The sequence below is a fragment of the Mesorhizobium sp. B2-4-2 genome, from assembly GCF_006442845.1.
GTDB lineage: Bacteria > Pseudomonadota > Alphaproteobacteria > Rhizobiales > Rhizobiaceae > Mesorhizobium.
In genome coordinates, this window is record NZ_VFVM01000005.1 from 162,996 (window position 1) to 389,836 (window position 226,841).

Here is a 226,841-nt window from a genome sequence, read left to right on the forward strand (position 1 = left end):
CGACCATCGTTCGCGAACTGGAGGAGCAGGGTTACGTCCTGTCCGTACGCGAGGAGCCGAAGGGCCGTGGCCTGCCACCGGCGACGCTGCGCATCAATCCCGAGGGCGGCTATGCCGTCGGCATCCACCTGACGCCGCTGGGGATCGACGCGGCGCTGATCAATCTCAGCGGTGACGTGATCGACAGCTTGCACCGCGGGGCCCCCAACGCGACGCCCGATCATGCGTTCGACCAGGTCCGCGCCATGGTCCGCGACCTGACCGGAACGCGCGCCGCGGGCCGCGTCATCGGCATCGGCATGGCGCTTCCCGGCCCGTTCGGCGTGGACACGATGAGCTTCATCGGGCCGACCACAATGGCCGGCTGGAAGGACGTGGCGCTGCGCGAGCGGCTGACGGCGGCGACAGGATTGCCGGCCTTTTTCGACGGCGACATGGCTGCGGCCGCCATGGGCGAGCGCCTCTACGGCATCGGCGCCCAGCATTCCGAATATTACTATCTCTATTTCGGCGTCGGACTTGGCAGCGCCATGATGCATGACGGCAGCGTGCTGCGCGGCGCCTGGGGCAATGCCGGCGAGATCGGCCATATTCCCGTCGTTCCCAATGGCGAGCTTTGCCCGTGCGGCAATCGCGGTTGCCTCGAACGTTATGTCTCGCTCGAAGCGCGAGGGCGCTGGAAGGGCAGCGATGCCGATTGGGTCGCCGAGGTCGGCCCGATCTTCCGCAACGCCATTGCCATCATCGAGAACCTTTTCGACCCCGAGACGGTCGTGCTCGGCGGGCTGGCGGCCCCGGACCTGCTCGAACGCCTGGCGAGATCGGCTGCGCCTCTGCACAATTCGGTTTCGGCCCGCAAGGACCGCAAGACGCCACGCATCGTCGTCGCCGGCGGCGGCCAGCAAGCCGTGCTGCGCGGCGCGGCCGCATTGGCCGTCTCTGGCGTGTTGTCGCCACGCTTCGGCCAGATGTTCACCGCCGAGCGCGAACGCGGCCGCGATATTCTGACAGCCAGGGAGGTTGCCTGATGAGCGAACCCTTGCTGGTGCTCGACAACGTCACCAAGAACTACGGCGCGATCCAGGCGCTGAAGGGTATCAGCTTCTCGATCGGCAAGGGCGAGGTGGTCGCGTTGCTGGGCGATAACGGCGCCGGGAAGTCGACGCTGGTCAAGATCATCGCCGGCGGCCTGGAGCCCACCTCCGGCCGCATGCTGTTCGAAGGTAAGGAGTTCCTTGCCAAATCCCCCGCCGAGGCCAAGGCGGCGGGCATCGAGACCGTCTATCAGGACCTGTCGCTGTGCACCAATGTCGACGTGGTGGCCAATTTCTTCATGGGCCGTGAGATCACGCGCAAGGTGCTCGGCATTCCAGTGCTCGACGAGCGGGCGATGGAGGCCGTGGTCGGCAAGGCGCTTGCCAGCGCCGGCACCCGTATTCCGTCATTGCGCACCAATGTCGAGCATCTCTCGGGCGGCCAGCGGCAAGCCATCGAGCTCAACCGCTTCGTGCACTGGGGCGGCAAGCTTGTGCTGCTCGACGAGCCGTTCGCAGCGCTTGGCGTCGAACAGACGCGGCGCGGCCTCGACATGATCCGCCAAGTGGCGAACCAGGGCATCGGCGTCGTCATCATCACCCACATCATGCAGCAGGCCTTCCAGGTCGCAGACCGGATCGTGGTGATCCGGCAAGGCGTCGTGGCCGGCGATGTCGCACGCAACAAAACAAGTCCCGATGCGGTGATCAACATGATCACCGGGGAGACGCTTGCCGGTGCCGGACCGGCGGGCTGAGGGACAAAAGAGGGGTCCGGCACTAGAGGAGCCAACGACATGAAACGAATACTTCTTTCTGTCCTAGGTATCCTGGCACTGGCAGTTGCCACGCTCACGCCGGCATTCGCCCAGTCCAAGGGTACCGTCTACTACATGGTGCCGACCTTGCTCGATGAGTTCCAGACCGGCTCGGTGAGCGCGCTGGAACTGTTCCTGAAACAGGTCGGCTACGAGATGAAGACGCTGAACGCCGACAACAAGACCGACGCCCAGCAATCGCAGATGAACGACGTCATCGCGCTGAAACCGAAGGCGATCATCCTGGCCGCCGTCGACTTCAACGCGCTGAAGCCGTCGATCGAGGCCGCGCGCGCGGCCGGCATACCTGTCGTGGAATTCGATCGCCAGATCACCTCCACTCCGTCCGACTTCACCTCGGTAGCCGGCACTGTCGAGATCGGCCACGTCGCCGCCGAACAGGCCGAAGCGCTGCTGAAGGCCAAGAACGGCGCTGTGAAGGGCAAGATCCTGCAGGTGCTCGGCGACCCCGGCGATCCCTACACGCTCGACATCCAAAAGGGCTTTGAAGAGAAGATGAAGGCGTTCCCGGACGTCAAGATCATCTCGCTGCCGGCCATGCAATGGGAGGCCAGCAACGCCGGCACCATCGTCGCCGACCAGATGCTTGCCAACCCCGACATCGACCTGATCTTCAGCCACGCCGCGCATCTTTCGGTCGCCGCCGTCGCCTCGCTCGAGGCCGCCGGCAAGAAGCCGGGCGACGTCATGCTGATGAGTTCGAACGGCGCGCCGGTCGGCCTCGACCTGATCCGCAAGGGCTGGCTCAACGTCGAAGTCGAACAGCCGCTCTACGCGCAGGCCGCGGCCGTCGCCATGTTCATGGACAAGGTCGTCAACAAGCAGGAAATCAAGCCCGGCGACTATGACGTGCTTGGGCTGAAATCAGTGGTGACCAAGGAGGCCTGGGGCCCGAACATCAAGATCCCGGGTGCCGCGATCACCAAGGAGAACGTCGACAATCCAGCCTTCTGGGGCAACCAGAAGCCGCCGACGGACACCGTTAAGCCCGTCGAATAAACCTTCCCCAGAACGGCTCCGGGCCACCCGCCCGGAGCCGCCCTGCCCGGCAGAATTGCCCGGCATAGAGCCGCCGCGGCATTCGAACCCAAACCGGATCAGCCCATGAGCCCCCGCACCCGTCAAATCCTCGAGTTCGTCCTCGATAATCTCGTCTGGTTCATGCTGGTCTTCGTGCTGGTGGTGTTCTCCCTTTTCATTCCCAACTATTTCCAGCTCGGTATTTTCGCCAACATCATCGAAGCCTCCAGCGTGCTGGGCGTGATGTCGATAGGCCTGGCGCTGGTCATCATCGCCGGGCACATGGACCTGTCGGTCGAATCGGTGGCCGCGCTCAGCGCCATGGTGGTCGGCATCCTGTTCTGCTCTTCGGGCATCGGCTTCGGCGTACAGTTGCATCCGGACTGGCTGATGGTGCCGGTCTCGCTGCTGCTGGCGCTTGCCGTCGGCGGCGTCATCGGCGCTTTCAACGGATTCCTGGTCGTCAAGGTCAAGATGAGCGCCTTCATCATCACTCTGGCCTCCTACATCTGGGTGCGCGGCCTGGTGCTGGTCATTTCCGGCGGCCGCTCGGCGCAGGATCTGGCGCCTGCCATCCGCTGGTTCGGCATCCAGCGGCTGATCGGTCTGCCGCTCACCGCCTGGATCGCGATTGCCTGCTTCGTCGTCTTCTCGCTGATCATGGCCAAGACGCCTTTCGGCAGGCATCTGGTGATGATCGGCGGCAACGAGACGGCGACCTTCCGCGCCGGCATCCGCGTCAACCGCAACCTGATCATCGCGTTCGTACTTGCCGGCGCCATAGCCGGCCTTGCCGGCTGGCTGCTCGCCATCCGCACATCGGGCGCCACCGCCAATCTCGGCGTCGGCCTGCTGTTCAACGCCTTTGCCGCCGTCGTCATCGGCGGCGTCAGCCTGAAAGGCGGCGTCGGCACCTTACCCGGCGTCTATGCCGGCGTGCTGCTTTTGTCGGCCATCAACACGGCGATCAATCTGATGGGCCTGCCCGCCAACTTCACCCAGGTCATTCACGGCCTGCTGGTGCTGGCGGCGGTCCTGCTCGACGCCTTCAAGCAAACCATTCGCCAGAGGCTCGCATGACCATACGGCCAGAGACCGGAAGACTGTCGGGCAAAGTGGCGCTGATCGTCGGCGCCGCGCGCGGCATCGGCAAGGGCATCGCCCAACGTTTCGCCGAAGAAGGCGCCAGGCTTGTGCTTGCCGACACCGAGATCGAGGTGGGGCGAGCGACCGCCAGTGAACTTGACGCCGCCTTCATCGGCACGGACATCTCGCTTTTGGCCGATGTCGAGGCCGCCGTCGCGCTGGCGCTCGCGCACCATGGCCGCCTCGACATCATCGTCCAGAACGCCGGCATTTATCCCTGGCAATTGCTGGAGAACACCAGCCCGGACGACTGGGATCGCGTCATGGCGGTCAATCTGCGCGGCAGTTTCAATGCCGCTCGCGCCGCACTGGTGCCGATGAAGGCGCAGCGCCGCGGGCGCATGCTGTTCACCTCCTCGATCACCGGACCGCACGTCACCAGTCCCGGCCACGGCCACTATTCCGCGACCAAGGCAGGCATAAACGGGCTGATCCGTTCGGCGGCGCTCGAATTCGCCGGCTACGGCATAACCGTCAACGGCGTCGAACCCGGCAACATTCTCACCGAGGGAATGGAGCTTCACCGGGGTGCTGCCTTCATCAAGAACATGGAAGACGCCATTCCGCTCGGCCGGCTGGGCAGCCCGCGCGACGTCGCCAATGCCTTCCTGTTCCTGGCCTCCGACGATGCCAGCTACATCACCGGCACCACGATTGTCGTCGATGGCGGGCAATTGCTGCCGGAGGGGAGCGACTTCAGGCTGGCGCCGCCGTGAACAACGCGTGAGGGGAACAAGAAAGCCAGCGCACATCATCACTGATGCCAAGCGCAACCGCAGCGTTCCCGCTGGCGGTGATCGACGGGGATTTGGCCCACCGGAACCTCATGGCGATACACCCGTTCTTCCATGTGTGATTCAGGAGATAGCCACAATGGATTGGAACCGCGTCGAAGGAAACTGGAAGCAGGTCAAGGGTAAAGTCAAGGAGCAGTGGGGGAAGCTCACTGATGATGATCTCGACCGCATCGCCGGCAAACGCGATCAGCTTGAGGGCATTATCCAGGAACGCTACGGCATCGAGAAGGATCGCGTACGCCGGGACGTCGACGACTGGTATAGTCGGCAGGGCTGGTAGATAGCAGAGCTGCCAGGGGAGGCGTCTTTGCCGAGAGCCGTTATGCCAGCGGTCGGCGGGCTCTCTCCGCCCTTCCCGGTCATCGGCATAATGGCGCTCCGGCGCGCAAAAAGGCACAACGTCTACACCTGCAAGATCTGCGGCCAGCAAGCCGATATGCGCCACCAACGCCGGTGGATGAACAGCCGGATCATAGGCCCTTGAGATCGGCTGGAACTCGCCCATGTGGCGCAGATGTTCCGTTATCGCGGAATATCGAACCATAAGGTTTTCTGGCATTATAGTTCCTGGCGGACCCCAACCCGCCTGGCCGGCGTCCTGCAAGTCGGGTTTACCCCACCCGCCCCCAAAAAAGGGCGCCGGCCACTTTGGTCCGGCCCGGCGTCAAGTACGTCGTTATTCAAGCAGCCCCACGCCATGATGTTGCAGGTCAAGGAGCGACGCAATCGACGCCCAAGCGGCAGCAACCGAGAAGCCGACCTCCCACTGATGCCAAACGTAATCGTGTTAACCCCCGGCGCCATCACTCATCGAACGGGCACGTGCCGTCGATATGGTAGAGCGGCAAATATGAGGACTATCGCCTTCACTTCGCCGACCCGCCGCGACGAAGGCGTTCGTTGACCATTTTGGCGGAGACATGTTCGATCGCAAAAATCCGAAATGTTTGGCGCCGCACAGCGACAGAGTGGCTCACTAGCGACACGCTGTCGCGGCCATTTCCGTCACCACAAGTTTCTCGAAGTGTGAAAGATTTGTGACAAATGTCTGGTCAAACGCGTTGGATCGCATTAAAGGCGCATTAAACAGCAACCGCGCGCAGAGCCGATGGGGAGTATGGGCCTTTGTACAAGATGAGACTGACAGCTTCACTTGGGATGCTATATTTATTGAGTCTGACGGTGTCGGCTCACGCATATCTCGACCCGGGCACCGGGAGCATGCTGCTGCAGGGCTTGATTGCAGGTGTCGCGGCGGGCACCACCGTGTTAACCATCTATTACAATCGCCTCAAACTGCTGTTGGCGCGCATTTTCGGTAAGAATCGTACAGACCGGAAATGAAAGGTTCAGGACTAGTTTTTGAGGACGGATCGTTCCGAGATCCTTCCGGGTCGGTCTTTGTTTCCGATGGCCGGGTTTTCCGCACAGTGACCGACCAGGGCAAAGCGAGCTATGAGGCCGCCCGGGATGCGGGCATCCTGCTACGTTACGCCGAGCTGGATAAAATAGTCCGGACCAGTGAGGTTGCCCCCGCAGATTGGCCCGAGGTCGTAGGAAAACCAGCTTACGTGTTGGAACACGGAGCGATACCATTCTTGAGCTATCCCTACGAATGGTCTTTCGGTGCGTTGAAGGCAGCAGCACTGCATCATCTTGACCTGCAAATACAACTATTGGCCGAGAATTTTGTCCTTTCTGACGCAAGCGCCTACAATGTGCAGTTCGTTGGCTCCAAGCCCATCTTCATCGATATCCTCTCTGTTAGGCCATATCGGGACGGGGAGTATTGGACGGGTCACAGACAATTCTGCGAGCAGTTTCTTAATCCGCTGCTTCTCCGAGCTGTGAAGGGAATCGCCCACAATTCATGGTTCAGGGGTGCGCTGGAGGGCATTTCCACCCGCGATTTTGCTCGCTTGCTCACATTTTCTGAGCGATTTTCGTGGAACATGTTGACCCACGTCACGCTGCAAAGTCGCCTTGAACAGAGCTCCGTGAATGATCCCAGCAACGCTGTCAAAAGGGTTAGCCGAAGCAGAAAGCTACCGCGGGCGGGGTATCACGGCATTTTATCCCAATTGCGCCGGTGGATCGCACGCCTAGAGCCGGCCGACACCGGCAAGACTGTGTGGGGCGCATACGCGAGTATGAACACCTACTCCAGTCAAGAGGCCTCGACAAAGCGGCAAATGATCCACGATTTCGCGGCATCCGGCCAAGTCGCCACCGCAATCGATCTGGGCTGCAATACTGGCGACTTTTCGGTCGCCGCCTTGGAGGGTGGCGCGAAAGCGGTAGTTGGCTTCGATTTCGATCAGACCGCAGTCGACATCGGATTTTCGCGGGCCGCGTCAGCTAAAATGAACTTTCTTCCGTTGTGGCTGGATGCTGCGAACCCCAGCCCTGATCAAGGATGGGCTCAGAAGGAACGAAAGGGTTTCTCGTCCAGATTCAGAGCTGATGCGGTTCTTGCTCTCGCTTTTGAGCACCATCTTGCCATTGGCAGAAACGTGCCTTTGCACCAGGCCGTCAAATGGATTGTTGACGTTGCTCCCACCGGCATAATCGAGTTCGTCCCTAAGGATGATCCAACAATTCGACACATGCTTGCTCTTCGAGAGGATATCTTCCCCGATTATAACCCTTCTTCGTTCGAATGCGCACTCACGTCCGTTTCCCGCATTGCGAAGAAACAAACAGTGTCGGCCACCGGCCGTACACTTTATCAATTCGATAGGCGATGAAATAAAAAGAGATGGTACTTTATCGGGTATTTTCGAATGAGTATTAACGCCAATCGCATTGTTAGAATTTCGACGGCATTTCTCGCCTTACTGTTTCCAATATTAGTTCTTTTCGTATTTTTTCCATTGGAACTTTATGCGAAAAACGCCAAGGAATTGGGGTATGATATTTGGCTCCCCACTATTTTCATTTATGGTGGCGCATTTATTTTGATATTTGTATCCACTCTAACCTTGTTCGGAATTCGGGATTTCGTAAAAAAGGCGTATTTGCTTCTAGGGGCCTTCGTATTACTCGCCGACGTTTTTGCCCCCGTTCAGCTGAGTCGCTTAGATGGCGCATCATTCGCAAGCCCGGAGCCCATCTCCATCACTGCGGTAGAAGTTGCCATCTTGGTCGCGCTGTTGGCGGTGGGTGCAGTTACGACTCTAGGCACGCTGGTTCGGGTTTTTGCCATCCTATCGATCGCGTTAATTGCCGGATTGGCCACTGTTGCTGCGGGCCTGCCAGTGCCACCGGCTGAAACCGAAAACTCTCCTAAATCCGGCTTGTCTATAAATGGCCGCTCGGACCTTCCAAATATATATCACTTTCATCTCGATGAGATGCAGTCAGATTTTGCACTTGCCGCCATCGAAGAGATGAATGACCGGAGCATTTTTCGCGGGTTTACGTTTATGCGTCGGAATATTTCAAACTATCCGTATACGTTATCGTCGGTTGCGAGCTATCTGACCGGTACCATATTTCGGAGCGGAAGCTTTCCCGCCTGGAGAGCAGCCTTCGATCAAGGATTGCTGAAAGATCTTCGGACGGATGGTTACGCAGTTGATGTTGTGGGGCTTCCGGAGATATTGCAGACAAATGTTGCAGATGTATTCTTCACGCCAGAGCAGATCACCAAGTACCAGTACTCAATAAAGCATCCGCAAATTGTCGAATTTTCTGGACTATTGTTTGCAAAATTGTTTCCAAATTTCTTGACAAATGAGGCCCTGGGGTGGGGACACTCGGCCGGCGAACGGATTAGCGCGGTATTTGAGCGCAAAGCGGAAAGCTACATCCCGAAGACCGTAGAACAAGGCGTCCATCCATTTCAGGCTGTTGTGGGGATGAAATATCTGATCGCGAATGAACAGCGGTTTGCCGCGCGCGGCAGATACACATTGTTCCAAGCGATCCTTCCTCATGGCCCCTACGTGCTCGATGCAAATTGCATGGTCGATCCCGAACGTGCGGCGGTCGGGATCCAGGCTGCCTATAGGTCTCAGGCCAGTTGCGCCATGAAGCTTGTTGTGGAGTTCTTGCAAGAGCTCAAGCGACTGGACCGCTATGACGACGCCATTATCGTCATACAATCTGACCACGGGTCCGGGTGGGCAGGCTTTTTGAATGGACTCGTTGGCTCAGAGATGAGTCCGCCGTATCACTCCGGCATCACCGCATTTGGAGGCACCACCGCAGCATTTGAAAGCAGGTCGATGGCAACCCTCATGATTAAGCCATCTCAATCGGACTCTGATTTTGCGGTATCTGACGGAGAATCGCAGTTGATCGACGTCTATCCCACAATAATGGACGCGATCGGGCACCAGCCTAACCGACCTCACGATGGTCTGAGTTTGTTGCCCTGCCTAACAGGATCCTGTGAAAGCATCCGCGTGCGCCCGCAAAAATTCTTTGTCTATCCGCACGATGGGGGCATTTCTCCGCTGCTAGCCAATACCGTAGTGTTCACGGCCGGACATGCAGTCTTCACACAAACCGAGACTATACCGGTGCCGTAGCGGTTGAACCGCTTGAATATCGCGATGCGTCCCCCCTCGGCCCGCCCGGTTCATGGACGTTGGGCGTTCCGGTGCGGTCGAGGCCAACGCCGCGCCAGCGGCGCTTCGATCGAGGCGATCTCGGCCAAGATGGCCAATTCAATCGACCAGAACAAGGCGCTCCAGAAGACGTACATGCCGGTCAATCTGGTAGCCGTCTGCGCAGCCCGACGTAGGGGCAGGAAACTGCTCGGCCAGGAACGGAATGAATACGAAAACTTGAAACTCTCCGGAAAATGAGAGTTGAAACTTTTTCAAGGGGCGGTAGCTAACCCCTTGAAACTAATGGCGCGAGTGACGGGGCTCGAACCCGCGACCTCCGGCGTGACAGGCCGGCACTCTAACCAACTGAGCTACACCCGCGCATTGACGAGCACGTGTCAGCCGTGTTCGTCGTTGGGCGCTGGATAAGGGGTTCGCCACCGGGTGTCAAGCGCAGGAAACCATCATAACATCAAACTGGAGAAGGTTTTTTGACAGCCGGCGTTTTGTTCGCAAATACGGCCCGCAACGACGGCGTCCCACGCTCATTTAGCCTTGCGAAGCTGGCCCCGACCGCTTAAAGGTCCGGCCCGGAGCGGGCGATTAGCTCAGTTGGTAGAGCGCTTCGTTTACACCGAAGATGTCGGCGGTTCGAGCCCGTCATCGCCCACCATTCAGGCGCCTTTCATTCAAACGCCTCAGCCCCTCGCCAGCAGCGCCTCGACCTCGTGCAAGTCCGGCATGGACGGCGCGGTGCCTGGCCTCGTCACCGAAATGCCCGCAACGGCGCAAGCAAAGCGCACGGCTTGCAGGGGCTCCACCCCACGCGACAGCGCGGCGGCCAGGCCGCCATTGAAGGCATCGCCGGCTCCCGTGGTCTCGACCACCGGGCCGGCGCTGACGGCGGCGACATGTTCGGAACGATCCCTCGTGTGCAGCAATGCGCCTTTCTCTCCCAACGTGACGATGACGGCGCCGGCGCCCTTTTCGAGCAGCTTGCCGGCGGCTGCGCGGGCGTCATCGACCGAGGCGACCTTCATGCCGGTCAACTCCTCCGTCTCGGTCTCGTTGGGCGTGAGGTAGTCGCAGAGCGAATAGATGCGGTCGGGGAGCCTGGCCGCCGGAGCCGGGTTGAGGATGGTCGTCACCCCTGCCCCGCGCGCGATCTCCAACGCCCGCAGCGCCGCCTCGATGGGCTGTTCGAGTTGCGTCACGAAGACGCCGGCACCACGAATCAGGGCGGCATTGGCCTCGATGTCGTCGGGCGAGATCAGCATCGCCGCGCCGGGGCTGACGATGATGGCGTTGTTGCCGGTGCCCTCCTCGACGAAAATATAGGCAGCGCCCGTATAGCTGTCGGGCGTGTCGATCACGGCATTCTTCACGCCGGCGTCCTTCCAGGTGCGCTTGGCCATGTCGGCGAAGGCATCGACGCCGAGGCGCGTGAGGAAGGTTGCATCGGCGCCGAGCTTACCGGCCGCAACCGCCTGGTTCGAACCCTTGCCGCCGGGACCGAGGGTGAAGGACGTTCCAAGGATCGTCTCGCCCATGCGCGGCTGCCGCGCGGCGCGATAGGCCGTGTCGGCGACAAAGACTCCGAGGATGACGATCGGCTTGCCGGCCAGCATGCCGCTACTCCGCATCCGGCGGGACCACGCCCTTGCGGAAGGCAAAACAGCCGTAGAAACGGCGCTCGCCGGTCTGGATGACGCAGTAAGCCTGCTTGGCGCGCTCGTAGAAAGCGTAGCGCTCGACCGGCAGCATCGGCCATGGCTTGCCCTCGGCGGCGTCGATCTCCTTTTGCACTTCCTGCTGGACGGGCGGGATCTCGTCCGGCTTGCCGACGATCTCCATGCGCGCGGCCGAATCGTCGACGAACGTATCCAGCGGGTAGAGCGACAGCACCGCCTTCACGACTTGCGCCGCCGGCGCGTCGATGCGCAGCAGCCGCCCGAGCGCCGTCTGGCGCGCCACCGAATCGGAGGGGAAGTTGGTGTCGGCGATAATCAGGTCGTCGCCGTGTCCCATCGCCCGCAATGCCTGGAGCACGTCGGCATTGAGGAGCGGATTGATCCCTTTGAGCATGATATTCCTCGTGAAATGAGTTTGAGATCAGAGACGCTTGCCGGTCTCGGCATCGAACAGATGGATGTGGTCGAGCCGCGGCCTGAGCTTGAGCGTATCGCCGGGCTTGAAGTCGTGGCGTTCGCGGAACAGCGCCACCATCTCGCCGTCCCCGAAACGCAGGAAGACCAGGGTTTCCGAGCCAGTCGGCTCGACCACCGAAATCTTGGCAGGCACGCCATCGGCATGAATCTCGAGATGCTCCGGCCGCACGCCATAGACGACGGCGCGCCCTTCCTCCACGGCGCTGCCGGGCGCGACCGGGAACAGAGCGCCGGCGATGTCAACACCGCCCTTGCGCGCGACGCCCTTGAGCAGGTTCATCGACGGAGAGCCAATGAAGCCGGCGACAAACAAGTTGGCAGGCCGGTCGAACAGTTCCAGCGGTGCGCCGACCTGTTCAATGCGGCCGTCCCGCATCACCACGATCTTGTCGGCCATGGTCATGGCTTCGATCTGATCATGCGTGACATAGATGGTGGTGGTCTTCAGCCGCTGGTGCAATTCCTTGATCTCGGTGCGCATCTGCACACGCAGCTTGGCGTCGAGATTTGAGAGCGGCTCGTCAAACAGGAACACCTGCGGGTTGCGCACGATGGCGCGGCCCATGGCGACGCGCTGGCGCTGGCCGCCGGAAAGCTGCCGGGGATAGCGTTTCAGATAAGGGTTGAGGTCGAGGATGTCGGCGGCGCGCTTGACCCGCTCGGCAACCACGGCTGGATCGGTTTTGCGCAGCTTGAGCGCAAAGGCCATGTTCTGCTCGACTGTCTTGTGCGGATAGAGCGCATAGTTCTGGAACACCATCGCGATGTCGCGCTTGGCCGGCGGCAAGTGGTTGACCACACGGTCGCCGATGGCGATCGTGCCGCCGGAGACGGTCTCCAGCCCCGCCACCATTCTCAGCAGCGTGGACTTGCCGCAACCCGAAGGACCGACCAGCACCACGAATTGGCCGTCAGATATATCGACGCTGACTTCGTGCAGAACCTTGACGGTTCCAAACGCCTTGGCCACTTTGCTGATCGCGACTTGAGCCATATCTCCCCCATCGGCTCCATTGCCGTATGCGCAGAAGCTAACCAACGCGACCTGCCAGGGCAAGCCGGTCTCTTCCCGACAAAAACCCGGTCTCGTTGACACGGCGTTTGGTTGCGAGAATAGTGACGGGCGCTGGTCCGAATACCGGTCGCCCGAACCAAAAAAACGGAACTTCAATCGAGCAGGTGGGGTCCTGCATCGTTCGTTTCCGAACCGGGAGAATCGTTTGGCGCTCCAGCGCCTGAGAAATTTGGCCGCATTCACAACAGATATTCTGGGAGGAACATCGATGAAAACAGGTCTCTACGAAACGCTGGTCCGCGCGGGGGCAACCCGACGCGACATATTGAAGGGCGCGGCCTCGATGGCCGCGATCGCTGCCGCATCCGGCGCCGGGCTCGGCGCCCTCACGCGCCCAGCCTCCGCCGCCAGCGAGCTGCGCTCGAAAATCCTGCAGATCCCCGGCGTGGGCAAGGGTCAGCCGACCGACGCCGACTTCCAGAAGGTCGGCGAGCTCTGCCTCGAGGCGACCAAGGCCAATGTCAAGGAAGGCGAATTCGCCGGCGTCGAGCTTACCTTCATGGGTCTCAACAACCAGAACCTGCACAATGTGCTGTTCCGCGGCTTCCTGAAGCCTTGGGAAACCTATACCGGCGCCAAGATCAACTGGATCGATCTGGCGCAGGCCGACTACAATGCCCGTCTGCAGCAGTCGATCGCCACCGGCACGGTCGACTTCGACATCATCGAGATGGGCGCGCCGTTCGAGGGCGACGTCTGCGGCAAGGGCCTCACGTCCGAGATGCCCGACTGGGTCAAGACCCAGATCGATTTCGATGACCTCGTCAACTATCTGAAGCCGCCTGTCGGCACCTGGAACGGCAAGCAGTACCGCGTGACCGTCGACGGCGACGCTCATAATTTCAATTACCGCACCGATGTGTTTTCCGATGCCGACCTCGCCAAGGCCTGGAAGGACGGCGGCGGCGGCGGTGAATGGGGCGTGCCGAAGACCTGGCAGCAGGTCCAGGCGGTCACCAAGTTCCTCAAGGGCAAGCAGGTCAAGGGTCAGGACGTCTACGGCTATCTCGACGCGCCGAAACCCTGGGGCGGATTCGGCTTCTATTTCCTCGGCAGCCGCGCCACCGCCTACGCCAAGCACCCCGACGACAAGGCTTGGCTGTTTGACGCCGACACGATGAAGCCGCGCATCAACAATCCGGCCTGGGTGCGCGCCATACAGGACGTGATCGACGCGCTGCCTTCGGAGCCTGCCGACCAGATCAACGCCGATCCAAACACCACCGCCTTCCAGCAGTTCCTGGCCGGCACCGGCTCGATGGTCACCTGGTGGGGCGATGTCGGCTCGAACGTCAAGACCAACGACTCCTCCGTCGTGGGCGACGTCACCGGCTTCTCGATCCTGCCCGGCTCCGACGATGTCTACAACTCCAAGACCGGGCAGTGGGACAAACTCGCCAGCGGACCGAACTATGCGCCGAACTGCGCCTATCTCGGCTGGGGCGTATACGTCATGGCCCGCGTCGATAGCAACGAGAAGAAGAAGAAGGCGGCATGGTCCGCCGCCGCCCATCTCGGCGGCAAGGACCTGTCGATCTGGACGGCGATGTACCCGTCCGGCTTCCAGCCCTACCGCAACTCGCATTTCGACATTCCGGAGTGGGTGGCGGCGGGCTATGACGAAGCCTTCATCACCTCCTATCTCAAGTCGGAATCGGACAGCTACAACCACCCGAACGCGGCGATCGAGCCACGCATTCCCGGCATCTTCCAATACTATTCAGCCGCCGAGGACATTCTGGCTAACACCTTCGCCGGCAAGATGAAGGCCCAGGAGGGCGCAGACGCCATTGCCGCGGCCTGGGAGAAGCTGACCGACCAGATCGGCCGTGACAACCAGATCAAGCTCTACAAGGCCTCGCTCGGTCTGTAGGCAGGCGTTATGGCCCGGCGGAACCTGTTCGCCGGGCCGTATCTCGGCCGGCTTCGGCCGGTCATTTGCGCAAAAGAGGCAAGAGGCGTGGCTGACCAGACTTCGACCACGAATGCGTGGCCGGCAAATTCCGTGCCGACCGATCTGATCCCGCCCGGCCGCAAACGGCTTGGTTGGGCCCTGATGGCCGTCGCGACGCTCGGCCTTCTGGCAACGATCCTGGTGCAAATCCTCTACAAGAGCGAGGTCGACACGATCGGCTTCGAGACATGGCGGCCCGTGGTCTACGCCTATGTGCTGTGGGGCGTGGCGCTCGGCGTCGGCCAGGTGCTGACGCGCGGCGAAGACGGCCAGCGTGCGCTGTTCCTGCTGCCGGCGCTGCTGTTCACCATCGCCATGGTGATCTTCCCGACCCTGTTCGGCTTCTACATCGCGCTGACCGACTGGAACCTGAGTTCATTCTCGGGCCGCAAGTTCAACGGGCTCGACAATTTCTGGCAGATGCTCGGCGATCCCTATTATCGCAACGCGCTGTTCAACATGGTGCTCTATGTGCTGGCGGTGCTGGTCGAATATGTCATCGCCTTCGGCCTGGCGCTGCTGCTCAACGCGCAGATCCGGGCGCGCAAATTCTTCCGCGTCGTCTTCCTGATGCCGCTGATGCTGTCACCGGTCGCGGTCTCGTGGATGATCGGCAAATCGCTGATGGAGTACCGGTTCGGGCCGGCGGCGACACTGGCCCGCCACCTCGGCTGGGACAACCCCGCCTTCTTCTCCAACCCGATCACCGCCCGTATCTCGATCATGATGCTCGACGCCTGGACCTTCATCCCCTTCATGATGATCATGCTGCTTGCCGGCTTGCAGGCGATGTCGCGCGAGGTGCTGGAGGCCGCGCGCGTCGACGGCGCCACGGCCTGGCAAACCTTCTGGCAGGTCACCTTCCCGCTGATGCTGCCGGTGTCGGTGACCGCCGTCGTGTTGCGCATCATCTTCAAGCTGAAACTGGCAGACATCATCATCACGGTCACCTCGGGTGGTCCGGGCGGCGCCACCGATTCCGTGTCGAGCTTTATTTATCGCGAGTACCGGGACCGTTCCAATGTCGGCTACGGCACGATGCTGGCGATGGCCTATCTCGTCATCATCGTGGTGTTCGTGACCTGGCTGCTGAAGGTCGCCAACCGCTTCGTGCGCAATGTGAACTAGTGCGGCAGGGATCATGAGCGTTCAGACCACCGACTATACCCTCTCCGAAATCCGCTCACCGGCGAGCTTCATCACCAGCCGCGTCTTCATCTATGGCGCGCTTGTGTTCTGGGCCTTCATCTGCCTCTTTCCGATCTACTGGACGATCACGACCTCGTTCAAGTCGGCGGTAGACGTGACCCAGGGGCATCTGATCCCCTTCGTCGACTTCCAGCCGGACTGGAAGGGCTGGCGATCGCTTGGCCTGTCGCCGGATTCGATCTTCCAGACGTCGACCGTCCGCGACGAATTCTTCAAGCGCTTCATGAATTCGGTCATCACTTCGGTCGGCGCGTCGAGCCTCGCCATCGTCATCGGCAGCCTCGCCGCCTACGGCCTCACGCGCTACCGCTATCACTTCGCCTGGTTCAAGAACGAGGACATTTCCTTCTTCTTCCTGTCGCAGCTCATCCTGCCGCCGGTCGTGCTCGCACTGCCGTTCCTGGTGCTTTACCGCGAAGTCGGACTGCTCGACACGCGCATCGGGCTGATCCTGCTCTACACGCTGATGGTGCTGCCGATCGTCATCTGGATCATGCGCGACCAGTTCAATTCCATCCCGGTCGAGCTCGAGGAAGCGGCCCTCGTCGACGGCCTGTCGATCTGGGGCGCGTTCTTTCGCATCGTCATGCCGATCGCCCTGCCCGGCATGGTCGCCGCCTTCATCCTGGCGATGGTGCTGTGCTGGAACGAGTATTTCTTCGCCGCCCTTTTGACCTCGACCGACGCCAAGACAATTCCGGTCATGGTGGCGAGCCAGACCGGTTCGCAAGGCATCAACTGGTGGTCGATGGCAGCGCTTGCCACGGCGGCAATCGCGCCCTTGGCCGTCATCGGCATCGCGCTGGAGCGCTACCTGATCATGGGTATGACCGCGGGAGCGGTGAAATAGGCGGCGCCGTCCTTACCTTCTCCACAAGGGAGAAGGAGAACCGCGCTAGCCCCTCAGGATCGTGCGCAGGTGATCCATGATCATGGCAACGCCCTCTGCTCCGAGCGCAGCCGAGGCATCCGGAGCGCTGGCCGTATACCAGCTCGTATTGTCGGCGAAATGGCCGGCATCGACAGCCTCAGGGCATAGCGCCAGCATCAGCGAGGTCTCGCCGATGCCGGCATGATCGAACGGGTACTTGCCGTTCATCTCGGCCGGCATCAGCGGATGCACCTGCACCCAGTTGAAAAAATTGCTGCCCTCGGCATGCTCGGCATAGTAGGCGGCCATCGCCTCGGAGCCCCACCAGCCTTCACCTCGTTCCTTCTCAAGGAAGCGGAAGATCGCCTGACGTCCGGCGGCCTTGAAGGCGAGATCGGTCGGCATGCCGGCGGCGAAATTCTCGGTCTGGTGGTGGATTATGGCGTGGATGTTGCGAAAACCGATGCGCAGCAGGCTGTAGAACAGTTCCTCCGCGAAGGGCGCCAGTTGATTGCCGCCAACCTGCACCGAGCCTGTGCCCTCCGGCGGCGCCACGGCGTAGCTCGCCGCGCCGTAGTAGAAGGGCGGCAGGATGACGATCTCCCGCTCCTTCTCAAACAGCTCCAGCGTCTTGACGACCGCCAGCGTGTCCATGCCGACCGCCATGTGCTCGCCATGGTATTCGAGCACGCCGAGCGGCAGGGCGATCGGCCAGTTCTGGGCGATCGCCTTGCGGATCTGGTGCGGCAGCATCAACTCGTAGCGCATCGCACTACTCCATATTGGTGTGACGGGCCCGCATCGCCTCCGGCGAGGCCGCGGTCAGACCCCTGAGTTTCAGCACCATGACCTCGAACAGCAGGAACAGCGCGCCTTCGAACACCGATCCCATCGGCAGGACCGATGTTTTTTGCGGACCCTGGTCGTCGGCCATGGTCTGCGCCGGCACGAGCAGCGTGAAGTCGGCCAAGCGCGCTGCACTGCCGCCGGGCTGAGCGGTCAGAAGCAGAACCGTCGCGCCGGCCTGGCGCGCCACCTGCATCAGGGTTAGCACGGTCGCGGTTTCTCCAGGCCCGGAACTGACCAGGAAGACATCGCCCTGCGCCACGGGCGGCGTGGTCATGTCACCGACCACCGACACCGGCAGGCCCAGATGATGGAGCCGCATGGCGAAGCCCTTGACCTGCAAGGCCTCGCGGCCGCAGCCGTAGACGACGATCTGCCGTGCTCCTGCAAGCATCTCGCAGGCGGCATCGATCCGGCCGTCGTCGACGCGCGCCAGCACAGTGCCGAGCTCGTCCAGAGCGGTCCTGAACATCTGCGAGCCCCCATCGCTCACGACGGTGCCGTCCAACGATCCGAGGTCGAAGAAGAGTGGAAATTCCCGGTCACGTCTCTCCCCGAACAGCTTGTTTTTATTCATGCTATCACCGCCAAAATCCGTGTCCAACGCCCCTGCGCGCTTTTGCTGTGCCACGAGCGTGATAGTGTCATGTCAGACAAATCAATGAGGCAAACGGCAGGATATGAAGACACGGCATTTCGACCGCATCGGCAATGGCGGCATCAGCTTCACCGAACTCGGCTTCGGCACGGCGCCGCTCGGCAACCTCTACCGCGCGGTCTCCGACGAGGACGCCAATGCGACGCTGGAGGCTGCATGGGCGACCGGCTGCCGCTATTACGACACCGCGCCGCTCTATGGGCTTGGCTTGTCGGAGACGCGGCTCAACCCCTTCCTGCGCGGCAAGAAGCGCGACGACTACGTGCTGTCGAGCAAGGTCGGCCGCATCATGCGCGCCTGTCCGCCGCAAGAGCGCACCGGCATCGGCAAGTTCTTCGACACGCCGTCGCGCAAGGAGGTCTACGACTACAGCTATGACGGCGTGATGCGCTCCTTCGAAGCGTCCCTGGAACGGCTCGGCGTCGACCGCATCGACATTCTGTTCGTGCACGACGTCGACATCTTCACCCATGGCAGCAAGGAAGCGTCCGACCAGCGCATAGAGGAGTTTATGCGCTCCGGCTATTACGGGCTGCTTGCCTTGCGCGACCAGGGCGTCATCAAGGCCTTCGGTGGCGGCATCAACGAATGGCAGGTTGCCCAGACATTGGCCGAGCGCGGTGATTTCGATCTGTTCCTGCTCGCCGGCCGCTATACGCTGCTCGAGCAGGAGGCGCTGACATCCTTCCTGCCGCTCTGCCAGAAGCGCGGCATCGGCATCGTTTTGGGCGGCCCCTACAATTCCGGAATCCTGGCCACGGGGCCGAAGCCGGGTGCCTTCTACAACTACACCGAAGCGCCGCGGGACGTGCTCGACCGGGTGGCGCGCATCGAGGCGGTCTGCCGACGGCATGACGTGCGCTTGATCGAAGCAGCGCTGCAGTTCCCGTTGCTGCATCCGTCCGTCGTGTCGGTGATCCCCGGTGGCCAGCGGCCAAGCGAGGTCGAAAGCAATCGGTCACTGCTCGATGCGAGACTGCCGGCGGCACTCTGGGCCGACCTGAAGAAGGACGGCCTGATGCGGGCGGACGCGCCGACCGGGTAGCTCGCAATCACGAACCTATCGACCAGTAGGAGCGCAAAAGAAAAGCCGGGGCTTGCCCGGCTTTTCTGATATTTTGAAATTTAAAAAAGGCGCTTAATTGACGGCGTCCTTGAGACCCTTGCCGGCCGAGAACTTCGGCACGGTGCGCGCCGGGATCTTTACTTCGGCGCCGGTCTGAGGGTTGCGGCCGGTCGAGGCTGCGCGCTTTGACACGGTGAAATTGCCAAAGCCGACAAGCCGGACATCGCCGCCCTTCTTCAGTTCGCCGGTGATGACGGAGAATACCGCATCGACAGCCGACTGCGCGTCACCCTTCGAAATGCTCGCGGCGTCGGCAACAGCGGACACCAGTTCGTTCTTGTTCATAAAAATTCCCTTCCATGAGAACACCGGAACTCACGACTCATCCGGCAGGAAACGGACTTTAGAAAGAAGCGCTCGCGCAACCAAGTCGAAAAGCCGGGAAAGAATGGAAAAAAGCCCGGAATTCCGGGGTTTTTCACATGAAAAAGCCGGGCGCGAGGCCCGGCTTTCTGTTTGTGCGCTGCAACTTTAGCAAGAACTAATGCGCAAGCGACTTTCCGGCGTCATCCGCAGTGTCCGTCGCGGCAGGAGGATTGACCGGTTCGACCCATTCGATTGGCTCCGGCATACGCACCAACGCGTGGCGCAACGCCTCGCCGACCCGCGAGACCGGGATGATTTCCATACCGTTCTTCACGTTGTCAGGAATATCCGCCAGATCCTTGGCGTTGTCTTCCGGGATCAGCACTTTCTTGATGCCGCCGCGCAGTGCGGCAAGCAACTTCTCCTTCAGACCGCCGATCGGCAGCACCCTGCCGCGCAGCGTGATCTCGCCGGTCATGGCGACATCGGCCCTGACCGGAATGCCGGTCAGCACGGAGACGATCGCGGTCGCCATCGCCACACCGGCCGACGGCCCATCCTTGGGCGTGGCACCCTCCGGCACGTGGACGTGGATGTCGCGCTTGTCGAACAGCGGCGGCTCGATGCCGAAATCGAGAGCGCGCGAGCGGACATAGGAGGCCGCCGCCGAAATCGATTCCTTCATCACGTCGCGCAGATTGCCGGTCACCGTCATGCGGCCCTTGCCGGGCATCATGACGCCTTCGACCGTCAGCAGCTCGCCGCCGACTTCCGTCCAGGCAAGTCCGGTGATGACGCCGACCTGGTCGTCTGCCTCGACCTGACCGAAGCGGAAGCGCGGAACACCGAGATAATCGGCGAGATTGTCCGCCGTGATGTTCACAGTCTTCTTCTTCGTCTTCAGGATCTCGGTCACCGCCTTGCGCCCGAGCTTCATCAGCTCGCGCTCCAGGCTCCTGACGCCCGCTTCACGGGTGTAGGTCTGGATGATGGCGCGGATCGCGTCCTCACTGACGGAGAACTCCTTCGGCTGCAGCGCGTGATCGCGCACCACCTTCGGCAGCAAATGCCGCTTGGCGATCTCGATCTTCTCGTCCTCGGTGTAGCCGGCGATACGGATGATTTCCATGCGGTCCATCAAGGGCGCAGGGATGTTCAGCGTGTTCGCCGTCGTCACGAACATCACACTCGACAGGTCGTACTCGACCTCCAGATAGTGGTCCATGAACGTCGAGTTCTGCTCGGGGTCGAGCACCTCCAGCAAAGCCGACGACGGATCGCCGCGGAAATCCTGGCCCATCTTGTCGATCTCGTCGAGCAGGAAGAGCGGATTGGATTTCTTCGCCTTCTTCATCGACTGGATGACCTTGCCGGGCATCGAGCCGATATAGGTGCGCCGGTGGCCGCGGATCTCGGCCTCGTCACGCACGCCGCCCAGCGCCATGCGGATGAACTCGCGGCCGGTCGCCTTGGCGATCGACTTGCCGAGCGAGGTCTTGCCGACGCCGGGAGGGCCGACGAGGCACAGGATGGGCCCCTTGAGCTTCTTCTGGCGGCTTTGCACGGCGAGATACTCGACGATACGGTCCTTGACCTTGTCGAGACCGAAATGGTCGGTGTCGAGCACGTTCTGCGCGAACGCCAGGTCCTGCTTGACCTTGGAGTTCTTGCCCCACGGAATCGACAGGATCCAGTCGAGATAATTACGCACCACGGTGGATTCCGCCGACATAGGCGACATCGTCCTCAGCTTCTTCAATTCGGCTTCCGCCTTTTCGCGAGCCTCCTTGGAGAGCTTGGTCTTCTTGATGCGGGCCTCGATCTCGGCGGCCTCGTCGCGGCCATCCTCGCCTTCGCCGAGCTCCTTCTGGATCGCCTTCATCTGCTCGTTGAGGTAGTATTCGCGCTGCGTCTTCTCCATCTGGCGCTTGACGCGCGAGCGGATGCGCTTCTCCACCTGCAGGACGGAGATTTCGGCCTCCATGAAGCCCATCGCCTTTTCCAGCCGCTCCTTGACCGAGAGCGTGGCCAGCATCTCCTGCTTTTCGGGGATCTTGATGGCGAGGTGCGAAGCGACCGTGTCGGCGAGCTTGGAATAGTCGTCGATCTGGCTGGCGGCACCAACCACCTCGGGCGAGATCTTCTTGTTGAGCTTGACGTAGTTCTCGAAGTCGGTGACGACCGAACGAGCCAGCGCCTCGACCTCAACCTCTTCCTCTTCCGGCTCGACCAGCGCGGTGGCGCGGGCCTCATGGAAGTCGGGACGGTCGGTGAAGGCGGTGATTTTCGCGCGCGAGGCGCCTTCGACCAGCACCTTGACGGTGCCGTCGGGCAGCTTCAGCAATTGCAGCACGTTGGCGAGCGTGCCGATATCAAAGATGGCATCGGGCTCCGGATCGTCATCGGCGGCATTCATCTGGGTGGCGAGCAGGATCTGCTTTTCCTGACCCATCACCTCTTCCAGCGCCTTGATCGACTTTTCACGCCCGACAAAGAGCGGAACGATCATGTGCGGGAACACCACGATGTCGCGCAGTGGGAGGACTGCGAAGACGCCGTCGCTGGGAGCCTTGGTTATTTTGGCCATTGTCCAACCTTTCATGTCGCGGCCGCCAATCGGCCAACCGCGAATCTTATATTAACGACCGGGGATCGTTCCGCCTACCACCGTTGTGACGGGAGTTTTACAGCACAGAAATCGGGCACCTCGGCCTTCTCGTGTTAGGTGGATGCAGGAGGGCCAAAGATCAAGAGTTAACATCGCCGGCGTTCCATTCCCTCGCGAAGGTCGCATGCCTCTCATGGCAAAACGGCGCCCCGAGGGCGCCGTTCCACAAAAATATGGGTTCAAGTGGCATGTCAGGCGCTGACATTGCCCTTCTTTTCCTTCTGTTCGGAATAGATGTAGAGCGGCCGGGCACTGCCGGTCACCACTTCTTCCGAAATCACCACTTCGCGCACGCCTTCGAGCGCCGGCAGTTCGAACATGGTGTCGAGCAGGATCGCTTCCATGATGGAGCGCAGGCCACGCGCGCCGGTCTTGCGCTCGATGGCGCGCTTGGCGATCGCAGACAATGCGTTCTCGTGGAAGGTCAGGTCGACATTCTCCATCTCGAACAGCCGCTGGTATTGCTTGACCAGTGCGTTCTTCGGTTCGGTCAGGATCTGGATCAGCGCCGGCTCGTCGAGGTCTTCCAGCGTCGCCAGGACCGGCAGACGGCCGACAAACTCGGGAATGAGGCCGAACTTCAAGAGATCCTCTGGCTCCACAAGGCGGAAGACATCGCCGGTGCGGCGATCCTCGGGCGATGCCACGGTGGCGCCGAAGCCGATCGAGGTCTTGCGGCCACGATCCGATATGATTTTGTCCAACCCGGCGAAGGCGCCGCCGCAGATAAACAGGATGTTGGCGGTGTCGACCTGCAGGAACTCCTGTTGTGGATGTTTCCTGCCGCCCTGTGGCGGTACCGAGGCGACAGTGCCTTCCATGATCTTCAACAGCGCCTGCTGCACGCCCTCGCCCGACACGTCGCGGGTGATGGAGGGGTTATCGGACTTGCGCGAGATCTTGTCGATCTCGTCGATGTAGACGATGCCGCGCTGGGCGCGTTCGACATTGTAGTCGGCCGACTGCAACAGCTTCAGGATGATGTTCTCGACGTCCTCGCCGACATAGCCGGCCTCGGTCAGCGTCGTGGCATCGGCCATGGTGAAGGGCACGTCGATGATGCGGGCGAGCGTCTGCGCCAGCAGCGTCTTGCCGCAACCGGTCGGGCCGATCAACAGGATGTTGGACTTGGCCAGTTCGACATCGTTGTTCTTGCCGGCATGGGCGAGGCGCTTGTAGTGATTGTGGACGGCCACCGAGAGCACGCGCTTGGCGTAGGGCTGGCCGATAACGTAGTCGTCGAGAACCTTGAGGATCTCCTGCGGGGTCGGCACACCCTCGCGCGACTTCACCATCGAGGTCTTGTTCTCCTCGCGGATGATGTCCATGCACAGCTCGACGCATTCGTCGCAGATGAAGACCGTCGGGCCGGCGATCAGCTTGCGCACCTCATGCTGGCTTTTGCCGCAAAACGAGCAATAAAGCGTGTTCTTGGAATCGCCGCTGTTGTTGCCGACTTTGCTCATTTTCATGTCCTTTCATGGCCGCCCGCCGATGGTCTGGCTGAAAGGGCGCATACTCTATTTATCGCGGGAATCCGCCGCCGCCAGTATCCCGGCTCCCGCAACGTATTCCGTACGAAACACAAATCAGAAAACGTGGCAATGATTCGCAGCAACCCCACACAAAGCTAAGCCGTCGAAAATCAACATAGCCTTAACGTAGGCAATCCCGATCGTCGAGGGAACAGCCAATTGTGGCCGAAATGCCGCAAGACGCGCCAAAAGCGCGTGATGCCGCCATCCAACTGCCAATATGCCGTTATGCCAGCGCCCCTTCGGCCGCTTCGCGCGACGAAATGACCTTGTCGATCAGGCCGAAGTCCTTGGCCTCGTCCGCGGTCATGAAATGGTCACGGTCGAGCGTCTTTTCAATCTCGTCGTAGCTCTTGCCGGTGTGCTTGACGTACACCTCGTTGAGGCGGCGCTTCAGTTTAATGATGTCCTGGGCATGACGCTCGATGTCGGACGCCTGGCCCTGGAAGCCGCCGGACGGCTGGTGAACCATGATGCGGGCGTTGGGCGTGGCGAAGCGCATGTCCTTGTGGCCGGCGGTCAGGAGCAGCGAGCCCATGGAGGCCGCCTGGCCGATGCACAGCGTCGACACGGCCGGCTTGATGAATTGCATGGTGTCGTAGATGGCCATGCCCGAGGTGACGACGCCACCGGGCGAATTGATGTAGAGGTTGATTTCCTTCTTCGGATTCTCGGCTTCCAGGAACAGAAGCTGCGCGCAGACCAGCGTCGCCATGCCGTCCTCGACCGGACCGGTGATGAAAATGATGCGCTCTTTGAGGAGGCGCGAGAAAATGTCGTAGGCCCGCTCGCCGCGATTGGTCTGTTCGACCACCATCGGAACGAGGTTCATGTAGGTTTCGACGGGGTTCTTCATTCGTTATCTCTTGTCTCGCGGTGGGATTCCGGCGCCGGACATGCTGGCAACTCGGGCAGAATCGGTTCTGGATCGTTATTGTGTAAATAGGATGCCGGCTCATCCTTGTGCAAGGCCGACCCCTCCTAGCCATCTGGGTAAGTCGAATCAAGCTTTCCAGGCGAGATTCGCAACGGCGGGCGCTTCCGCCGGCTCGCGACGGCACCTGCGGCCTGACAGGTAGCAGTTTCTTAACCGCGTCACTTAACGAATGCGCCGAACCCGCTTTTCTCGCGGACCGCTTCCCCTACAATTCAACGTTGAACTTGTGTCCGCGGTTCAACAGGGGGAACGTCATGTCCAGGAAAACCGCATGCTTCGCCATGGCCGGGCTGACCATGCTCGGCTCGATTTCGCAGACGGCGGCCGGCGGCCGCGCCGTCGAATGCTATGAGCCGGTCCAAACGCCTGATGTCTATGACACGGTCTACGAGGACGTGATGATCAGTCCGCCCAGCCAGCAGGTCGACTATGAAGCGCCGATCTACGGCACGCGCGAGCGGGTGGTGATGACGGTTCCGGCACAGGTGACCTATGAGGTGGTGCCCGCAATCACCCGTACGGTCTACCACACAGTCAAGGTCGATGATGGCGGCTATTCCTGGGAATGGCGCGTCATCCACGGCCGCAAGGTGCTGTGCAAGGTCCGGCACAAGGCGCGCTATGAACGCGTCGCCGAAACGGTGGTGATCCGGCCGGAGCGCACAAGGCGCGTCGTCATTCCGGCGCAATATGACAGGATCGCCGAGGAGGTGCTGGTGCGACCGGAGCAAAGGCGCGTCATCGACATTCCCGGCGCCTACCAGACCGTCGCGCGGCGCGTGCTGGTGCGCGAAGGCTCATCCGGCTGGCGGCGCGTGCATATTCCCAGGCATTGCCAGGACTGAATTCAGGCGATTTCGGCTCGCAACCAACGTTTCAGGCCGGCAATATCGCCATCATCGACAGCCGCCGCCACACGCCGGCCGACCGCCGCCCCGAATTTATAGCCATGGCCCGAGCAGGCCGAGACGATCAGGCACTTGCCCGTCTCATGCGCCAGGAATTTCTCATCGTCCGTGAATGTGTAGGCGCAGGTGACCACTTCGGTCACCTCATACTCCTCGATGCGGGCGATCGGCGGTGAAAACAGGTTGCGGATCGCCTCGCCCTCGCCCGGCACCGGCTGCCGGTTCCAGTCGGCGTCGCTGGTCGGCACCCTGTGCAGGCCTGAACCGAATTTCATGCCGGCACCTCGGGTCAGCGGAATCATGTAGCCGTCGGTCTTGCCACCTACATCGAGGACCACGGGCGCAACTTCCCAGACGGCCTTGAGGTCCGCCGGCGGTTCGACATAGGCGAGCGCGGTTCGGTACGTCTTCAGTTCGCCGCCGAGTTCGGGGAACAGTTTCAGCACCCAGGCGCCCGCAGCGACGACGATGCGGTCGGCCTGCATCGTCTCGCCGGACGCGAGCACGATATGCCCTGCCTCGGAGTCGACCGCCGTCACCTTGCTGTTCTCGTAGACGTTGGCGCCGTTGGCGCGCAGCCACTTGGCCAGGCCGGACGCGATCTTGCGGCAATGCAGCGCGCCGCCTTCCGGCGAAAAGTAGGCGTAGCGGAACGAGCCCGGCTCCAGGAAAGGCCAGCGTTCGACCGCGGCATCAGGTTCCAGCAGGTCGAACGGATAGTTTCCCTCCTCCAGCCCTTCCCGGTATTCCTCGGCTTCGTCGCCCGGCTCGCGCGAGACGCAGAGGAAGCCCCTGGAATCGAGATGGTTCTCGCCGAGGTCGGCCCACATTTCGTCCCAGGCTTCATAGGCCTCGCTGATCAGCCGGCCGTAGCCGGTCCCGGCCCGGTAGGCACGGCGAATGATGCGGTGATGGTCGCCGGATGCCGCCAACGGATTGGGGATCGGCCCCTGCTCGACGATGGAAACGCTATGGCCAGCCTTGACCAGCGACCATGCGGTGGAGAGACCGGCGATGCCCGCGCCGACAACGATCACATTCATCAAATCAGACTTTCCGCAGCCGTTGCGGCTGGCTCAACGCATTGGATTGCGGGCGCCAACATACGGTCTGGAACCAGGCTGGCAAGCCGCGCTATTGGTCTGGCATGACCAAATTGACGCCATCCTACCTCGCCTTTGATCCAGCGACCCGTCACCTGAGACTTGACCCGCACGAGTGGGCTTTCTTCCAGGATCCGTACGTGGCCTATGCGTTCCTGCACGATGCATCGAACGTCTTTTTCTGGGAAGAATTCGGGTTCTGGTGCTTTGGCGGCTTCGACGACGTCAACAAGCTGTTGCGCGACCGCCGCTTCGGCCGCCATAACCCGGCGGGCATTCCCGACAGTTGTGGCATCGGCCGGGATAGAACACATCTCAAGGCATTCGACGGCATCGAAGCCAATTCCATGCTGGAACTGGAGCCGCCGGTACACACGCGGCTTCGAACACTGGTCAACCGCGCCTTCGTGTCGCGCCAGGTCGAGCGGCTGCGGCCGCGCGTGGAGGCACTCGCCAACGAACTGATCGATCGTTTCGAGCCGGGCAAGCAAGTCGACCTGCTGCCCGCCTTCGCTTCTCCCCTGCCCATCACCATCATCGCCGAGATGCTCGGCGTGCCGGTCGAAATGGGACCGCAACTGCTCGACTGGTCACATCGAATGGTCGCCATGTACGTGCATGGCCGCACTCGCGAGATCGAGGAGACGGCCAATCGCGCGGCGCAGGATTTTGCCGATTTCCTGCGCGGCACCATCGCCGAACGGCGCAAAAATCCCGGCGACGACCTGCTGTCGCTGCTGATCTCGGCGCAGGAGGGCGGCCAAAAATTGTCGGAAGACGAAATGGTGTCCTCGGCGATCCTGCTGCTCAATGCCGGCCACGAAGCGACCGTGCACCAGACCGGCAATGCGGTGCGCTCGATCTTGGCGCAAGGCGGCGACCCGCGCCGTTTCTTCACCTCAGCCGAGGCAACGGCGGCCGCTGTCGAGGAATGCCTGCGCTTCGACGCGCCGTTGCACATGTTCACCCGCTACGCCTACAAGGAGATCGAAATCGCTCCCGGGATCGTCGTGCAGCCCGGCCAGACGATCGGTCTGCTGCTTGGCATGGCCAACCATGACCCTCATGCCTTTGCCGAGCCGCGGGCCTTCCGGCCGGATCGTGCCGACCAGAAGAACGTGTCGTTCGGCGCCGGCATCCATTTCTGCATCGGCGCGCCCCTGGCCAGGCTCGAATTGCAGGTGTCGCTGAAAACCTTGTTCGAGCGGCACCCAAAGCTCCGTCTTGCCCAAAGCCCAAGCTTCCGTGACACGTATCATTTCCATGGGCTGGAAGCGCTCACCGTCGGCTTCTGAAGGAGCGCAGGCCTGAGCTGTGAGCTGCGCGCAGCTCACAGCCTGATCACATACTCCTTGCGGGTGGTTTCAAGCACTTCCCAGCTTCCCTTGAAGCCAGGTCGCAGCACGAAGCTGTCGCCGGCCCTGACGGTGCGCGCTTCGCCACCCTCCTCTTCGATCACCGAAACGCCGGAAAGGATGTGACAGAATTCCCATTCGTCGTAGACGATGCGCCACTTGCCCGGAGTCGATTCCCAGATACCGGCATAAAGACCGCCTTCGCGCTCCTCGACGTTCCAGGTGCGGAATTTCGGATCGCCTGAGATCAGGCGATCGGGCGCCGGCGCGCCTTCTTCGGCGTCGACAGAATCCGTCGATATCGTCAGGTAATGCTCGGACAGGATTTGCCTCCATGAGAACCGGCCTCGGGCCGGCTCGCCTTACCCCGGCGTTTTGCGCCGACCCTCCTACGAGGGGGAGGCTAGATCAAACTTTGGCGAGTGCCTGTTCGAGATCGGCGACGATGTCGGTGACGTCCTCGATGCCGATGGACAGCCGCACCGTGTCCGGTCCCGCACCCGCCTTGACCTTCTGCTCGTCGGACAGCTGTCGGTGCGTGGTCGACGCCGGATGGATGACCAAGGACTTGGTGTCGCCGACATTGGCCAAGTGCGAGAACAACTCCAACGCTTCGACGAATTTGACGCCGGCCTCGTAACCGCCCTTGAGGCCGAAGGTGAAGACCGCGCCGGCGCCTTGCGGCGAGTATTTCTTTTGCAGGGCGTTGTTCTTGTCGCTGGGAAGGCCGGGATAGTTGACCCAGGCCACCTTGGGATGGTTGGACAGCCAGCCCGCGACGGTGATCGCATTGTCGCAATGGCGCTGCATGCGCAGCGGCAAGGTTTCGAGGCCTGTCAAAATGAGAAAGGCGTTGAACGGCGAAATCGCCGGGCCGAGATCGCGCAGGCCAAGCACGCGCGCGGCGATGGCGAAGGCGAAATTGCCGAAGGTTTCGTGCAGTACCAGGCCGCCATATTCGGGGCGCGGTTCCGACAGCATCGGGTACTTCCCTGATTTCGACCAGTCGAACGTGCCGCCATCAACGATGGCGCCGCCGATCGAGTTGCCGTGACCGCCAATGAACTTGGTCAGCGAATGGACTACAATGTCGGCGCCGTGCTCGATCGGCCGGATCAGGTAGGGCGAGGCCAGGGTGTTGTCGACGATCAGCGGCAGGCCATGCTTGCGCGCGATGTCGCCGATCTTCTCTATGTCGACGAAGGTGCCGCCGGGATTGGCCAGACTCTCGATGAAGATCGCCTTGGTCTTGTCATCGATCTGGCTCTCGAAGGTTGACGGATCGTTCGCTTCGGCCCAGCGCACCTCCCAGCCAAAGTTCTTGAAGGCATGGCCGAACTGGTTGATCGAACCGCCATAGAGCTTGTTGGCGGCGACGAAATTGTCGCCCGGCTGCAACAGATTGTGGAACACGATTACCTGGGCGGCGTGGCCGGACGCGACCGCCAGGGCGGCCGTGCCGCCCTCGAGCGCCGCTATGCGTTCTTCGAGCACCGCCTGCGTCGGGTTCATGATGCGGGTGTAGATGTTGCCGAAGGCCTTCAGCCCGAACAGCGAGGCGGCATGATCGGCGTCGTCGAAAACAAAGGAGGTCGTCTGGTAGATCGGCGTGGCGCGTGCGCCGGTGGCCGGATCGGGTTTGGCGCCGGCATGGACGGCGAGCGTGTTGAAACCGGGCGTGCGGGTCACTGAAACCTCCCTCGAACAAAACTTCTGAAATTCGCCGGCCATTCTTGGCCAAGCTCGACCACGAATGCAAAGAAGAAAATACCCTTCGGCGTGTCATCTTCGACCAGATAGCAGGAAAATACGGCTCCTGCCGGAATAATTTTGCGCCTTCCCCTTGTCTATTTTTGCCGCACGCCGAAACTCTGGAACCCCGACCGCATCAGCGGCTTCTTCGACGACAGCACACCGGAATTGACCCCGGTCCAGCCGATCTCGCCGGACAGCTTGCCGTATTCGATCTTGGGGCAGCGGTTCATCACCACCTTGATGCCGGCGGCTTCGGCGCGCGCGGCGGCTTCGTCGTGGCGCACGCCGAGTTGCATCCAGATCACTTTCGGCAGGGGATCGAGCTTCAGCACCTGGTCGACAACGCCGGCCACCGCCGCCGAGGCGCGAAAGATGTCGACCATGTCGATGGGCTGGGCAATCTCGGCAAGGCTGCCATAGACCGTACGGCCGAGTATCTCCTTGCCAGCATGGCCCGGATTGATGGGGAACACCTCAAACCCCTTGGCCAGCAGGTATTTCAACACGAAATAGCTTGGACGAACGTCGTTGGCGGACGCGCCGACCATGGCGATGGTCTTCACCGAATTGAGGATGCCGGCGATGTAGGCGTTGTCATAGCTATCGTGATTCATGGCTCGTCCTCATACAACGCCTCGGCGAGAAAGCCATCAGGATCACTGCTGAAATCGCGCATCATGCGGAAGTGGTCCGTATCACGAAAATCGGTCGAATCTAGCCCGAACCGGCTGATGCGGAACAGCCGCGCGCCTGGACAGGCCATCAGCAGCGGCGAATGCGTCGCCATGATCACTTGCGCAGTGCCCGACCGATCCATGCGCCGCAGCATCTTGAGAAGTTCGATCTGGCGCGATGGAGACAGCGCACTTTCGGGCTCGTCGAGGATGTAGATGCCTTGCCTGCGGCAACGTTCCTCGAAGAAGCGGATGAACCCTTCGCCATGCGACCAGGACAGAAAGTCGGGCGGAGGTGGCTTGAACGGATCTTCCAGGGCCACCTGGTCAAGATAGCGAGCCACCGAGTAGAAGGATTCGGCGCGAAAGAACCAGCCGGCGGTGACTTTTGGCAACCAATGGCCACGGAAGGTATCTGCCAGCGCGGCACCACTCCTGTCGATGGCGCCGGAATGGTCGACAGGCCGGTAGCCCTTGCCGCCTCCGGCTTCGTCGTAACCGGCGAGCGCGCCGATCGCCTCGAGCAATGTCGATTTGCCGGTGCCGTTCTCACCGACGATGATGGTAATTGGTGTGGTGAATTCGAGTTCGAAGGCGTGACCACGAAACAGCGGCAGGTTCCACGGGTATTTTTCCCAATCGGTCACCCGCTCGGAATCGAGCAGAATGCGCTTGAGATAGGGCGCCTTGAGCCGCGTCAACTGCCTGCGGTAAGCCATCAATCGGGCAGCGAGATCGTACCGTCTTCCGTGATCGGAAAGGCCGGGTTGTGCGCCACTTCCCAGACATGTCCGTCGGCATCGGCGAAATAGCCGTACCAGCCGCCCCAGAAGGCACGGCCTGCCGGCTTGACGATGCGGCCGCCGGCCTCTTCAGCCATCGCAAGCACCGCGTCCACTTCGGCATCGGAGCGGGTGTTGTAGGCGAGATAGACGGCGGCAGGCGCCTTGGCGAAGGTGATGCCGGAATCCTCCTCGGCGCTGGCGCGCGGGAACAGGCCGAGTATAACACCACCCATCTGGAAGAAGGCGACGCCATCGGTGATGCCCGCATGGCGCTTCAGGCCCATCGTCTCGTAGAAGCGCACCGCACGATCGAGATCATCGGTGGCGATGGTGATGATGGAGATGCGCGGCTCCATGACTTTCGTCCTTATTCGTCGGTCCATTCCGGCTTGCGTTTGCCGATGAAGGCGCCGATGCCCTCCTGGGCGTCACGCGCCAGCATGTTCTCGACCATGACCCGGCCAGTATAGCCATAGGCATCCGCCAGCCCCATCTCGGCCTGCGCATAAAACGCTTCCTTGCCGGTCTTCAGCACCGAAGATGATTTTGAAGCAATGGTTTGGGCGTATTTGTTGACAATCTGATTCAGGTACTCGCGCGGCACGACGCGGTTGACCAGGCCGAACTCCTTGGCGGTCGCGGCATCGATGGTTTCGCCAGTCAGGAGCATTTCCATGGCGTGCTTGCGCGAGACGTTGCGAGACAGCGCCACCATCGGCGTCGAGCAGAACAGGCCGATATTGACGCCCGGCGTGCAGAACGTCGCCTCATGCGAGGCGATGGCGAGGTCGCAACTGGCGACAAGCTGCAGGCCGGCGGCGGTGGCAAGGCCATCCACTTCGGCGATCACCGGCTTGGGGTGGCGCACGATCGCCTGCATCAGCGTAGCGCAGGCGGCAAACGTCTCTTCGAAGAAGGCCTTGCCGCGATCGGCGTCGGCGCGGCGCGCTGTCATCTCCTTGAGATCGTGGCCGGCGCAGAATACCTTTCCGGCCGCCGACAGCACTATGACGCGAACGGCCTTGTCGGCCCTGGCACGGTCCAGTTCCTCCGTCAGCGCCGTCATCGCCGCCAGGGAAAGCGCGTTCGCGGGGGGATTGGCAAGCGTCAGGCGCAGCAGGCCCTCGTCGCGCCTAGCCACAACCGGCCCTTCAACTGCGACAGGCTTGATGGCAAGGATTTCGGCCATGGCTAAGGTCTCCGCGATTCCGTTCCGCTGGCAAGGTATCTAATATCGGCTGGGGTTTCATCAACACCGTATCGCTTGCGCCAGTAGGATGAAGGTGTTGCCAGAAACGCGCCGCTTCGCCCATACAGGCTTGGCGCAGAATGAGGACCGAGATGCCCGCCCAGACCAAGCTCGAGCCGGTGCTGACAGCAGCCCAGGTCAATGCGCTGATGGAGACCGTGTTTCCGCAGCTCAACGAAAAGGGCGCGGCCTTTGAGGCAACCGACGTGTTTCCCGGCGGCTGCACCGTGCGGCTCAATGCCGGCGAACGGCATTTGCGTCCCGGCGGTACGGTGTCCGGCCCTGCCTTGTTCACGCTGGCCGACATTGGCGGCTATGTCTGCGTGCTCAGCCATGCCGGGCCCGATGCGCTCTCGGTCACCACCAATCTGAACATCAATTTCGTCCGCAAGGCCGAAGCGGGACCGATCGATGGCCATTGCCGCATCCTGAAGCTCGGAAAGAACCTGATGGTCTTCGACATCGACATCGTCGCCGGCCCGGAGGGACAGACAGTGGCGCACGCCACCGGAACCTATTCGATCCCGCCGAAACGCTGACACGGAGAAGGCCGATCCGGCATCCTGGCCGGAACTCCCGATCGACACGTCCGTTTTGCGGCATGCCCGATCTGAGCACATACCTTGCCTTTCTCGGCGCCGTGCTTGCCTACCAGCTTTCCGGCGTCGGGCCCGATATGATGCTTGTGATCAGTCGCGGCGTCGGACAGGGCTGGCGCCACGCGCTGGCGGCCGCGACAGGCTGCGTATCGGCCGGCGTCGTGCAAATTCCATTACTTGCGATGGGACTTGCCACGCTGATCACATCCTCGCCGCCTCTTTACAGCTTTCTCCAAATCGTCGGCGCCATCTATCTGATCGCCATCGGGGTCAAGTTCCTGTTGGCGCGCCGGCAGGATGAAAGTCGAACCTTTGCCTTTGCCAACACCGGTGGCACTGCAGCCGCTTTCCGGCAGGGCATGATCTGCAATCTCACCAATCCGACGACGCTTGCCTTCATGTTAGCGGTGCTGCCGCAATTCGTTCACCCTTGGGCCGGTCCAGCGGCGTTGCAGTTCGTCATTCTCGGCACGACTATGAAGATGATGGGAATGGTTGTCCTCGGCGCCATCGCGCTGACCTCCGGCGCGGTCGGCGGCTGGCTGTCGCGCCGAAGCAGCTTCGTCGTGTGGCAGGGAAGGCTGGCCGGAGCCATTATGGTCGCCGTCGGAATCAGACTCCTGCTTGCAGTGACGAGTGGCCGGCGGTGAGCGAAATACCAGCCGTTTTGGCGGTAGGCCGTGTTGTAAAATAATACCACATAGTTTAGTACTTGAAATTTAACGGTTTTTCGTTTTCGTTGACTCCCGATGATGCTTGACGAGGGCTACCCTCCTCCCCTATAAGCCCTCACGAAGCAGCGGCCCGCAAAGGCCGCCGTTTTGTTATTGGCGGCGGGCAAGCGCTTTTCGCCAATCCAAGCAACAAGAAACGCCTTCCTTATCGTTTGTGGATTGGGGAAGGTCCGAACCGAAAGCAGAAAACATGACAACCTTTTCGCAGAAGCCTGCGGATGTGGTGAAAAAGTGGATCCTGATCGACGCCGAAGGTCTCGTCGTCGGCCGGCTCGCCACCGTTATCGCCAATCATCTTCGCGGCAAGCACAAGCCGACCTTCACCCCGCATGTCGACGACGGCGACAATGTCATCGTCATCAATGCCGACAAGGTGGTGTTCACCGGCAAGAAGTTCACCGACAAGGTCTATTACTGGCACACCGGGCACCCCGGCGGCATCAAGGAGCGCACCGCGCGCCAACTGCTCGAAGGCCGTTTCCCCGAGCGTGTCGTCGAGAAGGCCGTTGAGCGCATGGTTCCGCGTGGCCCGCTCGGCCGTCGCCAGATGAAGAACCTGCGCGTCTATGCAGGCGCCGAGCATCCGCATGTCGCCCAGCAGCCAGAAGTCCTCGACGTGGCCAAGCTGAATTCCAAGAACAAGAAGGTCGCATAAGATGGCTGAGCTTTCCTCGCTCGCAGAACTGGGCGCCGCCACCGGCAACACCAATACGCAGGCCGCGGCACCCGTCCATGTCCAGAAGCTCGACAAGTCGGGCCGCGCGTATGCCACCGGCAAGCGCAAGAACGCCATCGCGCGTGTTTGGGTGAAGCCAGGTTCGGGCAAGATCGTCGTCAACGACAAGGAATTCGCGACCTATTTCGCGCGTCCGGTCCTGCAGATGATCCTCAACCAGCCGATCATCGCCGCCAACCGCTCGGGCCAGTACGACATCGTCGCCACGGTCATCGGCGGCGGCCTTTCGGGCCAGGCCGGCGCTGTGCGTCACGGCATCTCCAAGGCGCTGACCTATTACGAGCCGGCGCTGCGTGCCGTGCTCAAAAAGGGCGGCTTCCTGACCCGCGACAGCCGCGTCGTCGAGCGCAAGAAGTACGGCAAGGCGAAGGCCCGTCGTTCGTTCCAGTTCTCGAAGCGCTAAGCGCATCGCAGCTTCACAACCGAAAGGCCGCCTCCGGGCGGCCTTTTTGCGTTGCGCATCACTATTGAGCGGAATGGTCGGCGTCGCGGATGAACAGGAACGCGCAAAGTGCCGAGCCGGCCACCGCGAGCGCCGAGGCCAGGAATGCCAGTTGCATGCCCTCGATCGTGCCCAGCGCCAAGGCGGATCCGAACAGCGCCACCCCGATCGCGCCACCCGACTGGCGCACGGTGTTGAGCACGCCCGATGCCGTTCCCGACATCTCCGCCGGCACGGAAGACAACAGCGCGGTGGTCATGGCCGGTACGGCAAGACCAATGCCGACCGGCAGGAACAGCAGGCGCCACAGCAGCGACAGGTAGGACGTATCGGCCTGGATCAGCGCCATCAGTCCGAAACCGGCTGCCCCGACGAACAGGCCAATCGCCATGGGCGATCGTGGGCCATGATTTGCGGCAATGCGCCCGGCGGCAATGTTCGACAGGGTGACTGCCGCCATGAACGGCAGGAAGGCCAGCCCTGTCATTTCGGGAGAAAAATGCCTTTCCTGCTGGAAATACAGGCTGAGCATGAAGATCGTGCCATAGAGCGTCAGGTTGACGGCCAGTCCCACGAGGCTAGTCACAGCCGGCACGCGGCTGGCAAAGAGACCGAGCGGAAACATCGGCGCCCTCGTCCGGCTCTCGACCAGCAGGAACAGGCTTGCGGCCACCGCCGCCAATACCAGTCCGCCGATGACCGGCATTGAGGTCCAGCCCGATGAACCGGTTTCGATAAAGGCGCCGGTCAGCGAAAACAGCGCCAGCACGACAAGTCCCTGCCCCACCCAGTCGATCGGCGGCCGCTCGGCCTTGAGCGGCGTTTCCTGCAGAAACCGATAAGCCATCCAGATGGCGAGAGCGCCAATGGGCAGGTTGACCAGAAAGATGCTGGCCCAGCCAAGCGACGCGACCATGAAGCCGCCGAGCACCGGCCCTGCCGACAGCGCGATGCCGCCCGCCGCCGTCCACAGCCCAACGGCGCGTGCCCGGCGCGCCTTGTCGGATGCGTAGGCGCGATTGAGGAGTGCCAGCGAACACGGCATCAGCAAGGCGGCACCCGCGCCTTGTGCAGCGCGCGCCGCAATTAGCAACCAGGCACTCTGAGCCAAGCCGCAAGCCAGCGAAGCAATGCTGAACAGCGCCATGCCGCCAACGAAAACGCGGCGAGCGCCGACCCTGTCGCCGAGGGCGCCGCCGGCGAGCAGCAGCGAGGCGAAGGCAAGCGTGTAGGCGTCGACGACCCATTGCAGGCCGCCGACCCCCATCGACAGCCCAGTACCGATCCTGTTCAGCGCGACGTTGACGATGGAGACATCGAGCTGCACGACCACGAAGCCGAGGCTGGTCGCAGCAACGGTGGCGGCATAGGCGGCAGGGCGCTTGATAACGATGGTATCGGGCATGCCCATGGATAACGGGTTTCCCCTGACACCGTTGCGTCAGCAGGCGCCGGCCTGCGACACCAGGCCGGAACTTCAGCCGCGGCAAATCAATTGATGCTGGCGGTCGCGGCAGGTTCGACGCGTTCGCCCGTCCCCGCATAGGGCACGCGAAACCCATTTGCCGCCAGCCAGCCTATCGCCGCCTTCGGCTCATCGGTCTGGATGATGGTGGCGCCGCGATCGGCCCAGAAGCCCCAGGCTTCACGCGGCAGGCTGGCCTGAACCGCCAGTTCATCGCCCCGGCCGCCGGCAAGGAAGCCGCCCGGCTTGTTGACGATGGCGTAGGTGTCGGCCCAGATGTGCCAGTCGCCCCTCACCGCGGCCGCGCGCATGCGCGTGCTGAACAGTGGCCCGCCATTCTCGGTCAACGTCTCCCCGCCGGCGCGCCAGTTGATCAGCTCGATCGCGCGCGGCGCAAAAGCATGGTCGACCGTCGCGGCGAAACCGGCGTCATGCACTGCGTCGTCGGCGATGATCGGCATGAAGTGAACGCCGCCGCCGACCGCTTCCATGGCAGCCTTCACCGTAGCGATCCTGGTCTGGTTCCACAGGTTTTCCTTGACGATGACCTGGTCGGCCATGCCGAGATCTCGCGCCACCGCGACCATACCCGACAGGTCCCCAACCTCGAGCTTGTTGTCGAGATTGATGAGGATCTGGTCCCGGGTCGCCAGCAGCATCTCGCGCAGCGTCGAGACTGTCTCGTCGGTTACGGCGCCCGTGCCTTCGATCACCAGCCGGCAACTCTTCAGTTCGGCCAGCGTGTACTTAACCACCTCACCCTTGCAGGTCGTGGTGCGATCAAGCCAGCTGTCATGCATGACGACAAACTCGCCGTCCTTCGAGCGCCGGATGTCGACCTCGACGATCTCGGCGCCGATCGCGATCGAGCCTTCGACGGCGGCGAGCGAATTTTCCGCATAGAGCGTCTTGCCGGCCTGCATGCTGCCGGCGCGATGCGCGGCCACCATGACGTGGTCGCGCCATCGGTTGGCATGTTCGAAGCGGTCGAGGATCTGCCTCGCACGGGTTTCGCCCGCCATTGACTGGCTGGCGGAAGCCGCCAGCGTGACGGAAAACAGAAGGCTCGGCCAGAAGGTCCGCATCGAGAATCGCTCCATTCCGGATCGAACCGGGAATAGGCGATGCCCGTGACGTCTAGGTGAACGAAGCCGGCTAGCGGTTGCCAGCGATATGTCGCCTCAGATGCGTTTCGACAGTCGGCGGAACCAGGCCATCGCAGGCATCTCGACGAAACGCCAGGTAATCCAGGAGACACCTATCGTGGCAAGGAGCATGACGAGGATCGCAACGTCCCCCGCCCAGCCGGCGCCGAAGCCGGTCGCCGGCTCTCCGCGCAAGACGATGTCGCCGACAAGACCGAGGCCGAGCTTGCGCTCGACCAGGCCGGCGACGTTAATCATGCGCGCCTGGACGAAGATGTGGACCATGTAGATCGAGTAGGACAGCGCGCCGAGCGTCAGCATGAAAGGGGTTCTCAGGAAGACACTGATCCAGCCGCCCTCATGGGCAAAGAGGAACAGCGCCAGCGCGAACACCAGCGGTGCTGCGATCCCGGCATCATTGTCGCCCGCCAGTGCGACGAAAAGCACAATGACAGCCGCCATGACGATTTCTGCAAGGGTCCAGCTCAGCAGCGGGCCGGTCCGGGCAAGCGCCTGTCGCGCGCCTGCAATGGAATCATGCTGGAACCAGGCAAGCAAGGCGCCGAGTGAGAAGCCGTACAGGCAGCGTATGAAGCCGAAATCGAAGGACACATCCATATGGTGGGTCGAGAAGCCAAGCAGAAACAGCGGCGCGGTGATGGCGGCGGCGACGAACCACACCCAGGCGCGTGCCCCGGCGGTGAAGACCACTCCCGCGAACAACAGGTAGGCGAAGAACTCCGCCGAAATGCTCCAGCTTGGCGCATTCCAAGTCAATTGGTCCTCGAAGCCGACCCCCTGGAGCAGCAGCAGGTTGGCAAGCAGGCTCTGGAGGCTGAAGCCGCCGGTGAAGGGAGCGGCACCGGCGCCATGCACCTGCGGCAGCATCAGCCGCAGCAGCTCGAATCCGGCAAAAGCGGCGAGCATGAGAAAGTGCAGCGGATAGATGCGGCCGAAGCGCACCAGCGCAAAGCGTGCGACCTCCCGCGGCTGGTTCAGCCGCCAGCCATAGGAGCTGGCGATGACGAAACCGGAGAGAACGAAGAAGAAGTCGACAAACAGATAGGACGAACCGACAAAGGCGCTTTGCGAGATCGTCGAAGCAGTCGGGAAGTGGAACAGCGCCACCAGCAGGGCGCAGATGCCGCGCCACGAATCGAGAACCAGGAACCGCTCACCCGCCACCGTGCCGGACTGGATCGACGCCGCGCCATGGGGAGAATCAAGAAACGCGGTCTGCGTCATGATGATACAATCCTGTCTCGCGGCGGCACCGCGCCCGCGCCGTTTCGTTTCCCCAAGCTGTGACTGGCATGTTGCGTGCCGGTTCTGTAGTTGTTGCACCCCGATGAAAACCAAGGATCCGTAATGGCGAACAAGAACATCGACCATGCCTTCACAGCCCGCTCGAAGACGGGCGCTTCGCTGGAGCCGACCTATGCCGGCGCGCTGTCGTTCATGCGACGCAAATACACGAAGGATGTGAAGGGCGCGGACGCTGTGGTTTGGGGCATCCCTTTTGATGCCGCCGTCACCAATCGGCCCGGCGCGCGTTTCGGGCCGCAGGCGATCCGCCGCGCCTCGGCAATCCTCGACAACGATCCGCAATATCCCTTTTCGCGCGATCTGTTCGAGCACCTCGCGGTGGTCGACTATGGCGATTGTCTGCTTGATACCGGCAACCACCAGAAGACGCCGGGGACGATCGAACGCGAGGCGGCCAAGATCCTGAAGTCAGGTGCCTTCCTGCTGTCGCTGGGCGGCGACCATTTCGTCACCTGGCCCCTGCTCAAGGCACATGCCGCAATCCATGGCCCGCTCGCTCTGGTGCAGTTCGATGCGCACCAGGATACCTGGGAGGATGACGGCAAACGCATCGACCATGGATCCTTCGTCGGCCGCGCGGTCAAGGAAGGCATTATCGATCCCGACCGCTCGATCCAGATCGGCATCCGCACCCACGCGCCCGACACGTTCGGCATCAAGATCCTCTACGGTCACGAGATCGAGGAGATGCGTGCATCCGACATCGCCTACGCCATCGTCGACAGGACGGGCGGCAAGAAGACCTATCTCACCTTTGATATCGACTGCCTTGATCCCGCCTATGCACCCGGCACCGGCACGCCGGTCGCCGGCGGGCCGTCCTCTGCAAAGATCCTGTCGACGCTGCGCCAGCTCAACCAGATCGATATTGTCGGGGCCGATGTCGTGGAGGTTGCGCCGGCCTACGATCACGCCGATATAACGGCGATTGCCGGCTCGATGATCGCCATGCAGTATCTCGGCCTGCTGGCCGAGCGGAAAGCACGGCTCGAAGAGCTGAACAACGGCAGCCACAACGGTGCCGCGGTGAACCAAGGCAACGGCATATAGTTTTCGATATCAGGGAATTTGATCAGCCAATGAAACCGAAAATCTTCATCGACGGCGAGCACGGCACCACCGGTCTCCAGATCCGGGCGCTGCTTGCCGAGCGCGGCGACCTGGAGATCATTTCAATTCCCGCCGAGCGCCGCAAGGAAACGGCGGCGCGAGCCGAATTCCTCAATGCCGCCGACGTTGCGATCCTGTGCCTGCCGGACGATGCGGCGAAGGAAAGCGTGTCGCTGATCTCCAACGAGACCACCAGAGTCATCGATGCTTCGACCGCGCATCGCGTCGCGCAAGGCTGGGAATATGGCTTTGCCGAGATGGACAAGGAGCAGGCGAAGAAGATCGGGGCGGCAAAACGCGTCGCCAATCCCGGCTGCTGGCCGCAAGGACCGATCGCGATGCTGCGGCCGCTGGTCGCCGCCGGCCTTCTGCCCGCGGATTTCCCGGTCACCGTCAACGGCATCTCCGGTTATTCGGGCGGCGGCCGCCCGATGATCGAGGACTATGTCGCCAAGGGCGAGGACGCCTCTGAATTTCTACCCTACGGGCTCACCCTCCAGCACAAGCACGTGCCGGAGCTCAGGGCCTATGCGAAACTGTCGCACGATCCGATCATGCAGCCAGCGGTGGGCAATTTCGCGCAAGGCATGATCACGGTGGTGCCGCTGCAGCTCGGTGGCCTCGACCATGTGCCGACCGGTGCGGAACTCCATGCAGCCATCGCCGACCATTTCGCCGCCATCAAGGGCGGCGTGGTCGAAGTGGCGCCCTATGCGCATCTGGAGCGCATTCCGGAGATCGATCCGGAAATCTACAATGGCACCAACCGCATGAAGCTCTACGTCTTTGCCAATGACAAGCGCGCGCAGGCCCTGCTGCTCGCCGTTTACGACAATCTCGGCAAAGGGGCATCGGGGGCTGCCGTACAGAACATGGACCTGATGCTCGGCCTCTGATGGCGGCACCGGCATTTCCGGACCGTTGGAAGATCAGCGCGCCCGAGCTCATCGCCGAGACCTTTTCGAGCCGCATCTGGAAGGTGCGGCGCGAGGACGGCTCGCCGGCGATCGTCAAGGCGCTGAAGCCATTCGATGACGTCGCAGACGAGTTGCGCGGCGAGCATTTCCTTGCCTGGCGGCGCGGCGAAGGCGCCGTGCGGCTGCTGGGCCGCGACGGGCATTCCATGTTGCTCGAATATGCCGGGGAGACCATGCTGTCGCATGTTCTTGCCGAGCAGGGAGATTTGGCCGCCACGGAAATCGCGGCGGAGGTGATGGCAAAGCTGTTTTCGCCATCGGATCACCCCGCTCCGCCCGACCTGCAGCCGCTTCGGGAACGATTTTCCAGCCTGTTCAAGAAAGCGGAGGCCGACCGTGTCGTTGGCCGGAACAGCCTTTATGTCGAAGCGGCGGAAATCGCCGACCGGCTGCTGGGTGGTCCGCATGATATCAGGCCGCTGCATGGCGACCTCCATCACGACAACATCATGCACGGAGCACGCGGCTGGCTGGCGATAGATCCGAAGGGCGTTCTCGGCGACCCGGGATTCGATGCCGCGAACATGTTCTACAATCCTCTTGATCGCGACGACCTTTGTCTCGATCCCCCACGGATTGCCGGGATGGCTGAAGTTTTTGCGCGAACGCTGAGCCAGACGCCGGCGGCAATACTGGATCACGCCATCGCCTATGGCTGCCTGTCGGCTTCCTGGCACCATGAGGACGACAACGCGATCGAGGAGAACCGCGAACTGTCGGTCGCAGCAGCGATCCGAACGGTACGGCTCGGCTTCTGATCCGTGCCGCCTTGCGTCAGGCGGAATTCGACGGCGACAAGACGATGGCGCAGTCGAACGTTCTGGATGTGACCGGAGAGACTCAGCGTCCGAGGGCGATCTCGTGGGGCAAGGGATATGCGCCCTTGGTGCCGCGCCAATGCGCGGCGGCGAACCCCAGCACGATCAACGCGAATCCCTGGTGGGTCAGCGCCATGTGCAGCGGCACATGCATCAACAGCGTGCCGATGCCGACGGAGGCCTGCACCAGCACCAGGGCAAACAACAGCGTCGCGCGACGAGCATGCGTTGAACCGGGCAGACGGCGACGCGTGGCGATCATGTGCCACAGGGCGACGACGAACACCGTGTAGGCGCCGATCCGGTGCACGAACTGCACCGTCTTGGGGCTTTCGAAGAAATTGCGCCATGCCGGCTCCAGGATCAGCAGATCGCCGGGAATGATCTTGCCGTCCATCAGCGGCCAGGTGTTGTAGCTCAGGCCAGCGTGGAGCCCGGCGACCAGACCGCCGAGATAGATCTGGATCAGCGCCAGAAGCACTATGAAACCAGCCAGTTTCTGGGTCGAACGATCGGCCGCAGGTTCCGAATGCGGCGCCAGGCCGCGCGCGACGACCATGGTCGCCGTGAAGATCAGGGCGGCAAGCGTCAGATGGGTGGCGAGCCGGTACTGGCTGACCGAGACGCGGTCGACCAGACCCGAGGCAACCATCCACCAGCCGATGGCGCCTTGCAGACCGCCGAGAAGCAGGATGCCGACCAGCTTCGGCCCCAGTCCGCGCTCGATGCGGCGCGCCGCCCAGAAGAACAGCAGCGGCAAGGCAAAGACCAGGCCGACGCTGCGCGCCAGGAGCCGATGCGCCCACTCCCACCAGAAGATCGACTTGAATGCCTCGATGCTCATGCCCTTGTTGAGCTCGGCATATTGCGGGATCTGCTGATAACGCTGGAATTCCTCTTGCCATTCGGCGTCGTTGAGCGGCGGGATGACGCCGTGGATCGGCTGCCACTCGGTGATCGACAGGCCGGACTCGGTGAGCCTTGTGGCGCCGCCGACCAGCACCAGCGCGAACAGCACCAGAAGCACCACGTAGAGCCAGCCGCGCACCAGCGCGCGGTTGTGCAGATCGCGGTCACGCGCCTCGTAAGGCGCGGCAGTAATGGCGGCCATGGATTTATCCCGGCAGGTTGAAGTCGCGGATTGGTGGACCATCGCATTCCCGCATGCAAGACCGGGCGGCGCGGCACGCCGTCGCGCCGCGTCTGTCGGGTTGCACAGCTTCGCGTCAAGGCCTATGGCCAAGCCGACACATTGAGCTGGGCCGCACTTTACCCCGGCTCCAGGAGGCCAACCATGCCCGTGCGCCTGAAAAAGCTGATCGGAATGTTCCTGCTGGTGGCGCTTGTCGTCATCTACGCGCTGGTCGCATCGATCTTCGCGGTCGCCCGGCTGTCCGAGGCGGGCCCGTGGACGCATTTCCTGTTCTTCCTGCTAAGCGGCCTGCTCTGGGTGCTGCCGGCCATGGGCATCATCAAATGGCTGATGCTGGAGCCTCGGCCCAAGCGCTGACCGTTGCCGGTCGGCCTCAGATGGTGACCACCATCTTTCCGGCATTGGCGAGCGGCGTCGTCACGCCAGACAGCATGGTGCGGATGTGGGCGAGGTTCTGATAACGGCCGTTGACCGAGATGCGCGGCAATGCGTGCAGGAAGCCGGCGTGTTCGGCGCGCAGCACGCCATGACGGGTGGTCACGGCCGAGGTGTAGCCGGCATCGCGGACAAAGCCCACTTCGCGGCAGCCGACGGCGCTGGCATAGCCGTAGGGATAGGCGAAATGGCGCGGCTCCTCGCCCAGCTCGGCTCGCAGGATGGACTTCACCCCGACGATTTCGTGCCGCGCGTCGGCTTCTGAAAGCCGCTTCAGATTGCTGTGGTTGATCGTATGAGCACCGATCGTTACCAGCGGATGCGCTGCGATCGCGCGGATCTCCGACCAGGTCATCAGCGTGTCTACGCGCGGCCGGCCGGCGTCGACGCCTTTCGCATGCGCCAGTTCGCGCAGCACGGCGCGCAGGTCCTCCTCGCGAACCTCGGTGGTGAGATAGGTGTGCAGCCGTGCGATGGCCTGGAGCTTTTTGGCCGGGCTGGTGCAGTCGATCGTCGTTTGCCCGTCGGACGTCGTCAGGGTCAGGCGATCGCCCGCGTTGACGAGATCCTCGACCACGTCCCACCACAGATCCGCAGTGCCGTTGATCAGCCCCGGAGCCACATAGATGGTGATCGGCGCGCCGTGCTTTTCCAGCACCGGCAAGGCTTCGGTCATGTTGTCGCGATAGGCGTCGTCGGCGGTGATGGCGGCGAACTGGCCGCCCTTGCCGCGCGCCGCGATACGCTCCACCGCCTCGTCCATCGAGACGAAGGCGTAGCCATCCGCCTTCAGGCCGGCGATCATGGCGTCGAGGAAGTCGGGCGCAATGTTGAGATGACGGTTGACGCTGTCGGGCTTTTCGGGCTTTGCCGTAACGCGGTGCAGCATGAGGATGGCGCCAATACCGCCGACCAGCGGTTTGGCCAGCGGTGCGAGGCCGGTATAGCGGGCGACGTTGAGCGCCAGCTTTCGGATTGCCTCCCCGCCGTCGATCATTCCTTCACCTTTTGCGCCTAGGCTGAACCAAGCACGGATACGCCTGAGCGCCCCCAAATCGGCAGCAATACGCCCTAAGGATTGAGGTATGGTTGACGCGGCCGCGTCATTTGACGGCAATCGCCTGGCGGCAATCGAAGCCCCGCCCAGTGTGCCGCCAATAGAGCCGGCTGGGCTGTCGGTTTCCACCGCTTCCGCCGATGGGCTCGCGGCCTATGCCGCGTTCTGCCGCTCCGCCGTGTTCGCGCCGGCGCAGAGCGCGGCTTGGATCCGCAACTGGGCCGCGCAGGTCGAGCCGGACCCGGTCGTGGCGATGCTGAATTGCGAAGGCAGACCGGTTTTCGCACTGGCGCTGGAGGTCGTCGGCCATGGGCCATTCCGTGTTGCCCGCTTCATGGGCGGCCGCCACGCCAATGGCAATTTCGTCGCCGCCGACCCGCAATGGCTTGCCAGGGCGGACAGTGCGGCTATTCGTTCGACCCTGGCGGCCATAGCCGAGGCTCGCCCCGACATCGATCTCGTCGCCTTCGAACGCCTGCTGCCCGACCTCGATGGCGTAGCCAACCCACTCGCCTCGTTCGATTATTTCGACAGCCCGAACCTGTCGCTCGCCGTCGACCTGGTCGGCGGTTTCGATGCACTGCTCTCTCGCGCAAACGGAAAGCGCAAACGCAAGAAGCACCGCTCGCAGACGCGCAAGTTCGAGGCCATCGGCAGCCATCGGCGCATCGAGGCGCGGACCGTGGACGAGGTCGGCCGGCTGCTCGACGGCTTTTTCGAGATGAAGGAATCCCGCTTCCGCAGGATGGGCATCGCCAACGTCTTCGGCGACAATCAAGTGCGCGCGTTCTTCCGTGCTCTGTTCACCGAGGCGCTTGCCGAGGATAAGCCCTCCTTCGTGCTGCACGGGCTCGAGGTCGCCGGCAAGCTTCGCGCCGTGACCGGATCGAGCCGCTCGGGCAAACGGCTGATCTGCGAGTTCGGCGCGATCGCCGAGGATGACCTCGCCCACACCAGCCCCGGCGACTTCCTGTTCTTCGACAATATCCAGGAAGCCTGCGAGGCGGGTTTCGACGTCTATGATTTCTCGGTCGGCGACGAGCCGTACAAGCGTTTATGGTGCGATATCGAAACGCAGCACTTCGAGGTGCTGGTTCCGCTGACGTCGAAAGGCCGCGCACTGGCGCTGGGGCTGCGGCAAAGCGCCAGGCTGAAAGCCGTCGTCAAGAACAGTCCGACGATCTGGAAGCTGACCAAGCTGCTGCGTCGCAAGGCCGCTGGCCAGGCGCCGGCGCCCGCCGAGGACGGTAGCTAACCCGCCCACCTTCCAACGTGATGACCACAAGCGCCGCTCATCGGACTCAAGCCGCCGAGCGCCTTCCCGGCACCGGGGTGCCCGGCGGTTCGTGGCCGAGCGGGGTCACCAGCGTCAACTCCGGATAGCCATTCTCGATCAGCTTGACGGCGGCCTGCGTCACCTCATCATCCGGCTCCAGCATGGAGAGGAACACCTCGGTCGCATCCCCACCCAGACGGCTGATGCCTTGGGCGTCGGCGGGACCGCATTCGACCACCACCAGGTCATAGGCGGTGGTCAGCGATTGCATGATGATCGGCAGCCGGTCGGCGGCGCGCATGGCGCGAACCGGATCGGCGGTGCCGACAGGAATGACATGGCAGTCGGAATAGAGGTCGGGGTGGATGACTTCGCTGAACTGCGCCTGCGACGCGAGCAGATTGGTGATGCCCGGGAACAGTCCGCTGTCGAGCATCGGTCGCGAGGCGGCGCCGGAAGCCGTGAGGTCGAGCAGCAGCACGCGCAGGCCGGCGTCGGAGGCCTCACGCGCCACCAGGATCGCGGACGCGGCCGCCTCGTCACCTTCGGGCGACACGAAGATGGCGCGCGCGGCGCCGCTTGCGATCAGCTTTTCCGCCGCTTTTTCAACGTCGATCTCGCCCAGCACCGAACGCGGCCTGGTTTTGGCGACCGGGACGGCCTCGGCAACAGGGACGGTTTCGGCGACCGGTGGGCCGGCGGCGGGTTCGACCTCTATGGCAGATTCCGCCGGCGAGGGCAGATCCGGTTCCACCATCATCTCCGGTTCCACCGCTTTCTCAGCGTGGTGCTCAGGCCCGGACTCTGGAATGATCGTCGTTTCCCTGGCCGCGACCGGCATCGCCACCTCGTCGATCGGCTCGAAGCGAGCGCCGCTGGCCGGGCGCATGGCGCGGCCGGAAAAGAGTTCGCGCAGCAGCGTGAACACCGACATGAGCAAAAGCGAGGCGGCAAAAGCAGCACCGACGATCGGCCCGATCTTGGGGAAGTAGGCCTCGGAAGGCACTACGGCCTTCGAGATGACACGCGCGTCGACCGGCACGTAATTGCGATCCTGGCGCGAAGCCGCCTCGCGGTAGTTGGTCAGGTAAAGTTCGAGCTGCTGGCGCTTGGCGGCAGCGTCACGCTGCAGCGCATCGAGACCGACCTGCTGTTCGCCTGCCTCCGCGGAAGCCGCCTTCAGCGTGTTGACGTCGGCGACGAGCTGGCTCTCACGTGACTTGGCGGCATCGGCCTGCATCGCCAGGCCCTTCATCACCTTTTGAGCTTCACTGCGGATCTGCGCGTCGAGATCGGCCAGCTGCGATTTTGCCGCGCGGATGCGCGGATGATTGTCGAGCAGCGTCGTCGACAGGTCGGCGATGTTGGCGCGCAGTTCGACCTGCCGTTCGCGCAAGCGCTGGATCAGATCGGATGACAGTACCTCGGGCAGCGAATCCAGCGAGCCGCCATTCTGCAGCGCCTTGCGCACGCTGTCGGCGGTGCCTTCGGCGGCGGCGCGGTTGGCCCGCACCCGCGACAATTCGGTCGACAGTTCGGCCAGTTGTTGGGTGGCGAGCACAGAATTGTTGCCGCCCACCAGAAGGTCCGACTGGGCGCGATAGGCGGCGACCTTGGCCTCGGCATCCCTGACCTGCTTCTGCAAATCGGCGATCTCGGGAGCCAGGAAGTCCGCCGCGGCGGTGTTGGATTCGAGCTTGGCCGCGCCCTGCCCGGCAATGTAGGCGGCGGCAATGGCATCGGGGATAGCAGCCGCGAGCTTGGGATCTTCCGAGGAGAACTCGATGGCGATGATACGCGTCTTTTCGACGCCATAGACGTTGAGCTTCTCGCGCATCTTCTTCAGGACGCGCTCATCGACCGGGATATCCAGGGGATCGTTCTTCAACCCCACCAGGATCAGCAGGCGGCTGAGAGGCGACATATCGACAGTTTCATCGAATTCGTGCAATCGCGACAGATCAAGCTTCTGCGCCACCCGCTTCAGGATTTCGTTGGACGAAATGATCTGGACCTGGGTGGCGACGCCTTGCTCATCGAGGATCGGCTTGTCGCTGTCATTACTGCCGGCGGGGCGCGTGTAGACGGATTCACGCGTATCGATCTGAACCTGCGTCTGGGCCTTGTAGTGCTTGGTTGCCAGCGAAGCGAGCGCAAACGCCAACCCGGTGACCACCAGGGAGACGACCAATATTCGCAGCCAGTTCCTCGCCAGGCTGGCGAAGAGCTGCCCAAGTTCGACGTCAACGTCTGCGGCCGTGGACTGAACGGACATGCATCCTACTCCGATACGGATCGCGTGCACCGTAAACAACTATGGTAACTCAGCCGTTAAGATCACAGCAAGCTTCCGTCAGGACTTACTGGGAGGCGCCAAGCAAAATCGCCAAAGTTGTAAAACTCCTGTCGATCGATGCCGTATCGGTCGTACCCTTTACCGGCCATTAACCCTAACAGGACGATAACGGACGCGCTCTCAGATGTTTGCTGCGACGCCGCAGCGGCCAGTCGAAGGTATGTGTCCTGTCATGAAAAGCACTGCTTCCCTTTTTCGCGCGCTGCTTGCCGTGTCGATGCTTGCCGGCTGCTCCAGCTACCGGCCGACGCCGGCCGCCTTCCACGAGGTGCTCGATCAACCCTATCGCCTGGGCGCCGGCGACCGCGTCCGCGTCACCGTGTTCGAGCAGGACGGGCTGACCAACACCTATAGTGTCGACCAGTCCGGCTATCTCTCCTTCCCGCTGGTCGGTGCCGTGCCGGCCCGTGGCCACACCGCCCAGCAGATGGAAAAGGAAATCGCCGACAAATTGCGCCAAGGCTATCTGCGCGATCCTGACGTTTCCGTCGAGATCGACCGCTACAGGCCTATCTTCGTCATGGGCGAAGTGGGCGCCGCCGGCCAGTATTCCTATGTGCCCGGCCTCACCGTTCAGAAAGCCGTCGCCATTGCCGGCGGCTTCACGCCGCGCGCCAACCAGGAAAGCGTCGACATCACCCGAGATATCAACGGGAAGGTGATGACCGGCCGGGTTGTTACGTCGGACCCGCTGCTGCCCGGAGATACCGTCTATGTGCGCGAACGTCTGTTCTGACGAACACACGTGGCGGACAAACTCAGGATCGTCCATTGCTTTCGTTCACCTGTCGGCGGGATCTTTCGGCATGTGCGGGACCTCGCGGAAGCTCAGGTCGCCGCCGGCCATTCGGTCGGCATCGTGTGCGATTCGACCACAGGCGGGGAATTCGAGGAGCGCCTGTTCGAGCGGATGAAGGCCATGCTGGCGCTCGGCATCCATCGCACGCCGATGCAGCGCCATGTCGGATTGGGCGATCTCGCCTCGGCCTGGCGGACCTACGGAATCATCAAGGAATTGCGGCCGGACGTGCTGCACGGGCACGGCGCCAAGGGTGGCGCCTATGCCCGTCTGTTCGGCTCACTGTTGCGGGTATCAAGGTCTCGCGTAGCCCGCCTTTATTCGCCGCATGGCGGTTCTCTCCACTATGACGAGAGCACGTTCACGGGAAAGCTGTTCTTCGCGCTCGAGCGATCCATGGCTCACTTCACCGACTGTCTGCTGTTCGTCTCGGACTATGAGCGACGCACCTATCGCAGGAAGGTCGGCGAGGCGCCCATTCCGAACGCGCTGATCTACAATGGCCTGCGCGCGGCTGAGTTCGACCCCGTTCCGGAGAAGCCCGGAATGGTGGACCTGCTCTACATCGGCATGATGCGTGACCTCAAGGGACCCGACATCTTCATCGACGCGCTGGCCCTTGCGGGGACACGGCTCGGACGCCCGCTGGGCGCGGTCATGGTGGGCGACGGCGACAACCTGCCTCGCTATCGCGCGCAAGTGAAGCGGCTCGGGCTTGACGGCAATGTGCGTTTCCTGCCGCCGATGCCTGCCAGGGATGCCTTTGCGCTGGCCGCGCTGGTCGTCGTTCCCTCGCGCGCCGAAGCATTGCCCTATGTCGTGCTGGAGACGCTGGCTGCGGGAAAACCGATGATCGCCACGGCCGTTGGCGGCATACCGGAGATCTTCGGTGCCGATTCCCCTGCCCTGATCAGGCCTGATCCGCTGCAGCTTTCCGACAAGATGGCCGAAGCGCTGGCCGATCCCGCCGCCTATCGAAAACTGATGCCCGATCGCGCCGATCTGGAGGCACGCTTCGGAGCCGATGTCATGGCCGCCGAGATCGAGAAAGCGTATTTCGCGGCGCTGGCCAAATAAACCACAAGCCCAAGCCCTTCCAAAGCCACGCGTTGTTTCAAGGGTTTCTTAGCTCTCTTTTGCTATTGCCTGGGGGAAGCTTGCGGAAATCCCATGAACGAGATCGATCCCGTGCACCGCTTTTCGGCAGAGGCTGTGCGCAAACTCGACACCCCGACCGATGGCGGCATGCCGGGCGGCATGAATGATGTCGCCCGTCAGGTCGCCTCGCAATACCGGCGCGATACGATGTCGCCGATCATGGTCAGCGGCGTCCTGCGGATGGTCGAGTTCGCAGTGCTGTTCCTTTCCGGCCTCGGCGTCTATTTCTACTTTGTCGGCTTCTTCAACTATTTCGCCTGGCAATATCCGCTGACGATCGCCGCCGCGTCGTTCCTTGCAGTGGTGCTGCTCGACGTCACCGATTGCTACCAGATCGTCTCACTCATGCGGCCGATCGCCAATTTTGGCCGTTTGCTGCTGGTCTGGGCCGGCACGTTCGCCCTCATGGCGCTGACGGCATTCGTGATGAAGATATCTGAAAACTATTCACGATTGCTGTTCGGCACTTGGTTCGCCGTCGGTTTCATTCTCATCTTCGGCCTGCGGCTGGTGATGTCGAAGCTGATCCGGCGCTGGGCGCGCGACGGCCACATGGAGCGGCGCGCCGTCATCGTCGGCGGCGGCAAGGCAGCGGAGGTCCTGATCCGCTCGGTCGAGAGGCAGCCCTACAACGACATCCGCATTTGCGGCATTTTCGACGATCGCAGCGACAAACGCTCGCCGCCTATCGTCGCCGGCTATCCTAAGCTCGGCACAATCTCGGAGCTGATCGAATTCGCCCGCATCGCCCGCATCGACATGCTGATCGTGTCGCTGCCGCTGACCGCCGAATCGCGCGTGCTGCAATTGCTGAAGAAACTGTGGGTGCTGCCGGTCGACATCCGGCTGTCGGCGCATTCGAACGCGCTGCAGTTTCGTCCACGCGCCTATTCCTACATCGGCTCGGTGCCGATGCTCGACATCTTCGACAAGCCGATCAACGACTGGGATTCGGTGGCCAAGCGCGCCTTCGACATCGTTTTCAGCCTGATCGGCATCGTCGTGTTCTCACCGGTGATGCTGGCGACCGCTATCGCCATCAAGCTCGACAGCAAGGGACCGGTGCTGTTTCGCCAGAAGCGGCATGGTTTCAACAATGAGGTGATCGAAGTCTACAAATTCCGCTCGATGTATGCCGACCGGTCGGACCCGACCGCCAGACAGACGGTCACCAAGAACGACCCGCGCGTCACCCGCGTCGGCCGCTTCATCCGCAAGACCTCGATCGACGAGCTGCCGCAGTTCTTCAATTCGCTCTTGGGTTCGCTGTCGCTGGTCGGCCCGCGGCCGCACGCGATTGCCGCGCAGTCGCACAACCTGCTCTACAACGAAGTGGTCGACGGCTATTTCGCGCGCCACAAGGTCAAGCCCGGCGTCACCGGCTGGGCGCAGATCAATGGCTGGCGCGGCGAGATGGACACCAACGAGAAGATCCGCATGCGGACGGAATACGACCTCTATTATATCGAGAACTGGTCGATGCTGTTCGACCTGCGGATCCTGTTCCTGACGCCGATCCGGCTGCTCAACACGGAAAACGCCTATTGAGCGCGGTCACCCATGACCTGCCGCGCGCGGCGGTCAATGCCAAGCTGATCGCACTGATTTCCTCGGGCGCGGTCGGGCTCGGCATCCTGCTTTCCGGCTTCGTTATCAGCGAGCCGGCTCCTTACGAAATCTACATGGCCGGCCTGATCGCCATCTGGGCGCTTTTCGGTTTGAGGATTTCGCGCGCGGCCGCGCCGCTGCTGGTGCTTCTGGTGACGATGAATATTGGCGGCATGATCGCCATGACGCAGATGTCAGACCTCGCCAACACGCCGCTCTACCTTGCAGTGTCGCTGTTTCTCGCCTTCAGCGCGGTCTTCTTCGCATCGGTCACCGCCACGCAGCCGAGCCTCTACCGGCTGATCTTCATTGCCTATGTCGTATCCGCGGTGATGACTTCGCTGCTCGGCATAGCAGGCTATTTCCATGCCTTCCCGGGCGCGGAGATGTTCACCAAATACGACCGCGCCGCAGGCGCCTTCCAGGACCCGAACGTGTTCGGGCCGTTCCTGGTTCTGCCCGGCATCTATCTGCTCTATCTGCTGCTGACCGGGCCGGTCTCGCGCATGCCGCTGCTGGCGGTGCCGCTGCTCATCATCACATCAGGCATCTTCTTCTCCTTCTCGCGCGGCGCCTGGGGCATGTTTGCCGTCTCTGCCGTTCTGCTCACCGGCTGCCTGTTCCTGCAGAGCAACAGCGGCATGTTCCGGCTGCGCGTGGTGGTGATGACCATCGCGGCACTGTCGCTGCTGACGATCGCCATGATCGTCATCCTGCAGCTGCCCGGCGTGGCGGAGATGTTCTCCAACCGTGCCCATCTCGAACAGAGCTACGACACCGCCCGCCTCGGCCGCTTCGCCCGCTATGCAATCGGCTTCCAAATGGCGATGGAGCACCCGTTCGGCATCGGGCCTCTGGTGTTCGGCACCATCTTCGGCGAGGACACCCACGACATCTGGCTGAAGATGCTGATGGATTATGGCTGGCTCGGCTTCGTATCGTTCCTGACGCTCGTCATCTGGACGATATGTGCCGGATTCCGCATCTTGCTGCGCGACCGGCCATGGCAGCCCTATCTCCTATGCGCCTATGTCGCCTTCATCGGCAATGTCGGGCTCGGCACCTTCATCGACATCGACCATTGGCGCCACGTCTATCTGCTGCTCGGATTGGTCTGGGGCGCGATTGCGCTGGAACACCGTCATCAGCGGCAAGTGCGGCAAGTGCGGCTGGCAATGCCGAAAGCTTCATCTGATCGCGGAGCGCTATCGGCTCGATAGTCGCCGCCGCCGACAGGCAGCGCGCGCTGCCGCTGTCGCACGATCATGGCCGGCGAAATTCGACGCGATGACAGGCCCGATCATCGTTTTGCGGCATCGCTGTCGGCCGCGGCGCGAGACAGGAACATCTGCGTCGTCTCGGCGAGATGGCTCTTGAGCCAATCCCCCATCGCCTCCTCTTCGCGCAGATTCTGTTCACACACACGCGCCACCTCGACCTCCCCTTCGGCGTTGGCCGCGGCGATGAGCATCATGTAGGAGGCAATCTCCATATGCTCGAAAGTATAGCTGGCGAGCGAGCCCTTCATCACCTCGTCGCCGGCAAACACGCCGCTGATCGACTGGGCCATGGCGGTGAGCTTGCCGCCTGCGTCTTTCATCGCGGAGGATCCCTCTCCGATCCGGTCAAGACAGCTTTTGAGGCGCGAGGCCTGCTGCCGCGTCTCGTCGAGATGCTGACGGATGCGGTTGCGGAGTTCCGGATAGCTTTCGAGGCGTGACAGTTGCCCGGAGAGCATCGTCTCGGCCTGCTCCTCCATGGCGTGAGCGTCTCTCAGCCACTGTATCAACCAGTCGCGCGATTGTGTCATGAAGCTCTCCCTTTGGGTTGCTCGCCCAAACCGCGAGCGGAGAGGATGGTTCCGCCCGGACTATGGCAGGTTCGGCCAGAGGCGCTGCCAACGCGCGGATTGGCCGCCGACGCGACGGTCACTTCTTGCTCTGGCCCGAGGCATCGGCCAATGCCGGGTTCACCAGCTTGCTGCGGACGTCCCGCGCCATTCGCAGGTGCTCCAGCACGGCCGGCAGGATATCCGAGGCGAAATGCTGGACATCCGGATCCTGGCCGGAGCCGATCTCCCATTCAAGGAGTTGCACAGTCTTCTGATGGTCGACGATCTGGCCGCTGATGTAAGCCAGATCGAATTCGACGCCTGTAAGCTTTTCCAGCCTGGTACGCATCTCCTCGTGCTCGGCATCCAGCCCAGACGGAAGCGGCATCTTGGCCGCTTCGGCGAGCGACTTCAGCCTGTCGTTCGCCCTCTGGTGGTCGTCAACCATCCTGCGGGCAAAGTCTTTCACCGCGGCATTTTCGGATTTTCCGGCAAGCTCGCCGAAGCGGACCTCGGCCAGACCGCCAGCAGCGGTAAGCTGCGCGAACAGCCGGTCCTGATAGTTGGTTTGGTGAGGCATTGGCTTGCCGGGAGATTCCTTCATCGTGTCCGGCGCCATGCCAGCCGGATTGCCGAACTGGGCGAAGGCGGTGGCGGCAGGCAGAAGCGCAAGCCCCACGACAGTTGCGAGTAGACGCATGCGAACCTCCTCGGGAAGCGTATCGCGCCGGATATCACGGCGCGCTTTCTCAGAGCACGAGCAGATAGGCGACCAGCGCGTCCTTTTCCGATTGGTCGAGTTTGGTGCCCAGCACCAGATTGAAGAACTCGACCGTGTCGGCGAGCGTCATCAGGCGGCCGTCATGCAAATAGGGCGGCGTGTCCTTGATGCCGCGCAGCGTGAACGTCTTGATCGGACCGTCGGGAAGCTCGACCATGTCGTTGACGGTCTGTCCTGGCTTGTAGAAACGATCGAGCTTCAGATCGTGCATGTTGTTGTCCATGAAGGACGTCTGGGGATTGTGGCATTGGGAGCAGCGGCCCTTGCCCATGAACACCGCTTCCCCTTTCAATTCCTCTGCTGACGCCAGTGCCGGATCGAGGCGGCCAAACGGATCGAGCTTAGGCGCCGGCGGGAAATCGATGATGTTTTGCATCTGTGCCATCATCGCCACCTGGTTCGGGCGGTCAGGCAGGTTGACGCCCTTACGGGTGGCACTGACATGATCGCCATTGAAATACGCGGTGCGCTGCTCGAATTCGGTGAAATCCTCCACAGACCGCAATGAGCGCTTCGATCCATGTATCTGCTGGTTGAAGAGGCCGCGCAGACTGGTGGTGTCGAGACGGAAGCGCGCCGCCTGCGGCCTGATGTCGGGTGTCTGATGGAAGGCGGCGTTAGTGTTGAAATTGGAATGGCAATCAAGGCAGGCGACACCCATGCTCTGGCCAGCGACCTTGCGGTCCTCGGTCTGATTGAACTCTTCCTGCGGGAATGGCGTCAGCAGAAGCCGCAAACCCTCCATCTGTACTGGGGTGATGATGCCGTTCATGATCTCGTAGTAATTGCGGATGGTAAGCAGCTCGCCGCGCGAGACATCGCCGAGCTCAGGGTGGGTGGTCAGGAAAATCGGTGGCGGGAATTCGGGCGTCAGGTGATCGGGAAGATCGAAATCGACGTCGAAGCGGCGCAGATCACGGCCTTCCTGGCGGCCGATCTCGCGGATTTCCTTCTCGGGAAACACTTGGCCTCCGGCAGCCTGCTTGACATGAGGTAGCGGCAGGAAGCCAGCCGGCAGAAGACCCTGGTCACGAATATCGCCGGGGCTCATCGAGCTTAGCCTGTCCCAGGTCGAGCCACCCGCCAGCTTGACCCTGACGCCACCCTGGACCGGCTTCTTGCCGTCGGTCATCATCACGCCCGGTATCGGACGGTCAGCCAGATCATAACGTTGCTCCAAAAGCTTTTTCTGACGCTCCATCACGCCAGGCTTCTGCGCCTCGTCATCGGCTTTCACCGCGGAAAAGGGCTGGCTCGGCAATGGCCGATAGGTGATGTCAGGAGGCAGCGGATCCGAGAACGCACTCATGCTGGCCGCCGCGACGATGATCGCGCACGGAAGGCCGATATGGAGTTTGCCGGTCATTTCGTCCCTCCTAAGTTCCCCGGACGGTTGCCAAACCGGACCGGGGGCGGTTTGTTCCAAGGCGGGAGTTGGCGAAAGGGAATTTATTTCCGCCACCGGATTGAGCCATCGCCGGGCTCGTCATCTCTGAATGCAGGGCGACATCTTCCCCGCCTCGAACGGCGACGCCACGTTTGGAAAGCAATTCCCGGCCAAGAGGGCCCCGACAGGTGGAGGCATTTACTCTGAAGGAAGCCTTGCTCATGGCATGGTCCACGGAGCGACCCGGGAACGCCCGTGGGACTTCCGGTCAGGTTTGACGCGATTTATCGACGATGGTTGGTTCTGCTTCCGGAGGCGGTTTTAGCGCTTGCGCGCCAAGCCTCGAATATATATGGCTTTGCGCGGTCCGGAGTGTAGCGCAGCCCGGTAGCGCACTTGACTGGGGGTCAAGGGGTCGTCGGTTCGAATCCGGCCACTCCGACCATTTTAAACAAGGACTTACCCCCAAAGTCCGTCTCATCGATCGCCATCTACCCCTGGCACACATCGACCCATTCGGCGCCGGTGAGATCAGCCATGCGCTGCGGTGCGATCCGCACCGCCGCGTTGGTGGCGCCGGCGGCAGGCACGACCTCTTCGAAACCGCGCAGCGACACGTCGCAATAGACCGGCAGCGGCGCCGGCAGGCCGAACGGGCAGACACCGCCGACCGGATGGCTGGTTGCCTCGATAACCTCAGCGGCCTCCAGCATGCGCGGCTTACTGCCGAACCGATCCTTGAACTTGCGATTGTCCAGCCTGGCGGTGCCGCAGGTCACGACCAGCATGGTGCGTTCGCCGACGCGAAGGCAGATCGTCTTTGCGATCTGCGCCGGCAACACGCCGTGTGCCTGCGCAGCCAATGCTACGGTCGCCGAACTCGCCTCGGTCACGATCACGTCGATATCGGGCGCCTTGCTGGCGAAAAAGGCACGAACGGATTCCAGGCTCATCGAAACCCCCGCGGATCGAAATGACGAAGCAGCAAGCTAGGCCGGCGCGTCCATAAACACGTGCCAAGGCCTTCAGTCACGGCAAACAGAAAACCCGCCAAGGTCCCCGGCGGGTTTTCGAACATGCATGGCACTGGCGCTACAGCGCGGGGCGGTCTTGCGCGGCCCGCGCCTGCACGGCCGTGCCGAGCAGCGCCTCCTGAGGAAGCCGAAGCGCCGACGCAATACGGCGCAGCTGCGACGGATCGGCCGTCCTGCCGTTCTCGATATCCTCGATTTCGTCGACCGCCAGACCGGTTGTCAGGGAAAGCTCCTCGACACTGTATCCCTTGGTTTCCCGAATCGTTCTTAGGGCGCTATGGCCTTGCCCGGCTTCGCTGGCAACCAGTTCCGGGAGGGGTTCGCGCTTTGCACTGTATGGCATTGGCAACTCCGTTGGCTGAAAGAGTTTGATGAAAATGGTGTTGCCTGAGACGGCGAGAACATGCCCGCTTGCGGGTGATTTGCCAAGTCACAAACTGGCCGTCACAGCATCGTGAACCATGCCTGGCGCACGCCGCTCGCAACCGCTCTCGATCAAGTTCTTTTGAACACCTGATCACCTCGTCGCTCGATGATTTTTACGACCCCGTTCGTTGGTTCAATTGCGCCGGCGCGAAACCCAGGACCGTTGCCGGCGCGGCTGTCATTTTCCTGAAAGGATCGATGCGATGAAATTGCGGACAATCATGATCGTGCTCGGCACGCTTTCCAGCCTTGGCCTTGCTGCAACCAGCGCGCCGGCGGCAGACACGGTGCGGGTGCGCGGCGTCGTGGCCAGTTCCGACCAATCCCAGCTGACGGTGAAAAACCGCCAGGGTGGCATGGATAAGATCAAGCTCGCCGCCGGATGGAAGATATCGGGCGTCGCGGGCGCGTCGGTAAAGGACATCAAGCTCGGCGATTTCCTCGGCATAGCGTCCGTGTCGAAGGCCAATGGCGGCAGCGGCGCGCTCGAGGTCGTGGTGTTTCCCGCAGCCTTGAAAGGCACGGGCGAAGGCGACCGCGCCTGGGACCTCAAGCCCAACAGCCGCATGACCAACGGCACCGTCGCCGACGTGACCGACGTGAATGGCCGCGCGGTGACGCTGACCTATGACAACGGCCAGACAAAGAAGATCTCAATCCCCGACAAGACGCCGGTCGTCACCTTTGCGCCGGCCACGCCGGCCGATCTCAAGCCCGGCGCGCCCGTCGTGGTCACCGCGACGCGCGGCGCCGACGGCACGCTGAGTGCCAACCGCGTCGTGGTCGGCAACAATGGCGTGGTCCCGCCCATGTAAGCCGGTTGCGTCTGCGGCCCCGTACCGAAATTTCTCCCGCTCATCGGCGCTGTGGGCTCAGCCTGTCGGTGGAGCCCACAGCCTTCGCCGCCAGACACATTCCAGAAACAAAATTCTATATTCGGGAAATACTGACGAAAAAAAACGGGAGCGTAATCCCGCTCGCGGCGAACAGGCTGTTGGCCTGATTCAGATTGCCTGCGAAAAAAGGAAGATATCCATGAAGAAGTCCCTCCTCTCGGCCCTCGGGCTTGCAGTTGCACTTGCATTCACCATGCCAATTCTCGGCGCGACCAGCGCTGATGCGGCGCCGATGCACAAGCATCACCGTCATCATCGCAAGCACCATCGCAGCCACCACTACCATCATCACCACCACCACAAGGTTATGGGCAAGAAGGCCTGAGCTTAACCGACTGCCAATGAGAAGACCGGCTTTGGCTTCTTGTTCGAAGCCGGTCTTCTCCTGGTTTCCTCCGGATACGCGCCGTATCAGCGCGATCTCGCAGCGCTACAACGAGCGCCTGCTCTGACGAAAAAACCCCTGTTCGTGCTGCAGACCGACAAGCTGGGGCTATGGCCCTTTTTTCGTGGCACCCACAGGCGCCGCTGTCCTAAACCGGGTGCACTTTCGGGCAACATGAATCGCCCGCGCACCGATCCAGCGGAACCGAGGAATAAATAAAGGTCAGCGCCGGCTGAACAGCAGACTGGCGACCAGACCAAGCACCACAAAGCCGATCGCCGCGGCCGTCGCCGGATGCTCGCGGGCGGATTTCTCGATCGCCCTGCCCCGCTCGCGGATCGCCGGCAACGCATCGTGCAGACGTTCCGCAAGGTCGGAATACGTGTCAAGCGCCGCGTCGCGACCGTCTTCGTAATAGGCGCCGCCCCGCCGGGACGCAGCCTTCTTCAGGGCCGCCAATTCCCTGGAGAGTGCAGCGACCCGCCTGTCGAGATCGACGTCCGAGAGGGTCGAGAATAATGCCATGATGCGTTTCCTTGTCTGCTCAAGCCTTGTCTTGCTCAAGAAAACGTAACGCATCACCCAAAGGCGGGTTCCCGTTCTTCAGGCGCCGGCCGGTTGCCCGTCAGCGCACTTGGTCGAGGAGGCGCTTGCATTCGAGGAGGTCGAACAACGCTTCCTGCAACAGCGCGCGATTGTCCCGCGACAGTTTCGAAGCGTCCGGCTGGACCGGGCCTTCCTCGTCGCTCTTGCCAAGACCGAAGAAACGGCGGCTGGGCTTGACCCTCGGCTGGCCAACCAGTTCGTCATCTCCGCCGCGCGGCTGCGCTGCCGCTGTCAACGGCACCTGGTCGGCCTGCTTTCGTTGCGAGATCGCCTCGACGGCGGCCATATCGCCATTGCCGATGGCAACCAGGAAATGGTTGCCGTTTTCGCGCAACAGCTTCTGCACGCCCTTGATGGTGTAGCCCTGGTCGTAGAGCATATGGCGAATGCCCTTGATCAGTTCGACATCCTGCGGCCGGTAGTAGCGGCGGCCGCCGCCGCGTTTCATCGGCTTGATCTGGTTGAAACGCGTTTCCCAGAAGCGCAGCACGTGCTGCGGCAGATCGAGGTCTTCGGCGACCTCGCTGATGGTGCGAAAGGCGTCAGGGCTCTTGTCCATGGGCGAAATCCTCACACTGGAGCATGATCCCGGGACATGGGAACCGGCGTTCGAACGAGATTCCCTCGACAGGAGGGGAGCTCATTCCGGCTGCGCGTAACGATCACGCGGAACACCAATCCGGCCATGTTGCCGAATCGGGTCTCATTTCAGCGGTTTGTGAGGCAATATTCAAGCCCGGCATCATCGCAAGGCCTGTTTTCAACCGTGCATTTGCAGCGAGCCTACTTGCCGCCCTTTGCCTTGCCGCTCTGGTGGGAGCGCAAGATGCGGTTCTTCAGCACGTTCGACGACTTGAAGGTCATCACCCGGCGCGGCAGGATCGGCACCTCTTCGCCGGTCTTGGGATTGCGCCCGATGCGCTCGTTCTTGGAGCGGACGTGGAACGTCGCGAAAGACGACAGTTTCACCGTCTCGCCACGGACGATCGCCTCGCAGATCTCGTCCAGCACCGCCTCGACGAGTTCGGCCGATTCAGTGCGCGACAAACCTACCTTGCGGTAAACGGCTTCGGCAAGGTCGGCGCGCGTAAGTGTCTTTCCCCCCATGCGACCGTCCCATCAGCTCAAACATAAAATCGATACAACAGCGGCAGAGCCTAAGTAATTGATCCGGCAAGGTCAAGGACCGAACCGGACCGTTCGGCACTTACCAGCGAAGCAGAACCGCGCCCCAGGTGAAGCCGCCGCCCATCGCTTCCAGAAGCACAAGGTCGCCCTTTTTGATGCGGCCATCGGCAACAGCCACGGAAAGCGCCAGCGGCACGGAAGCAGCCGAGGTGTTACCGTGCAGATTGACCGTCACCACCACCTTTTCCTCAGCTATCCCGAGCTTCCTGGCGGAAGCGTCAATGATCCGTTTATTGGCCTGATGCGGCACGAACCAGTCCAGGTCGTCGGCGGTGATGCCGGCCTGCGAAAACGTCGCCTCGATGACGTCGGTGATCATGCCCACCGCATGCTTGAAGACCTCGCGGCCTTCCATCCTGAGATAGCCGACCGTTCCCGTCGTCGAAGGCCCGCCGTCGACAAAGAGCTTGTCCTTGTGCGCGCCGTCGGAGCGCAGGCTCATCGCTAGCACACCGCGGTCGGCAATACTGCCGCCCCCTTCGCCGGCTTCAAGAACCAGGGCGCCGGCGCCATCGCCGAACAGTACGCAGGTCGAGCGATCGGTCCAGTCGAGGATGCGCGAGAAGGTCTCCGAGCCGATCACCAGCACGCGCTTGGCCAAGCCGCCGCGAATATAGAGGTCGGCCGTGGTTACCGCATAGACGAAGCCCGAGCATACCGCCTGCAGGTCGAAGGCAAAGCCGTGATGCATGCCGAGCCGGTTCTGGATTTCGACGGCCGTGGCCGGAAAAGTATTGTTGGGTGTCGAGGTCGCCAGCACGATCAGGTCGATGTCTCCGGGTGTCAGGCCGGCATCGGCGAGCGCTGCGCGCGCCGCCGCCTCACCCAGCGAAGCGGTGGTCTCGTCGTCGGCCGCGATATGGCGCTGGCGGATGCCGGTGCGCTGGGCGATCCACTCGTCCGAGGTTTCGACCATGCCTTCAAAGTCGGCATTCTTCATGATGCGGCGGGGCAGCGCGGCGCCCATGCCGCGCACGACTGATCTGATCAAAGTTCTTTCCTATTCCTTTGCGTCGCTGACGACGTCGGATTTCCTAGATGTCTGGGCATGCGGATTGCGCGCATGGAACAAGTCCAGGTCGGCCTCGATGCGGTCGAGCAGATTGTTGCGCACCATATCGTAGCCGAGTTCGATGGCGGCGGCGAAACCATCCGAATCGGCGCCGCCGTGGCTTTTCACCACAATGCCGTTCAGCCCCAGGAAAACGCCGCCATTGGAGCGGCCGACATCCATCTTTTCGCGCAGGCGATCGAACGCGCCCTTGGCGAAGATATAGCCGATCCTGGCCATCAGCGTACGGCTCATCGCCGCCCGCAGGTAGCCGCCAATCTGGCGCACCGTGCCTTCCGCCGTCTTCAGGGCGATGTTGCCGGCGAAGCCTTCGGTGACGACGACGTCGACCACGCCCTTGCCGATATCGTCGCCCTCGACGAAACCGTGATAGTTCATCGAGGCCATATTGGCTTCACGCAGCATGCGCCCAGCCTCCTTGACCTCTTCCTGGCCCTTGATCTCCTCGACGCCGACATTGAGCAGGCCGACACTGGGCCGCGAGACGCCGAAGACCGATCGGGCCATGCCGGTTCCAAGGATGGCAAAATCAATGAGCTGGTGCGCATCCGCGCCAATGGTGGCGCCGACGTCGAGGACCACGCTTTCGCCGCGCAGCGTCGGCCAAAGTGCCGCGATCGCCGGGCGGTCGATGGTGGCCATGGTGCGCAGGCAGAATTTCGACATCGCCATCAGCGCGCCGGTGTTGCCGGCCGAGACGCAGGCGTCCGCCGTACCCGACTTGACCGCCTCGACAGCCTTCCACATCGACGATTTCCAGCGGCCATGGCGCAGTGCCTGGCTCGGCTTGTCGTCCATCCTGACGGCCACCTCGCAGTGGAAGAATTCGCTCACACCGGCCAGCTTGGGAAATTTGGCCAGTTCGGGTCGTACGGCCTCCTCCCGCCCGTAGATGACGAAGCGGACGTCGGGACGGCGGGTCGCGACCGTCATGAGCGCCGGAATGACCACGGCTGGTCCGTGATCGCCGCCCATGGCATCGATGGAAATCCTGATCACGCGGTATTCATCTCACGGTTTTGCTTAGGCGGCGGATCGTTTTAGTGATCGCGAAGGTTCGGCGAAAATAGCGGTTTTGGACATTCGCACAACCGACTTTTCCGTCGCGGGTGAGGTTTTCAGGATTTTCCCAACAGCGACCGCAGTTTCTGCTGAAATTCATTCTCCACCGGTTCGGCCTCGCGGCCGGCATCAAGCGACGCACCCGGCTTGCGCGGATAAGGATCGATGGCCAGTCCGAAGAACTGCTCGGCGAGTGCCCCGACATCGATCGTGTCGCCTGAAAATGTTTCGGGACTGTCAGGTCCATCCGCGTCGAGCAGGATCTCGCCGCCGCCTTCGAATCCCTGTCGTCCAAGCTTGGAATCCTCGGGCAGGAACAGAGCCTCGAATGATTCGTCGATATGCGCCCCGACCGGATCGAGCGTGACGATACAGGCCTGGGTGATGTCGGCCTCGACCCGGCCGCTGACCTTCACGCCATTGCGTTTCCACGGCGTCACCAGGAATTCGGCACGGTAGGCTTCGACCGAGAGCAAGCTGTGCTCTTCGGCGAGTGTCGCGCGCTGGGTGGCGTCGGCCTCGATGACCACCGGCAAGCCCTTCTGCGGCAGGCGGGCGACGTTGGCAAAAAACGATACCGGACTTTGCGGATCGGCGTGCTTCATCGATCTGCCTCCTGGGCGAGCGGAAAGGTCACCGTGCCGGAGACGATCGCCCGGCACGGCTGCGTGGCCAGCCGGTTGCGGGCATCGGCGACATAGTCGGACAGTCGTGACGCTTCCGCCCAGGCCGCGGCGTCGGGCCGGACATTGCGTGCAAGGGCGGCGGTGAGCCCATCATGATCATTGCGCTCCAATGCGTCGTCATAGGCGGCGGTGCGGCCATAAAACATCTTCGCCAGCTTTTTCATGCGCTTGGGCACTCCGACATCGCCAATGCCGAGTTCCCGCAGCGAATGGTCGACGTCGAGGAAAAACTCGTCGATCAGCACCTGCGCGATCTCCTGCGCCACGCCGTCTTCCCCACGCAGCCGGTGCTGGACCAGGAACATGTGCAGCGACAGCATCTCGAAACGCCCAAGCGGCGTGTCCGGCACATTCCAGTGGGAATAAAATACGGTCTGCCGCGCGGCCGCCACGATTTGTGCGTAAAGCGCGTCGGTGATGGCGCGGTTGGCGTGGCGTTCGCGACCAAAAAGGCGCTGGAACATGGGGATGGTCTCCGGGGACCGTTTGTTGAATTGGCCTTGTTGCATCGGCAAGCAAGCTGGTTTACCGGTTTTGCGGCCCAGCGCAAGTTGCGGCGATATAGTGGAGAATTGTTGTTGCGCGCGCTGAATTTCAAGTCGACCTTCTCTTCCAGGCCCGCTGGCGCGATCTCGCTGCTGGCCATCATTGCGGCGCTTTCGGCCTGCAACAGTTCCAAGATGATCGGTGATCTGAACCCCAGCGAAACGCTGACGCAGGGGTATGTCATCGATCAGCAGGCGATCGATTCGGTGCCGGTCGGCTCAAGCCGCGAGCAGGTGCTGCTCGCGCTCGGCACGCCCTCGACGACGGCGACCTTCGACAATGAAGCCTTTTACTACATCTCGCAGACTCGCAAGCGCTATGTCGCCTTCGACAAGCCCCGGCTGATCGATCAGCATGTGCTGGCGGTTTATTTCGGGGCCGATGGGCGGGTCACCCAGATCGCCAATTACGGCCTGAAGGACGGCAAGATCTTCGACTTCATCTCGCGCACCACGCCGACTGGCGGCAAGGACCAGAACTTCCTCAGCCAGATCATCAACGGCGCCAGCAAGCTGGCGCCCGGCATTCCCGGCGGCGGCACTCCCTGATCTCAGACCCGCCTTCCCCTTGGGGATGGCAGCACCATCTCAGGCGACCAAAAACCCGTGGGAGCGATCCCACGGGTTTTTGTTATCATGGGGCGGGAGAGGCCGGCTCGTCGGCGATGGGCAGCCAGCGACGGCAGGACGCGGACGCAGCCATTGAAATTCGTTTTCCGCCTTCCAAAACCGCCGTCAAATAAAAACCCGCGGGGATTGCTCCCCGCGGGTTTTCAATGTCGAGCTTTGCCGCTCAGCCGTGCGCCAGCACCGCCAGCAGCAGGAGCGCCACGATATTGGTGATCTTGATCGCCGGGTTGACCGCCGGGCCGGCCGTGTCCTTGTAGGGATCGCCGACCGTATCGCCCGTCACCGAGGCCTTGTGCGCCTCGGAACCCTTCAGGTGCTTGATGCCGTCCTTGTCGGTGAATCCGTCCTCGAACGACTTCTTGGCGTTGTCCCAGGCGCCGCCGCCCGAAGTCATCGAGATGGCGACGAACAAGCCGTTGACGATGACGCCGAGCAGAGAGGCGCCGAGAGCCGCAAAGGCCGACGCTTTCGAGCCCGAGATCAGCAGCACGCCGAAATAGACGACGAGCGGCGCCAGCACCGGCAGCAGCGACGGGATGATCATTTCCCGGATCGCCGCCTTGGTCAGAAGATCTACCGCGCGCGCATAGTTCGGCTTGGACGTGCCGGCCATGATGCCCGGGTCGTCACGGAACTGCTTGCGCACCTCCTCGACGATGGCGCCCGCCGCGCGGCCGACGGCCGTCATGGCGATGCCACCGAACAGATACGGGATCAAGCCGCCGAAGATCAGGCCGGCGACGACGTAGGGGTTGGAAAGATCGAAGGAGACCTCGCCCATGCCTTGGAAGTAGGGATATTTGTCGCCATTGGCGGCAAAGAATTTCAGGTCGTTCGAATAGGCCGCGAACAGCACCAGTGCGCCGAGGCCCGCCGAACCGATGGCATAGCCCTTGGTCACCGCCTTGGTGGTGTTGCCGACCGCGTCGAGCGCGTCGGTGGAGTGGCGCACTTCCTTGGGCAGGCCGGCCATTTCGGCGATGCCGCCGGCATTGTCGGTGACCGGGCCAAAGGCATCGAGCGCGACGATCATGCCGGCAAGGCCGAGCATGGTGGTGACGGCGATCGCCGTGCCGTAAAGGCCGGCGAGCTGATAGGTCGAGATGATGCCGCCGACGATGACGATGGCCGGCAGTGCCGTCGATTCCAGAGAGACCGCAAGGCCCTGGATGACGTTGGTGCCGTGCCCGGTCACCGACGCCTGGGCGATCGAGTTGACCGGACGCTTGTTGGTGCCGGTGTAGTACTCGGTGATCACGACGATGAGACCGGTCACCACGAGGCCGATCAGGCCGCAGATGAACAGGTTCTTGCCGGTGATGACCATGCCGGCGACAGTGCCGACCTCGCCCCAGCCAAGCGTGGCCGAGGTGGCGACGCCCAAGCCCACGATGGACAACAGGCCGGTGACGATCAGCCCCTTGTAGAGCGCGCCCATGATCGAACCGTTGGAGCCGAGCTTGACGAAGAAAGTACCGACGATCGAGGTCAGGATGCAGGCGCCGCAGATAGCGAGCGGATAGAGCATCGCGGCACTCAGAACCGCGGTGCCGCCAAAGAAGATGGCGCCCAGCACCATGGTGGCGACGACTGTCACCGCATAGGTCTCGAACAGGTCGGCCGCCATACCGGCGCAGTCGCCGACATTGTCGCCGACATTGTCGGCAATGGTGGCGGGGTTGCGCGGATCATCCTCGGGAATACCAGCTTCGACCTTGCCGACCAGATCGCCGCCGACATCGGCACCCTTGGTGAAGATGCCGCCGCCGAGACGGGCGAAGATCGAGATCAGCGAGGCGCCGAAGCCGAGCGAAACCAGCGAGTCGATGACGATACGGTCATTGGGCTGAAGCCCCATGAAATGGGTGAGGATCAGGTAGTAGATCGACACGCCAAGCAGGGCAAGGCCGGCAACAAGCATGCCGGTGATGGCGCCCGACTTGAATGCGATGTCGAGGCCGGCGGCAAGGCTGTTGGAAGCGGCCTGTGCCGTGCGAACATTGGCCCGCACCGAAACATGCATGCCGATGAAGCCGGCCGCGCCCGAAAGCACGGCCCCGATCAGGAAGCCGATCGCGGCGGTGATGGACAGCAGCCACCAGGCGAGCAGCAGCACGACCACGCCGACGATGGCGATGGTGGTGTACTGGCGCGCCAGATAGGCTTGCGCGCCCTCACGGATGGCGGCGGAGATTTCCTGCATGCGTGCATTGCCCTGGTCCGACGCGAGGACCGAACGTGTCGCCCAGATGGCGTAAAGGACAGAAAGCAGGCCGCAGGCGATGACGGCGGAAATTATGGTCATGCCGGGTTTTCCTCGATTGCTGGCCCAAAAGAACCCCTCCCTGGGCCGTTGAGACAAAGACGGAATCCCGTGCGCGGAATCCCCCTCTTCGCAGCGGTGTATGCGAAACAGGGCCGCGAACGTCAAGATATTGTTCGGTTTTTGCCCGGCTTTCGCCCAAAAGAGCCAGACGGCGGCAGGTGTCGCCATGCCGCTGCTGCTTTATATCGATTGAAATCACGGATCAGCACTCAGGTTTGGCGCAGATCACCGTCTGGCTGGATGACGAAGATCAGCACCGCCAGCATGGTCATGTAGAACATGAATGCCTTCTGCTGGCCGTTCCAGATGCTCGATTGCCACATGGCGAACCACTCGCCGCCCACCACCATAAATCCAAGATACCAGATCAGGAATCCCATCGTCGCGGCGATAACGGCGAATTTCTTGGCATCGTTGAAAACCTCTCCGCTGGCATTGCGCGCTTGCCATAGGTTCCAGGCCGCGATCAGGTAGAGCAGACAGGTCAGCGCCTCGCCGGCGATGATGAGCCAGTAGCCCGTCGTCCATAGCGAGGGGTTGGTGATCGAGCGATACATCAGCGCGTTGCCGGGAAAGGTCGTGTCCATGCTCAGCACGTGCTGGACAAAGGCGAAGTTTGAGCCGTAATCGGTGACGTTGCCGAAAGCGACAAGAAAGGCGAAAGCCGCCAGACAGAGACACATGACGATCTTGGAGAAGCGCAAGGTCATGGCAAGAACTCCTGCTGAAGGATCGGGGCATCGGCCCAATCAATCGCCGAGTCCCGAAGATCGCGCAACTGGCAGGCGGGTGTTGATTACGCTCACGGCCAGCGCAAGACATTATGCCGGCAAGCAAGTCATCGCCGAACCCATCGAGGCGCTCCAGCTCGGCAGCGATTGCGCCGTGGGTGATCTTGTCTCGCTCGTGAAAGCCGGCACACAACACGACTTTGCCGTCATCTGCCGCCGCTGGATCTGCAAAGAGCAAGGCATCGAAGTCGAACTGACGCTCGACCACCCTGCCCGTTCAAGTGGACGTTGAAAGATCGGAGCACCGGGACAGAAGCCTACTCGGCCTGACGCCCCATGCGCCGCGCGGCATAGCGTTCGACCGCCGATAATCCGTCATAGATCAGCACGGCCAAGGCGGCGACGATCAGGCCGCCCTGCAAGATGAAAGCGAGATTGTTGGACAAGAGCCCGGCAATGATCACCTCGCCCAATGTCTTCGCTGCAACCGTCGAGCCAATGGTGGCGGTGGCCAGGCTGATAACCACCGACAGCCTTATGCCGCCGAGGATGACCGGCGCGCTGAGCGGCAATTCGACCTTCAGCAGCCTTTGCCAACCGGTCATGCCGGCACCGCGCGCCGCTTCCATGACATTGCCGGGCAACGTCGTCAGGCCGGTCAGCGCGTTCTCGAAGATCGGCAGCAGACCATAGAGGAACAATGCGATCAGCGTCGGCTTCTCGCCGAACCCGACCGCCGGCACGGCAAGCGCCAGCACCGCCACCGGCGGGAAAGTCTGGCCGATATTGACCAGGCTGCGTGACAGCGGCAGGAATTCGGCGCCGGCAGGCCTGGTGACCAGGATGGCGAGCGCGACCGCCACGATCGTGGCGGCGAGCGTGGCGATCAGCACGGTGCGCAGGTGCAGCAGCATCAGCGTCAGCAGGCTACCCTGATTGTAGATCACAGGCGCGCCGTTCTCGGTCAGCGGCTTGAGCAGCGGCTCGAACCAGCCGGGACTGGTGACGAAAGCGACCAGCAGCACCACCAGCGCAAGCCTGAGCAGCAACGGCAGCCAGGCTTTCATGCCGGCCTCGCCGCACGCTTCACCAAGCCGTCGACGGTAACCCGGCCGAGCGGCTTGCCGTCGGCATCCTTGACCGGCAGCGCCGGACGGCCAGACCAGAGAAGTTCGGCCAGCGCGTCGCGCTGGCTGGCGTCGCCAGGAATCCCCTCACCTTCCGCCGCGCCCTTTTCGACTGCGTCGCGCACGCGGCCGAGCGACAGCAGCCGGAACGGTTTTTCGCTGGCGCCGACCAGGGTCTCGACGAAGCCGCTGGCCGGCCTCGCCAGTATCTCCGCCGGCCTGGCATATTGTACCAGCTTGCCGGCATCCATGACGGCGATCTTGTCGCCCATATGCACGGCCTCTTCCATGTCGTGGGTGACGAGGATGATGGTGGTGCCGAAGCGCCTCTGGATCGCAAGAAGGTCTTCCTGCGCCTTGGTGCGGATTATGGGGTCAAGCGCGCCGAACGGCTCGTCCATCAACAGCACATTGGGTTCGGCCGCGAGCGCGCGGGCGACGCCGACGCGCTGCTGCTGGCCGCCGGAGAGCTCGTGCGGGTAGCGCGGGCCGTAGGCCTGCGGGTCGAGCTGATAGAGCGTCATCAGTTCGTCGACGCGCGCCTTGATGCGATCCTTATCCCAGCCAAGCAGCACCGGCACGGTGGCTATGTTCTGCGCCACCGTTCGGTGCGGGAACAGGCCGTGGCCCTGGATGGCGTAGCCGATGCTGCGCCGCAGCTCGTAGCCGGGCACCGAGCGGTTGTCGGCGCCGTCGAGCTTGATGACGCCGGAAGTCGGCTCGACCAGCCGGTTGATCATGCGAAGCAGCGTCGTCTTGCCGGAGCCCGAGGTGCCGACGATGACGCAAAGGGTGCGGGGCTCTATGATCATCGAGACTTCATCGACCACCGTGGTCGCATCGTAGCGCTTGGTAATGCCTTCGATCTCGATCATGCGGGGTCCGCCCTGCGCTTGGTTGAGGTCATTTCGATCACCGCGTCGAGAATGATGGCAGCAGCGAAGGCGAGCGCAACCGTCGGCACGGCGCCAAGCAGCACCAGGTCCATCGCGGTCTGGCCGACGCCCTGGAACACGAACACGCCGAAGCCGCCGCCGCCGATCAGGGCGGCGATGGTGGCGAGGCCGATGTTCTGCACAAGCACGATGCGGATACCGGTGAGGATCACTGGGAAGGCCAGCGGAAACTCGACGCCGAACAGGCGTTGGCGATCCGTCATGCCCATGCCGCGCGCCGCGTCATTGGCGGCACGCGGCACACCGGCAAGGCCGACCACGGTATTGGCGACGACCGGCAGCAGCGAATAGAGGAACAGCGCCACGAACGCAGGTGCCGTTCCGATGCCGCGGATACCGAGCGCGGCCGCTCCCGGCACATGCGCCGCCACCCAGCCGAGCGGCGCGATCAGCAGGCCGAACAGCGCGATCGAGGGAATGGTCTGGACGATGTTGAGCACGTTGAGCACGCCGGCGCGCAGGCGCTCGACGCGATGGCACAGGATGCCAAGCGGCAGGCCCAGTATCACCGCCGCCGCCAGCGAACCAAGCGCCAGCGTGACATGTTTGGCGCCCTCGGCCCAGAAACTGTCGGCACGGTTGAAATATTCCTTGAGGATCGAAAGGCTGTCCCAGGATCCCGATATGAGCAGCAGCCCGATGGCGAGCGCGGCAACGACAAGCACGCCGACACGTGACCAGGGAGACAGGTTCATTCTCGTCAGCACGTCGGCCAGCAGGAGGGTAAAGGCAAAGATCAGCAGCCAAAACCCGGAGGCCGGCGAAACGCGCGCGAAGGTATTGCCTGCCGGGGTCAGGAATGTCCCGGTGACGCCGATCAACAGCGCGAGAGCCGCCAGCGTGATCACGCTGGCGGCAAGGCGCAGGACGAGCGGCGTTTTCAGCAGCGCGACAAGCGCGGCTGTGACAACGATGGCCAAAAGCAGCGGGCCGGCCAGTGCCGGAAGTGCCTCTACGATCGAGCGCGCCTGGCCGGGCACGATGCGATTGGCGCGGAACGTGGCGAAGGGTGCTACGAAAGCCGCATAGGCAGCGATCGCGGCGATGACCACGCCGAGCTTGTCGAAGCGGAGGGTCATGGGGCGCATCTGCGCAGAGCGGCGTCACCAGAACGCAATGCAGTTGCAGAATTGTGAACTCTGCGCAAGGCCAGCATCACGGTCAGCCAAGCGCTGTCTACTTCAAGAACCCGTTCTTTTTCAAAAAGTCTTCCGCCACACCCTTGACCGGCTCACCGCCGACCTGGACGCGGCCGTTGAGTTCCTGCAGCGTGATGAGGTCGAGCTTGGCGAAGACCGGCTTCAACAACGTCTCGATCTCGGGATGCTCCTTCAGCACCGCCTCGCGGATGATCGGCGCCGGCTGGTAGACCGGCTGCACGCCCTTGTCGTCGTCGAGCACGACCAGCCCGGAGGGCGCGATGCCGCCGTCAGTGCCGTAGACCATGGCGGCGTTGGCGCCATTGGTCTGGTTGGCTGCCGCCGCGATGGTCGCGGCCGTGTCGCCGCCGGAGAGCGTGATCAACTGGTCAGGCTTCAACGTGAAGCCGTAGGTGGTCTGGAACGCCGGCAGGGCCGCGGCTGAATTGACGAACTCGGCCGAGGCCGCGAGCACCACCTTGCCGCCGCCGGCGACATATTTGCCGAAATCGGACAGGGTGGCGAGCTTGTTGGTTTCGGCCACCTCCTTGCGCAGTGCGATCGCCCAGGTGTTGTTGGCCGGCGACGGCGACAGCCAGACGATCTTGTTGGCGTCGTAATCGAGCTTCTTGGCCGTCTCATAGGCCTTGGCGGCGTCCTTCCAGACCGGGTCGTCGGCCTTCTCGAAGAAGAAGGCGGCATTGCCGGTGTATTCGGGATAGATGTCGATCTCGCCGGCGGTGATCGCCTTGCGCACTACCGGCGTGCCGCCGAGCTGGATGCGGTCAGTGGTCTTGATGTTGTTGGCGTTGAGGACGAGCTGGATGATATTGCCTAGCACGCCGCCCTCGGTGTCGATCTTTGAGGAAACAACCACCTGAGCATTCGCCGATGCCGCCGTGATGCCGAGCGCGAGCGCCGCGCCAGCCAGAAGCTTGATTGAAAACATTGTGAAAATCCCTTGCTGTGAACCGGAATTCGGTGCCGCATATGAGCACGGCTCCAACGTCTCGTCGGGGCACACGGTTTCATAACAAGTGGTACAGACGCAATATTTTTGTTCGGAAGGCCAATTGCGACGCGACGCTGGCGATCTGCTGCCATCTGGCGGATAATGCGGTGAGGGTGCGGGTGGCAAACACGGAGAGCGTGTCATGGCCATACACAAAGTCGGTTACCTCATCGGCAGTCTTGCCCGGGAATCCATCAACCGCAAGCTCGCGAAGGCGCTCGTTCAACTTGCCCCTCCCGAACTCGACATGACCGAAATCGCCTTCAAGGATCTGCCACTGTACAGCTACGACTATGACGCCGACTTCCCACCGGCAGCCCGGGATTTCAAAAAGGCGATCGCCTCCGTCCAGGCCGTATTGTTCGTCACCCCGGAGTACAACCGCTCGATCCCTGGTGGATTGAAGAACGCAATCGACTGGGCCAGTCGGCCCTACGGCAAGAATTCGTTCGCGCGCAAACCGTCGGCCGTCATCGGAACATCGCCGGGCGCCATCGCGACCGCCGTCGCCCAACAAAGCCTTCGAAGCGTTCTGAGTTTCTGCAATTCGCCCCAGATGAACGCGCCTGAAGCCTACATACAGTTCACGCCGGGGCTGATCACCGACGACGGCGAGGTGACGGTCGAATCCACTGAGGACTTCCTGCGCAACTACATGGCTGAGTTTCACATGTTCATAGCGCGAGTGCTTCAGGTTCTGCCGCCGGACGCATAGATTCAAATTGGGCGTCAAGCCAGACGCAAGCTCGCAATCCTCAGCGCGCCGAGCGCGACGAAGCATAGCACGGTGACGGGAAAGATCATCCAGTTCAGCATGGTCCAGCCCCAGGCATTGTAGACCATGCCCGACATCAGCGAGGCGCAGGCCACGGAGCCGAACAGGACGAAGTCGTGGAACCCCTGCACCTTGCCCTTTTCGGAAGGCCGGTAGCTTGCCGCGACCATGGCCGTGGCGCCGATGAAGCCGAAATTCCAGCCGAGGCCGAGCAGGATCAGCGCCGTCCAGAATTGCCATAGCGCCAAGCCGGACAGCGCGACGACCGCACAGCCGATCAGCAGCAGGAGGCCGACCGCGACAATGCGTTCAGCACCGAAGCGATGGATCAGCGATCCGGTGAAGAAGCTCGGCCCGAACATTGCCATGACATGCCACGAAATGCCGAGCGTCGCATCGTCCTCCGACAGGCCGCAGCCGACCATGGCGAGCGGCGCGCCGGTCATGACGAAGCTCATCAGGGCATAGCTGCCGACCGCGCAGAAGAGTGCCGCGACGAAACGCGGCTGCGTGACGATCTCGGCCAAGGGCCGGGCATCGCTGCCGGCAATTTCCGTTCCGCCGGCGGCGGCCCTCGCCGGCAGGCGCAGCAATGACAGGATCGCCGCGCCGACGGCGGCTAGCACCAGGATGGATGCGAACGAACCGGCAAACATCACCGGTGCGAACAACTCGCGGGTGAAGATGACGATCTGCGGTCCGAGAATGGCGGTGATGATGCCGCCCGCCAGCACGAAGGAGATGGCGCGCGCCTTGAACTGCGGCGGCGCATTGTCGGCGGCGGCAAAGCGGAACTGCTGGACGAAGGCGCCACCGACACCGATCACCGTCAGGCCGAAGGCAAACAGCCAAAAACTGCCATGGAAGAGTGCCAGCGTCGCGACCAGACCGCCAAGCGCGGTGATGATCGTACCGGTCACGAAGCCGCCGCGCTGGCCCATGGCGCGGATGATGGCCGCCGCCGGCAGCGCACCGAGTGCCACGCCGAGATTGAAGCCGGTGATCGGCGCCGTCGCCAGCGACTTGTCCGGGCCGAGCAGATATTGACCGGCAAGCGCGCCCATGGAGATGGCGATGGGCGCTGCCGAACCGATGATCGCCTGCGAGGCGGCGAGGATCAACGCGGTGCGCCGCGCCTCCCTGGCCGCCTCGATGGCGACCGCCGTCATGAAGCGTCCTTGCCGCGTCCCTCGCCACGCACCCGACGGGAGACGCGATCGAGCACGGCGTTGACCAGCTTCGGCTCGTCTTCCTCGTAGAAAGCCTTGGCGATATCGACGTATTCGGAAACGATCACCGCCACCGGCACGTCTTCGCGCTTCATCAGTTCGTAGACACCGGCGCGCAGGATTGCGCGCAGTGTCGAATCGAGGCGCGACAGCGGCCAGTCATCGGTCAGCGCCTGGCGGATAACCGGATCGATGGTTTTCTGGTCCTCGACGACACCGGTGAGGATGGCGCGGAACCATTGGGCATCCGCCTCGCGGTAAAGCGCGCCATCGACTTCCTTGCCAAGGCGAAACGCTTCGTATTCGGCAGTGATCTCGAAGACGCCGCTGCCGGCGACATCCATCTGATAGAGGGCCTGCACGGCGGCAAGCCGCGCCGCGCCGCGCTTGTTGGCGTGGCGCACCGTGGGCTGTCCGGGCGAAGCGGGGTCGCTCACGATCGCGCTCCCAGTCGTTCCTTGAGCGCGATCATGGTCAGCGCCGCGCGCGCGGCAAAGCCACCCTTGTCGCCCTCCGAACGCTTGGCTCGCGTCCAGGCCTGCGCGTCGTTTTCCGTGGTCAGGATGCCGTTGCCGATACAGACCGAGTCCTGCACGGACAGGTCCATCAGTGCGCGGCTGGATTCATTGGCGACGATATCGAAGTGATAGGTGTCCCCGCGGACGACGGTGCCAAGCGCGACGAAGCCGTCATAGTTCATGCCGCCTTCCGCCGCGCCGTCCAGCGCGAAGGTAATGACGGCGGGAATTTCGAGCGAACCTGGAACGGTGACGACGTCGTAGGTCGCACCCGCTTCGTCAAGCGCGCTCGTCGCGCCTTCGAGCAGCGCGTCGGCAAGATCGTCGTGGAAGCGTGCCTCGATAACGAGAAGGTGGGCCTTCTTCTTCGGGCGAATGAACGCTTTGCCGTGTTGGGATGTGCCAGCCATAAATGTCTCCGGGATCGCCGGTGACTTAGGCCGAAGCCGGATTGATCGCAAGCACAAGATTGCCTCATTGGGACGGGGTACCGAGATCGGACAGTCTGTAGCGAGGCTTTGAGCCCAGGCAACAATGGCGTGGGCCACTACTCGGCCAGCATCTACATCGGCCACCCCAGCCGCGCTTGCACTTTGGAATTCCTGTTTTCCATCACCGCTAGTTCCTCATGAACAGCTCGGCGATGCTCAAAGCCCCTCTTTCGCCGCTTCCGCCAGGCGGGCCGCATAGCGGGCCATGGTGTCTATCTCGAGATTGACGCGGTCGCCGACCTGGCGCTCACCCCAGGTGGTGACGGTCAGCGAATGGTGGATCAGAAGCACGTCGAAGCGGGTGCCTTCCACCTTGTTGACGGTGAGCGAGGTACCGTCGAGCGCGACGGAGCCTTTCGGCGCGATGAACTTCGCCAGCCCGCGCGGCGCTTCCAGCGTGAAGCGAACGGCGTCGCCTTCATCCTTGCGCTCGACGATCTCGGCGGTACCGTCGACATGGCCCGACACGATGTGGCCGCCAAGCTCGTCGCCGATCTTCAACGCCCGCTCCAGATTGATCCGCGTGCCCGATTTCCAGCCCATCGCCGTCGTCAGCCGGAGCGCCTCCTCCCAGGCCTCGACTTCGAACCAGCGCGCGTTCGAGCCGCTGTCGGGCAAGGCCGTCACGGTAAGGCAAACGCCGCCGCATGATATCGAGGCGCCGATGGCGATGGTTTCGGGATCATAGGCGGTGTCGATACGCAATCCCACGCCTTCCCGCAGCGGCTTGACGGCCGCGACGGTACCTATGTCTGTAACAATGCCGGTAAACATCGGTGTTGATCCTAAAAGTCTCTTATCCACTCGGCGTAGCTGTCCTCGCCGAACCGCATCTCGCGCAGTTTGCGAAATCCCGCTGGGACATGGTTGGCATCGATGGGCGATGCAATGCCCCCCTTGCCGATCGCCTCCGGCCCCCGGAACAGCACGATGCGGTCGACCAGGCCTTCCGACAGGAAGGCGCTGGCCACCCTGGCTCCGCCTTCGACCAGCACGCTGGCCATGCCGAGCGCGGCAAGATCCTCGAGCAGTTCCGGCAGCGCCACGCCGCCTTCATGCGTCTCGGTGCCGATGAAACGCACGCCGGCGCGTTCGAGCGTTGCCCGCCGCAGAGGATCCGCTTCCAGGCAAGCCGCGACGTAGAGCGGCACCCTGTCGACACCGGACACCAGTTTCGAAGTCTCAGGCAGCCTGATCTGGCGGTCCAGCACAATGCGCGCCGGCGACCGGTTCTCCAATCCCGGCAGACGCACCGTCAGCGCCGGGTCGTCTTCCAGCGCCGTGCCAATGCCGACCAGGATGGCATCAGCCTCGGCGCGCATCAAATAGACTTCGCGGCGCGCAATGTCGCCTGTGATCGACACCTGCCCAACCCCTTCCATGCCGATCTTGCCGTCGCTGGAAAGCGCTAGCTTGAGAGTCACTTCCGGCCGTTTCCTAAGCGATCGAATGAGATAGCCGGCCATCTGCTCGGCGGCCTCCGCCGCCAGGACATTCTCCACAACATCGACGCCCGCGGTGCGCAGGATCGCGTAGCCTTGGCCTGACACGCGCGGATCGGGGTCGCTGGCGGCGCCAACGACGCGCGCGATGCCGGCATTGACCAGAGCGTTGGCGCAAGGCGGCGTGCGTCCGTGATGCGCGCAAGGCTCCAGCGTGACGTAGGCGGTGGCGCCGCGCGCCAGTTCGCCCGCTTCGGCGAGCGCCTCGGTCTCGGCATGCGGGCGGCCGCCGACAGCGGTGACGCCGGTGCCGACAATCATCGGGCCCAAGCCATCGTCGCGCACGATGAGTGTACCAACGGAAGGATTGGTTGAGGTCCGGCCCGCATTCCTGCGCGACAGTCTGAGTGCGGCTGCCATGAAACGGCGGTCAAGGGCTGCCTGTCCGGCCTCGCTGTGTTCCGCCATGCTCAGCCAGCGTCCTCTTCGCTCTTGTCCTCGTCGCCTTTCAATTCCCCCAGCAGCTCATGGAAATCCTTGGCCTCGCGGAAATTGCGGTAGACCGAGGCGAAGCGGACGTAGGCGACGTCGTCGAGCGACTTCAGCGCTTCCATGACCAGCCGCCCAACCTCGCCCGAGGCCACTTCGGTCTCGCCGGAGCTTTCCAGCTGGCGCACGATGCCGGTCACGGCACGATCAATGCGCTCGGGATCGACATTGCGCTTGCGCACCGCGATCTCGACGGAGCGCAAGAGCTTGTCGCGGTCGAAAGGCACTTTTCGCCCCGACTTCTTGACCACGACGAGGTCGCGCAACTGCACGCGCTCGAAGGTGGTGAAACGGCCGCCGCAATCGGGGCAGACGCGACGCCTGCGGATCGCCGCGCCATCCTCGGCGGGGCGCGAATCCTTCACCTGCGTATCTTCGGACTGGCAATAGGGACAGCGCATTGAGAGCCTTGGGTTCACGAATCTGGTGAGGCGAAAAGGCTTAGAGCCTTTTGCCACGATGGCAAGGCACGCAGACCCTTTCGCGTCAGAGATAGCGAGCCGCGAGGCAGATTGCCAGCACCCGCCTTCGCGCGCTTGGCTAGGGTGCAACGTCCTTGGTCGGAAAGCCGCATGATGTGCCGAGGTTGCGGTAGGCTTTAGTGAAGCCGTCCATCGGAATGCTGGCGAAAGCCTCTTTGCCGAAAGCGACATCGAGCGAGGTGACTTTGCGCATGGCTCGCAAGAGCGCGAGACTGGTCTTGGGCTGGTTGTCGACCGTCCAGCTGGGACGGCCGTTCACGGCATCGTTCGAATAGACGGTGGCGGAAACCTTGACGCCAGGATCACCAAAAGTCGCGGCGATCTTCTTGCCAGTGGGCAGGTTCCGGTTGTCGACAATAAGCATGATGGCCGGGTAGGCGTCCGGCGGCATGGCGTCGCCGTTCGAGATCGACAGCGTCAGCGTGCCCGAATTGCCGCTGGCATCGAAAAAGGCAGTCGAAGCGGCGCAGGTCTTGCGCGCATCCTGCCCGGTGTCGAGCGTATCGACGATGGTTGTCCATCTGCCGAAGGTAGCGGTGGCGGGCACTTCAGGGGCGGTCTGCGCAAGGGCAGTCCCGGGCAATGTCAGGGAAACGGCCAGCAAGCCATGGGCGCCAAGGATGGCGGGACGGAAATTACGCATCGTCTGGTCTCCAGTTCGGCGCGTCGACCGATCGGGGGTCGGCGCGCCGCTGGCGAATAAGAGATGACGCGTGGCGCGAGGTCAACCGAGATAAGGGTAGAGCGGGAATCGATCGGTCAGCGCCACGACCTTGGCCTTGACCGCGGCCTCGACCGAGGCATTGCCCTCATCGGAATTGGCGGCCTTGAGGCCATCCAGCACCTCGGCGATCAGCTTGCCTACTTCGCGGAACTCGGCCTGGCCGAAGCCGCGCGTTGTGCCGGCGGGCGTGCCGAGCCGCACGCCGGAGGTGACGAAGGGCTTTTCCGGGTCGAAGGGGATGCCGTTCTTGTTGCAAGTGATGTTGGCGCGCCCAAGCGCTGCCTCGGCGCGCTTGCCGGTGGCATTCTTGGGGCGCAGGTCGACCAGCATCAGGTGGTTGTCGGTGCCGCCCGACACGATGTCGAGGCCAGTCTCCTGTAGGCTGGACGCCAGCGCCTTGGCGTTGGCGGCGACGCTCTCGGCATAGAGCTTGAAGCTCGGCTTCAGCGCCTCGCCGAAGGCAACCGCCTTGGCGGCGATGACATGCATCAGCGGTCCGCCCTGCAGGCCGGGGAACACCGCCGAGTTCATCTTCTTGGCGATCTCCTCGTCGTTGCACAGGATCATGCCGCCGCGCGGGCCGCGCAGCGACTTGTGCGTGGTGGTCGTCACCACATGGGCATGCGGCAGCGGCGAGGGATGCACGCCGCCGGCGACGAGGCCGGCGATGTGGGCCATATCAACCATGAGGTAGGCGCCGACCGCATCGGCGATCTCGCGAAAGCGCTTCCAGTCCCAGATGCGCGAATAGGCGGTGCCGCCGGCCAGGATCAGCTTCGGCTTCGTCTCATGCGCCGTCTTCTCGATGGCGTCCATGTCGAGCAGGTGGTCGTCCTTGCGCACGCCGTAGGACACGACCTTGAACCATTTGCCGCTCATGTTGACTGGCGAGCCGTGCGTCAAATGCCCGCCGGAATTGAGGTCGAGGCCCATGAAGGTGTCCCCCGGCTGCAAGAGAGCCAGGAACACCGCCTGGTTCATCTGGCTGCCGGAATTGGGCTGCACATTGGCGAAGTTGCAGCCGAACAGTTTTTTCGCGCGCTCGATCGCCAGCTCCTCGGCGACATCCACGAACTGGCAGCCGCCATAGTAGCGCTTGCCCGGATAACCCTCGGCGTATTTGTTGGTCATGATCGAACCCTGCGCTTCGAGCACGGCGCGCGAGACGATGTTCTCAGACGCGATCAGTTCGATCTCGTGGCGCTGGCGTCCGAGTTCGTTGCGGATCGCGCCGAAAATTTCCGGATCGGCATCTTCCAGCGTGGTTTCGAAGAAGGATTCGAATTTGTTCGACGCTGCCGCTGCTGTTGCCATGGCCTGAATTCCTTAGGTCCGGAGGTCGGTTTTGTCTTGCGCATGCCGTTGTCCCAAACCCCTGCACATTTTTGTGTGACAGGATTGGGTTCGCCGCGCCATTAACACAGTTGTTTTCGCCTCGCCACGTTTGCGGCGCGAAATTTGCTGGCCCGATTGCGGCAAGCAGAGCGGCGAACCGTTATTTCCTGTCGCGCCGCTGCTTCAGAAGAGCCTCGGTCAAGGTGATCTCGGAAAACAGCGCCCGCATCGTATGGTCATTGATCTCGCGGCTGAGAAACATGGCGCGTAGCGCGGCGCGCTCGGCTTCTATGCCGGCCGCCCTGAGTTCAAGCTCCAGACGGCTCGCCTCACGCGCCTCGGCACGCGCTTCGTCGGCCTCGTCGGAGGCGGCGATGCGGCGCCGGTAGCCGGCGACGATGCTGTCGGCAACGGCGAGCCGTGCCTCGACGGCCCCGCCCTCGCCTGCCTCATTGGCGATGCTCTCGATCCTGGCGATCGCCGCATTGGCTGCGCCGACCCGCGCCCGGCGCTCCTCGGCCGCTGCCGGGTCCTCGCCCGGTTCGACCAGCCCGCGAGCGATCTTCGGCAGCGCGAGGCTGGCGATGGCCAGCGAGCAGATGATGACCCCGGCGGCGAGGAAGATCACCACGTCGCGGGCCGGGAACGGCGAGCCGTCCTGCAAGGTGAGCGGCAGCGACAGGATACCGGCCAACGTGATCGCTCCGCGCACGCCGGCGACCGATCCGGCGAGCCGCACGCGCAGGCCGAACGGCTCGGCCTTTCGCTTGCCGAGCCGCGCCGCCATGGCGCCCGCCATGTCGCCGATCCATATCCACAGGAAACGCAGGCCGATCAGGCAAAGGGTCAGCAGCAGGACTGTCAGCACCGGCTCGATGATCCAGTGCCGGCTGGACAACTCCGGCGGCACCTTACGGATGATATCGGGAAATTGCAGGCCAAGCAGAATGAAGAGCGCGCCGTTGAAGACGAAGGACAGCGTCGACCACAGCGACATCGTCTGCATGCGCGCCGAGACACCGAGAAAGCGGAACATGCCGGAAACTCCGGTCAACAGGCCGGCGGTGACCGCCGCCAGGATGCCCGAGGCGCCGATATGCTCGGCGCCGAGATAGGAGACGAAAGGCACCAGGATCATGATCAGAACCTGCGCCTCCGCCGGCACGCCGCCGATGCGGTTGAGCAGTTGCAGCGCCTTGGCGGCAACGAACAGCGCCGCCATGCCGGCGAGAATGCCGGCAGCCACGGCATAAAGAAAGCTCAGCGAGGCCGCGGCAAAGGAAAAGCTGCCGGTCAATGCCGCCACCACGGCAAAGCGGAACATGACCAGACCCGACGCGTCGTTGAGCAGCGACTCGCCTTCCAATATGTGCATCAGCCGCGCCGGAACGATGTTCCTGTCGACTATGGAAGACACCGCCACCGCGTCGGTCGGCGACAGCACCGCGGCGAGCGCGAAAGCGACGACGAGCGGGATGCTGGGCACGAGCCAATGCAAGGCGTAGCCAAATCCGACGATGGTGAAGAAGACCAGTCCAATGGCAAGGTCGAGGATGGGGCCACGCAAGGCGACAAGCTCGCGTTTGGGCGCAGCAAAGGCATCGGCGAACAGAAGCGGCGGAATGAATACGAGCAGGAACAGTTCCGGATCGATCTCGACATGCAGCCCGCGCGCCGGCCAGGCCAGCGCAGCACCCATGGCGATCTGCAGCACCGGCAGCGGCACCCGCACCAGCCGCACCAATGCACCGGAAAGCGCCACCAGGACGAGCACGACGAGGATGAAGACGGCAACTTGCATGGTCCGATTCCGGCAGTTTTGCCGACCATGCGCAATCGCCCGCGCTTCGTCCAGCCGGAGCGCGCCTACGCAGAGTTGGAGGTCAGCGGCGGTGTGAACGGCTTGGCGACGGCGACATAAAAAGGCCGCTCAAGAGCGGCCTTTTTCCTGAATAATCAATCGCTTAAAGCGACGAAGTGATCTGCAGCTCGTTGTTTCCGTCGAGGCCATATATGTCGTCGCGGAACTGGACGACGCCGGGGCCCGTCGACCAAGCCGAGAGATAGAGGAAATGCACCGGCACCGGGTTGGTGACCTGGACCGGCGTGTTTTCGCCGGTCTTGATCGCAGCCTCGAAATGCTGACGGTCCCAGCCGGGCGTGTCGCGCAGGATCCAAGTGACGAGGTCGCGCACGTTTTGCACGCGTACGCAACCCGAGGAATCGAAGCGCATCATCTTGCCGAACAGGCTCTGCTGCGGCGTATCGTGCATGTAGACGCCGTCCGGGCTCGGGAAATTGATCTTCACCGACGCCATGGCGTTGTCCGAACCGGGATCCTGGCGGAAACGGTACTTGGCCGCGTCATCGGTCGACCAGTCCACATTCATCGGATCGACTTCGCTGCCATCTGGCGCAAACAGGCGAATATGGCTGTTCTTGAGATAATCGGGGTCCTTGCGCATCAATGGGATGATGTCCTTGCGCACGATCGACACCGGCGCGTTCCAATATGGATTGACGATGATCTCGTTGATCTTGGAATTGACGATCGGTGTCTGGCGATCGATCTTGCCGACGATCGCGGTATGGCGAAGCACGACGCGATCGTTCTCGACCGCCTCGACCTGCGCTGCCGGAATATCGACCAGCACATAACGGCTGCCAAGCGTGCCCGCCTTCTCCTTCAATCGCTGGAGATTGGTTTGCAACTGGCCGAGCCGGATCTGCGCCGAAACGTTCATCGCCGCGTAGGTATATTTGCCCAGCGCTCCGTCGGCCGGCAGGCCGTGGCGCAATTGGAAGCGCTTGACCGCCGAGTCGACATAGGAATCGAAGGCCGTCGAGATGCCGGCGCTCTGCGACAGGTCGCCGGCGACCATCAGGCGCTTGCGCAGCGGCACGACATCGGGGTCGTCGACGCCGAGCTGCAGTTTCTTGGTCGCGGGAACCTCGACCCAGCCGCCCTGCCCGACAATGTTCTGGTACTGCGCCACAGCCTGTTCGGTGAAGGCGACGGTCTGCGGGCTGAAGATCGGCAGCGTCGAGGCCACCTTGCCGCCTGCGCTGGCGCGGGCGTCGAACTGATCGTCCCAGTTGCCGCGCGCCGAGGACTTCAGGATGTCCCCGATCACGTCCTGCGCGCTGGCGCGGCCGGCAACAACGGCGGCTGCGAGCGCGGAGGCTCCGGAAAGGAAGAAACGGCGGCTGGTTCTCATGGACGTTCCAGACATTTGTAGCAGTTCGAACACTTGCTGCGTTGATCATCGGGCGATCTCGCCCGCACTCTAAAATTGGCAATCTTAACAATTAGCCAACCATGGTCCGCATCACCTCGGTGTGAAAACGCGCAAGGCTACCGCGGCTGCGGGTGAACTCATGGTCTTCACCACAGCATCACTGCCATCTTCGGTTCCATTGGAATATGGCGGCAACGTGGCCTTGGCCCCCAATTTGCTTCGGCCAGCGCAACGAAAAGAAAAGACCGATGCTTTTCGGCACCGGCCCTGACTGGAGGTCGCTGTTGCGGCCGCGCTTCTGTGGCGCGGCTTCTGATTGGGGATGTGGCTTACATCCGGTAAGCGATGGTGTCGTTCCAGAAGCGGTCGAGGCGCTGGAGGGCACGGTTCATCTGCTTGAATTCGTCGGTGTTGATGCCGCCGACCTGCTCGATCGAGCCGACATGGCGCTCATAGAGACCGGCGACCACGTCCGCCACCTCGTTGCCCTTCGGCGTCAGCGAGACGCGGACCGAACGACGGTCGATGCGCGAGCGCTGGTGGTTGATGAAGCCGAGATCGACAAGCTTCTTGAGATTGTAGGAGACGTTCGAGCCGAGATAGTAGCCCCGCGAGCGCAACTCGCCGGCGGTCAGCTCCGAATTGCCGATGTTGAAGAGCAGCAGCGCCTGGATGGCGTTGATGTCGGAACGGCCATTGCGGTCGAACTCGTCCTTGATCACGTCGAGCAGACGGCGGTGCAGGCGCTCGACCAGTTGGAGCGATTCCATGTAAAGGGAACGGATTGCCTCGCGGCGATCGTCGGAAACGTTGGCGGTCTTTGCCGCCGGACGCGAATTGATCATTGTCTTTGCCTCTCGTTTGTCGCCCTGGTGATTTTTTGTTTTTCACCTTGATCGCGACACTATCGAATACTCATAAAATTCGACTTAAACGCCAAGGCTAACAAGAGCTTACCGGTAATAGGTTTCGCAAGACGCTTAACGAACGGTCACTCGAGCAAGGATAATTAACCTAAAGATTTAGCCAATGATTTCAGGGCGAAATCCGATCCGCCGGATCGCCGGCGGCGCGTGCCGGCTTCAGGTCCGGGGCGACCGCTTCTGCAGATAGATGACGAGGCGGAAAACGACATAGAGCAGCGCCACCCCCGCATGCGAGACGACGATGAGCGGACGGCGGCCGAAGAGTTCGGGAAAGCCGGCATACATGACGATCTCCGTCGCGGCGCAGATGAACCAGATCACCGGCCCCCAGGAAGCCAGCATCCATAGGCCGGCTGCGGCAAAGGGAAAAAACACGGCGAGCATCACCGCTGTCACCTGCCAGTGGACCGGCATCAGGTCGAAGCGCCACAGCGAGCCGGGATAGAAGCCGATAAGCCTGATCCAGTACAGGATACCGAACAGCAGGCAGTATCCTGATATGATTCGCTGGAACCAGGCGAAGATAACCTCCACCCCTGAAGGCTGAAGCACGACGCGTCTGGACGTCACCTCACTCATAGCGCGAGTTCCCGTTCACCGAGCGAGGCAAAATAGGCATCGACATCCGCGTCGTCGACCGCATCGAGGGTTGCCGGCAGCCATTGCGGCTTGGAACCCTTTTCGATGATGGTGGCGCGTATGCCTTCGTAGAAATCGTGGCCCGCGAGCATCCGGTTGAGGATGCGGAACTCCATCTTCATGCATTGATCCATCGGCAGCGTCAGGCCGGCAGTGATCTGGCGCCAGGCGACACGAAGGCTGGTCGGCGAGCGCGTCAGGATCGTCGCCAGCGTCCTTGCCGCAAACTCATCGCTCCCTGCCGCCTGCTCCAGGCTGCCGATGATATCGGCAAGCGACGCCTGCGCGAAGTGATGGGCGATCGCCTCCAGCACCTGCCTGTCCGTCTCGCGCTTCGCCGGGATGAAGAAGCCGCGCAGCACCGATTCGGGATCGCCGGTGGCGGCGAGCTGGTCGAGAAAGCCAGCCTGGTCCTGCGCCTTGATCGTATGCGTGGCCAGCCCGGACCACAACGCGTCGCCATAGCGGATACGATTGCCGGTTAGCGCCAGGTACATGCCGAAGGAACCTCCAAGATCGGGCAGCAGATGGCTGGCGCCGACATCCGGGAAAAAGCCGATACCCACCTCCGGCATGGCGAACTGCGCATTTTCCGTCATCACCCGGTGCGATCCATGAAAGGAGATGCCGACGCCGCCGCCCATGACGATGCCGTCGATCAGCGCCACATAAGGTTTTTTGAAACGCGCGATCTGGGCGTTCAGCCGATACTCGTCGGCGAAGAACTCGACAGGCGGCTTACCGGCCCGGCCGGCCTCATAGATGTGGAGAATGTCGCCGCCGGCCGAAAACGCCCTACCCTCGGCCTTGACGACGACGACATCGACGCTCCAGTCCCGCTCCCAAGCGTGCAATGCCTTGGCGAGCGCGTTGACCATCCCGTGCGTGACCGCATTGAGTGCCCGCGGCCGCGTCAACGTGACGATGCCGGCCCGGCCCAGATGTTCGAAGCGGATCTCGTCGCCTCCGCCAAAATCCATCGTGAAAGAATCCCTCCCCCGCTCCGCCGGGACTGAAGTGCTAAAGCGTGGCCCATGGCCGCGTCAATGCCGGCATGCCGGCAGCGCGTCTTGGCTCGTGCCGGAGCCTAGTGCTAAAAGAGCCGTTGTGGCCGCAACGCCGGGAACCCCACGGCGACTGCGCAGCTGTAGCGGGTTTCCAAAGGGGTGTTGCTCATGGCTGGATTTGCGCGCCTCGTGCCGATGACGATCGGGCTGATCGTCATTTGCCTGGCTTTGCAACCGACCCTGGCGGCAAGCCTCGCCGATCTTTACCAGTCGCAGACCATCGTCAACGGTCGGTACGAGAAGAACCGCCAGGCCGGCTTCAAACGTTGCCTCGACGCGGTTCTGGTCCGGGTTTCCGGCGACCAGCGCCTGCCGGCGAAACCGGAGATGGCGGCGCTGCGCGACAAGGCCGGCAGCTTCGTGGCGGCCTTTCGCTACCGCGATCGCATGGAAGGCATTCCCAACCATGACGATCAGGGCACGTATGATCGGCCTCACAATCTTTACTGCCAGTACAGCCCGGCGATGATCGATCCGGTGCTGGCTTCGCTCGGCAGCAGGCCATGGCTGACCGAAAGGCCACGGCTGGCGGTGTTCTTGTCGACCGAGCGCGGCGTCAGGCATTTCGCGCTCGATGCCGATGACGAGCGCGGCGTGCTGATGCGCGAGTCGTTCGGCAATGCCGCCGCGCCGATCGCCATGCAGGTAACCTTCCCAACGGCAGCGCTGCTGTCGAAGGCGGGGCTGGACGACAGGATCATGCGCGACGCCGACATGGCGAAGCTGGACAGGGTTGCGAAAACGGCCGGCGCCGACCAGGCGCTTTCCGGCAGCATCGTCTGGAGCGACAAGGAGTTGGGCTGGATCGCCGACTGGCGGCTGGCGAAGGCCGGCAAGACCTACGCCTGGCAAGTGCGCGGCGTCGGCTTCGACGAGGCGTTCCGTGTCGGCATGCGCGGTGCGGCGCAGATCCTTTCGGGCAATGGGCAACCCGAATAGAGACCCGATCGGATTGCTGGCACAAACGTGTCGCATTGGTCAGCACCACGGGTGCGTGATAAAAGCCGGCCAAACGAGAGTTTTGGCGATGAACAGATTCACCCCCGCAAAACCTGCCGGCGCGCGCAGCGTCGACGACATCACCGGCAGCCGCCGCTTGCGACGCATGCGCAAGGCCGACTGGTCGCGGCGCCTGGTGCAGGAGAACAGGCTTTCCGTCGACGACCTGATCTGGCCGATCTTCGTCGTCGACGGCAGACAAGTGCGCGAGCCGATCGCCGCCATGCCGGGCGTCTTCCGCCTGTCGATCGACCTTGCCGTCAAGGAGGCCGAACGCGCGGCGAAGCTCGGCATCCCCGCGCTTGCCACCTTTCCCAATGTGGACATTTCGCTGCGCGACGAGACCGGCTCGCATATCCTCGATCCCGACAACGTCATCAACCGCGCCACGCGCGCGATCAAGGACGCGGTGCCCGAGATCGGCGTCATCACCGACGCCGCGCTCGACCCGTTCACCAGCCATGGTCATGACGGCATCCTGCGCGACGGCCTCATCGTCAATGACGAGACGGTGGAACAGGTAACCGCGGCGGCCGTCATACAAGCAGCGGCCGGCGCCGACATCATCGCGCCGTCCGACATGATGGACGGCCGCATCGGCGCCATCCGCGACGCGCTCGACGCAAACGGTTTCCAGGACGTGGCGATCATGTCATATGCAACGAAATTCGCCTCCGCCTTCTACGGGCCGTACCGCGAGGCGGTCGGCACGGCCGGCCTGCTCAAGGGCGACAAGAAGACCTATTACATCGACCACGCCAATTCAGACGAAGCGGTGCGCGAGGCCGAGCAGGACCTGGCCGAAGGCGCCGACATGCTGATGGTCAAGCCCGGCCTGCCCTATCTCGATATCATCCGCAGGCTGAAGGACGAATTTGCGGTGCCAACCTTCGCCTACCAGGTGTCGGGCGAATATTCGATGATCAAGGCGGCGGGCGCCAATGGCTGGATCGACGGCGAAAAGGCTATGCTGGAATCGCTTCTTGCGTTCAAACGCGCCGGCTGCGACGGCATTTTGACCTATTTCGCCCCTGAGGTGGCGGAGATGCTGAGAGCATAGTTTCCTCCCAGCGCCTTCAAACCATATGCTCTTCATGGAACTCACCGGCGAATGAGCCGGTATGGCGGCTGTCTCGGCAGCCGCCACTTTCACTCTGGACATCGCATGGGCGAAGTACGGATATGCATCTTCTCGATCGCTGAAAATACTACTTGCAATTTGCAATCGGTTTGCTAGAAAGTAACTGCTTGCAAAATACAACTGGTCTGAGGAGGCTTTCCATGTCCAGACTTCGCGTCAACGCATTCACCTTGTCGCTCGACGGTTACGGCGCCGGTCCCGACCAGGATTTGAAAAACCCGCTCGGGGTCGGCGGGGAAGCCCTGCACAAATGGATGATCGGTACCCGCACCTTCCGCAAGATGGTGCTCGGAGACGACGGCGGCACAACCGATACCAACGAGGCGTTCGCGGCGCGCAGCTTCGAGAATGTCGGCGCCTGGATCCTCGGCCGCAACATGTTCGGGCCGATCCGCGGCGAATGGCCTGACGAAAACTGGAAGGGCTGGTGGGGCGACAACCCGCCCTATCATGTGCCGGTCTTCGTGCTGACCCACCATGCGCGCGAGCCGATCGTCATGGAGGGCGGCACGACCTTTTACTTCATTAGGGATGGCATCCATTCGGCGCTCGAGCAGGCAAGGGCAGCGGCCAATGGCAGCGATGTGCGGGTCGGCGGCGGCGTCGCCACCATCCGGCAGTACCTCCAGGAGAGGCTCATCGACGAGATGCATCTGGCGATCTCGCCGGTGCTGCTCGGCTCCGGCGAGCACCTCTTCGCCGGGATTGATATGCCGAAGCTCGGCTACGCGTGCAGCGAACAAGTAGCGACGCCGCTTGCCACGCATGTCGTCATCAAGCGGACTTAGGAACTAGTTGTCTGCGACAGTGGGAATTGGCAGCCCTTGGTGCAGATCCTTCTCCCCGTCACTATACGGGGAGAAGGACAAACTCTCGTTCAATACTTCTCGGGCACGTAGAGCTCGCTCGGCAGCACCTGGCGCTCGTATTCGGGATTGAAGACGCGCTCGGGCAGCTTGATCTCCTCGTGCGGCACCTCTTCGTAGGGAACCTGCTGCAAGACGTGGTCGATGCAGTTCAGCCGGGCGCGCTTCTTGTCGTTGCCCTCGACGATGAACCAGGGCGCCTCCGGAATGTTGGTACGGGCGAAGGTCTCTTCCTTGGCCTTGGTGTACTGTTCCCAGCGCACCCGCGACTGCAGGTCCATCGGCGACAGCTTCCACTGCTTCATCGGATCGTGGATGCGCATCAGGAAGCGCATCTGTTGTTCCTCGTCGGTGATCGAGAACCAGTATTTGACCAGCGTGATGCCCGAACGGACCAGCATGCGCTCGAACTCCGGCACGTCACGGAAGAATTCCTCCACCTGATCGGCCCCGGCGAAACCCATCACCCGCTCGACGCCGGAGCGGTTGTACCAGGAGCGGTCGAACAGAACGATCTCGCCGCCGGCCGGCAGGTGCGGCACATAACGCTGGAAATACCATTGCGACGTCTCTCGCTCGGTCGGTGCCGGAAGCGCCACGACGCGGCAGATGCGCGGGTTGAGCCGCTGGGTGATGCGCTTGATGACGCCGCCCTTGCCAGCCGAATCGCGGCCTTCGAAGATCACCACAAGCTTCTTCTTGTGGTAGGCGACCCAGGATTGCAGCTTGATCAGCTCGGATTGCAGCCCGATCAGGTCGCGAAAATACTGCATGCGGTCGATAGAAGGCGGATGCGCGTTCTTGTAGATCCTGGCGATCTCCAGCGACAGCGCTGGTTCCGACATCTCCAGTTCATAGTCCTCGTCGAGCGTGTCGGCGAGTTCGGCTTCCAGCCAGTCCCGGGCGCCGGACTTGGGTATGGATTCATTCATCTGGTGTTCCTCCATCTGCAAGCTGCCGCCTCCGGCAACGACCGGGCGCACTGGTCGCGTCCTGACGGCGGCGCGCAACGCCCTGATCGACTGAGTATAGGCCGGCAATGACGGTTTTATTGCAGGGGCACGCCACGGCCGCTCATCGGTGTGCTGGGGCCGGAGGGCGACAAGCCGCACGGATTGTCCTACAAATCCAGCAACCTGATCGGGCCATTCTTCTCAATCGCGAGGACTGACATGGAATACCGCACTCTCGGCCGTTCCGGCCTGAAGGTTTCGGCGCTGACGATGGGCACCATGACCTTTGGCGGCGCCGGCCCGTTCGCGGCTGTGGGCAACAGCGATCTCGCCGAGGCGAAGCGCATGATCGATCTGTGCATCGATGCCGGCATCAATCTCATCGACACGGCCAATGTCTATTCGGACGGCCTGTCGGAGGAGATCATCGGCGAGGCACTCGGCGGCAAGCGCAGGAACGACGTGCTGATCGCCTCCAAGGCGCGCATGCGCATCGGCGACGGTCCCAATGACGAAGGCCTGTCGCGCCATCATTTGATCCGCGAATGCGAGAAGAGCCTGAAGCGGCTCAAGACCGACGTCATCGACATCTATTTCCTGCACGAATGGGACGGCGTGACGCCACTCGAAGAGACCATCGCCGCGCTCGACACGCTGGTCGGCCAGGGCAAGATCCGCTATATCGGCTGCTCCAACTATTCCGGCTGGCAGGTGATGAAGGCGCTCTCCATCAGCGACACCCGCCATCAGCCGCGCTTCGTCACCCAGCAGATCCACTACACGCTCGAAGCACGCGAAGCCGAATACGAGCTGCTGCCGATCTCGGTCGACCAGGGATTGGGCGTGCTGGTGTGGAGCCCGCTGGCGGGCGGCCTGCTGTCGGGCAAGTATCACCGTGACAGCCCGACCGCGCGCAAGGTCGCCGGCTGGTCCGAACCGCCGATCCGCGACGAGGACCGGTTGTGGCGGATCGTCGATGTGCTGGTCGAAATCGGCAAGGCCCGCGGTGTGTCCGCCGCACAGGTGGCGCTTGCCTGGCTGCTTGGCCGGCCGGCTATCAGCTCCCTGGTGATCGGCGGGCGCAACGAGGCCCAGTTCAGGGACAATATCGCGGCGGCCAGCCTGACGCTGACCGGCGAGGAACGTGATCGCCTCGACGCGGTCAGCCGCCCGCCCCTGCTCTATCCCTATTGGCATCAGCAGTTGACGGCAAAGGAGCGTTTCGGCGCCGCCGACCTTGTGATCGACCGAAGCAGCTTATAGGAACCCTGGTGCCGGCTCCGAGACGTCGGAAGGCGAACGACGCGTAGTCAGCCCACAAGAACAGCAAAAAAGGAGCCGCTATGGCACGAGCACCAAATTACGATCAGGAACGCAAGGAACGCGATCGCCAGAAGGCGGCCAAGAAGGCCGAAAAGCTGGCGGCCAAGGCTGCGGCGCGGGAGCGTCAGAAACCCGAGACTGACGCCGAGATTGAAACAGAGGAATGACGGCGCGCGGCGGCAATCCGGCCTGGATCAGGCCGGCGCCTTGTCGCTGACGAAGACGTCCACTTCACGCGCCGCCGCGATAAAGGCGCGCCTTGCGTTCATGGCCGGCTTGTCGCCGGCCAGCGCATCGTGGCAGGCCTGCAGCGCCGCGCGATGCTTGGGGGTGCGCTTGCCGGGCCAGCTGTTCATGAGATAGTCGGAAGCCTCGCGGGCCGAGCGTAAGAGCTGTGTACTTCCCGCCGTGACTGATTTGACGGTCACGGGTACTTCAAATCGGTTGTTTTCCATCGCCCGGTCCTACGCCATCGGCGTCCGCGAAGCGAGGCCGAAAGTGGGGCTCGGGGCCGGTGGTCCTTTTTTCGGCGGCGAGTGGCCTGCCCTGCAGGCCGCATTATGCCGCCACGACGGCAAATCCCCTGGCGCGAAGGCCGCGGCGATCATTGGCCAGCGACGTCAACAGACGGTCGCGACTGCCCACGATATGCTGCGAGAGCAAGCGCGCGGCTTCCTGTGCATCGCCGCTCCGCACGGCGGCCAGGATGGCATGATGTTCGGCCCAGGCGCGGCCAAGGGCCGCTCCATCGCGTACCTCCAGCCAACGGGCGCGCGAAAGCCTGGTCATCGCGTCGCGGACGGCCCGAAACAGGAATTCATTGCCGGACAGTCGCGCCAGCTCGATGTGGAAATCCATGCCGACGCGATGCCATTCCTCGCGCGGAGTGTCGTCGTCGCAGGAGACGAGCATAGCCTCGATGACATCGACGGCACTTCTGTCGGCAAGCCCGCATGTCAGCCGCAAGGCCGCGACCTCGACCGCTTCGCGGTAGACCGCGATCTGCTCGAGTTCGGCCAGGTTGATGGGCGAGACCGTCCAGCCGCGCCCGTCCCTGCCGACCAGCCCTTCGGTTTCGAGCCGCAGCAGCGCAGCCCTGACCGGCGTGCGCGAGGCGCCGAAGCGGCTTTCGATCCAGCGCTCGGTGAGTTTCTCACCCGGGCCGATCTCAAGTCCAAGGATCATCTCGCGGAGCTGCCGTTCGACGTTGTGCATCTGCGACATCGTTGTTGCCTTTTCACGTGCCCGCATTGACAGCGGTCGGGCTGTGGGTCCATGACGGATACCGACTTGGTATCCCAAAATGGTATCCACAACAATCCCTGGCACACGCAGGCACGGCATGACGCAGAACGATACGGAACAGGGCGGCTACAATATCCACTGGCGGCGCAATCTCGCCGTCTGCTTCGCGGGTTCGTTCAGCACGCTCATCGCCATGACCCTGCTCTTGCCGTTCCTGCCGCTCTATGTCGAGCAACTGGGCGTCGAGGGCCATGCGGCGATCGTGCAATGGTCGGGCGTCGCCTATGGGGCGACCTTCTTCGCGGCGGCGCTCGTTGCGCCGTTATGGGGACGGCTCGGCGACCGCTACGGCCGCAAGCTGATGCTGGTGCGCGCCTCCTTCGGCATGGCGATCTGCATGTCGCTGACCGGAATGGTCGAGACGGTCTGGCAATTGGTGCTGCTGCGCCTGCTGATCGGCTTTGCCGGCGGCTATTCCTCCGGCTCGACCATATTGGTGGCCATGCAGACGCCGAAGGACCGCTCCGGCTGGGCGCTCGGTGTCTTGTCCGCTGGCATCACGGCAGGTTCGCTGGTCGGCCCCTTGCTCGGCGGCGCGCTGCCGCCGGTAATCGGCATCCGCGCGACCTTTCTGTTGTCCGGCGGCGTCATCTTCCTTGCCTTTCTGGCGACGACATTCCTGATCAAGGAGAACCAGCGCCCGCAAGCAAGCAAAGCCGCGACGGCGGCAAAGCCGAAGAGCGGCTGGTCGCAAATTGCCGACAAGCGTCCGGTCGTGGCCATGCTGACGACCGGCATGCTGCTGGCCTTCGCCACCATGTCGATCGAGCCGATCATCACCGTCTATGTGCAGCAGCTGATCGAGGACCAGAGCCGGGTGACGCTCGTTGCCGGCGTGGTGATGTCGGCGGCCGCCCTTGGCGCAATCCTGTCGGCGTCATGGCTTGGCAGGCTCGCCGACCGCGTCGGTCACTGGAACGTCGTCGTCGGCGCGCTGGCCGTGTCGGCGCTGCTGCTCATTCCGCAGGCCTTCGTCACCGACGGCTGGCAACTGATCGGGCTGCGCTTCCTGATGGGCCTGGCGCTCGGCGGTTTGCTGCCTTGCATCACCAGCGTCATCCGCCACAACATTCCCGACGGCGTCGGCGGCAACGTGCTCGGTCTTTCGATCTCGGCCCAATATGTCGGCCAGGTCGCCGGACCGCTTGCCGGCGGTTTCGTCGGCGGCCATTTCGGCATGCGGGCGGTGTTTCTCGGCACGTCGGTGCTGATGGCGCTCGGCGCGGTCTACAACTGGATTGTCCAGGCGCGGCGGACGCGGAATATGTTGATGGAAGCGGGCAAGCCCTGACGAACTGCCCAGCCGATCAACCGAAGGAGCGTCGACATGAACCTGACCGAAACGACCGGCAGCCGTCTGCTTGTGCTCGCCGCCGGCATCGTGGGCGCGGCCGGCGTGGCGCTGTCGGCGGCCGCCGCACATCTCGGCGGCGCCTTCACCGGTACGGCGGCATCGTTCCTGCTGATGCACGCACCGGTGTTTCTCGCCGTCGGTCTCCTCGACGCGAATCGCCCGCTGCGGTTAGCCAGCCTGGTGCTGCTCGTCGGGCTCGTGCTTTTCACGGGCGATCTTCTCGCCCGCGATTTTCTCGGATCGAGGCTGTTTCCGATGTCGGCGCCGATCGGAGGCACCCTGCTCATCGCAGGCTGGCTGACCATAGCTGTCTCCGCCGTGGTGCGTCGGCGACCCTGAGATGCGCGGCCGGTTTCAATCCCGGCGACGTTCAAGTCGGATCCAAAGATCGCGGTTGCGCGCCGAGAGCGTCGCGCGGCGCGGCGCCTCTGGCCGCTCCGCGGCCGTGCCGATGCCCCAATAATTGCGATAAATGTCGTCGAACAGATGCTTCATGGGATGCATGGCTCTTCTCCTCTTGATTTGAATTGAATCGATCCAATAGGCCGACGCAAAAAATTCACGCCAGTCAGCTCCGCTTGCGCGCCACAAGGAAGCGCAGATCGCGAATCCACGGGCTTGTTCCGCCGCGGCGCTTGGACTTGTTGGCGGCCGACCCGATGCTCCAGTCGTTGCGGTAGATGTCTTCGAACAGATAGTTAACAGGATGCATGGCGCACCTCCCATCCAGGTTTAATCCAGCAGGCAGATCTTAGTTGGATCGATTCAAAGATAGGCCTATGGAAGCCGCCGGTCAAGCAAAATTTGAATCGATCCAACGAAAGTGCTAGATGCAAGTCGGGAACGTGCTAAATGCATATCAGGAGGCACGCGCAAATGGCGTCACTCACCGCAGGCAATCGACGACCCGTCCGGCTGGCCGACATCGCCAAGGCGGCCGGTGTTTCGCATGGTACCGCCTCCAATGTCTTCAGCCGCCCTGAGATCGTGCGCGAAGAAGTCCGCGAACGGGTCCGTGCGGCGGCCGAGGCGATGGGCTATGCCGGCCCCGATCCCAAGGGCCGCCTGCTGCGGGCCGGCAAGGTCAACGCCATCGGCGTGGCCACCGCGGAGCCCCTTTCCTATTTCTTCGAGGATCCCTTCGCGCGCGTGATGATGGCCGGTATCTCGCAGGCCTGCGATGCGACCGGGGCCGGTATCTCGTTAGTCTCGGCCGCCAACACCGAACAGCTTGCCTGGAATATCCAGAGCGCCCTGGTCGACGGCTTCATCGTCTTCTGTATCGAAGGCGGCTCGCGCCTTGTCGAATTGGCCCGCGAGCGCAAACTGCCCTTCGTGGCGCTGGACCTGGATTCGGAGGATGGATCCGTCGCGGCGATCGGCGTCGACAACATCGCCGGCGCCAGCCTGGCGGCGCGCCATCTGACGGAACTCGGGCATCGCCGCTTTGCCGTGCTGGCGCTGCCTTTCGCCGACGGCAGGACAGGCATCATTTCGCCCGAGGAGCTTCGCGCCGCGGCCTATGCGGGGACACGCGATCGCCTCACCGGCTACTTCCGGGAGCTTTCGCGGGTTGGCATCGATACATCCAAAGTGCCCGTCTACGAAACCGCCAACGATGCCGCCACCACAAAGGCGGGGCTGGAAACGATCTTTGCTTCCGGCGAACCACCCACGGCCATCCTGGCGATGTCGGACAGGATGGCCTTGGCAACGCTTGAATGGCTGAGCGCGCGCGGGCTGAATGTCCCCGATGATGTTTCGGTCATCGGTTTCGACGGCGTTCCCGAAGCAGCGCTATCCGAGCCGCCACTGACCACCGTCGCACAGCCGATCGCCGAGATGGGCCGGCTTGCGGTCAAGGCGATCCTGGAAAACGACGGCAAGGTCAGTCGGCAATTGCTGCCGGTCGAACTGATCGTGCGCGCCTCCTCGGCTCCACCGCGCCGCTGAACCGACTCGCCGACCTCAGCGGTTGGCTCTAGCCACGGCCGAGATACCGAACGACGCCTGGACGGGCTTGGCGTCCTTTTGCGTCGTCCTGGCTTTCCCCGAACCCCCGATGGTCGACAACCATTCGAGGTAGAAAGCGAGCGCGAACTGCATGGCCATGCCGGCGGCGAGCAGCAGGCTGTCATAGGCGAGGCCGCCGGGATTGATCAGCTTCATCACCTGGGCGACCATGGCGATCAGCGTGCCGGCGATGAACACCGGCAGCGAGCGCTTGCCGAGTATCGCCAGCGGATGGTCGGGTCCGGTGCGGAACAGGTTCGAGACCGCAGGCAGTGCCACCACCAGATAGCTGACCGCCAGGATGTGCAGCAGCCGCGGGAGCGACAGGAATGTCTTGTCGAAGCCGGTCAGCACCACCGGCAGGTCGAACCAGGTCACCTGGCCCCAAAGCGGACTATGCACCCATGCCAACGCGGCCAGCACATAGGCAGCGGCGGGACCGATCAGCCAGCGGTTGGCTGGAATGACGCCGCCGCGCCTGACATGCAGCATGGCGGCAAGGCCGATGTTGAACAGGAACTGCCAGGACAGCGGATTGAGGAACCACAGGCCGGGCTCGGGATAGTTCGGCGGGGCGATCTGCCAGATGCCGGCTACAAGCCACAGCAGGCCGGACACGGTCAGCGCTGCAAGCGGCCTGTAGCTGATGAACAGCAAGAAGGCCGGCGCCAGCAAAAGCAGCACCGCGTAGACCGGCAGGATGTTGTTGTAGCCGAGTTGGTGGCCGAGCGTGACGATGCCGACCAGCACCTCGGGCGTGTCCTTCATCAGCGGTTCGATGTTGATCAGCTTCAGCAGTTCCGGCCGCCGGCCGAACACCGCCGCGGCACAGAACAATGCCATTACCGCCATCGTGGTGACGATATGGGCGATATAGAGCACGCCTGCCCGCCGCCACATTTTCAGCGTCGCGAGCAGCCGGCCTCCCGGGCGGAACTTCGTGCCATAGGCAAGCGCGACCGAAATGCCCGATATCAGCACGAAAGCCTCGGCCGCATCCGAAAAGCCGAAATTCTTGTAGGTCAGGGTGTCGAAAGCCGTGCCCGGCACATGGTCGACGAAGATCGTCAGCAGCGCGAGCGCACGCAGCACATCGATGCGCGTATCGCGCTCGGTTGGAACTGGGGTGGTCATCGACAAAAGGCCTCAAAGCTGGTTGTTCATGCCCAGCAATGCGACCCCCGGCGCACCGCTTCGATTCCTCCGCGATGGAGTATATCGGCGCAGAAACGGACTGAAATGCGCCCGGTTCAATCAACTTTCGCGGAGCATGAAAATATTGCGTTTTGAAGCCGGCAAATTGAGTGAAACGAAATGTAATCAAAAGGATACGGCATGAGCGATACAAGCGTCGAAAACAGCCTGCCGCGGCTGGATCTGGCCTTTCCCTATCGCTTCTTCGGATCCGGCGGGGCCAGCGACGAATGCCTGTTCCTGCTGCATGGATCAGGTGTCGACGAGACGACCCTGGTGCCGCTGGCGAGGCAGATCGCACCGCATGCCTGCCTGGTCGCCGTGCGTGGCCGCATCGTCCAGGACGACGGCTTCCGCTGGTTCGAGCGGATCACGCCGACCAGCTTCGAGCAGGCCAGCATCCGCCGCGAGACGGCCGCTTTCGCACGCTTCATGGCCGAGGCCATGAAGCGGCACCGGATCGATCCGAAGCGCGCGGCTTTCCTCGGCTATTCCAACGGCGCCAATCTGGTTTCCAGCCTGATGCTGCTCCATCCCGGCCTTGTCGGACGGGCGGCACTGCTGCGGCCGATGCCGGTGCTGGACGAGACGCCGGCAACCGATCTGACCGGCATCAAGGCGCTGATTGTCGCCGGCGCCGCCGACCTGACCTACGGACCCTTCGCGCCGGCCCTGGTAACGCTGCTCAGCCAGCGCGGCGCCGAGGTCGACGCGCGTATCGTCGCTTCGGGCCATGAAATCGGCGACCCCGATGCCACGATCGTGCGGCAATGGCTTGCCCCGCCCGCTCCTGCCGCCTGACGGGCAAGACGCGGATCGCCGCGCTCAGCCTCCTTCAGCGATGCCGGCCTGCGCCCCGGCAATCAGCAAGTCGAGGCCGCTTTCGAACAGCGCCTCGTGACCGCCCGCACGATAATCGGCCAGGGCCTGGCTGAGCAGCGGGTAACCGCTTGCCTTGGCATCGAGCGCTGCACCTCGACCCGGGCCGGCCGGATATTCTGCCTGTTCCTCGAGGACGCAGCCCACCGTGTAGCGCCCGACGATCATCAGCAACCGCATGGCCATGACGGAAGGCATGCCGGCCTCGCGCAGAAAAGTGAGCAACCGTTCGACATGTTCGAGATCGCCCGGATCGGCCTCGGTACCGGCATGGACGCGCGCACCGTCGCGATAGGCCATCAAGGCGCCGCGGAAGCTGCGGGCGTTGTTGCGTACGAATTCCTGCCAGCTCTCGCCCGGCAGCGGTACCTGATGTCCATGGCCGCGCCGCAGGATCTCCTCGTTCATTGCGTCGAGCAGGGCGCGCTTGTTCCTGAAATGCCAGTAGAGTGCCGGCTGCTGGACCTTGAGCCGCTGCGCCAGCAGCCGGGTCGAGAGCGCATCGATGCCGACGTCGTTCAACAGCTCGAGCGCCTGCGCCACGATCAGCGCCTTGTCCAGCTTCATATGCACCTCGCTTGCCCAGCCAATTTATCGGTGATAAACGCTACCTTATCACCGATAAACTTTAGGAAAGAAGCATCTCGATGAAAAGGGCCTATCTCGTCGTGCTGACGGCAATGGCGCTGGACGCGGCCGGCATCGGGCTGATCATGCCGGTGCTGCCGGGGCTGTTGCGCGAGGTTGGCCATGTCGAGGACATTGGCTGGATTTTCGGCGCGTTCCTCGCCGCCTATGCCGCAATGCAGGTGCTGTTTTCGCCCCTGCTCGGCGCGTTGTCCGACCGCTACGGCCGCCGGCCGGTGCTGCTTCTGTCGCTTGCCGGGTCGATGCTGGATTATCTGTTCATGACCTTCGCGCCGTCGCTGCCGCTGCTGTTCGTCGGCCGACTGATCGCCGGCCTAACGGGCGCCAGCATGGCGGTGGCCTCCGCCTATATGGTCGACATCAGCAGCGAAGAGCGGCGCGCCCGCGCCTTCGGCCATCTGAGCGCCGCTTTTGGCGTCGGGTTCATCGCCGGTCCGGCGCTCGGCGGCCTGCTCGGCGATGTCTGGCTGCGCGCGCCGTTCCTGGCGGCGACAGGGTTCACCGGCATCAATCTGGTGCTGGCCTTCCTTCTGCTGCCGGAGCCGGAGCGGGTCGGCGGCACAGGCGAGCCGCTGTCGTTCAACCCGCTGGCGCCGCTGCGTTGGGCCCTGACTTTTCCGGCCCTCCTGCCGCTGCTCGGCGCCTTTGCCGTGCTCGGCCTTGTCGGCGAAGTCGGCGGCACCGTCTGGGTTCTCTACGTGCAGGACAAATTCCGCTGGAGCCTTTTCACTGTGGGCATCTCGCTGGCATTGTTCGGCCTCTTCCATGCCGGAGCCCAGGGTTTCGTCGCCGGACCGATCGCCGAGCGCTGGGGCGAAAGGCGAGCGCTCATGGTCGCCATCCTTGCCGACAGCACGGCCTATGTGTCGATCGCGCTGGCCTGGCAAGGCTGGATGGCGTTCGCGCTGTTGCCGCTTTTCTGTCTCGGCGGCATCGGAGCCCCGGCGCTGCAATCGTTGCTGACGTCACGTGTCGCGGCAGATCACCAGGGGCGATTGCAAGGTGTGCTCACCAGCATGACGAGCCTGGTCTCGGTGCTCGGACCACTCGTCATCGCCATGCTCTATTTTCGCACTCGAATGGTCTTCCCAGGCATGGTGTGGGTCGCGGGCGCGACGCTCTATGTCCTCTGCCTGCCCCTGCTGCTCGCAACCGGATCGCCCACGGCCAAACGGGAGGCGGCGGAGTGAGGATAATAGTGGCCGGCGACAGGGTTATCCCTGCCCCATCCTGTTCCAGGCGTCCAGCCCGGCGATCTTATAGGCCTCGGCCAGCGTGGGATAGTTGAATGTATTGTTGACAAAGAAGTCGACCGTGCCACCCAGATTGATCACCGCCTGGCCGATGTGAATCAGTTCGGTGGCGCCCTCGCCGACGATATGCGCGCCGAGCAAGCGGCGTGTCTCGATCGAGAACAGAAGCTTCAGGAAGCCGGTGTTGACGCCCATGATGTGGCCCCGCGAGGTCTCGCGGAAACGGGCCACGCCAACCTCGTAGGCGGCGCCGCTCTCGCGCACCTGTTCCTCGGATTGGCCGACGGTGGAGATCTCGGGCACCGCGTAAATGCCATAAGGAAAGGTTTCCGGCGGCGGCGGCAATGTCACGCCGAAAGCATGGCACGCGGCTACCCGGCCCTGCTCCATCGAGGTGGAGGCCAGGCTCGGAAAGCCGATCACGTCGCCGGCGGCGTAAATGTTGGGCACGCTGGTCTGGAAGGTGTGCGGATCGACCTTGATGCGTCCCCTGGAGTCAGCCTCGATGCCGACCGCATCGAGGCCGAGGCTACCGACATTGCCGGTGCGGCCCGCGGCGTAGAGCACGATCTCGGAACGTATGGTGCGCCCGTCGGCCAGCGTGACCTCTGCATGGTCGGGCCTGGAGGCAATCTCCTTCACGGCGCTTCCCAGCCGGATGGTCATGCCGCGGTCGCGCATCTGGTGGATGAAGTCGTCGACGATCTCGCGGTCGACGAAATCGAGGATCGTGTTGCGCGGCTCGACCAGCGTCACCGGCACGTCGAGTGCCGAAAAGATCGTCGCGTATTCGACGCCGATGACCCCGGCGCCGATGACCGTCAGCGTGCGCGGCAAGCGGTCGAGCTCGAGCATTTCGTCACTGTCGAACACGCGGCTCTTGTCGAACGGCACGTCGCCCGGCCGGTGCGGCCTGGTGCCGACGGCGATCAGCGCATTGGCGAAGCCGACCTCGCTGTAGTCGCCATTGTCCGATGTCAGGCTGACCCTGTTGGGCCCGAGAAATTTCACCGCGGCGCGGGAGCTCTTGACCGTGTTGCGCATGAACTGGTGCTGCAGCACCTCGACCTCGTGGTCGAGCGTCTTGTGCAGGCGCTCGACCAGGTCTCCGACCGAGATGTCCTGCTTAACTCGATAGCCGCGCCCATAGAAGCCGCGCTCACGCCAGCCCGAGAGATTGAGCACGGTTTCGCGCAGCGTCTTCGACGGAATGGTGCCCGTGTGCACGGAAACGCCGCCCAGGCGCCGCCCCCTGTCGACGACCAGTACCGTTTTGCCGAGTTTGGCCGATTGTACAGCGGCACGACGGCCGGAAGGGCCGCTGCCAATGACCAGCATGTCGTAATCCATCCTGCCCGTCCCTGCCCCTTGGCACTTTTGGTGCGCCGCAACAAGCTAACGCCATGTCAGGCGCGAATTCAACCGGCCCACCGGCCGCTTCGCCCGCCTTGCGCACCGGGAAAGGCTCGATCTTGATTCCGCCATCAGCCTTTACCATTTTCCCAGCAGGTGGGGCGCAGGCTAAGCAGGCCCCTGTTACGAGGAAATGACATGAACGCTCGCGTTCTCGACGGTGAAATCATCAATACCAGGCTCGACGACGTGAGGGCCTATGAAGGGGTACGCACGCGGCGTGTCCTGGCGGTCATGATCGACTATGTCATTGTCGCGCTGCTCACCATCCCGGTCGCCATCCTGGTGTTCTTCCTCGGACTTTTGACCCTCGGCCTTGGCTGGATGCTGTTTGGCGTCCTGGTCCCGGCCGTCGCGATTCTCTACATCTGGAACACGCTTGGCAGCGCCGACCAGGCGACCACGGGCATGAAGATGATGGGCATCCGGCTCGATCGGCTCGACGGCAGGCCGATCGACGGGCTCACGGCGGTGGTCCATTCGGTGCTGTTCTGGGCCGGCAACGTCATCCTGTCGCCGCTGGTGCTGCTGGTGACGCTGTTTTCCGATCGCAAGCGCACGCTGCACGACCTGCTGCTCGGCACGGTGGTCAGCCGCACCGGCCGCTGAGGCGCATTTTCGCAAGCATCGCCGCGGCGTCGGCACAAATGTGAAGGCGTCCGCATGGCCACGCCTTCACAATCCTGTTGAATTTTTCGCTTTCCGCGCCAAAGGTAGAGCGATTCGAAGGAGTGTTTCCGAGACTCGATGACGCAGCACCCGACCCAGTCGCCGCAGTTCTTCCTGACCGCGCCGTCGCCGTGCCCCTATCTCGACGGCCAGTTCGAGCGCAAGGTGTTCACGCATCTGGTCGGCGACAAGGCGTCAGAGATGAATGATCTCCTGACCCAAGGCGGGTTCCGCCGCTCCCAGAACATCGCCTACAGGCCGGCCTGCGAAACCTGCCGCGCCTGCGTCTCCGTGCGCATCCTGGCGCAGGAATTCGTCGCCAGCCGCAACATGAAGCGCGTGCTGCAGCACAATTCCGATCTCGTCGGCGCCATGCACAATGCCGAGCCCTCGACCGAACAATATTCGCTGTTCCGCAGCTATCTCGATGCCCGCCACCGCCGCGGCGGCATGTCGGACATGACGGTTCTGGACTACGCCATGATGGTCGAGGACACCCATGTCGACACCAAGGTCATCGAATATCGCCGGCGCGGGCCCGATACTTTCATCACCGGCAAGGGACAGGGCGAGCTGATCGCGGTGGCGCTCACCGACAAGATGGCCGACGGCCTGTCGATGGTGTATTCCTACTTCAATCCCGACTTCGAGGAGCGGTCTCTCGGCACGTTCATGATCCTCGATCACATCGCTCGCGCCAGGGCGATGGGGCTGCCCCATGTCTACCTGGGATACTGGGTCAACGGCTCGCGCAAGATGAATTATAAGATGCGCTTCATGCCGCAGGAGCATCTCGGCCCGAAGGGCTGGGAGCGCTACACCAACGAAGCGGTCTCACGCTGAGTTTTTCCAAGATCCACGTTTGACTGTTTCAACGCAGGGGATGCTGGTCTTTCAGCCGCTTGGCGGGAGAGTGCGTCATTGCGCCGATCGGCTGTCCCATCTGTATTTCATTACGAAAGTTTGCAAATGACGTCCCACAGCGACCACCAGAAGGGCCTTCTGATAACCGCCATTGGCGGCCTGACGCTGACCCTCGACATTCCGCTGATCCGCCTCGCCGATGGCGGCGCATGGACGATCCTGCTCTTGCGCGGGGCCGCCACCTTCATCGCCGCAATGATCATCTGGGCTGTCTGGCGGGCGCTCAGCCGAAACGCGCCTCAGCTCATTCCAGGCTGGTCGGGACTGGCGGCCGCGATATGCTACGGGCTGACCTCGATCACGTTCGTCACCGCCGTCTTCTACACCTCGACCGCCGACCTGGTGTTCATCCTGGCCTTCAACACGGTGTTCGCTGCGCTCTTGTCCTGGTTGTTTCTCCAGGAAAAGCCGCGGGCGGTGACGCTCGCGGCGATGCTGGTCATGATCCTCGGCGTGCTGGTAATCGTCGGCGGATCTGTCGGCACCGGACACCTGTTCGGCAATTTCATGGCGCTGTGTTCGGCCTTCTTCATTTCCGTGGCCATCACCATTTCGCGGGCCAGCGGCAAGGACATGGGCTTCACGGCGCTCGTCGGGGTGGTTCCGTCGCTCGTGCTGGCGGCCTTCATGGTGTCAGGTGAAGGCATCCATGTGAGCGCGCCCTGGTGGATCATCTTTAATGGCGCCGTGATCATGCCGATTTCGTTCTTCTGCCTGGCGGCCGGCCCCAAATACATCTCCGGACCGGAAGTGGCGATGTTCTACCTTCTGGAGACCGTGCTGGCACCGGTGTGGGTATGGCTGATCTTTTCCGAAACGCCGTCACGCAACAGCCTGATCGGCGGCGCGATCCTGATCGTCACATTGGTGGTCCATTCGGTGTGGCAGTTGCATGACGGACGCAGGCGCCGCGCCGCCCTTGCGGTGCGTCATCCGGCCTGAATCTTCTTCGCCTCGCCGTCGATCTCGATCAGCGACGGCGAGCCTTCCTGTTCAGGGGAAGCAGGCATCTCGTCCATCATTTCCACCTCGCGCAGCCATTCGCGCCAGATCGCCACCAGCAGTGCCATCAGCACCGGGCCGATGAACAGGCCGAGAAAGCCCATCGTCTTGACGCCGCCGATCAGGCCGAAAAAGGTCGGCAGGAAGGGCAGTTTTATCGGCCCGCCGACGAGCTTCGGTCGCAAGGTCTTGTCGACGATGAACAGTTCGACCGTCCCCCAGATGAACAAAGCCAGGCCGGCCACCGGTGAGCCGCTGGCAGCGAGATAGATCGAAACCAGCGTGAAGGACAGCGGTGCCCCGCCGGGAATCAGCGCCATGACCCCGGTGAGCGCGCCAAGCGTCACGGGCGACGGCACGCCGGCCAGCCAGTAGGCGATGCCGAGCACCAATCCCTCGCCGATGGCGATGACGGTCATGCCGGTCACGGTCGAGGAAATGGTCGCCGGCACGACCCGCGAGATGCGCTCCCACCTCGTCGGCAGGATGCGCTCGCCCAGGCGATCGACCTGGCCCGCGAAATGCTCGCCGTCGCGATAGGCGAAGAACAGCGCGATCATCATGAACAAAAGCGTCAAAAGCAGGCCGAAGGCGCTGCCGCCAGCGGCAAGGACGCCGCGATAGATGCTGCCGATATTGGCGCCGCTGACCAGTTGGATCAGTTCGCCGATGCCGCCGGGATGGCCGAGATTGGTCGTCCATTGCTGGTTCAGCCATTCTCCTACGATAGGCAGCGTGGCGATCCAGTGCGGTGTCGGGGCGCCGTGCCGGTTGGTCTCGATCGCCCAGCCGACCCATTCGCGCACCTCGTTGATGGCGTAGGTGCCCGCGAGCGCGATCGGTATGACCAGGAAGGCAAGGATGAACAATATGGCGAAGGTGGCGGCGATGGTGCGGTTGCCGCCGACACCGGCCAAAAGCCGCCGGTAGAGCGGCCAGCTCGCGAAGGCGATGACCAGCGCGGCCAGCACCGGGAACAGGAAGCCGTGGAAGAAATAGACGCCGGCGGCAACGATCAGCACCAGCAGCCAGCGCGCCGCCGAGAGCGGGGGGATGACGGCGGCTCTGAGCGGCGTCGACAGGCCGAACAGGCGCTGCCCCGGTTTCTGGATCTTCGCTTCCTTCAAACGCTCGTCTCTCCCGGCCATCCCGCTGCTTATGCTCTGATATAGTGCAGCAATCGTGACGATAGTTCAAAAGGTGATGGTGAAGCTGCGGATCTCCCCCCTCGAGGGGGAGATGGCCGGCAGGCCAGAGGGGGTAGCCGCGCGTAAGGCGCTAGCATTCTTTGTTCAAAGCAATGAGGTTGCGTCCAGTCGAACCGACCCCCTCTGTCGCCTTCGGCGGCATCTCCCCCTCGAGGGGGGAGATTACCCAAATTTCCCGGTCCTCGGGAAACCCTTCGGCACCATGCGGCCAGCCGACGCGCGGGCGCCGATCCATTCGGCCAATTCCTCGCGCGACCTTGTAAAGGTGCGGTCGGCCGAATCCTGCCAGGAAAGGCCGGTCTCCAGCGTAAACGGCTTGAGATCGAGAAGCCCGCCATCCTTGTATTTCTGCAGCCGCACGCCCTTGCCGCGGCTCATTTCCGGAATGTCGGACAGCGGAAACACCAGCATCTTTCGGTTCTCGCCGACGATAGCCAGATGATCGCCGCCGACCGGCACGCAGCGCTTGGCTTCGTCGGGCGCCTTGACGTTCATCACCTGCTTGCCCTTGCGGGTGTTGGCGACGACCTCTTCCTCCGGCACGATGAAACCGTTGGCGTCATGCGAGACCAGCAGCAGCTTGCGCTTCGGATCGTGAACGAAGGCGGTGACGATGTCCTGGTCATTGTCCATGTCGACGATGATGCGGATCGGCTCGCCATGGCCGCGCCCGCCTGGCAGCCGATCGGCGCCGATGGTGTAAAATTTGCCGCCGGTGGTGAACACCAGGATCTTGTCGGTCGTCTGCGCATGGAAGGCGAGTTTCAGGCTGTCGCCTTCCTTGAACGCAAGCTGCGAATGATCGGTCAGATGACCCTTCATCGCACGCAGCCAGCCCTTTTCCGAGACCACCACGGTGACCGGCTCGCGCTCGATCATGGCATGTGCGATGTCGGTCAGGTCATGCTCGGGCGCATCGGCGAACTGGGTGCGGCGCTTACCGAGCTCGGTCTCGGGGCCGAATTTGTCCCGCAGGCTCGCAACCTCCCACTTGATCGTCCCCCATTGCTTGGCTTCGGACGCAAGCAGCGCCTCGATCTGCTTCTTTTCGGCAGTGAGGCCGTCGAATTCCTTGCGGATCTCGAATTCTTCCAGCTTGCGCAGGGCGCGCAGGCGCATGTTGAGAATGGCTTCGGCCTGGGTGTCGGTGAGCGACCAGCGGGCCATCATGACCTGCTTGGGCTCATCCTCCTCGCGGATGATCTTGATCACCTCGTCGATATTGAGATAGGCGATCAGGTAGCCGGCAAGGATCTCCAGCCGTCTTTCGATCTCGCCGAGGCGATGTTTCGAGCGGCGGATCAGCACGTCGCGGCGATGCTCGAGCCATTCCTGCAGCACGCCCTTCAGCGACAGGACATTGGGCACCTTGCCGCGCGACAGCACGTTCATGTTGAGCGGGAAACGGCTTTCAAGCTCGGTGAGCTTGAACAGCGATTCCATCAGGATGCCGGGATCGACGGAACGGCTCTTGGGCACCAGCACGACGCGGATGTCCTCGGCGCTCTCGTCCCTGATGTCCTCGAGCAGCGGCAATTTGCGCGCCATCAGGAGCTCGGCGATCTTCTCGATCAGCCGCGCCTTCTGCACGCCATAGGGGATTTCGGCGACGACGATGCTCCAGGTGCCCCTGCCCTGGTCTTCCTGGCTCCATTTTGCCCGCACGCGAAAGCCGCCGCGGCCGCTTTCATAGGCTTCGAGGATGGAGGCTCGGCTGTCGACGATGATGCCGCCGGTCGGGAAATCCGGGCCCTGGACGAAATCCATCAGCTTGGCCACCGGCGCGTCCCGATGCTCGATCAGGTGAAGGGCGGCGTCGCAAAGTTCCGCCGCGTTGTGCGGCGGGATCGATGTCGCCATGCCGACCGCGATGCCGGACGAGCCATTGGCCAGCAGGTTGGGGAAGGCGCCCGGGAGCACCACCGGCTCCTCGTCCTCCTCATTGTAGGTCGGCCGGTAGTCGACGGCATCCTCGGTGATGCCCGCGAGCAGCTCGGTCGCCACATCGGTCATGCGCGCTTCGGTGTAGCGCATGGCGGCGGCGTTATCGCCGTCAATGTTGCCGAAATTGCCCTGGCCGTCGACCAAGGGGTAGCGCATCGAGAAATCCTGCGCCAGCCGCACCAGCGCATCGTAGATCGACTGGTCGCCATGCGGGTGGAACTTGCCCATCACCTCGCCGACGATACGGGCGCATTTGGCGAAGCCCTGGTCGGGGTTCAGGCGCAGCAGGCGCATGGCGTGCATGATGCGGCGATGGACCGGCTTCAGCCCGTCGCGGACATCGGGCAGCGCCCGGTGCATGATGGTCGACAGCGCATAGGCAAGATAGCGCTCCTCCAGCGCCTTCTTCAGGTCCACCGGTTCGATATGATCGCCGCCACCATTGTCAGGCGGCAAAAGCCTTTTTCCCATGGGCTGGAACTAGCCGAGCGGGTGATTCGCGGCAAGAGGGCAAGTCCTAAAGCGGGAGCATGGCCTGCCCTGCAACACGAGCCGCGAGGCAAGCCCGCCAGCCAACATCAATCTGTTACATGCCGTCTCTATTGCGAAGCGCGACGACGCTCGGCGGCCCGGTCTCCAGCGTGTTCGGATCGGGTTTGCCTTTCGCCGCGATTTTTGACCATTGTGGCAGGATGCGCCTTTTTCCCGTCCAGTTCGTCACTGAAGGGTGATGGCGCCAAAAATTGAAAAATAATTTTCAGGACACTCTCAGGGGCATTCGCGATGACAATCAAACGCTCGACTCTCAGGAAATTCCTCTTTTCGACCTTCTTGCTCACATTGCCGCTGAACGCGGCGCTCGCCCAGGACACCGCGGTCGCCGACCGGCTGAAGACGGCGCTTGCCGCGCAGGGCGTCGATATTTCCTGGACCGGCGTGACCGGCGACAACGCCAGCATGGTGTTGCAGGGCGTATCCATCAAACCGGGCGCGGAAAAAGAGGCCCTTGCGATCGGCGACGTTAAACTCGAAGGCGTGACCGAAGCCAATGGCGGCTATGATATCGCAACCGTGTCGACCTCGGCATTCGAACATAGCAAGGACGGCGTCACCCTCAATTTAAGCCCCCTCGTCATCCACGACATGATGGTTCCGGCCAGCGGCGCCAGCGGCCCGCTGGGCTCGCTGATGATGTACAAGTCCGCCGAACTCTCGAACATGAGGGTCAAGATCGCCGACAAGACCGCTTTCTCGATGGACGGGCTTGCCATCGAAATCACGCCGCCGGCCGACGGCCAAGCGATGAAATTCACCGGCACCACCGAGAAGTTCAATGCCGACCTGACGCTGGTCGAGGATCTCAAGTCGAAGGAAGTCATCAACGCACTCGGCTACCAGAACATTGCGGGCAATTTCGAGATGGCCGGCACCTGGCAGCCCACTGACGGCAAGATGGAGCTGTCGAAATACAACATTTCGGTCGAGAATGCCGGCACGCTCGGCATGACCTTCGATCTCGGCGGCTACACGCTCGACTTCATCAAGTCGCTGCAGGAAATGCAGAAGAAGATGGCCGCGCAGCCCGAAGGGGCCGACAACTCGGCGCAAGGCATGGCCATGCTCGGCCTGTTGCAGCAGCTTTCCTTCAACAGCGCCTCGATCCGTTTCGACGACGATTCGCTGACGGGCAAGGTGCTGGACTATGTCGGCAAGCAGCAAGGCATGTCGGGCAAGGATATCGCCAACCAGGCCAAGGCGATCGTGCCGTTCGGCATGGCGCAGCTCAACAATCCCGAGCTGACGGCGCAGGTAACGGCGGCGGTCGGCAAATATCTCGACGATCCGAAGAGCCTCGAAATCTCGGCTAAGCCGCCGGCGTCGGTGCCGTTCGCACTGATCATGGCGGGCGCCATGTCCAATCCGACCGACCTGCCGAAGACGCTCGGCGTCACCGTCAAGGCCAACCAAGACTGATCGAAGCGACCTCGACTTGCTTCAAGATACGAAAAGCCCGGCAGCGATGCCGGGCTTTTGTCTGCGATTCTCAATCGAACGAGTCACTTCGGAGGCTTCTTTAAAGCGCCGTCCGAAGCGCCATCATGCCTCTTTCTTGATCGGTGCGACACGCAGCGACAAGTCGCGAAGCTGCTGCGGCGTGGCTTCCGACGGCGCATTCATCAACAGGTCGTAAGCCTGCTGGTTCATCGGGAACATGGTGATCTCGCGCAGGTTCTTGGCGCCCACCAGCAACATCACGACGCGGTCGATGCCGAATGCCGCTCCGCCGTGCGGCGGGGCGCCGTACTGAAACGCACGGTAAAGGCCGCCAAAGCGCTCCTCGACGGTCTGGCGATCCAGTCCGACCATCTCGAAGGCCCTGACCATGGTTTCGGGCAAATGGTTGCGGATGCCGCCCGAGGCAATCTCGAAGCCGTTGCACACGGCGTCGTACTGGAATGCCTTGATGCCGAGCGGCTCCTGGTTGTTGAGGGCGTCGATGCCGCCCTGCGGCATCGAAAACGGATTGTGGGCGAAATCGATCTTCTTCTCGTCCTCGTTCCACTCGAAGAACGGAAAGTCGACGATCCAGCACAGCTCGAAACGGTCGCGGTCGACCAGGTTCAGTTCCTCGCCGGCGCGGGTGCGCGCAGCACCCGCGAAGGAGACGAATTTCTTGGGATCGCCGGCGACGAAGAAGGCGGCATCGCCATCGGCAAGGCCCAGCTGAAGGCGGATCGCCTCGGTGCGCTCCTCGCCGATGTTCTTGGCAAGCGGACCCGCGCCTTCGAGTTTCTCGCCTTCCTTGCGCCAGAAGATGTAGCCCAATCCGGGCTGCCCCTCGCCTTGCGCCCAGCTGTTCATGCGGTCGCAGAAGGCACGGCTGCCCCCGGTCTTGGCCGGAATGGCCCAGACCTCGGCCTTGGGATCGTTGGCCAGGATGTTGGCGAAGACCTTGAAGCCGGAATCACGAAAATGGTCGGAGACCGCCTGCATCTCGATCGGGTTGCGCAGATCCGGCTTGTCGGTACCGTATTTGCGCATCGCAACATCATAGGGAATGCGCGGCCAGTCCTTCGTGACGGGCTTGCCGTTGGCAAAGGCCTCGAAGACCGATGTCATCACCGGCGCCATGGTGGAAAGCACGTCATCCTGCTCGACAAAGCTCATTTCGAGGTCGAGCTGGTAGAATTCGCCGGGCAGGCGGTCGGCGCGCGGATCCTCGTCGCGGAAGCAGGGCGCGATCTGGAAATAACGATCGAAACCCGAGACCATGATCAGCTGCTTGTATTGCTGCGGCGCCTGCGGCAGCGCATAGAAAGTGCCGGGGTGAATGCGCGACGGCACCAGGAAGTCGCGCGCGCCTTCGGGCGACGATGCTGTGAGGATCGGCGTCGAGAATTCGGTGAAGCCGACCTCGCCCATGCGCTTGCGCATCTCGGCGATGATCTTCGTGCGCGCCACGATGTTCCTGTGCAGCGTCTCGCGGCGCAGGTCGAGGAAGCGGTATTTCAGCCTGATGTCCTCGGGATAGTCCGGCTCGCCGAAGACCGGCAGCGGCAATTCCTTGGCCGCCGAAAGCACTTCGATCTCGCGCGCGAAAATCTCGATCTCGCCGGTCGGCAGGTTGGCATTGGTGGTTTCAGGCAGGCGCGCCTTGACCTCGCCGTCGACGCGGATCACCCATTCGCCGCGCACTGTTTCTGCGATCTTGAAGGCCGGCGAATCGGGATCGGCGACGATTTGGGTCAGGCCATAGTGGTCGCGCAGGTCGATGAACAGCAGGCCGCCATGGTCGCGCACGCGATGCACCCAGCCCGACAGGCGAACGGAAGCGCCGACGTCGCTCTTTCTCAACTGGGCACAGGTATGGCTGCGGTAACGGTGCATTGTCATGGGCAAAAGTCCGGGATGTTGGGTTGCCGGCCGAAGCATCGCGGCCCGGCCTGAAAAATTTGCGCGAAAAGCGCATGGGAGGCCGGGCTTGTCAAGGCTAGCAAGGCTCGATCGCATACCTATCCGAACGTCGGCACACGGCATCGGCAAGTCATATAGCTGCCTACAGGCAAGACGAAAATGCACACCCAACAAGTATGGTCACTATTGTTGTATTGCCTCATTAACTGCTGATGCCATTTCCTGTCTAACGTCGGCACTTAAACACGATTTGGACCACTCAGTGCAGAGAATTTCCCAAACACTTGTGGCGCTCTTCGCGACTTGGTTGCCTACCAGAGTAGGCCACTTGTGATGGTCTGGTTCAAGCAATGCGTCCTCTAGCGTTGTGAATAGTGAGCCAGCCCCAATTCCAAACCGATCCGGCAGGTTCGCCCAGTTCGCAGCCTTCAAATCATTAAAAACGATCCTCTCGGGTGCGAGATCGCCGGGCAACTTCTGACAATCGGGATACGGGTGATCGCCGTCAGTAATTGCAAGTGATTTGTAAGGGAGCTTCCCCGCCTTTCCCAAGCTCCCCAGCATTCCCACAACGTTGGCCGGTCCTACAGGATTTATCTCGATTCGATGCAATAGCTCCGACGTCTCTAACGAAGAAGCAAGTATCTCACGAAGCCAGATCTCAGCGTTGCGATCTTCAACAAAGATGTGAACATCCGGGTGAACTTCGTCATCCAACCGACTCATCGCAAATTCTGGTGATGCCCCATAGACAACACTGAGACCCTGCGGCCCTGGCAACAACAAGACACGGGCCTCTTGAGGAAGTTCTTCAAGAACATAAGGGCTATGAGTTGATAGAATTATCTGAACGCGCCTTTGACGCGCGAGCCAGAGAAGAAAGCGCGTTAGCCGTCTTTGAGCGCGCGGATGTAGTGAGGCCTCGACTTCGTCAATTACGAGAAGGGCATTATTGGGAACGTTTTGGAGAATCCTGAACAGATCTAGGGTCGCGTCTTCGCCGGCGCCTTGGTGGAACTGAGAAACTTCTCCCCACTCCCGCTGTAGCAAGCCGACCTGCCTACGTGCATCAACGTCCGAAGTAGCAAACCTTGCCTTCTGGTATGTTCTTCCCAGAACATGGGAAAGACGCTGCCGAAATTCATCGTCAATCTCATCGCTCTCAATTTCGGCTGCAGCTGATCTAGCAATTTTCGCATAGCCTGCGGAAGCGTCCAAAGGCAGCGTTCGGGAAACATCAAGTAAGTAGACATTCCTCTTTGGAGGGTTTTCCGGATCCCTCCAGCGCTTCGTCGGCTTTGAGACGCGGAACGAATCAATGTTATGACCGCGCTTGACCCTGTAGGTGAGGCTAACGCCCTTAATCGCATCCCAATGAGTATCGACAAAAAAGGCGGACGGGTAGAATTTCTTATCCTTGTTTTCTTGGTCGTAAACGCACGTTGCCGCCTTGAGCAAAGTACTCTTGCCGCTCCCATTTTCACCCACAACAGCAACGACGGGAAAGTTGAACTCTACAGACTGACCGGTCCAACCACGAAGGCCGTTGATGGACACCATCTGAAGAAACTGTGGCCATTGGCCTGCTTGGAACTGGCTTCGAATGGTATTGACTTCAGCGTAATCCAAAGGTGCCCCCAAAATATTTGCGATTGAGGGTGCCATTCGTCGTAAATGCACGCAAGGCCGCCCCCCTAAATTCAAGCGCGAAGACTATTCCCTTTTGGCTTTGAGAGCCTTGGCAATTGCCGCTAGCATTGGCAAGGGCGATGGTTCAAGAAGGATCACAGACACGTGATCGCTTCTTAATGTGCTCCACCCGCTAATGTCATCCATCCGTCCGCTGATCCCGCTCCTCATCGCCGCAGGCATCCTGCTCGGCGGCAATGGGCTGCAAAGCACGCTGATCGCGCTGCGCGGCGCGCAGGAAGGTTTTTCGGCTTCCGACATCGGCCTGATGGGCACGTTCTATTTCGCCGGCTTCCTGCTCGGCTGCCTGGCCGTCACCCGCATCCTGAAGGCGGTCGGCCATGTCAGGACCTTCTCGGCGCTGGCCGCGGCCGCCTCGGCCGGCACATTGCTCCTGGTTCTGGTCATCGACCCGGTGATGTGGTGCGCGGTGCGTTTTGCCGGCGGTTTCTGCTTCGCCGGCCTGTTCACGGTGATGGAGGCCTGGCTCAACTCCGGGGTCAGCAACAAGGACCGCGCCCGCGTGCTTGCCATCTACCGCATGGTCGACATCGGCTCGGTCACCGGCGCGCAGTTCCTCATCCCGATCTTCGGAGCGGGCGGGTTCGCCATATTCGCCATCATGTCGATGATGATCACGCTGTCGCTGGTGCCGGTATCGCTGGGCGATCGCTCCAACCCGACGCCGCCGGAAGACGTCAAGCTCGACCTGGCGCGGGTCTGGCGCATCTCGCCGCTCGGCTGTTTCGGCTGCATCGCCGTCGGCGTCACCAACAGCGCGTTCCGCACGCTGTCGCCGGTCTATGCCGAGCAGATCGGCATGTCTGTCGCCGATGTCGTCACCTTCGTCAGCGTCGGTATCTTCGGCGGCGCACTCATCCAATACCCGCTAGGCTATCTCTCCGATCGCTGGGACCGGCGCTCGATGCTGCTGGCGACGACATGCTGCGCCATGCTGGCAGCGCTGGCGCTTGCGTTCGTGGCGGGAGCCGACCCGTTTCTCAACTTCCTCATCATCTTCATCTTCGGCTGTTTCGCCATGCCGCTCTACTCGCTGTCGGCGGCGCACTCCAACGACCGCGCCGGCGCGGGCGAGTTCGTTCTGATCAACGCCGCCTTGATGCTGTTTTATTCCTTCGGCGCCATTGGCGGCCCTTTCGCCGCATCGACGGCGATGCAGTATTTTGGCCCAAGCGCGCTGTTCGTGTTCAGCGCGCTGGTCTATGCAATCTTCATCGCCGTCATCCTCTATCGGATGCGGGCACGATCGGGCGTGCCGGCTGGCAAGCGCAGCCGCTTCACCGCGCTGTTGCGCACCTCGACGGTTTTCGCCCGGCTGGCCAGAAGAAACGGCGATCCGGACGGGCCGGACGGGCCGTGATGCGAGCGCCAGCGCTTGACGAAAGCCTTCCCGGCTGAAATCTAGGAAGACCCTACTCCTGCCAAAAGCGATTTGATGCACGTCATCACCACCCAAAAAGAACTCGAGACCGTTCTCGCCGCTTTCGAAAAATCGGATTTCGTCACCGTCGACACCGAATTCATCCGGGAAACGACCTTCTGGCCGATCCTGTGCCTGATCCAGATGGCGGCGCCCGGAATAACGGCGCTGATCGATCCGCTGTCGCCAGACATCGACCTGAAGCCGTTTTTCAGGCTGATGGCCAATGAATCTGTCGTCAAAGTCTTCCATGCCGCGCGGCAGGACATCGAAATCATCGTCCATCTGGGCGATCTCGTTCCCCATCCGGTGTTCGATACCCAGGTTGCGGCGATGGTCTGCGGGTTCGGCGACAGCGTTTCCTACGATCAGCTCGTGCAGCGCGTCACCGGCGCGCGACTCGACAAGTCCTCGCGCTTCACCGACTGGCGCCATCGGCCGCTGTCCGAAAAGCAGCTCGATTATGCGCTTGCCGACGTCACCCATCTTATCGAGGTCTACCAGCATCTCAGCGCCGAACTGGAGCGGGAGAACCGCGCCCACTGGCTGAACGAGGAGATGGACGTCCTGACCTCGCGCGAAACCTACGATCCGCACCCCGAGGATGCCTGGAAGCGGCTGAAGATGCGGCTGCGCAAGCCGCAGGAGCTGGCGATCGTGCAGGCCGTGGCGGCATGGCGCGAGCGCGAGGCGCGCGAACGCGACGTACCCCGCGGCCGCGTGCTCAAGGACGACGCCATCTACGAGGTGGCGCAGCAGGCGCCGCGCGACGCGGCCGCGCTGGCCAAGCTGCGCACGATACCGAAGGGCTGGGAGCGCTCCTCGACCGCGGCGGCGCTGCTTGGCGCGGTCAACACCGCACTAGCTCTGCCCAAGGAGCAATTGCCGAAGCTGCCAAAGAGTTTTCAGCCGCCCGAGGGATCGAGCGCCGCCGCGGAGCTGTTGAAGGTGCTGCTCAGGATCGTGGCCGAAAAGCAAGGCGTCGCATCGAAGGTCCTGGCTTCCAGCGACGACATCGACCGCATCGCTGCCGAAGGCGAAGCCGCCGACGTGCCGGCGCTGCAGGGCTGGCGCCGCGCCGTTTTCGGCGAGGCGGCGCTGAAGCTGGTGCGCGGCGAGATCGGCATCAAGTTCGACAAGCGCAAAATAGCGGTGTTCGATTTGTAGGCGGAGCGCCCCAACGAAGGGGAGTACTGCTCAAACCACCCGGAGCAGGTGCAGCGCGAGCCAGATCCAGCCCAGCAAAAGAATCACTGCCCCCAGGGAGAAAGACCGGCTGCGCAGGAGCAGATTGTTGCTGGTCAGGTGAACCCAGGCATGAAAATAGCGGGTCGCGACAAAGATCCACATCAGGGCCAAGGTCAGATAGTTGACGCCGTTGGTCAGGTGCAACATCAGGCACAGCACATAGAAAAGCACCGGCAGTTCGAACTGGTTGCTGAGGTTGCTGGCAACTGTCACGCAGGAGGCCGGCTCGGTCGAGCGCGCCTTGTACTGGCTGACTTTGGCTTCGCCCGATTGGATGGCGACATACCTGCGCCGGGCCATGGCGCCATAGACGATGTAGACCAGCAACACGTGCGCCAGAACAGGCCAGAAAATCGATGTCTGGTTCATGAACCCTCCCCGCCCGGTGCCGGGTCAGATCAATTCTGTTTCTGACCTGCCAGCCAGAAGACGGCGATGACGATCACCGGAATTGCGAGCAGCGCGAATTTGGTGACGATCAGCGCCGAGGCGAGACCCAGGGAATCGGGATTGGCCGATAGGAAATCCGACAGAAGGCGGGCCACGGCGATGTTCTGGGCGTAGTTGGCGATCGTGTAGGGCAGCACCAGGATCAGTGCGAAGATCGATTGCATCTGGCCCGGAAGCACGCGGAAATTCCTCAACCGCCTTCCCGTTGCCAGGATCAGGCTGACCAGCGTCACCGACAACAGCGCGGGGAACAGAAGATCGAAGGTCAGATAGTGCCAGACCAGGATGATCTCGCCGCCGCGCCGGCCGAGCGCCGTCAGCCAGGCCATGCCTTCATCCGGCGTGAAGCCAAAAACGCGCATGTCGAGCGACGGCAAACCGCCACTCAACTGGCGGAAATAGAAGAACTCCATGAGCGTCATGGCGATGAAAACCGCCACCGATGCGGTGCAAAGGGCGGCAGCGTGGCGCGATAGCCGCAAGATGGTCGCGGCCAGATTGCGCCAGAACGTGTACTGGTCGGGCCGATCAGGCTCCGCCGGGATAGTTGGGGCTTTCGCGGGTGATCGTGACGTCATGGGCGTGGCTTTCACGAAGTCCGGCGTTGGATATGCGCACAAAGGTGGCGCGTTCGCGGAAATCGGCAAGGTCGCGGCCACCAACATAACCCATAGCGGCTTTCAGGCCGCCTGCAAGCTGGTGCAGCACGCCAGACACAGGTCCTTTATAGGGGACCTGCCCCTCGATGCCTTCCGGCACCAGTTTCAGCGTGTCGCGAACCTCCGCCTGGAAGTATCGGTCGGCCGAGCCGCGCGCCATGGCGCCGACCGAACCCATGCCGCGATAGGCCTTGAAGGAGCGGCCCTGGTGCAGATAGACCTCGCCCGGGCTTTCGTCGGTGCCGGCAAGCAGCGAGCCGATCATGGCGGCACTGGCACCGGCGGCAAGCGCCTTGGCCAGATCGCCGGAATATTTGATGCCGCCATCGGCGATCACCGAGGCGCCCGATTTGTGCGCGGTCTCCACCGCCGACATGATGGCCGAAAGCTGCGGCACGCCGACGCCGGCGACGATGCGGGTGGTGCAGATGGAGCCGGGGCCGATACCGACCTTGACGGCGTCGGCCCCGGCATCGATCAGCGCCTGGGTGCCCTCGGCGGTGGCGACGTTGCCGGCCAGGATGCGCACCGAGTTGGACAGTTTTTTCGCCCGCGTGACGGCATCAAGAACGCGCTGCGAATGGCCATGCGCGGTGTCGATGACCAGAAGGTCGACGCCTGCCTCGATCAGCCGCTCAGCGCGCTCGAAACCGTCGTCGCCGACGCTGGTGGCGGCTGCTGCGCGCAGACGCCCCTGCGCGTCCTTGGTGGCGTGCGGGTTGAGCTGCGATTTCTCGATGTCCTTGACGGTGATCAGCCCCACGCAATTGCCTTGCTTGTCGACGACGACGAGCTTTTCGATGCGGTGCTGATGCAGAAGCCGCTTGGCCTCGTCCTGATCGACATTCTCCTTGACGGTGATCAGGTTCTCACGGGTCATCAATTCATAGACTTTCTGCGCCGGATCGGAGGCGAAGCGCACGTCGCGATTGGTCAGGATGCCGACCAGCCGGCCGCTCTTGTGGCCGCCGGAGCCGCCATTCTCGATCACCGGAATACCCGAGATCGAGTAGGTGCGCATCAGCGACAACGCGTCGGCCAGCGTCGCGTCGGGACCGATGGTGACCGGGTTGACCACCATGCCGGATTCGAATTTCTTCACCTGCCGCACCTGCTCGGCCTGCTCGGCCGGCGAGAAATTGCGGTGGATGACGCCGATGCCGCCGGCCTGCGCCATGGCGATGGCAAGCCTTGCCTCCGTGACGGTATCCATGGCCGCCGACAGGATCGGCACGTTGAGGTCGATGTCGCCGGCAATCCGGGTGCGGATGTCGGTCTGGCCGGGCATGACTTCGGAATGGCCGGGCTGCAAAAGCACGTCGTCAAAGGTCAGCGCCAGCGCGCCGGTGGACGTTTCGATGATTTTTGCCATGGCCAGCCCTTTGAATGCGGGAAAAGCGCTGGACCGGGATGGACAGCGCGACTCTCTTCTTCCCTTTCAGGATTGGCGGTGGCTGGTACCACGTCCCGGCACGGAAGAAAAGCCGATCGTTGCGGACGCTTCAGCTTCTATTGCGAACCAAGGAAAGCATCCAGCAAAGCGTGACGCGGCGATGCAAAGGGGTTGACGACGGTTACACCGCCCCAGGTGAAGCCGTCCTGCAGGTCTTCCGACAGAAGCAGCCGGCAACCCGTTTGGGATGCAGCCGAAAGAATGACGGCATCCCAGATGCCGAAGCGATGGTCCGCCGCAAGATCGACAGCCATCGTCATCACCTCCGGCGTCGTCCCAGCAACCGGGAACGCGTCGCGCCAGCTAAGCAGCGCATCCCGAGCCTCCTGGCGCGACCTTCCGGCTTTGCGGACGAGGACATTGAACAGTTCACCCAGCACCTGAACCGGAACAATGGCAGCGTCTTGTGGAACCTTGCCCAGCAGTTCGAGAACGTGGTCGCGTTTGTCTACGTTGTTAACGCCCTCTGCGTAGGCAAGAATGTTGGTGTCGAGCGCGACCCTCACAGGTCATCCTCGTAGAGCTCATCGCGGGTCCAGCGTCCTGCATCGGCAACCGGCTGCCGTTCGAGTCGCGACAGCAATGCCGCGCGCGAGCGGGAGGCCACACCCTCGTGCCTCTCCGCAGGGACGATCCGTGCCACCGGCCGACCATGGCTTGTCACGACGTAGCTCTGGCCCTCGCGTACCTCACGCAGGATGCGAGAAAATCTGCGATTGGCATCGGCTGCCGAAACGGCCTCTTCCATGATCATAACGTCCTGTAGTTATTTTCACTACAATAGGGATAGTGTCCGCTTTTTGCAAGCAATCGCGTATCGCAGCCGCCACCGGAGGTTGCGGTCGCATAAAAGTGACAGCAATTTAACACGACATTGGTGTCCAGCCGTGATAACCGCCCTGCCTGCCGGCAAACTCCCGGTCGGCAACATCTGGAATCAAGCCCGGACGCGTTCCTTTGAACCGAACCATTCCGCTCATATTGGCGGTCGCTCTTTTCATGGAAAACATGGATTCGACCGTCATCGCCACATCGCTGCCGGCGATCGCCCTCGACATCCACACCAGCCCGATCGCGCTCAAGCTGGCGTTGACCTCCTATCTTGTGTCGCTGGCGATCTTCATTCCCATCAGCGGCTGGATGGCGGATCGCTTCGGCGCCAAGAACGTTTTCCGCGCCGCGATCGCGGTGTTCATCGTCGGTTCGGTCGCCTGCGCCGTTTCGGGCTCGCTGCCGGCCTTCGTGGTGTCGCGCTTCCTGCAAGGCATAGGCGGCGCCATGATGACGCCGGTCGGGCGCCTGGTGCTGGTGCGCGCCACGCCCAAGAGCGAACTTGTCGCGGCGATGTCCTGGCTGACCGTGCCGGCATTGGTGGGCCCGCTGGTCGGACCGCCGATCGGCGGCTTCATCACCACCTACTTCACCTGGCACTGGATCTTCCTGATCAATGTGCCGATCGGCCTGATCGGCATCTGGCTGGCCACCCGCTTCCTGCCGGAAACCGAATCGATGGAGACGCCGCCGCTCGATTTCGTCGGCTTCGTGCTGAGCGGGCTGGCGGCGTCCGGCGTCGTGTTCGGCCTGTCAGTGATCAGCTTGCCCTATCTGCCGCCGGCGACCGGCTTCATCACCGTGGGCGTCGGGCTGGTGTCGGGCGCTCTCTACCTCATGCATGCGCGCCGTGCCAGGAACCCCCTGCTGGCGCTCGACTTGTTCCGCAACCAGGTATTCCGCTCCTCCGTGCTTGGCGGCGGACTTTTCCGCATCGGCATCGGCGCCGTGCCGTTCCTGCTGCCGCTGATGTTCCAGATCGGTTTCGGGCTGACGCCGTTCCAGTCCGGCATGATTACCTTCGTCTCCGCGATCGGCGCCATCGGCATGAAATTCGTCACAGCGCTGATCTTCCGCGTCGTCGGCTTTCGTCGCGTGCTGATCGTCGGCTCGCTGGTGGCCGCCGCGTCGATCGCCGTCAACGGCCTGTTCACGCCCGATACGCCCTATCTCTTGATGCTGGCCATGCTGCTGGTGGGCGGCTTCATCCGCTCGATGTTCTTTACCGGCATCAACGCCCTCGCCTACGCCGAGGTTTCAGCCGAGGACACAAGCAAGGCAACACCGATCGCCGCCGTGTTCCAGCAACTGTCGATCGCGCTGGGCGTGGCGGTTGCCGGCGGCATCCTGGAAGTATCGACGGGTATCCACGGCGGCCCGTTGACATTGCCGGACTTCCATACCGCCTTCTTCATCGTCGCGGCAATTTCCGCCGCCGCATCGCTGTCGTTCATGCGGCTGGCGCCCGATGCCGGCAACGCCGTATCGGGCCACGGCCGCCTGACCATGCCCAAGCCGCTGGAACCGGTGAGGTCGCCGGGGGAGTGAGACGGTTCAGCCGTCGCCGTCCGCCGGCCCTTCGCCATGGCTCCGTGCGCTCAAGTTCTTCGAGACATCCACTGGACGTTCCGATCCGCCTGATGGCGGACCGGATTCTCGCCCTTTGAAATCCTTCGCCAGTAGATACAGCTCCACCGACTCATCGCGCGACGCAGGCGGCTTGACGTGGTGGACGGACCGGAAATTCTTCTTCAGCATCGAGAGCAGCTCGTTTTCGGCGCCGCCCTGGAACGTCTTGGCCAGGAAGTGGCCGCCCGGCTTCAGCACCGACAGCGCGAAATCGGCGGCCACCTCGCACAGATGCATGGTGCGGATGTGGTCGGTCCGCTTGTGGCCGGTGGTGGGCGCCGCCATGTCGGACAGCACGACATCGGGATCGCCGCCAAGCGCCTCGGCCAGCTTCCGCGGCGCCTCGGGATCGAGGAAATCCATCAACAGCACCGGCGCGCCGGGCACCGCGTCCATCTCCAGATAGTCGATGCCTACGACATGCGGATTTTCCGCGGTCGATTTGGTCCGCGCGGCCGCGACCTGGCACCAGCCGCCGGGGGCCGCACCAAGGTCGATCACCTTCATGCCGGGTTTCAGCAGATGGTGCTTGTCGTCGATCTCGATCAGCTTGTAGGCCGCGCGCGAGCGGTAGCCGTCAGCCTTGGAGCGCTGGACGTAGGGATCGTTGATGTGGCGCTGCAGCCAGCGGCGCGACGATTCCTTCAGCCCGCTTTTCTTCTTGATCCGCGTCTTCAGCACGCGAATGCCGGCTGAGCCCGGCTTTTCCGGTTTCTTGGTCATTGGTTGACTTCTTGTCCAAGTTTTCTCGCTTGCCGGGTTGTGGCCGCTTTTCGGCGGCAGCGCGTTTGGCAAACGGCTTCCCCCACTCCGTCGCTGCTTCGCAGCGCCACCTCTCCCCCCTCCGGAGGGAGAGGAAGGGCGCCAAGATTGGCTAGCTCGCGCCATTCCTCTCCCCCGTCGATCGGGGGAGAGGTGTCGAGCGAAGCTCGACGGAGTGGGGGTCGACTGCTCACCGGAGCAACGCTTGCGCCAGCTTGCCCGAGCGTGACTTCTGGACAAACGGAGCCGTTTGTCCGCGAAAACCGGTCGCCACTTTTAGCTGACGCGGTTCTGCGGTTCGGGATCATGTTCTGCCGCGCCCATCGTTGCGCCAGACGCCGTCATCGGCCATCAGCTCGCTCAATATGCCCTCGCGCAAGCCACGGTCGGCAACGCGCAGCCGCTCCGACGGCCACACGGCGCGGATCGCTTCCAGGATGGCGCAGCCGGCCAGCACCAGGTCGGCGCGGTCCGCGCCGATGCAGGGATTGGCGACACGCTGCTGGAAATCCCAGCCGACAAGTTTTTCCACCATGCGGTCGACGCTGTCCCTGTCCATCCACAGGCCGTCGACGCGGCGGCGGTCGTAGCGCTCGAGATCGAGATGGACGCCGGCAAGCGTCGTCACCGTTCCGGAAGTGCCCAGCAGATGAAATTTCGGGCTGGCCTTGAGGTGGCTAAGCCGATCGCGGCCATCGAAGGCGGCGAGCCGGGCGGCGACGTCGTCGACCATGGCGCCAAAAATCTCGCGCGTCACCGTGCGGCCGCCGAAACGCTCGGCCAGCGAGACGACGCCGACCGGCAACGACGTCCATGACACTATATGGTTGGCGAGCCGCGGCGAGCGGCGGCCGGTGAGATCGATCAGCGCGATCTCGGAGGAGCCGCCGCCGATGTCGAACAGCACGACGCCCTGCGTGTCGCGCTCGACCAGCGAACCGCAGCCGGACACCGCGAGCCGGGCTTCGGTCTGTCGGTCGATGATTTCGAGCTTGAGGCCAGCCTCGCGCTCGACGCGCTCCAGGAATTCGACCCCGTTCGCCGCCGAGCGGCAGGCCTCGGTGGCGATCAGCCGCGCCTTTCTGATTTTGCGGTTGCGCAGTTTCTCGCCGCAGACTTTCAGGGCCTCGACCGCGCGGTCCATCGCCGGTTGGCCGAGGCGGCCGCTGGCCGTGAGCCCCTCGCCCAGTCGCACGATGCGCGAAAAGGCGTCGATGACGCGAAACTGGCCATGACGCGCCGGCACGGCGACCAGCAGCCGGCAATTGTTGGTGCCGAGATCGAGCGCGGCGAAGACCGGCAATTCTGGCATCGGCGGCCGATGAGCCCCCGATTCGGGCCGAGCCACCGCGATGGGCGGTGTGGCTATGCCTGCAAGCGCCGCGCCAGCCGCGGCGGCGCGTGCCGTCGGCGCCCCGTTCGCCGCGGGACGGATATCGTCGCGCGCAAAAACCTTGCGCCCGCGCCGGCGTTTGCGCCTTTTCTTGGCCTTGCCCTTTTGATGGTGGTTCGCGTCGCTCGCCTGCCCGTCGGCGGAGCGTGGCTCCGTCGGGCGGCGTTGCTGCCATTTGGCGGTCCCCGGGCCTGCCGGCCCCGGGGAAGCGCTGGACGCGCCCACCTCCGGCGCGCCGGCGCCGGTGTCGCGGTCTTCCACTGTCGTTCCTTCCGGCGCCGCGCGAACCGGCGAACGGACGCAGCAGGCGCTTCTTTGTTTCAAGTTGCCGCCAGACTAGCAGCGCCGGCCCGGATCACCAAGTGCCGCATGGCACGAATTTTGCCGGCTGTCCGCAAACCGCCTGCTGCCGCGTCTTACGCAAAGTGGGGGTAAACAGCGACTTTCAGCACAAATGCATGCGGAGACGGTCGCATGGCCGGGCCGATATTCCCGCTCGGCTGTCGATTTTCCGCCTCTCGACGACGATAACGATTGCGGCTTGCCATGGCGGCAAGGGCCGGCGGTTGAATAGCCGGCTTCGATGAGGCATCTCTGAAATAGACGGGGCAAAGCGATCGGAATCGCCGACCGCTTTCCCGCAATGACAGCGAAGGCAACGGGCCCGCAACGCATGGCAGTCAGGCAATGAACTGGAGACGCTATTTCTGGCCGGTCGTCGGCGTCGGGGCGGTGATTTTCTCGCTCCTGCTGCTCTGGCACGAATTGCGCGGCATTTCGCTGGATGATGTCTGGGACGGTATTGCGGCGATCCCGGCCCGCGGCTGGATCCTCGCGGGACTGAGCTCGGTTGTCGCCTATGCCTCGCTCGCCGGCTACGACCACATCGCGCTCCTGCATATCGGCAAACGCGTGTCGTGGCTGTTCGTCACGCTGTGCTCCTTCACCACCTACGCGCTGTCGCACAATATCGGCGGCTCGGTGTTTTCGGGCGCCGTCATCCGTTATCGCGCCTATGGCACGAGGGGATTGAGCGGACAGGACGTCGGCGTGCTGGTGGCGATCTGCTGGATTACCTTCGTGCTGTCGACGGTACTTGCCTCCGGCCTCGTTCTGGTGCTCGAACCGCAGATCATCGACCGCTTCTCCGGCATAGCCCATCACGGCCTGTCGCGGGCTGCGGGCATCGTCATGCTTGCCGTCGTCGCCGCCTATATCTTCGGCAGCTGGCTGCATCTGCGGCCGCTGAAGATCGGCAGCTTTCAGATTCACTATCCGGCCCTGCCGATCGTGGCGCGACAATTACTGATCGGCCCGATCGAACTCCTGGCGGCAGCCGCGATCATCTTCTTTGCCCTCCCCGGGACCCATAACCCCGGCTATTTCGTGGTGCTCGGCGTGTTCCTCGTCTCCTTCTCGATCGCGCAGATCTCGCACGCGCCGGGTGGGCTGGGCGTGTTCGAGGTGGTGTTCCTGGCCGGGCTCTCCGACATGGACCCCGTGGGCGTGCTGGCGGCCCTGCTGGTATTCCGGCTGTTTTATCTCATCGTCCCGCTGTTTCTGGGCCTGGGCATCGTGCTCTATTTCGAGCGCTCGCAGTTCGGGCGGACAGGCAATTGAAAAGCCGCGCCGAAACATCACAATTGAAACACCGGCAGGCTTGACTATTTTCTGCTGGCGGCTACAAGGCAGCGCTCACAGCGGTTCGCCCGCTCGGCCCGCGCGGTTTATGACCTCGCCTGCTGGGGAATAGGTTAACGGTAGACCCACGGACTCTGACTCCGTTAGTCCTGGTTCGAATCCAGGTTCCCCAGCCAGCTTCACTCCCACCGTCCGCACCAGACCAACCAGCCTGATCCGCCGTCTCGCGATCGAACAGGCAGCCCGATCATCACGGGTTGAAATATCGGGGCGGCCTCTTACCTCGGTGAAGGGCGGGCGAACAATCCAGCAGATCGGAGAGCGGTTTTGGCGTCTCGCGGGATTCGACTACCGGCTATCCTGTTTCTTCTCACCGGCACGGGCGCGCTCTGGTCCTGCGTCGTTCCCGACGATACGTCCAAGCTTGCGAAAGAGGATCCCACAACGGCTGCCGCCCAAAAGGAAATGGTCGGCCTCAGCGAAGCGGACCTGCGAATGTGCGCGGGGTTCCCCACCGCCACCGCCGACGAAGGAGCATCGGGGCAAATCTGGAGCTATGAGCGCGCGGTGCAGCGGGGCAATGTCAATGTCGTGCTTCCTACCTTCGCGGTGGGCCCCATCCCTTCCGTCGGCGGGTCGTTGAATGTCGCTCCGGGAGGTTATTGCAACACACAGGTTCGCATCGTCGATGGCCGTGTGGCTGAGGTCGCCTATGCGGGCGACAACAACCTTCCAAACCGCCGCGATGGGCTGTGTGTCAGCGCCGTCGACGCATGCGTCGTCTATGCCCGCAAACAAAACAAGGGCAGGCCTGGCAGTTAATGGCGTTCGACACCGGTGCGGGTGAGCCCGGCGTTGCCATAGGCGCTGCACGGGCTGGTGGAATGCCTGACACGGCGCGGCGAAGCGAGGCGTTGCCGGCGCTGCAAGCAAGGTTGGCCAAGACGGATGTACCAATCAGCTCGTCATGCCTGTGCAAGACGAGCGTGCAGCCGGCGCCGAGTTCTTGCCGTTAAGTCTATCATCACATGCATCCGCGCGACCGCCGGACGTCCCGATCCGTATTCCTCATACTGGCGGTCGGTGATCGCGGCTCAAATGCAGGGGGGAATGGAACCAGATCGGCCCTGCAACGTCATAGAAGCAGGTGCTCATGCAGGAGTGTGACGTCGATGACCAGGCTCCTTCTCGTCGCGGCTGTCGTGCTCGCCATGGCATGTGACGTATCGGCGGCGGCAAAGCTGGACGTCGCAGCCGTCAACAACGCGCAATTCGACGACAGCGAAGCAAAAGGCGTCGGTGCGACCGTGCTGAAGGCACAGATCCTTCTGGATCGCGCGCGCTTCTCGCCGGGCCTGATCGACGGCCGCGCAGCAGAGAACTTCGCCAAGGCGGTCCGGGCGTTTCAGGCAGCCAACGGGCTGCCCGCCGATGGTAAGCTCACCCGCCAGACCTGGGACAAGCTGGTCGCGACCTCCCCGAGCCCGGCGCTCGAGACGTACGAGCTGACGCGCAAGGATGTGCGCGGACCGTTTACCAGGCGAATTCCGGCGCGCATGGAGAAAATGGCCCGCCTGCGCAGGCTCGGCTACCACAACGCGGCGGAAAAAATAGCGGAGCGCTTCCACGTCAGCCAACAGTTGCTTCAACGGCTCAACCCTGGCGTCGGCTTCAGGAAGGCCGGGCAAAAGGTGCTGGTGCCTGCCGTCACCCGAGGCGATCCGCCCGCGGGTGTTGCTGAGGTCGAGGTCGACAAGGGCGCGCGCCAGCTTCGCGTGCTCGACCCGTCCGGCAAAGTGCTTGCGGTGTACCCCGCCTCGATCGGCAGCCAGGAGAAGCCGGCGCCGAGCGGCCAGGCAGAGGTCAAACGCGTGGTGCACAACCCCACCTATCACTACGATCCCGACTTCGCCTTCAAGGGGGTCAGGACCAAGCGCCCCTTCACGATCGCCGCCGGGCCAAACAATCCGGTGGGATCGGTGTGGATTGATTTGTCCATCGAAAGTTACGGCATTCACGGGACTCCGGACCCGAGCAAGATCGGGAAAACCTTCTCGCATGGCTGCATCAGGCTGGCCAATTGGGACGCCGAAGACCTCGCCTCCGAAGTGCACGAGGGCACGAAGGTCATCTTCACCGGCGAAGCGGTGGGATCGATCGACCAGGGATCGCCGTAGAGGCAACCGGGGGACTCACTTTCACTTGGCTGCTGCCATTGAGGCGCTGCCGGCCTTGGCCGTTAGCCGGCCGGCGCCTCAGTTTACTGCGAAGTTACCCCAGCCACTTCTCATAGTCGGACACCAGCAGGTGCAGCGGGGCGACGTCCTCGTCGATGTTGGAGAAGCGGCCGATCGGCTCGCGAAACACATTGTCGGTGAGATCGTCATTGACGGTCGACACCTCGCCGATCAGCACGTCCTTGCCTTCGGCCCAGAAGGCATGCCAGACGCCGGGCAGCAGCGTGACGCTCTGGCCCGGATCGAGCTTCAGCAGCCCGCCCGCCGGCAACCGATGGATGGTTCCGTCGACAGGCACCGACACCTCGGCCTTGGGATCGATGCCGCCGTCGCGATCGTGCATGAACAGTTCCAGCACCAGCTTGCCGCCGCCACGGTTGATGATGTCCTCGGCCTTGATGTTGTGGCGGTGCATCGGCGACAGCTGGTCCTTGCGCGAGATCATGATCTTCTCGGCATAGAGCATGCCCATGCCCTTCTTCATGTCCTCGTAGCGGCCGTTGCGCACTGTGAACAGGAACAGGCCGAGCTCCTTGAATTTTTCCTGGCCGTAATCGGTGATGTCCCAGCCGAGCCGCGAGGTGAAAATGGCCGAGGAATCGATCTGGCGCGCCTTCATCTCTTCCGGCGACCAGTAGGCGAAGGGCGGCATGATGTAGCCGAACGAGCGGATGAAAGCGTCGGCTTCGCGGATGATGTCGTTGATGGCGGAGCGTTTCATGATCGTGGTCCTCGTGTCGACTTCTCCGACAAATCGCATAGCCGAACGACGATGCGGTGTCGATCCGTATTGCCTCGCCCCGGCTTGCAGCGCGGACGCATGGAACCACGGATCCGCTCGGCTGGCCGGGTGACACAAGGCACTTTCAGGGCCATAACCCCTGCGGATTCCACAGGGTGACAGATGATGCCGACCATTCACGACCTCGATACGCCATCGATCCTGATCGACGCCGCGCGCGCCGAAGCCAATATTGCCCGCGCGCAGGCGCATGCCGACCGTCACGGGTTGAAGCTCAGGCCGCACATCAAGACGCATAAGCTGCCCTATTGGGCGAAGAAGCAGGTGGCGGCGGGCGCGGTCGGCATCACCTGCCAGAAGATCGGCGAGGCCGAGGTGATGGCCGATGCCGGGCTGACCGACATTTTTCTCCCCTACAACATCCTTGGCCGCGCCAAGCTGGAGCGGCTGAAGGCGCTGCATGGGCGCGTCACCCTGTCGGTGACGGCGGACAGCATGGAGACGATCGACGGACTGGCCGCCACCTTCACCGATGCCGGCCATCCCCTGCCGGTGCTGGTCGAATGCGACACTGGCATGGGGCGCTGCGGCGTGCAGACGGCCGGTGAAGCGGTTGGCCTGGCAAGACAGATCGAGACGGCAAAGGGCCTCGCCTTCGGCGGGCTGATGACCTATCCGGCCGCGGGCCGTGCGGGGGAGGCCGAGGCCTGGCTCGCCGGCGCCAGGCAGGCGCTGGCCGCCTGCGGTCTCGCCTGCGCGCGCATCTCCAGCGGCGGCACGCCCGACATGTGGCGCTCCGGCGAAGACAGCGTCGTCACGGAATACCGCCCCGGCACCTACATCTATCTCGACCGCTACCAGGTCGCCAAGGGCGTCGGCAGCCTCGACGATTGCGCGCTGAGCGTGCTGTCGACCGTGGTCAGCCATCCGACGCGGACGCGTGCCATCCTCGACGCCGGCAGCAAGGCGCTGTCGAGCGATACGCTGGGGCTCGCCGATTTCGGCGAGCTGCTCGGCGTTGCGGGAGCGCGGGTGACGGGCCTGAGCGAGGAACACGGCACGGTCACGCTCTCAGGCGATGGCAAGCTTCGCATCGGCGAGCGCGTGCGCGTGGTGCCCGACCATTGCTGCGTCGTCACCAACCTGTTCAATGAGGTCAATTTGATCGACGGCGAGACGGTGCTGGAAACCCTGCCGGTGGCCGCACGTGGGCGGATGGGATGACTTCTTTGGCCAGGCGCGGGTGATTCAAGCCGGCTGACGCTCAGCCTGCCGGGCCGCGACCCTGCGCATCGCAATCACCCGCCGCCGGTGGATTTCGGTACGCATCGCCATCAGGTGCAGCGCGAAGAACAGCACCGTGAAGCCGATGGCCATCACCAGCAGCGGCCACAGCATCGAGGGGTCGATGGTCGAGCCGCCCATGCGGAATACCGAGGCCGGCTGGTGCAGCGTGTTCCACCAATCGACCGAGAACTTTATGATCGGGATGTTGATGAAGCCGACCAGCGTGATGATGGCGGCGGCCCAGGCGGCGCGGCCGGCGTCATCGAGCGCGCGGGTCAGCGCGATAATGCCGAGATACATCAGGAAGAGCACGAAAACCGAAGTCAGCCGCGCGTCCCATACCCACCAGGTGCCCCACATCGGCTTGCCCCAGATCGAACCGGTGATCAGCGCCAGCGCGGTGAAGACGGCACCTATGGGGGCCGCCGATTTCAGTGCGACATCGGCCAGCGGATGGCGCCAGACCAATGTGCCGAGCGCCGAGAGCGCCATCAGCGTGTAGCACATCATGGCCAACCAGGCGAAAGGCACATGGATGTACATGATGCGGACGGTGATGCCTTGCTGGAAGTCCTCGGGCGCGGTGAAGCTCATATAGAGGCCGGCGGCAAGGGTCAGCGCCGCAATCGTCGCCAGCCACGGCACCACCCGGTCGGCAAGCGCCACGAACCGTGTCGGGTTGGCAAGATCGGTCCAGCCGCTCAGGCGTGAAGTGCTGTCGCTCATGCCGCTTTAAATAGCCCGGCTATGCGTCTGGGGCAATCGAGGGAGTGTCGCAGGCCTTGTCACCTCCCCTTGGGGAGGGTCGCTGCGAAGCAGCGGGGTGAGGACGGCGGCGCTCCCCGACCGGACCTTCGGTCCGACCTCCCACGGGGGGAGGTAAAAGAACCCGCTCAGGCGGCCTCGCCCTGTATCGAGCGGCTGAGGCGGCGGACCTCTTCGTCGTTGAGCAGGCCGCCGGCGCGCAGCAGGCTGGCGAAACGGCCGTTGCGCAGCGACAGCTCGGCGAAGCCACCCATTTCGACCACCCTGCCCTTGTCCATGAACACGACCAGATCGGCGTCGCGGACGGTGGTCAGGCGGTGGGCGATGATGAAGGTGGTGCGGTCGCGGCGCAATTCGTCGATCGCTTCCTTGACGCGGTCCTCTGTCTCGACGTCGAGCGCGCTGGTCGCCTCATCCAGTACCAGGATCGGGGCATCCTTCAGCACGGCGCGGGCAATAGCAATGCGCTGGCGCTCGCCGCCAGACAACTGGCCGCCACGTTCGCCGACCACCGTGTCGTAGCCATTGCTCTTGGCCAGGATAAAGTCCTGTGCGGCAGCCGCATTGGCGGCGGCATGGATCTCGTCGTTGGTCGCATCAGAGCGGCCGACGCGGATGTTGTCCTCGATCGAGCGGTTGAGCAGGCCCGCATCCTGGAACACGGTGGCGATCGAATGGCGCAGCGACTTGCGGGTCACGGTGCGGGTATCGATGCCGTCGATCAGGATACGGCCGGTGGACGGCGAGAAGACGCGCTGCAACAAATTGATGAGCGTGGTCTTGCCGGCGCCGGTCGGCCCAACGATGGCTACGGTCTGGCCCGCCTGGACCTCGAAGGAGACGTCGTGGATGCCCTGCCCCGAATTGGCGAATTCGAAGCCGACATTCTCGAAGCGGACATGGCCGGTGACGTTAGTGAGATCGCGCAGCCCGTCCGGTTCGGCGGCGTCGGCCGCCGAGTCCTCGAGATGGTAGAAATCCTCGAGCTTGGCGCGGGCCTCCGAAATCTGGTTGGCGAATGCCGACATCTGGTCGAGACGGGCGATCAGCAGCGTTGCAAAACCGGTGAAGGCGATGACGTCGCCGATGCGCAGCTGGCCGTGGGTGACCAGATAGGCGCCGATCAAAAGCACCACCATCATCGAAATCGTCGACGACAGGCGATGCAGCGCATTGGCCATGGCCCACCAGTCGAGCACAGGGTTCTGCGCATCGAGCAGGTTCTTGACGTAGCGGCGCAGCGTATCGGCCTCATGGCCGAGGCGGTTGTAGCTCTGCAAAACGGCGACGTTGCTGACCGAGTCCGTCACATGGGCGAATACGGTATGATAGTGGCGCTCCACGGCGGCCTGGCCCGCCTTGGTCCGCTTCATCACCAGCCGGCCGATGCCGACATAGAGCACGCCGAGAGCCAGCAGCACCATCGACATGCGCACGTCCATGCTGAGCGCGGTCGGGATCAACAGGAACAGCGCGACGGCGGTGGACAGATGCTGGCGCATGAATTCGAGCCAGAGGCTGAACAAGGTCTCCACGGCACGCAGCAGCGTGTGCAGCGAATTGGACGTGCCGCGCTGATGATGCCAGGCGAGCGGCATGGTGATGACGCGCTCGAAGGAGTCGCAGAGCACTTCGCTGCGCCGGGCGTGGGCGAAGCGGTCGGCGCCGCGCGCCACAAGAACGAACGCGATGATGTTGAAGGCGCCGAGGCCGGCCCAGAGGGCGAGCGTCGAAAAGACGGAGCCGTGTGCGGAAATCGCGTCGATCACGCGACCGAACATGATCGGCTCCAGGATGGCGATGATGGCCAGCGCGACATTGGCTGAGCAGATCAGCGCCACGCGTTTCCTGTCAGCTGCCAAATAACCGAGCGCTCGCCAGTAGATTTGCAGAAGGGACACTTCAGCTACTCCGCCAAAACATTTATTGTGCACCGCACCATTTCTTGACACGTATCGGTTAACGCGTCGCAAAACAATGCCCGTCTATCCCTTCCGTTCCCGTTTAGCGAACAAAAGATGACGACGATGCGAAATCTCACGTGATCACCTAACGGGTTGAGATAAAAGGTGAAATGTCAGCCTTGCGGCAAAATCATGGCAGCCGCTGAGCGCTGCCACATTTTTAATCACGGCGATCTTGCCCGGCATGGCCCGACCGGGTGCGCCGGCTGCCGAAGCGGAGATCTGCAAATAGACAAAAGACTATCCCGCGCATTCCGGAGGATGCGCGGGACAGGGTTGAAGCTGTTGATTTTACGAAGGTATCTTCACGACGACTTCGACCTTGCTACCAGCCTTCGGTTGGAAAGACGCGGATTTCGTCTTCGAACCATCAACTTCAAGCGAGATCGACTTGGTCTTTTTGTCGCGGACGACACGCACCGTGACTTCGGCCCCCAGCATTTTGAGCGTGGCGGCGTAGCCATCCCAATGGCTGGGCAGTTTCGGCCTAAACGTGATCTGCTTTCCATGCCGCTCGATGCCGAGAATGCCTTCGACCGCCGCCCGGTACAGCCAGCCCGCCGAGCCCGTGTACCACGTCCAGCCACCGCGGCCGCCCTTGTTGTCGCTGGCATTGCCGTCGCCGGCGTAGATATCGGCCGCAACCACGTAGGGCTCGACGCGGTAGCGCTCTGCCGAGGCCTCGTCTAATGCGTGGTTGACCGGGTTCAGCATCGAGAAGCAGCGATAGGCTTCGTCGTTCAGCCCCATTTCGGCCAGCGCGATGACGAACCAAGTGGCGGCATGAGTATACTGGCCGCCATTCTCGCGAACGCCCGGCGGGTAGCTCTTGATGTAGCCCGGATCCTTCTTCGTCTTCGAAAAGGGCGGCGTGAACAGCTTGAGGATCTTGAGTTCGTCGTCGACGAGCAGCTTGGTCGCCTGCTGCATCGCCGTCGTCGAACGCGCCGGATCGCCCTCGCCCGAGAGCACGCTCCAGGACTGGGCGATGGAGTCGATCCTGCACTCCTGGGATGAGCGCGAACCGAGCGGCGTGCCATCGTCAAAACTCCCGCGCCGATACCATTCGCCGTCCCACGCCGTGCTCTCCAGCGCGCGTTTCAGCGCGTCGGCATGCTTTGCCCAGGCCTGCGCGTGCTTGGCATCACCCTCCGTCTTGGCCACGGCGGCGAAGTCGCCCAGCGTCCGCAGCAGGAACCATCCGAGCCAGACGCTCTCGCCCTTGCCTTGCTCGCCGACGCGGTTCATGCCGTCATTCCAGTCGCCGCCGAGGATCAGCGGCAGCCCGGCGGGACTGCTGCGCGCAATGGCAAGATCGAGCGCACGCGCGCAATGCTCGTAGAGGGACGCCGTCTTTTTCGAAATTTCGGGCGTGAAGAAGGCATCGTGCTCGCCCTCGCCCAGCGGCTGTCCATCGATGAAGGGCAGTTGCTCCTTCAGGATGGTGGCGTCACCCGTCACCAGCAGGTAGCGCGCGGTGGCATGGGCGAGCCAGACCACGTCGTCGGAGATCAGCGTACGCACGCCCGCCCCGGTGCGCGGCAGCCACCAATGCTGCACGTCGCCTTCAGGGAACTGCCGACGCGCTGCGTTGAGGATCTGGTCTCGCGCCAGTTTGGGATCGTGCGCCAGCAGAGCCAGCGTGTCCTGCAACTGGTCGCGGAAGCCGAAGGCGCCGCTGGCCTGATAGAAGGCAGAGCGGGCGCGGATGCGGCAGGCGAGGCTCTGGTAGGGCAGCCAGTGGTTGACCATGGCGTCGAGCGCCTTGTCCGGCGTCTCGACCTGGATGGTGTCGAGGAAGCCGCGCCACTCGCGCTCGTTGTCGGCCAGACGCTGGTCGAAATCCCTACCCCGATGCTTGCGCACCAGGGCGCTCGCTTCCGCGGCCGAGCCAGCGTCCCCGAGCAGCCAGAACAGCGTGACGTCGCCGCCGGCCGGAACATCGATGTCGCGGGCGATTGCAGCGCAGGGATCGTCGCCGGCCTCCACGCGGCCTGACAGTCCCGCGCCGCTCAGCACCGCCTGCGGAAACTCGCTGGTGCCGTGCCGGCCCAGGAATTCAGTCCGGTCTGCTGTCACCGAATGCACGCCGTCATCGGCGGCGAGGAAGGCGACGCGCTCCCCGAAATCGAGCCCGTAGGGGTTCTGTGCCAGCAAGGCGCCGGTGGCGGCATCGCGCGACGGAACGATGGTCGCCGCCGTGCGCGAGCGATGTCCGCCCAGCACCCATTCGGCATAGGCATAGACGCGCAGCCTGGCCGGCGCCGGGCCGGCATTCTGGATGCGCAGGCGGGAAATCTTCACCGGGTCGACCGGGTCGACGACATGGGTGAGGTCCATCGACAATGAGCCGCGCTTCGACCGGAAGGTGGAGAACCCTTGGCCGTGCCACGTCTCGTAAGTCATCGACGGATCGCGCACCACGGCGGCGAGCGGCGAGAATGCCCGGCCACTGGCGTGATCATAGATATAGATGCCCTCACCGGGCCGGTTCGAAACCGGATCGTTCGACCACGGCGTCAGTTGGTAATCGCGGCTGTTGCGGCTCCAGGTGAAGGCAGCGCCTTCGGCGGAGACGTGGAAGCCGAACGAGGCGTTGGAAATAACATTGATCCAGGGTTGGGGCGTGGTGCTGCGGCCGGCCAGGCGCACGACATAATGCCGCCCGTCGCCCTCGAAACCACCGAACCCGTTCCATTGGCTGAGCCCGTGCCCGTCCGCCGCCAGGGCCTGCGAGCCAAAGGAATGCGTCATAGACCCCAATTCGGGCAATGCCGCCGGCTGCTGGGCATCGCGCGCCTGCAAGGCGGCCACTTCGGCCCGCTCGATCTGATCGAAGATGGTGCCGTTGCGCGTGTGCAGAACCACGCGGGCAACCGCAAGCAGCGTCTTGTAGGTGGTCTCGTCCATCAGGTCGCGGCGCACGGCGAATATGTGCTGGCGCGGTCCGAGCTCCTTGCCGCGCAAGCGGCTGTTCTCGCACAGGGATTCGACTGCTCGCTGCAGGTCCTGCACATAGGACGAGGCCTGTTCGTTGACGACGACGAAATCGATCATCATGCCACGGGTGCGCATGTACTCCTGGAAACGCAGCGCCTGGGCGACGATTTCGAGATCGGCGACGTCGCCGATCCTGACCAGGAAGATCGGGAAATCGCCGGAGATGCTGGTCGGCCACAGGCTCGACTGCTTGCCCAGTCCCGAAGCGATGGATTCGGCCGGCAGGCGCAGGAATGGATCGGGATAGATCAGATAGCGCGCCAGCTTCTGTACGTTGGCGGCGTCGGCCAGGCTGAGGCCGAGATGCCGGGTCTGCACCTGGCTGCGCGTCCAGGCAAGCATTGCCTGTCGGGCAAAGCTCTCCGGGTGGTCGAGCCGGGCAATGGCCTCCTCCAGCTCCGCGCGGTTGGAACCGACGACGGTCCAGAAGGTCAGCGATATCTTCTTGTTGGCGGGCACGCGCACCTGGCGGCGCAGCGAGGCGACGGGATCGAGGGTGAAGCCGGAATGGCCGCCAAGCCGAGCGCCTGGATCGAACGCCGCAGCGTCGACGATGGTGCGGCCGCGGCCGATGAAGGCGCGCCTGTCGGTCTCGGCTTCGGCGTCGCGCGCCGGACCGGACGGGTCGGTGACGAAATGCACCATCGTCACGTCTGGCTCGCTGGTCTCGCGCTTGCGCCGCGTGGCGAAGATCGCCCCATTATTGGGGGCAATTTCGGTCTCCACGAACATTTTCGAGAAGGCGGGATGGGCATTGTCGGATACCTCCAGGCCCAGCACCAGCTCGGCGAAGGAGGTCACTTCGATGTGACGGTCGGTCGGTCCCTCGTTGAACAGCGTCACGCGGCGGCCTTCGCCATTGCCTTCCGAGATGACGATGCATTCGACCTCGGAGCGCAGCGTGCCGACCAGTTTGACGAAGCTCGCCTTGTCGTCGGAGAACAGCGTCTGGGTGCGCTCCTCGGCCGCGCGCTTGGGCTCCGCCGTCGCCGACCACCAGTCGCCAGTGCCGGCGTCGCGCAAGAAGATGTAGGAGCCGAGCCGGTCCTCGGTCGGATCCGGTTGCCAGCGCGTGACGGACAGATCGCCCCACCGGCTGTAGCCGGAGCCTGTCGCGGTGACCATCACCGAATAGCGGCCGTTCGACATCACATTGGTCGAACGCAGAGCCCGCACAGGATCGAGCACGATGCGGGTGTCGGGACTCTCGGTTTCGGTCTCGTCCTTCGCCCGTTCGTCCGCCTCGGTCCTGACGGTCGCGGTCGGGATGTCGCGCGGCGCCCTCTCCTGGAGCAGAAGCTCGGCCGACTCGATGACCGGATCGCTGTGGAAACGGTCGCGCAGGCGACCCTCGAAAATGGCGTCGGCGACCGCCGCGATCGACATGCCGGAATGGTGGGCCATGTAGTTCTGTACGACGACGTGATCGGTGCCTTCCGGCACGCGCTGCGGCGTGAAATCGACGGCGTCGTAGTAACCATGGCGGCCAAGCGCGCCGAGCTCCCGTAGGCGCGCTAGGTTCTGCACCGCTTCGCGCGGGTTGAACTGCGCGGCCAGCACGGTGGCGTAAGGCGCGATCACCGTGTTCTGGCCAAGGCCGCGCTTCAGCCCGAGACCGGGCACGCCGAAATTGGTGTACTGGTAGGTCAGCTCGCGGTCGCGGGCATTGTAGGCCGCTTCCGAAATGCCCCAGGGCACATTCTTCTGACGGCCATACTGGATCTGGCGCTTGATGATCAGCTTGCTGGTCTGGTTGAGAATCGAACCTTGCGGTTCCTTCATCACCAGCGGCGGCATCAGATACTCGAACATCGAGCCGGACCAGGACATCAGCGCGCCCTGGAAGCCGATCTCGACGATCGGCCGGCCAAGCCGGAACCAGTGCTCGGTCGGCAGGTCGCCCTTTGCGATGGCGAACAGGCTGGTCAGCCGCGCCTCGGAGGCCAGAAGATCGTAGCAGCTCTCGTCGAGCTGGTGCTCCTCGACCCGGTAGCCGATCGACAGCAGCTTGCGCTCCGGCCGCATCAGGAACGAGAACTCCATCTCGAAGGCGAAGCGGCGCGTGCGCTCGCGCAGGGTGAGCAGCTTGGCACGCAGCGCCTCTACGGCGTTGTCGTCGCTGTGGGCGTCGTGGACATGCGCCTCGCAGGTGGCTTCGAGCCTGGCCGCCCAGTCGACGATGACATCGCTCTGTGGCGATGCCGCCTCGGTGTGGATGGCGGTGGCGAGCTTGCGGATCTCGCCGGCCAGCACAGCCAAATTGATGGTGCGGATCGAGGCCATTTCCGGCTGCGCCTTGATGGTGTCGACGGCGCGCCGCATGCCGTCGAGGCGGTCGGCCAGACGCTGGCGCAAGGGACGCAGCTGACGGCGGTCGTCGGGCAGCTCATCCAGGCTCTCGCCGAGGATGGTCACTGTGTCGAGGATGCCCTCGAAATCGCCCTGGAGATGAACGGACGGCGCCTCGGCCCATTCGGCGCAGGCCGCCGCCACCGCCACCAGATGGCCGGCGAGATTGCCGCTGTCGACAGCCGAGATGTAGAGCGGATAGAGCGGCTTCAGTGTGGTGGTGTCGTACCAGTTGAAGAGATGGCCGCGGTTGCGCGGCATGCTCTCGATGGTCGTCATGGTGGCATCGATGCGGGTGATGGCATCGGACAGGCTGATCCAGCCGAAATCGCGGGCCGAGACGACCGACAGGAGATAGACGCCGATGTTGGTCGGCGAGGTGCGCGGCGCGACCACTGGCGCCGGGCTCTCCTGGAAATTGTCCGGCGGCAGATGATGATGCTCGGCCGTGACGAAGGTTTCGAAATAGTGCCAGGTGCGGCGCGCCACCGTGCGCAGCGCATGGATGTCGGCCTGCGATATGCGCAGCCGGTCCTCGGTCTCGGCCGAACGGCTGATCCAGCTGGCGATCGCCGGGGAGCCGATCCAGAACAGAGCGAAGAAAAAGGCGACGAAGGCGCCGGTGGAATCGGCCAGCACCGGAATGGCGAGGCCGACGAAGCCGATGATCACGGCGCCGTACATCATGCCGTAGTAGGAGCCGACATCGTTGTCGCCGGCCTTGTGCGCCTGCGAGGCGGTGCGCCATTCCAGCAGGTTCTGCCGGGAGACGAACAGCCGGTAGAGCGTGCGCACGATGGCGTCGCCCATCATCCAGGCGTTATGCGCCATCAGCACGATCTTCAATGCCACCATGGCGGTGCCGAAGGCCACGTCGCGCGCCAGCGCGGAGAAATGGCCGCGCGGCGTCTGGTCACCGCTCTTGGGCAGTATGGCGTTGACGACGTCGAAAGTGGGCGCCATGAACAGGCTGAGGATCAGCAATGCCTGCCATTGTGCTGCCTGCGTGAAGGGCAGCAGCGTCCAGCCGGCGATCGCCGCCATCACCCAGAAGATCGGCGTCAGCGAGCGGCGCAGATTGTCGACCATCTTCCAACGCGACAGCGCCGGCACGCCGGAGCGCGGATCGAGGATGAAGCCCAGGAGCTGCCAGTCGCCGCGTGCCCAGCGGTGGTGGCGCGAGGCATCGACCGAGTAGCGGGTCGGGTAATCCTCGACCAGTTCGACGTCGGTGACGAGCGCAGAACGCGCCAGCGCGCCTTCGAGCAGATCGTGGCTGAGGATGGTGTTTTCCTCGATGCGGCCCTGCAACGCGGCCTCGAAGGCATCGACGTGGTAGAGGCCCTTGCCGGTGAAGGAACCGTCGCCGAAGACGTCCTGGTACAGGTCGGACACCGCAAAGACATAAGGATCGAGGCCGCGATTGGCCGAGAAGACCCGTTGGAAGAACGACGCCTCGTCGCCGCTGGTCAGCGAAGCGGTGATACGTGGCTGCAGGATCGTGTAGCCCGAGGTGACGACGCGCCTGGTGGCATCGAAATGCGGTCGGTTGAGCGGGTGGCAGAGCTTGCCGACAAGCGTAGCGACCGCATCGCGGGTGGTGCGCGTGTCGGCGTCGAGCGTCATTACGTGAACGACTTTTTCCGGCAGCGGCACATCGAGCGGCAGGAAGGTGGTGTCGCTGTCGCCGCGCAGCAGCAGGTCAAGCTCGTGCAGCTTGCCGCGCTTGCGCTCCCAGCCCATCCAGCATCCCTGCGCGGCATTATAGAGCCGGCGCCGGTGCAGGAGATAGAAGCGCGGCGCGCCTTCGGCGGGATAGCGGGCGTTGAGGCGGGCGATCTCGTCACGGGCGAATTCGAGAATCTCGGTGTCGGCCGCGTCGATCTCGGTCTTGCTGTCGGGCCAGTCCGACAGCAGGGCGAAGTGGATCTCGTCCGCCAGATTGGCGAGGTAGTGCACTTCGATGTTGCGGATGTTTTCCTCGACGTCGTCGCGCGAGCCGATCAGCGACGGCACCACCACCAGCGTGCGTGCCTCGGACGGCACGCCGTGCCTGTAGTCATAGCCGATAAGGCGCGTCGGCTTGAGGAACAGCGAGACAACGGTATTGAAGAAAGCGAGCGCGCCTTCGCTGGCCGGCACGGCAAATAGCGCCAGCATCAAGACGATCGAAGGCACAGACAGGCCGAGATTGGCAAGGGCATTGCCGGAAACCACCAGAAGCAGCACGGTCAGCGCAAAGACCGGCAGGACGATGCCCAGCCATCCGGTCTTGGCAAAGGTGCGCTTGACGGTCTGACTGACGGTCGGTCGGTAGCCGATCGCCTTTTCCAGCTCCAGCCGGCGTGGCCCGACAAGGAAAAAACCGACATCCGTGTGCGCTAAAGGAGCCGCAAGGCCATCTGCGCCGTCGGCAGCGGATGCAATTTCGTTGGTGATCTGGCCGGCCAGTTCGATCGCCTTTTCGGCGACGCGATATTCCGACAGATTCGAGCGGCGGGCCAGCTCTTCGATCGCGGTCCGGTACTGGTCACGCGAGAAGAAATCGAGCGCGGCGAAGTCGGTGCGCTCGCGCAGCACCGTGTCGATACGGCTGACGCCCTCGAACCACACCGTCCAGTCGATATCGTTGATGAGACGCAGGCCGCGTATGATGTTGCCGGTCGTCACATTGCCGCTGGACAGCGTATGATGCTCGGAAATGATGATTTCCTCAGCGTCCGAGCCGGTCTTCTCGAGTTCGCCTTCCAGCCACTCCAGCGCCTTGCCTGCATTCTGCGAGCCGTCGCGCAAGCGGTAGAGCAGTTGTGTGGCAAAGGTGGTGTCCTGGGCGTGCGCGCTGAAATTGGCCAGGATCGCTTGCCGGTCGCGGGTATCGTCGGTCGCCAGCACCTTGTCGGCGACATCATTGGCGATCTGGCGCATCTGCCGGGTGCGGTTGACCCTGACCGCAAGGCGGCGAAGATTTTCGATCAGAACGAAGCGCAACAGCGACGGCAGCGCCCAGAGTTCGCCGATCTTCAGTGGCTCGACCGACTGGAAGCCCTGGACGATGGCCTTGAACATGGTCGCGGAGACGGAACTGTCGGAATGCGCCACATAAGTCCAGGCCAGCGCCAGCGCGCGCGGCACGCCGCCGCCGTCCGGCAGCTTCAGCGTCGGCAGTTGACGATAGAAGCGGCGCGGCAGGTCGCGCTTGACCTGGAAAATGGTTTCCTCGACCAGATAGTTGTTGTCGAGCAGCCATTGCGCCGCGGGCGTGATGGTCTCGCCCCTCGCCTGCGCGGCGTTGGTCGAACGGTAGACTTCGAGGATCTTCTTGGCGCTGTCGCGGATGCGGGCCTGGAAATCGAATGGCGTCAGGCCGAACAGATCCGCGAGATCGCCCTTGGCCAGGCTTTCACCGAGCAGCCGAAGGCGTTCCTCCGGCAGGAAAATGGATCTTATCGGTTCTTCCGTGATGGGCGGGAAGCTCGCGCTGGTCTTTTCGATTTGTGCTGGATTCGTCTGAATATTCATTGAAAATTCCGTAAGCGGGCACTCAGCGGCGTCACCGCCACGGCAATGGCCCTAAAACCGATTCAAATGCAATTGGTTGCATGCCCAGCTTTTGCCGAAAATTGTTTCCGCACCACGACAAGGCATCGTCTTTCGACAGTTTCAAAGACGAATACTCCTCACTCCCGCCGAGACCGATCGACGGAAAGGATTCAGGCTTTTTCGTGATCCCGGCTGGAGCTTACCCTATATTTCGCCGGCATCACGATCATGTTTGGAAACAAGCGTTAATCGTTGGGTCGAATGCCATCGATCCGGACCACGAATACTGTCGGGTGGTCGATGGGCTTGATGCGCAGGCCAGCTGTGGCTGAGGCAGTCAGGAGTGCGTCGAGGTGGCTAAGGCGAATAGGCTCTGCGGCGGAAACCAAGACTTCCCCACCCAGGCACAGGACGAGGGTCGCTCTGCTTTCAATCCCGATTTCCAAAGGGTTCGACATTACGAGGCGTTCGACGGAATGCCTCATGCGGCCACGCCGGGTCATCACGTTAAGATCGGTGATCGGACCGGCGATCAGTTCGGCACTGGTCGGCCGGTCGGCTGGAAAGGAAAACGGCGCTGAAGCGGCGGTCAGGCACGCCGGCGGCTCGCCGGCGACATCAAGAATGATCCCCTCGCCTTCCAATACCGACAGGGTGCGGTCAATGCCGGCAAAGCTGGAGAACGGCCCGCTGCCTTCGACGCGGGCCATCGAGACACGCCAATCGAAGGTGTAGAGCCCGGCATCGGCCGGCGAGACGGCGATTTCCGTCGTCACGCCGCCGCCGTTCTTCCACGGCATCGATTTGTATTCGGCTGCCCGCAGGACGCGCATCGGTCGGCCTACTATCCCAGAATGCCGGGCAAATTGAGCTGATGCTCCCTGGCGCAATCGATGGCGATGTCGTAGCCGGCGTCGGCGTGCCTCATGACGCCGGTCGCCGGATCATTCCACAGCACCCGCTCCAGGCGCCTGGCTGCCTCAGGCGTGCCGTCCGCGACGATGACCATGCCTGCATGCTGGGAAAAGCCCATGCCGACACCGCCGCCATGGTGCAGCGACACCCAGGTAGCGCCCGATGCCGTGTTGAGCAGAGCGTTGAGCAGCGGCCAGTCGGAAACAGCATCCGAGCCGTCCTTCATCGCCTCTGTCTCGCGGTTCGGCGAGGCGACCGAGCCGGAATCGAGATGGTCGCGGCCGATGACGACAGGCGCCTTGAGTTCGCCTTTGGCGACCATCTCGTTGAAGGCGAGGCCCAGCCGGTGGCGGTCGCCGAGGCCGACCCAGCAGATGCGCGCCGGCAAGCCCTGGAAGGCGATGCGCTCGCGCGCCATGTCCAGCCAGTTGTGCAAATGGGTGTTGCCGGGCGTCAGTTCGCGCACCTTGGCGTCGGTCTTGTAGATGTCCTGCGGATCGCCGGAAAGGGCCGCCCAGCGGAAGGGGCCGATGCCGCGGCAGAACAGCGGCCGGATATAGGCCGGCACGAAGCCTGGGAAGGCAAAGGCGTTCTCGAAGCCTTCTTCCTTGGCGACCTGGCGGATGTTGTTGCCGTAGTCGAGCGTCGGCACGCCGGCGTTCCAGAAGGCCACCATCGCCTCGACATGCTCGCGCATCGAGGCGCGGGCGGCTTTCTCGACTGCTTTCGGGTCGGACGTGCGCTTCTCGCGCCACTCGGCCAGCGTCCAGCCCTTGGGCAGATAGCCGTTCAACGGATCGTGCGCCGAAGTCTGGTCGGTGACCATATCGGGGCGCACGCCGCGCCGCACCAGCTCGGGCACGATATCGGCGGTGTTGCCGACCAGGCCGACCGACTTCGCCTCGCCTGCCCTGGTCCAGCGCGCGATCTTCTCCAGCGCCTCGTCAAGCGTATCGGCACGCTCGTCGACATAGCGGGTGCGCAGCCGGAAATCGATGCGGTCGGGATCGCATTCGACGGCCAGGCAGCAGGCGCCGGCCATGACGGCCGCGAGAGGCTGGGCGCCCCCCATGCCGCCGAGGCCGCCAGTCAGGATCCATTTGCCCCTGAGATCGCCGCCATAGTGCTGGCGTCCGGCTTCGACGAAGGTCTCGTAGGTGCCCTGCACGATGCCTTGCGTGCCGATATAGATCCACGAGCCGGCCGTCATCTGGCCGTACATCATCAGGCCTTTCCTATCGAGCTCGTTGAATTTCTCCCAGGTCGCCCAATGCGGCACCAGATTGGAGTTGGCGATCAAAACGCGCGGCGCGTCCGGATGGGTGCGGAAGACGCCGACCGGCTTGCCGGACTGCACCAGCAGCGTCTCGTCCTCGCCAAGCGTCTTCAGCGAAGCGGCGATGCGGTCGAAATCGTTCCAGGTGCGCGCCGCCCGGCCGATGCCGCCATAGACGACCAGTTCGTTGGGATTTTCGGCGACATCGGGATCGAGATTGTTCATCAGCATGCGCAGCGGCGCTTCGGTCGTCCAATACCTGGCATTGAGCTTGTCGCCGCGGGGGCTGCGCACTTCGCGGATGTTGTGGCGAGGATCGGTCATGTCGTCACTTCCCTTTCAGATGAGTGCGGCGAGGCGTCAGCTCTCGACCCACGAAATCGCGGTCTCGAGGATGGATGTCAGCGTGGCGCGGATCGGCGCGGCGAAGGCGGCGTCGTAAGGCACCGGCCAGTTGTCGGGCGCGCCCTTGCCTTCGGGCTCTCGCATGTAGCCGCGGTTGGACAGTTCCATCTGCAGCGCATGGACGCCGTTTTGCGGCTGGCCGAAATGGCGCGTGATCCACCCGCCCTTGAAGCGGCCATTGACCACGAAGGTCTCGCCGGTCTCGGCCAGGATCCCGGCGACCTTTTCCTGCAGCGCCGGATCCGTGCTCTTGCCGTCATTGGTGCCGAGATTGAAGACCGGCAGCGTGCCATCGAACAGGCGCGGCAGCACAGAGCGGATCGAGTGGCAGTCATAGAGGACGATTTTGCCATGCAATCCGCGCAGCCGGTCGATCTCGGCCTGGAGCGCGGCATGATAGGGCATGAAGAATTTTCGGCGGCGCTCGTCGATTTCCGACGGCCCCGGTTCCTCGCCTGTACGGTAGAGCGGATCGCCGTCGAAGGTTTCGGTCGGGCACAGCCCGGTCGTCGCCTGACCAGGGTAGAGCGAGGCGCCTGACGGATCGCGATTGACGTCGATGACGGTGCGCGAGATGGCGGTGTGCACGACGGTGGCGCCAAGACCTGCGGCGAAATCATAGAGCTTGTCGATCCACCAGTCGCAGTCGCGCTGGCCAAGCCAGCTCGAGACCAGCCGGTTGTCGAGACCGGCGAGATCGATGCCGGTGTGCGGCATGGAAACCAGCAGCGGCGCGGTGCCTTGTTTTACCGTCAGCCAAGGAGGTGTCATGCGAGGCCTCCGAAGGTTGGAGCTCTACGGCTGGGATGAGAAGGAACGTAACCTACCATGCCAAGCATTCTCATGAGGCAATTCCCGGCAGCGCCACCGCGCTCGCCGCCTTCACCGCTGCACCGCTGCGCACCATGGCGATGGCTTTCTCCATGTCGGGATGGAAATGCCGGTCGTTGTCGAGATGCGGCACCTCCGCCCTGACCAATTTGCGCACCGCTTCGAGTGCGGTGCTGGAAGCGAGCGGCGCGTGGAAATCGCAGCCCTGGGTCGCGGCCAGCAACTCGATGCCGATGACGGCCGTGGCGTTCTCGACCATGCCGATCAGCCGGCGCGCACCATGTGCGGCCATCGAGACGTGATCCTCCTGGTTGGCCGAGGTCGGGATCGAATCGACGCTTGCTGGATAGGCCTTCTGCTTGTTTTCGGAAACCAGCGCTGCCGCCGTCACCTGCGGGATCATGAAGCCGGAATTCAGGCCGGGCTTCGGCGTCAAAAAGGCGGGCATGCCCGACAGCGCAGGGTCGACCAGCATGGCGATGCGGCGCTCCGACAGCGAGCCGATCTCGCAGACGGCGAGTGCGATCATGTCGGCAGCGAAAGCCACCGGCTCGGCATGGAAATTGCCGCCCGACAAGGCGGTGTCGTCCTCGGCGAAGATCAAGGGATTGTCGGTGACGCCATTGGCTTCCGTGCCGAGCGTGGCGGCCGCCTTGCGCAACACGTCCAGAGCGGCCCCCATCACCTGCGGCTGGCAGCGCAGGCAATAGGGATCCTGCACGCGCTCGTCGCCGACGCGGTGGGATTCGCGGATGGCGCTGCCGGCCATCAGACTGCGCAGCGCATTCGCCGTCTCGATCTGGCCGCGATGCTTCCTCAAGAGATGGATGCGCGGATCGAAGGGGGCGTCCGAGCCCCTGGCGGCGTCGGTGGACAGTGCACCCGCGACCAGTGCCGACTGGTAGAGAACTTCGGCCTCGAACAAGCCCGCCAGCGCGTAGGCGGTCGAGAACTGCGTGCCGTTAAGCAGCGCCAGCCCTTCCTTGGCGCCAAGGATGACAGGCTCCAGCCCATGCGAGACGAAGGCGACCTTGGCCGGGAAGCGGCCATGCGGCGTGAAGCATTCGCCGACGCCGATCATCACGGCCGTCATGTGTGACAGCGGCGCGAGGTCGCCGGAGGCGCCGACCGAACCTTGCGCCGGCACCACCGGGATGACATCGTTGGCCAGCATCGCTTCCAGCAGCTCGATGGTGCGCGACCGCACGCCGGAGGCGCCCTGCGCCAGGCTGGCAAGCTTCAAGGCCATCATCAGCCTGCAAACAGCGACCGGCATCGGCTCGCCGACGCCGGCGGCGTGCGAGAGCACGATGTTACGCTGAAGCGTTTCGAGATCCTGGGCAGGAATGCGGACGCTGGCCAGTTTGCCGAAACCGGTGTTGATGCCATAGACCGGCTCGCCCTTGGCGACGATGCGTGCGACAGCCTCCGCACTCGCCTTGATCTTTGGCCGGCAGGCATCGTCGAGCCTGGGCACGGCGCCGCGATAGATGGCGCGCCAGTCGGCCAGGGTCACGTTGCCGGGTTTCAGTACGAGTTCGGTCATTGTCCTCTCCAGATGCGCGCGTGCAAGGGGTTGAAGCCCATGCGGTAGACGAGTTCGGCAGGGCGCTCGATGCTCCAGATCGCTAGATCGGCGGATTTGCCCGCCTCCAGCGTGCCGGTCTGTCCGAGCAGACCCAGTGCGCGGGCGGCTTCGCGGGTCACGCCCGCGAGGCATTCATCGACCGTCATGCCGAACAAGGTCGCCGCCATGTTCATGGTCAGCAGCAACGACGTCAGCGGCGAGGTGCCGGGATTGTTGTCGGTGGCGACGGCCATCCTGACGTCATGCCTGCGGAATAATTCGATCGGAGGTTTCTTCGTTTCGCGAATAAAATAGTAGGCGCCGGGCAGGATCGTCGCCACGCTGCCCGATGCAGCCATTGCCGCCGCGCCTGCCTCATCGGTGTATTCGAGATGATCGGCCGACAACGCGCCATAGCGCGCGGCGAGTTCGGCGCCATGCAGGTTCGACAATTGGTCGGCATGGAGCTTTACCGGCAGGCCAAGCGCCTTTGCGGCTTCGAAGACCCGTGCCATCTGCTCGACCGAAAACGCGATGCCTTCGCAGAAACCATCGACGGCGTCGGCAAGCCCGTCGGCAGCAATGGCCGGCAGGATCGTGGCGGTGATGAGATCGATGAAGGCGTCCTTGTCGCCCTTGGCTTCCGGCGGCAAGGCATGGGCGCCGAGAAAGGTCGTGCGGATCGTCACCGGGCGCTCGGCGCCCAGGCGGCGCGCCGCGCGCAGCGACTTTTTCTCGTTTTCCAGGTCAAGGCCATAGCCGGACTTGACCTCGACGGTGGTGGCGCCCTCGGCGATCAGCGCATCGAGACGCGGCAGTGTCTGAGCGACCAGTTCGTCCTCACCCGCGGCACGCAAGGCCCTAACCGACGAGACGATGCCGCCGCCGGCCCTGGCGACCTCCTCATAGGTGGCGCCGGCCAGCCGCATCTCGAACTCGTTGGCGCGGTCGCCGGCATGGACGAGATGGGTGTGGCAGTCGATCAGGCCGGGCGTGATCCAGCGGCCCTCGCAATCGACGATCTCGGCACGCTGCTCGAACGCCGCCGGAATATCGGCTTCGGCGCCGGCATAGACGATGATGCCGTCACGCGCGGTGACGGCGCCCTTTTCGACGACGCCCTGCCCTGCCCCTTCGGCAAAAGTCGCCAGGCGCGCATTGCGCCATATGCGAACCGCCGCCGCCCGGCTCCTGCTTTCTCCAGCCATCATATTTTCCCTTTGAAAGGATGGCGGTTATGTATATACATATTAAAAAGCACCGCAAGTGCTATTGTCATCATAAGCCAGGATTCGGAGAACAACGTGACGGCGATCTTTGCGGAACAGGCGCTTCTGCCGGAAGGCTGGCGAAGCAATGTGCGCATCGCCCTGGGCGGAGGCCGCGTTGCGGCAATCGACGCCGGGGTTGCGCCGAACACCGGCGACGAGCGCCACGCCATCGTCCTGCCGGGCATGCCCAACCTGCATAGCCACGCGTTCCAGCGCGGCATGGCCGGACTTGCCGAGTTGCGCGGCCCGTCGGCCGACAGTTTCTGGAGTTGGCGCGAGGTGATGTACCGTTTCGCGCTGTCGATGACGCCCGACCAGGTCGAGGCGGTAGCCGCCCAGCTCTATGTCGAGATGCTGGAGGCCGGCTTTTCGCGTGTGGGCGAATTTCATTATCTGCATCACGACCGCGACGGAAAGCCCTACGCCAACATTGCCGAAATGGCCGAGCGCATCGCGGCCGCCGCCGCAGAAACCGGCATAGGCTTGACGCTGCTGCCGGTCTTCTATGCACACTCTTCTTTCGGCGGCGCGGCTCCCAACGAAGGTCAGCGCAGATTCCTCAATGATGTTAACCGGTTCTCACGCCTGGTTGAGAAAAGTCGCGAATGCGTTCGCGCCTTGAATCAAGCGGTCATCGGCGTCGCCCCCCATAGTTTGCGTGCGGCGACGGTCGAGGAGTTGCGACAAGTCGCTGCGATGACGCCGGACGGACCGATCCACATCCACGTCGCGGAACAAGTGAAGGAGGTCGAGGACTGCATTGCCTGGTCGGGCGCGCGTCCAGTCGAGTTTCTGCTTGGCCATGCCAATGTCGACCGGCGCTGGTGCCTGATCCATGCCACCCATATGACCGATGCCGAGACCATGGCGATGGCAAAAAGCGGCGCGATCGCGGGGCTGTGCCCGATCACCGAAGCCAATCTCGGTGATGGCATTTTTGCGGCGCCGCTGTTCGCGCAACATGGCGGCCGCTTCGGCGTGGGCTCCGATTCCAACGTGCTGATCGGCCTGCCGGACGAGCTTCGGCAACTCGAATATTCGCAGCGTCTTGCCCACCGCGCCCGCAACGTGCTGGCGGTCGCCGGCGGCTCGACCGGCCGCGCGCTGTTCGACGCAGCGCTTGACGGCGGCAGCGTCGCCCTTGGCGCCGGCGCCTCGCGGATCGCCATTGGCGCATCCGCCGATCTCGTCTCGCTCGACCACAGCCAGGCTTCGCTTGCCGGCAAGGCCGGAGACGCGATCCTCGACGCCTGGATCTTCGCCAACGGCACCAAGATCGATTGCGTCTGGGTGCACGGCCAAAAGCAAGTCAGCGGCGGCAGGCACGCCAGGCGCGACGCCATCGCGGCGCGTTTCCGCAATGTCATGACCGCGCTTTCGGCAGGCTGATCAGGGACAGCCCATGAGCATGGTGGCGACAGCGGAGACGGAGGGCGGCGAGACGGTGTCGCTGCATCAGCGTATCCTGTCCGACATAAGCGAGAAAATCCTGTCCGGCGCCTGGGCGCCGGGGCATCGCATCCCGTTCGAGCACGAGCTGACGACCGAATATGATTGCTCGCGCATGACGGTGAACAAAGCACTGTCGCAGCTTGCCAAGTCAGGACTGATCGAACGCCGCCGGCGCTCAGGCAGCTTCGTGCGTCAGCCGCAATCGCAAGCGGCGGTGCTGGAAATCCACGACATCAGGATCGAGGTCGAAGCGCTCGGCCTGCCCTATCGCTATGAGCGGCTGGCGCGCCTGAAGCGGCGCAGCAGCGCGCAAGACCGGTCGCTGCTCGGGCTTTCTGCCTCGGGTTGGGTACTATCGCTGGAATGCCTGCATTTCGCCGGAGAGCGACCGTTCGCGCTCGAAGAGCGGCTGATCAATCTCTCCGCCGTCACGGAAGCCGGCGAGGAAGAGTTCCTCGACATTGCACCGGGCCCGTGGCTGATCGGCCGTGTGCCATGGAGCGAGGCCGAGCATCGCATTCGTGCTGTTGCCGCCGACGAGCGTGTTGCCGATGCCCTCGACATCGACCTGAGCGCGGCCTGTCTTGTGGTCGAGCGCCGGACATGGAGCGCCGAGCACCCGGTCACCCATGTGCGCTTCACCTATGCAGCCGAGAGCCACACGTTGGTGGCAAGATTCACGCCGTCACACGGATAGCATCTCTTCCCTTCTCCCCTTTTTGCCTCGCAAGGAAGGGGAGAAGGGAAAGCGCAGCGCCTCAGATCGCCGCGGTGATAATGATCTCGACCAGATATTCCGGACCGGCGAGCTTGGCTTCGCCGGTGGCGCGTGCGGGTGTGTGGCCCTGCGGCACCCACTTGTCCCATTCCGAGTTCATCTCGGCGAAGGTGCCCATGTCGGCCAGCCAGATGATCGCCTGGACGATCTTGGTCTTGTCGGTGCCGGCCTTGGCCAGCAATTCGTCGATCGTCGCCAGAATATCGCGAGTCTGCGAGGCGACATTGCCGCCCGGCTCTCCGACCTGGCCGGCCAGATAGACGGTATTGCCGTGAATGACGATCTGGCTCATGCGCGGGCCAACATCGATGCGACGAATGCTCATGGGAGGTTTCCTTCCTTTGTGGTCGCGCCTCTTTAGAGTTGGCACCGGCTTCGGGCAAGGCCGAGCGTTCCAAATCCCCTTGGACCAGCAGCGCCGGAGGGTCACGGCAAGTTGAGCCGGCAGCCACAATTCCGCTCGATTGGCTTGTTGACTAATGTAATAACATCACATATCCAATCGGCGCTGCCCGGCAGCCGCACTACCGCCCCACGGACCGTCAAATGACCGAAACCTGCCTGACATTCCGTGACCTGACGCTTGGCTATAACAGCCATCCGGCGATCCATCATCTGGACGGCATCATACGCAAAGGCTCGCTGACCGCCGTCGTTGGCGCCAATGGTTCGGGCAAGTCGACGTTGATGAAGGGTATCGTCGGCGTGCTGAAGCCGATGGCCGGCGCTGTGACGCGGGCGCCTGGCGTGCGCGCCGCCTATCTGCCGCAGCAGTCGGAACTCGACCGCAGCTTTCCGGCCCGGGTCGTCGATCTGGTCTCGCTCGGCCTGTGGCCGAAACGCGGGCTGCTCGGCCGCCATACCAAGGAGGATCGCCAATCCGTCAGCGAGGCGTTGATGGCGGTCGGCCTTGGCGGCTTCGAGACCCGCCCGATCGACACGCTGTCGGGCGGCCAGTTGCAGCGCACCTTGTTTGCCCGCGTGCTGTTGCAGGATGCGGATCTAATCCTGCTCGACGAGCCGTTCAACGCCGTCGATGCAAAGACGATGGGCGATCTTATTGCGCTGATCAAGCGCTGGCATGGCGAGGAACGCACAATCATGGTCGTCGTCCACGACCTCGACCTTGTCCGGCAGAATTTTCCCGAAACGCTGCTGCTGGCCCGCCAGCCTGTCGCCTGGGGCGAGACGAAGGAGACGCTGCGGCCTGAGAATCTCCTGCGGGCCAGGCGCTTCCATGAAGCGTGGGAAGAGAACGCGCCATGGTGCGAGCCGGGCGGACCCGATCATGACCATGACGGACATGATCACAATCATGATGAGCCTGCCCATGCACAGGATCGTCACCACCATCATGGCGCCGGACCAAGGGCTGCATGATGAACGTCTTCTACGAACTCTTCATCGCGCCTTTCGCCGATTTCGCCTTCATGCAGCGGGCGCTGTTCGGCTCGTTGATGCTGTCGCTCGGCGCCTGTCCGGTCGGCGTGTTCCTGATGTTACGGCGCATGAGCCTCTCGGGTGACGCCATGGCGCACGCGATCCTGCCGGGCGCCGCCGCCGGCTTCCTGCTTTACGGGCTGGAAATCCTGCCGATGACCATTGGCGGCCTGATCGCCGGCATCGTCGTTGCACTCGGCGCGGGCGCCGTCTCGCGATTCACCATCCAGCGCGAAGACGCCTCGATGGCCGCCTTCTACCTGATTTCGCTCGCCGTCGGCGTGCTGATGGTTTCGGTCCGTGGCTCCAGCGTCGACCTCATGCATGTGCTGTTCGGTACGGTGCTGGCGCTCAACGATGAAGCGCTGACGCTGATCGGCGGCATCGTGCTGGTGACGCTTGCCAGTCTCGCCGTCTTCTGGCGGGCCTTGGTCGCCGAATGCCTCGACCCGCTGTTCCTGCGCTCGGTCAGCCGGTGGGGCAGTCCGGTGCATTTCATTTTCCTCGGCCTCGTCGTGCTCAACCTCGTTGGCGGCTTCCAGGCGCTGGGCACGCTTCTGTCGGTCGGACTGATGATGCTGCCGGCCGCCGCGGCCCGTTTCTGGACCGTGCGCGTCGAACCGATGTGCGTGCTGGCCGTGCTGATCGGCTTTGCCTCCTGCATCGCCGGACTGCTTCTGTCCTACCACGCCTCGCTGCCCTCAGGCCCGGCGATCATCCTGTCGGCAGGCGTCGTCTATTTCGCCTCGATCCTGTTCGGCACACGCGGCGCGCTGCGCGCCCGCATCATCCATCACCGTCATCGGACGGCCTGATCCACCCCAGCCTCCAAGGAGACCGCCCATGTTGAAATCGATCCGCGCCGCCCTTACGATGAGCGTTATAACATTAACTGCTCTCGACGCGTCGTCGGCCTTTGCGGCGCCCTTGAAAGTGGTCGCAAGTTTTACCGTCATTGCTGATTTCGCCAGGAATGTTGGCGGCGACCGCGTCAACATCACCACCATCGTGGGACCCGACGGCGATGCGCATGTCTACGAGCCGAGCCCGGCTGATGCGGTAGCCATGGCGGGCGCCGATCTGGTGCTGGTCAACGGCCTGCATTTCGAGGGCTTTCTACAGCGGCTGGTCGATGCCAGCGCCACTAAGGCCTCGATCGTCACCCTGACCAAGGGCGTGGCGGCGATCGACTTCAAACCGGAATTCGCCGATGCGGACGCGGCGGAGGGCGCGGGTACCGGCGGCGGCAAGACGGTCACCGACCCACATGCCTTCCAGTCGATCGCCAACGCCAAGATCTATGTGAAGAACATTGCCGAAGCGTTCTGCGCGGCCGACAATGATGGCTGCGTCAGCTACCAGACCAACGCCGCGGCTTACACAAAGAAGCTCGACGCGCTCGAAAGCGAGGTGAAGGCGGCGATCCAGTCCATCCCCGAGGCAAAACGCGTTGTCATCACCTCGCATGACGCGTTCGGCTATTTCGAGCACGAATACGGCCTGACCTTCCTAGCGCCGGAGGGCGTCTCGACGGATTCCGAACCGTCGGCCGCCGACGTCGCCAAGCTGGTCGAGCAGGTCAAGCAGGACAAAGCGGCGGCGATCTTCGTCGAGAACATCACCAATCCGCGCCTGATCGAGCAGATCGCCAGCGAGACCGGCATCAAGGTCGGCGGCACGCTCTATTCCGACGCGCTGTCGCAGCCCGAAGGCCCGGCCTCGACCTATGTCGACATGATGCACAACAACATCACGCAGATCAAAGGCGCGATCCTCGGCAGTTGAGCCGCTCCGACCCAACCGGGCCCTCGCGGCCCGGTTGGATTTTCCGGTCAGCACTCGCTATTTGGCAGAGAAATCCCTCGGCGTGGATTGCCGGCCGTGCCGGGGAGTGGCAAGACTGCCCAACCAGATTGCGAGGACACCACAATGGAATACCGCGAGATCAGCGAGGACTATTCGGTCTCGGGCCAGATCCAGCCCGAGGACGTCGCCGCCATCAAGGCAGCCGGCTTCAAGAGCGTGATCTGCAACCGGCCGGACGACGAGCAGCCCGGCCAGCCTTCGGCCGACACGCTCAAGGCCGCAGTCGAGGCTGCCGGGCTTGCCTTCCGCTACATCCCCGTCATCAGCGGCCAGATCACGGCGGAGAATGTCGAGGACCAGGGACAAGCGCTCGACGAGCTGGAAGGCCCGGTGTTCGCCTACTGCCGTTCCGGCGCCCGCTGCACCAATCTCTATGGGCTGATTCAGCAGTCGAAGGGTTAGATTGGCAGCGCGCCCGTCTCCTTGAGCGTCTCGAGCACAATCGCCGTCTTGACGTGCTGCACAGATTCGTGGGGCAAGAGCACGCCATTGACGAACTCCGACAATGATTTCAGGTCGGGCGTAACCACCTTCAGGATATAATCCATTTCGCCGGTCAGCGCGTGCGCCTCCTGCACTTCGGGCAGCCGCGCCACCAGTTCGCCGAAGCGCCGCGCATTGTCGCGGTTGTGAGTGGCCAAGGTCACCGAGATGACGTTGACCAGCGAAAAGCCCAGCCGGTCGCGGTCAAGCACGGCGCGATAGCCCTTGATATAGCCGTCCTCCTCAAGCCGCTGGCGGCGGCGCGAGCATTGCGAGGCCGAGAGGTTCACCCGCTCCGAAAGGTCGTTGTTGGTGAGCCGTGCGTCACACTGCAACAGCGCCAATATCTTGCGATCAAACTGATCAAGACGCGTATCATTCATGATACTTCCAAAAACCATGCACATTTCATGCATCAGATAAACATTTCAAGCGTTTGAATGCAAGCACCGTGCGACCTGCCCGCGCTATGATGAGTTGAGATGGCCCATCCAGGCCAAGCCAGCTTCCGGAGGATTATCATGGGTCCCTTCCCGCACGACGCCCCGCCCGCCAAGATCAGCAAGACCAACCCTGCCGGCACCGACGGTTTCGAGTTCGTCGAATTCGCGCATCCGGAGCCGCGGAAGCTGGCCGAGTTGTTCACCCGCATGGGCTACGTAGCCGTGGCCAGGCATCGCACCAAGGACATCACCGTCTGGCGGCAAGGCGACATCAACTATGTCGTCAACGCCGAGCCCAGCTCGCATGCGATGAAGTTCGTCGACAAGCATGGCCCATGCGCCTCCTCGATGGCGTGGCGGGTCGTGGACGCCAAGCATGCCTTCGAACACGCGGTATCGAAAGGAGCCACGCCTTACGAAGGCGCCGACAAGACGCTTGACGTGCCGGCGATCGTTGGCATCGGCGGCTCGCTGCTCTACTTCATCGAAACCTATGGCGAGAGGGGTTCGGCCTATGATGCCGAATTCGAATGGCTGGGCAAACGCGACCCCAGGCCGGAAGGCGTCGGCTTCTATTTCCTCGACCACCTCACGCATAATGTCTACCGCGGCAACATGGACAAATGGTGGGGTTTCTACCGCGACCTGTTTGGCTTCAAGCAGATCCATTTCTTCGACATCGACGGCAAGATCACCGGGCTGGTCAGCCGGGCGATCACCTCGCCCTGCGGCAAGATCCGCATTCCGCTCAACGAGTCCAAGGACGACACCAGCCAGATCGCCGAATATCTGAAGAAGTACAATGGCGAGGGCATCCAGCACATAGCGGTGGGCACCGACGCGATCTACGAGGCCACCGACAAGCTTGCCGCCAATGGGCTGAAATTCATGCCCGGCCCGCCGGAGACCTATTACGAGATGTCGCATGCACGCGTGAACGGCCATGACGAGCCGATCGAGCGCATGAAGAAGCATGGCATTTTGATCGACGGTGAAGGCGTGGTCGACGGCGGCACGACGAAGATCCTCTTGCAGATCTTCTCCAAGACCGTGATCGGACCGATCTTCTTCGAATTCATCCAGCGCAAAGGCGACGAAGGCTTTGGCGAAGGCAATTTCCGCGCACTGTTCGAATCGATCGAGCAGGACCAGATCAAGCGCGGCGTGATCAAGGTGCAGGCCGCGGAGTAGATCGACCCCGACCAGGCGGCTTGCGGTTCGATAAATTATGACCTAAATTATGGTCACAAAGGATCGAGCCATGAATGTTTCCATCGCCGAGGCCAAGGCCAAATTGTCGGAACTCGTCAGCCGCGCGGAAGCCGGTGAAGAGATTGTACTCACGCGCCACGGCAAGGTGGCTGCGCGTATCGTGCCTCCGGCAGCGGCGGAACCCTTGCCGCGTATCGGCGCGTTGAAAGGCAAGATCTGGATTGCGGACGATTTTGACGAACTCGGCCCCGAATGGGACGAGTACGTCAAATGATGATCGGCCCGTTTCTCGCCGATACACATATCATCCTTTGGTCGATTTCGGACGATCGACGTCTCAGCAAGCACTACCGCGCCATCCTGGCTTCGGAAGCGGTGGTGTTCGCCAGCGCGGCAAGCGTCTGGGAAATTGCCATCAAGCGCTCAATCAGAAAACTCGATGCGCCGGATGATCTGCCAACACTGCTTCCAAGGATGCAATTTCAGCCGCTCGCCGTCACCTTCCAGCATGCGAACGCTGTCGCTGGCCTACCCCACCACCATGGCGATCCATTCGACAGACTACTGATTGCGCAGGCGCAAATGGACAAACTAACCATCATGACATCCGACCCGCATTTCGCCCGCTACGACGTCGCCCTGACATAAGCAGTGGTCTCACAAACCCAGCCGTCCAACCTCCTCCTGCCTCAGCTTCAAATCATAATCGAGCAGGAACTCGTCGAGTTGCGGCGGCGCGACCGACGTGCCGGACAGCATCGCGTGCACCTGGCCGCGATGGTGGATGTCATGCAGGAAAACATGGGCGAGGATATCGCCGATCTTTTCCGGGATCATGCCGTCTCCACGCCGGTCAGTGATGACATGGCGGTCGAGGTCGGCTTCCAACAAGGCATCGCAGAAGGTGATCAGCCTGCGGTCGAACTTGATCTGGGCCACTGACAAATCGGCTGCGTTATCGAACGGCACGAAATCATCGTACACCGCGGCGCCGATACCGCCCTGCTCCAGAAAATCGAGATAGAGAAGATCGACCGCAAGGATGTGGTTGAGCGTCGTCCTTATCGACGGGAAGAAGCTGATGCGATTGGCTTCGAATTCACCAGGCCCCAGCATAAGCACGGCGCGGTAGAGCCGGTCGTTCGACCAGCGGTTGTTGCGGGCCATTCGGCGCAGATGATCAAGCAGGTTCATCCTTCAACTTCTTGCGCCCTCACCCTTCATATTTCTCGACCGTCTGCTCGATGGCGCCGAAGATCGAATGCCCGGCCTTGTCCTTCATCTCTATGCGCACCGTGTCGCCGAAACGCAGAAACGGCGTCTTCGGCTCGCCGCTCTCGATGGTCTCGATCATGCGCAGTTCAGCGATGCAGGAATAGCCAGCGCCGCCGGCCGAGACAGGCTTGCCAGGCTCACCGCCGAGCTTGTTGGAGACGGTGCCGGAGCCGATGATGGTGCCGGCCGCCAGCGGCCGTGTTTTCGCCGCGTGCACGATGAGCGCGGGGAAATCGAACGTCATGTCGACGCCGGCATTCGCCCGGCCGAAAGGTTTGCCGTTGAGGTCGGCAAGCAGCGGCAGGCTGACCTTGCCGCCATCCCAGGCCTCGCCCAACTCGTCCGGCGTCACCGCGACCGGCGAGAAGGCCGAGGACGGCTTGGATTGAAAGAAGCCGAACCCCTTGGCGAGTTCCGGTCCGGTAATGGCACGCAGCGTCACGTCGTTGACCAGCATCACTAGGCGAATCGCCTCCCACGCTTTTTCAAGGCCAGCGCCCATCGGCACATCATCGACAACGACCGCGACTTCCGCCTCCATGTCGATGCCAAAGGCCTCGTCGGCCGTGCGGATCGGGTCTCGCGGCGGGATGAAGCTGTCGGAGCCGCCCTGATAGATCAGCGGGTCGGTCCAGAAGCTTGCCGGCATTTCGGCGCCGCGTGCTTTTCGCACCAGCTCGACATGGTTCACATAGGCCGAACCGTCAGCCCATTGATAGGCGCGCGGCAGCGGCGAATGGGCATTATGTTCGTGAAAGCGCGCCGACGGCACCGCATTGCTCTCGAGCGACTCCGCCATTGCGGCCAAATGCGGCGAAATCCGCCGCCAATCGTCGAGCGCCGCCTGCAGCGTCGGCACCAGGAAGGAGGCGTCGGTGAAGCGTGTAAGATCGCGCGAGACGACGACGAGCTTTCCGTCGCGCGTCCCGTTCTTCAATGTAGCAAGCTTCATGCGGTTTCCTCTCCTGACGCGGCCTTGCGCCGCTTGGCCCACAACAAAGCTGTTATGGGCGATCGTCAAGCCGCCGGCTCAACTTTCCTGAAGGCAGTTTTCCGACGGCAGCGATCCATTCAGGACCAATCGCCCTCGGGCGTGCCATTGAAGCGCTTCTTCAGATCGGCCCAGCAGTCGATGTAATTGTCCTGCCTGGTGTCGAGTTCGGCAGCGTAGCGGGTCAGCATCTGCGGGAACCGGGTCTCGAACATGAAGGCCATGGTGTTGTCGAGCTTGACGGGCTTCAGATCCGCGCGCGAGGCCTTTTCGAAGCCAGGTGCATCCGGGCCATGGGCCAGCATCAGATTGTGCAGACTGATGCCGCCGGGAACGAACCCTTCTTCCTTGGCGTCGTACTGGCCGTGAATCAGCCCCATGAACTCGCTCATGATGTTGCGGTGATACCAGGGCGGGCGGAACGTATCCTCCGCCACCAGCCAGCGCGGCGGAAAGATGACGAAATCGATGTTGGCGGTGCCCTCCTCGCCGCTCGGCGCCGTCAGCACCGTGAAAATCGACGGATCGGGGTGGTCAAAGAGGATCGCACCAACCGGCGAAAACGCCGCCAGATCATATTTATAGGGTGCATAGTTGCCGTGCCACGCCACAACATCGAGGGGCGAATGGCCGATTTCCGTGACATGAAAATGTCCGCACCATTTGACGATCAGCCGGCAGTGCGTCTCCTTCTCCTCAAACCAGGCGCAGGGCGTCTTGAAATCGCGCGGATTGGCCAGGCAGTTGGCGCCGATCGGGCCGCGGTCGGGCATCGTCAGCTTGGCGCCGTAGTTCTCGCAGACATAGCCGCGCACTTCGGCATCGACCAGTTCGACCTTGAACACGAGACCGCGCGGCAGGACCGCGATCTCGCCGGGCCTGAGCTCGATGACTCCCATCTCGGTGACGAAGCGCAAGGCGCCCACCTGCGGCACCACCAGCAACTCGCCGTCGGCGTTGAAGAAATGGTCGTCGACCATCGACCTGTTGGCGACATAGACATGCGCCGCCATGCCGGTCTGCCCAAGCACGTCGCCGGCGGTGGTGATCGAGCGCATGCCGGCGATGAAGTCGGTCGGCTCCTTCGGCATCGGCACCGGGCTCCAGCGATACTGGCCGAGCGCCAGCTCATGATCGCCGACATTGGGCGCACTTTTCCAGAAGGGATAGCTCACCGACTTGAAGCGCCCGGTATGTCTGACGCTCGGCCTGATGCGGTAAAGCCAGGAGCGCTCATTGGTGCCGCGCGGCGCGGTGAAGGGCGAACCGGAGAGCTGCTCGGCATAGAGGCCGTAGGCCGGCCGCTGCGGTGAATTACGCCCGTGCGGCAGCGAACCCGGCAGGCTTTCGGTTTCGAAATCGTTACCGAAACCCGGCATGTAGGAAAAGGCCATCGCTTCCTCCTCGCGAATGCTTGACCAAATTGGTTTCATTTGTAACCATCCAAAATGTAACTATCAATGCCGTGCGCGGGCATTTCTCGATGGCTGGTCATGGAATCCGAAATCCTGGAACTCGAAAGCTTTCTGCCCTACCGGCTGTATCGGCTGGCCGATGCGCTGAGCCGCGAATTCTCTCGGATCTACAAGGAGCGTCACGGCCTCACACGGCCGGAATGGCGTACGCTTTCGGGGCTTGGCCAGCGCGGCACAATGACCGCGACGGAACTCGGCGCGCAGTCGGCGATGCACAAGACAAAGGTTTCGCGTGCCGTGGCGGAGCTTGAGCGTCGCCGCTGGCTCATCCGAACCACTGACGAGAACGATCGCCGCGTCGAGCACCTGGCGCTGACCAGAGCCGGACTTGCGGCCTATAGCGAGATGGTGCCACTGGCGAAGGCTTTCGAACGGGAACTGCTGGCCCAGCTGAGCGCCGACCAGCAAGCCTCCATCGTCAAAGGCGTTGCGTCATTGGAAAGCGCGTTGGGTCTGAGATAGCGGCTATCGGCCGATAGAATATGAGACGGTGGCTCGACGCGACAGCGCCTTGAAGCAGAGACTGTCTGGCGGTCATTTTCGATCGCTGCTTGCTCGGTGGCGGATTTTCAGTGCTGTATGTCAGCCAGTGATCATCGACGGGCGAATTGGGGGAAGAATGAAGTCGCTGCTCGCGAGGCCGGTGGCCGTGGTCGTCTTGCTGTTTGCCAGAGCCATCACCGCTGTGCGGCCGTTTTGGCATGAAGGCAGATTGCCTCGGCGTCGCTCGATCTTCTTTGCCAATCATTCCAGCCATGGCGATTTCATCTTGATCTGGGCTGTTCTGCCGCCGCGCCTGCGGCGGCGGGTGCGTCCCGTAGCGGGTGCCGACTACTGGCTGAAATCAAAAGTCCGAGCCTTCATCGGCCGTGACGTTTTCAATGCCGTCCTGATCGAGCGCAATCGCGATGGACGCACGATGGATCCTGTCGAAAGCATGGGAGAGGCGATGAGGGAAGGCTCTTCGCTCATTCTCTTCCCGGAAGGCACGCGCAACCAATCCGACGCGTCCTTGCAGCCATTCAAGTCCGGCCTGTTCCATTTAGCGGCATCGCACCCGGATTTCGAGTTGGTGCCGGTATGGATCGCCAATCTCAACCGGGTGATGCCGAAAGGGGAATTCGTGCCTATCCCGCTGATCTGCACCGTGACGTTCGGCGAGCCAATGAACCTGGCTGATGGCGAGAGCAAGGATATATTCCTCGAGCGGGCACGTGGGGCGCTGCTGGCGCTGGCACCGAAAAAGGCAGCGGAATGAGCTCAACCCAATTCGATATGATGGTTCTCGTGCTCGGCGTCTGCGGGATCCTGCTCGTGGCCTCTTTCGTGGGGCATATCCTGGAGCGACGGCTGTCGCCAGAAGGCTCCAACCCAGCCATCGAGAACCTCAACGCCCGTATCAATGCCTGGTGGGTAATGGCGATCCTCATCGCCATAGCATTCATCGCCGGGCGGATCGGCGTCCTGCTTCTCTTCGGCTTCTGTTCCTTCGCCGCACTTCGCGAATTCGTGACGCTGACCAACACCCGGCGTGCCGACCACTGGGCGCTGGCCACGGCGTTTTTCGTCGTGCTGCCGGTACAGTATGTGCTGCTCTGGATCGAGGACTACGGGATCTTTTCTGTTTTCATCCCGGTCTACGCCTTCCTGTTGATGCCAATCATCTCAGCCACACGGGGCGACACCCAGCACTTCCTCGTTCGAATTGCCGAGGTGCAATGGGCGTTGATGATCTGCGTTTTCTGCGCCTCCCACGTCCCGGCTCTTCTGACGTTGCATATTCCCGGCTACGAGGGTCGCAATGTGCTTCTGATAGCCTTCCTTGTCATCGTCGTGCAATTGAGCGACGTACTGCAATACATCTGGGGAAAGGCGATCGGGCATACGAAGATCGCACCAAAGCTTTCGCCGTCCAAGACGCTTGAAGGTTTCCTCGGCGGCGTTGCAAGCGCCAGCCTCATCGGCGCTGGCCTGTGGTGGATCACGCCGTTCTCTCCGCTTCAGGCGGGCGCGATGGCCTTCCTGATCACGCTGATGGGTTTTTTCGGCGGCCTTGTGATGTCCGCCATCAAACGTGACCGCGGCGTGAAGGATTGGGGCCATCTGATCGACGGCCATGGCGGCCTGATAGATCGGCTGGATTCGGTGGTTTTCTCCGCTCCGATCTTCTTCCATCTCACTCGTTATTTCTGGTCACCGGGATGAGGCAGTGATGAACACGGGCGATCGCAGACCACTTGCAAGCCGCGACACGCGCTGGGCACAAGCGACGGCCAGACGTCTCGCCGCACTCTCCGTGACCCCCAACCAGATTTCGCAGGCCAGTATCCTCGCCGGCGCGCTGGCAGGCACGGCTTTCTGGCTTGGCGGGCAGAGCGGCGGCACTTCTCGTTCGCTGCTGTTGCTGGGCGCGGCGCTGTTTTGCCAACTGCGGCTGCTGTGCAATCTGTTCGATGGCATGGTCGCCGTCGAGGGCGGTAAGGCGTCGGCCGACGGGCCGTTCTGGAACGAGTTCCCGGACAGGCTCGCCGATATCGCCGTCATGGCCGGCATAGGTTACGGCATCGGCATGCCTGGCCTTGGCTGGGCAGCGGCCTGTTTTTCGGTTCTCACCGCCTATGTGCGGGAATTGGGGCGGGCCAACGAGACGCCGAGCGATTTCACCGGACCGATGGCCAAGCCACATCGCATGGCAGTCGCAACCGTCGCGGCACTGCTATCTACCGGAGAATTCCTTTGGAATGGCCACAACGAAGTCTTGACGCTTGCGCTCGCCGCCATTGCCATCGGCGCCGCCGCAACTGCGTTGCGGCGCGCATGGCGACAGGTGCGATGGCTGAAAACCAGGCGACCCTAGCATCGCCAGCCTCGAAGCCTGAGACTCCCGGCGCATCGATCACCAGTCCATCACCACCTTGCCCGAACTGCCGCTGCGCATCGCGTCGAATCCAACCTGGAAATCATCGATGCCGATGCGGTGCGTGATCAGGCCTGAGACGTCGAGCGGGCCCTGGACCAGCGCGATCATCTTGTACCAGGTCTCGAACATCTCGCGGCCATAGATGCCCTTGAGATGCAGCATCTTGAAGATGACCTTGTTCCAGTCGATCTCGAACCCGGTCGGCGCAATGCCGAGGATGGCGATCTTGCCGCCATTGTTCATGGTGTCGATCATGTCGCGGAAGGCGGGGGCTGCCCCCGACATTTCCAGGCCGACATCAAAACCCTCCGTCATGCCGAGCGCCGGCATCACGTCGCTCAGTTTTTCCTTGGAGGCGTCGACGACGTGCTGGACGCCAAGCTTGCGCGCAAGATCCAGCCGAACCGGATTGATATCCGTGATAACGACCTTCCTGGCGCCGACGCATTGCGCCACCAGCGCGCCCATGATGCCGATCGGTCCGGCGCCGGTGACCAGCACGTCCTCGCCGACCAGATCAAATGACAATGCGGTGTGAACCGCATTGCCCAGGGGATCGAAGATCGCGGCGATCTCGTCCGGCACATCGTCCGGGATCGGCACGACATTGTGCTGTGGGATCGCCAGGTACTCGCCGAAGGCGCCCGGGCGATTGACGCCGACGCCGAGCGTGTTGCGGCACAGATGCCCCCTGCCCGCGCGGCAGTTGCGGCAATGTCCGCAGACGATGTGGCCTTCGCCCGACACGCGTTGGCCGACCTTGTATTCGGTGACCGCGGCGCCGAAATCCGCGACGGTGCCGACGAATTCATGGCCGGTCACCATCGGCACGGGCACCGTCTTCTGCGCCCACTGGTCCCAATTGTAGATGTGGACGTCGGTGCCGCAGATCGCAGTCTTCTTCACCTTGATCAGGACGTCGTTGGGGCCGATTTCCGGCACCGGCACCTCTTCCATCCAGATGCCCGGCTCGGCCTTGGCCTTCACCAGCGCCTTCATCATGTTCGACATTCTTTTGTCCCTTGAATCTCTTGATCCGGAAGCGGTTTGCGGCGCCGGTCGCTCAGGAAATCACACCTAGTTCCTTGCCAACCGCACCGAAAGCCTCGACCGCCCGATCAATGTCGGCGCTGGAATGCGCAGCCGACATCTGCGTGCGGATGCGCGCCTGGCCCTTGGGCACCACCGGGAAGGAGAAGCCGATGACATAGATGCCGCGTTGCAGCATGCGCGCCGCCATCTCCTGCGCCAAGCTGGCATCGCCCAGCATGACCGGGATGATCGGATGGCCGGCGCCTGCCAGCGTGAAGCCGAGCTTCCCCATCTGTGTCCGAAACCGTTCCGCATTGGCATATAGGCGCTCGCGCAGGGCATCGCCATTGCGGATCATGTCGAACACTCTGATCGAGGCGCCGGCGATCGCCGGCATCAGCGTGTTGGAAAACAGATAGGGCCGCGAGCGCTGGCGCAGCCAGTCGACCACCTGTTTCTTGCCGGACGTGTAGCCGCCGGAAGCGCCGCCCAGCGCCTTGCCGAGCGTACCGGTGATGATGTCGACCCTGCCCTCGACGCCGCAATGCTCAGCCGAGCCGCGGCCGTTCCTGCCGACGAAGCCGACCGCGTGACTGTCGTCGACCATGACCATGGCATCGTATTTTTCGGCCAGATCGCACACACCCGCGAGATTGGCGATGATGCCATCCATCGAGAACACGCCGTCGGTGGCGATCAGCCGGAACCGGCAATCCTTCGCCTCCTTCAGCCGCGCCTCGAGATCCGCCATATCGTTGTTGGCGTAGCGGAAGCGCTTGGCCTTGGACAGCCTGACCCCGTCGATGATGGAGGCGTGGTTCAGCGCATCGGAGATGATGGCGTCCTCCTCGCCCAGAAGCGTCTCGAACAGTCCACCATTGGCATCGAAGCAGGAGCCGTAGAGGATGGTGTCGTCCATGCCGAGGAAGGACGATATCGTCGCTTCCAACTGCTTGTGCTCCTCCTGCGTGCCGCAGATGAAACGCACCGAAGCCATGCCGTAGCCGTAGCGGTCGAGCGCGTGCTTTGCGGCCTCGCGCAGGTCGGGGCTGTCGGCGAGGCCGAGATAGTTGTTGGCGCAGAAATTCAGCACCTTCTCGCCGCCGACATCGATCTCAGCCGACTGCGTGGAGGAAATCACCCGCTCGGACTTGTACAGTCCGGCCGATCTGAGCCCCTCAAGTTCACCGTCGATATGGGAGAGAAATGCTGCGGTCATGATCGTGCCTCGTTTGACGTGGGCCGACTGTCGTCCCGCACGCACAAAAAATCCACCGCAAAAGCGACCGGATCAGGTGGCTGGGTAATGTCGAACGGATGCCGCAGGCATGGCTCGAGAGACGATCCGGATCACGTGGGGCCGGCGAATGTTCAAATACGGACCGGCCGCGAAAGAGGCCGATAACCATTTCGCGATCTTTAAGCCTTTCCCCTTGTCGGCCAGCTGTCGATTTCCAGTCCTGTTAATGTTTGCAGTTCAATGATGCTCATACAGGAATCCGTTGGCGAGAGGGCCGCCCCCCAAGATGTCGCAGCAGCCGGTGCAAACCGTTTCAGGCAAGCTCATACTGCTGATCAAGGCTGGTTACTGGCTGGCGCTGCTGATCATCGCCGCCATGGTGGTGGCTTCCTTCATCCTGCTGCAGCAGGTGATGGCCACCCAACGCCACAACCATACGCTGCTCGATATCGTCAGCACGCAAAAGACGCTGTCGCAGCGCATCGTCTTCCTCGCCGGTGCGACCGGTGCTGCTTCGCGCGACAAGCAGCCGGCGCTCGTCAACGCGCTCAAGCAGGCGACGGCGGAGTTCGAAACCAACTATGACCTGCTGCTCAAGCAGACGGCCGCCGATCCAAAGTCGCCGGCCAGGCTCGATCCGAAGACGATCGAGAACGTCCTTTTCGGCAAGCCTTTCCATCTCGACTATTTTTCCGTCGGGCTGGTCGCCAATGGCGAACGCCTGGTATCGGCCTTCTCGTCCCAACTCGCACTCGGCGACAATGGCGGCTACAAGGGCGGTTACGAGCGCGTCACCCTCGACGCCTCGGTCGCCAACGCAACATTGTCGGGCTATTCGGCGCTGGGCCAGCGCATCAGCGCTTTCGCCGACGAACGATCCGAAAAGATGCTCGATCTGCACCGCACGCTGTTTTACGCCACGATCGGCGTCATCGTTCTGGTGGCGCTGTTCATCTTCCGGCCCATGTCAAACGCGATCCTGCGCAAGACGCGCGAACTCGTCGATGCGCGCAATTCGATGGCCTTCATCGCCGTTCATGACGGGCTGACAGGTCTGCACAACCGCACATTCCTGACCGACCATTTCGACACGCTGATCAAGAGCGCGCATCGTCGGCGCGAACGTCTTGCGGTGGTGCAGCTTGATCTCGACCGGTTCAAGCAGATCAACGACACGCTCGGCCACGCCGCCGGCGACTATGTGCTGGTCATCACGGCCCAGCGCATGCGCGATTCCTGTCGGGCGTCGGATCTGTGCGTGCGCCTCGGTGGCGACGAGTTCGTGATGATCCTCAACGGCGCCGGCGGCAGCGAAGACATCAACATGCTGGCACGGCGCATTCTTGCGCACATCAACGAGCCGATCGTCTTCCAGGGCACGACCATTCTACCGGGCGCCAGCGGCGGCATCGCCGTCTATCCGATCGACGCCGACAACGCCCAGGACCTGCTGGTTCACGCCGATCTGGCGCTTTACTCCGCCAAGAAGATGGGCGGCGGCAATTTCTCGTTCTTCTCCGAGGAATTGCGTCGCGAACTCGATTATCGCAAGCAACTCGAGCACGACATCAAGGTTGCCATTTCACAGCAGGCATTCCAGGTCTATTTCCAGCCGCAGGTTTCACTGAGCGACGGCACGATCAGTGGCATCGAGGCGCTGGTGCGCTGGAACCATGCCGAGCGCGGCATGATCTCGCCTGGCGAATTCATTCCCGTCGCCGAGAAATGCGGTTTCATGCCTGATATCGGCCGCATCGTCATCAGCAAGGCGATCAACGAAGCCGCCGAATGGAACCGCGACGGCATTGCTTTCGGACGACTTGCGGTCAACGTATCCGGAACCGAATTGCGCGAGCACGACTTCGATGCTTTCCTGTTCGAGACGCTTGAGAAGGCCGGCCTGCCGCCGCAGAAACTGTCGCTGGAAATCGTCGAATCCGTCATTCTCGATGACGAGAAGACAGGCATCGCGGCAAAGCTACGCCATATCAGGGCCGCCGGCGTCCATCTTGAGCTCGACGATTTCGGCACCGGTTACGCATCGCTCAGCCACGTCAATCCCAACGAGATCGACCGGCTGAAGATCGATCGCCGCTTCGTCCAGAACATCCATGAGAACGGTGACAACTCCAAGATCGTGCGCGCCATCACCGAGCTCGCGCGCGGCCTTGGTATCTCGATCGTCGCGGAGGGCGCCGAGACCGAAGCCGAACTCGATTCACTGATGGCCATCGGATGCGACCAGGTGCAGGGCTACTCCATCGCCTTCCCGATGCCGCAGGACAAAGCCCGTGACTGGCTGAGCGCCCGCATGCCGAAGAAGGCTAGGCTAACGGTGCTGCAGGGAAGCCTGGCGTAGGCAGCCCTCACCCGCGCTTGACAACTCATCACCGAAATGGCGCCCTGTGACGATCGCAAACGGGTAGTCCCGATGCCGCTTCTGCTTGCTTTGCTGACCATGCTCGCCGCATTTCCCGCTTATGCAGCGGATCGCACCATCTATCTGACTTTCGATGACGGACCGCTGAACGGCACCAGCAACATCCTCGACGTGTGCTGGAAGCGCAGCAGGTGCCGGCGACGTTGTTCATGGTCGGCATGCATGCGCAGGCGAGCGCGGGCAACAAGGCATTAGTCAGACGCGCAAAAGCTCTGCCGCTGGTGACGGTCGGCAATCACAGCTACAGCCACGCCAACAACCGCTACCAGCATTTCTATGCCGATACGGAAGGCGTGGTGGCCGACATGCTGCGGGCCAATGCCGTGCTCGGGCTCGCTCCAGCGGTTCATGCGAGGCTGCCTGGGCGCGACGTGTTCAGACTGCCCTCAATGTCGAAGAACGACACCTCGCTCGGCCTTGCGCAGGAAGGCCGGGAGGAGCCGGACTACGAATTCGTCGCCGCTTCCGGCTTCTATCTCTATGGCTGGGACCATGAGTGGGTGCATGACGACACAGGCAAGCCGGTGCAGAGCGTCGACCACCTGGTCAGCGAGATCGATCACCTGTTCGGCTATGGCCGCTTCGTCAAGCGCGGAAAGATGATCCTGCTCATGCATGACGAGATGTTCCAGGACGGCTTCGACGGCAAGACGAAACTGACCAGGCTGATTACAGCGCTGAAGCAGCGCGGCTATGCTTTTGGGACAATCCAGAGCTATGACGACTGAGCGGGCGATCCCTAGAGCGCCTAGTGTCGAAAGAGATTTACGTGGCGCGCCTTGGACATCGTCAGCTTTCCACATTGGCCCGCAAGGTCGCCAGCACTTGCGCAAACTCCGCCAGCCTGTCGTCTGACAGGCCCACGCGCAGCCGCTTGTCGAAGGCAAGCGCCGCCTTGCGCAGTGTCTCGAACATCGCCTCTCCGGCCTCTGTCAATTCGACCAGATGGACCCGGCGGTTGACGGGGTCGCGGCGGCGCGTCAGCAATCCCTGCGCCTCCATCGCGTTTAGATGATGGGTGAGCGTCGCTCCCTGTATGCCGATCATTCCGGCAAGCTCGCGCTGGTTGGCTAGCTCGCTCGATTTGACCGACAGCAGAGTAAGCCAGACGGGCAATGTGCCGCCGGCTTCAACCAAAGCGGTGTCGAAGGCCTGTGCAACAAGCTTGGCGGTGCGGCCGAGATTCATGCCGACCGGCGGGCGTTCAAAGGGCGTCATGGCAAGACACTAGACGGTGTTTTCCACGGATGGAACTGGCACTCATTTATACATTGACATCTAACAGTTAGATATCTAACTATTTAGGCGACGGCGGGCAAGAGAGGAGAGCTGGTATGCAATATGTCTACATCATCACCATCGGTCTTCACGTCATGGCGGGGGTGTTCTGGGCCGGCACCACCATCACGCTGGCGCGCGACCCCGAGATCCGGGCTGAACGCTTCATTGGACCGCAAATGGGAGCGGCCGGCATGGTGTTTCTCACCGGTGCGCTGCTCTGGTATTTTTTCCATGGTGCCTATTTCGGCTCGATGGAAATGGTGCTGGCCCTCGGCATCGTTGCCGCCTTCGCCGCGGCTGGAGTGCTCAGCACCATGGTCCGCCGCACCAGCACGCAGCTTGCTGGCGCCGACGCGGCCACCGAACCTGCCCTGCGCGCGAAGATGGCCCAAGGCGAGCGAATCGCCGCCTGGCTGCTGGTTCTCACCGTGCTCTGCATGGCCACCGCCAGAATGTTCTGATCACGGATCGTACGGTGCCGGCGCAAGCAGGCGGCGTACGCGGCGCGCAACGAACCAAGGCAGCAGATGGCTCTCCTTGCGGAGGTTCCGTTGCGCGCCTCCCCGAAATTGTTAGCGACAGCAGCCTTTCAAATCCTTAGCCCGAACCGGATGCCGTCATAGATGGCGGCGTGGATGTTGCGCGAGGCGACGGCATCGCCGATGCGGAACAGCACGAAAGATCCTTGCGGATTGCGCTCGGGAAAAATGTCGCCGCCACTCACCAGCCGCTCATAGTCTATGGCGCCGCCGTTCGTCGCCAATGGCTTCAGCGAGAGATAAAGGTCGTCTAGCGGCGCCGTGCCATGCTCGACCACCACCTGGTCGACCCGCCGCTCGCCGCGCCAGCCGTCGGCGAAATCGGAGGCAAGCTCGGCAACCAGTTGATTGCCCTCGCGGCGCACCGAGCGCAGCCTTGTGTTGATAGTGATGGTGACCCCCTTCTCCTGGAAGGCACGCATGTAGGGTACGTGGTTCATGCCGCCCATTTCCGGCGCGAAGAATCGCTCCGGCGAAACCAGTTCCAGCTTCGAACCGGCAGCCGCGACGAGTTCCGCAGCGCCCATTCCCTGATGGCCTCCATTGTCGTCATAGAGCAGCACGTTTTCAGCCGGCTTGACGCTGCCAGCCATGATGTCCCAGCTCGATGTGACAAGAGTGTCGCCCGCCATCAGCGGCGGATTCTGCGGCAGTCCGCCGGTGGCGATCACCACGACATCGGGCGACAACGCCAGAACGTCGTCCTTCTCGGCCCAACTGTCGTAGCGGATCTCGACGCCGAGCCGGTCGAGTTCGGCCAACCGCCAGTCGACGATGCCGATCAATTCCTTGCGGCGCGGGTTCTGCGTCGCCAGCCTGACCTGCCCGCCGGCCTGGCCCGATGCCTCCAGCACCGTCACCTGATGGCCGCGCTCCGCGGCCACGCGCGCTATTTCCAGTCCGCCTGCACCAGCGCCGATGACGACGACTTTTCGCTTTGGTCCCTCGGCCTTGGTGATGATATGCGGAATGTCCGCCTCGCGGCCGGTCGCCGCATTGTGGACGCAGAGCGCCTCGCCGCCTTCGTAGATGCGGTCGAGGCAGTAGGTGGCTCCGACACACGGGCGGATTTCGTGCTCGCGCCCTTCCATCACTTTGCGGACGATGTGCGGATCGGCGATGTGGGCGCGGGTCATGCCGACCATGTCGAGCTTGCCGGCGGCGATGGCGTGGCGCGCAGTTGCGACGTCGGAAATTCGCGCCGCGTGGAAGGTCGGGAATTTCGTCGCCGCCCTCACCTCGCCGGCGAAGTCGAGATGCGGCGATGAGCGCATGCCGGTCACCGGAATGACCTTCGTCAGTGCCGCGTCGGTCTCGATCGAGCCGCGGATGATGTTGAGGAAATCGACCTTGCCTGATGAGGCAAGCCGCCTGGCGATCTCGACGCCCTCCTCTTTCGACAGGCCTTGCGAAAAATCCTCGTCGGCGACCATGCGTATGCCGACGACGAATTTTTCGCCCACGGCCGCCCGCACGGCGTCGAGCACCATGTCGGTGAACCGCAGCCGGTTGTCGAGCGAGCCGCCGAACCCGTCGTCCCGATGGTTGGTGGACGGAGACCAGAAGCCGTCCATCAGATGGCCGTAAGCCTCGAATTCGATGCCGTCGAGACCGGCGGCCTGGCAGCGCTGGGCGGCGGAAGCATAGTCGGAAACGATGCGTTCGATATCCCAATCCTCGATGGTCTTGGGAAAGGCGCGATGCGCCGGCTCCCGCACCGGCGAAGCCGACAGGACGGGCAGCCAGTCGGCCTTGTTCCAACCGGTTCGACGGCCGAGATGGGTGATCTGGATCATCACCTTGCACTCATGCTCGTGGCAGGCGTCGGCCAGTTCCGCGAGCCATGGCACGATCCCGTCATCATAGAGATGCAAATTGCCGAAAGCGGCCGGGCTGTCGCGTGAAACGATGGCCGAGCCGGCGGTCATTGTCAGCGCCATGCCGCCCTTGGCCTTCTCCGTGTGGTAGAGCCGGTACCGCGCCTTGGGCATGCCGTCTTCCGAATAGGCAGGCTCGTGGCTGGTCGACATCACCCGGTTCTTCAACGTCAGATGCTTGAGCTGATAGGGCTGGAGAAGCGGATCGTTGCTGGTCATCGTCTTCCTGCGGTTTCAAATTGTGTTATTGAGCGGCCAGATGCGCCGCCCCTGAGTGGATTGCGGCGTTTATTCCAATCTTCGTTCGCGCCGACCGCCATGGAAGCGTGCTTCCGGCGACAGGCAGGCAAGGAGCCGTCCATGATCGATACCAAAACCCTCACCCAGCTCGGCGCGCATGTCGAGACGCCACAGAGCCCGGAAGCGGCGGTCCTGGAAACCGTGCCGTTTTCGCGCGGCGACGGCCCGCCGGCCATCGTGCGCTTCACCTGCCCGGAATTCACCTCGCTGTGCCCGGTCACCGGCCAGCCTGATTTCGCCCACATCGTCATCGACTACGCACCCGACGCTGCTCTGGTGGAATCGAAGTCGCTCAAACTGTTCATGACCTCGTTCCGCAATCATGGTGCTTTCCATGAGGATTGCACCGTCATGATCGGCCGCCGCATCGTGGCGGCAACGAGCCCGCTATGGTTGCGCATCGGCGGCTATTGGTATCCACGCGGCGGCATTCCGATCGACGTGTTCTGGCAGACGGGCGCGCCGCCGGAAGGCGTCTGGCTGCCCGAGACCGGAGTGGCGCCCTATCGCGGGCGAGGCTAGCTCGAACCATCATTCGCATTGGTACTGGCTGAGCGCCCATTCACCGGTCACCGATAGCAGGTCCGATATCTTCCATTCGCCGTCGACCTTCTTGAACTTCCACTCAAGGCGGTGCGGGTTGCCGGCGACGACGAAGGCGACGATGACCTTGGCCTGGTCACCATTGATCGCCTCGAGCGTCCTCAGGCTCTTGTCGATCTCGGCCTTATCATAGTCGGCATTGTCGAGCGCCATGTTGGGGTCGAGGCACTCGCCCTGCCCGGATTTGCGCAGCGCATCGCTCTTGTCGAGCACCGTTTTCGCCGGATCGACGAAATGGCGGCGCTGCGACGGATCGACCTCCAAGCCGAGCTGGTCGTAGAATGGCCGCACCACCGCTGTCGGCGAGCCCGGCTGAATTGGGGCGGCAGGTACGCTTGGCGAGGCAGCCGGTGGCGTTGCCGGCTCGGCGGCTCCGCCAGGTGCAGACGCTGGCGGCGACCCGTGGTCATCGGGCGCGGGGGCGGCCGGCGCATTCGCCGGCGGCGTGCCGAGTAGCCCCTGCGCGGCGCCGCCACTCAAGTCCGCCGCCATAATGCACACGGCCGACAGTGCCAGGAACCGGCGGCGGGCCATCGGATCACTCCGGATCTTGGCCCGCCAGACATTCGAGCTGGCTCAGCGTCCAATCGCTGGTCTTCGATGCGATGTCCGATATCCTCCACTTGCCGTCGATCTTCTTCAGCGACCAATGCATTTCGCGTTGTGCATCGTCTCCTTCCGGAAAGAGGCTGAAGCTCGCCACCACCTGGGCAGTATCGCCATCCACCATCTCGGACACTTTCAGGGTCTTGGAGACGGTCTTCTGGTCGAAATCCTGCGCATCGAGGCCCGGATCGAAATCGATGCAGGCGACCTGGTCCGGATTCTTCCTCGTTGCCTGATCGTTGAGGTCGAACAGTCTCGTCACCGGCTCGGTGAAGCGATCCCGGTATTTTGCGTCGGCCTCGAACTTGACATCCGGAACATAGAAGAACTTCACGGCGTCCGACGCCGGACCGGCCAGGGCGACAACGGGAAAGGCCGTCGAAAGGGCGGCAAGGAGCACTGTCAGTCTCATGCAGAATCTCCGGCTTTTGATGGCTTGGCGCAATCCAGTAGCACGCATCCTGCATATCGGCTTTTTTGCGGCTCATGAAGCCCGAGGGCGGCTCGCCGCCGATGCAGGCCATCCGACAGGCGCGCGTGCCAAGACTGCGATCAGAGACCAAGCGCCACCTTGCGGCCATCATGGATGGCAAAAGCCGCCTGCCTTGAGGCGGTGCAATCACCAATCGACGTGTGGGCAATTTTGCGCCTGTCGAGTTCGACGGAAAGCATGTCGGCTGCCATATTCGTCGTGGCGAAGACCAGCGCATCGGCTTCGACGTCCTGCTCGGTTCCGTCGAGCAGGGAAGCGACCCTGGCGGCCTTCCCGTCCCAATGAACGATGGCGCTCTCGGTCAGAAACCGCACCCGCAGCCTGACGAGTGCGCGGCGCAGCGGCGCGTCGACGGCCATTCGCTGAAGCTCTTTGCCAACCAGGGCGTCAGGTGTCACAAGCGTCACATTGTGACCGTCCTCGGCGAGTTTCCAGGCGGTGCCGCACCCTTTCCAATTGCCGCCATCGTCGAGCAAGATAACATTTTTGCCTGGTCTCGCCTCACGGGCCATCACGGCTTCGGCCGAGAGAACCAGCCCGCCGCCCGGGATGCTTTCCCACTGCGGCAATGCCCGTTGGAAAGCGCCGTCTGAAGGCATCGAGCCGGTTGCGATGATGACGTGGTCCGCGCCTTCGCGCTCGACATCCTCCGCCTCGACATATTGTCCGTACCGGACGTCGACCTGAAGCTGGCTGAGCTGGCGCTGGTACCAGTCGATCAGATCCAGAATCTGGGCGCGGCGCGGTTGCAGCCCCGCAAGGCGGAACTGCCCCCCAAGACGGTCGGAAGCCTCGGCCAGCGTGACACGGTGACCGCGTTCGGCTGCTACACGCGCCGCTTCGAGGCCGGCGGGACCGCCGCCGACGACCAGTACGCGCTTGGGTTGGCTAGCCGGGGCGAAGCGATCTCCGCCCCATTCCCATTCCCGCCCCGCCGAGGGATTGATGACGCAGCTGATCCAGTAGTCGCGGCTGCGTCGGCCCCAACACATCTGGTTGCAGGACAGGCACCCGCGAATGTCTTCCGGCCGTCCGGCGGCGGCCTTTGCGGCCAGGTGCGGATCGGCGATCTGCCCCCGCACGATGGAAACCAGATCAGCGTGGCCTTCGCTCAGCACACTTTCGGCATTCTGCGGCGTACGGATGTGACTCTCGGCGGTGACCAACGCGTGGCGCACGGTGGATTTGAGCACGGACGCCAGGTCGGCGCCGAGCTTTTCCGGATAAACAAAGGTCGGGATGATTTTGTAGAAATCGAAGTAGGAGCCCGTTCCACAAGTCACATAATCCATCAAAGAATCGCGGTCGTGGAGGTCGATTATCTCGGCCAATGCTTCGCGCTTCAGCGCCACTTCGACTTCCGGTTCGTCGTTGACCGCAAGGCCGATGATGAAATCATCGCCGCATTCCCGGCGAATTCTGCTCATCACCTCACGGCTCATCCGGGTGCGATTTTGAAGGCTGCCGCCCCACCGGTCGTCGCGGCGATTCGACCAGGGCGTCCAGAACTGGTCCAGCATCGAATGATACGCCGCCCAGACCTCGACGCCGTCGAAACCGGCCTCGCGGCAACGGCGCGCCGCCTGCACGAAACCGTCGATCGTTTCTTCGATCTCGGCTTCGGACATTCGATGCGAACCGTCAGAGTCGTGATAACTCGGCAGTCCGGAAGGGGACCAGCCGGCATGGAACGAGTTGTCCGCGTCCGCGTGCTGACCGACATGATAGAGCTGCTGGATGGCGACGGCGCCGTTGCCGCGGATCGCTTCCGTCACTTTGCGGAAATGGGGGATCACGCTCTCGTCGGAAGGACGGAAGTTGCCGCGGGTAAGAACCGCGGCCCGGTGCACCGGCATCGGCTCGACGACGATCATGCCCGCGCCGCCGATAGCGCGTTCGGCATAATAGCCGACATGCCGTTCTGTCGGCAGTCCCTCTACCGCCATGTTCGCGGTATGGGCTCCGAACACGATCCTGTTGCGTAAGGTCTTGCCGCGCAGAGCAATCGGCGTGAACAACCGGTTGAAGACCTGCCCAGACATGTACCGCTCCTCAAAAGCCTTAGCGGCAGCACCCGAGCGCCAGCGCCCGCAGCCATAATCGATTTGCCGGACAGCCGGCACCTGAAAGGGTGCCGGCATTCGCCAACCATTGCAGCTAGGCGTCCAGCCAGACGTTCTGGAGGTCCATTTCAAAAGTCTGGTGGACGCCGTAGTTCTTCACCTTCTTGCTCGTATGACTGTAGAGCTTCTGCCAGAACGGCTGGATGATGACGCCGGAATCCTGCAGGATCTGCTCGACATCCTTCATCACCTCCTTGCGCTTGGCGACGTCGATCAGCGATAGCGCCTGCTTGAGCTTGGCGTCGAAATCGGGATTCGAATACGCCGATTCATTCCAGGCCTCGCCGGTGCGATAGCCGAGCGCCAGCACCTGGACGCCGAGCGGGCGCATGTACCAGATCGTCATCGAATAGGGATATTTCGTCCAGTCGTTCCAGAACGTCGAGCCCGGCAGCACCGTCCGTTTCACCTTGATTCCGGCCTCGCGCAGCTGGCCCGCGATGGCATCGCCGGTGTTCTTCTGCCAATCGTCCTCGATGGTGATCAGCTCATGCTCGAAGTCGGCCTGACCCGCCTCCGCCATCAGCTTCTTGGCGCCGGCGGCATCACGCTCCTTCTTGGGCAGCGGATAATATTCCGGATGGATGGGGCTGACATGGTGGTTTTCGCCGACCGTGCCGCGACCGCTGTAGCCGAGCTGCAGCACCGCGTTGTTGTCGACCGCCATCTGGAGCGCGTTGCGAACACGCTTGTCATCGTAGGGTTTGTGCGTGACGTTGGTGCGCGCAACCAGGGTGGTCGCGGTCGCCACCTCCGATTTCTCCAGCCCCATCTTGTCGAGGATGTCGATAAAATCGGCAGGCGACTCGAAATTGAGGTCGATTTCGCCGGAATCGAAGGCATTCACCGTGGCGTTGAAATCGGTGCCGTAGTCGATGAATTCGACGCCGTCGAGCGGAGCTTCGCCGCCCCACCATTTGCCGTTCTCGCGGCGCTTGACGACAGCCTTCTGGCCAACATCGTAAGAGACCAGCTCGAAGGGTCCGGTGCCGATCGGCTTCTTGATCGGATCGGCGCCATCGGCATCGAAATTGCGGTGGACGACGAGCGCCGGATAGTCGGTGAAGTTCGGGATCAGCGAAATGTCGGGCTCGGAGAGCTTCAGCTTGACCGTGTTGTCGTCGATCTTGGTGATCGCGCCGTCCCTTGCCTTGCCGGTCTTGGCGTCGATCAGCGCGCCGACACGCGCGGCCATGGAGTTGCCGGCGACCCCCTTCTCGCACCAGCGCGTCACGTTGTGCACCACATCATCGGCGTTGAAGGTATCGCCATTGTTCCAGGTAACGCCCTTGCGCACATGCAGCGTATATTCGGTGGCGTCGTCGTTGATGTCCCAGCTTTCGAGCAACACCGGCTCGAAGGTGAACTCCCTGGTATAGCGCACAAGCGGCTCCAGCCAGGTGCGCGAGATGTTGGCAAGCTCAACCCAGTCGTAGGTGCGCGGATCCTTCTGCGCCTTGACCGACATCGAGACACGCAGCGTTCCGCCCTTCTTCGGCTCCTCGGCCAAGGCGTTCGTCGGCGCGGCAAGGCCGATCATGCCATAGGCCAGAGCCGTCGATGCCCCGAAGGCGCTTGCCAACGCCAGGAATTCGCGCCGATCGAACCGACCCGCACGCGCCTCGTTGGCCATCTCCTCTATGGCGCTTGGAAAACGATCACCATTGCTTTTGAAAAGCCTCATTTCTTCCTCCCTTGTGGTTCCCGTCAGATCTTCGTCCCGTCAGCTAACGCTGTCCGGCAATTTCTCCTCGCGCAGCGCGATAAAATCTCTGAGACCGTCGGCGATGCCCTCATCGAGCTTCGGCTCCTCATAATCGGCCAGCATGTTGCGCGCTTTCTCGCGGCCGCGCGTGTCATGGTCCTTCGCCCCTTCGGCCTTCCACTGTTCGTAGGAGTTGAAATCCATGATGCTGGGCATGAAGAAGGCTCGCTCGAAATGCTCGAGCGTGTGCTGTGTGCCGAGGAAATGGCCCTGCGGCCCCACCTCGCGGATGGCGGCCATCGCTTCCTTGAAATCGTCGAACGGCAGCCCGCCGGCATATTTGTACCAGCCGACGAGCTGTTCGCAGTCGGTCGCGAATTTCGAATAGCCGCAGGTGAGACCCGCCTCGAGCCATCCGGCCGAGTGCCAGATGTAGTTGGCGCCGGCAAGGATGGCGGCATGCATAAGCATGTTCGCCTCGTAGCCGGCCTGGGCATCGTTCAGCTTCGAGCCGACATGGAAGCCGGACGTGCGCCACGGCAGGCCGTATTTCCGTGCCAGCGCGCCCATCAGGTACATCATCTGCGCGGCCTCCGGCGTGCCGCCCATCGGAGCGCCGGTCTTCATGTCGACCGTGACCATGAACTGGCCGTAGATTTGAGGCGAGCCCGGACGCAGGAGCTGGGTGAACGCTACACCGGCAAGCGCCTCGGCATTGACCTGCGCCACCGCGCCCACGGCCGAGGCCGAGGTCGAGGCGCCGCACAGCGCGAAGGGCGCCAGGATCAGCGGCTGATTGTGACGGGCATAGACCTTCATCGCATCCAGCATGGTGGCATCCCATACCAGCGGTGAATTGCAGTTGGTGATCGACACCAGCACAGGGTTGTCGCGCACGTAATCCTCACCGAACACGATGCCCGCCATCGCCATCGTGTCTTCCGCCCGATCCTTGGAAGTCACGATGCCCATGAACGGCTTGTCGGAATGCTTCAGCGCCGAATGGATGATGTGGAGGTGACGCTTGGGCACCGCTATTTCCATCGGCTCGCAGATGATCGAGCTCGAGGAATGCAGGGCCGGCGCCATGTAGGCGAGCTTGTGGAAATTGTTGAGGTCGGCGAGCGTGCCGTAGCGCCTGACATTGTCGAGGTCACGCACATAAGGCGCGCCATACATCGGCACGAAGATGGAATTCTTTCCGCCCACGCGCACCGTACGCTCAGGGTTGCGCGCGTTGAGCGTGAACTCCGACGGCACCTTCGAGACGAGCTCCATCAGCAAGGCGCGGTCGATCCGCACTCTTGTCTCGGAGACGTCCGCGCCGGCGGCCTTCCACATTTCGATGGCCTCATCGTCGCGGAACTCGCATCCGACGTCCTCCAGGATGGCGAGCGATTCCTGGTGTATGAGTTCCACTGCCTCGTCCGGCACCATCTGATAGACGGGGATTTGGCGGACCAGTGTCGGAAACGACGTTACCGGAGCTCCCCGCAGCGCCTTGCGCCCCAGGCGGCCGCCGGCTCGACGATTGGAGTGTTCGGTCACAGCGGCCGGTGCGTTCATGGCAACTCCATTCCTCTTATACCTCGCAGCCTAGACGCACAAAACAGGAATGTGACGCTGGAAAATCCTGATCTCTTGTATAAGCTCTGCTTATGCGAAACCTGCGCCACCTCCTGCCCTCGGCCGGCAGCCTGATCGTCTTCGAGGCGGCGGGCCGCCTGTCGAGCTTCACCGCCGCCGGGCGAGAGCTCGGCATGACCCAGGCCGCCGTTTCCTACGCGGTGCGCGGGCTGGAGGAACAGCTCGGCGCCAAGCTGTTCCAGCGCCGTCACCGGCAGGTCAGCCTGACGGAGGCCGGCGAGCGTTTCCACGCCGACGTCTCGCTGGGCCTGTCCCACATCCGCAAGTCGGCGGAGGATCTGCGCCTGCAGGCGACCGGCGGCCACGTGACGCTTGCCGCCTCAACTGCGTTCGGCTCCTTCTGGATGATGCCGCGGCTGCAGCAGTTTCGCGACGAACTGCCGGGCATTGATCTGCGCATCCAGACCGCCGACCGCGACCTTGACATCATCGCAGAGGGCATCCCGCTTGCCGTGCGCGGCGGCGAACCGAGGGACTGGCAGGACTATCATTCGCTGCCGCTTGCCGACGAAGAGATCTTTCCCGTCGCCGGCACCAGCTACGCGGCGAAGTTCGGCCTGCCCAAATCGGTCGCGGAACTGGCCACGCACCGTCTCATCCATCTCGAGGAGCCCTATCGCGAGGCGGCGAGCTGGAATGAGTGGTTCGAATCGGCCGGCGCCCGTCTCGGCGATACCGCACGCGGCCTGCGCATCAACGATTACGGGCTGGTAATCCAGGGCGTCATGGAAGGGCAAGGCATCGCGCTCGGCTGGCGCCACCTTGCCGAGCGGATGCTCGCGACGGGACTGCTGGTGCCGGTGACGGACCATGTGCTCAGGACCGGCAAGGCGTTCTATGTCATCTGGCCGAGGAACCGGGAGCTTAGCGAGAATGCCCGCAAGGTACGGGATTGGCTGGCAGCGCAAGCGTGAGGTCGTTCACTGTTTTCACCGTACTACACCCTCGCCCGCTCGGCACGAATCCGCCTATACTGTCACCATGCCCATACGCCAGCTTTCCGAAACGATGATCAACCAGATCGCCGCCGGCGAAGTCATCGAGCGTCCGGCAAGCGTGGTGAAGGAACTGGTCGAGAACGCGCTTGATGCCGGTGCAGGAAAGGTCGAGGTCGTCACATTAGGCGGCGGATTGAACCTGATCCGTGTCACCGACGACGGCTTCGGCATCCCCGAACAGGAGCTATCGCTGGCGATCGCACGCCATTGCACCTCCAAGCTTGCCGAAGACATCCACGACATCCGCTCGCTCGGCTTTCGCGGCGAGGCGCTGCCGTCGATCGGCTCGGTGTCGCGGCTGTCGATCCGCTCGCGCACGGCGGCAAGCGACAGCGCCGCCGAGATCGGCATCGAGGGCGGCAGGATCTCGCCCGTCAGGCCGGCGGCGGCCAATCGCGGCACCACCGTGGAGGTGCGCGACCTTTTCTTCGCCACCCCGGCAAGGCTGAAATTCATGAAAGGCGAGCGCGCCGAAAGCTCGGCGACCAGCGACGTGGTCAAGCGCATCGCGATCGCCTTTCCGACCGTTCGCTTCACGCTCACCGGTTCCGACCGCGCGACGCTGGAATTGCCGGCGACCGATGACAGCGCGGAAGGCAGCCTGCGCCGCATCGCCCAGGTGATGGGGGTCGAGTTTCCCGACAATTCCATTGCCATCGATGCGATGCGCGAAGGCGTGCACCTGACCGGTCATGTGTCGATCCCGTCCTTCACCCGCGCCAACGCGCTGCAGCAATATGCCTATGTCAATGGCCGGCCGGTGCGCGACAAGCTGATCGCCGGCGCTATCAGAGGCGCCTTCGCCGACGTCCTGCCACGCGACCGCCATGCGGTCACGGTGCTTTTCCTGACACTCGACCCGGCGATCGTCGACGTCAATGTCCACCCAGCCAAGGCGGATGTCCGCTTCCGCGACCCCGGCCTGGTGCGCGGGCTGATCGTCGGCGCCATCCGTCAGGCGCTTGCCGAAGCCGGCATCCGCGCCGCCACTTCCGGTGCCGCCGGCATGATGGCGGCGTTCCGGCCGGGAGCGGCGTCATACGCCCATGGCGGCCCGGCCAATGGTCACCGCAGCTACGAAGCGGCCTACCGCGCCTCGGGCTCTGCCGGTTTCGACCGCGCACGCTCGCCGCAACGGCCACTCGACATGGAGTTCCAGGGTTCAGGATTCGAGCGAAACGGCGGGTTCGGCGAAAACGAGCAGGCGGCGTTCGATGCCGGCCCGATCGCCAGCGCCGACGCCCGGGCGGGACAGGGCGAAGCGGCGGAGACGCTGCTTGGCACGGTGCTCGGTGCGGCACGGGCGCAGGTGCATGAGAACTACATCGTCGCCCAGACCAGGGACTCACTTGTCATCGTCGACCAGCATGCCGCGCATGAGCGGCTGGTCTACGAGGCGTTGAAGAACGCGCTGCACGCGCGCGCCGTGCCGTCGCAGATGCTGCTTCTGCCGGAGATCGTCGACCTGCCTGAAGAGGATGCCGAACGGCTCGCCACGCATTCCGAAACGCTCGCCCGCTTCGGGCTCGGCATCGAGCGTTTCGGGCCGGGCGCCGTGGCCGTGCGCGAGACACCGTCGATGCTGGGCGAGACCAACGTCCAGCAATTGGTGCGCGACCTCGCCGACGAGATCGCCGACAACGACACCGTCGACACGCTGAAGGAAAGGCTGGACAAAATCGCGGCGACCATGGCCTGCCATGGTTCAGTGCGTTCCGGCCGCCTGCTCAAGGCCGAGGAGATGAACGCGCTGCTGCGCCAGATGGAGGCCACGCCCGGCTCCGGCACCTGCAACCACGGCCGCCCGACCTATATCGAACTCAAGCTGGCGGACATCGAGAGATTGTTCGGGCGGCGATAAAGTGTTGCCCTCCAAGGCCGGATGCCCTCGGTCAGTTCTTTTGCTGAAATTTTCTAGCGGCACGATTGAAGACGTAGTCCATCGTGTGTCCGTTGCCGCCGCCACGAAAATTCACGGAGATGATGTCCTTACGGTGCTCCACCCATTTTTGGACGTTCATGTAGATAGGCGTCATCAGCATGCCCGCATCGCAACCATCGTCATCGAAAGAGATTTGCTGGACGACCTTGCCGCTGGTCTTCTTGATGACCTGCATTTTCGTCATGCAAATCCCTGAACCGGTGTTTGTGTAAAGTCCGGCAAACCGGTCGGCAGCGGTTTCAGCCCAAAAGGGAATTTCGACAGTTCCGTCGAGTTTCGCCTCGCCCGTGTCGTCGAGGCTTGCAACCTTCTTCAGCGTGACCGGAAATTTGTCCGCGCCTTTGCGCCAGGTCCCTGTCGCACCGCTTTCGCCGATGTCGAGGGAAAGCGGGCAATTCGTGGTATCGACTGGTGTCTTCGATCCCATCACCATGATGCGTTCAAATTCCTGGTCGTCCGAAATCGCGCACAGCGAGAGCCTGGTGCCGCTGACCGTGCCGTAGAGCGCGATCGGACTCTGCCCGGCGTCGTAGAAGTAGCTCCCCTCGACCGTTATGCCGCTGCCGAAGCTGTCATATGTCTGAAGCGATAAATGAACGGGATCGGGCCCTATCGACCCTTCGTAGTTCTCCACGTGATACCAGCCGGCGACGGCCTTTTGGCTCAGCAGCAGCAAGCAGAAAAACGCGGCCACGAACGCTCTTCCCATCCCGATCCCCTCCATCAGCGCAAATCAGGATAGCGCGCCTTATGCCCGTATCACAGGGGTTGCCGGTTGAAGCAGCGCGACTTGTGGATTTGAGTCGGAAAACAGCCGCAACTCTCTGATTTATCGTTTCAAATTCACTACGATCACGCCCCCTAGCGCCAGCGCGCCGCCAAGCAGGCCGAGCAGCGTCGGGACTTCGCCCAGCCAGAAGAAGCCGATCAGGGCGGACATGGGAGAGACCAGATAAAGGAAGTTCGAGGCACGCGCCGCAGGCAAGCGCGAAAGCGCCGTCGCCCAGGCGGCATAGGCGATCAGGCTCGGCACGACGCCGAGATAGATGACCGCGCCCAGCCCCGCCATATCGGCGACCGCCGCCTGCGAGAAAGCTGCCGGCAGGAACGGAGCCAGGCAGAGCGCGCCGAGCACCATGTTCGAGGCCGCGATGGTCAGTGGATGGTGGCTGGCGAACAGCGGCTTCTGGACGATGGTGTTGACGGCCGAACAGAGCGCCGATCCCAGCACCAGAAGCGCACCCGTGTCGAAATGCAGGCCCTGTCCGTCGGCCATGGCGATAATGCCGATGCCGCTGAAGGAAATGGCGGTGCCGACCCAGGCCATGGTCGAAAATCGTTCACCGAGCAGCGCCATCGCCATGATGGCGGTGAAGATCGGGCTGACATTGATGATGAAGCCGGCGGCGCCGGCCGAAACCGTCAGTTCGCCAAAATTGAGCATGGCGGTGTAGAGCGCGACGAAAACGGCGCCGCCAAAGGCCAGGCGCCACAACTCGCCTATGCGCGGCAGCGTCGGCCGCCTGACGGCAAGGAAGATCGCCGCAGGTACCGCGGCGATGGCAAAGCGCAGGGCGCCGAGTTCGAGCGGCCCGAACGCGGCGAGACCAGCCCGGATCGCCGGAAAGGCCGAGGCCCAGCCAATCACCGTCAGCGCCACCGCTACGGCCGCGGTGGTGTCCATCCGCTGTGCTGGATTCAACGTGCTCGTCATCGCCCTCATCTCATCGTCCTCCCGTTCTTTCGCCTCTCGATGGGGAGAAAACGCTTTTTCGGACCAATTGACAAACGACCAAATCGAGGGTCAGCTGTGACTATGGATCGCAGCTTAGACGACATCTTGCCGCTCGAGACACTGCGCGCCTTCGATGCAGCGGCACGCACGGGGAGTTTTTCGGCAGCCGCGCAGAGGCTCAATCTCACCCATGGCGCTATCAGCCGGCAGATCGCCAAGCTGGAGGGCTGGCTTGGCCTGAAGGTTTTCGAACGCGGGGCGCGCGGCGTGACGCTGACGAACGAAGGCAATCGCCTGCATCTCAGGACCACCGAAGCCTTCGCGTTGATCTCGGTCAATTCGGACCGCTGGGTTGAACCGCGCGGCACCGCAGTGGTGCGGCTGGCCTCGATCCCCTCGGTAAGCGGCCTATGGCTGATGCCACGCATGACGGCGCTTGAGAATGATCCCACCCGCCTGCGCATCGTGCTGGATGTCGATAACCGCCAGGCCGATCTCGCCGATGAAGGCATCGATCTGTCGGTGCGCTGCGGACGCGGCCACATCCCGGGCCGCGTTTCGATGCAGTTGTTCGAGGAGTATCTGTTTCCGATCGCCTCGCCGAGCCTCGCGCCGGAGATCGGCTGCGGCGACCCGGCCCGGCTGCTCAAATTCCCGCTGATCAACGATTCCGACGCATCCGGCTGGCGCGCATGGTTCGCCGCGCAGGACACGGATTACCGGCCGCGCCCGCAGGACCGACGCTTCGAAGACTACAATCTGGTGCTCGATGCCGCCGCACACGGCCTGGGCATCGCCTTGGCGCGCCCGCCGCTCACCGAACACCAGATACGGTCGGGGCGCGTCGTGGCCGTCGACGATCGTGTTGTGCTCAATCCCGTTTCCTACTGGCTCGATCGTCCCGCCGGAAGGCCCCGCGCCGCTGCCGCCGACCTGTCGCGCCGCATCGCGGCGCAGGCCGGTGTGTCGGCGGAAAAGATCGAACACTTCATCGAAGCCGACACGTAGGTTTCAGAGCAGTTCACCGTTTCACGGAAACGGCGAACCGCTCTATGTCTTCGTTTTGCGCAATTCCATAGGGAAAGCGCTACGCGCTTTTCCCGGGAAAACCGTACACACTTGCTTTAGCGAATGGCCAACCAGACAAATGCAATGAGCGCGGCAACCAGCAGGCCCGTTGCGATGGGGCCGATGCCGACCGCGCCTTGTTCGCGATTCCCCGGTGCGGCTCCCTTTGGCTGGCCGGTCATGCCCCCCGGCACCACATTGTCGGCTGACGCCTTTTGCACGACGGATACCCGCGGCGAGACGAACGCCGGCCACGAGAGCGGCGCGGGCCGGGCAGCGCCGCCGTCTTCGGCTCTTGTGACGGCCACTGGCACGCCGCGCTGAGCCTCGTCGCCTGGCGACGTCTGCTTGCGCGCCGCAATCTCGGAAACGGCCTTTCCGGCGGTGTCCATATCCGGCTCCATCGCCGCCTGATAGGCCCGTACGATCTGCGGTGCGGCCAATTGCTGCGACGTCTCGGCCGACGCGGGCGGCAGGGCCGCCAGCGCTTCCAAGGGCGGTTGCGGGCGCAAGGCCGGCAGCGGCGGTTGCATGGCCATCTTGACCAGCGCTGCCTTGAGCGCATCGGGTTTCGCCGACGGCACCGCCTGCGGCGTCATCGCCTCCTTGAGCAAGGAAGCCAGCCGAGCGGAAGAAATGTCCATCATGTCCCCACCAATGGTACTCTTCGGCTCATCAAATAGGATATCAGCATTGCCTCGAGCTTGTCCCATGCTTGACCTTGCCGGCAATTTGTGGCGATGAACTCGGCATGAAGCTCGGCACCAAAGCATGATGAACCGTTTCGAAGGCCCCGGCGGCAAGGAAGCCCGTATTCGCTATCTCGACGGCGACTTCCAGGTGACGAGCCCGGGCGCGTTCGTGCGCTGCGCGGTGACCGGCGAAAGCATTCCGCTCGACGAGCTGAAGTACTGGAGCGTTGAGAGGCAGGAGCCCTACATCAACGCCGCGGCCTCATTGCGCCGCGAGATCGAGGCGCATCCGGAATTGCGCAAGCGAAGCTGAGCAAATCCCGGAATGCGCAGCCGTTTCTGTCCGCCGTTGCGTAAAAACCAAGAAGCAGAGCGGGTCGGCGATTCCATCGAAGGCTGAACGCCTTAGCCCTTAAGCTTAAGCTTACGCTGGCGCCAGGCATCGAGCGTCTCCTCGATGATACGTTCGGGAACGTGGTCGAGTTCGAAGACCGCGTCGATTTCCAGCACGTCGAGACGATCGAGAAAGTCCTTCGAAGCGCCGTGGCGCAGCCGGGCGGCATCCTTGGCGGTGGTGATGAGGCCGAGCCCTTCGGCGCGCGCGGTGGCCGCCAGTTCGGCAAGCTCATCCTCGGCGTAGAAATGATGATCCGGAAACGGCCGCTTCAAAGCCACCTCGCCGCCGGCCTCCTCTACCGTGTCGAAGAATTTCTCGGGGTGGCCGATGCCGGCGAAGGCAAGATAGCGTTTGCCGGCGAGGCGTTCCTTGCCGCTCGGTTCGGTGTGAGCCTCGAAGATCGGCCGGCCGGCGCGCGCCGCCTGGCGCACCACCGCGTCGGCGGCGGTGCCGTCACCCATCTTCAACAACCCGCTGGTGAAGACCAGCTGATCGACGACCCTGGCCCTGAGCGGTCCGCCCGGGATGACACGGCCGTTGCCAATGCCGTAGCGCGCGTCGACGACGACCAGCGCATAGTCGATATGGATGCGCGCGCTCTGGAAACCGTCATCCATGATCAGGAAATCGCAGCCATGATTTTCCATGAGCAGTCGGGCGCCGGCGGCGCGGTGCGGCGTCACTGCCACGGGCGCGTGTTCGGCCAGCAGCAGCGGCTCGTCACCGACATGCCTGGCGCTGTCGTGTTTGATGTTGACGATATGCGGCTCGGCGAAGGAGCCGCCATGGCCGCGCGAGAGGAAACCGGGTTTGAGCCGCATGCGCCTGGCGTGTTCGGCCATGGCGATCGCCACCGGCGTCTTGCCCGTTCCGCCGACGGTGAAATTGCCGATGCACAGAACCGGCGCTTCGATCTTCTCGCGCCTGGCCCGCCGCATGCCACGGCCGGCGACAAATGCATAGGCTGCCGACAGCGGCGACAGCGCGAAAACGCGCCAGTCCGGCTCCTCCCACCAGAACGGCGGTGCTTCGGAGGCCATTTTAGCGCCCGTTCGCGCCCTTCAGGCGCGCCTTGACGACCAGCGGCTGGATATAGGGCTCAAGCGACTTCAGCGTGCGCGCCAGCGCGCCGCGCATCTCATCGACGGTCGCGGCGCCGGCCGCCATCATCTCATGGCGCGCCACTTCGTTGATGAGCAGGAAGTTGACGGCACCGGCCAGCATGTCGCGGTCGCGCACCAGCTTGGCGCCGCCGCTGTCGAGCAGGCGCTGGTAGGCCTCGCGGAAATTCTGCACGTTGCGTCCGGCAAGGACCGCCGTCTCGAGCATCGCTGGCTCGAGCGGGTTCTGGCCGCCTTCGGAGGTGAGCGAACGGCCGACAAAGGCGATCTCGGTCATCCTGAGATAGAGCCCCATCTCGCCGATCGTATCGCCGAGCAAGATGTCAACGTCGGGCCCGATCCTGTCGGCCTTGCTGCGCCGCGCGACCTTGAGGCCCATGCCGGAAATCTGCTCGGCCAGGGCCCCGGCGCGGTCGGGATGGCGCGGGACGACGATCGTCAGCAGGCCGTGGTGACGCTTGTGCAGCATCGCATGAACCTCGGCGGCAACAACTTCCTCGCCGTCATGGGTCGAGATCGCCGCCCAGGTCGGACGGCCGCCAATCTGCCGCTGCAAGGTGGCCAGCGCCCGTTCGTCGACGGGCGGCGGGTTGGTGTCGACCTTGAGATTGCCGGAAACGGTTACCGGCCGGGCGCCGAGCGCGCGGAAACGCTCGCCGTCGACATCGGACTGGGCAACGACATGGGCAAGGTTCTCGAACAGCGCCTCGGCGATGTTGGGGCGCTTCTTCCAGGACGTGAAAGAGCGGTCGGACAGCCTGCCATTGACCAGAACCTGCGGCACGTGGCGGGCGCCAAGCTCGAGAATCGTCATCGGCCAGATCTCCGATTCGGCGATGATCGCCAGATCCGGCTTCCAGTGGTCGAGGAAACGGCTGACCGCCGGCTTGAGGTCGAGCGGCACATACTGGTGGATGATGCGGTCGCCCAATCTCTCGTCGGCGACCTTGGCCGACGTTACGGTGCCGGTCGTCAGCACGATATTGACGCCGTAGTCGAGTATGCTCTCGACCAGGGGAACGACAGCTATGGTTTCGCCGACGCTCGCGGCGTGGATCCAGATAACAGGCCCATCGGGGCGAGGCCGGCCGGCGACGCCGTAGCGTTCGCGGCGGCGGTTGCGGTCTTCCTTGCCGCGCGAGGTGCGCCAGGCAACATAGGGTCCGACCAGCGGATAGGCGACAGCGCCCGCCAAACGATATGCCGTCAGCATGGTACGCGCCCAGCGACCGCTCATCGCGGGGCATCCACGAGACGGTAGGCCTCGGCGGTCGCGGCATTGAGCGAGGCCGTCACTTCGAGGCGCTTGCGCTCCATCTCGGCGTCATCGGCATTGGCCGGCACGAAAACCGGTGTACCGATGATGATGGACGAGCGGCCGAACGGCAGGTTGATGGTCGTCTTGTCCCAGCTCTTCTCCAGCACCTTGCGGCGGCTGGTGGCAATGGCCGCCGGCAGGATCGGCCGGCCGGAGAGCCGCGCCAGGAGCACGATGCCAAGCCCCGCATCGCGCGGCGTGCCATGGGGGATGTCAGCGATCATGGCGACGTTCTTGCCGGCGACGAGCGACTTTTTCAGGGCGATCAATGCCTTGGCGCCGCCCTTGTCGAGATGTTTGGCATTATCGCGCCCGCCGGAGCCGCGTACGGCCTCGATGCCGAATCTCTCGATCATCAGGGCGTTGAGTTCGGCATCGGCACTGCGCGACACCATGGCGACGAGCGGCCTGCCCTTGGGGTAGTAGGCCGGCGTCAACAGATGCTGGCCGTGCCAGAGCGCAATGATGCCGGGCTCGAACTGGGCATAGGCACCGCCGGTCAATTTCGCCGAGCCGTCGACGATGCGGTTGGTCAGGCGCACCAGCCGAACGAACTGCGCCAGCAGGCCGACGATGATGTTCTTGACGAATCGCGACTGCGCCAGCGGCTTGCGGATCCTGCGCCAGAAGGCCTTGGTGGCGCGGCTGCGGCCCCTGCCCGTCGGCGTAGCCTGGCCGGGCGGCGCTTTCGCCAGATCATTATCCATCGAAGTCAACCGACAGCCTTGTGGTCGGGGTCCAGGAGCCGATGCAGGTGCACGACGAAATAACGCATATGGGCATTGTCCACGCTGGCCTGCGCCTTGGCTTTCCATGCCGTATGGGCGGATTGATAGTCGGGATAGATGCCGACGATGTCGAGCGCGTCAAGATCGCGGAATTCGGTGCCGCCAAGCTTCTTCAGTTCGCCGCCGAACACCAGGTGCAAAAGCTGTTTCTTTCCGTCTTCCGCGGCCATTTCGGTCCTTCACATATTGTGAGTTTGTGACAGGTCTAGACCAAAGCCGCCGACTTTGGAACCTTCGATAATGCTTTCAATCATCCAGTCCGGCAATGACGCCCACGAGCACCGCCAGCAGTTCACCGCTGCCGGCGGCGAGCGCGCCGTGGCGGGTCACCTCGCCGGCATAGAGCGGCGCGCGGCCATGCGGGTCGAGCAACTGGCCGCCCGCCTCGCGCAGGATAAGGTCGGCGGCGGCGATATCCCAGTCGTGCGCGTTCGGCTTTACGAAAGTGGCATCGAGCGTGCCGTTGGCGATCATTGCCAGGCGATAGGCAAGCGAAGGGCTGTAGGGCGCCCGCTTCAGCCGTTCCTGCCAGCCGGCCGGTATCCTGTCGAGCAACTGCTTCAATCCGGAAATTTCGGCCTTGTCGCCGGGCTGGCGCACCGCGATGCGCCTGCCGTTACGGAAGGCGCCCTGGCCAGGCAGCGCCCAGTAAGTCTCGTTAAGCGCCGGACACTCGAGCACGCCGGCAAGCGAACGGCCATGCTCCACGACGGCGACGCTGACACACCAAGTGCGCTGGCCTTCCAGGAAGCCGCGGGTGCCGTCGATCGGATCGACGACAAAGGTTCGGCGCGCCGAAAGCCGCACTGGATCGTCGACCGTCTCCTCGGACAGCCAGCCATAATCCGGCCGCGCCGCAAGCAGGGTCTGGCGCAAATACGCATCGGCGGCGTGATCGGCCTCACTGACCGGCGAGGTCCCGCCCTTCATCCAGACCTGCGGGCTGTTCCCGAAGTAACGCATGGCGATGACGCCGGCCTCGCGGGCAGCGTCGCGCAGCAGCGGCAGATCCTCCGTGGCGCCAGTCGTGGTCAGATCATGCTCCGGCAAGGGTCATGCCTTCGATCAGCAACGTGGGGGCGGCGGTGCCGAAATTGCGATCGAGATCGCTTGCCGGCACCATGTTGAGGAACATCGTCTTCAGGTTGGAGGCGATCGTGACTTCGGCGACGGGGTAGGCAAGCTGGCCGTTGTCGATCCAGAACCCGGAAGCGCCGCGGCTGTATTCGCCGGTCACCATGTCGACACCTTGCCCGAACACCTCGGTGACGTAGAAGCCCGTCTTGAGCGAGGCGATCAGTTCTTCCGGCGAGCGCTCGCCCGGCTCGATGGCAAGATTGGTCGAAGACGGCGAGACGGACGAGCCGCTGCGCGAACCGCGTCCATTGGTAACGAGACCCAGTTCCCGCGCCGCCGAGGTCGACAGGAACCAGTGGTTGAGCACACCGTTCTCGATCATCAAAAGCTTGTCGCCTTCGACGCCTTCGCCGTCGAACGGACGCGAGGCCTGGCCGCGCCGCCTCAGCGGCTCGTCGGTGACGGTAATGGCCGATGCAGCCACCTTTTTGCCCATCATGTCGCGCAGGAACGACGTCTTGCGTGCGACGGCAGCGCCGTTGATGGCGCCCGCGAGATGGCCGGCAATGCCGCGCGCCACGCGCGGATCGAACACCACGTCGACCGGTCCGGTCGCGGCCTTGCGCGCGCCGAGCCGGCGCACGGCGCGTTCCCCGGCCTTGCGGCCTATGTCTTCCGGCGCATCCAGGTCGGCAAAATGCTGGCGCGAGGAGAATTCATAATCGCGCTCCATGCCGGTACCCTCGCCGGCGATGACGCTCGTGGAGCGCGAGAAGCGCGAGGCGACATAATGGCCGAGGAAGCCGTGCGAGGTGGCCAATACCAGCCCTCCGAGCCCGGCGCTGGCATTGCTGCCCGCCGAATTGGTCACGCCTTTGACGGCCAGAGCCGCCGCTTCCGCGGCCAGTGCCGCTTCCTTCAACTGGTCGGCCGATACTTCTGTTGCATCGAACAGGTCGAGATCGCGCGTCTGCCTGGCCAGCAGCGCCGGATCCGCGAGGCCCTGGTTGGGATCTTCGGGAGAGACCCTGGCCATGGCGACGGCACGTTCGGCAAGCGCCTTCGGGTCGGACGCGGCAGTCGCGGAAACACTTGCCACCCGCTGGCCGACAAAGACACGCAGCGAAACGTCGTCGCCTTCCGAGGCCTCGGTGTTTTCGACCTTGCCCAGCCGCACCGACACACCGGTCGAGCGGCCACGCACCGCGACGGCATCCGCGGCATCGGCGCCAGCTTTTTTGGCAGCCTCGACCAGGGCCGCGACGCGGTCGGTCAATCTTGATGCGTCCGATATATCGCTCATGCGCGTGATCCTGCTGTTGCGGCTGGCCCGAGAGCCGCCGTCCCCCATCTATTGTTCCGGTCCGGCTTGTGCAATGGCACAAGCTTCAATCAAAATGCATCGGTTCAGCCGCCCATCGCGAAGCGCGGCACCGCATCGCCAGCACGGAGCATTTCCAATGACGCCTTTCCATCTTGCCTTCCCGGTCCGTGATCTCGATGAAACACGCGCTTTCTATGGCGAGGTGCTGGGTTGCGCCATCGGCCGCTCTTCGGAGACCTGGGTCGATTTCGACCTGTTCGGCCACCAGATGTCGGCGCATCTGCGGCCACCGGCCGCGCCGGCTGCCAGCGACGGCAAGGTCGACGGCATGGCGGTGCCGATCCCGCATTTCGGCGCCGTGCTTTTGATGGATGACTGGCAGCGGCTTGCCGCGCGGCTGGAAGCACGCGCCGACATAGACTGGCTGGAGCGGCCGATGATCCGCTTCAAGGGAGAGCCCGGCGAACAGGCGACGCTGTTCATCCGCGATCCCTCGGGCAACGCGCTGGAATTCAAGGGCTTTCGTTCGCTGGAGCAGATTTTCGCGCATTGACATGGTGCAAGCCGTGGCGCGCGGACTCAGGACCCGGCAACAGGCGTCCAGATCACATCCTCGATCTTTTGCGCGCCGGTGGCCAGCATCGCCAGCCTGTCGAAGCCGAGCGCGATGCCGCTGGCCTGTGGCATGACCGCGAGTGCCGCGAGAAAATCCTCGTCCAGCGGATAGCGCTCGCCATAGACGCGCTCTTTCTCGTCCATTTCCATGATGAAGCGCCGGCGCTGCTCCTCGGCGTCCGTCAACTCGCCGAAGCCGTTGGAAAGTTCGACGCCGCAGCAATAGAGCTCGAAGCGCTCGGCGACGCGGGGGTCGCGTGGGCTCGGTCGCGCCAGAGCCGCCTCGGCGACCGGGTACTCGCAAAGGATGGTCGCGCGGCCGATACCGAGATTGGGCTCGATCTTCTCCACCATCACCCGGCTGAACAGGTCGGCCCAGCCGTCGTCGGGCGCGGTACGCAGGCCGGCACCGGTCAGGGCCTGATGGAGCGAATCGCGGTCGGTGATGCCGTCGGCGCTGACCGTCGCAAGCAGATCGATCCCGGCATGGCGCGCGAAGGCGTCCGCCACCGTCAGCCGCTCCGGCTCCGCGAAAGGATCGCAGTCGCGGCCGCGAAAGCTGAAGCGCGTGGCCCCTGCCCTTGTCGCGGCCAGCGCCAGCAGATCCACGCAATCCCGCATCAGGCTCTCATAGGTTTCGCCGACCCTGTACCATTCGAGCATGGTGAATTCGGGATGGTGCAAAGGGCCACGCTCGCGGTTGCGATAGACCGGGCCGAAGCTGAAGATTCTGGTCTCGCCGGCAGCGAGCAGCTTCTTGCAGGCGAATTCCGGCGACGTGTGCAGATAGAGCGGCTTGCGCTGCCCGTCCGGCGCGACCGCCTCGGTTGCGAAGGCCGCCAGATGCGCCTCGTTGCCGGGCGATATCTGCAGGGCCGATGCCTGCACCTCGATGAAATCGCGACGGGCGAACCAGTCGCGCAAGGCGGCGGCAAGGCCGTTGCGCAGCATCAGGCGCGAACGGCGATCGGCATGCACATGCGGCGTCCACCAGGGCGAAGCGGCGGTCATGGGCGGTTTGAAGGCGCGCTGGTTCGCGTTGGGGGCTGGCGGTTCGCGCCGAGATGCGCTAGGCCCCCATCCAGCGCCGCGCAAGCCGGCAAACGCCCGTCAACTCTCGCAGGATAAAAAACCGTGGTGAAAGTCATCGCCAGTTCGCTCCGCAAAGGCAATGTCGTCGACAAGGACGGCAAGCTTTATGTGATCCTCTTTGCCGAAAACATCCACCCAGGCAAGGGCACGCCCGTGACGCAGCTCGACATGCGCCGCATCGGCGACGGGGTGAAGGTTTCGGAACGCTACCGCACCACCGAACAGGTGGAGCGCGCCTATGTCGAGGAGCGCGAGCACACCTTCCTCTACGCCGACGGCGAAGGCTATCACTTCATGAACCCCGAGACCTACGACCAGGTGGCGGTGTCGGAAGCCGTCGTCGGCGATGCCGCCCCCTATTTGCAGGAAGGTATGCCGGTTCAGGTCTCGCAGTTCAACGGCATCGCCATCTCCCTGGTGCTGCCGCAGCGGGCCACCTTCGAAGTGGTCGAGACCGAGCCCACGACCAAGGGCCAGACGGCGTCCTCTTCCTACAAGCCCGCCCTGCTCTCCAACGGCGTGCGCACCGCCGTGCCGCCGCATATCGCGCCAGGCACCCGCGTGGTGGTGATGACGGCCGATGGGTCCTATGTGGAGCGCGCGAAGGACTGAGGCGAACTCTTACGTCTACCCGGAAGCCAGCGCCGCCTCACTGTTTGAAACAGTGTTCGCGATGCCATTGCAGGAAGCGAGGATGTGGGCGCTCGACCTGCCGACGGGGTGGAAGCGCGCGGCGGCTCCTGTTTATGAATCCCTGCACACTCTCCAGGTCGTTAACCTGCCTTGATACCAGTATTTCCAGATCATCGGACAGGCTGATCAATCCGCGATCGAACATCCAATGCGCTGTGCCGGATAGCGCGATGCCATTGTTGACGATGTCGGGTCCGTTCTTTTCAACCGGTCGAATGTGGGCGGCAGAAACTTCCGCCCGGCCGCCGCCATTTATCAACTTGAGACCTGAGATCGCGCAACGCTCGTCATAGGCGCGCAAGACAACGCGACGAAAAATGCGATCCCGCACAATTCGCGATCCGATATAGCTTACACGACTACGGCCCTCCTCGAACTGGAATGGAGCCTTTTCGTCCTGAAACCCGGATGAAATGCCGATCTGATCCACACGTGGCAGCAACGGCTCATGGTCGTCAAAGCCCAGATCGATAATGCGATTGAAGTCGCTTGGACTGATTGGTCGGACGGCCGATTGGGCGCGACCAGAAATCCTTCCTTGGTCGTTAAGCAGGCCGCGTTCAACGAGACCATCCGTCCCATTGAAGGGAACAGGAGTGGCCAAATCGAGGTAGGTTCCCGGCTCAATCAGAGCCAGATACATACCAGGCGCTACTGGATCTGGGAGAACCTGCTGGACCTTGGCTACGGCGAAATAGCCACGGGTATCGTCTACTTTGCTAGGTTCGTAGTAGATGATCCAGTCACCGACGCATGCTTCCACACGACGCAGATACTGGCTAGGAAACTGATATCGCTCAGCGGGACTGTCATCGTAGATCGAATCTGACCGGTGAATGAAGACCCCGAATCCCATTATCTTCCTGCAGCTTGGGGGATATCCGTGGAGATGTAGCACCAAAACTCGATCTTGGGAGCTTACTCTACCTTGAGAAACTCCCCTCTCCGATAAACTTCCCCGGATTTTTACAGAGCTGTCGCAAATGGCTCGCGCAGTTCGTCCTTTGGGTGAAGAAGGAGAACGCCAATGAGAAAGCTTATCGTCACCGAATTCATCAGCGTCGATGGCATCGCCGAAGTCGAGAAACTGCCTGGCGTGACCTGGAACGACGAGATGAACAGGTTCAAGGAGGACGAGCTGGCTGACAGCGGCGCCATGCTTTTGGGACGCACAACCTACGAGATTTTCGCCGGCTCGTGGCCGAGCGAAACCGGAGACTTCGCCGACCGGTTCAACGCGCTGCCGAAATACGTCGCGTCCAGCAGTTTGAAGGTGCTCGACTGGAAACCGGCCGAGCTGCTCAGGGGGCCGCTGCCGGAGGCGGTCAGGACACTGAAGCTAGGTAGCGGCGGCAACATCTATGTGCATGGCAGCCTCAGCGTCGCGCAGGAACTGTTGCGCCATGGTCTGGTCGACCGCGTCAGGCTGCTGAGCTACCCCGGCACCGTTGGCCAAGGCAAAAAGCTGTTTCCGGCCGGCGATCCGGTGTCGTTTGAGTTGATTTCCGCCAAGCCATTCAGCAATGGGGTGGTGGCGCTGGAGTATGCGCCGGTGCTGGCGAAATCGTAATCGGTTAGAGTGCCCTTCTTCCAGAGAGGACTGGAGGGCGCCTGGCTTTCGGGATCAAAACTATAGCGGTGACGTGAGGCAACGTGTGGACCTCGCGTCACCCGGTCTGCTTTCCCCGTCTTTGCTCGACAGCAGCACTTTCCCTAGCCTCCACAACCCTCTCCACCTCGCGCTTCAGCTGGTCCTTGATATCCGCCGTCTCGGTCATCAGGACCTCGATCTTGAGGAAGTCGAGCACGCGGTATTTGGACACCGCCGGGCGGATCAGGATGTCGGGCTGGCACTGCTTCAGCTTGTTGGCGATGATCGACTGCATCATCAATTGAGTGGCGCCGAACATCAGGTCGACGGAGGTCGGCCGCCTGTGGTCGGCCTCTTCCGGCGCGCCGACCACGTCGACGCCGATGATGATGTCGGCATCATCCTCGATAAGGTCGAAGGGCACGGGGTTGTAGATGCCGCCATCGATCAGCAGCCGGCCGTCGCGCATCACCGGGCGGAACACGGCAGGAATGGCCGCTGACGCCGCGAGCGCCGAATGCAGGTCGCCTTCGGCGAACACGGCCAGCTTGTGGCCGAAATAGTCCGTCGCCGTCACCTTCAGCGGGATTTTCAGCTCGGCGAAGGTTTCGGGAATGGCTTCGGGCAGGAATGCCTTGAGGATGCGTTCGACATTGAACTGGCTGACGCGGATGCCGGCCTGCATGGCCTCGGCGATGGTGCCGGGCCGCGCCCGCCACATGCGGCTCGCCACCTCGGCGCGACGGCCGAGGATCGAGCGGGCATAATCGTGGATGTCCTTGCCGGTCATGCCGGAGGCCATGCCGGCGCCCATGATGGCGCCGATCGACGAGCCGGCGATTGCGACCGGCCTGATGCCCAGTTCGTCCAGCGCCTCGATGACATGGATGTGCGCCAGACCGCGCGCGCCGCCGCCGCCAAAGGCGATGCCGAAGGTGAGGCTCATCCCTTATTGGCTCCGGCCAAGGGCGGTCCGACGACCATGATGGTCGGCTCGGCCGACAAAAGCTTCTTCGCCGCGGCCTTGACCTGGTCGAGTGTCACCGCGTTGATGAGGCCGGTGCGGCGCTGAATGTAATCGACGCCGAGGTCGTCGAGCTGCAGCTCGACCAGGGTCGCGGCGATGGCGCTGGAGGAATCCAGGTTGTTGATGGCGTAGGCGCCGATCATGTATTTCTTGGTCGCCGCCAGTTCCGCGTCGGTCGGGCCGTCCTCGGCAAGCCGCTTGACCACGTCCCGCACGATGCCAAGGGTTTCGGCGGCCCGGTCCGATCGTGTGCCGGTGGTGACGATCAGAGCGTCGGCATGGTCCTGGTTGATCAGCGAGGAATTGACGCTGTAGGCCAGCCCGCGCTTCTCGCGCACCTCCTGGAACAGGCGCGAGGTGAAGGTGCCGCCGCCGAGAATCTCGTTCATCAGAACCGCAGGGAAGAAATCCGCCGCCTTGCGCTTCACGCCAGGCCAGGCAAGCTGAAGCGAGGTCTGCGGCAGGTCGTAGTCGACCTCGATATGCCGCGCCAGATTCGGCTCGACGTCGGCAACCGGCGCGAGCGCCTGGTTCTGCGGCAGCCCGCCGAACACCATGTCCAGTTTCTTCTTCAGCGTTTCCGGGTCGATGGCGCCGACCACCGCGACATGCAGCCCGCTCCGCGCGAAGACCGCCTTGTGCAGCGCCTTCAGATCGTCCCGCGTGATGGCGGCGATGCTCTGCCTGGTGCCCTGATCGGAGCGCGAATAAGGATGATCGCCATAGAGCGCGCGCGCCCATCTGTCCTGCGCGATCGTGTCGGGGTCGTTCTCTCCGGCGATGATGCCGGACAGGATCTGAGCGCCGATGCGATCGATCGGCGCCTGGTCGAAACGCGGCTCGTTGACCGCCAGCCGCAGCAGGTCGAACGCCTCGTCGCGCTGCTCGGCCAACATGCGCATGGAACCGTAGATGCCGTCGCGGGTCTCCTCGAAGCTCATCTCGGCGCCGGCGTCGTCGAGCTTCACCTGGAAGGCGTCGCTGTCCAGAGGGCCTGCGCCTTCGTCGAACAGACCGGTCATCAGATTGGCCAGCCCTTCCTTGCCCGGCGGATCCTGCGTCGAGCCGCCCCCAAAGACGAAACGGATGGCCACCATCGGCACCGAATAGTCTTCGACCAGCCAGGCGGTGACGCCCTTGGGCGAGGTGACCTGCTGGATGTCCATGGCGCGGGCGGCAAGCGCCGGCAGGACCAGGAAGAAGATGGAAAGGAGCAAAGTGACAAGCGCTGCGCGTGCCCTCCCTTCTCCCCGTTTGGGAGACGGGAAAGAGCCGTGTTGCTCGCTCTTCATCATCAATTCCCCGCCTGTTGCTGCGGCAAGAGATAGCCGGTCGTCGACCGGGCCAGCACCAGATAGCGCGCGGCGACGGCCTTGATCTCGCCGGGAGTGATGTTGCGGATGCGCTCCGGCCATTGCTCGATGTCCTGCACATTGCCGCCGGTGGCAAGCTCGGCGCCATAGATATTGGCCATCGAATCCTGTTTGTCGCGGGCGAAAACCATCGAGCGGACATAGCGGTCCTTGGCCTTGTCCAGCTCCTTGACGGTGACGCCTTCCCTGGCGATGCGCACGACCTCCGCGTCGACGGCCGCCTCGACATCGACGAGCCTGGCGTCGCCGCGCGGCGTGCCATAGACGGTGAAGTTGGTGTCGTCCAGCATGGTGCCCTGGAAATAGGCCCCGGCGTTGGAAGCGATGCCTTGCCTGACCACCAGCGCCTGATACAGCCGGCTGCGGTTGCCGCCGCCCAGTATTTCCGCCAGCAGGTCGAGCGCCTCGGCTTCGCCGGGCTTGGCCGTGTGGTAGGACGGCACCACCCATTGGGTGGAGAAATTCGGCACGCTGACGCGGGCGTCGGACAGCGTCACCGTGCGCCTGGTGTTCTGCTCCGGCTCGACCGGGCGGACGCGCGGCGGCAGGTCGGGCCCGCGCGCGATCTTGCCGTAGGTTTTCTCGGCCAGAGCCTTGACCGTGTCGGGCTCGACGTCACCGGCCACGATCAGCACCGCGTTGTTGGGCTGGTAGTATTTGTTGTAGAAGGCGATGGCGTCGGTGCGGTTCAACTGCTCCATCTCCTGCATCCAGCCAATGACCGGAATTCGGTAGGGCTGGTTCTGCCACAGCGTGGCGTCGAGTTCCTCTTCGAGCACCGCCTCGGGACTGTTGTCGATGCGCGAACGGCGCTCCTCCAGGATGACGTCGCGCTCGGTCTTGATGACATCGTCGGTGAGGATGAGGTTGCGCATGCGGTCGGCCTCGAAGCTCATCATCAGCTCGAGCGCCGACGGCGCCACCGTCTCGTGGAAGGCGGTGTAGTCGTAGGAGGTGAAGGCATTGTTGGAGCCGCCTATGTCGGAGACGGCGCGGTCGAACTCGCCGGCGGCGTGATTGGCCGTCGCCTTGAACATCAGATGCTCGAAGAAATGGGCGATGCCGGATTTGCCTGGCGGCTCGTCGGCGCTGCCCACCTTATACCACACCATATGGGTGACGATCGGTGAGCGATGGTCGGGAATGACGACCACTTCCATGCCATTGTCGAGCAGAAAATCCGTTACCTTGAACTCGGCCGGCCGCTTGTCGGCGGCGAAGGTCGCCGGGGCCAGTCCGGCAATGACCAAAGCCAGCGATGTGGCCAAGAGCGTCTTGCGCAGCCATTCAGCCTGAAATGTCATCAATGGCTCCGGTTTCTCATGACGGACGATAGGCGGCGAGCCGATGTTGTGAAAGTGAATTGTTGATTACTGGCATGGCACGACCTGCTCCCCTGGGAAGAGGGCTCGCATTCCATCTTCGCCCGCAAATGAAGCTTAACTCAGGCGGCCTCGACAAGCCGGATCAGCGTCTCGCCATAGTGGCGCTCGTCGACAACTGAAAATCCCGGTCCCGGCTCGAAAGGCGCCGCCGCTGCCTCCTCGACCACGCACAGCGCGCCGGGACGCAGCCAGCCGCCTTGCTTGGCCGACCTCAGCGCGCGTTCGCCAAGACCCTTGCCGTAAGGTGGATCGGCGAAAACGAGGTCGAACGGCGCCAGCGTGCCGGCCTCGCCCAGAGCCGTCGCGTCGCGCCGGAATATCTTGGTGCGGCCGGTCAGGCCGAAGGCCTCGACATTGTCGCGGATCAGGCCGCGGCCTTCGGCCGACTCCTCGATGAAGACGCCATAGGACGCGCCGCGCGACAGCGCCTCGAGCCCGAGAGCGCCCGTGCCTGCGAACAGGTCGAGCACGCGCGCGCCCTGCAACCGATCGGCAAAGCGATGCGCCAGCACATTGAAAACAGCCTCGCGGGTGCGGTCAGTGGTGGGGCGGATGGCGCTGCCGCGGGGCGTCGCCAGCGGGCGCCCGCGAAACTCGCCGCCGACGATCCTCATTTCGCCCTTGGACCCTTGAAACCGCCGCGCGGCCGCTCGCCGCCGCCGCCCGGACGTTCGCCACGCGGCTTGCCGAACGGCTTGGGGCCGCCCGGCTTGCCGCCGGGCTTGCCATAGGCCGGCTTGAAAGACGCCTTACGGGCCTTGGCCTCAGCGGCTTTGGCAGCATCCGCCTCCGCCCTGCCCTTGCCGATTGGGCGCGCGCCCGGCGCCATCCAGACATTGGCCTTGCGCTGGCCGGGCGGCTCGATCGGCCGCTGCTCGCGCTCGGATTTCTTGCCGCCCGGTTTGCCGCCAAAACCACCGCGCGGCTTGTCGCCGAAGCTACCGCGTTCGGGTCTCGGGCCGCGGTCGCCAAAGCTTTTTTCCGGCCTCGCGCCTCTGTCGGGGCTGGTCGACAGTTTGCCCAGCGCCTCGTCACGGCTGCCTTCGCGGCGCTTGCGGTTCTTGATCAGGCCGCCCTCGCCGATCGGCCGGTGGTCACCCTCGCGCGAAAATCTCGGCCGCTCGGCCTCCTCACGCCGCGGCTCGACCCGCCGCACCGGCAGGTTGGAAAACGGCTTTGTTATCTCCGCATCGAAATTGGCGCCGGATTCCTCTATCAGGCGTTCGCCGAGCTGATCGCGCAACACCTTGCCCTTGATCTCCAGCACATGGCCTTCGGGGAGTTCGTCGAGCTGGAACGGGCCGTAGGAGATGCGGATCAGCCGCGTCACGTCGAGGCCGAGCGCGCCGAGAATGTTCTTGACCTCGCGGTTTTTGCCCTCGCGCAAGCCGATCGTCAGCCAGGCGTTCGAGCCTTGCTCGCGATCGAGGCTCGCCTCGATGGCGCCATAGAAGACGCCGTCCACGGCAATGCCTTCGCGCAAACCCGCAAGCGCACTTTCCTCGACCTTGCCATGGACGCGCACCCGGTAACGGCGCAGCCAGCCGGTGGCCGGCAGTTCGAGCACGCGAGACAGGCCGCCATCATTGGTCAGCAGCAGCAGGCCTTCGGTGTTGATGTCGAGGCGGCCGATGGTCATCAGCCGGGGCAATTCAGCCGGCAGCACGTCGAAGACGGTCTTGCGGCCCTCGGGGTCGCGGTTGGTGGTCACGACACCGGCAGGCTTGTGGAACAGGAACAGCCGAGTGCGCTCGATCGGCGGGATCTCCATGCCGTCGAGATGGATGATGTCGCCCGGCATCACATTGAAAGCCGGCGAAGACAGAACCCGGCCGTTGACCTTGACGCGGCCGGCCGCGATCAACTCCTCGGCGTCACGGCGCGAGGCAAGCCCGGCGCGAGCCAGCCGCTTGGCGATCCGCTCGCCGGCTTCCTCGGGCGCCTCCGCAGGACGCGGACGGGACTTGAAACCGCCTTGCGGCCGGTCGGCAGCGAAATCGCGCTTCGGACGGTCTGCGAAATCGCGCTTCGGACGGTCAGAGAAGTCGGGCTTGGGCCGATCGGCAAAATCACGCTTAGGACGATCGAAGCGTCTTTCACCCGTCGCACCTTCAGCCGCCATTGGCCGCTCGCCGCGCGGTGCATACGGCTTGCGCGGGCCTTCGCGGTTTTCATAAGGCTTGCCTTGCGGACGCGGACCCTTGTTGAAGGGCCGCTCCGAGCGCCCGCCTTCGCCGCCTTCGCGCGGCTTATACTCACGCTTCTGGGGCCGTTCGCCATCGGCGGTCATTGGACGCTCGCCACGCGGCGCGTAGGGCTTGCGCGGCCCTTCGCGTTTTTCGAAGGGCTTGCCGCCGTCGCCACGCTTGGCAAACGGTTTCTTGGCGCCGAAGGCCGGCTTGCCGCCTTTGCCGGCATCGCGCCCACGCGCGCCCGCCGGTTTCGGACCGCTTTTGCCCGGACCCTTCTGGCGCGGAGATTTCTTGTCGTTGTCGTCCATGTGGCCTTTGTCCGTTTGCGCTGCTACAGCGTGGCGCATCCTTTCGGGCGCGCAACGAACGCTGTAGCATTTTTGATTTGGCGCATGATCATTTCCGAAAACCGTACCCGATTTTCGAGGTTATGCGCTCAATAACAGGATCACCGTCGAGTGGCGAGGAGATAATCGGAATGGAAACCCGCGTGAAGCGGCCCGATTTCATGGCGCTGGCGCTGGAGGAGGCGCAAGCGGCAGCCTCGCGCGGCGAAGTGCCGGTCGGCGCCGTCATCGCCAGCGCCGGCACGGTCATTGCCAGTGCCGGCAACCGCACCCGGGAGCTTGCCGATCCGACGGCCCATGCCGAGATGCTGGCCATCCGCGAAGCCTGCCGAAGGCTGTCGAGCGAGCGGCTCTCCGGACACGATCTCTATGTGACGCTGGAGCCTTGCGCCATGTGCGCCGGCGCCATCTCCTTCGCCAGGTTGCGCCGGCTCTACTTTGGCGCCGCGGACGAAAAGGGCGGCGCGGTGGTCAACGGCGTGCGCTTCTTCGCTTCGCCGACCTGCCATCACACGCCTGACATCTATGCGGGCATCGCGGAGGCCGAATCGGCCCTGCTGCTGAAGGATTTCTTTCGGGAACGCCGCGATTGAACGGGGTGCGATACCCGTCAGCAAAGCAAATGCGCCCCGCTTTTTACAGGGACGGCAGCCAGTCGAACCAGCCGCCCTTCTTGCCTTCCGCCTCTCTCTTCAGGCGGCGTTCCTTTTTGTACTCGTCTTCGCCGAGTTCGTTTTGCGGCGCCGTGCCGGATGCGACGCGATAGGCAAGGGGCGGTTCGCTCAGATATTTGCGGGTATTCGGATCGCCCTGCTTGCTTTCGGCAAGGCGGCGCTGGATATCGGCGGCGCGGCCCTTGTCGGAATCGGCAGGCGTCCAACGCGGCGGGTGACTCGAGCCGGATTCTTCCATCGCCTTCTTCACCGAGGCCGGATCCGTCTGCACGTCGTCGACGATCTGCGACTGGTAGGACGGATCATCCTGGTGTGCGGTGGCGTCGGCGCGCAGGCGGGCACGGCGCTGCTCGGGCGATTCTGGCCATTCGGCGCTTGCGGTCTCGATGCTATCCTGTGGCGCCGGCAGCGCTTCCTTCTGACCAGGCGCCGGCTTCACCAGGGTCGGACGCGGCTTGTAATCGATGTGTTCCTTCCGCTTCGGCGCGAACGAAAAAGCGCCCGTGAGATCGCCGGCCAATTGTTCGCCGGCGGTCTTGTCGGTGCCGTAGGTCGGAGAACCGACACATCCGGACAGAGCGAGCCCCGATGCGACAAGCGGCGCCAACAGCGCGAGGCGCGCGTTAAATCTCTCGGTCATGCCAAAAAGTCCCACTCTAGACAGCCTCTCGATCGCCGCCGGCCCCAAGGTCCGGTCCCCGTGTCCAAGCACTTGCGACGAAAATCCGGCGACAATTTGTCTTCCGGAGTTTCGCGTGTTTACCTCAACCACTCGTTAAGGGCAACGCGCGGACGGATTTGCACCGACCGGCGTGGCATTTGTGCACCGATATGCCTGGCCTTCAAAGCCGACCGAGCGCCTTAAGCTCATGCAGCACGGCGGCGTCGCGCGCCGAGACATCGGGAAAGGCAGGATCCTGCCCGACATCGGCGGTGTAACGCCACGACCGCGCGCATTTGACCAGGCCGCGATCCTCGGCTTTTTCGATCACCACGGCGACGCCCTTGACGTCTTCGAGCGTGAAGGCGCCTTGTTGCACCTCGCCATGGGCGATGATGAGATCGCTGGTGATCGCCATTTCGGCCATGTCGACATCCGATATCGCCGCCTCGAGCGCCGCATCGTCGATGGTGACGACGGGAACCGCTTCCAGCGACGAGCCGATCACCTTCTGGGCACGCGCGATTTCCAGCGCACCGGTGACGACGCGGCGCACCTGCCGCACCTTACGCCATTTTTCCGCCAGCGCCTCGTTCTTCCAGTTTTCCGGGATCGCCGGGAACTGGTCGAGATGCACCGAGACGGCATCGGGGTGGCGGTCGAGCCAGGCCTCTTCCATGGTGAAGGGCAGCATCGGCGCCAGCCATCTCACCAGACAGTCGAAAAGGTGGCGCACCACCTGCACCGAGGCCTTGCGCTTCGCGCTCGACGGCGCATCGCAGTAGAGCGCGTCCTTGCGGATATCGAAATAGAAGGCCGACAGCTCGACCACCATGAAATCGAGGAGCGCACGGGTGATGCGCTTGAACTCGAAGGCATCGTAGCCCTGGCGCACCACCTCATCGAGTTCGGCGAGGCGATGCAGCATCAGCCGTTCCAGCTCCGGCATCCCTTCCAGCGGCACCTCCTCGCCATCGTCGTGGGCGAGCGTGCCCAGCATCCAGCGGATGGTGTTGCGCAGCTTGCGGTAGGCGTCGATGTTGGTTTGCAGCACGTTCTTGCCGAGGCGCTGGTCTTCCCAATAGTCGGTCGTCACCACCCACAGGCGCAGGATGTCCGCGCCGGACTGCTTGATCACGTCCTGCGGGACGACGGTGTTGCCGAGTGACTTCGACATCTTGCGGCCGTCCTCGTCCATGGTGAAACCATGGGTGACGACGGTGTTGTAAGGCGCCCTGCCCCTGGTGCCGCAGCTTTCGAGCAGTGAGGAGTGGAACCAGCCGCGATGCTGGTCGGAGCCTTCGAGATAAACGTCGGCCGGCCATTTGAGATCGGGACGATCCTCCAGCGTGAACACGTGAGTCGAGCCTGAATCAAACCAGACGTCGAGGATATCCGTGACCTGCTTCCATCTGGAGGCATCGTGATTGCCGAGGAAACGTTCCTTGGCACCGGCGTCGAACCAGGCATCGGCGCCTTCTTTCTCGAAAGCGTCCATGATGCGCTGGTTGACCGCCTCGTCCTGGAGCACATTGCCGTCGGCGTCGGCGAAGACCGCGATCGGCACGCCCCAGGCGCGCTGGCGCGACAGCACCCAGTCGGGCCGTTCCTCGATCATGGCGCGAATGCGGTTCTGCCCCGCCCCTGGCACGAAACGGGTGTCGTCGATCGCCTTCAGCGCACGGCTGCGCAGCGTCGTGCCGTCGCCGAGGTCCTTGTCCATGTAGACGAACCATTGCGGCGTATTGCGGAAGATGACCGGTTTCTTCGACCGCCAGGAATGCGGATAGGAGTGTTTCAGCCGACCGCGCGCGAACAACGCGTTGCGCTTGATCAGCTCATCGATGACCGCTTGGTTGGCATTGCCCTTCTTGCCGTTGTCGTCAAGGACGCGCGCCGCGCCACCCTCACGATCCGGACCGAAGCCCGGCGCGTCCTTGGTGAAAAAGCCGGCATCGTCGACGGTGAACGGGATCGCGGTGTCGACGCCGCGCGCGCGCAGGTCCGGGGCCGCCTCCATCCAGGCGTCGAAATCCTCGCGACCATGGCCCGGCGCCGTGTGAACGAACCCGGTGCCCGCATCATCGGTGACATGGTCGCCGGCAAGCATGGGCACCGGAAACTCGTAACCGCCGCCAAGACCCTTGAAGGGATGCGAAAGTGTAAGACTTCCAAGCTCTTGCGCCGACACGCTGCGAAGACGATTCAAGGTGACTTTGGCCTTGACCGAAGCCTCTTCGGCCAGCGTATCGGCAAAGATCAGCTTTTCGCCCGGCTGCGGGCCGAAGGCGTTCTCGGCTGCCGTGACCTCGTAGAGACCGTAGTCGATGCGCGGCGAATAGTTGACGGCACGGTTGCCGGGGATCGTCCAAGGCGTCGTCGTCCAGATGACGACATGGGCCTGCAGCAGATCGAGAGCGCCCTCGGTCAGTGCGGCCTCTCCGTCAGCCACGGGGCGTACCAGACTGGCGACCGGGAACTTCGCCCAGATCGTATCCGACTCGTAGTCCTGGTATTCGATCTCGGCCTCGGCGAGCGCGGTGCGCTCGACGACACTCCACATCACCGGCTTGGAGCCGCGATAGAGCTGGCCCGACATGGCGAATTTCAACAGTTCGCCGGCGATACGCGCCTCGGCGTGGAAGGCCATGGTCGTATACGGGTTCTTGAAGTCGCCGATGACGCCAAGGCGCTGGAATTCCGCCCCCTGAACGCCGATCCAGTGAGCGGCGAAATCCCGGCATTCCTTGCGGAACTCGTTGACCGGCACCTCATCCTTGTTCTTGCCCTTGGCGCGGTACTGCTCCTCGATCTTCCATTCGATCGGCAGGCCGTGGCAGTCCCAGCCGGGCACGTAATTGGCGTCGCGGCCGCGCATCTGGAAGGAGCGGTTGATGACGTCCTTGAGGATCTTGTTCAGCGCATGGCCGATATGGATGTTGCCGTTGGCATAAGGCGGGCCGTCATGCAGCACGTATTTCGGGCGACCGGCGGAGGCCTCGCGCAACTTGCGGTAGAGATCCATCTCCTGCCAGCGTTGGACCAGCACCGGCTCCTTCTCGGGCAAACCGGCACGCATCGGGAAGTCCGTCTGCGGCAGGTAAAGCGTCTTGGAATAGTCGATCGTTTCAGCTGTATCGGTCATTGGTCTGCCATTGTGGATTGCCCGGCGGCAAGGGAGCTCGGGCCTGAACTATCATGATCTGGAAAAAGCGCGAGGGGTCGCGCGCAAGATTCCCGGCGGCTCCGACAGCTCTCAGGCCGTCCGGAACACCGGGCTGGTAATTCGTATCGTAATCGCGACGGAACGCGAGACCACTGTCATGGCCGCGCTTTTAAACGAGGTGGGCCAGCTTGGAAAGCCCGAACTCCAAGGCACTCGCCTTGCCGCTTGTGCCAATTGCGCATATATGTTTGGGCAAATGGCACCGGAGGCGCGTCATGTCCAATCCGCATCGCAAGGTCCACGTGCCGGCTGCCAGACGGGCCGCCCGTAAGGAGAAGGTCGAGCGTGCGCAGGATGGCTTGGTCCGGGATGCCGCAACGGGGCAATTCCTGGTCAGCTTCACCAAGGTGGAAGAACTCCGCCACCGTGGGTTCAGCAATGACGAAATTTACAAGATCGTAGGATCGCGGCGCACTTTGGCGCGCAGGAAAGAACGCAATGAGAAACTGAGTATTGCCGAGTCCGATCGCGTCATGCGCATCGAGCGCATTTCCACAATGGCGGATCGTGTTTTCGGCGACCACGAAAAAGCGCAACGTTGGTTGCGCAAACGCAGCCGGGTGCTCAACGAAGCGCCTATCACGCTCCTGCAGTCAGAAACCGGTGCTTCCCTGGTGGAAGAGGAACTGCATCGCATCGATTATGGCATTTTCGCCTGACGATGCGTCTATGGCGTATCTCCAACTTCGCCGACCTGTCCGGCCGGGGCGGCATGCTCAGCTCCGGCCGTTGGAACATCAAGGGCACCGCCATTGTGTACTGCGCGGATCATCCCGCCACGGCGCTTCTTGAAATTCTCGTTCATGTCGACGTGGAAGATTTGCCGCCCACGTTCCAGCTCCTGGAAATCGAAGTGCCTGACGGCGTCTCCATTGCCGTCCCCGATTTGCCCGAGGGCTGGAAAGACAATCCGGCCAAGACACGCGAGATTGGCAGCGATTTTGTCAGTGCCGCCAGCCATCCAGTCATGGAAGTTCCTTGCGTGATCGTTCCCTTCGCCAGAAACTATATTCTCAATCCCGCCTTGCTGGAACGCGAAGGCATCGCCATCGTCGGCACCACAAGTCATCAGATCGATACGCGATTGCTGGAATAAGGCCGATACCGGCTACATCTTGAAATCGAAGCGATAGGTCGTCGATACGCCGATCATGAACTGGTTGCGGTCGCCGCGCTCCTTGACCAGGCTGGAATCGGCGGCCGGGCCTTCGAGGCGTGAATATTCCCCGAACAGGCTGGCGGTCATTGGGTCGGTCACCTTCCACGTCACCGCACCGCCAAGGCCGACCGATTTCAGGCCGCCGCCGGGATTATACTGGTTCAACCCCGAGGCCACGGCTTCCTGCGCGTCGACGCCGTAATAGGCGTCGAAATATTTGGCGGAGGCGAACGAGACGCGCGGCCCGCCAGAGATCCTGACGGTTGGCGTCACATCGTAGAAGGCGTCGGCGGCGATGTCGGCGACGAAGCCGTTATGGGCGCGGATGCCGTGCCGCAGCTCGGCACGCGCACGTATCCAGTCCGTCGGATAGAATTCGAAGAAGCCGCCCACCTCGCCGCCCCAGCGGACCGGATCGAGGCCCTTCAACTCGTCGGCATCGCCATCGTCGCGCGAGAACAGGAACTTGCCGGTCAGGCCGGCGCGAACGCCGCCGTCATCGACCAGCGCCAGCGAAATGTTGTCGTTGCGTGAGGTGAAGCGGGCCGCCGGGCCAGCCTTGCCCAAGGAGATGATCGGCGAGGCGCTGAGCAGGTACTTCTTGCCGCCCTCGAAATTGGGCGCCACCATGCCGGTGGCGCCGACCGTCAGATACCAATCGCCGGACAGCCAGCCGAAGGCGCCCTCGCCGGCATCGGCCGCACCCGAGGTAGCCAGCATGACGGTAGCCAAGGCTGCAGAAATTTTCCCGACCGGACTCATGGCTACCCCATTAACACGATACGATTGTCTTTCGGTCACAGCTTTGAAGAGGCTTTGGTAAAATTTGATTTAAGGTCGAGACGTCCGGCTCGCATTGCTTGCACCATCCGGCCGCCGTCGGCTGGACGCGGGTCGGCACCAAGGGTAACTTCATCCCCTGCTGGCGGTCCTCGATGGAGATGGCGACATGACCCTGCACGGCGATGCACTGAAGAACGCGATCGGACAGACGCGAGGAAAGTGGGGGTGGTTTGTTGGTCTGGGCGTGTTGCTGCTGATCCTCGGCGGCATTGCCTTTGGCAACCTCTTCATCGCCACGGTGGCTTCCGTCTATGTCGTGGGGTGGCTGATGCTGGTGGCCGGCATTATCGAGATCATGCATGCCTTCGGGGTCAAGACGTGGGGCCGCTTCTTCTACTGGCTGCTCAGCGGATTGCTCTACGCGGTCGCGGGCTTTTTCGCCTTCGACAACCCGCTGCTGGCCTCGGCGGTGCTGACCTTCTTGCTGGCCGTCGCGCTTGTCGCTTCCGGCGTGCTGCGCGCCTGGGTCGGCTACAGCCACCGGCCTGAGCGCGGCTGGGGCTGGATCGTCGCGGCCGGCGCCATCAGCGTGATCGCCGGGTTGATCATAGCTATGGGCTGGCCGGTCAACAGCGTATGGGTGCTCGGCCTGTTCCTGGCAATCGACCTGATCTTCCAGGGTTGGACCTTCATCGCCGTCGGTCTGGCGCTGAAAAAGTAACGTCTGATTCGAGCATGATCTAACCCGAAAACCGGGCGCCACTTTTCGGGATCATGCTCATTTTGTTAAAGCATGATCTTGCCCGAAAACCGCACTCCACTTTTCGGGACCATGCTTCAAAAAGCCATGGCCGCGTCGAGTTGCGAAAGCGGCTTGACGCCGGCCAGCAGTGCTCTCGCCTCGGCCTCGTCGCGCTTCATCTGCGCGACCAGCGCATCAAGCCCGTCGAACTTGACCTCGCTGCGCAGGTAACCGAAGAACGACACCTGGCAGATCTCGCCATAGAAGTCACCGGAAAAATCGAAGACGAAGGTTTCCAGAAGCGGCGCGCCATCATCGTCGACGGTCGGACGGCGGCCAAAGCTGGCAACCCCGTCATGCAGCCTTCCGTCGGGGCGGCGAAAGCGAACGGCATAGATGCCTTCCCTAAGGGTGGCCTCGGCGGGAAGCCTCATGTTCGCGGTCGGAAAGCCGAGCGTTCGCCCCAGTTTCTGGCCGCCCACGACTTCGCTCTCCACCGTGAAGCGATAGCCGAGCAGGCCGGCGGCCTCCGCCACCTCACCATCGCAAAGCAAGGCGCGGATGCGGCTCGATGAAACCACCTCGGCGCTCTCGTCCCGAAATGCATCGACCAGCGTGACGCCGAAGCCATGGCGCTCGCCAGCCGCCATCAGATAGGCCGGCCCGCCCTGGCGGTCCTTGCCGAAATGGAAATCGAAGCCGGTCACGGCATGGGTGATGCCAAGCGTTCTCTCAAGCACGTCGGTCACGAAGGCTTCCGCCGATAGCGAGGCGAAGTCGCGCGTGAAAGGCTGTTCGACGAGCGCGGCAAAGCCCAGCAGCGACAGGAGCCGCGCCTTCATCGGCGGCGGCGTCAGCACGAACAGCGGTATCTCGGGCCTGAATATCTTTCGCGGGTGCGGTTCGAAAGTCAGCACCAGCGCCGGCACGCCACGCCGCCGCGCCTCCGCCAATGCCCGTTCGAGCACCGCCTGATGACCGCGATGGACACCGTCGAAATTGCCGATCGCGACAACGCCGCCGCGCAAATCGGCGGGCAGCGGAGCGGTTGCCGAAAGGTGCTGGAAAGCGTCCATCGCCATCTACCGCAGCCTGGGAATGACGGCCACTGGATGATAGCCGTGCCTGTCAAGAAACGCGGCGAGCCTTGCGGGATCCGGTTGCGATGCATCGCCATAGTCGCGGGCATGAATGCCGCCTGAGACATAGAGAACGTCGAAACCGTTGTCGGCGGCGCCCTTGATATCGGTCAGCATGCCGTCGCCGATGGCCAACACCTGGCGGCGCTCGACCGGCCGGCCAAGGATCTCCGCCACCTCCTTCATCGCCACATCATAGACCGGCGCATATGGCTTTCCGGCTATCAGCGTGCGGCCGCCGAGCTGCGCGTAGTCGCGTGCCAGGGCGCCGGCGCACCAGATGATGCGTTCGCCGCGCTCGACCATGATATCCGGGTTGGCGCAGATGAAAGGCAAGTTCCTGGCGCGCAACCGCCGCAGCAGCTCCGCATAATCTTCGGGCTTCTCCACTTCGTCATCGAACAGGCCGGTGCAGACGACGCCGGATGCCTCGAACTCCTCGACGAGATCGACGTCGAGCCCGTCATAGAGGGTCAAGTCTCGCTCGGCGCCGACATGGAAGATCTTTCGCGGGCCTTCCACGATTAGGTCGCGGGTCACGTCGCCCGAGGTGACCACGCGGTCGTAGGCCGATGGGGGAACGCCGATGACGTTCATCTGGGCCACGACGTCGGCGCTGCGGCGCGGCGAATTGGTGATCAGGACGACGGGAATGCCGGCCGTACGGGCAGCCGCCAGCGCCGACGCAGCCGCGGGAAAATGCCTTTCGCCATTGTGCACCACGCCCCAGACATCGCAGAGAATGGCCGAATAGTTCTTCGACACGTCTTCGAGCGAACCGATGATGTCAGGCGAGGCCGCCATGCCGTATCCTTCAGTCATGATCGTTGCGGTGCCGCAGCCGACGGTTCGCCGCAGCCGGTTGGAATTATCCGAACCGGCCCAGCCTGTCACCAGCTTTCGCCCGCCTGTACCGGCATCCACCACCGTTCACTGGTTGGTTAACGAGCTTTGAAAGTGCAGGCTGACCTTGGATATATTCCAGAAACCTGAAATTTAACGATTTATGACACCGTCCCCACTGACTATCGATTTGGCGGGGCAGGTGTGACAATGATCCGAAGATTCGGACGCGACCGGCGTGGCAATTATGCGCTGATGACCGTGCTCGCCATGGTGCCGCTGATGGGCGCCGTGGCGATCGCCGTCGACTATACGGAAATGGTGGGCCAAAGGCAAAACGCCTTGAACGCCTTGGACGCGGCCGGCTTCGCCACGGCCCAGCAGATCGTTGCCGGCGCCAGCGACGCCGACGCCGTGGCCTATGCCAAGAATTTCTTCGAAGCCAATCTCGCGCATATCGATCCGGCCAACACCACGCTGGCCGTGACGCTGCCCAACAACAACACAGGCGGCGGGACGCTGAAGCTCTGCGCGACCTTGGTCTACAAGCCCTATTTCGAGCCGACGGCTAAACTACTGCTGGGCGGCAGCGCCGGCAGCACCGATATCGGCTTCAGCACCTGCTCCGAAGTGCGCCTGAAGAACACGCTGGAAGTGTCGCTGGTGCTTGATAATTCCGGTTCAATGAAGGAGCTCGGCAAAGGCTCGAACAAGGTGCGGTTCGACCTTCTCAAGAGCGCCGCCAAGCAGTTGGTCGACCAGTTGGCCGGCCAGGCCCAGCAGATGAGACAGGTCACCAAGCCGGTCCAGTTCAGCCTCGTTCCCTTTGCCGCCTCGGTGAATGTCGGTGCGGGCAACGCTTCGGCGGCGTGGATGGACACGACCGGCATATCGCCTATCCATCATGAGAATTTCGACTGGACGACCATGAGTTCGTCCTTTTCGTCCACCAAATACGCGCAGAAGATTGCCGGCATCTGGTACGCGAAAGGCACCGGCTGGGACGCGAGCCAGAAAGACCAGCCGCTGACCCGGTTCTCGATCTACAAACAGATGAAACGCATTTCAGCGTGCAGTCTCAAGAATGGGGACGGTACTTGTGCATCGAACGCGACCTTCACCTATGCGCCGGTCGCGAGTTGGGGTGGCTGCGTCGAGTCGCGCCCATATCCATACAATATCCAGGACACAGCTGCATCGACAACACTGCCTGCAACGCTTTTCGTGCCGATGTTCGCGGCCGACGAAACCGACCGCGTCGATAGCTCTTCAAGGCCAGCCAATAACAATTGGGATGTCGACGCCCCAGTGAGTTCAGGCGCGTCCGACGCCGCACGCCAGCGCTACATGCCAAAATATTTCGACTGGGTGAACAAGGTCACGCCGGCCTACGGCATGGACGCCGGGCCGAATACAAGCTGCAGCACGACGGCAATCACGCCACTAACCGATGTTTCCACGACAGCCGGCGCAACTTTGATCAAAAACGCCATCGATGCCATGGCCGACGACGGCGCCACCAACGTGCCGGAAGGCATGGCCTGGGGCTGGCGGACCCTTTCCAGCACGGCACCCTTCACCGAGGGCCGGCCCGAAACGGAAAGAGGCAACGACAAGGTACTGATCGTGCTGACCGACGGCGCCAACACCTACTACACGCCGACCTCGGTGACGGCGCAGACCTACTCTGGAACCAATTGGAGTTCTGGCGGTAACGACCTGGCTGGCAGCAAGGCGATCTATTCGGCTCTCGGTTACGTCGTCCCCTACAGCAACGGCTACAGCTATGGCCGCATGTTCTTGGGGACCAGCGCCAATGTCGCGAAGGACGATTATTCCAACGCCAACTACACCAAAGCGATGAACGAGCATTTCACCGCCCTGTGTAACAACGCCAAGGCCGCCGGGGTCATGGTCATGACCATCGCGCTTGATCTGGACGCCACCAAGACAGCGGAGAAAACGCAGATGGATGCGCTGAAGGCCTGTTCTTCGGATTCCCGCTTCAGCAAGGACAAGACCGATCCGAGCAAGCCGATGAAGCTGTTCTGGAATTCGACGGGCGCAACGCTGTCCGACGATTTCAAGGCGATCGGCAACGAGCTGTCCAACCTGCGCATCGTCAGCTGATCCGACGAATTCCACGTCGACGCCCTGCATCCGGCGGGGTGTCGTTTTTTGGAGGCACCGGGGGGCCGCTCCAGATTGGTTAGTGCTTGGTGAAGCGCGAACCAAGCAATCGAGCGGTTTCCCAAACCCGTCCTTCAGCGTTTTGTGGAAAGCTGGCATCGAACGAGAATCCGCCGGCGGGGGCCGCTGCAAGACATGCGTGAAATCTGGCATCAATTCCGCCGCGACAGGCGCGGCAACTATGCTCTCGTGACGGCCTTCGCGATGGTCCCGCTGATGGGCGGGCTGGCGCTCGCGGTCGACTTCACGGAAATGAACCGCGAAAAGCAGACGGTGTTGAACGCGCTCGACGCCGCCAACTTCGCCACGGCGCGCCGCGTGACGGAAGGCGCCACCGACGACCAGCTGAGGGCCTATGCGCTCGACTTCTTCAATGCCAATCTGAACGATGTCGATCCCGCCAACACGACGCTCAACCTCACTTTGCCCAGCAACGCCGCTGGCGGCGGAACAATGAAGCTTTGCGGCACCTTGACCTATAATCCTTACTTCCTGCCGACGGCGAAGATACTGCTCGGCGGCACCGGCGCCACCAATATCGGCTTCACCGCGTGCTCGGAGGTGCGGCTGAAGAACACGCTCGAAGTAGCGCTGGTGCTCGACAATTCCGGATCGATGGTCACGCCCGGAACCGGCTCGGGGCAGAAGCGCATCGATCTCCTCAAGACCGCGGCGAAGCAGTTGGTCGACACGCTTGCCCAACAGGCCGCGATGATCAAGCAGGTCGACAAGCCGGTGCAGTTCGGCCTCGTACCCTTTGCCGCCTCGGTCAATGTCGGTCCTGGCAATGGCAATGCGTCCTGGATGGACACCGAGGGCCTGTCACCGGTGTCGAACGAGAATTTCGACTGGTCGACGCTGAACGCCGCCAACAAATACGCCCAGCAGACCAACGGCATCTGGTACAAACGCGGCACCGGCTGGGGCGACGAGGAAGGCCAGATGCTGACCCGGTTTTCGCTCTACCGCGACATGAAGGTCGTCACCAGCCATGAGCGTGTTAAAAACAGCAAGCACGTTGTTTGTGCTGAATACAACTGGAACAATACCTGCAAGCGCAGTTACGACGCATACGACTATGTCGATTCCTACGGTCCGTTCGCCAGCTGGCAAGGCTGTGTCGAAGCCCGGCCCTACCCCTACAATGTCAACGACGCCCCGCCGTCCGGCGGCTCGGCCAACACCGGGATAGGCGTGGGCGATCCGGCGACGATGTTCGTGCCGATGTTCGCCCCGGATGAACCCGGCAATCACTGGAAGATCACCCAGGATCCCAACGAAGCCGCACCAAAGACCTACGGCGCCATCAACAGCTGGTGGAACGACGATCCTTCGAGCAGCAGCGGCCAAGCCCGGCTGCGCAACATGACCAAGTATTTCCAGCCGCGGCCGATCGATGCACCGGTATTGCCCGCAGGCAACGGCCCGAACTACAGTTGCACCACCAACCCGATCACGCCGCTGACCGACGTCAGCGTCGCCGATGGGCTCGCCACGATCAAAGCCGCGATCGACCTGATGCAGCCGGATGGCGGCACCAATGTTCCCGAGGGCATGGGCTGGGGCTGGCGGGTGGTCTCGAGCGGCGAGCCGTTCACGCAGGGGCGCCCGGAAACAGAAAAAGGCAACGACAAGGTGGTGATCGTGCTGACCGACGGCGCCAACACCTATTACACGCCGTCTTCGCTCAGCTATTCCGACCCCGCCGATTCGAAGTCGACCTACGCGTCCTACGGCTATCTCAAGCCCGGCTATGCCGGCACCTCGGTCGGGCGCCTGTTCATGGGTACATCGAGCGCCATCGGCCAGTTCGACTATTCGAACGGCAATTACACCAGCGCGCTCAACGAGCAGATGACGACGCTTTGCAACAACGCCAAGGCGGCCAACATCATGGTGATGACAGTGGCTCTCGACCTGTCCACGACCAAGACCACCGACAAGAACGCCATCGATGCGCTGAAATCATGCTCGTCGGTCTCGCGCTTCCGCAAGGACCCGGCGGACCCGAGCAAACCCGCCAAGCTGTTCTGGAATGCGACGGGCGCCAGCCTGTCCAACGATTTCAAGGAAATCGGCAACGAATTGTCGAACCTGCGCGTGGTCGGTTAACCGGACTCTGGCGCAACGCCTGACGCCGCCAAGCCCTTGTGGGCGCCTGCCGCAACAGGCACATAATGCCGCACGCTGGATCGCATCCATCGCGGCACGCCTGGGGACGAACAATGCCCGATACCGCCAACCACCTCGCCTTCGCGCTGGTCTGCCTGGGCATGGTGCTGACGCCGGGTCCAAACATGATCTACCTGATCTCGCGCTCCCTGTCGCAAGGGCCGAAGGCCGGCCTGATCTCGCTTGGCGGGGTCGCCGTAGGTTTTCTCTTCTATGTGCTGTCGGCGGCATTCGGAATCACGGCGCTGCTGCTGGCCGTACCCTTCGCCTATGACGCGCTGCGCTTTGCCGGCGTGCTCTATCTCCTGTGGCTGGCCTGGCAGGCCGTGAAGCCGGGCGGACGCTCGCCATTCCAGGTGCGCGACCTGCCGAAAGACGGGCCGCGCAAGCTGTTCGCCATGGGCCTGATGACCAATCTGCTCAATCCGAAGGTGGCGGTGCTCTATTTGTCGCTGCTGCCGCAATTCATCAGCATTGGCAAAGGCCATGTCCTGTCTCAGCTTCTTGTGCTCGGCGCGACGCAGATTTCGATCAGCCTGACCGTGAATGCCATCATCGCGGTGACGGCCGGCTCGATCGCCGCGTTTCTCGCCGGGCGGCCTTTGTGGCTGGTCATCCAGCGCTGGATGATGGGAGGGGTGCTGACGGCGCTGGCGCTGAAGATGGCGACCGACGCACAGCGCTGAGGGCGGCGGTCCCGGCGTTGGTCTACATCGGCCGCCTTGTCTGCTGGGTCCGCTCCGGTTCCACCACCTTGCGGTAGAGGTGCCAGGTGGCATGGCCAAGGATAGGCATAACGACCGCGAGCCCGGCAAACAGCGGGATCGAACCGATCACCAGCAGCACCGCGACCGTCAGGCCCCAAAGAGCCATCTGCAGCGGATTTGCCATCACCGCCCGGGCCGAGGTTTCTATGGCCGAAACGGCGCCGACGTCACGGTCGAGCAGCAGCGGGAAGGCGACGACAGTGGTGGCCAACACGATCACGGCGAAAACGAAGCCGGCGGCGTTGCCGAGAAGGATCAACGTCCAGCCCTTGCTGGTCGTCAGCACGTCGCCGACAAAGGCGCCGATCGAAGCCGGCGGCTGGTCGCCGAACAGGCTGGTGTAAATCGACTGCGCGGTGAACAGCCACAACAGGAACAGCACGAACAGCATGATGCCGATGACCGCGATCGAAGGCACCGCGGGCGAGTGGCGGACATCGAGGGCATGTCGCCAGTTGGTGTTCATGCCGAGCTCGCGCCGGCGGCTGATCTCGTAGAGGCCGAGCGCGGCGAAAGGGCCGACAAGGGCGAAACCCGACATCAAGGGATAGACGAGCTGAATGGCGTTGGAGCCAGACGTCCACTGCGTCAGGATCAGGCCGACGATGGGATAGATCAGGCACAGGAAAACGTAGTGAGACGGTTTTGCCCAGAAATCCTCGGCACCGAGCCGCAGCGCATCCCAGAGGTCCGATGTGGTGATGTGGCGCACCGTGGGCTGCACATGCATACCACGCGCGTCCGCCATGACATGAAAGCTGGCCATAAGCTTCCTCCCGTTGTCGGGGGCGGTCACCACCGTGATGGCCGCCCGTAGCTGCCACTAGTAGATGTAACAGCATACCCGATTTGCCAGGGGCTGTCGCCAAATCGATGGTTCCGGACAGGCCATCACGGGATTGTCATCGCTGCCCGGCAGAAGCCGCGCGATCTTCGGCATCGGATTTCCCGGACGATGGGCCATTCGGAGCTGGATGGCCAAACGCAACGCTTGAAGACTACGCGGTGCGATCAGCGAAGGCCAAGGCATCAATTTCCTCGCCAGTTTCTTCGGCTTGCCCGTCAAAAGCCATGATCGCGACTATGCAGGCAGGAATGAGCATTGTCATCGACCTCCCTCCAGAACCGCGCCGGACAAGGCGCTCCTTGCTGATCGGCCTTGCGGCCATTGCCGGGCTTGCTGCTTGCAGCACCGTTTCCGTGCCCACCGGTGAGGGCGCAGGTGTCTCTTCCTCCGCCACGGCCACCCTGGCCAACTTGCGCGCCGCGGCCGGGCGGAGTCCGCTGACCGCGGACACCCAGCTCGAACAGGCGGCGTTGCAGCAGGCCGGCTACATGGCGTCGCGGACGCGCATGAGCCACACCACCGGCTGGGGCAAGGATTTCGCCTCGCGCATGAAGGACAATGGCGTGCACGGCGCTGCGGCCGAGAACATCGCCGAAGGCCGCTTCGACCAGCAGAAACTGTTCGATATCTGGATGCATTCGACCGGCCACCGGCGCAACATACTCGACCCGGACTTCAGTCGTTTCGGGCTTGCCTATGTCCGCGACGGCCGCGACCCCGGCCTCCGCTACTGGGCCCTGGTGCTCGGAAGGTAGCAAAGCCATCGCCGGCAGCGGCATCGCCGGCACCGGACAGCCGTCGGCGAATATCAATCCATATGTGCCGCCGGCGCGCCGCCAGCCGGCGCCGTCTTCGGCTTGCGCAGCAGGATCACGAACGGAATGGCGGCCAGCGTCATTATCATCAGGATTTTGAAGTCGTTGACGTAGGAGATCATCATCGCCTGGATGTTCACCATCCTGTCGACCTGGGACAATGCCATCTGGTCGCCGCCGGCCGCCGCCGGCGAAACCGCCCACAGATTGGGGTTGAACGGATTGATAAAGGTGGAAAGCTCGGCGTGATTTATCTGTGTATTGCGCACCATGAGCACCGTCACGACCGATACGCCGATGGACGAGCCGAGGTTGCGCACAAGGCTGAACAAAGCCGTGGCATCGGTGCGGAAGCGCACGTCAAGCGTGGCGAAGGCCACCGTCGACAGCGGCACGAATACCATTCCCATTCCCAGGCCCTGGATGATGCCGGAAGTGATGATCAGCCAGTTGTCCATCTGGGGCGAGAAGCCGGCCATCGTGTAGAGCGACTGCGCGGTCAGGAGGAAGCCGATGACGACGAGGATCCTGGCGTCGACCTTGCTCATGAGCCGGCCGACGACGAGCATCGAGATCATCGTCCCCACGCCGCGCGGCCCGATCACGATGCCGATGGTGATGGTCGGATAGCCGAAGATGGTCGACAGCATCGGCGGCAGCAGCGACATGCTCGCCAGGATGAGCACGCCCATGACGAAGATGAACGCCAGCCCGGTCACGAAATTGCGGTCGAGGAAGATCTTGGGGTCGATGAAGGGATGCTCTGCCGTCATCGTGTGGATGATGAACACCCAGAAGCCGGTTATCGAAAGGCCAAGCTCGATCCAGATCTCGACCGACGAGAACCAGTCGACCTCGCCACCACGATCGAGCAGCAGCTGCAGAGCGCCGACGCCGAGCGATATCATGGCGAAGCCGAAGAAATCGAAGCTTCGCACCCGCCGCGCAATGGCCGGCAGATAAGCGGCCATGCCGAGGAAGGCGACGATGCCGACCGGCAGGTTGATAAAGAACACCCAGCGCCAGCTGAAATTCTCGGTCAGCCAGCCACCAAGCGTGGGACCCAGAATCGGCCCCAGCATGATGCCGGCGCCCCAGATGGCCATTGCCTGGCCGTGGCGTTCCTTCGGGTTGATGTCGAGCAGGAAGGTCTGCGACAGGGGCACGATCGCGGCGCCGAACACGCCTTGCATGAGCCGGAACAACACAATGGTTTCAAGGCTCCAGGCCAGGCCGCACAGCATCGAGAAGATGGTGAAGCCGACCACCGCCGTCAGGAACAGTTCCTTGCGGCCGAAACGGTCCGCAAGCCAGCCGGTGACCGGCGTCATGATCGCCGCCGCCACGATGTAGGAGGTCAGCACCCAGTTGATGTTGTCGGGCGAGGCGCCGAGATCGCCGGTCATGGTCGGTAGCGCGACGTTGGCGATCGTGGTGTCGAGCGCCTGCATGATCGTCGCCAGCATGAGCGCAACCGTGATCAGGCCACGATGCGGCACTTCTTTGAAAGGTTCTGGCGTGCTCATGATGCGGAACTTCCAGCCGGTAACAAAAACGTGTACACAGGGTTTCCGGGCGGCAAAGCCTTCCGTTGAGAGACCCTCATCGCGGTGGGACGCGATTATCGATGTGGGGGTTACATCGACCGAAAGTCTCGATTGAGCGGATGCCTGCCGCCCGGAAACATGAGGACCGACGGGTCCGTGTCGAAGATTTCAGCTTTCGATCAAGCCGCGATGCGGTTTGCCCCGAAGGCTGACCCTTCCACTCCTCCCATCAGACCAATCCCCTGCTCTGTGCGTCCACCCGCATGATCCACGCGGGCTTCCGCTGATTTACTTCGCGGGCTCGCCGGCCGTGGCGTGGCCGAAAATGCCAGGCAAGCCGCGCGCCACGCCCGTGTCGACGGTGACGGCCGCGCTCATGCCTGTGCGCAGCATCATCTTGGCGTCGGGATCGCTCAGCTCCAGGCGGACCGGAATGCGCTGGGTGACCTTGACCCAGTTGCCGGTAGCGTTCTGGGCGGGCAGAAGCGAGAAGTCCGCTCCGGTGCCGGCGCCGATAGCCTTGACGGTCGCTTCGAAGGTCCTGCCCGGATAGGTGTCGACCACGATTTCTGCCTTCTGGCCCGGCTTCATATTGGTCAGCTGTGTTTCCTTGAAATTGGCGTCGATCCAGGTATCGCCGGTCTCGACCAGCGAAAACAGCGGCGTGCCGGAGCCGACATACTGGCCGACCTTGAAGGAAGCAGCCTGGTAGACGACGCCATCGGCGGGCGCCTTCACGGTGGTCTGCGCTAGGTCGTAGGCAGCCTTGTCGCGCGCGGCGAGCGCCGACATCACGGTCGGATGTTTGTCGGTCTCGATATCGGGATTGCCGCCAAGCGCCGCCTTGGCGCTGACGATACCCTGTTCGGCGACGGCAAGCTGCTGCTTTGCCTTATCGAGATCGTTCCTGGCCTCATCGAGCGAAGACTTGGCGTTGATACCTTTCTGGGCGAGATCGGCGGCACGGTCGTATTGCGACTGGGCATAGGCAACTTCGCTGCTGGCGGATTTCTCCTGCGCCATGGCCTGGCTGTAGGCGGCGCGCAGCTGTTCGACGTTGAGCCGCGCGGCGGCCACCGCCGCGTCGGCCTGCGCAAGTGCGATCCGGTAAGGCTCGGGGTCAATGGCGAAGAGAAGATCGCCTTGCTTCACCCTCTGATTGTCCGAGATCGCAACCTGAACGATGCGGCCCGCCGTGTCCGAGGCGATCGATACCTTGGCCTGCTGCAGGTTGGCGTTCTCCGTCTCCTGGTAGCGCCCTCCAGTGACCCAGACATAGCCGCCACCAATGACCAACGCCGCCGGCAGTGCGAACATCAACAAGAAGCGGCCGAGACGGCGCTTCTTCTTTGGCACCGGCGCCGGCTCTGCCGGAGGTGTCATTGTAACAGGGGCCGCGGCCGGCTGCTGCGGCGCTTCCATTTCCACTTTGGCGGCGTTTTCGTCGACCTTGGCTACCGCGTTCATGCTGCTGCGCCTTCCGTATTCTTGACCTTGTCGCAGGACGGTGAATCGCCATCCGCGAGATTCTGTGCCATCGCATCCAATGCCCTGATCAGGACGCGGCGATCGTCCGGCGAAACGCCGGTCAGCGACTCCTCATAGACTTCGCCGGCGAGGCTCTTGACCTCCGCATACGCGGCACTTGCCTTGGGAGTTGGGAAGATCATGCGCACGCGGCGGTCGGCGGCGTCGGAGCGGCGCTCGATCCAGCCGCCCTCCTCCATCCGGTCAACCAGCCGCGAGACGCTGATCGGCTCGATTTCAAGCAGTTCGGCAAGCCGCGCCTGCGAAACGCCCGCTTCCTTGGCGACGCGAACCATCAGGCGCCATTGCGCCGAGGACAGGCCAAGGCCGCTGGCGCGCGCTTCGAAGCGCTTTCGCATCAGCCGCTGCACGTCGTGGATCAAAAATCCCAATCTGTCTACGCCTTCGGAAACCATGAGTGGCATATATAATAAGCGTGCTTATCATTCAAGTCCGGCATTGTTCCAGAAGCCGGCAAACGTGCATGGCAGCCGTGCAGCACAATCATGGCTGCGTCCGATGATTTCGGCCGCCGCGACACCCATTACAAGCGGTTGCGGATCAGCATGGTGACAACGAAGAAGGCGCCGAGCGAGCTGGTGATGATGCCGATCGGCAGTTCCTGCGGCGGCAGCAATGTGCGCGCCAGAAGGTCGCTTGCCAGCAACAGCACCGCCCCGAACAGCGCGCAACTTACGATCAGGCGCAGATGCAGCGCGCCGGCCAGCGGCCGCGACAGATGCGGGATCATGAGGCCGACGAAGCCGATGACGCCAGCGACCGAAACCAGGATCGCGGTCGAAAAAGCGGCGACCAGAAACGTCGTCCGTCGCATTCGCGCCACCGGCACGCCAAGACTTTCGGCGGCATTTTCGCCGGCCAGGAAAGCGTCCAGCCGGCGATGATTCCACAGCCCGTACGCCGCAATCGTGCCGGCCCCAAGCACACCCAGCCAGATATTGTCCCACCGCGCAAGGCCGAGCCCGCCCATCGTCCAGAACAGCACCGAATGGGCGGCGCGCTGGTCACCGGCAAAGACCAGGTAATTGGTCAATGCGGTGAACATGAAGGAGACCGCAAGTCCGGCGAGGATCAGCCGTTCGGGGCCTTGTCCCCTCACCCGCGCAACCAGCAAAAGCACAACGCAAGCCGCCAGAATACCGCCGGTGAACGCAGCGATCGGTAGCGTCCAGATCCCGAAACTGTCGCCGAAGACGGTGATGACGGAGACAGCGCCGGCGGCGGCTCCCGACGAGAGGCCGAACAGGAACGGATCGGCAAGATCGTTGCGCGTCACCGTCTGTAACAGCGCGCCGACCACGCCCAGGCCGCCGCCGACACAGATGGCCAGGATTATGCGCGGCAATCTGAGGTCGACGACGATCCTGCCGACCGGGCCGGACACGTCATGCCCCTTCAATCCGATCGCATGGCCAAGTGCTGCAACGACGTCGCCCAACGGAATCATCGTCGAGCCATAGGCGATCGACAGCAGCGCGAACGCGGCGATTGCCAACGCCGCCGCCGTCATGGCCAATAGGAATGCCTTGTGCCGCAAAGTCATGTTCCCGGTTAAAACGCTTCCGGATGCATCGCCCTGGCAATCTTGCCGATCGCGTCGATATTGGCCGGCCCGGGTGTCAGTTCGGCATAGCGAAGCGCCACGAAGCGTTCGTTCCTGACCGCGTCCGTCTCCTTCATTGCCGGATGCGCTTTCAGGAAATCGAGCAGCTTCCGGTAGCCGCCGCCATCCTGATAGTCGAGCAGGATGAGGAATTGCGGATTGCGCGAGGCCACCGTCTCCCAATCCGTGTTGCCCCAGCTGGTGTCCATGTCGGCCATGATGTTGTCGCCGCCGGCCGCGGAAATCATGGCGTTGGGAATGGCGAACTTGCCTGATGTGAACGGCTTGTCCTCGCCGGAATCATAGAGGAACACGCGCGTTCCCCTGCGGGCGCCGACCTTGGCCGTGATTTCGGCGAGCTGCGCCTTCCAGCCGGAGACGAGCTTATCCGCTTCGGCCTCCTTGCCGAAGATCTTGCCCAGCTTCTCGACATCGCCATAGAGCAGATCCATCGAAGCGGCGGGGCGGTTCTTGTCGAGATGGACGCAGCTTTCCGTCAGCACCAGGGTCTTGATGCCGTGTTGCGCCAGCGTATCGGGCGTCACCTCGCCGCCCGGCTTCATGCCGTAGTACCAACCGGCGAAGAAGAAGTCGGGCTCGACAGCGACCAGGTTTTCCAGCGTCGGATATTTGGGCGCCAGTTCCGGGATCGAGCCTTGCTCGGCCTTGAATTCGGGGCCGACCTTGTACCATCCGGTGATGCCGGTCAGGCCGACGATCGACGGCTGCAGCTTCAGGGCGAAGGCCATCTCGGCCATGTTGAGATCGTGAATGACAGCGCGCTTTGGAGGCGCGTCGAAGGTCAGCGACTTGCCGCAGCTGTCGACCGTCACCGGAAAGGCGAAGGCCGTAGAGGCCAGCAGGGAGAAGGCAAGAGACACGGCAAGGCGTTTCACGGATGTTGCTCCTTCGTTGCACGGGAATTGGATCTGCGCTCACGAAGATGGCGCGGCACGGTTCGGAACCTCGAACACCGTCAGCTCGCGGTCCTCCGTCGGGTGGCGCAACCTAAAGACGTCGACACCGAAGATCTCGCGGATCAGCTGCTGAGTGAGTGCTTCGCGTGGCGGCGCCAGCACATGCAACCGGCCATGGCTCATCACCGCGACCCTGGTGGCGAAAGGCGTCACCAGCGCCAGATCGTGCAGCACCGCGATCACGGTCATGCCGAGGCCTGCAACCAGTTCGAGCAACTCGCTGCGCGCCCGCGGGTCGAGATGGTTGGTCGGCTCGTCGAGGAACAGGATCTTCGGCTCCTGTGCGATGGCGCGGGCAAGCTGGGCGCGCTGGCGCTCGCCGCCCGACAGCGAGCCGATGGTGCGGCCAAGCAGCGGCAACAGCCCGGTCCGGCGCAGCGCCTCGACGACAATGTCGCGTTCCTCGCTCCTGTGCCTGCGGCCGGTATGCGGAACCCGGCCGAGCTCGACATAATCGATCACCGCCAGCCGTGGATCCGGTTGATCGGTCTGGCCGACGACGGCGATGTGCAGCGCCCGCTCGGCGGTCGAAATCCTGTCCAGCAGGCGCCCGGTGAGCTTCACTTCGCCCGAACTCGGCCGCAGCATGCCCGACAGCATGCGCAGCAATGTCGTCTTGCCGGCGCCGTTGGGACCGATGATGGCGAGACGGTCGCCCGCCGCCACCGAAAGGCTGACCGGATGCACCAGATGCAGGCCATCCGCCGCCGCGGCCAGGTCGCGGGCCTCGAGAAGCGGCGCGGTCATGGGCAATTCCTTGCAGGGCCTGCCGGAATACGGGCCAGCGTCTTGCTTGCCAATCCTGCCGGACGCTGGCCTGAATTCACCTCGGTGGCGATATCGCGGCAAAGCGTGCACACGATGATGCGATGCATGGGAATGCAGTGAATGCGATCGATGGAGCCGTCCAACTTCCGTCACTTTCAAAAATGGCGACGGAAGGAAGCTGGCTTGAACCGGTCGACAAGACCGAACCCCGCGTCTCCTCCCGGCACACCCCGTCCGGTCAACCCATGCAGATGGCAGGTCTCCTGGCTCGCGGGTCGTTGCGCCATCCTGCCTTCCCAGCCTTGCCGGCCAGTGGCTTCTCGGATTTTGCTCGCCGCTTACAGTTGCGGGGGCAGCCATGGCTTCGACCCGAAAATCGGGCCTCACCATGTTCCCTTTTCACCCCTCGCCTTGCGGCGCGGGGACCATCACGAGTCGCAGCCTAGGATGCAGGCACCGTCGAGGCAAGGTCGATGCATGTTCTGTTATAACGATACAAACTTGTGGTCAATCACTATCGCGCGCCACCAGTTCCAGCGGCCAGACCTCGCGAATGATCTCTGGCCCTTTCGCGCCGGCGAAAGCCGGGAGCGAGGCGAGCAGGATTTCGCCGAGCCGCCGCCCCATCGGGTCAAGGCTCGGACGAAAGCCGGTCAGCGCCGGCGAGAAATAACGGCAGAGCGGCGTGTCGACGATGACGATCACCGCGACATCCTGCCCGGGCTTGATCCCCATTTCGGCGAGCGCTTTGCAGCCGCCGAGCGCCATCGAGTCGTTGTTGAAGATAATCGCGGTCGGCGGATCCTTCGACCGCATGACTTGCGGTGTCACCGCGTAGCCACCGGCTTCGTTGATAAAACCGTCCACAATCAGGCCGGGATCGACTTCGATGCCGTGCCGCCGCAGCGCCTTGCAATAACCCTCCAGAAACAGATAACCGAAATTCAGGTCAAGCGACGGCCGGATGGCGGCGATGCGGCGGTGGCCACGCGCAACCAGCCGGTCGACCGCATCGGCGCCCGCCTTCTCGAAATCCAGATCCAGAGAGGGATAGCTGTCGTCGCCGGACCGGCTTCGGCCGAGCGTCGCGAAGGGAAAGCCGGCCTTGCTCAGATAGTCGATGCGATCGTCCTCGCGCCGCGTCCAGGCCAGTACGACGGCATCGGCACGACGCGTCTCGACGACGCGGCGCAGCCGCTCCTGCTGATAATCCGCCGGCGCGCCCATGACGATGATCAGGTCCAGCCCGCACTCGGCCAATGTCGCTTGCAGTCCGGTGAGGAACGGAATGAAGAACGGCTCGCCATACTGCTGGTCGCCCGGATGCGGCTGCAGCATGAAAGCCACGGCATGGGTGGTGCCGCGGCGTAGGTTCCTGCCCGAGTGGTTCGGTGAATAATTGAGCTTCCGGGCCGCCTCGAGCACGCGCTGGCGTGTCTCGGCGTTCACGTCGGCGCGCCCGTTAAGCGCGCGCGAGACTGTACCGATCGAAATGTTCAGGTGTCGCGCAAGATCGTGAATGCTGGACGCCAAGACCTCCCCCTCCTGCTTCTGGCTAGCACCAGCCGGTCGTGCGGCCAAGGCGTTTCAGAGCCGACGGTACAAATCCGATTGACAATATATGCCATCGGGTGTGTCATCGTAAACGTTTACGGAAGTCATTTACGGACTGCCGTGGGTGCCAGCCAGGAGGGGTTGGCCGGAGGAGCGCTGGATGATGCACGTCGTCCTGGTCGGGTGCGGAGCCATGAGCAAAACCTGGCTCGAGGCCATCAGCCAATCCCCTGCCGTCAAGATCGTCGGTCTCGTCGACCTCGACGCCGACAGGGCGCGCCAGCGGGCACGCGAATACGACCTCGCCGGGGTCGCGATCGGGACCGATCTCGACGTCGTTCTCTCCCAGACCAGACCCGATGCGGTGTTCGACGTGGTCGTGCCTGCCGCCCGTCGCGCCGTGGCGAATTCGGCCTTTGCCCATGGCTGTCATCTGTTGACGGAAAAGCCGCTGGCCGACAGCCCGGACAATGCGCGCGCCATCATCGACGATGCGCGGCGCGCCCGGCGCATCCATGCCGTGGTGCAGAACCGCCGCTACGTCGCCAACGTCCGGCGCATCCGGCGCTTTCTCGGCTCCGGCGCCATCGGCGCTGCGACCAGCATCCATGCCGATTTTTTCATTGCGCCGCATTTCGGCGGTTTCCGCGAAGGCATGCGCCATGTGCTGCTGCTCGACATGGCGATCCATACATTCGACGCCGCCCGCTACATGGTCGATGGCGAGCCGACCGAAGTGTATTGCCGGGAATGGGAGCCGGCCAATTCCTGGTACCGGCAGGGATCGTCGGCAAGCGCCACCTTCGAGCTCGGCCAGGGCAAGATGTTCACCTATCGCGGCAGTTGGTGCGCCGACGGTTTCCGCACCAGTTGGGAAGGCAGTTGGCGCATCGTCGGCGAACGCGGCAGCCTGACCTGGGATGGTCATGACGAGTTGAAGGCCGAAGCCGTGCTGCCGGAACGCGAAGGCCTGCTCGACAAGGTCGTGCCGGTAGCGGTGCCGCCGCTCGACCCTGCCGACCGCATCGGCGGGCATCTCGGCGTCATGGAAGATTTCGTCCGCGCCGTGGAAACCGGCACCGAGCCGGAGACGCGCGGCGCCGACAACATCAAGAGCCTGGCCATGGTTTTCGCGGCGATCGAAAGCGCCGAGACCGGGCGCCGGGTCGAAATCCCCAGGCAGGAAGGATGACCATGGCGGACCCGCTTCTCGACATCAGGATCGGCACCATGGTGCGGGCCAATCTCGAAGACCCGGCCGCCTATGTCAGGCAGATCCTGCCGCTCGGTTTCGAGAGCGTCCAGCCCTTCTTCTGGCAGACGCTGGGCGGCAAGGACCTGGGGCGGCTCGCCGGCGAGATCCGCGACGCGATCGGCGATGCCGATGTCAGCGTCAGCTCGATCGGCGTGTTCGGCAATCCGCTCGAGAGCGGCGACACCGACCGCGGCGTGCTCAAGGCCTGGGAAACGGCGATCGACAGCGCGCATCTGTTCGGCACCAATCTGGTCAGCGGTTTTACCGGCCGCATCCGCGGCAAGCCGCTGACCGACAGCCTGCCGCGCTACCGCGAAGTCTGGGGCGAATTGGCCAAACGCGCGGCCGACAAGGGCGTGCGCATCGCCTTCGAGAATTGCGCCATGGATGGCAACTGGGCCGCCGGCGACTGGAACATCGCCCATAATCCGGACGCCTGGGAACTGATGTTCAACGAATTGCCGGATGAGAATCTGGGTCTGGAATGGGAGCCCTGCCATCAGTTGGTCTATCTGATCGACCCGATCCCGCAGATCCGCAAATGGGCGCATCGCATCTTCCATGTCCACGGCAAGGACGCGACGGTGCGCTGGGATGTCATACGCGAGCACGGCGTCTTCGGCCGCCTGCCCTTCGTGCAGATGCGCACGCCCGGCTTCGGCGACAGCGACTGGACGCGGGTGATCAGCGAATTGCGGCTGGCCGGATACAAGGGCGCCATCGACATCGAAGGTTGGCACGACCCGGTCTATCGCGACGATCTTGAAATGACAGGCCAGGTCCGCGCGCTGGAATACCTCCAGCAATGCAGGGGAGGCCTGAGCTACCTGCCGAACCCGACGTGAGGATTGGCCGGCGGGAGGAGCCGGACGGGATTGCCGAAGCAGATGTCGAAACCCTCGCTCGCGAGGACAAAAGGGAGGAACGTGCATGAGCATCGCCAAGAGAACGACACTTCTGCGCACGACCGTGGTGGCGACCGCCACGGCGCTCGCCGCCGCCATCTCCACCTTGCCGGCACAGGCGCTCGACGCGCAATGGTGCAAGGACGTCCACATCCGTTTCTTCGTCGGCGGCGCCGAGGGCGACGCTTTCGGCACCATTGTCTACAATGGCGCCAAGCAGGCTGCGGCCGATCTCGGACCGAAAGTGGATTACATCTTCTCAGGCTGGGACATCGAAAAAATGGTCCAGCAGCTGCGCGAGGCGGTCGCCGTCAAGCCCAACGGTATTGCCATGATGGGCCACCCCGGCGACGCCGCCATCATGCCGCTGGCCGAACAAGCGCATAAGGACGGCATCAAGATGATGTACCAGAACGTGCCGGTGCCGACGGTGGTGGCGGCCTTCGGCGGGGGCTATGTCGGCGCCCAGCAGGAACAGCAGGGCCGCGCGCTCGGCGCGGAAGCCTTCAAGCTGGCCAAGCTCAAGGCCGGTGACAAGGCAATCATGATCGGCCCGTTCGAGAACGAGAGCCGCGGCGCCCGCGAGCGTGGGACCGTCTCCGCCTTGAAAGAGGCCGGCATCGATGTCGTTCAAATCAATTCCGCCACCGAATGGGCGGCCGATCCGAATCTGGCGATCCCGGTGATCACCGCCGCCTTGCTCAACAATCCCGGCGTGAAGGCCGTTGGCTACCCCGGCGGACAGATGCTCGGCAACGTCCAGACCTATATGACGGCGGCGGGCCGGAAGCCGGGCGACATCTTCAATTTCGGCTTCGACACCAGCCCGCAGATCGTCGAGGCCTTCAAGGGCGGCTGGGTGCAACTGACCGCCGACCAGCAGCCGTTCATGCAGGGCTATCTGCCGATCCTCAGCCTCTGCCAGCAAGTGGTGCTGGGGCTGGCACCGATGAATGTCGATACCGGCGCCGGCTTCGTCACGCCTGAGAATTACAAGATCGTCGCCGAACTGGCCAAGCAGGCACTGCGCTGACCTCCCAAGCCGCCGGCCGGGGGCTCAGGCCCGGCCGGCGGGACCGCCGGCGAGCGCCGGCATGCGACAAGCAAGCGAGGACCCGATGGCCGAACGCATCATCGAACTGCGCGACATCACGAAATCCTACGGCCAGGTCTATGCGCTTGGCGGGGTCAATCTCAGCGTCGACCGCGGCGAGGTGGTCGGACTGATCGGCGACAATGGCGCCGGCAAGTCGACGCTGATTAAGATTCTTGCCGGCGCGGTCAAGCCCACCAGTGGCGAGATCCTCGTTCGCGGCAAGCCGGTCACCGGCTGGAACGCCGCGCGCTCGCGCGACGCCGGCATCGAGACCGTTTTCCAGGACCGTGCGCTGGCAGTGCAGCAGACCATCGTGCGCAATATTTTCATGGGGCGCGAACTCACCGGCTTCCTCGGCTGGCTGAAAGTCGGCACCGAAATCAGGGAGGCGAGCCGGCTTATGCGCGAGATCGGCTTCACTTCGAAAGTGTTCACGCCGCAGTCCGTCGTCGGCCAGCTTTCCGGCGGCGAGCGCCAGGGCGTGGCGATCGCGCGCGCCATCTACAAGCAGGCCGACCTGATCATCCTCGACGAGCCGACAACGGCTCTGTCGCTGACCGAAACCGCCAAGGTCTTCCACTTCGTGCGCCAGGTGCGGGCGAGCGGGCGCTCGATCCTGTTCATCGGCCACAACATCCACCATGTCTTCGACATCGCCGACCGTTTCGTCGTGCTCGATCGTGGCACTGTGGCGCTGCAGGCCGACAAGCGCGACATCAAGTCGGCCGACACGCTCGTCAATTTCATGGAAGACCTCGCGCATCCCGGCGGACTGCCCGGCTTGGGCGAAGCCCAGCGCGCGGAGGACACAAGGCCATGAGCAACATCGCCGAGCCCAATCGCCAGGCTCCCTCGCCCCATACCGAAATGGGCGAAGCGGCGTGGAAGCACCCGTCGGATCATTTGCTGCGCGGCTTCGTTCTCGACAATCGCGCGGCGCTGGGCACGCTCGGCGTTTTCGTGGTGATGATGGTCGCCTTCACCATCGCCAATCCGACGGTGTTCACCACCTGGTTTCTTTACAGCTCCGTGCTGACCACGCTGCCGGTCGCGCTGTTCGTGGTCGTGCCGCTGGTCTTTGTCGTCACCGCTGGCGAAATCGACCTGTCATTTCCGGCGACGATGGGTTTTGCCTCCTGGGTTTTCGCGCTGGTCGTTCAGGCCGGCTACGATCCCTTCCTCGGCATCGTCGCAGCACTCGCCACCGGCATGCTGCTCGGCT

Annotated in this window: 216 protein-coding genes, 4 tRNA genes and 1 riboswitch (2 of these 221 cut by a window edge); of the genes, 94 read left to right on the plus strand and 126 right to left on the minus strand. The window is 63.0% G+C overall.

The window, feature by feature from the left end; genetic code table 11:
- The 9 genes from FJ942_RS13850 to FJ942_RS13890 all read left to right on the plus strand — a co-directional run.
- On the plus strand, positions 1-1,028 hold the 3' portion of the coding sequence (locus FJ942_RS13850; RefSeq protein WP_140897965.1) for an ROK family transcriptional regulator. The gene continues 136 nt to the left of window position 1, outside the view; only the last 1,028 of its 1,164 coding nucleotides appear in the window; its start codon lies off the left edge, out of view; the stop codon is at positions 1,026-1,028.
- Complete coding sequence (locus FJ942_RS13855; protein WP_140493903.1) at positions 1,028-1,792, plus strand: ATP-binding cassette domain-containing protein; 765 nt, start codon at positions 1,028-1,030, stop codon at positions 1,790-1,792. Before FJ942_RS13850 ends, FJ942_RS13855 begins: the two co-directional genes overlap by 1 nt.
- Before the next feature lie 39 nt (positions 1,793-1,831).
- Complete coding sequence (locus tag FJ942_RS13860) at positions 1,832-2,872, plus strand: sugar ABC transporter substrate-binding protein (protein WP_140515774.1); 1,041 nt, start codon at positions 1,832-1,834, stop codon at positions 2,870-2,872.
- 105 nt (positions 2,873-2,977) lie between these two features.
- Entirely contained in the window at positions 2,978-3,973 is a 996-nt protein-coding gene (locus tag FJ942_RS13865; RefSeq protein ID WP_140556947.1) for an ABC transporter permease, read from the plus strand.
- Complete coding sequence (locus tag FJ942_RS13870; RefSeq protein WP_140817213.1) at positions 3,970-4,755, plus strand: SDR family oxidoreductase; 786 nt, start codon at positions 3,970-3,972, stop codon at positions 4,753-4,755. Before FJ942_RS13865 ends, FJ942_RS13870 begins: the two co-directional genes overlap by 4 nt.
- Before the next feature lie 157 nt (positions 4,756-4,912).
- Entirely contained in the window at positions 4,913-5,116 is a 204-nt protein-coding gene (locus FJ942_RS13875; RefSeq protein ID WP_140493912.1) for a CsbD family protein, read from the plus strand.
- Between the two features lie 854 nt (positions 5,117-5,970).
- Positions 5,971-6,180: a hypothetical protein gene (locus FJ942_RS13880; RefSeq protein WP_140495002.1), complete on the plus strand. Its 210-nt coding sequence runs from the start codon at positions 5,971-5,973 to the stop codon at positions 6,178-6,180.
- Positions 6,177-7,583, plus strand: coding sequence for a 50S ribosomal protein L11 methyltransferase (locus FJ942_RS13885; RefSeq protein WP_140631590.1), 1,407 nt, complete (start codon positions 6,177-6,179; stop codon positions 7,581-7,583). Before FJ942_RS13880 ends, FJ942_RS13885 begins: the two co-directional genes overlap by 4 nt.
- Positions 7,584-7,619: 36 nt before the next feature.
- Positions 7,620-9,371 (plus strand): sulfatase-like hydrolase/transferase, encoded by a 1,752-nt coding sequence (locus FJ942_RS13890; RefSeq protein ID WP_140897967.1) that lies wholly within the window; start codon positions 7,620-7,622, stop codon positions 9,369-9,371.
- A 325-nt stretch (positions 9,372-9,696) separates the two neighbouring features.
- Here FJ942_RS13890 and FJ942_RS13895 read toward each other — a convergent pair.
- A tRNA-Asp gene (locus FJ942_RS13895) sits at positions 9,697-9,773 on the minus strand.
- Positions 9,774-9,989: 216 nt separating this feature from the next.
- Here FJ942_RS13895 and FJ942_RS13900 point away from each other — a divergent pair.
- Positions 9,990-10,065 (plus strand) — tRNA-Val (locus tag FJ942_RS13900).
- A 25-nt stretch (positions 10,066-10,090) separates the two neighbouring features.
- On the opposite strand, the gene rbsK is transcribed toward FJ942_RS13900, so the two are convergent.
- Genes rbsK through ugpC form a run of 3 tightly spaced genes read right to left on the minus strand, consistent with a single transcriptional unit; the run spans position 10,091 to position 12,554 of the window.
- Entirely contained in the window at positions 10,091-11,020 is a 930-nt protein-coding gene (gene rbsK, locus FJ942_RS13905; RefSeq protein ID WP_140817098.1) for a ribokinase, read from the minus strand.
- A 4-nt stretch (positions 11,021-11,024) separates the two neighbouring features.
- The gene (locus tag FJ942_RS13910; protein WP_140515764.1) at positions 11,025-11,477 is read right to left on the minus strand and encodes an RbsD/FucU family protein; all 453 of its coding nucleotides are present in this window, start codon (positions 11,475-11,477) and stop codon (positions 11,025-11,027) included.
- 27 nt (positions 11,478-11,504) lie between these two features.
- Complete coding sequence (ugpC, locus tag FJ942_RS13915) at positions 11,505-12,554, minus strand: sn-glycerol-3-phosphate ABC transporter ATP-binding protein UgpC (protein ID WP_140685728.1); 1,050 nt, start codon at positions 12,552-12,554, stop codon at positions 11,505-11,507.
- Positions 12,555-12,843: 289 nt separating this feature from the next.
- On the opposite strand from ugpC, the gene FJ942_RS13920 reads away from it, so the two are divergent.
- The 3 genes from FJ942_RS13920 to FJ942_RS13930 all read left to right on the plus strand — a co-directional run bounded on the left by FJ942_RS13920 (position 12,844) and on the right by FJ942_RS13930 (position 16,648).
- Positions 12,844-14,508, plus strand: a complete 1,665-nt coding sequence (locus FJ942_RS13920) for a sugar ABC transporter substrate-binding protein (RefSeq protein WP_140897969.1) — start codon at positions 12,844-12,846, stop codon at positions 14,506-14,508.
- 87 nt (positions 14,509-14,595) lie between these two features.
- A complete protein-coding gene (locus FJ942_RS13925; RefSeq protein ID WP_140521848.1) occupies positions 14,596-15,717 on the plus strand; it encodes a sugar ABC transporter permease in 1,122 nt (373 codons plus the stop codon).
- A 13-nt stretch (positions 15,718-15,730) separates the two neighbouring features.
- Positions 15,731-16,648 (plus strand): carbohydrate ABC transporter permease, encoded by a 918-nt coding sequence (locus FJ942_RS13930; RefSeq protein WP_140897971.1) that lies wholly within the window; start codon positions 15,731-15,733, stop codon positions 16,646-16,648.
- 45 nt (positions 16,649-16,693) lie between these two features.
- Here the strand turns inward: FJ942_RS13930 and FJ942_RS13935 are convergent, their stop codons facing one another.
- Together FJ942_RS13935 and FJ942_RS13940 are read right to left on the minus strand one after the other, a co-directional pair.
- Positions 16,694-17,437 carry a creatininase family protein gene (locus tag FJ942_RS13935; RefSeq protein WP_140515756.1) on the minus strand — a complete coding sequence of 248 codons (744 nt, stop codon included), beginning with the start codon at positions 17,435-17,437 and terminating at the stop codon, positions 16,694-16,696.
- 4 nt (positions 17,438-17,441) lie between these two features.
- Entirely contained in the window at positions 17,442-17,987 is a 546-nt protein-coding gene (locus FJ942_RS13940; protein ID WP_140515824.1) for an SIS domain-containing protein, read from the minus strand.
- Positions 17,988-18,195: 208 nt separating this feature from the next.
- On the opposite strand from FJ942_RS13940, the gene FJ942_RS13945 reads away from it, so the two are divergent.
- A complete protein-coding gene (locus tag FJ942_RS13945) occupies positions 18,196-19,218 on the plus strand; it encodes an aldo/keto reductase (protein WP_140515754.1) in 1,023 nt (340 codons plus the stop codon).
- 93 nt (positions 19,219-19,311) lie between these two features.
- Here the strand turns inward: FJ942_RS13945 and FJ942_RS13950 are convergent, their stop codons facing one another.
- From FJ942_RS13950 to clpP, 4 genes are all read right to left on the minus strand, one after another.
- Entirely contained in the window at positions 19,312-19,584 is a 273-nt protein-coding gene (locus FJ942_RS13950) for an HU family DNA-binding protein (protein WP_006201846.1), read from the minus strand.
- Positions 19,585-19,780: 196 nt separating this feature from the next.
- Positions 19,781-22,192, minus strand: a complete 2,412-nt coding sequence (gene lon, locus FJ942_RS13955; RefSeq protein ID WP_140493937.1) for an endopeptidase La — start codon at positions 22,190-22,192, stop codon at positions 19,781-19,783.
- A gap of 272 nt (positions 22,193-22,464) precedes the next feature.
- Complete coding sequence (gene clpX, locus FJ942_RS13960) at positions 22,465-23,739, minus strand: ATP-dependent Clp protease ATP-binding subunit ClpX (RefSeq protein ID WP_140493939.1); 1,275 nt, start codon at positions 23,737-23,739, stop codon at positions 22,465-22,467.
- 295 nt (positions 23,740-24,034) lie between these two features.
- Complete coding sequence (gene clpP, locus FJ942_RS13965; RefSeq protein WP_027028064.1) at positions 24,035-24,664, minus strand: ATP-dependent Clp endopeptidase proteolytic subunit ClpP; 630 nt, start codon at positions 24,662-24,664, stop codon at positions 24,035-24,037.
- A gap of 335 nt (positions 24,665-24,999) precedes the next feature.
- Here clpP and FJ942_RS13970 point away from each other — a divergent pair, with 335 nt between their 5' ends.
- Complete coding sequence (locus tag FJ942_RS13970; RefSeq protein ID WP_140493941.1) at positions 25,000-25,590, plus strand: hypothetical protein; 591 nt, start codon at positions 25,000-25,002, stop codon at positions 25,588-25,590.
- Between the two features lie 2 nt (positions 25,591-25,592).
- Here FJ942_RS13970 and FJ942_RS13975 read toward each other — a convergent pair whose 3' ends face one another.
- The gene (locus FJ942_RS13975) at positions 25,593-26,696 is read right to left on the minus strand and encodes an FAD-dependent oxidoreductase (protein ID WP_140493943.1); all 1,104 of its coding nucleotides are present in this window, start codon (positions 26,694-26,696) and stop codon (positions 25,593-25,595) included.
- A gap of 104 nt (positions 26,697-26,800) precedes the next feature.
- On the opposite strand from FJ942_RS13975, the gene FJ942_RS13980 reads away from it, so the two are divergent.
- Entirely contained in the window at positions 26,801-28,051 is a 1,251-nt protein-coding gene (locus tag FJ942_RS13980) for a cytochrome P450 (protein ID WP_140897973.1), read from the plus strand.
- A 35-nt stretch (positions 28,052-28,086) separates the two neighbouring features.
- Here FJ942_RS13980 and FJ942_RS13985 read toward each other — a convergent pair whose 3' ends face one another.
- From FJ942_RS13985 to FJ942_RS14010, 6 genes are all read right to left on the minus strand, one after another.
- A complete protein-coding gene (locus FJ942_RS13985; RefSeq protein WP_181165167.1) occupies positions 28,087-28,437 on the minus strand; it encodes a cupin domain-containing protein in 351 nt (116 codons plus the stop codon).
- 82 nt (positions 28,438-28,519) lie between these two features.
- On the minus strand, positions 28,520-29,800 hold the full coding sequence (locus FJ942_RS13990) for an O-acetylhomoserine aminocarboxypropyltransferase (protein ID WP_140493947.1): 1,281 nt from the start codon (positions 29,798-29,800) through the stop codon (positions 28,520-28,522).
- Between the two features lie 158 nt (positions 29,801-29,958).
- Positions 29,959-30,480, minus strand: a complete 522-nt coding sequence (locus FJ942_RS13995) for a CoA-binding protein (protein ID WP_140493949.1) — start codon at positions 30,478-30,480, stop codon at positions 29,959-29,961.
- Positions 30,477-31,259, minus strand: coding sequence for an AAA family ATPase (locus tag FJ942_RS14000; protein WP_140515746.1), 783 nt, complete (start codon positions 31,257-31,259; stop codon positions 30,477-30,479). The genes FJ942_RS13995 and FJ942_RS14000 overlap by 4 nt, the downstream gene beginning before the upstream one ends.
- Positions 31,259-31,681, minus strand: coding sequence for a VOC family protein (locus FJ942_RS14005; protein ID WP_140515744.1), 423 nt, complete (start codon positions 31,679-31,681; stop codon positions 31,259-31,261). Before FJ942_RS14005 ends, FJ942_RS14000 begins: the two co-directional genes overlap by 1 nt.
- A gap of 11 nt (positions 31,682-31,692) precedes the next feature.
- The gene (locus FJ942_RS14010) at positions 31,693-32,514 is read right to left on the minus strand and encodes an enoyl-CoA hydratase (protein WP_140493954.1); all 822 of its coding nucleotides are present in this window, start codon (positions 32,512-32,514) and stop codon (positions 31,693-31,695) included.
- A 152-nt stretch (positions 32,515-32,666) separates the two neighbouring features.
- On the opposite strand from FJ942_RS14010, the gene FJ942_RS14015 reads away from it, so the two are divergent.
- The 4 genes from FJ942_RS14015 to rpsI all read left to right on the plus strand — a co-directional run bounded on the left by FJ942_RS14015 (position 32,667) and on the right by rpsI (position 35,046).
- Positions 32,667-33,113 carry a PaaI family thioesterase gene (locus FJ942_RS14015; RefSeq protein ID WP_140493956.1) on the plus strand — a complete coding sequence of 149 codons (447 nt, stop codon included), beginning with the start codon at positions 32,667-32,669 and terminating at the stop codon, positions 33,111-33,113.
- Positions 33,114-33,214: 101 nt separating this feature from the next.
- Complete coding sequence (locus tag FJ942_RS14020; protein WP_246679785.1) at positions 33,215-33,823, plus strand: LysE family translocator; 609 nt, start codon at positions 33,215-33,217, stop codon at positions 33,821-33,823.
- Between the two features lie 274 nt (positions 33,824-34,097).
- Complete coding sequence (rplM, locus tag FJ942_RS14025) at positions 34,098-34,562, plus strand: 50S ribosomal protein L13 (protein WP_010915638.1); 465 nt, start codon at positions 34,098-34,100, stop codon at positions 34,560-34,562.
- A 1-nt stretch (position 34,563) separates the two neighbouring features.
- Complete coding sequence (rpsI, locus tag FJ942_RS14030) at positions 34,564-35,046, plus strand: 30S ribosomal protein S9 (RefSeq protein WP_140493960.1); 483 nt, start codon at positions 34,564-34,566, stop codon at positions 35,044-35,046.
- Positions 35,047-35,107: 61 nt separating this feature from the next.
- Here rpsI and FJ942_RS14035 read toward each other — a convergent pair whose 3' ends face one another.
- The 3 genes from FJ942_RS14035 to FJ942_RS14045 form a co-directional block, all read right to left on the minus strand.
- Positions 35,108-36,496 (minus strand): MFS transporter, encoded by a 1,389-nt coding sequence (locus FJ942_RS14035; protein ID WP_224646253.1) that lies wholly within the window; start codon positions 36,494-36,496, stop codon positions 35,108-35,110.
- Positions 36,497-36,576: 80 nt separating this feature from the next.
- Positions 36,577-37,635, minus strand: coding sequence for a glycerophosphodiester phosphodiesterase family protein (locus FJ942_RS14040; protein ID WP_140650019.1), 1,059 nt, complete (start codon positions 37,633-37,635; stop codon positions 36,577-36,579).
- 96 nt (positions 37,636-37,731) lie between these two features.
- Positions 37,732-38,940: an acyltransferase gene (locus tag FJ942_RS14045; protein ID WP_140670022.1), complete on the minus strand. Its 1,209-nt coding sequence runs from the start codon at positions 38,938-38,940 to the stop codon at positions 37,732-37,734.
- A 123-nt stretch (positions 38,941-39,063) separates the two neighbouring features.
- Here FJ942_RS14045 and speB point away from each other — a divergent pair, with 123 nt between their 5' ends.
- The 3 genes from speB to FJ942_RS14060 are packed head-to-tail and all read left to right on the plus strand — an operon-like array spanning position 39,064 to position 41,866.
- Positions 39,064-40,071, plus strand: a complete 1,008-nt coding sequence (speB, locus tag FJ942_RS14050; RefSeq protein ID WP_140493966.1) for an agmatinase — start codon at positions 39,064-39,066, stop codon at positions 40,069-40,071.
- Positions 40,072-40,100: 29 nt separating this feature from the next.
- On the plus strand, positions 40,101-41,027 hold the full coding sequence (gene argC / locus FJ942_RS14055) for an N-acetyl-gamma-glutamyl-phosphate reductase (RefSeq protein WP_140556975.1): 927 nt from the start codon (positions 40,101-40,103) through the stop codon (positions 41,025-41,027).
- A complete protein-coding gene (locus FJ942_RS14060; RefSeq protein WP_210239458.1) occupies positions 41,024-41,866 on the plus strand; it encodes an aminoglycoside phosphotransferase family protein in 843 nt (280 codons plus the stop codon). The genes argC and FJ942_RS14060 overlap by 4 nt, the downstream gene beginning before the upstream one ends.
- Positions 41,867-41,948: 82 nt before the next feature.
- Here the strand turns inward: FJ942_RS14060 and FJ942_RS14065 are convergent, their stop codons facing one another.
- Complete coding sequence (locus FJ942_RS14065) at positions 41,949-43,037, minus strand: COX15/CtaA family protein (RefSeq protein ID WP_140515730.1); 1,089 nt, start codon at positions 43,035-43,037, stop codon at positions 41,949-41,951.
- 183 nt (positions 43,038-43,220) lie between these two features.
- On the opposite strand from FJ942_RS14065, the gene FJ942_RS14070 reads away from it, so the two are divergent.
- Positions 43,221-43,436 (plus strand): DUF2842 domain-containing protein, encoded by a 216-nt coding sequence (locus tag FJ942_RS14070; protein ID WP_140556977.1) that lies wholly within the window; start codon positions 43,221-43,223, stop codon positions 43,434-43,436.
- Between the two features lie 16 nt (positions 43,437-43,452).
- On the opposite strand, the gene FJ942_RS14075 is transcribed toward FJ942_RS14070, so the two are convergent.
- Entirely contained in the window at positions 43,453-44,511 is a 1,059-nt protein-coding gene (locus tag FJ942_RS14075) for a polysaccharide deacetylase family protein (protein ID WP_140556979.1), read from the minus strand.
- 88 nt (positions 44,512-44,599) lie between these two features.
- On the opposite strand from FJ942_RS14075, the gene FJ942_RS14080 reads away from it, so the two are divergent.
- Positions 44,600-45,826: a GNAT family N-acetyltransferase gene (locus tag FJ942_RS14080; protein ID WP_140556981.1), complete on the plus strand. Its 1,227-nt coding sequence runs from the start codon at positions 44,600-44,602 to the stop codon at positions 45,824-45,826.
- A gap of 46 nt (positions 45,827-45,872) precedes the next feature.
- Here the strand turns inward: FJ942_RS14080 and FJ942_RS14085 are convergent, their stop codons facing one another.
- Entirely contained in the window at positions 45,873-48,122 is a 2,250-nt protein-coding gene (locus FJ942_RS14085; protein ID WP_140897977.1) for an exopolysaccharide transport family protein, read from the minus strand.
- Between the two features lie 253 nt (positions 48,123-48,375).
- On the opposite strand from FJ942_RS14085, the gene FJ942_RS14090 reads away from it, so the two are divergent.
- The 4 genes from FJ942_RS14090 (at position 48,376) to FJ942_RS14105 (ending at position 52,988) form a co-directional block, all read left to right on the plus strand.
- Complete coding sequence (locus tag FJ942_RS14090) at positions 48,376-48,939, plus strand: polysaccharide biosynthesis/export family protein (protein WP_140493982.1); 564 nt, start codon at positions 48,376-48,378, stop codon at positions 48,937-48,939.
- A gap of 9 nt (positions 48,940-48,948) precedes the next feature.
- On the plus strand, positions 48,949-50,079 hold the full coding sequence (locus FJ942_RS14095; RefSeq protein ID WP_140897979.1) for a glycosyltransferase family 4 protein: 1,131 nt from the start codon (positions 48,949-48,951) through the stop codon (positions 50,077-50,079).
- Between the two features lie 93 nt (positions 50,080-50,172).
- Positions 50,173-51,708, plus strand: a complete 1,536-nt coding sequence (locus FJ942_RS14100; protein WP_140493986.1) for an undecaprenyl-phosphate glucose phosphotransferase — start codon at positions 50,173-50,175, stop codon at positions 51,706-51,708.
- Entirely contained in the window at positions 51,705-52,988 is a 1,284-nt protein-coding gene (locus FJ942_RS14105) for an O-antigen ligase family protein (protein ID WP_140897981.1), read from the plus strand. Before FJ942_RS14100 ends, FJ942_RS14105 begins: the two co-directional genes overlap by 4 nt.
- Before the next feature lie 80 nt (positions 52,989-53,068).
- On the opposite strand, the gene FJ942_RS14110 is transcribed toward FJ942_RS14105, so the two are convergent.
- From FJ942_RS14110 to FJ942_RS14120, 3 genes are all read right to left on the minus strand, one after another.
- Positions 53,069-53,578 (minus strand): DUF892 family protein, encoded by a 510-nt coding sequence (locus tag FJ942_RS14110; RefSeq protein ID WP_140897983.1) that lies wholly within the window; start codon positions 53,576-53,578, stop codon positions 53,069-53,071.
- Positions 53,579-53,696: 118 nt separating this feature from the next.
- Positions 53,697-54,299: a DUF4142 domain-containing protein gene (locus FJ942_RS14115; protein WP_140897985.1), complete on the minus strand. Its 603-nt coding sequence runs from the start codon at positions 54,297-54,299 to the stop codon at positions 53,697-53,699.
- A 49-nt stretch (positions 54,300-54,348) separates the two neighbouring features.
- Complete coding sequence (locus FJ942_RS14120) at positions 54,349-55,746, minus strand: cytochrome B6 (RefSeq protein WP_140897987.1); 1,398 nt, start codon at positions 55,744-55,746, stop codon at positions 54,349-54,351.
- Between the two features lie 389 nt (positions 55,747-56,135).
- Here FJ942_RS14120 and FJ942_RS14125 point away from each other — a divergent pair.
- A tRNA-Pro gene (locus FJ942_RS14125) sits at positions 56,136-56,212 on the plus strand.
- A gap of 46 nt (positions 56,213-56,258) precedes the next feature.
- Here FJ942_RS14125 and FJ942_RS14130 read toward each other — a convergent pair.
- Positions 56,259-56,720 (minus strand): YbaK/EbsC family protein, encoded by a 462-nt coding sequence (locus tag FJ942_RS14130; protein ID WP_140673304.1) that lies wholly within the window; start codon positions 56,718-56,720, stop codon positions 56,259-56,261.
- Between the two features lie 139 nt (positions 56,721-56,859).
- Complete coding sequence (locus FJ942_RS14135) at positions 56,860-57,144, minus strand: helix-turn-helix transcriptional regulator (protein WP_140560581.1); 285 nt, start codon at positions 57,142-57,144, stop codon at positions 56,860-56,862.
- Between the two features lie 286 nt (positions 57,145-57,430).
- On the opposite strand from FJ942_RS14135, the gene FJ942_RS14140 reads away from it, so the two are divergent.
- Together FJ942_RS14140 and FJ942_RS14145 are read left to right on the plus strand one after the other, a co-directional pair.
- Positions 57,431-58,042 carry a hypothetical protein gene (locus FJ942_RS14140; RefSeq protein WP_140897989.1) on the plus strand — a complete coding sequence of 204 codons (612 nt, stop codon included), beginning with the start codon at positions 57,431-57,433 and terminating at the stop codon, positions 58,040-58,042.
- A 220-nt stretch (positions 58,043-58,262) separates the two neighbouring features.
- Positions 58,263-58,448: a hypothetical protein gene (locus FJ942_RS14145; protein WP_140494001.1), complete on the plus strand. Its 186-nt coding sequence runs from the start codon at positions 58,263-58,265 to the stop codon at positions 58,446-58,448.
- Between the two features lie 282 nt (positions 58,449-58,730).
- On the opposite strand, the gene FJ942_RS14150 is transcribed toward FJ942_RS14145, so the two are convergent.
- From FJ942_RS14150 to FJ942_RS14180, 7 genes are all read right to left on the minus strand, one after another.
- Positions 58,731-59,033, minus strand: coding sequence for a hypothetical protein (locus tag FJ942_RS14150; RefSeq protein WP_140515713.1), 303 nt, complete (start codon positions 59,031-59,033; stop codon positions 58,731-58,733).
- A 100-nt stretch (positions 59,034-59,133) separates the two neighbouring features.
- Positions 59,134-59,673 carry a MerR family transcriptional regulator gene (locus tag FJ942_RS14155; protein ID WP_140494005.1) on the minus strand — a complete coding sequence of 180 codons (540 nt, stop codon included), beginning with the start codon at positions 59,671-59,673 and terminating at the stop codon, positions 59,134-59,136.
- 224 nt (positions 59,674-59,897) lie between these two features.
- Positions 59,898-60,221: an integration host factor subunit alpha gene (locus FJ942_RS14160; RefSeq protein WP_140494007.1), complete on the minus strand. Its 324-nt coding sequence runs from the start codon at positions 60,219-60,221 to the stop codon at positions 59,898-59,900.
- A 100-nt stretch (positions 60,222-60,321) separates the two neighbouring features.
- A complete protein-coding gene (locus tag FJ942_RS14165) occupies positions 60,322-61,293 on the minus strand; it encodes a beta-ketoacyl-ACP synthase III (RefSeq protein WP_140494008.1) in 972 nt (323 codons plus the stop codon).
- Positions 61,294-61,302: 9 nt separating this feature from the next.
- On the minus strand, positions 61,303-62,373 hold the full coding sequence (gene plsX / locus FJ942_RS14170; RefSeq protein ID WP_140494009.1) for a phosphate acyltransferase PlsX: 1,071 nt from the start codon (positions 62,371-62,373) through the stop codon (positions 61,303-61,305).
- Positions 62,374-62,492: 119 nt separating this feature from the next.
- Complete coding sequence (locus FJ942_RS14175) at positions 62,493-63,041, minus strand: DUF177 domain-containing protein (protein ID WP_140515709.1); 549 nt, start codon at positions 63,039-63,041, stop codon at positions 62,493-62,495.
- Positions 63,038-63,586: a ubiquinol-cytochrome C chaperone family protein gene (locus FJ942_RS14180; RefSeq protein WP_140494013.1), complete on the minus strand. Its 549-nt coding sequence runs from the start codon at positions 63,584-63,586 to the stop codon at positions 63,038-63,040. Before FJ942_RS14180 ends, FJ942_RS14175 begins: the two co-directional genes overlap by 4 nt.
- Positions 63,587-63,700: 114 nt before the next feature.
- On the opposite strand from FJ942_RS14180, the gene FJ942_RS14185 reads away from it, so the two are divergent.
- Positions 63,701-64,216, plus strand: a complete 516-nt coding sequence (locus FJ942_RS14185; protein WP_140494015.1) for an outer membrane protein assembly factor BamE — start codon at positions 63,701-63,703, stop codon at positions 64,214-64,216.
- 244 nt (positions 64,217-64,460) lie between these two features.
- Here FJ942_RS14185 and FJ942_RS14190 read toward each other — a convergent pair whose 3' ends face one another.
- On the minus strand, positions 64,461-66,602 hold the full coding sequence (locus FJ942_RS14190) for a sodium-translocating pyrophosphatase (protein ID WP_140521791.1): 2,142 nt from the start codon (positions 66,600-66,602) through the stop codon (positions 64,461-64,463).
- A 230-nt stretch (positions 66,603-66,832) separates the two neighbouring features.
- Positions 66,833-67,333: a DUF2165 domain-containing protein gene (locus tag FJ942_RS14195; RefSeq protein ID WP_140494019.1), complete on the minus strand. Its 501-nt coding sequence runs from the start codon at positions 67,331-67,333 to the stop codon at positions 66,833-66,835.
- On the opposite strand from FJ942_RS14195, the gene FJ942_RS14200 reads away from it, so the two are divergent.
- The gene (locus FJ942_RS14200) at positions 67,305-67,646 is read left to right on the plus strand and encodes a hypothetical protein (RefSeq protein ID WP_246679787.1); all 342 of its coding nucleotides are present in this window, start codon (positions 67,305-67,307) and stop codon (positions 67,644-67,646) included. The genes FJ942_RS14195 and FJ942_RS14200 overlap by 29 nt on opposite strands.
- A 25-nt stretch (positions 67,647-67,671) precedes the next feature.
- Here the strand turns inward: FJ942_RS14200 and FJ942_RS14205 are convergent, their stop codons facing one another.
- The 5 genes from FJ942_RS14205 to FJ942_RS28520 all read right to left on the minus strand — a co-directional run bounded on the left by FJ942_RS14205 (position 67,672) and on the right by FJ942_RS28520 (position 71,814).
- Positions 67,672-68,421, minus strand: a complete 750-nt coding sequence (locus FJ942_RS14205; protein WP_140494023.1) for an ABC transporter permease — start codon at positions 68,419-68,421, stop codon at positions 67,672-67,674.
- Positions 68,418-69,356, minus strand: coding sequence for an ABC transporter ATP-binding protein (locus FJ942_RS14210; RefSeq protein ID WP_140656120.1), 939 nt, complete (start codon positions 69,354-69,356; stop codon positions 68,418-68,420). The genes FJ942_RS14205 and FJ942_RS14210 overlap by 4 nt, the downstream gene beginning before the upstream one ends.
- Complete coding sequence (locus FJ942_RS14215; protein WP_140656123.1) at positions 69,353-70,516, minus strand: ABC transporter permease; 1,164 nt, start codon at positions 70,514-70,516, stop codon at positions 69,353-69,355. Before FJ942_RS14215 ends, FJ942_RS14210 begins: the two co-directional genes overlap by 4 nt.
- Before the next feature lie 97 nt (positions 70,517-70,613).
- Positions 70,614-71,525: an ABC transporter substrate-binding protein gene (locus FJ942_RS14220; protein ID WP_140494029.1), complete on the minus strand. Its 912-nt coding sequence runs from the start codon at positions 71,523-71,525 to the stop codon at positions 70,614-70,616.
- A 79-nt stretch (positions 71,526-71,604) separates the two neighbouring features.
- Entirely contained in the window at positions 71,605-71,814 is a 210-nt protein-coding gene (locus FJ942_RS28520; protein WP_181165181.1) for a hypothetical protein, read from the minus strand.
- Between FJ942_RS28520 and FJ942_RS14225 the strand changes: the two genes are divergently transcribed.
- On the plus strand, positions 71,731-72,303 hold the full coding sequence (locus tag FJ942_RS14225; protein WP_140494031.1) for an NADPH-dependent FMN reductase: 573 nt from the start codon (positions 71,731-71,733) through the stop codon (positions 72,301-72,303). The genes FJ942_RS28520 and FJ942_RS14225 overlap by 84 nt on opposite strands.
- A 14-nt stretch (positions 72,304-72,317) precedes the next feature.
- Here the strand turns inward: FJ942_RS14225 and FJ942_RS14230 are convergent, their stop codons facing one another.
- From FJ942_RS14230 to FJ942_RS14290, 13 genes are all read right to left on the minus strand, one after another.
- Positions 72,318-73,532: an MFS transporter gene (locus tag FJ942_RS14230; protein ID WP_140556994.1), complete on the minus strand. Its 1,215-nt coding sequence runs from the start codon at positions 73,530-73,532 to the stop codon at positions 72,318-72,320.
- A complete protein-coding gene (nusB, locus tag FJ942_RS14235) occupies positions 73,529-74,029 on the minus strand; it encodes a transcription antitermination factor NusB (protein WP_140494035.1) in 501 nt (166 codons plus the stop codon). Before nusB ends, FJ942_RS14230 begins: the two co-directional genes overlap by 4 nt.
- Positions 74,026-74,520 carry a 6,7-dimethyl-8-ribityllumazine synthase gene (gene ribH / locus FJ942_RS14240; protein ID WP_140494037.1) on the minus strand — a complete coding sequence of 165 codons (495 nt, stop codon included), beginning with the start codon at positions 74,518-74,520 and terminating at the stop codon, positions 74,026-74,028. Before ribH ends, nusB begins: the two co-directional genes overlap by 4 nt.
- A gap of 237 nt (positions 74,521-74,757) precedes the next feature.
- Positions 74,758-75,375 carry a riboflavin synthase gene (locus tag FJ942_RS14245; protein ID WP_140515697.1) on the minus strand — a complete coding sequence of 206 codons (618 nt, stop codon included), beginning with the start codon at positions 75,373-75,375 and terminating at the stop codon, positions 74,758-74,760.
- A gap of 11 nt (positions 75,376-75,386) precedes the next feature.
- Positions 75,387-76,517, minus strand: coding sequence for a bifunctional diaminohydroxyphosphoribosylaminopyrimidine deaminase/5-amino-6-(5-phosphoribosylamino)uracil reductase RibD (ribD, locus tag FJ942_RS14250; protein ID WP_181168346.1), 1,131 nt, complete (start codon positions 76,515-76,517; stop codon positions 75,387-75,389).
- Positions 76,514-76,993, minus strand: a complete 480-nt coding sequence (nrdR, locus tag FJ942_RS14255) for a transcriptional regulator NrdR (protein ID WP_010915593.1) — start codon at positions 76,991-76,993, stop codon at positions 76,514-76,516. The genes ribD and nrdR overlap by 4 nt, the downstream gene beginning before the upstream one ends.
- Before the next feature lie 139 nt (positions 76,994-77,132).
- Positions 77,133-77,717, minus strand: a complete 585-nt coding sequence (locus FJ942_RS14260; protein ID WP_140494043.1) for a hypothetical protein — start codon at positions 77,715-77,717, stop codon at positions 77,133-77,135.
- An 81-nt stretch (positions 77,718-77,798) separates the two neighbouring features.
- Positions 77,799-79,112 (minus strand): serine hydroxymethyltransferase, encoded by a 1,314-nt coding sequence (gene glyA / locus FJ942_RS14265; RefSeq protein ID WP_140897991.1) that lies wholly within the window; start codon positions 79,110-79,112, stop codon positions 77,799-77,801.
- A gap of 181 nt (positions 79,113-79,293) precedes the next feature.
- A complete protein-coding gene (locus tag FJ942_RS14270) occupies positions 79,294-80,934 on the minus strand; it encodes a Na+/H+ antiporter (RefSeq protein WP_140897993.1) in 1,641 nt (546 codons plus the stop codon).
- Between the two features lie 163 nt (positions 80,935-81,097).
- The gene (locus tag FJ942_RS14275; protein WP_140494050.1) at positions 81,098-82,351 is read right to left on the minus strand and encodes a murein L,D-transpeptidase; all 1,254 of its coding nucleotides are present in this window, start codon (positions 82,349-82,351) and stop codon (positions 81,098-81,100) included.
- A 350-nt stretch (positions 82,352-82,701) separates the two neighbouring features.
- Positions 82,702-83,217, minus strand: coding sequence for a winged helix DNA-binding protein (locus tag FJ942_RS14280; RefSeq protein WP_013896002.1), 516 nt, complete (start codon positions 83,215-83,217; stop codon positions 82,702-82,704).
- A gap of 237 nt (positions 83,218-83,454) precedes the next feature.
- The gene (locus FJ942_RS14285) at positions 83,455-83,877 is read right to left on the minus strand and encodes a DUF6163 family protein (protein WP_140557009.1); all 423 of its coding nucleotides are present in this window, start codon (positions 83,875-83,877) and stop codon (positions 83,455-83,457) included.
- Entirely contained in the window at positions 83,874-84,917 is a 1,044-nt protein-coding gene (locus tag FJ942_RS14290; RefSeq protein ID WP_140494054.1) for an enoyl-CoA hydratase/isomerase family protein, read from the minus strand. Before FJ942_RS14290 ends, FJ942_RS14285 begins: the two co-directional genes overlap by 4 nt.
- Before the next feature lie 195 nt (positions 84,918-85,112).
- Between FJ942_RS14290 and FJ942_RS14295 the strand changes: the two genes are divergently transcribed.
- The 3 genes from FJ942_RS14295 to FJ942_RS14305 all read left to right on the plus strand — a co-directional run bounded on the left by FJ942_RS14295 (position 85,113) and on the right by FJ942_RS14305 (position 87,932).
- On the plus strand, positions 85,113-85,943 hold the full coding sequence (locus FJ942_RS14295; RefSeq protein WP_140897995.1) for a DUF2066 domain-containing protein: 831 nt from the start codon (positions 85,113-85,115) through the stop codon (positions 85,941-85,943).
- Positions 85,944-86,031: 88 nt separating this feature from the next.
- Entirely contained in the window at positions 86,032-87,063 is a 1,032-nt protein-coding gene (gene hemB, locus FJ942_RS14300) for a porphobilinogen synthase (protein WP_140631536.1), read from the plus strand.
- Between the two features lie 221 nt (positions 87,064-87,284).
- Complete coding sequence (locus FJ942_RS14305; RefSeq protein WP_140897997.1) at positions 87,285-87,932, plus strand: dihydrofolate reductase family protein; 648 nt, start codon at positions 87,285-87,287, stop codon at positions 87,930-87,932.
- 89 nt (positions 87,933-88,021) lie between these two features.
- Here FJ942_RS14305 and ppk2 read toward each other — a convergent pair whose 3' ends face one another.
- Entirely contained in the window at positions 88,022-88,942 is a 921-nt protein-coding gene (gene ppk2 / locus FJ942_RS14310; RefSeq protein WP_140897999.1) for a polyphosphate kinase 2, read from the minus strand.
- Between the two features lie 240 nt (positions 88,943-89,182).
- Here ppk2 and FJ942_RS14315 point away from each other — a divergent pair, with 240 nt between their 5' ends.
- Both FJ942_RS14315 and FJ942_RS14320 read left to right on the plus strand, forming a co-directional pair.
- Entirely contained in the window at positions 89,183-90,226 is a 1,044-nt protein-coding gene (locus FJ942_RS14315; RefSeq protein ID WP_140583730.1) for an aldo/keto reductase, read from the plus strand.
- Between the two features lie 80 nt (positions 90,227-90,306).
- Positions 90,307-90,453 (plus strand): hypothetical protein, encoded by a 147-nt coding sequence (locus FJ942_RS14320; protein ID WP_140494066.1) that lies wholly within the window; start codon positions 90,307-90,309, stop codon positions 90,451-90,453.
- Between the two features lie 27 nt (positions 90,454-90,480).
- On the opposite strand, the gene FJ942_RS14325 is transcribed toward FJ942_RS14320, so the two are convergent.
- Both FJ942_RS14325 and FJ942_RS14330 read right to left on the minus strand, forming a co-directional pair.
- A complete protein-coding gene (locus FJ942_RS14325; protein WP_246670991.1) occupies positions 90,481-90,714 on the minus strand; it encodes a DUF982 domain-containing protein in 234 nt (77 codons plus the stop codon).
- Positions 90,715-90,844: 130 nt separating this feature from the next.
- Positions 90,845-91,510 carry a GntR family transcriptional regulator gene (locus FJ942_RS14330; RefSeq protein WP_140494070.1) on the minus strand — a complete coding sequence of 222 codons (666 nt, stop codon included), beginning with the start codon at positions 91,508-91,510 and terminating at the stop codon, positions 90,845-90,847.
- Between the two features lie 118 nt (positions 91,511-91,628).
- Between FJ942_RS14330 and FJ942_RS14335 the strand changes: the two genes are divergently transcribed.
- Both FJ942_RS14335 and FJ942_RS14340 read left to right on the plus strand, forming a co-directional pair.
- On the plus strand, positions 91,629-92,882 hold the full coding sequence (locus tag FJ942_RS14335) for a multidrug efflux MFS transporter (RefSeq protein WP_140583731.1): 1,254 nt from the start codon (positions 91,629-91,631) through the stop codon (positions 92,880-92,882).
- A gap of 36 nt (positions 92,883-92,918) precedes the next feature.
- Positions 92,919-93,284: a DUF423 domain-containing protein gene (locus tag FJ942_RS14340; protein ID WP_140521759.1), complete on the plus strand. Its 366-nt coding sequence runs from the start codon at positions 92,919-92,921 to the stop codon at positions 93,282-93,284.
- Positions 93,285-93,299: 15 nt separating this feature from the next.
- Here FJ942_RS14340 and FJ942_RS28525 read toward each other — a convergent pair whose 3' ends face one another.
- Together FJ942_RS28525 and FJ942_RS14345 are read right to left on the minus strand one after the other, a co-directional pair.
- Positions 93,300-93,440, minus strand: a complete 141-nt coding sequence (locus FJ942_RS28525; protein ID WP_181167406.1) for a hypothetical protein — start codon at positions 93,438-93,440, stop codon at positions 93,300-93,302.
- Between the two features lie 73 nt (positions 93,441-93,513).
- Positions 93,514-93,657: a hypothetical protein gene (locus FJ942_RS14345; protein ID WP_140494076.1), complete on the minus strand. Its 144-nt coding sequence runs from the start codon at positions 93,655-93,657 to the stop codon at positions 93,514-93,516.
- Between the two features lie 164 nt (positions 93,658-93,821).
- Here FJ942_RS14345 and FJ942_RS14350 point away from each other — a divergent pair, with 164 nt between their 5' ends.
- Positions 93,822-94,898: a substrate-binding domain-containing protein gene (locus FJ942_RS14350; RefSeq protein ID WP_140560566.1), complete on the plus strand. Its 1,077-nt coding sequence runs from the start codon at positions 93,822-93,824 to the stop codon at positions 94,896-94,898.
- A 15-nt stretch (positions 94,899-94,913) separates the two neighbouring features.
- Here FJ942_RS14350 and FJ942_RS14355 read toward each other — a convergent pair whose 3' ends face one another.
- Positions 94,914-96,092, minus strand: a complete 1,179-nt coding sequence (locus FJ942_RS14355; protein ID WP_140898001.1) for an OpgC family protein — start codon at positions 96,090-96,092, stop codon at positions 94,914-94,916.
- A gap of 201 nt (positions 96,093-96,293) precedes the next feature.
- On the opposite strand from FJ942_RS14355, the gene FJ942_RS14360 reads away from it, so the two are divergent.
- Positions 96,294-96,953, plus strand: a complete 660-nt coding sequence (locus FJ942_RS14360; RefSeq protein ID WP_140656130.1) for an alpha/beta hydrolase — start codon at positions 96,294-96,296, stop codon at positions 96,951-96,953.
- A 24-nt stretch (positions 96,954-96,977) separates the two neighbouring features.
- On the opposite strand, the gene FJ942_RS14365 is transcribed toward FJ942_RS14360, so the two are convergent.
- On the minus strand, positions 96,978-97,598 hold the full coding sequence (locus FJ942_RS14365; RefSeq protein ID WP_140494084.1) for a TetR/AcrR family transcriptional regulator C-terminal domain-containing protein: 621 nt from the start codon (positions 97,596-97,598) through the stop codon (positions 96,978-96,980).
- An 80-nt stretch (positions 97,599-97,678) separates the two neighbouring features.
- Between FJ942_RS14365 and FJ942_RS14370 the strand changes: the two genes are divergently transcribed.
- The gene (locus FJ942_RS14370; protein WP_140494086.1) at positions 97,679-98,869 is read left to right on the plus strand and encodes a TCR/Tet family MFS transporter; all 1,191 of its coding nucleotides are present in this window, start codon (positions 97,679-97,681) and stop codon (positions 98,867-98,869) included.
- 24 nt (positions 98,870-98,893) lie between these two features.
- Here FJ942_RS14370 and sthA read toward each other — a convergent pair whose 3' ends face one another.
- Positions 98,894-100,282 (minus strand): Si-specific NAD(P)(+) transhydrogenase, encoded by a 1,389-nt coding sequence (gene sthA, locus FJ942_RS14375; protein WP_140898003.1) that lies wholly within the window; start codon positions 100,280-100,282, stop codon positions 98,894-98,896.
- A gap of 201 nt (positions 100,283-100,483) precedes the next feature.
- On the opposite strand from sthA, the gene FJ942_RS14380 reads away from it, so the two are divergent.
- The 3 genes from FJ942_RS14380 (at position 100,484) to FJ942_RS14390 (ending at position 102,880) form a co-directional block, all read left to right on the plus strand.
- Complete coding sequence (locus FJ942_RS14380) at positions 100,484-100,954, plus strand: RDD family protein (protein ID WP_140494090.1); 471 nt, start codon at positions 100,484-100,486, stop codon at positions 100,952-100,954.
- A 138-nt stretch (positions 100,955-101,092) separates the two neighbouring features.
- Positions 101,093-101,857, plus strand: a complete 765-nt coding sequence (locus FJ942_RS14385) for an arginyltransferase (RefSeq protein ID WP_140494092.1) — start codon at positions 101,093-101,095, stop codon at positions 101,855-101,857.
- 126 nt (positions 101,858-101,983) lie between these two features.
- Positions 101,984-102,880, plus strand: coding sequence for a DMT family transporter (locus tag FJ942_RS14390; RefSeq protein WP_140565175.1), 897 nt, complete (start codon positions 101,984-101,986; stop codon positions 102,878-102,880).
- On the opposite strand, the gene FJ942_RS14395 is transcribed toward FJ942_RS14390, so the two are convergent.
- The gene (locus FJ942_RS14395; protein WP_140515657.1) at positions 102,868-104,067 is read right to left on the minus strand and encodes an AI-2E family transporter; all 1,200 of its coding nucleotides are present in this window, start codon (positions 104,065-104,067) and stop codon (positions 102,868-102,870) included. The two genes, FJ942_RS14390 and FJ942_RS14395, sit on opposite strands and share 13 nt — an antisense overlap.
- 243 nt (positions 104,068-104,310) lie before the next feature.
- On the minus strand, positions 104,311-106,563 hold the full coding sequence (gene parC / locus FJ942_RS14400) for a DNA topoisomerase IV subunit A (RefSeq protein WP_140515655.1): 2,253 nt from the start codon (positions 106,561-106,563) through the stop codon (positions 104,311-104,313).
- 312 nt (positions 106,564-106,875) lie between these two features.
- Here parC and FJ942_RS14405 point away from each other — a divergent pair, with 312 nt between their 5' ends.
- Positions 106,876-108,066, plus strand: coding sequence for a hypothetical protein (locus FJ942_RS14405; protein WP_140898005.1), 1,191 nt, complete (start codon positions 106,876-106,878; stop codon positions 108,064-108,066).
- 123 nt (positions 108,067-108,189) lie between these two features.
- Here the strand turns inward: FJ942_RS14405 and aspS are convergent, their stop codons facing one another.
- Both aspS and FJ942_RS14415 read right to left on the minus strand, forming a co-directional pair.
- Entirely contained in the window at positions 108,190-109,980 is a 1,791-nt protein-coding gene (gene aspS, locus FJ942_RS14410; protein WP_181167403.1) for an aspartate--tRNA ligase, read from the minus strand.
- A gap of 210 nt (positions 109,981-110,190) precedes the next feature.
- On the minus strand, positions 110,191-111,636 hold the full coding sequence (locus FJ942_RS14415) for an AAA family ATPase (RefSeq protein ID WP_140898007.1): 1,446 nt from the start codon (positions 111,634-111,636) through the stop codon (positions 110,191-110,193).
- Positions 111,637-111,832: 196 nt separating this feature from the next.
- Between FJ942_RS14415 and FJ942_RS14420 the strand changes: the two genes are divergently transcribed.
- Both FJ942_RS14420 and rnd read left to right on the plus strand, forming a co-directional pair.
- Positions 111,833-113,077, plus strand: a complete 1,245-nt coding sequence (locus tag FJ942_RS14420; RefSeq protein ID WP_140898009.1) for an MFS transporter — start codon at positions 111,833-111,835, stop codon at positions 113,075-113,077.
- A gap of 75 nt (positions 113,078-113,152) precedes the next feature.
- Entirely contained in the window at positions 113,153-114,304 is a 1,152-nt protein-coding gene (gene rnd, locus FJ942_RS14425; RefSeq protein ID WP_140494108.1) for a ribonuclease D, read from the plus strand.
- A gap of 30 nt (positions 114,305-114,334) precedes the next feature.
- Here rnd and FJ942_RS14430 read toward each other — a convergent pair whose 3' ends face one another.
- From FJ942_RS14430 to FJ942_RS14450, 5 genes are all read right to left on the minus strand, one after another.
- The gene (locus tag FJ942_RS14430; protein WP_140494110.1) at positions 114,335-114,754 is read right to left on the minus strand and encodes an MAPEG family protein; all 420 of its coding nucleotides are present in this window, start codon (positions 114,752-114,754) and stop codon (positions 114,335-114,337) included.
- A 29-nt stretch (positions 114,755-114,783) separates the two neighbouring features.
- The gene (locus tag FJ942_RS14435) at positions 114,784-115,413 is read right to left on the minus strand and encodes a hypothetical protein (protein WP_140494112.1); all 630 of its coding nucleotides are present in this window, start codon (positions 115,411-115,413) and stop codon (positions 114,784-114,786) included.
- Positions 115,364-116,866: an IMP dehydrogenase gene (gene guaB / locus FJ942_RS14440; protein WP_140898011.1), complete on the minus strand. Its 1,503-nt coding sequence runs from the start codon at positions 116,864-116,866 to the stop codon at positions 115,364-115,366. The genes FJ942_RS14435 and guaB overlap by 50 nt, the downstream gene beginning before the upstream one ends.
- Positions 116,867-117,003: 137 nt before the next feature.
- Positions 117,004-117,453 carry a PIN domain-containing protein gene (locus FJ942_RS14445; protein ID WP_140898013.1) on the minus strand — a complete coding sequence of 150 codons (450 nt, stop codon included), beginning with the start codon at positions 117,451-117,453 and terminating at the stop codon, positions 117,004-117,006.
- On the minus strand, positions 117,450-117,695 hold the full coding sequence (locus tag FJ942_RS14450; protein ID WP_140521745.1) for a type II toxin-antitoxin system prevent-host-death family antitoxin: 246 nt from the start codon (positions 117,693-117,695) through the stop codon (positions 117,450-117,452). Before FJ942_RS14450 ends, FJ942_RS14445 begins: the two co-directional genes overlap by 4 nt.
- Positions 117,696-117,904: 209 nt before the next feature.
- Here FJ942_RS14450 and FJ942_RS14455 point away from each other — a divergent pair, with 209 nt between their 5' ends.
- Positions 117,905-119,326, plus strand: coding sequence for an MFS transporter (locus tag FJ942_RS14455; protein WP_140494120.1), 1,422 nt, complete (start codon positions 117,905-117,907; stop codon positions 119,324-119,326).
- A gap of 6 nt (positions 119,327-119,332) precedes the next feature.
- Here the strand turns inward: FJ942_RS14455 and FJ942_RS14460 are convergent, their stop codons facing one another.
- Both FJ942_RS14460 and FJ942_RS14470 read right to left on the minus strand, forming a co-directional pair.
- The gene (locus FJ942_RS14460; protein ID WP_140494122.1) at positions 119,333-120,130 is read right to left on the minus strand and encodes an RlmE family RNA methyltransferase; all 798 of its coding nucleotides are present in this window, start codon (positions 120,128-120,130) and stop codon (positions 119,333-119,335) included.
- 343 nt (positions 120,131-120,473) lie between these two features.
- On the minus strand, positions 120,474-121,823 hold the full coding sequence (locus FJ942_RS14470; protein WP_140494124.1) for a Ppx/GppA phosphatase family protein: 1,350 nt from the start codon (positions 121,821-121,823) through the stop codon (positions 120,474-120,476).
- Between the two features lie 426 nt (positions 121,824-122,249).
- Between FJ942_RS14470 and FJ942_RS14475 the strand changes: the two genes are divergently transcribed.
- The 4 genes from FJ942_RS14475 (at position 122,250) to FJ942_RS14490 (ending at position 125,380) form a co-directional block, all read left to right on the plus strand.
- Positions 122,250-123,182, plus strand: a complete 933-nt coding sequence (locus FJ942_RS14475) for a lysylphosphatidylglycerol synthase domain-containing protein (protein WP_140494126.1) — start codon at positions 122,250-122,252, stop codon at positions 123,180-123,182.
- Between the two features lie 123 nt (positions 123,183-123,305).
- Positions 123,306-123,379: transfer RNA gene (locus tag FJ942_RS14480), tRNA-Gln, on the plus strand.
- Positions 123,380-123,530: 151 nt separating this feature from the next.
- Positions 123,531-124,025, plus strand: coding sequence for a hypothetical protein (locus FJ942_RS14485; RefSeq protein ID WP_224519168.1), 495 nt, complete (start codon positions 123,531-123,533; stop codon positions 124,023-124,025).
- Positions 124,026-124,375: 350 nt separating this feature from the next.
- Positions 124,376-125,380, plus strand: a complete 1,005-nt coding sequence (locus FJ942_RS14490) for a L,D-transpeptidase (RefSeq protein WP_140898068.1) — start codon at positions 124,376-124,378, stop codon at positions 125,378-125,380.
- A gap of 94 nt (positions 125,381-125,474) precedes the next feature.
- On the opposite strand, the gene FJ942_RS14495 is transcribed toward FJ942_RS14490, so the two are convergent.
- Positions 125,475-126,161: a D-lyxose/D-mannose family sugar isomerase gene (locus FJ942_RS14495; RefSeq protein WP_140515633.1), complete on the minus strand. Its 687-nt coding sequence runs from the start codon at positions 126,159-126,161 to the stop codon at positions 125,475-125,477.
- A gap of 186 nt (positions 126,162-126,347) precedes the next feature.
- Between FJ942_RS14495 and FJ942_RS14500 the strand changes: the two genes are divergently transcribed.
- Positions 126,348-127,406, plus strand: coding sequence for a D-TA family PLP-dependent enzyme (locus tag FJ942_RS14500; protein WP_181168345.1), 1,059 nt, complete (start codon positions 126,348-126,350; stop codon positions 127,404-127,406).
- Between the two features lie 24 nt (positions 127,407-127,430).
- On the opposite strand, the gene FJ942_RS14505 is transcribed toward FJ942_RS14500, so the two are convergent.
- From FJ942_RS14505 to hutI, 8 genes are all read right to left on the minus strand, one after another.
- A complete protein-coding gene (locus tag FJ942_RS14505) occupies positions 127,431-128,195 on the minus strand; it encodes a heme ABC transporter permease (protein WP_140557043.1) in 765 nt (254 codons plus the stop codon).
- Positions 128,196-128,362: 167 nt separating this feature from the next.
- Positions 128,363-130,135 carry a glucan ABC transporter ATP-binding protein/ permease gene (locus tag FJ942_RS14510; protein ID WP_140494133.1) on the minus strand — a complete coding sequence of 591 codons (1,773 nt, stop codon included), beginning with the start codon at positions 130,133-130,135 and terminating at the stop codon, positions 128,363-128,365.
- Between the two features lie 354 nt (positions 130,136-130,489).
- Positions 130,490-139,066 (minus strand): glucoamylase family protein, encoded by an 8,577-nt coding sequence (locus FJ942_RS14515; RefSeq protein WP_140898015.1) that lies wholly within the window; start codon positions 139,064-139,066, stop codon positions 130,490-130,492.
- Between the two features lie 266 nt (positions 139,067-139,332).
- A complete protein-coding gene (locus tag FJ942_RS14520; protein ID WP_140898017.1) occupies positions 139,333-139,920 on the minus strand; it encodes a HutD family protein in 588 nt (195 codons plus the stop codon).
- A gap of 11 nt (positions 139,921-139,931) precedes the next feature.
- Entirely contained in the window at positions 139,932-141,602 is a 1,671-nt protein-coding gene (hutU, locus tag FJ942_RS14525; RefSeq protein WP_140521725.1) for a urocanate hydratase, read from the minus strand.
- A 36-nt stretch (positions 141,603-141,638) separates the two neighbouring features.
- On the minus strand, positions 141,639-142,454 hold the full coding sequence (gene hutG, locus FJ942_RS14530; RefSeq protein ID WP_140494141.1) for an N-formylglutamate deformylase: 816 nt from the start codon (positions 142,452-142,454) through the stop codon (positions 141,639-141,641).
- A 70-nt stretch (positions 142,455-142,524) separates the two neighbouring features.
- Entirely contained in the window at positions 142,525-144,060 is a 1,536-nt protein-coding gene (gene hutH / locus FJ942_RS14535) for a histidine ammonia-lyase (RefSeq protein WP_140898019.1), read from the minus strand.
- The gene (gene hutI, locus FJ942_RS14540) at positions 144,057-145,289 is read right to left on the minus strand and encodes an imidazolonepropionase (protein ID WP_140565160.1); all 1,233 of its coding nucleotides are present in this window, start codon (positions 145,287-145,289) and stop codon (positions 144,057-144,059) included. Before hutI ends, hutH begins: the two co-directional genes overlap by 4 nt.
- 96 nt (positions 145,290-145,385) lie before the next feature.
- On the opposite strand from hutI, the gene FJ942_RS14545 reads away from it, so the two are divergent.
- Together FJ942_RS14545 and hutC are read left to right on the plus strand one after the other, a co-directional pair.
- Positions 145,386-146,741, plus strand: coding sequence for a formimidoylglutamate deiminase (locus tag FJ942_RS14545; protein WP_140565158.1), 1,356 nt, complete (start codon positions 145,386-145,388; stop codon positions 146,739-146,741).
- 13 nt (positions 146,742-146,754) lie between these two features.
- Positions 146,755-147,501, plus strand: a complete 747-nt coding sequence (gene hutC / locus FJ942_RS14550; protein WP_140521715.1) for a histidine utilization repressor — start codon at positions 146,755-146,757, stop codon at positions 147,499-147,501.
- Positions 147,502-147,562: 61 nt separating this feature from the next.
- On the opposite strand, the gene FJ942_RS14555 is transcribed toward hutC, so the two are convergent.
- Positions 147,563-147,907 carry a RidA family protein gene (locus tag FJ942_RS14555; RefSeq protein WP_056562755.1) on the minus strand — a complete coding sequence of 115 codons (345 nt, stop codon included), beginning with the start codon at positions 147,905-147,907 and terminating at the stop codon, positions 147,563-147,565.
- A 221-nt stretch (positions 147,908-148,128) separates the two neighbouring features.
- Here FJ942_RS14555 and aztA point away from each other — a divergent pair, with 221 nt between their 5' ends.
- The 4 genes from aztA (at position 148,129) to FJ942_RS14575 (ending at position 151,290) form a co-directional block, all read left to right on the plus strand.
- Entirely contained in the window at positions 148,129-148,962 is an 834-nt protein-coding gene (gene aztA / locus FJ942_RS14560; RefSeq protein ID WP_140494152.1) for a zinc ABC transporter ATP-binding protein AztA, read from the plus strand.
- Positions 148,962-149,837, plus strand: coding sequence for a zinc ABC transporter permease AztB (aztB, locus tag FJ942_RS14565; protein ID WP_140515812.1), 876 nt, complete (start codon positions 148,962-148,964; stop codon positions 149,835-149,837). Before aztA ends, aztB begins: the two co-directional genes overlap by 1 nt.
- Positions 149,838-149,865: 28 nt before the next feature.
- Complete coding sequence (gene aztC, locus FJ942_RS14570) at positions 149,866-150,807, plus strand: zinc ABC transporter substrate-binding protein AztC (RefSeq protein WP_140494154.1); 942 nt, start codon at positions 149,866-149,868, stop codon at positions 150,805-150,807.
- A 144-nt stretch (positions 150,808-150,951) separates the two neighbouring features.
- On the plus strand, positions 150,952-151,290 hold the full coding sequence (locus FJ942_RS14575) for a TIGR01244 family sulfur transferase (protein WP_140494156.1): 339 nt from the start codon (positions 150,952-150,954) through the stop codon (positions 151,288-151,290).
- On the opposite strand, the gene FJ942_RS14580 is transcribed toward FJ942_RS14575, so the two are convergent.
- Entirely contained in the window at positions 151,287-151,754 is a 468-nt protein-coding gene (locus FJ942_RS14580; RefSeq protein WP_140494158.1) for an Lrp/AsnC family transcriptional regulator, read from the minus strand. The two genes, FJ942_RS14575 and FJ942_RS14580, sit on opposite strands and share 4 nt — an antisense overlap.
- 138 nt (positions 151,755-151,892) lie before the next feature.
- On the opposite strand from FJ942_RS14580, the gene hppD reads away from it, so the two are divergent.
- The 3 genes from hppD to FJ942_RS14595 all read left to right on the plus strand — a co-directional run bounded on the left by hppD (position 151,893) and on the right by FJ942_RS14595 (position 153,674).
- Complete coding sequence (gene hppD / locus FJ942_RS14585) at positions 151,893-153,005, plus strand: 4-hydroxyphenylpyruvate dioxygenase (RefSeq protein WP_140761668.1); 1,113 nt, start codon at positions 151,893-151,895, stop codon at positions 153,003-153,005.
- A gap of 70 nt (positions 153,006-153,075) precedes the next feature.
- The gene (locus FJ942_RS14590) at positions 153,076-153,300 is read left to right on the plus strand and encodes a type II toxin-antitoxin system prevent-host-death family antitoxin (RefSeq protein ID WP_023813589.1); all 225 of its coding nucleotides are present in this window, start codon (positions 153,076-153,078) and stop codon (positions 153,298-153,300) included.
- Entirely contained in the window at positions 153,297-153,674 is a 378-nt protein-coding gene (locus FJ942_RS14595) for a type II toxin-antitoxin system VapC family toxin (RefSeq protein ID WP_140494162.1), read from the plus strand. Before FJ942_RS14590 ends, FJ942_RS14595 begins: the two co-directional genes overlap by 4 nt.
- Before the next feature lie 9 nt (positions 153,675-153,683).
- Here FJ942_RS14595 and FJ942_RS14600 read toward each other — a convergent pair whose 3' ends face one another.
- The 3 genes from FJ942_RS14600 to hmgA form a co-directional block, all read right to left on the minus strand.
- Positions 153,684-154,220: a DinB family protein gene (locus tag FJ942_RS14600; protein WP_140817026.1), complete on the minus strand. Its 537-nt coding sequence runs from the start codon at positions 154,218-154,220 to the stop codon at positions 153,684-153,686.
- Between the two features lie 19 nt (positions 154,221-154,239).
- Positions 154,240-155,253 carry a fumarylacetoacetate hydrolase family protein gene (locus FJ942_RS14605; protein ID WP_140670060.1) on the minus strand — a complete coding sequence of 338 codons (1,014 nt, stop codon included), beginning with the start codon at positions 155,251-155,253 and terminating at the stop codon, positions 154,240-154,242.
- 119 nt (positions 155,254-155,372) lie between these two features.
- The gene (gene hmgA, locus FJ942_RS14610; protein WP_140565151.1) at positions 155,373-156,686 is read right to left on the minus strand and encodes a homogentisate 1,2-dioxygenase; all 1,314 of its coding nucleotides are present in this window, start codon (positions 156,684-156,686) and stop codon (positions 155,373-155,375) included.
- 99 nt (positions 156,687-156,785) lie between these two features.
- Between hmgA and FJ942_RS14615 the strand changes: the two genes are divergently transcribed.
- The 4 genes from FJ942_RS14615 to FJ942_RS14630 all read left to right on the plus strand — a co-directional run bounded on the left by FJ942_RS14615 (position 156,786) and on the right by FJ942_RS14630 (position 159,624).
- Complete coding sequence (locus FJ942_RS14615; protein WP_140494170.1) at positions 156,786-157,229, plus strand: MarR family transcriptional regulator; 444 nt, start codon at positions 156,786-156,788, stop codon at positions 157,227-157,229.
- Positions 157,230-157,386: 157 nt separating this feature from the next.
- On the plus strand, positions 157,387-158,025 hold the full coding sequence (locus FJ942_RS14620; RefSeq protein ID WP_140495013.1) for a lysophospholipid acyltransferase family protein: 639 nt from the start codon (positions 157,387-157,389) through the stop codon (positions 158,023-158,025).
- Entirely contained in the window at positions 158,022-158,972 is a 951-nt protein-coding gene (locus tag FJ942_RS14625; protein WP_140494172.1) for a phosphatidate cytidylyltransferase, read from the plus strand. The genes FJ942_RS14620 and FJ942_RS14625 overlap by 4 nt, the downstream gene beginning before the upstream one ends.
- A gap of 4 nt (positions 158,973-158,976) precedes the next feature.
- On the plus strand, positions 158,977-159,624 hold the full coding sequence (locus FJ942_RS14630; protein WP_181168334.1) for a CDP-alcohol phosphatidyltransferase family protein: 648 nt from the start codon (positions 158,977-158,979) through the stop codon (positions 159,622-159,624).
- A gap of 39 nt (positions 159,625-159,663) precedes the next feature.
- On the opposite strand, the gene tdh is transcribed toward FJ942_RS14630, so the two are convergent.
- Positions 159,664-160,698 (minus strand): L-threonine 3-dehydrogenase, encoded by a 1,035-nt coding sequence (gene tdh, locus FJ942_RS14635; protein ID WP_140494176.1) that lies wholly within the window; start codon positions 160,696-160,698, stop codon positions 159,664-159,666.
- 52 nt (positions 160,699-160,750) lie between these two features.
- Entirely contained in the window at positions 160,751-161,938 is a 1,188-nt protein-coding gene (locus FJ942_RS14640; protein WP_140494178.1) for a glycine C-acetyltransferase, read from the minus strand.
- 307 nt (positions 161,939-162,245) lie between these two features.
- Between FJ942_RS14640 and FJ942_RS14645 the strand changes: the two genes are divergently transcribed.
- Both FJ942_RS14645 and FJ942_RS14650 read left to right on the plus strand, forming a co-directional pair.
- On the plus strand, positions 162,246-164,318 hold the full coding sequence (locus tag FJ942_RS14645; protein WP_140494180.1) for an EAL domain-containing protein: 2,073 nt from the start codon (positions 162,246-162,248) through the stop codon (positions 164,316-164,318).
- Between the two features lie 212 nt (positions 164,319-164,530).
- Positions 164,531-165,127, plus strand: coding sequence for a polysaccharide deacetylase family protein (locus FJ942_RS14650; RefSeq protein ID WP_246679789.1), 597 nt, complete (start codon positions 164,531-164,533; stop codon positions 165,125-165,127).
- Between the two features lie 61 nt (positions 165,128-165,188).
- Here the strand turns inward: FJ942_RS14650 and FJ942_RS14655 are convergent, their stop codons facing one another.
- The gene (locus tag FJ942_RS14655) at positions 165,189-165,617 is read right to left on the minus strand and encodes a MarR family winged helix-turn-helix transcriptional regulator (RefSeq protein WP_140515587.1); all 429 of its coding nucleotides are present in this window, start codon (positions 165,615-165,617) and stop codon (positions 165,189-165,191) included.
- Between the two features lie 116 nt (positions 165,618-165,733).
- Between FJ942_RS14655 and FJ942_RS14660 the strand changes: the two genes are divergently transcribed.
- Positions 165,734-166,141 (plus strand): hypothetical protein, encoded by a 408-nt coding sequence (locus FJ942_RS14660; protein WP_140521694.1) that lies wholly within the window; start codon positions 165,734-165,736, stop codon positions 166,139-166,141.
- Positions 166,142-166,269: 128 nt separating this feature from the next.
- Here the strand turns inward: FJ942_RS14660 and FJ942_RS14665 are convergent, their stop codons facing one another.
- Entirely contained in the window at positions 166,270-168,315 is a 2,046-nt protein-coding gene (locus tag FJ942_RS14665) for an NADH:flavin oxidoreductase (protein ID WP_140898021.1), read from the minus strand.
- A gap of 141 nt (positions 168,316-168,456) precedes the next feature.
- On the opposite strand from FJ942_RS14665, the gene queF reads away from it, so the two are divergent.
- On the plus strand, positions 168,457-168,918 hold the full coding sequence (gene queF / locus FJ942_RS14670) for a preQ(1) synthase (protein ID WP_140898023.1): 462 nt from the start codon (positions 168,457-168,459) through the stop codon (positions 168,916-168,918).
- Between the two features lie 9 nt (positions 168,919-168,927).
- Here the strand turns inward: queF and FJ942_RS14675 are convergent, their stop codons facing one another.
- The 5 genes from FJ942_RS14675 to FJ942_RS14695 all read right to left on the minus strand — a co-directional run bounded on the left by FJ942_RS14675 (position 168,928) and on the right by FJ942_RS14695 (position 175,492).
- Positions 168,928-169,533: a hypothetical protein gene (locus FJ942_RS14675; RefSeq protein ID WP_140898025.1), complete on the minus strand. Its 606-nt coding sequence runs from the start codon at positions 169,531-169,533 to the stop codon at positions 168,928-168,930.
- A 4-nt stretch (positions 169,534-169,537) separates the two neighbouring features.
- A complete protein-coding gene (locus FJ942_RS14680; protein WP_140898027.1) occupies positions 169,538-170,017 on the minus strand; it encodes a DUF3828 domain-containing protein in 480 nt (159 codons plus the stop codon).
- A 140-nt stretch (positions 170,018-170,157) separates the two neighbouring features.
- Positions 170,158-172,140, minus strand: a complete 1,983-nt coding sequence (locus FJ942_RS14685) for an FAD-dependent oxidoreductase (protein WP_140880480.1) — start codon at positions 172,138-172,140, stop codon at positions 170,158-170,160.
- 115 nt (positions 172,141-172,255) lie between these two features.
- Entirely contained in the window at positions 172,256-173,905 is a 1,650-nt protein-coding gene (locus tag FJ942_RS14690) for an ABC transporter substrate-binding protein (RefSeq protein ID WP_140670070.1), read from the minus strand.
- A gap of 39 nt (positions 173,906-173,944) precedes the next feature.
- Complete coding sequence (locus FJ942_RS14695) at positions 173,945-175,492, minus strand: trimethylamine methyltransferase family protein (RefSeq protein ID WP_140624617.1); 1,548 nt, start codon at positions 175,490-175,492, stop codon at positions 173,945-173,947.
- Positions 175,493-175,584: 92 nt separating this feature from the next.
- On the opposite strand from FJ942_RS14695, the gene FJ942_RS14700 reads away from it, so the two are divergent.
- Both FJ942_RS14700 and mutL read left to right on the plus strand, forming a co-directional pair.
- Positions 175,585-176,487 carry a LysR substrate-binding domain-containing protein gene (locus tag FJ942_RS14700; protein WP_140515572.1) on the plus strand — a complete coding sequence of 301 codons (903 nt, stop codon included), beginning with the start codon at positions 175,585-175,587 and terminating at the stop codon, positions 176,485-176,487.
- A gap of 67 nt (positions 176,488-176,554) precedes the next feature.
- Positions 176,555-178,432: a DNA mismatch repair endonuclease MutL gene (gene mutL, locus FJ942_RS14705; RefSeq protein WP_140656306.1), complete on the plus strand. Its 1,878-nt coding sequence runs from the start codon at positions 176,555-176,557 to the stop codon at positions 178,430-178,432.
- Positions 178,433-178,463: 31 nt separating this feature from the next.
- Here mutL and FJ942_RS14710 read toward each other — a convergent pair whose 3' ends face one another.
- On the minus strand, positions 178,464-179,207 hold the full coding sequence (locus FJ942_RS14710; RefSeq protein WP_140761687.1) for a hypothetical protein: 744 nt from the start codon (positions 179,205-179,207) through the stop codon (positions 178,464-178,466).
- A 135-nt stretch (positions 179,208-179,342) separates the two neighbouring features.
- Positions 179,343-180,236, minus strand: a complete 894-nt coding sequence (locus tag FJ942_RS14715) for a DMT family transporter (protein WP_140656188.1) — start codon at positions 180,234-180,236, stop codon at positions 179,343-179,345.
- A gap of 93 nt (positions 180,237-180,329) precedes the next feature.
- Here FJ942_RS14715 and FJ942_RS14720 point away from each other — a divergent pair, with 93 nt between their 5' ends.
- Complete coding sequence (locus FJ942_RS14720; protein ID WP_140898029.1) at positions 180,330-181,256, plus strand: LysR substrate-binding domain-containing protein; 927 nt, start codon at positions 180,330-180,332, stop codon at positions 181,254-181,256.
- 116 nt (positions 181,257-181,372) lie between these two features.
- Here FJ942_RS14720 and FJ942_RS14725 read toward each other — a convergent pair whose 3' ends face one another.
- Entirely contained in the window at positions 181,373-181,963 is a 591-nt protein-coding gene (locus tag FJ942_RS14725; protein ID WP_246679791.1) for a hypothetical protein, read from the minus strand.
- 124 nt (positions 181,964-182,087) lie between these two features.
- Here FJ942_RS14725 and FJ942_RS14730 point away from each other — a divergent pair, with 124 nt between their 5' ends.
- Positions 182,088-182,321, plus strand: coding sequence for a DUF2093 domain-containing protein (locus FJ942_RS14730; RefSeq protein WP_140494196.1), 234 nt, complete (start codon positions 182,088-182,090; stop codon positions 182,319-182,321).
- 92 nt (positions 182,322-182,413) lie between these two features.
- Here the strand turns inward: FJ942_RS14730 and lpxK are convergent, their stop codons facing one another.
- From lpxK to FJ942_RS14760, 6 genes are all read right to left on the minus strand, one after another.
- Positions 182,414-183,445 (minus strand): tetraacyldisaccharide 4'-kinase, encoded by a 1,032-nt coding sequence (gene lpxK / locus FJ942_RS14735; RefSeq protein WP_140898031.1) that lies wholly within the window; start codon positions 183,443-183,445, stop codon positions 182,414-182,416.
- 1 nt (position 183,446) lies between these two features.
- The gene (waaA, locus tag FJ942_RS14740) at positions 183,447-184,763 is read right to left on the minus strand and encodes a lipid IV(A) 3-deoxy-D-manno-octulosonic acid transferase (protein WP_140898033.1); all 1,317 of its coding nucleotides are present in this window, start codon (positions 184,761-184,763) and stop codon (positions 183,447-183,449) included.
- Positions 184,760-185,551 (minus strand): lysophospholipid acyltransferase family protein, encoded by a 792-nt coding sequence (locus FJ942_RS14745; protein WP_140898035.1) that lies wholly within the window; start codon positions 185,549-185,551, stop codon positions 184,760-184,762. The genes waaA and FJ942_RS14745 overlap by 4 nt, the downstream gene beginning before the upstream one ends.
- 5 nt (positions 185,552-185,556) lie before the next feature.
- Positions 185,557-185,802: a DUF4170 domain-containing protein gene (locus FJ942_RS14750; protein ID WP_140494203.1), complete on the minus strand. Its 246-nt coding sequence runs from the start codon at positions 185,800-185,802 to the stop codon at positions 185,557-185,559.
- 76 nt (positions 185,803-185,878) lie between these two features.
- Positions 185,879-186,682, minus strand: a complete 804-nt coding sequence (locus FJ942_RS14755) for a 3'(2'),5'-bisphosphate nucleotidase CysQ (protein ID WP_140665385.1) — start codon at positions 186,680-186,682, stop codon at positions 185,879-185,881.
- The gene (locus FJ942_RS14760) at positions 186,669-188,012 is read right to left on the minus strand and encodes a TldD/PmbA family protein (protein WP_140494207.1); all 1,344 of its coding nucleotides are present in this window, start codon (positions 188,010-188,012) and stop codon (positions 186,669-186,671) included. Before FJ942_RS14760 ends, FJ942_RS14755 begins: the two co-directional genes overlap by 14 nt.
- Positions 188,013-188,169: 157 nt before the next feature.
- Here FJ942_RS14760 and FJ942_RS14765 point away from each other — a divergent pair, with 157 nt between their 5' ends.
- A complete protein-coding gene (locus FJ942_RS14765; protein ID WP_140494209.1) occupies positions 188,170-188,586 on the plus strand; it encodes a VOC family protein in 417 nt (138 codons plus the stop codon).
- 26 nt (positions 188,587-188,612) lie between these two features.
- Here FJ942_RS14765 and epmA read toward each other — a convergent pair whose 3' ends face one another.
- Positions 188,613-189,659: an EF-P lysine aminoacylase EpmA gene (gene epmA / locus FJ942_RS14770; RefSeq protein WP_140898037.1), complete on the minus strand. Its 1,047-nt coding sequence runs from the start codon at positions 189,657-189,659 to the stop codon at positions 188,613-188,615.
- 123 nt (positions 189,660-189,782) lie between these two features.
- Between epmA and efp the strand changes: the two genes are divergently transcribed.
- Positions 189,783-190,352 carry an elongation factor P gene (gene efp / locus FJ942_RS14775; RefSeq protein WP_140494213.1) on the plus strand — a complete coding sequence of 190 codons (570 nt, stop codon included), beginning with the start codon at positions 189,783-189,785 and terminating at the stop codon, positions 190,350-190,352.
- A 37-nt stretch (positions 190,353-190,389) separates the two neighbouring features.
- Here the strand turns inward: efp and FJ942_RS14780 are convergent, their stop codons facing one another.
- Positions 190,390-191,289 (minus strand): HNH endonuclease, encoded by a 900-nt coding sequence (locus FJ942_RS14780; protein ID WP_140515558.1) that lies wholly within the window; start codon positions 191,287-191,289, stop codon positions 190,390-190,392.
- A 171-nt stretch (positions 191,290-191,460) separates the two neighbouring features.
- Here FJ942_RS14780 and FJ942_RS14785 point away from each other — a divergent pair, with 171 nt between their 5' ends.
- Complete coding sequence (locus FJ942_RS14785; protein WP_140515556.1) at positions 191,461-192,003, plus strand: dihydrofolate reductase family protein; 543 nt, start codon at positions 191,461-191,463, stop codon at positions 192,001-192,003.
- A 97-nt stretch (positions 192,004-192,100) separates the two neighbouring features.
- On the opposite strand, the gene FJ942_RS14790 is transcribed toward FJ942_RS14785, so the two are convergent.
- From FJ942_RS14790 to FJ942_RS14810, 5 genes are all read right to left on the minus strand, one after another.
- On the minus strand, positions 192,101-192,970 hold the full coding sequence (locus tag FJ942_RS14790; RefSeq protein WP_140494217.1) for a patatin-like phospholipase family protein: 870 nt from the start codon (positions 192,968-192,970) through the stop codon (positions 192,101-192,103).
- Positions 192,967-194,343 carry a pitrilysin family protein gene (locus FJ942_RS14795; protein ID WP_181167395.1) on the minus strand — a complete coding sequence of 459 codons (1,377 nt, stop codon included), beginning with the start codon at positions 194,341-194,343 and terminating at the stop codon, positions 192,967-192,969. Before FJ942_RS14795 ends, FJ942_RS14790 begins: the two co-directional genes overlap by 4 nt.
- Positions 194,344-194,345: 2 nt before the next feature.
- Positions 194,346-195,728 (minus strand): pitrilysin family protein, encoded by a 1,383-nt coding sequence (locus FJ942_RS14800; protein ID WP_140557097.1) that lies wholly within the window; start codon positions 195,726-195,728, stop codon positions 194,346-194,348.
- Positions 195,729-195,868: 140 nt separating this feature from the next.
- Entirely contained in the window at positions 195,869-196,423 is a 555-nt protein-coding gene (gene rsmD, locus FJ942_RS14805) for a 16S rRNA (guanine(966)-N(2))-methyltransferase RsmD (protein ID WP_140624605.1), read from the minus strand.
- Positions 196,420-198,309: a pseudouridine synthase gene (locus FJ942_RS14810; protein ID WP_140898039.1), complete on the minus strand. Its 1,890-nt coding sequence runs from the start codon at positions 198,307-198,309 to the stop codon at positions 196,420-196,422. Before FJ942_RS14810 ends, rsmD begins: the two co-directional genes overlap by 4 nt.
- 182 nt (positions 198,310-198,491) lie before the next feature.
- Here FJ942_RS14810 and FJ942_RS14815 point away from each other — a divergent pair, with 182 nt between their 5' ends.
- On the plus strand, positions 198,492-198,941 hold the full coding sequence (locus FJ942_RS14815) for a nucleoside deaminase (RefSeq protein WP_140495017.1): 450 nt from the start codon (positions 198,492-198,494) through the stop codon (positions 198,939-198,941).
- A gap of 43 nt (positions 198,942-198,984) precedes the next feature.
- Here the strand turns inward: FJ942_RS14815 and FJ942_RS14820 are convergent, their stop codons facing one another.
- Together FJ942_RS14820 and ileS are read right to left on the minus strand one after the other, a co-directional pair.
- Positions 198,985-199,662: a hypothetical protein gene (locus FJ942_RS14820; RefSeq protein ID WP_140494227.1), complete on the minus strand. Its 678-nt coding sequence runs from the start codon at positions 199,660-199,662 to the stop codon at positions 198,985-198,987.
- Positions 199,663-199,864: 202 nt separating this feature from the next.
- Entirely contained in the window at positions 199,865-202,828 is a 2,964-nt protein-coding gene (ileS, locus tag FJ942_RS14825) for an isoleucine--tRNA ligase (RefSeq protein WP_140898041.1), read from the minus strand.
- Positions 202,829-203,124: 296 nt separating this feature from the next.
- On the opposite strand from ileS, the gene FJ942_RS14830 reads away from it, so the two are divergent.
- Both FJ942_RS14830 and FJ942_RS14835 read left to right on the plus strand, forming a co-directional pair.
- The gene (locus FJ942_RS14830) at positions 203,125-203,568 is read left to right on the plus strand and encodes an antitoxin Xre/MbcA/ParS toxin-binding domain-containing protein (RefSeq protein WP_140494231.1); all 444 of its coding nucleotides are present in this window, start codon (positions 203,125-203,127) and stop codon (positions 203,566-203,568) included.
- Positions 203,569-203,570: 2 nt separating this feature from the next.
- Positions 203,571-204,005: an RES family NAD+ phosphorylase gene (locus FJ942_RS14835; RefSeq protein WP_140494233.1), complete on the plus strand. Its 435-nt coding sequence runs from the start codon at positions 203,571-203,573 to the stop codon at positions 204,003-204,005.
- A 12-nt stretch (positions 204,006-204,017) separates the two neighbouring features.
- Here FJ942_RS14835 and FJ942_RS14840 read toward each other — a convergent pair whose 3' ends face one another.
- Positions 204,018-204,788, minus strand: coding sequence for a MipA/OmpV family protein (locus tag FJ942_RS14840; RefSeq protein ID WP_224519163.1), 771 nt, complete (start codon positions 204,786-204,788; stop codon positions 204,018-204,020).
- Positions 204,789-205,017: 229 nt separating this feature from the next.
- Between FJ942_RS14840 and FJ942_RS14845 the strand changes: the two genes are divergently transcribed.
- Positions 205,018-205,572, plus strand: a complete 555-nt coding sequence (locus FJ942_RS14845) for an HdeD family acid-resistance protein (protein WP_140521651.1) — start codon at positions 205,018-205,020, stop codon at positions 205,570-205,572.
- A gap of 116 nt (positions 205,573-205,688) precedes the next feature.
- On the opposite strand, the gene FJ942_RS14850 is transcribed toward FJ942_RS14845, so the two are convergent.
- Positions 205,689-206,669: a bifunctional riboflavin kinase/FAD synthetase gene (locus FJ942_RS14850; RefSeq protein WP_140898070.1), complete on the minus strand. Its 981-nt coding sequence runs from the start codon at positions 206,667-206,669 to the stop codon at positions 205,689-205,691.
- Positions 206,670-206,675: 6 nt separating this feature from the next.
- On the minus strand, positions 206,676-207,536 hold the full coding sequence (locus tag FJ942_RS14855) for a TIGR01459 family HAD-type hydrolase (protein WP_140557138.1): 861 nt from the start codon (positions 207,534-207,536) through the stop codon (positions 206,676-206,678).
- A 249-nt stretch (positions 207,537-207,785) separates the two neighbouring features.
- On the opposite strand from FJ942_RS14855, the gene FJ942_RS14860 reads away from it, so the two are divergent.
- The 3 genes from FJ942_RS14860 to FJ942_RS14870 all read left to right on the plus strand — a co-directional run bounded on the left by FJ942_RS14860 (position 207,786) and on the right by FJ942_RS14870 (position 212,623).
- Entirely contained in the window at positions 207,786-209,705 is a 1,920-nt protein-coding gene (locus FJ942_RS14860; protein ID WP_140898043.1) for a pilus assembly protein, read from the plus strand.
- Positions 209,706-209,900: 195 nt separating this feature from the next.
- On the plus strand, positions 209,901-211,877 hold the full coding sequence (locus FJ942_RS14865; protein WP_181169905.1) for a TadE/TadG family type IV pilus assembly protein: 1,977 nt from the start codon (positions 209,901-209,903) through the stop codon (positions 211,875-211,877).
- A gap of 113 nt (positions 211,878-211,990) precedes the next feature.
- Entirely contained in the window at positions 211,991-212,623 is a 633-nt protein-coding gene (locus FJ942_RS14870) for a LysE family translocator (RefSeq protein WP_140494241.1), read from the plus strand.
- Between the two features lie 22 nt (positions 212,624-212,645).
- On the opposite strand, the gene FJ942_RS14875 is transcribed toward FJ942_RS14870, so the two are convergent.
- Positions 212,646-213,470, minus strand: coding sequence for a DUF2189 domain-containing protein (locus FJ942_RS14875; protein ID WP_140494243.1), 825 nt, complete (start codon positions 213,468-213,470; stop codon positions 212,646-212,648).
- 329 nt (positions 213,471-213,799) lie between these two features.
- Between FJ942_RS14875 and FJ942_RS14880 the strand changes: the two genes are divergently transcribed.
- Positions 213,800-214,306: a CAP domain-containing protein gene (locus tag FJ942_RS14880; RefSeq protein ID WP_140557109.1), complete on the plus strand. Its 507-nt coding sequence runs from the start codon at positions 213,800-213,802 to the stop codon at positions 214,304-214,306.
- 53 nt (positions 214,307-214,359) lie between these two features.
- Here FJ942_RS14880 and FJ942_RS14885 read toward each other — a convergent pair whose 3' ends face one another.
- The 7 genes from FJ942_RS14885 to FJ942_RS14915 all read right to left on the minus strand — a co-directional run bounded on the left by FJ942_RS14885 (position 214,360) and on the right by FJ942_RS14915 (position 222,342).
- A complete protein-coding gene (locus FJ942_RS14885) occupies positions 214,360-215,892 on the minus strand; it encodes a DHA2 family efflux MFS transporter permease subunit (RefSeq protein WP_140494247.1) in 1,533 nt (510 codons plus the stop codon).
- Between the two features lie 309 nt (positions 215,893-216,201).
- Positions 216,202-217,380 carry an HlyD family secretion protein gene (locus FJ942_RS14890; RefSeq protein WP_140898045.1) on the minus strand — a complete coding sequence of 393 codons (1,179 nt, stop codon included), beginning with the start codon at positions 217,378-217,380 and terminating at the stop codon, positions 216,202-216,204.
- On the minus strand, positions 217,377-217,856 hold the full coding sequence (locus tag FJ942_RS14895; RefSeq protein ID WP_140495025.1) for a MarR family winged helix-turn-helix transcriptional regulator: 480 nt from the start codon (positions 217,854-217,856) through the stop codon (positions 217,377-217,379). The genes FJ942_RS14890 and FJ942_RS14895 overlap by 4 nt, the downstream gene beginning before the upstream one ends.
- 128 nt (positions 217,857-217,984) lie before the next feature.
- Complete coding sequence (locus tag FJ942_RS14900) at positions 217,985-219,004, minus strand: iron ABC transporter permease (RefSeq protein ID WP_181169907.1); 1,020 nt, start codon at positions 219,002-219,004, stop codon at positions 217,985-217,987.
- Between the two features lie 8 nt (positions 219,005-219,012).
- On the minus strand, positions 219,013-219,960 hold the full coding sequence (locus FJ942_RS14905; RefSeq protein WP_140521643.1) for an ABC transporter substrate-binding protein: 948 nt from the start codon (positions 219,958-219,960) through the stop codon (positions 219,013-219,015).
- Positions 219,961-219,999: 39 nt separating this feature from the next.
- On the minus strand, positions 220,000-220,788 hold the full coding sequence (locus FJ942_RS14910; RefSeq protein WP_140557112.1) for an ABC transporter ATP-binding protein: 789 nt from the start codon (positions 220,786-220,788) through the stop codon (positions 220,000-220,002).
- Between the two features lie 256 nt (positions 220,789-221,044).
- A riboswitch (cobalamin riboswitch) is annotated at positions 221,045-221,254 on the minus strand.
- Positions 221,255-221,316: 62 nt separating this feature from the next.
- Positions 221,317-222,342: a LacI family DNA-binding transcriptional regulator gene (locus FJ942_RS14915; RefSeq protein ID WP_140494255.1), complete on the minus strand. Its 1,026-nt coding sequence runs from the start codon at positions 222,340-222,342 to the stop codon at positions 221,317-221,319.
- A 181-nt stretch (positions 222,343-222,523) separates the two neighbouring features.
- Between FJ942_RS14915 and FJ942_RS14920 the strand changes: the two genes are divergently transcribed.
- The 5 genes from FJ942_RS14920 to FJ942_RS14940 all read left to right on the plus strand — a co-directional run.
- Positions 222,524-223,555: a Gfo/Idh/MocA family oxidoreductase gene (locus FJ942_RS14920; RefSeq protein WP_140898046.1), complete on the plus strand. Its 1,032-nt coding sequence runs from the start codon at positions 222,524-222,526 to the stop codon at positions 223,553-223,555.
- A gap of 2 nt (positions 223,556-223,557) precedes the next feature.
- Positions 223,558-224,463 (plus strand): sugar phosphate isomerase/epimerase, encoded by a 906-nt coding sequence (locus FJ942_RS14925; RefSeq protein WP_181169909.1) that lies wholly within the window; start codon positions 223,558-223,560, stop codon positions 224,461-224,463.
- A gap of 85 nt (positions 224,464-224,548) precedes the next feature.
- A complete protein-coding gene (locus FJ942_RS14930) occupies positions 224,549-225,556 on the plus strand; it encodes a substrate-binding domain-containing protein (protein WP_140515536.1) in 1,008 nt (335 codons plus the stop codon).
- Between the two features lie 85 nt (positions 225,557-225,641).
- Positions 225,642-226,439 (plus strand): ATP-binding cassette domain-containing protein, encoded by a 798-nt coding sequence (locus tag FJ942_RS14935; RefSeq protein ID WP_140515800.1) that lies wholly within the window; start codon positions 225,642-225,644, stop codon positions 226,437-226,439.
- Positions 226,436-226,841, plus strand: partial view of an ABC transporter permease gene (locus FJ942_RS14940; RefSeq protein ID WP_140565109.1) — the beginning only. Its footprint extends 638 nt past the window's final position; 406 of the gene's 1,044 nt are visible here — the first part of the coding sequence; its start codon is at positions 226,436-226,438; its stop codon lies off the right edge, out of view. Before FJ942_RS14935 ends, FJ942_RS14940 begins: the two co-directional genes overlap by 4 nt.

Coding starts and splice junctions, on each gene's coding strand:
- FJ942_RS13855 (WP_140493903.1), top strand. CDS start 1,028: ATGAGCGAACCCTTGCTGGTGCTCGACAACGTCACCAAGAACTACGGC.
- FJ942_RS13860 (WP_140515774.1), top strand. CDS start 1,832: ATGAAACGAATACTTCTTTCTGTCCTAGGTATCCTGGCACTGGCAGTT.
- FJ942_RS13865 (WP_140556947.1), top strand. CDS start 2,978: ATGAGCCCCCGCACCCGTCAAATCCTCGAGTTCGTCCTCGATAATCTC.
- FJ942_RS13870 (WP_140817213.1), top strand. CDS start 3,970: ATGACCATACGGCCAGAGACCGGAAGACTGTCGGGCAAAGTGGCGCTG.
- FJ942_RS13875 (WP_140493912.1), top strand. CDS start 4,913: ATGGATTGGAACCGCGTCGAAGGAAACTGGAAGCAGGTCAAGGGTAAA.
- FJ942_RS13880 (WP_140495002.1), top strand. CDS start 5,971: ATGAGACTGACAGCTTCACTTGGGATGCTATATTTATTGAGTCTGACG.
- FJ942_RS13885 (WP_140631590.1), top strand. CDS start 6,177: ATGAAAGGTTCAGGACTAGTTTTTGAGGACGGATCGTTCCGAGATCCT.
- FJ942_RS13890 (WP_140897967.1), top strand. CDS start 7,620: ATGAGTATTAACGCCAATCGCATTGTTAGAATTTCGACGGCATTTCTC.
- rbsK (WP_140817098.1), bottom strand. CDS start 11,020: ATGCTGGCCGGCAAGCCGATCGTCATCCTCGGAGTCTTTGTCGCCGAC.
- FJ942_RS13910 (WP_140515764.1), bottom strand. CDS start 11,477: ATGCTCAAAGGGATCAATCCGCTCCTCAATGCCGACGTGCTCCAGGCA.
- ugpC (WP_140685728.1), bottom strand. CDS start 12,554: ATGGCTCAAGTCGCGATCAGCAAAGTGGCCAAGGCGTTTGGAACCGTC.
- FJ942_RS13920 (WP_140897969.1), top strand. CDS start 12,844: ATGAAAACAGGTCTCTACGAAACGCTGGTCCGCGCGGGGGCAACCCGA.
- FJ942_RS13930 (WP_140897971.1), top strand. CDS start 15,731: ATGAGCGTTCAGACCACCGACTATACCCTCTCCGAAATCCGCTCACCG.
- FJ942_RS13935 (WP_140515756.1), bottom strand. CDS start 17,437: ATGCGCTACGAGTTGATGCTGCCGCACCAGATCCGCAAGGCGATCGCC.
- FJ942_RS13940 (WP_140515824.1), bottom strand. CDS start 17,987: ATGTTCAGGACCGCTCTGGACGAGCTCGGCACTGTGCTGGCGCGCGTC.
- FJ942_RS13945 (WP_140515754.1), top strand. CDS start 18,196: ATGAAGACACGGCATTTCGACCGCATCGGCAATGGCGGCATCAGCTTC.
- FJ942_RS13950 (WP_006201846.1), bottom strand. CDS start 19,584: ATGAACAAGAACGAACTGGTGTCCGCTGTTGCCGACGCCGCGAGCATT.
- lon (WP_140493937.1), bottom strand. CDS start 22,192: ATGGCCAAAATAACCAAGGCTCCCAGCGACGGCGTCTTCGCAGTCCTC.
- clpX (WP_140493939.1), bottom strand. CDS start 23,739: ATGAGCAAAGTCGGCAACAACAGCGGCGATTCCAAGAACACGCTTTAT.
- clpP (WP_027028064.1), bottom strand. CDS start 24,664: ATGAAGAACCCCGTCGAAACCTACATGAACCTCGTTCCGATGGTGGTC.
- FJ942_RS13970 (WP_140493941.1), top strand. CDS start 25,000: ATGTCCAGGAAAACCGCATGCTTCGCCATGGCCGGGCTGACCATGCTC.
- FJ942_RS13975 (WP_140493943.1), bottom strand. CDS start 26,696: ATGAATGTGATCGTTGTCGGCGCGGGCATCGCCGGTCTCTCCACCGCA.
- FJ942_RS13980 (WP_140897973.1), top strand. CDS start 26,801: ATGACCAAATTGACGCCATCCTACCTCGCCTTTGATCCAGCGACCCGT.
- FJ942_RS13995 (WP_140493949.1), bottom strand. CDS start 30,480: ATGAATCACGATAGCTATGACAACGCCTACATCGCCGGCATCCTCAAT.
- FJ942_RS14000 (WP_140515746.1), bottom strand. CDS start 31,259: ATGGCTTACCGCAGGCAGTTGACGCGGCTCAAGGCGCCCTATCTCAAG.
- FJ942_RS14005 (WP_140515744.1), bottom strand. CDS start 31,681: ATGGAGCCGCGCATCTCCATCATCACCATCGCCACCGATGATCTCGAT.
- FJ942_RS14010 (WP_140493954.1), bottom strand. CDS start 32,514: ATGGCCGAAATCCTTGCCATCAAGCCTGTCGCAGTTGAAGGGCCGGTT.
- FJ942_RS14015 (WP_140493956.1), top strand. CDS start 32,667: ATGCCCGCCCAGACCAAGCTCGAGCCGGTGCTGACAGCAGCCCAGGTC.
- rplM (WP_010915638.1), top strand. CDS start 34,098: ATGACAACCTTTTCGCAGAAGCCTGCGGATGTGGTGAAAAAGTGGATC.
- rpsI (WP_140493960.1), top strand. CDS start 34,564: ATGGCTGAGCTTTCCTCGCTCGCAGAACTGGGCGCCGCCACCGGCAAC.
- FJ942_RS14035 (WP_224646253.1), bottom strand. CDS start 36,496: ATGGGCATGCCCGATACCATCGTTATCAAGCGCCCTGCCGCCTATGCC.
- FJ942_RS14040 (WP_140650019.1), bottom strand. CDS start 37,635: ATGCGGACCTTCTGGCCGAGCCTTCTGTTTTCCGTCACGCTGGCGGCT.
- FJ942_RS14045 (WP_140670022.1), bottom strand. CDS start 38,940: ATGACGCAGACCGCGTTTCTTGATTCTCCCCATGGCGCGGCGTCGATC.
- speB (WP_140493966.1), top strand. CDS start 39,064: ATGGCGAACAAGAACATCGACCATGCCTTCACAGCCCGCTCGAAGACG.
- argC (WP_140556975.1), top strand. CDS start 40,101: ATGAAACCGAAAATCTTCATCGACGGCGAGCACGGCACCACCGGTCTC.
- FJ942_RS14065 (WP_140515730.1), bottom strand. CDS start 43,037: ATGGCCGCCATTACTGCCGCGCCTTACGAGGCGCGTGACCGCGATCTG.
- FJ942_RS14070 (WP_140556977.1), top strand. CDS start 43,221: ATGCCCGTGCGCCTGAAAAAGCTGATCGGAATGTTCCTGCTGGTGGCG.
- FJ942_RS14075 (WP_140556979.1), bottom strand. CDS start 44,511: ATGATCGACGGCGGGGAGGCAATCCGAAAGCTGGCGCTCAACGTCGCC.
- FJ942_RS14080 (WP_140556981.1), top strand. CDS start 44,600: ATGGTTGACGCGGCCGCGTCATTTGACGGCAATCGCCTGGCGGCAATC.
- FJ942_RS14085 (WP_140897977.1), bottom strand. CDS start 48,122: ATGTCCGTTCAGTCCACGGCCGCAGACGTTGACGTCGAACTTGGGCAG.
- FJ942_RS14090 (WP_140493982.1), top strand. CDS start 48,376: ATGAAAAGCACTGCTTCCCTTTTTCGCGCGCTGCTTGCCGTGTCGATG.
- FJ942_RS14100 (WP_140493986.1), top strand. CDS start 50,173: ATGAACGAGATCGATCCCGTGCACCGCTTTTCGGCAGAGGCTGTGCGC.
- FJ942_RS14110 (WP_140897983.1), bottom strand. CDS start 53,578: ATGACACAATCGCGCGACTGGTTGATACAGTGGCTGAGAGACGCTCAC.
- FJ942_RS14115 (WP_140897985.1), bottom strand. CDS start 54,299: ATGCGTCTACTCGCAACTGTCGTGGGGCTTGCGCTTCTGCCTGCCGCC.
- FJ942_RS14120 (WP_140897987.1), bottom strand. CDS start 55,746: ATGACCGGCAAACTCCATATCGGCCTTCCGTGCGCGATCATCGTCGCG.
- FJ942_RS14130 (WP_140673304.1), bottom strand. CDS start 56,720: ATGAGCCTGGAATCCGTTCGTGCCTTTTTCGCCAGCAAGGCGCCCGAT.
- FJ942_RS14135 (WP_140560581.1), bottom strand. CDS start 57,144: ATGCCATACAGTGCAAAGCGCGAACCCCTCCCGGAACTGGTTGCCAGC.
- FJ942_RS14140 (WP_140897989.1), top strand. CDS start 57,431: ATGAAATTGCGGACAATCATGATCGTGCTCGGCACGCTTTCCAGCCTT.
- FJ942_RS14145 (WP_140494001.1), top strand. CDS start 58,263: ATGAAGAAGTCCCTCCTCTCGGCCCTCGGGCTTGCAGTTGCACTTGCA.
- FJ942_RS14150 (WP_140515713.1), bottom strand. CDS start 59,033: ATGGCATTATTCTCGACCCTCTCGGACGTCGATCTCGACAGGCGGGTC.
- FJ942_RS14155 (WP_140494005.1), bottom strand. CDS start 59,673: ATGGACAAGAGCCCTGACGCCTTTCGCACCATCAGCGAGGTCGCCGAA.
- FJ942_RS14160 (WP_140494007.1), bottom strand. CDS start 60,221: ATGGGGGGAAAGACACTTACGCGCGCCGACCTTGCCGAAGCCGTTTAC.
- FJ942_RS14175 (WP_140515709.1), bottom strand. CDS start 63,041: ATGAAGCACGCCGATCCGCAAAGTCCGGTATCGTTTTTTGCCAACGTC.
- FJ942_RS14180 (WP_140494013.1), bottom strand. CDS start 63,586: ATGTTCCAGCGCCTTTTTGGTCGCGAACGCCACGCCAACCGCGCCATC.
- FJ942_RS14190 (WP_140521791.1), bottom strand. CDS start 66,602: ATGACCATAATTTCCGCCGTCATCGCCTGCGGCCTGCTTTCTGTCCTT.
- FJ942_RS14200 (WP_246679787.1), top strand. CDS start 67,305: ATGACGATCTTGGAGAAGCGCAAGGTCATGGCAAGAACTCCTGCTGAA.
- FJ942_RS14195 (WP_140494019.1), bottom strand. CDS start 67,333: ATGACCTTGCGCTTCTCCAAGATCGTCATGTGTCTCTGTCTGGCGGCT.
- FJ942_RS14205 (WP_140494023.1), bottom strand. CDS start 68,421: ATGAAAGCCTGGCTGCCGTTGCTGCTCAGGCTTGCGCTGGTGGTGCTG.
- FJ942_RS14210 (WP_140656120.1), bottom strand. CDS start 69,356: ATGATCGAGATCGAAGGCATTACCAAGCGCTACGATGCGACCACGGTG.
- FJ942_RS14215 (WP_140656123.1), bottom strand. CDS start 70,516: ATGACCCTCCGCTTCGACAAGCTCGGCGTGGTCATCGCCGCGATCGCT.
- FJ942_RS14220 (WP_140494029.1), bottom strand. CDS start 71,525: ATGTTTTCAATCAAGCTTCTGGCTGGCGCGGCGCTCGCGCTCGGCATC.
- FJ942_RS14225 (WP_140494031.1), top strand. CDS start 71,731: ATGGCCATACACAAAGTCGGTTACCTCATCGGCAGTCTTGCCCGGGAA.
- FJ942_RS14230 (WP_140556994.1), bottom strand. CDS start 73,532: ATGACGGCGGTCGCCATCGAGGCGGCCAGGGAGGCGCGGCGCACCGCG.
- ribH (WP_140494037.1), bottom strand. CDS start 74,520: ATGGCTGGCACATCCCAACACGGCAAAGCGTTCATTCGCCCGAAGAAG.
- FJ942_RS14245 (WP_140515697.1), bottom strand. CDS start 75,375: ATGTTTACCGGCATTGTTACAGACATAGGTACCGTCGCGGCCGTCAAG.
- nrdR (WP_010915593.1), bottom strand. CDS start 76,993: ATGCGCTGTCCCTATTGCCAGTCCGAAGATACGCAGGTGAAGGATTCG.
- FJ942_RS14260 (WP_140494043.1), bottom strand. CDS start 77,717: ATGCGTAATTTCCGTCCCGCCATCCTTGGCGCCCATGGCTTGCTGGCC.
- glyA (WP_140897991.1), bottom strand. CDS start 79,112: ATGGCAACAGCAGCGGCAGCGTCGAACAAATTCGAATCCTTCTTCGAA.
- FJ942_RS14270 (WP_140897993.1), bottom strand. CDS start 80,934: ATGCAAGTTGCCGTCTTCATCCTCGTCGTGCTCGTCCTGGTGGCGCTT.
- FJ942_RS14275 (WP_140494050.1), bottom strand. CDS start 82,351: ATGAGAACCAGCCGCCGTTTCTTCCTTTCCGGAGCCTCCGCGCTCGCA.
- FJ942_RS14280 (WP_013896002.1), bottom strand. CDS start 83,217: ATGATCAATTCGCGTCCGGCGGCAAAGACCGCCAACGTTTCCGACGAT.
- FJ942_RS14285 (WP_140557009.1), bottom strand. CDS start 83,877: ATGAGTGAGGTGACGTCCAGACGCGTCGTGCTTCAGCCTTCAGGGGTG.
- FJ942_RS14290 (WP_140494054.1), bottom strand. CDS start 84,917: ATGGATTTTGGCGGAGGCGACGAGATCCGCTTCGAACATCTGGGCCGG.
- FJ942_RS14295 (WP_140897995.1), top strand. CDS start 85,113: ATGGCTGGATTTGCGCGCCTCGTGCCGATGACGATCGGGCTGATCGTC.
- hemB (WP_140631536.1), top strand. CDS start 86,032: ATGAACAGATTCACCCCCGCAAAACCTGCCGGCGCGCGCAGCGTCGAC.
- FJ942_RS14305 (WP_140897997.1), top strand. CDS start 87,285: ATGTCCAGACTTCGCGTCAACGCATTCACCTTGTCGCTCGACGGTTAC.
- ppk2 (WP_140897999.1), bottom strand. CDS start 88,942: ATGAATGAATCCATACCCAAGTCCGGCGCCCGGGACTGGCTGGAAGCC.
- FJ942_RS14315 (WP_140583730.1), top strand. CDS start 89,183: ATGGAATACCGCACTCTCGGCCGTTCCGGCCTGAAGGTTTCGGCGCTG.
- FJ942_RS14320 (WP_140494066.1), top strand. CDS start 90,307: ATGGCACGAGCACCAAATTACGATCAGGAACGCAAGGAACGCGATCGC.
- FJ942_RS14330 (WP_140494070.1), bottom strand. CDS start 91,510: ATGTCGCAGATGCACAACGTCGAACGGCAGCTCCGCGAGATGATCCTT.
- FJ942_RS14335 (WP_140583731.1), top strand. CDS start 91,629: ATGACGCAGAACGATACGGAACAGGGCGGCTACAATATCCACTGGCGG.
- FJ942_RS14340 (WP_140521759.1), top strand. CDS start 92,919: ATGAACCTGACCGAAACGACCGGCAGCCGTCTGCTTGTGCTCGCCGCC.
- FJ942_RS28525 (WP_181167406.1), bottom strand. CDS start 93,440: ATGAAGCATCTGTTCGACGACATTTATCGCAATTATTGGGGCATCGGC.
- FJ942_RS14345 (WP_140494076.1), bottom strand. CDS start 93,657: ATGCATCCTGTTAACTATCTGTTCGAAGACATCTACCGCAACGACTGG.
- FJ942_RS14350 (WP_140560566.1), top strand. CDS start 93,822: ATGGCGTCACTCACCGCAGGCAATCGACGACCCGTCCGGCTGGCCGAC.
- FJ942_RS14355 (WP_140898001.1), bottom strand. CDS start 96,092: ATGACCACCCCAGTTCCAACCGAGCGCGATACGCGCATCGATGTGCTG.
- FJ942_RS14360 (WP_140656130.1), top strand. CDS start 96,294: ATGAGCGATACAAGCGTCGAAAACAGCCTGCCGCGGCTGGATCTGGCC.
- FJ942_RS14365 (WP_140494084.1), bottom strand. CDS start 97,598: ATGAAGCTGGACAAGGCGCTGATCGTGGCGCAGGCGCTCGAGCTGTTG.
- FJ942_RS14370 (WP_140494086.1), top strand. CDS start 97,679: ATGAAAAGGGCCTATCTCGTCGTGCTGACGGCAATGGCGCTGGACGCG.
- sthA (WP_140898003.1), bottom strand. CDS start 100,282: ATGGATTACGACATGCTGGTCATTGGCAGCGGCCCTTCCGGCCGTCGT.
- FJ942_RS14380 (WP_140494090.1), top strand. CDS start 100,484: ATGAACGCTCGCGTTCTCGACGGTGAAATCATCAATACCAGGCTCGAC.
- FJ942_RS14385 (WP_140494092.1), top strand. CDS start 101,093: ATGACGCAGCACCCGACCCAGTCGCCGCAGTTCTTCCTGACCGCGCCG.
- FJ942_RS14390 (WP_140565175.1), top strand. CDS start 101,984: ATGACGTCCCACAGCGACCACCAGAAGGGCCTTCTGATAACCGCCATT.
- parC (WP_140515655.1), bottom strand. CDS start 106,563: ATGGGAAAAAGGCTTTTGCCGCCTGACAATGGTGGCGGCGATCATATC.
- FJ942_RS14405 (WP_140898005.1), top strand. CDS start 106,876: ATGACAATCAAACGCTCGACTCTCAGGAAATTCCTCTTTTCGACCTTC.
- aspS (WP_181167403.1), bottom strand. CDS start 109,980: ATGCACCGTTACCGCAGCCATACCTGTGCCCAGTTGAGAAAGAGCGAC.
- FJ942_RS14420 (WP_140898009.1), top strand. CDS start 111,833: ATGTCATCCATCCGTCCGCTGATCCCGCTCCTCATCGCCGCAGGCATC.
- rnd (WP_140494108.1), top strand. CDS start 113,153: ATGCACGTCATCACCACCCAAAAAGAACTCGAGACCGTTCTCGCCGCT.
- FJ942_RS14430 (WP_140494110.1), bottom strand. CDS start 114,754: ATGAACCAGACATCGATTTTCTGGCCTGTTCTGGCGCACGTGTTGCTG.
- FJ942_RS14435 (WP_140494112.1), bottom strand. CDS start 115,413: ATGACGTCACGATCACCCGCGAAAGCCCCAACTATCCCGGCGGAGCCT.
- guaB (WP_140898011.1), bottom strand. CDS start 116,866: ATGGCAAAAATCATCGAAACGTCCACCGGCGCGCTGGCGCTGACCTTT.
- FJ942_RS14450 (WP_140521745.1), bottom strand. CDS start 117,695: ATGGAAGAGGCCGTTTCGGCAGCCGATGCCAATCGCAGATTTTCTCGC.
- FJ942_RS14460 (WP_140494122.1), bottom strand. CDS start 120,130: ATGACCAAGAAACCGGAAAAGCCGGGCTCAGCCGGCATTCGCGTGCTG.
- FJ942_RS14475 (WP_140494126.1), top strand. CDS start 122,250: ATGAACTGGAGACGCTATTTCTGGCCGGTCGTCGGCGTCGGGGCGGTG.
- FJ942_RS14490 (WP_140898068.1), top strand. CDS start 124,376: ATGACCAGGCTCCTTCTCGTCGCGGCTGTCGTGCTCGCCATGGCATGT.
- FJ942_RS14495 (WP_140515633.1), bottom strand. CDS start 126,161: ATGAAACGCTCCGCCATCAACGACATCATCCGCGAAGCCGACGCTTTC.
- FJ942_RS14500 (WP_181168345.1), top strand. CDS start 126,348: ATGCCGACCATTCACGACCTCGATACGCCATCGATCCTGATCGACGCC.
- FJ942_RS14505 (WP_140557043.1), bottom strand. CDS start 128,195: ATGAGCGACAGCACTTCACGCCTGAGCGGCTGGACCGATCTTGCCAAC.
- FJ942_RS14515 (WP_140898015.1), bottom strand. CDS start 139,066: ATGAATATTCAGACGAATCCAGCACAAATCGAAAAGACCAGCGCGAGC.
- FJ942_RS14520 (WP_140898017.1), bottom strand. CDS start 139,920: ATGCGCGTCCTGCGGGCAGCCGAATACAAATCGATGCCGTGGAAGAAC.
- hutU (WP_140521725.1), bottom strand. CDS start 141,602: ATGACCGATCCTCGCCACAACATCCGCGAAGTGCGCAGCCCCCGCGGC.
- hutG (WP_140494141.1), bottom strand. CDS start 142,454: ATGACACCTCCTTGGCTGACGGTAAAACAAGGCACCGCGCCGCTGCTG.
- hutH (WP_140898019.1), bottom strand. CDS start 144,060: ATGACCGAACTCGTACTGAAACCCGGCAACGTGACCCTGGCCGACTGG.
- hutI (WP_140565160.1), bottom strand. CDS start 145,289: ATGGCTGGAGAAAGCAGGAGCCGGGCGGCGGCGGTTCGCATATGGCGC.
- hutC (WP_140521715.1), top strand. CDS start 146,755: ATGAGCATGGTGGCGACAGCGGAGACGGAGGGCGGCGAGACGGTGTCG.
- FJ942_RS14555 (WP_056562755.1), bottom strand. CDS start 147,907: ATGAGCATTCGTCGCATCGATGTTGGCCCGCGCATGAGCCAGATCGTC.
- aztA (WP_140494152.1), top strand. CDS start 148,129: ATGACCGAAACCTGCCTGACATTCCGTGACCTGACGCTTGGCTATAAC.
- aztB (WP_140515812.1), top strand. CDS start 148,962: ATGAACGTCTTCTACGAACTCTTCATCGCGCCTTTCGCCGATTTCGCC.
- aztC (WP_140494154.1), top strand. CDS start 149,866: ATGTTGAAATCGATCCGCGCCGCCCTTACGATGAGCGTTATAACATTA.
- FJ942_RS14575 (WP_140494156.1), top strand. CDS start 150,952: ATGGAATACCGCGAGATCAGCGAGGACTATTCGGTCTCGGGCCAGATC.
- FJ942_RS14580 (WP_140494158.1), bottom strand. CDS start 151,754: ATGAATGATACGCGTCTTGATCAGTTTGATCGCAAGATATTGGCGCTG.
- hppD (WP_140761668.1), top strand. CDS start 151,893: ATGGGTCCCTTCCCGCACGACGCCCCGCCCGCCAAGATCAGCAAGACC.
- FJ942_RS14590 (WP_023813589.1), top strand. CDS start 153,076: ATGAATGTTTCCATCGCCGAGGCCAAGGCCAAATTGTCGGAACTCGTC.
- FJ942_RS14595 (WP_140494162.1), top strand. CDS start 153,297: ATGATGATCGGCCCGTTTCTCGCCGATACACATATCATCCTTTGGTCG.
- FJ942_RS14600 (WP_140817026.1), bottom strand. CDS start 154,220: ATGAACCTGCTTGATCATCTGCGCCGAATGGCCCGCAACAACCGCTGG.
- FJ942_RS14605 (WP_140670060.1), bottom strand. CDS start 155,253: ATGAAGCTTGCTACATTGAAGAACGGGACGCGCGACGGAAAGCTCGTC.
- hmgA (WP_140565151.1), bottom strand. CDS start 156,686: ATGGCCTTTTCCTACATGCCGGGTTTCGGTAACGATTTCGAAACCGAA.
- FJ942_RS14615 (WP_140494170.1), top strand. CDS start 156,786: ATGGAATCCGAAATCCTGGAACTCGAAAGCTTTCTGCCCTACCGGCTG.
- FJ942_RS14620 (WP_140495013.1), top strand. CDS start 157,387: ATGAAGTCGCTGCTCGCGAGGCCGGTGGCCGTGGTCGTCTTGCTGTTT.
- FJ942_RS14625 (WP_140494172.1), top strand. CDS start 158,022: ATGAGCTCAACCCAATTCGATATGATGGTTCTCGTGCTCGGCGTCTGC.
- tdh (WP_140494176.1), bottom strand. CDS start 160,698: ATGTCGAACATGATGAAGGCGCTGGTGAAGGCCAAGGCCGAGCCGGGC.
- FJ942_RS14640 (WP_140494178.1), bottom strand. CDS start 161,938: ATGACCGCAGCATTTCTCTCCCATATCGACGGTGAACTTGAGGGGCTC.
- FJ942_RS14645 (WP_140494180.1), top strand. CDS start 162,246: ATGTCGCAGCAGCCGGTGCAAACCGTTTCAGGCAAGCTCATACTGCTG.
- FJ942_RS14655 (WP_140515587.1), bottom strand. CDS start 165,617: ATGACGCCCTTTGAACGCCCGCCGGTCGGCATGAATCTCGGCCGCACC.
- FJ942_RS14660 (WP_140521694.1), top strand. CDS start 165,734: ATGCAATATGTCTACATCATCACCATCGGTCTTCACGTCATGGCGGGG.
- FJ942_RS14665 (WP_140898021.1), bottom strand. CDS start 168,315: ATGACCAGCAACGATCCGCTTCTCCAGCCCTATCAGCTCAAGCATCTG.
- queF (WP_140898023.1), top strand. CDS start 168,457: ATGATCGATACCAAAACCCTCACCCAGCTCGGCGCGCATGTCGAGACG.
- FJ942_RS14675 (WP_140898025.1), bottom strand. CDS start 169,533: ATGGCCCGCCGCCGGTTCCTGGCACTGTCGGCCGTGTGCATTATGGCG.
- FJ942_RS14680 (WP_140898027.1), bottom strand. CDS start 170,017: ATGAGACTGACAGTGCTCCTTGCCGCCCTTTCGACGGCCTTTCCCGTT.
- FJ942_RS14685 (WP_140880480.1), bottom strand. CDS start 172,140: ATGTCTGGGCAGGTCTTCAACCGGTTGTTCACGCCGATTGCTCTGCGC.
- FJ942_RS14690 (WP_140670070.1), bottom strand. CDS start 173,905: ATGAGGCTTTTCAAAAGCAATGGTGATCGTTTTCCAAGCGCCATAGAG.
- FJ942_RS14695 (WP_140624617.1), bottom strand. CDS start 175,492: ATGAACGCACCGGCCGCTGTGACCGAACACTCCAATCGTCGAGCCGGC.
- FJ942_RS14700 (WP_140515572.1), top strand. CDS start 175,585: ATGCGAAACCTGCGCCACCTCCTGCCCTCGGCCGGCAGCCTGATCGTC.
- mutL (WP_140656306.1), top strand. CDS start 176,555: ATGCCCATACGCCAGCTTTCCGAAACGATGATCAACCAGATCGCCGCC.
- FJ942_RS14715 (WP_140656188.1), bottom strand. CDS start 180,236: ATGAGGGCGATGACGAGCACGTTGAATCCAGCACAGCGGATGGACACC.
- FJ942_RS14720 (WP_140898029.1), top strand. CDS start 180,330: ATGGATCGCAGCTTAGACGACATCTTGCCGCTCGAGACACTGCGCGCC.
- FJ942_RS14725 (WP_246679791.1), bottom strand. CDS start 181,963: ATGATGGACATTTCTTCCGCTCGGCTGGCTTCCTTGCTCAAGGAGGCG.
- FJ942_RS14730 (WP_140494196.1), top strand. CDS start 182,088: ATGATGAACCGTTTCGAAGGCCCCGGCGGCAAGGAAGCCCGTATTCGC.
- lpxK (WP_140898031.1), bottom strand. CDS start 183,445: ATGGCCTCCGAAGCACCGCCGTTCTGGTGGGAGGAGCCGGACTGGCGC.
- waaA (WP_140898033.1), bottom strand. CDS start 184,763: ATGAGCGGTCGCTGGGCGCGTACCATGCTGACGGCATATCGTTTGGCG.
- FJ942_RS14745 (WP_140898035.1), bottom strand. CDS start 185,551: ATGGATAATGATCTGGCGAAAGCGCCGCCCGGCCAGGCTACGCCGACG.
- FJ942_RS14750 (WP_140494203.1), bottom strand. CDS start 185,802: ATGGCCGCGGAAGACGGAAAGAAACAGCTTTTGCACCTGGTGTTCGGC.
- FJ942_RS14760 (WP_140494207.1), bottom strand. CDS start 188,012: ATGAGCGATATATCGGACGCATCAAGATTGACCGACCGCGTCGCGGCC.
- FJ942_RS14765 (WP_140494209.1), top strand. CDS start 188,170: ATGACGCCTTTCCATCTTGCCTTCCCGGTCCGTGATCTCGATGAAACA.
- epmA (WP_140898037.1), bottom strand. CDS start 189,659: ATGACCGCCGCTTCGCCCTGGTGGACGCCGCATGTGCATGCCGATCGC.
- FJ942_RS14780 (WP_140515558.1), bottom strand. CDS start 191,289: ATGGGATTCGGGGTCTTCATTCACCGGTCAGATTCGATCTACGATGAC.
- FJ942_RS14785 (WP_140515556.1), top strand. CDS start 191,461: ATGAGAAAGCTTATCGTCACCGAATTCATCAGCGTCGATGGCATCGCC.
- FJ942_RS14790 (WP_140494217.1), bottom strand. CDS start 192,970: ATGAGCCTCACCTTCGGCATCGCCTTTGGCGGCGGCGGCGCGCGCGGT.
- FJ942_RS14795 (WP_181167395.1), bottom strand. CDS start 194,343: ATGAAGAGCGAGCAACACGGCTCTTTCCCGTCTCCCAAACGGGGAGAA.
- FJ942_RS14800 (WP_140557097.1), bottom strand. CDS start 195,728: ATGACATTTCAGGCTGAATGGCTGCGCAAGACGCTCTTGGCCACATCG.
- rsmD (WP_140624605.1), bottom strand. CDS start 196,423: ATGAGGATCGTCGGCGGCGAGTTTCGCGGGCGCCCGCTGGCGACGCCC.
- FJ942_RS14810 (WP_140898039.1), bottom strand. CDS start 198,309: ATGGACGACAACGACAAGAAATCTCCGCGCCAGAAGGGTCCGGGCAAA.
- FJ942_RS14820 (WP_140494227.1), bottom strand. CDS start 199,662: ATGACCGAGAGATTTAACGCGCGCCTCGCGCTGTTGGCGCCGCTTGTC.
- ileS (WP_140898041.1), bottom strand. CDS start 202,828: ATGACCGATACAGCTGAAACGATCGACTATTCCAAGACGCTTTACCTG.
- FJ942_RS14830 (WP_140494231.1), top strand. CDS start 203,125: ATGTCCAATCCGCATCGCAAGGTCCACGTGCCGGCTGCCAGACGGGCC.
- FJ942_RS14835 (WP_140494233.1), top strand. CDS start 203,571: ATGCGTCTATGGCGTATCTCCAACTTCGCCGACCTGTCCGGCCGGGGC.
- FJ942_RS14840 (WP_224519163.1), bottom strand. CDS start 204,788: ATGCTGGCTACCTCGGGTGCGGCCGATGCCGGCGAGGGCGCCTTCGGC.
- FJ942_RS14845 (WP_140521651.1), top strand. CDS start 205,018: ATGACCCTGCACGGCGATGCACTGAAGAACGCGATCGGACAGACGCGA.
- FJ942_RS14850 (WP_140898070.1), bottom strand. CDS start 206,669: ATGGACGCTTTCCAGCACCTTTCGGCAACCGCTCCGCTGCCCGCCGAT.
- FJ942_RS14855 (WP_140557138.1), bottom strand. CDS start 207,536: ATGGCGGCCTCGCCTGACATCATCGGTTCGCTCGAAGACGTGTCGAAG.
- FJ942_RS14860 (WP_140898043.1), top strand. CDS start 207,786: ATGATCCGAAGATTCGGACGCGACCGGCGTGGCAATTATGCGCTGATG.
- FJ942_RS14865 (WP_181169905.1), top strand. CDS start 209,901: ATGCGTGAAATCTGGCATCAATTCCGCCGCGACAGGCGCGGCAACTAT.
- FJ942_RS14870 (WP_140494241.1), top strand. CDS start 211,991: ATGCCCGATACCGCCAACCACCTCGCCTTCGCGCTGGTCTGCCTGGGC.
- FJ942_RS14875 (WP_140494243.1), bottom strand. CDS start 213,470: ATGGCCAGCTTTCATGTCATGGCGGACGCGCGTGGTATGCATGTGCAG.
- FJ942_RS14880 (WP_140557109.1), top strand. CDS start 213,800: ATGAGCATTGTCATCGACCTCCCTCCAGAACCGCGCCGGACAAGGCGC.
- FJ942_RS14885 (WP_140494247.1), bottom strand. CDS start 215,892: ATGAGCACGCCAGAACCTTTCAAAGAAGTGCCGCATCGTGGCCTGATC.
- FJ942_RS14890 (WP_140898045.1), bottom strand. CDS start 217,380: ATGAACGCGGTAGCCAAGGTCGACGAAAACGCCGCCAAAGTGGAAATG.
- FJ942_RS14895 (WP_140495025.1), bottom strand. CDS start 217,856: ATGGTTTCCGAAGGCGTAGACAGATTGGGATTTTTGATCCACGACGTG.
- FJ942_RS14900 (WP_181169907.1), bottom strand. CDS start 219,004: ATGACTTTGCGGCACAAGGCATTCCTATTGGCCATGACGGCGGCGGCG.
- FJ942_RS14910 (WP_140557112.1), bottom strand. CDS start 220,788: ATGACCGCGCCGCTTCTCGAGGCCCGCGACCTGGCCGCGGCGGCGGAT.
- FJ942_RS14920 (WP_140898046.1), top strand. CDS start 222,524: ATGATGCACGTCGTCCTGGTCGGGTGCGGAGCCATGAGCAAAACCTGG.
- FJ942_RS14925 (WP_181169909.1), top strand. CDS start 223,558: ATGGCGGACCCGCTTCTCGACATCAGGATCGGCACCATGGTGCGGGCC.
- FJ942_RS14930 (WP_140515536.1), top strand. CDS start 224,549: ATGAGCATCGCCAAGAGAACGACACTTCTGCGCACGACCGTGGTGGCG.
- FJ942_RS14935 (WP_140515800.1), top strand. CDS start 225,642: ATGGCCGAACGCATCATCGAACTGCGCGACATCACGAAATCCTACGGC.